Consider the following 173,628-nt stretch of genomic DNA (forward strand, 5'->3'; position numbering starts at 1 on the left):
GCCTTCTGCACTCCCGAGGAGGAGAGCGGGTCGATGGAGAAGCTGGCCTCGCCCACGAGGATGCAGTCCTCCGAGATGGGCACCTCGCTCCGGTAGCACGTCGCATCGCGCGCGCGCACGTCGCTGACGAGGCGGGGCGCCGTCCACGCCTCCAGCAGCCCCGAGTCCTCCAGCAGCTCGCGGTAGAGCGGCTCCAGCGTGCGCCGTCCGATGCTCCGCTCGCGCAGCAGTCCCGGGTCCACGAAGGCCATGGCGCTGAAGCTGCCATCCGGCAGGTGCGCGCCCCAGTACCAGGCGTCCGGCCCCGCCGCCACGCGCGTCTCCGGGCCCTGACGTTGCTCGCCCCGCCAGTACCCATGGAGCGCCAGGGTGGGCACGGAGACGGGCACCTTTCGGGCTCCGAGGCAGCCACTCCGCCCGCTCGCGTCCGCGAGGAACCGCGCCCGGAGGCGGGACTCACGCCCCATATAAAGGAGGGGGACCTCCCAGCCCTCCGCCGTCCGCTCGGGACGTCGGGCCGAGGCGGGCTGGAGCACCCGCACGCCAGCCGAGGCCGCCGCGGCGAGCAGCAGCGCATCGAAGCGTCCCCGGTCCACCAGCAGTCCGGCGGCTCCCGCGCGCTCGCGCAGGGGCCTCGCGGTGCCATCCTCCCAGCGCACCAGCGCCTCGTGCGCGGGCAGGAAGCCCGCACGCCGCACCTCGTCCGCCACGCCGAGCAGCTCCAACTGGGGCCACACGCCCGGCGTCAGGGCCTCGCCCACCTGGGGCCGGGGGAAGGCGTGGCGCTCCACGAGACACACCTCATGGCCCAGGCGCGCCAGCCGCAGCGCCAGCGCGGAGCCCGCGGGCCCTCCACCGATGACGCAGACCTCGGTGTGCTGCCACGCCTCCAACCCGCTCATCCGCTCACGGGTGGCAGGCCGAAGTAGTCGGGCCGGGCGTGGGAGAGGCGGCTGTACGCCTCCAGGCAGTAGTGCAGCCAGCCCCGGATGTAGTCGCAGGCCGGGCGTCCTCGCTGAATCACCTCGTGGTGGCAGCCGCCGCCGCACAGGTACCGGGCCCAGCAGGAGCGGCACGGCTCCTGGCGGTGCACATGGCGGCCCGTGAGCCAGCGCGACTGGCGCTCGCGGTCCACGCCGGTGGCGAGGTCTCCCATTGCGCCCTCCTCGTCACCGACGAAGCGGTGGCACGCGGACAGCTCGCCGCTGGCGGAGACGCCGAGGTAGCCCGCGCCCGCGCCGCATGGGTAGGGCCGGTGGGTGCCCTTGTGCAGCTCGCGCATGGCGTTGACCATGTTGGAGAACGGGTAGCGCCGCCCGGCGATGAGCCGCCGCTCGAACTCCTGGCCGCAGTCCACCATCTGCTCGAGCATCAGCTCCAGCTCCGGGTGTCCCAGCTCGTCACGGCCCGTGGGCGAGCTGAGCATCGGAGAGAAGCCGACGGAGTGGAACCCCTGCTCCACGAAGGCGTCCAGCGTCTGGCGCAGCTCCAGGTTGCGCGGCGTGACGGTGACGCGCGCGGAGACCTGCATCCGGCGCTGGCGGGCCAGCAGCGGCGCCACGTTCGTCATCACCCGCGCGAAGCTGCCCTGGCCTCCCTTGAAGGCGCGCAGCCGGTCATGGGTCTCCTGGAGGCCGTCCAGGCTCACCGTCACCGCGAAGCCGTGCTCCTCCAGGAAGGCGCCGTCGTCGTCGGTCAGCAGCGTGCCGTTGGTGGTGAGCGACAGCGTCAGCGAGACGCCCTTCTCCCGAGCCAGCTCCACGGCTCGCTCCGTCGCGGCGCGGATGACGGCCCGGTTGAAGAGGGGCTCGCCTCCGAGGAACGACAGGTTGACCCGCTCGTCGCGGGCGGCGTCGCGCAGCAGCAGGTCCACTGCCTCCAGCGCCGTCTGCAGCGGCATGTTGCGCGCCGGGCCGCCGAAGTCCCCCTGCTGCGCGTAGCAGTAGGTGCAGCCCAGGTTGCACTTCTGCGCCACGGCCAGGGACAGCGCCCGGACTGGAGGCGCGTGCACGGGCGCGTCATCGATGAACGGAGCCTCGGAGACGCCCAGCGTGTCCAGCAGCAGCCGCACCGCCGCGCCGTCGTGGGCCTGTCGCGCGCGGTCCAGTGCTTCGGAGGCCTCGGCATCCACGTCGAACAGGCGGCTGCCGTTCACCACCAGCAGGTGCTGGCCCGCCTGCGTCTGGTAGAGGTGCACGTCTGGCACGTGGGGCAGGGACACCGCGAAGAGTCGCCGGGCCTGCTCCGGAGCGTGCTCCCGTGCCTGCTCCGGGGTGGGCATTCCGTCGGGCGTCGCGACCGGGCCGCTCATGCCGGGGGCTCCCCTTCCTCCTCCGGCATGAACACCGAGTCACTGTCCTGGCCCTCAATCTGGAAGCGCAGCGACTCCTGCCAGTGGCGGAACAGGTCGTCGTAGGAGACCAGCCGCGAGTCCGTGCGGTTGTCGAGGATGTACTGCCGGGGCATCTCGGGCCCGCGCTCCTTCTGCATCCAGTTGAAGCCGACGCTGGTGCCCTGGGGGCCCTGCTCCACGCCGACGTAGTCCGGGCGGCTGGCGGCCCAGTAGTAGCAGGCGCACTCGCGGTAGTCGTTCTGCCAGGGTGAGCACAACCCCTGCGTCAGCTCGCCGGGCTGGGCCAGCTCCTCGGCGATGACGGCGAGCTGCCCCTGCTCGCCCCGGGCGAAGAAGTGCCGGACCTCCAGGTCCACCGCGATGAGCTTCTTCTTGTCCGTGGGAATGGCGGCCGGCAGCGGAGACTCCGCCGCGGTGAACTCGCAGCGCACCTTCTTGCCCGCCTTGCCGTGCAGCACCTCGGCCAGGACGTTGGACCACTCCATGAAGGCGACGCCCTCCGGGTTGGCCGAGTTGGTGAGCTGGATGGGGTCGGCGCCCGGACGCTGGGGGCCCATGACGGGCACGACGAGCGGCTTGCCGTCCACGCGCAGCAGCCGGTGGTGGAGCAGGCGCTCCAGGCCCTTGTCCGTCTTCATCACGTAGTTGTCCGCCTCGTGCATCTCGATGCCGACGAAGATGCGGCGCCACACGTTGCGGAAGTCGAACTCCAGTCCGGGGAAGCAGTTGGAGATGGCGGACGAGGGCAGGGTGCCCGGTGGGTTGCCCGCCGCCCGGTAGTGAAGCTGCGCGGACAGGTTCTTCGGGTCGAGCTTCTTCATTCCGTGTCCCCTCCGTCCCTCGCGGGCCGGGCCTGCTTGAACAGCGCCCGACGTGCGGCCTTGCTCACGATGTCCACCTGCCGGCGGGTGAGCGCCAGCGCGCGTCCGTCCGCGCCGCGCATCATCGCCGGCATCTTCCGGCGCCCCTTGTTGCTCAGGTCGCCAATCTCGTCATGGCGCCGCAGCACGTCCGAGAACCAGGGCGCCGCCCCGCCGCGCAGCGCGGTGAAGACGTTCTGGTGCAGGGCCTTGATGGTGAGGTTGTCCACCAGCGACGGGGCCATGATGGGCTCGAAGAGGCGGCCGGTGTCCGCGGTGTCCTGCCGCACCATGGTGCTGGCCACGTCCACCTGGCCATTCACGGTGTTGCCGTTCATCACCGCGGTGTTCATCAGCCGGATGGTCTCGAAGGCCCGGCGGACGATGTCCTCGGCTGCCTCCGGCGTGGCGTCGCGCTCGCGCGTCTGGGGCCCGTGGAGCGCCTGGTCCAGGTCATCCGCCACGGTGCGAATCGGCAGGCTGTCCGGAGCGAAGGCCGGCGGCCCGGCGCCGATGCGCGCGAAGGCCTTGAGCGGCTCGGCGGCGCCCTTGAGCTTGAGCTGGACGTGGACCAGCCCGTCGCACTCGTCGTCGAAGTACCCGCGGCTCTTCCAGTACGCGCCGTTCGGGTCGAACCCGCCCTTCTTGTCCGCCGAGTAGCCCGCGTAGATTTGCGCCGGCATCGTCAGCTCGGGGCCGGAGCTCTCCTGGTAGCCGTGCCAGTCACCCTTCTCCGGGTCATAGAGGATGCGCTCGGGCGCCAGGTTGTCATCGTGCGTGGGCTTGCCGTCGTCTCCTGTCGTCTCCTCGCTGGAGCCGTACACCTTCCCGTGCGCGGGGGTGAAGCGCAGGCGTATCTCCGGGAAGTCGTCGGTGGGGCGGATGTACCGCACCGAGCCCAGCGGCAGCACCTTGCCCTCTCGGAAGTTGCGGCACTGCCCGTCGAGCGCGTGGACGTCATGGTCCGAGAAGCGCCCCGTGCTGGCGATGATTTTGTCCCGGGCTTCTCCGGTGCGTCGGTACATCTTGATGTTGCCCACCCGCACCTCCCACTTCACGTCCGAGGGGCGCAGCCCATGCTGGGCGAGCAGCTCGACGGTGAGCGGCACCAGGCTGTCCTTGTCGGTGACGGCCCAGACCTCGAGGAAGGGCGCCACCGGGCGGATGTGGCCCTCGGCGGACTTGAAGGTGATTTCGGTGGGGAGGAAGGCCTCGGAGATGGCGCCTGTCTCCGGGTCCACGCGGAAGGTGGGGGCGGCGCGCAGGCGCCGGAAGCCGAGCGGGTCCTCGGGAGGAAGCTCCAGCTCGTAGTTGTCCAGCGGGTCCGGGGCCTCGCCGAGACGCGCGATGGCCAGCGGGGGAAGGATTCGCAGTTCCTTGATGGTCACGCCAGGTCCTCCGGTGTGAGGCGGCTCAGGGCTTCGGAATCATCTGGAGGGTGCTCTGCAGCGCCGCTCCATCCAGGTCCTCCAGGGCCCGGAGGTAGTCGGTGTGACGGCCCGGGTAGTCCCTGTGCAGCGAGTGGACGAGCTCCAGCGACGCCTCCAGGAGGTCGCGGTGCACGCGCCAGCGGTCCGCCTCCGAGTTCGGCAGGTCCAGCGTGTAGGGCATCTCGAAGGGGGGCGCGGCCACCGCGCCCGAGCCCGTCGTGTCCAGCGGCAGCTCCACCAGGATGTTGGAGATGGCGCGCACGTTGTACATCTCGCCGAAGGTGCGGTTGATGAGCAGTCCGCGCGGAGTGAGCGTGTCTCCCTGTCCCGTGGCGCCAGCGAGCTGGTACGCGTGCGTGAGGTACATCAGCAGCATCCGGTAGCGCACGTTGAACAGGTGGGCCCAGATGACGGACTCCGGATGGGTGATGACGGTGCTCACGGGAGCGGCGGGCGCGCCCCGGCCCTTCGCCGCGGACACCCGCACCCGGTTGGCGTTCAGGTCCATCACCGTCTTCGGGTTGATGGGCACCGGCCGCGTGGGCGTCCACTCGCCGTCGGGGTACTCGCGGTAGATGTCGAGGAAGCGGCGGAAGTGGGACTTCTCGTCCGCGTCCGAGTCGAAGAAGAGGGCCTCGCCCTGGATGCCGACGGCGGCGAGCGCGGCGACGGCCTCGTCCCGGTTGCTGACGGGCTGGACGATGACGTCCGGCGTGGCCTGGCGGGGCGCGCCGGTGGCCTGCCCGCGCGCGCCGCGCATGTAGCCGCGGCCCCACTCATCCCACGAGGCCTGGAACGTCGTGGTGGCCGCCTGGAAGTCCGCGTCCTTCACCCAGGTGGGGTTGGCGAGCACCTTCTGCAGCCTGTCGTACAGCACGCCCACGCGGTGCAGCGGCTGCTGCGAGGGGTTGCCCTGCTGCGCGCGCTTCTTGACCTCTTCGGCCTCCGGGCCTTCCCAGTCGCCCGGCATCTCCGCGTAGACGTAGCGGGCCAGCGAGTCCTTGGTGAGCGGCTCCAGGGTGAAGTCGAAGGAGTAGAACTGACTGCCCCAGGGGTAGTCCTCGCGGTCCAGGTTCAGCGGCGCGCCGATGAGCCGCAGCACGTTCTGCACGGTGATGAGGTGCCCCATCTCCTCCTTGGCGATGCCGAGGACGACTTCCTGCCAGTGCCGCACGCGCTCCCGGTGCTTCGCGGGGACCAGGGGCCCGCCCAGCGAATAGGCGGCGTACAGGTACTGCGCCATCAGCGCGTGCTCGATTTCCGCGGCGATGTGGAGCAGGAGGGCGGCGTAGTCGTGCCAGGTGAACTCGGGTGGCAGCGTCGGCTCTTCGCTGAGCAGGGCCTGCATCCGCTGGTGCAGCGTCCCTCGCGCCCCGGCCGCCGTCTTCAGTTGCACGCCTGGCAGCAGCGCCTCCAGGTGCCTGCTCATCCGTGAACGCATGTCCCCTCCCGACATCGTGGATGCAGCGGATAAACCAGAACACCCGGAAATTGGGATGTCAAACCCACGGGGTTGTCCAAGTCCTGACATGCAGACCGGCCCTGGAGGTGTGCAAGTCTTTGAGTCAAGAGCCCGGGGTGACGCCCCCGTCACGTGAAGAAGTGCGAATACCCTTCGCGGCCCACTCCTGTAGGCTGGGTGCCTCTTCCACTACCTCCTGGGGGAACTCGATGCTGCGGGTGGCGCGAATCATCGGACTGGGCGCGGTGCTGCTGGGCGCGCGGCCCGTCTTCGCACAGCAGGACGTCACCGGGGGCGACGTGCGCCGCGCGGACGTGGCCCTGCGGGGCGCGGTGGCGCAGGCGGTCCGCCCTCCATTCGACTCCGTCTATGAGGCGCTCCAGCGCACCGTGCGCTTCCGGCAGGTGGCCCTGTCCCCGAATGGCAAGCGCGTGGCCTGGGTGGAGTCGGGCTCGCCGCAGGCCGGAGCGAACCCGGGGGGCAGCCTCATCCAGGTGCTGGACCTCACCGAGTCGGAGGCGAAGCCCGTCCGCGTCACCGTGTGCATGGGACAGCACTCGTGCAACGAGTCGTCCCTCGCGTGGAGCCCGGATGGGCGGAAGCTCGCGTTCCTCTCCGAGGCCGGCCTGGGCGGACAGGTGCAGCTCTACGTCGCGGACCTGTCGGGCGGTCCGGTGCGCAAGCTGACGTCGTTCAAGGGGCCCCTCTCCTCGCCCCGGTGGGCACCGGACGGGGACTCGGTGGCGGTGCTCGTCATCGAGGGCGAGGGCGCCGAGCACGCCAAGGGCCCCACGGGCCCCGCGTCCCGCGAGACGGGCGTGGTGCAGGAGTCCCACCCCGTGCGCCGCGTGGCCGTCGTCTCCGTGGAGGACGGCAGCCACCGCCTCGTGTCGCCGGAGGGCCTCTTCGTCTACGAGCACGCGTGGAGCCCGGACAGCGAGCAGCTCGCCATCACCGCCGCGTCGCCGCCCGGGGACGCCAACTGGTGGGTGGCGAAGCTGCACGCGGTGGACGCGAAGTCGGGCCGCACGCGCCTGCTCTACACGCCGAGGTGGCAGCTCGCCGAGCCCACGTGGAGCCCCGACGGGAAGCACCTCGCCGTCATCGAAGGGCTGATGAGCGACCAGGGCTCCAACGGCGGGGACATCACCGTGGTGCCGGTGGCGGGCGGCAAGGCGCGCAACCTCACGCCCGGGCTGAAGGCCACGGCCACCAGCCTGGAGTGGGTGGCGCCGGGGCGGCTGGTGTTCGGCGCGCAGGTGCAGGGCGAGTCGGCGCTGGCGGCGGTGGACCCGGTGAAGGGAGCGGTGACGGTGCTGTGGAAGGGCCCCGAGCGCGTCAGCACGGGCGGCGTCGTGGGCGTGTCGCTGGCACAGGACGGGGTGACGAGCGCGGTGTTGCGCGACTCCTTCACCCGGGCGCCGGACGTGTGGGTGGGGCCGGTGGGGGAGTGGAAGCCGGTGACGCGGTACAACGCGGAGACGCAGGTGCCCGCGGGCCCCGTGCGCAGCGTGACGTGGAAGAGCGATGGGCGGGACGTGCAGGGCTGGCTGCTGGCGCCTCCCACGGCGCCGGTGGGCAGCGCGCGGGCGCCCATGGTGACGATGATTCACGGCGGCCCGGCGTCGGGGGTGATGCCCTCGTTCAACCCGCAGGCGCTGCTGCTGACGAGCCAGGGCTACTACGTCTTCTTCCCCAACGCGCGCGGCAGCTTCGGGCAGGGCGCGGACTTCGTGCAGGCCAACCGGCGGGACTTCGGCTACGGAGACTTGCGCGACGTCATGGCGGGCGTGGACACGGTGCTGGCGAGCGCGCCGGTGGACCCGGCGCGGCTGGGCGTCACCGGGTGGAGCTACGGCGGCTACATGACGATGTGGGCGGTGACGCAGACGCAGCGCTTCCGGGCGGCGGTGGCGGGGGCGGGCATCTCCAACTGGCAGAGCTACTACGGGACGAATCGCATCGACACGTGGATGCTGCCGTACTTCGGCGCGTCCGTTTACGACGACCCGGACCTGTACTCGCGCAGCTCGCCCATCAGCTTCGTGAAGCTGGCGCGCACGCCGACGCTGCTGCTGCACGGGGAGCGGGACGTGGAGGTGCCGGCGTCGCAGAGCTACGAGTTCTTCAAGGCGCTCAAGGCGCTGGGGCAGAAGACGCAGCTGGTCATCTACGCGGACGAGGGCCACGGGCTGCGCAAGCCGGACCACGCGAAGGACAGGGCGAAGCGCACGGTGGAGTGGTTCGACACGCACCTGCCGCCGCTGCACCTGAACGGGGCGAAGGTGGCGACGCCGCTGCGCTAGCGGGGACTCCGGGACGGAGGGGCGATGAGGGCGGTGAGGACGTGGTCCCTCCAGCGCCCGTCGATGAGGAGGAAGTCGCGGGCGTAGCCCTCCACGACGAAGCCGAGGCGCCGGAGCACGGCGGCGCTCTTGAGGTTCTCCGGCAGGTGGTTGGCCTGGAGGCGGTGCAGGCCGAGGGGGCCGAAGGCGTAGTCGCAGATGGCGCGCAGGGCCTCGGTCATGAGTCCGCGGCCCTCGTGGTGCTGGTCCAGGGCGTAGCCCAGGTCCGCGGCCTGGACCGGGCCTCTGCGGATGTTCGTGAGGGAGATGTTGCCGAGGATGGGCGCGGAGTTGATGGACTCGGTGTGGGGGAGGATGAACAGGCGCAGGGAGAGGTCGTGCCGGAAGTCCTCGCGGTCCTGCGCGAGTCGCGTGCGCCAGTACGTCACCGAGAAGAAGTTGGCGGGACGGGTGGGGGACACCGGGTCGAAGTGCTCGCGATTGGCCTCGTGGTAGGCGAGCACCCGCCACGCCGCGTCTGGCGGGAGCAGCGCCAGGTGCAGGCGCTCGGTGGTGAGCAGGGGCGAAGTCTCGGAGGACATGGCGCGATAGTCAGTGGTGGCCATTGCCCGCCATGACCGCGTTGCCATGGAGCTTCTTCAGCACGGCGTTCCGGTCCGTGGCGTTGACCAGTTCATCGAGGTCCGAGGGGCCGATGGGGACGACGAGCAGGTCGTCCTTGCGGAACGTGGCGGAGCGCGAGGAGAAACCCTCCGTGAAGCCACCGACGGCGACGAAGAAGCCGAGGTGGCAGCGGCCTCCGCGGTTCAGCATCTTGTCCCGGAAGACGACCAGCTCATTGGGCCCGGCGGGTTTCGACCAGTTCTTGCACTCGACGATGAGGTACTGGGACCTGTCATGGGCCCAGAACGGCTCGGGTGACTCGTTGCGGATGAAGAGGTCGAGCTCCTCCTCGGGCCCTTTGCGACGGGTCTCCACGTGGATGAAGCCCGGCACCGTCCTGAAGAGGAGGACCATGAGGTCCTCGAGGAGCTGGCCCTTGCGGTTGCGGTCGGCTTCGGTGCGGACGGCGGCCCAGAGGTTGCGGATCTCCTTCTCTCGCTCCGTCTCGGTCAGCGCGGCGCGGCGCCGCTCCCGCACGGTCTCCGAGGCGTTGCGGACCTTGATGCGCAACATCATCGGGAGGGTGGGCAGCTTCTCCAGGTAGTCGTAGGCGCCGTCCTTGAAGGCGCGCTCAATCATCCGCTCGTCGGCGTAGGCCGTGGCGACGATGACCTTGGCGCCGGTGGGAACGATTTCCGAGAGGAGGTCGATGCCCGCGTCGCCACCGAGTTCCCCGCGAAGGCGCTGGTCGAGAATCACCACGTCCCAGGTGGAGGCGCGGAGCTTCTCCAGGGCAGTGTGGCGGCTCGCAGCCTGAACGACGTAGTAGCCCTCGCGGTGCAGGAGGTCGCGGTACGTCTCGAAGAACGGTTGTTCGTCGTCGACGACCAGCACGTTGCCCAGGGAAATCATCGCAGGCTCCTCTCTGCCACCGGGAGTCGCATCTGGAAGCGGGCGCCGCCTCCGGGCTTGTCCACGCAGGCGAGCTTCCCACGAAGCTCGAACTCGATGACCTCCTTTACGGGGGCGAGTCCTTCACCCGCGCCACCTGTGCGGAGGGTGACACCTCGCTGGAAGATGCGCTCGCGGTGCTCGGTGGGGACACCCGGGCCGTCATCGTCCACGCGCAGGAGGAGGTTCTGGCCGTCGTCCTCGGGAGTCACCGTGATTTCGACGTTCTTCGCGCCGACCTGCTCGGCGTTGCGCAGGAGGTTGACCACGGCGAGGACGAAGCGCTCGCGGTAGCCGAGCACGGAGGGGAGGTCCAGGGAGCCAGTCACGCCGATGCCCAGGGAGGTGGTGATGCTGGTCTTGGCGTCGATGACGGCGCGCACGAGGTTGAAGGCCTCGGGAGGCCGGGTGGCCAGCTCGGAGGTCTTGAGCAGGTCGTTGACGAACTTGAGGACGCGCGTGATGCCGGGGTCGATGCGGCGCCGGAAGGCCGTGAGCTCTGTTTCCGCGCTGCTGCCGGACAGTGTTCCGTAGAGAGAACTCAGCGCGACCTGCGCGGGGATGAGGGCGTTGCGGATTTCATGCGCGACCAAGCGGGCCTGACGGGCGGTGGCCATGGCGGAGGTATTGAGGCTGGCCTCCGCGAGCGTCCGGCCGGATCTGTCCTCCAGCGCAGCGAGGGCTTCATCCTGGCTGAGTGTGGCGGCGAGAACAGATAAGGGCGTGCCGTTGGGGGCGAGCAGGGCTTCCAGTGCACGGACTCCCATGTCGAGGAGCTCGTAGCCGAACATGTTGGGCTGACCCTCTTCTACGGCCATCTCATGTAGGCGCTGCAACAACCCGAGTGCCCATAACCGGCGCAGGGTGGACCAGGACAACCCCGGGGCGAATACACGTCCGTATTCTGGTGGATCGTCGAATCGAGGGGTCTTTAGCAGCTCCGCTGCGGCTTCACGACTCAGCCGCCAGTCGTCTTCCACGCCAGTAGACTGCGCGACCTCGACGTTCAGGAGCCACTGCACCGCATCGCGCCCCGTGAGGGAGAGCAGAACATTTCCGATGGGAGTCACTTCGACGCGGCCATTCACAATGCGAGTCGCGCGAATCTCGCGGGCGTAGTCAGGAATGGACTGCCAGTCCTCCCATTCGTCTACTGGCGAAACAGCCTGGCGCCATGCCGAAGCGGAGAGGCGCTTCAACTCAAGGTCCCGTGTCATTGATGCCGCGCGTTCTTCAAGCCCGATGCGCTTGGCGATGGCCAGTCGAACGTGTTCTTCCAGTTCGGCCCGTGAAGCACCTCGCAAGAAACTTTCCTGGAGAAGAATGGAAAGGTGGTGGGCGAATGCTACAGCCCGCTCTCCGTTCATCCACTGTGAATGGGTGTTCTCGAAAGTCGCTCGGGAGTGCGGCTCTGGAGCTTCGCGTTCCAATCGCTCAAGGAGACGGATGGTTTCAGCGCGGATCCATTCGGGCTCCAGGATGATGGGTGGCGTGCTGTCCCGTATCGCTTCCGAGTCATGGACTCGCCGCAGATAACTCTTCACGTCTTCGATGAAGCTCATGGACCCACCCGCTGCCCGCCTGGAGAACGTGCGACTCCCAGGCGCTCCGTTGAGGTGGGCACTGGCTTATCCGTTCAGACGTAGGAACCCAAGCGCTCTGCAGTGCCACTGGGACTCTGCGAAACCTGGAAATGCTTCGGACCCTCACGGCCATCCATAGCCGCGAGGGTCCGAGGATTTTCACGTGCGCCTGTCCGTCAGCGCGGAGGCTGCGTGTCGCTCTGTCCCGGCTGTGCACCGGGCTGGGGCGGGGTGGCGCCTTCCTGGAGGTCATCGTCCAGCGAGCCACTTCCACTTGGCGTGGCGGACTCGCCGGTGCCCACGTCCTGCTGCCCGCTGCCACCCGTGCCGCCCTGCGGCTGTGCCTGCGAGCCGCCCTGCGGCTGTGCCTGCGAGCCGCCCTGTTCGGGAGCCTGCGAGCCCGTACCGCCCGTGCCCTGCTGCTCTCCGCTGCCGCCCGTGGCCTGCTGGTCGCGCTCGATGATGATTTCCACGCGCCGGTTGTTGGCCCGGCCCTCGGGGCTGCTGTTGCTCGCCACCGGCCGATACTCACCGAGGCCACGAACGTTGATGCGCTCGGCCGGTACCCCTCGCGAGGTGAGGAACTCACGCACGCGCTCGGCGCGGCGGTAGGACAGGTCCTCGTTGAAGGCGTCCGCTCCCTGCGAGTCCGTGTGGCCCTCGATGAGCAGCGGGTTCTTCGTCTCCTTCAGCACGTCCGCCACCTCGGACAGCCTGTCTCGCGCCGCCGGGAGCAGGTCCACCGCGCCCGAGGCGAAGAGCACGCTGCCGGAGAGCGTCAGCACCAGGCCCCGCTCCTCCTCCCGCACCTTCAGGTCCTTCGCCGTCTCATCCAGCCGCGTCAGCGCCTCGGTCGCCTTCCGCTCGGCTTCCACGCGCGCCTGCCGCTCCGCCTCCGCCTGCTGCTCGGCCTGCACCCGCGCCTGCCGCTCGGACTCCATCTGCGCCTGCCGCTCGGACTCCATCTGCGCCGCGCGCTGCTGGAGCTCCTGGTTCTGCTGCGTCAGTCTCAGCGCCTCGGCCTCGGCCTGCATGCGGCGCTGCTCCTCCGACTGGCGCCGCGACGTCTCCTGGGCCAGCTGCTGCGCCTCCGTCTGCCGTTGCTGGGCCTGGGCCTTCAGCCGCTCCGCCTCCTGCTGGCGCCGCTGAGCATCCGCCCGCAGTTGCGCGGCTTCCGCCTGCTGCGACTGCGCCATCTGCGACGCCCGCTGCTGCTGCGCGATGGCCTCCTGCCGCTCACGCTCGGCCTGGGCCAGCTGCTGCCTCGCGGCATTCAGCTCCGACTGGGCGCGCTGTTGCTGGATTGCCTGCGACTTCTGGAGCGACGCCTGGGCCTCCGCCTGTCGGCGTGCCCAGAGGTCCGCGGAGCCCAGGGCGTTCGCGGTCTCCGCCTTGCGCAACGCCACGTACGCCAGCGAGCGCGCCCGGGGCGAGTCCTTGCTGTTGTCATACTCCCGCTCGGCCTCCAGCAGCGCCTCATGGGCCTCGGCGACATCCTGCGGACGCTCGCGGGCCTGGGGACTGGTGGACAGGCCTTCATACGCGGCGCGCGCGTCAATCAGCTCTCGCGGCGGCGGTCCGCTCGCGCAGCCCACCGCGACCAACGCCGTGGCCCCGACGAGGGCCTTCCATCCATGCTTCCAACGCACCATGACGCTCTCCTCTCGGGGTGGGCGGCTCACTGGAGTCCGCGACGCAGGGACTCGGCCTGCTGGGTGGTCCGCCGCGCTTGCTGCTCCATGGGGACGGAGCGGGCCAGCGCGTGCGCCAGGTCGGCGTCGGCCTCGGCCTGTCGGAAGCGCAGCTCCGCGGCCTCCTGCTCGCCCTCGACGAGCAGCCGCTCGGCGGCGGCAAGCTGCTGCCGGGCGTACTCGAGGTGCCGGGCGGCCTCGGGGACGCGGGCCGCGCCCGCGCCTTCCGCGGCCTTCAACGAGGCCTCTGCCTCGACGCGGCGCTCAGTGGGAACGGGAATGACACGCTGTCCGGCGCACCCGACAAAGGTCAGGCACAGCAGGGCGGCAAGCAGCTTCGGGCGCACGGTTCACCTCCAGCCGTAAGGCAGCACCGGGCGCGGAGACGCCGCGCCCAATGCCAGAGGTGAGGCCGCCCCTCCAGGCCGGCAATCCGCCTGCGACAGAACCGCCCGTCGAGCAGCCGGGCAGGCGCGGCCCGCCTCGCCCCCGAGTGTGAAGTCCCTTGCCACGGACCGCCCGAAGACTGGCCGTGGTGGGCGCGGAGAGGTACACGGAGCACATGCGCCTGCACCTGGTGGACGGTACCTATGAGTTGTTCCGCGCCCACTTCTCGCCCCGGCCCGGCCATGCGGCCCCGGGAGGGCAGGACGTGAAGGCGACGGTGGGGTTGATGTCGTCGCTGCTCATGCTGCTGCACGAGCCGGCCGAGTCGGTGACGCACCTCGCGGTGGCGTTCGACAACCCCATCCGCTCGTTCCGCAACGCGCTGTTCGCCGGGTACAAGAGCGAGGAGGGCGTGCCGCCGGAATTGCTCGCGCAGTTCGACCTGGCGGAGGAGGCGGTGCGCGCGCTGGGCGTCACGGCGTGGTCCATGAAGGAGCACGAGGCGGACGACGCGCTGGCCACGGCCGCGGCGCGCTTCGCCGGCCAGGTGGAGCAGGTGCGGGTGATGACGCCGGACAAGGACCTGGGCCAGTGCGTGCGCGGGAAGAAGGTCGTGCAGGTGGACCGGCGGCAGGAGAAGGAGTTCGACGAGGAGGGCGTGCGCGCGAGGCTGGGCGTGCTGCCCGCGAGCGTGCCGGACCTGCTGGCGCTGATGGGCGACGACGCGGACGGCATCCCCGGGCTGCCGGGCTTCGGTGAGAAGGGCGCGTCGGCGCTGCTGGGCGCGTACGGCCACCTGGAGAAGATTCCGGACGACGCGTCGGCGTGGACGGTGCGGCCGCGAGGCGCGGAGAAGCTGGCCGCCACGCTGCGTGAGCACCGCGAGGCGGCGCTGCTGTACCGCAAGCTGGCCACGGTGGTGACGGATGCGCCCCTGCCGGGCACGGCGTCGCTCGCGGACCTGGAGTGGAAGGGCGTGCCGCGAGGGACGTTCGAGGCGCTCTGCGACCGCCTGGGCCTCACCACCATCAAGCGCCGCCCGAAGCGCTGGGTCGAATAGCGGCGCGTCTACCCCGCCGCCACGTCCCGAGGCACGAGCGCCGAGGGCGCATGGCGCGGCAGGCGCACCGTGAAGGTCGTGCCCTCTTCAGCCGAGGAGCGCACCTCCACCGTGCCGCCGTGCGCCTGGACGATGCTGCGGACGATGTAGAGCCCCAGGCCGATGCTGCGCCCGCCGCGGTCCTCCGGCCGCTCCGCGCCCCGCTCCAGCGGCTCGAAGATGCGCGGCTGCTGCTCCGGGGGAATCGGCGCCCCCTCGTTGTGGACCTCCAGCACCACCCCGTCCTCCAGGCCGCGCGACACCACCCGCACCGGCGAGTCCGGCGGGCTGTACTGCAGCGCATTGCCCAGCAGGTTGCTCAGCACCTGCGCCAGCCGGTCCGGGTCCCACGTCCCCGCGCCGTTCCCCGACTGCTCCGCCACGAGCTTCCGGCCCGGCGAGGCCGCGTGGACCTCGTCCACCACCGCGTGCGCCACCTCGTGCAGGTCCGCCGGCCGGGGGAACACCGGAATCCCTCCGCCCTGCCGCGCCCGCGTGAAGTCCAGCAAGTCACGAATCATCCCCGTCGCGCGCTCCGCCGAGCGCTGGATGCGCTGCACGTGCCGCTCCATCCGGTCGTCCAGCCCGCCGCGCTGGAGCACCACCGACACCGCCAGCGTTATCGCGCTCAGCGGGTTGCGCAAATCGTGGCTCACAATCCCGATGAGCTGCCGCTCGAAGTCCGCCCGCTCGCGCATCTCCGCCGTCAGCCGCTTCGGCTCGGTGATGTCCGCCAGCGCCCCGGTGAGGTGCGTGGGCTCGCCCCGCGCGTCCAGCAGCACCTGCCCCTGGTCCCGAATCCACCGCACCGCGCCGTCCGTCCGGAGGATGCGGTACTCGGCCTCGAGCACTCCCCGCTCGCGGATGGCGCGCCCGATGGCCTCCTCGATGCCCGGCCGGTCCTCCGGGTGGATGCGCGCGAAGAAGTCCTCCAGCGGCGACAGCGTCTCCTTCGGCTCCAGCCCGAGGATGCGGTTGAAGTTGGCGTCGCGCAGGTTCAGCCGCGTGCCCAGGTCCAGCCGCCACGTCCCCACGTTGGCCGCGGCCAGCGCCGAGCGCAGCCGCTGCTCGCTCTCGCGCAGCGCTCCGGCCAGCTCGGACTCCTTGCGCCGCGCCAGCACCGTGTCCGTCACCTCCACCGCGAAGAGGATGACGGCCTCCACCTGGCCCGCCGTGTCCAGCATCGGCTGGTACATGAAGTCGAAGTAGCCCTCGGACAGCTCGCCGTCGTTGCGCCGGTCGAGGCGCGCGGGCATCTCCCGGGCGCTGAAGGGCTCTCCGGTGGCGAACACCGTGTCCAGCAGCTCCAGGAACCCCTGGCCCTCCAGCTCGGAGAGGGCCTCGCGGATGGGACGCCCCACCAGCGGCCGGTTCCCATGGATCTGCCGCATCCGCGCGTTGGCCACCACGAAGCGCTGGTCCGGCGCCCTCAGCACGCCGAGCAGCGCGGGCACCTGCTCGAAGAGGGTGGCCAGCATGGCCCGCTGCCGGTCCGCCTCCTCGCGGGCGCGGCGCTCCAGCTCCAGCAGCCGGGTGCGCGCGGCCTCCGCCTCATGGCGCTCGGTGACGTCCTGCATCGCCCCCACCACCTGCACCGCCTTGTCCTTCGAGTCGCGGACGATGTGGCAGCGGTCCACCACGTGCGCCCAGGTACCGTTGGCGCGCCGGAAGCGGTACGTGTCCTGCCACTCGTGCTCGGTGCCGGCCAGCGTGGTCTCCAGGCTGCGCACCACGCGCGCGCGGTCCTCCGGGTGCAGGTGCTCCACCTTCCACTCGAAGACGTCCCGGACGGCCGCGGGGGGGTAGCCGAACACCTCGTGCACGCCGCTCGTCCAGTCCACGGCGCCCGTGCGCGGGTCCCACTCCCACACCGCGTCCCGCGAGGCGCGTGCGGCCAGGCGGAAGCGCAGCTCGCTGCGCCAGGCGCGCTCCTCGGCGGCCTGCACCTCCGAAAGCGTGCCCTCGGCCAGCAGGCGCCGCGCGCGCTCGTCCTCCAGCACCTGTCTCCGCGTGCGCTCCCAGCTCGCCAGCGCTCCCACCCGCGCGGACAGCTCCGCCGGGCGGAAGGGCTTGAAGACGTAGTCATTGGCGCCGGCCGACAGCCCCTCCACCACGTCCTCCGGGCGCGTGTTGGCGGTGAGCAGCAGCACCGGCAGGTGCGCGGTGGCGGGGTTGCTGCGCAGGAAGCGGCACACCTCCAGGCCCGTCATCCCCGGGAGGAACCAGTCCACCACCAGCACCTCGGGCGCGGCCCGCTGCCCCAGGGCCTCCAGCAGCACCGCTCCGTCCGCGAAGGTGAGGACCTGGCACGTCGGCACCAGGGCGCGGCGGATGGCGTCCGTCTCGGCGGGGCTGTCGTCGAGCACCCACACGGAGGGCAGGAGGGGTGCGCTGGACGATGGGACTCCGGAGGAGGGGCTCACTGAGATTCCTGGCCTTAGCAACCGCCTCTTTCAGAGGTCAATGAACCATCACGGGAGGTGTGCACCGCCCGGCACCTTGCTCCCCCTGCTGACATACATCCATCCCAGGTGCACGTCGCGCCCCATGCCGTCAGGATGGGTGTCCTTCTTCCCCGACGTTGAAGGAAGCCATGCCCGTTGAGCTGAAGCTGCCCCCCTCGGATGACTGGGTACCCACCCTTGACGACACGCCGTACCTGCGGCTCGGTGGCGAGGAGGCGGTGCGCGCGCTGGCCCACGCCTTCTACGACGCCATGGACGCCGACGAGCCCGCCCTGGCCCGGCTGCATGAATTGGACGAGCAGGGCCGGGTGAATGTGGGCACGCGCGAGCGCTTCGGCCTCTTCCTGGTCGGCTGGCTGGGGGGCCCGCAACATTATATGGAGCGCCACGGCCACCCCCGGCTGCGCATGCGCCACGGCCACCTGCCCGTGGACACCGGGATGCGCGACGCCTGGCTGCGCTCCATGCACAAGGCCCTGGATGCCCGGGGCGTCACGGGCGGCCTGCGCCGCTTCCTGGAGGAGCGCTTCGCCCAGGTGGCGGACTTCCTCCGCAACACCGAGGGTTGAGCCGCCTCCCCAGGCGCCCCCGTCGATGGGCTTGCAGAAAAAGCACGGTCGTTCTAGATATAGGGCATGCGCAAGGGCGAGCTCACGCACCAGACCATCCTCGAGACGGCCATCCGGCTGGCGAGCCGGGTGGGCCTGCAGGGGCTGAGCATCGGCGGGCTGGCGGAGGAATTGAGCCTCTCCAAGAGCGGCCTGTTCGCGCACTTCAAGTCCAAGGCGGAGCTCCAGGTCCAGGTGCTGCAGACGGCCACCGAGGTCTTCACGGAGCGCGTCGTCCGCCCGGCCCTGACGCGACCGCGTGGCGAGCCCCGTGTCCGGGCCCTCTTCGAGGGTTGGCTCACCTGGGACAGGGACAAGATTTTCGAGGGCGGCTGCATCTTCGTGGCGGCGGCGGCGGAATTGGACGACGCGCCGGGGCCCGCGAGGGACACGCTGGTGCAGAGCCAGCGAGACTGGCTGGACTGCCTGGCGCAGGCCGCCCGCATCGCCGTGGCCGAGGGCCACTTCCGCAAGGACGTGGACGTGGAGCAGTTCGCCCATGACGAGTACGCGGCGATGCTCGGCTTCCACCACTCGCAGCGGCTGATGAAGGACCCGCAGGCGGAGACGCGCGCCCGGCGTGCCTTCGAGGCGCTGCTCGTCGCCGCCCGCAACCCCAGCACCTGATTGGCTTTCTTCCTGTGTCCTTCCGAGGAGGACCTCATCATGGCAGAAAATAGCACGAACGTTCGGACGAAACTGACGCTGACGGGAATCCGGGCCACGGCGAGGGGCCTGGGGGTGGTGGCGCCGGGGGTGGCGGCGGCGTGGGCGGAGCGGTTGTTCCGTTCGCCCCGGCGGACGCGGCGCTCGCGCACGGCCGAGGAGGTGCTGGCGCAGGGGCAGCGGCGGGTGCTGAAGCTGGGGGGCGAGCGGGTGTCGGTGTGGAGCTGGGGCGAGGGCCCCCGGGTGCTGCTGGTGCACGGGTGGAGCGGCTACGGCGGGCAGCTCACGGCCTACGTGGCGCCGCTGGTGCAGGCGGGCTTCTCGGTGGTGACGTACGACGCGCCGGGGCACGGGGTTTCGTCCGGGCGTCTCAGCTCGCTGCCGGAAATGGCGGACATGGTGGCGCGGGTGGCGCGTGCCACGGGCGGGCCGTATGCGGTGGTGGCGCACTCGCTGGGCGCGGCGGCCACGGCGTTGGCCATGCGGGACGGGCTGAAGGTGGAGCGCGCGGTGTTCCTCTCTCCGCCGACGGACCCGCGCTGGGCCGTCCGCGCCTTCGGGAAGATGCTGGGCTTCTCCGAGGGAATCCAGAAGCGGCTGTCGGCGCGACTCGAGGCGCGCTTCGACATGCGGCTGCGGGACATGGTGCTCCCCCACTTCGTACCCCTGTTGCAGGTGCCACTGCGCATCTTCCACGACGTGGGGGACAGGGAGGTGCCGGTGGAGGCGGGTGAGGCGGTGGCCCGTGCGTGGCCGGGGGCGAAGCTGACGCGCACGGAGGGGCTGGGCCACCACCGCATCCTCTACGCGCCGGAGGTGGTGGCGCCCGCGGTGGCCTTCCTATCGGAGGGCCGCCCGCGCAATGCGTGGCCGACGCTGGAGCTGCTGGCCTCGGCGGAGCCTCCGCGCGGGCACCTGCGCATGGTGCCCGGGCGCTGACCCTTACGCGCCCATCTTCTCCATGCGGCGCTGCATCTCCTCGGGCGACACGTCCTCGACGTGCTGCGAGAGCATCCACCTGTAGCCCTCGGGGTCCTCGAACGAGCCGGAGCGGTCGCCGTAGAACTGGTTCTCCAGCGGCCGCACCTGCTTGCCGCCGGCCTTCACGAAGCGCTCGGCGAGCGCGTCCACGTTCTCCGTGTAGATCATGAGGCCCATCGGCGAGCCGCCGAAGGTCTTCGCGCTCTTGTTGTCCCACTCGGGCATCTCGTCCGCCACCATGAAGCGCGCGTCGCCAATCTGCAGCTCCGCGTGGGCAATCTTCCCGCCCGGCATGGGCATCCGGTACAGCTCGATGGCGCCGAGCGCGGCCTTGTAGAACTCGATGGCCTTCGCCGCGTCGCGCAGCGCGAAGTGCGGCGTGAGGGTGTGGTATCCGTCGGGAATCGCCTTGGGCATGAGTCTTCCTCCTGGGGTTGGGGCCCCGCGCCACGCGGGGAGCGGGAGACTGCGCGACGCGGCGGGTAGGCTGCAAGCATGTTCAGTAGAGGTGTGCGCTACTGAAATGGAAATGAGGTGGCCCCTCCAGGCGTACATGGGGCCATGCTCTCCCTGCGCAATCTGGTGAAGGTGTACCCGGGCCCCGTGGCCGCCCTGCGGGGTGTGGACCTGGACGTGCCGCGCGGCATGTTCGGGCTGCTGGGGCCCAACGGCGCCGGCAAGTCCACGCTGATGAAGATTCTGTCGGGCCTGCTGGAGCCCACCTCGGGAGAGGTGACGCTGGACGGGTTGGACATCGTCCGGAACCCGGAGGCGCTGCGGCCCCACCTGGGCTACCTGCCGCAGGAGTTCGGCTTCTACCCGTACCTCACGGGCGAGGCGATGCTGCTGTACCTCCTGAAGCTCAAGGGCGTCACCGCGCAGCAGGGGCTGAAGAAGCTGTGCGCGGAGCTGCTGGAGCGCGTCAACCTCACCTTCGCTGCGAAGCGGAAGGTGAAGGAGTACTCGGGCGGCATGCGGCAGCGGCTCGGGATTGCGCAGGCGCTGGCGGGCAACCCGAAGCTCATCATCGTCGACGAGCCCACCGCCGGCCTGGACCCGGAGGAACGGCTGCGCTTCTACCGGCTGCTGGCGGAGGTGGCCCACGAGCGCACGGTGCTGCTGTCCACGCACATCGTCGAGGACGTGGCCATGCTGTGCCCGCGCTTCGCCGTCATCCGCCAGGGCCGCGTGGTGGCGATTACGTCTCCCACCGAGGCGAAGGCCGCGATTGCCGGCACCATCTTCGAGGGCACCGCGTCCGCCGCGGAGCTGTCCGAGCTCCAGCGCACCCGCCGCGTCACGCAGGCCGTGCTCTTCGAGGGCCGCAACCGCGTGCGCATCCACGAGCCGGGCGGCGCCGTGCCCGCTGGCTTCGAGCGCGTGACGCCCACGCTGGAGGACGCCTACCTCCTCTTGATGAAGGACACGCGCGAGGCCGCCACGCCCGCTGAGTCCACGGCGCCCGTCGTCCATGAGGTGGCACGATGAAGGCCCAACGGCTGGGCACCGTGGTGCGCACGGAATTGGCGCACCAGGTGCGCCGCCCGCTGTTCGTCATCCTGCTGGTCATCACCTTCCTGGTGGTGTGGGGCCTGTCCTCCGGCAACGTGACGATTGAGTCCGGAGCCAGCCAGGTGGGTGGACAGAAGGCGTGGGTGACGAGCGAGTTCGCCGTCTCGCAGACGCTCATCTTCCTCACCTTCCTCCTCTACACGTTCTTCGTCTCGGTGGGCGCCGGCATGGGCGTCATCGCGGACGACGAGGCGCGGGTGGGCCCCATCCTCCACACCACGCCGCTGACGCCGCGCGAGTACGTGTGGGGCAAGTTCCTGGCGGTGCTGGCCGCGTATGGCCTGGCGCTGGTGGCGCTGGTGGCCTTCATGGTGTTCTTCCACCACGTGGTGCCCGCGGGAGAGAACGCGGAGTACCGGGGCCCGCTGTCGCTGCTCAACTACGTGCGGCCGGCGCTCTTCTTCAGCGTGCCGCTGCTCGTCTTCACCGCGGGCATGGCCTTCACGGTGGGCGAGCTGACGCGGCGGCCGGTGCTCGTCTACTTCCTGCCCGTGGTGATGATGTTCGTCTGCGCGTTCTTCCTCTGGGACTGGTCGCCCGGGTGGCTGGACCCGAAGGTGAACCGGCTCCTCATGGCACTGGAGCCCGCGGGCCTGCGCTGGCTGAGCGAGACGTGGGTGAAGGTCGACCGGGGCGTGGAGTTCTACAACACGCAGCGCGTGGGGCTGGACGCGCTCTTCGTCCTCAGCCGGCTGGGCTTCATCGCCGTAGGGCTGGCGGGCGTGGCGTGGAGCGCGCGTCACGTGGCGCATGGGCTGCGAGGCGCGCCGGTGCGGGCCGCGAAGGGGAAGACGCTGGCGGACGCGCCGCCCGCCACGCCGGTGGGGACCGTGCGCGAGGAGGCGTCGCTCGCCTCGCTGGGGATGGAGGTTCGCCCGCCGGGGCTGTTGTCGGGGCTGTGGACGGTGGCGCGCGCCGAGGTGCGCGGCCTGCTGTCGCAGCCGGGGCTCTACCTCTTCGTGCCCATCATCCTGTTGCAGATGGTGGTGCAGTCGCTCAACGCGGTGGGGCCGTTCGACACGCCGCTGCTGACGTCGCCGGGGCACTTCGCGGTGCGGAGCATGGGGCAGGCGTCGGTGCTCGTGTGCCTGCTGCTCATGTTCTACACGGTGGAGTCGCTGGAGCGGGAGCGCGCCGTCTTCTTCGCGCCCATCCATGACGCCACGCCGGTGCGCACGCTGTCGGTGCTGCTGGGCAAGGCGCTCGCGAACAGCCTCGTCGGAGTCTCGCTGATGGCGGCGGTGTGGCTGGCCGCGACGCTGGTGCAACTGGCGCAGGGGAAGGTGCCGGTGATGGTGGCGCCCTTCGTCATCGTCTGGGGGTTGCTGCTGCTCCCCACCTTCGTGCTGTGGACGTGCTTCGTGCTGGCGGCGCGCGCGGTGACGGGTGGGCGCTTCGGTGCGTACGGGCTGGCGCTGGCGGCGCTGTGCCTCACCGGCTTCGCGGCGGTGCGCGGCGAGCTGAACTGGGCGACGAACTGGCCGCTGTGGGGCTCGGTGAAGTGGTCCGATTTGGGGCCGTTCGAGGTGGACCGGACGGCGCTCGTGCTCAACCGGCTTGGCGCGCTGGGGCTGGCCGCGTTCTTCGCGGCGCTGGCGGTGCGGCTGGACGGACGGCGGGCGACGGACTCGGTGAGCACGCTGGAGCGGCTGAAGCCCGGCGGCCTGCTGCGCGGCGCGTGGCGGCTGGCCCCGTGGGCGGTGGTGCCGGCGGTGGCGCTCATCGGCGCGGCGGTGCAGGTGGGGCAGGGCTGGCAGGGGGACGCGGCGAAGAAGCGCGCGAAGGAGTACTGGCAGAAGAACCTGGCCACGTGGAAGGACGCGCCGCAGCCCGCGCTTCAGGACGTGGACCTGGACGTGGACCTGGAGCCGGAGGCCGGCACGTTCCGCATGCGCGGCACGTACACGCTGGTGAACCGGCACGCGACGCCGCTGGACGCCTTCGCCCTCACTGGCGGAGACCACTGGGAGGACGTGCGCTGGACGGTGGACGGGAAGGAGTCCACGCCGGAGGACCGCTCGCGGCTGTACGTCTTCCGGCCGGCCGCGCCGATGCAGCCGGGCGCGGTGCTGCGCGTGGGCTTCGAGTACCACGGCCACTTCCCCCGGGGCGCGACGAAGGACGGCGGGGACGTGGAGGAGTTCATCCTGCCGTCGGGGGTGGTGCTCACCAGCTTCAACCCGACGTTCGCCCCGGTGATTGGCTACCGGGAGGACATCGGCATCGACCCGAAGGAGAACAAGTACGAGCCGCGCGTGTACCCGGACCGGTACTACGAGGGGCCGACGGAGCCCGCGTGGGGCACGGGGACGCCGTTCACCACGCGCATCCGCGTGACGGGTCCGGCGGAGTACACGCTCAACTCGGTGGGCGTGCTGGAGAGCGACGAGGTGAAGGACGGCCGCCGCGCCAGCGTGTGGAAGAGCGACCACCCGATGAGCATGTTCAACATCGTCGCGGGGAAGTGGGTGGTGCTGCGCGGTGAGGGCACGGCCGTCTTCCACCACCCCGGGCACGGCTACAACGTGGAGCAGATGCGGCGCGGGCTGGATGCGGCGCGCCGGTACTACTCGGAGTGGTTCCACCCGTATCCGTGGAAGGAACTGAAGCTGTCCGAGTTCCCCGGCCTGGACACGTACGCGCAGGGCTTCGCCACCAACATCACCTTCTCGGAGAGCATCGGCTTCCTGACGAAGAGCACGCCGAAGGCGAACGCGGTGCTGCTGATTACCGCGCACGAGGCGGCGCACCAGTGGTGGGGCAACATGCTCATCCCCGGCAAGGGCCCGGGGGGCGAGGTGCTGTCGGAGGGCACGTCGCACTACTCGTCGCTGAAGCTGGTGGAGCAGCTGGAGGGGCCCGCCGTGCGGATGGAAATCGCGAAGCGGCTGGAGGAGCGCTACGCGAAGAACCGGCGCGTGGACGCGGAGCAGCCGCTGGTGAAGCTGGACAACACGCGCGAGGGCGACAACACCGTCCTCTACGACAAGGGCGGCTGGGTGTTCTGGATGATGGAAGGGCTGCTGGGCCGCGAGCAGATGCATGCGGGCATCCAGGCGTTCCTGAACCAGCGCATGAGCGACGCGGACCATCCGGTGCTGCAGGACTTCACCGCGGCGATGCGGCCCTTCGCACGGGACGCGGCGGCCTATGACGCCTTCGTCCAGCAGTGGTTCCACGAAGTGCACGTGCCGGAGTACCGGCTGTCCGCCGCCAACGTGAAGCAGGAGGGCGGACAGTGGGTGGCCACGGTGACGGTGGAGAACGCGGGCAGCGGGCGCATGCCGGTGGAGGTGGCCGCGGTGAAGGGCGAGCGCTTCCCGGAGCGGACGGAGGAAGAGGCCGCGAAGGGACCGGCACAGCCGTCACCGGACTACCGGGAGGCGCGGACGACGGTGGTGCTCGGGGCAGGGGAGAAGGCGGAGGTGACGGTGCGCGCCGACTTCGCTCCCGAGCAGTGGGTGGTGGACCCGGACGTGCGAGTGCTCCAGCTCCGGCGCGAGGTCGCGGCGCTGAAGCTGTGAGGGCGGTGCGGCCTGCCCCGTGAGCCAGGGCCGGCGCCCTGGCTCACTCCGGCGCGAGGTCGCGGCGCTCAAGCTGTGACGGCGGTGAGGCCCGCTCCGCCCGGCGTGAGGTTGCTGCGCCGAAGCTGTAAGGGCGGTGCGGCCCGCTCCGCAAGCCAGGGCCCACGCCCTGGCTCACGTCTCAAGCGGAGCGCGGGCGCGGCTACTCCGGCGTATATCCCGGCGTGGTGCTCGCGCCGAGCTGGGAAGAGGTGTAGCGGCCGCTCGCGTCGTAGTGAACGCTGACGTCACCGGGCTCCAGCTCGTAGCTGTGGTCCGCCACGGTGCGCGTCACCTTGGGGCGCGCCGCCTTCACCTCCGTGCGCGTCACCTGCTCGCGCAGCATCGCGTCGAGCCAGTCGCGGTGCGCCTCGCAGTCGGCATAACCCTCGCCCACGTAGGTCGAAGAGACGGCCGAATCCACCGTCGCGTACGCCCCGACGACCAGTGTCAGCGCCCACAAGCCCAGCACTCCGAAGAAAGCCACCTTCCATCGATTCATAGCGGGTCCAGTCTGCAACGGTCAGGCACTGGATGCCTGTTTTGAGTTGATATGGGCGGGCGGAGAGTGCCCGGTGAGGGGCCGCTCCACGGTGTGTCCGTGGAGCGGCTCGCTCGGAGCAACCGCGGTTGCCGCTACTGCTGGACGGAGCTGGCCAGCTGCTGCATCGCGGCCCGCAGCACGGCGGGAGTCCCACCCGTCTCGGAGGGACGGGCGCCCGTGAGCGCGTCCACCCGGGTGTCGGGCAGGGACTGGCCATTTCGCGGGCCACTCAGGTCCATGAAGAAGTCGGCCTTGGCCGTCCCCGCGCTGCACCGGCCCGTCAGCGTTCCCTGGAGCGACGTCTGAAGCGAGCCGCCGGCATTCATGAGGCCGGTGCCCTGGGTGAACTCCAACGTCCAGGTGCAGCCGTTATTCGGGGGCATCGGGCACGTCGTCGCCCTCACGGTGAAGGACCGCTCTCCGCTCATCGACGCGCGAGGGCCGCAGCCCATGGAGCCGATGTCGAGGTTGAGTGACGCCTTGGAAGCGGAGGCCGTGTCCTTCTCGATGTCGAGCGTGTCCTGCACGTTGCCGGTCTCCGACTCGCCGTTGACGACGAACCGCATCGTCCCCGTGAGGGTGTAGCTCCCCGTCACGTTCGCGCGATGGTCCTCCTGCTGCGCGGGCGGGTCATTCTTCGTGTCGCCCCCCTCCTCATTCTCGTCACCCCCACAAGCGGTCAGAGCGGACAGCGCAATCACGGCCACGAGCAAACGAGAACGCATCATGTCGACTACCTCCCCCTTCAAGCTGCAATCGCCCCACTAAAGAGACGGAGTCAGGAACGAAAATGCGGGGGTTCATTTCGCGTGCAGCGGACGTTTTTCACGGTGGCCATCCGTGCCGGCGGAGTCTCCGCCACGCGTGTCAGCGTGGCAGGTGTCGTGCGCGCCGTCGTGACACGGTGGCACGGCAAGGCGCCGTGAGCCGCCGCTCCTCCTCTGGCGAGACGTTGTGCACGCCGGTTGCAAAGCGTCCGGGCACATCCGGACCGTCGGGTCCATGCGCTCAAGAGGGGGCTTTCACCGATGAAGCACATTCACACGCTGTTGATGACCGCACTGCTGTCCACGTCCGCGCTCGCCGAGGACACCGTGGAGCCGGGCACGCCGGCACCCGAGGCGCAGCGGACGATTCTGGGCCTCTCCATCATGCCGCTCTTCGGAGACAGGGTGCTCGAAGTGGAGGGAGAGCGGGTCGTCGGCCCGCGCCTGTCCGTGGGCCTGGGCCTGCGGACGGGCCTCTCCCATGCGGAGACCCGGCTCGCGCTCCCCGATGGGAGTGGCTTCGGCCCGAAGTCCGGCCAGACCGGCTTCCTGCTGGGAGTCGAGCCGAGAGTCCGCGTCTTCCTGACGGGGACCGCGCCCGAGGGGCTGTGGGTATCGCCCCGGCTCGGGCTCTCCCATTTTCAGTCGAAGAGCGAAACCGACGTGGTGCCGGTGGGCAACACGTTCGATCGGCGGTCGTGGACTGTCAGCGGGGCCGCGCTCCTGGGCTACAGCGCCATCGTCGGACGGGGGCTCGCCGTCCAGTTCGGAGCGGGGCTCGAGGCCCGCTCCGCTCGCAGCGTCACGAAGTCGCGCATGCTGGAACTTGGCTCCGATGGGGGAATTATCGAAAGCGAGTCCCGCGACCGCTCCTGGTCCATGAGCGAGCGGCTGGACCTGTCGGTGGGCTGGGCCTTCTGAGCGCCAGGCGCGGCCTCACACGGGAAGACAGCGCGGTCCTCCCTGGCGCCGCATGGGGGGCCGGGGCTTGCGGCCCCCGTGACGCCGTGCGGGACGCTGGGGCTCGGGCCGCTTCCGAGCCCCCTCGCGCAGCGGCAGGTCCGCGAGCGCCTTCACGTCGTGCACGAGCCCGAGCGCGGCCAGCGCGCGCACCGCCCACCAGCCCGGGTCCGGCTGCCGCCAGCCGAGCCCCATCTGCGCCGAGCCCGGGTACGCGTGGTGGTTGTTGTGCCACGACTCGCCCATGCTCACGAGCGCCAGCCAGCCCGCGTTGCGTCCCTGCTCGGCGCAGCCGGGAAGCTCATAGGGCTGCTCGCCCTCGACGTGGCTCACGTAGTGGACGCACCAGAAGCCGTCCTGCGTGAGCGCCAGCCGCACCAGCACGCCCCAGGCCACCCACGACGCCCCGCCGAGGGCGAACAGCCCCAGCGCGAGCGGCACCTGGAGCCACAGCCCCGCGCGCTCCAGGAAGCGGAAGAACGGGTCCTGCTCCACGCGAGGCTCCACGGGCGGGTACACGGCCGCGTCCCGCGCGTGCCACGTGTGGAAGAGGGCATAGGCCATGACGCGTGCGAAGCCGTCGCGGTAGCCGAAGTACGGCGGGCAGTCGGCCTCCGGCTGGTTCTGGTGGAAGTCGCGCAGGTGGTGCATGCGGCTCATGCCGATGACGCCGCCGAGTCCCGCCAGCGCGCCCACGAGCGCGAGCGTCCGCTCCACCGCGAGTGGCGCGCGGAAGGCGCGGTGGATGAGGCCCCGGTGGATGCCCACCGACACGCCCAGGCACATCGTCACGGCCGTCAGCACGGCGAACACCGCCACCGCGCTCCACGAGAAGCACACCGCGCCGCCGACGAGTGCCCCCACGTGCAGCAGTCCCCAGCGGGCCACCCTGCCTCCGTCCAGCTTCGCCTCGCCCCACCGCGTGTCCATGGCCTTGCTCCTTTGAGGGGAGGCCATCGCAAGCGCCCTGCCAGCCAGGGCCGGGCCTGATTCCGCGCGGTTGCACGGGCACGCGGGCGGCACTGTCAACGCCGTTCACAGCGCGCCGTCCACGGCGTGGACGGGGCAAGGGAGCGCCAGGGCCTCAGCGGCGGAGAAGCTCCAGGAGCTCACGCGGGCCAAACGCCGTAGCGCGGCACCAGCGCCAGGCTGTCTACGCATGAGCGGGCAGTGTCGGGCAGTCGGCACGTCATCGCAGGCCTGCCGCGCCACGGTGCGGCATCCGAGGTCATCGACTGTCTCCGGTGCGCGAGCCGCTGCTAGCGTCCGCGCACCATGAACCTTGGAGCCCTTCCCCTCGTCGTGTCGCTGCTCGCCGCACAGGCGCCGTCACCCGCGAAGCCACCGCCGAGCACCGCGCGTGTGGAGCTGCCGTCGCAGGTGCCTGGCATCGCCGCACTGCCCGGCCAGCCGAACCTCTGGGTAAGCAACGTGCCGCCGGTGCCGCCCGAGCTGCGCCAGCGGGTGGACCAGTACCTGGAAGCCCGCGCCGCCGCGCTCGCGGACGTGAGTGGTGACGGAAAGCAGGTGCTCATCTCCACGCGCTTCGCGGACACCAACCAGCTCCACGTGGTGGAGACACCCATGGGCGCGCGCACGCAGCTCACCTTCACGGATGAGCCCATCAACCAGGCGCGCTTCCAGCCCGGCAACCCGCAGGTCATCTACTACCTGCAGGACAAGGGTGGCGGTGAGTTCTTCCAGGTGTTCCGCCTGGACCGTCGCACGGGCCGCTCGGAGCTGCTGACGGACGGCAAGAGCCGCCACGAGACGCTGCGCGTGTCGCGCGATGGCCGCTGGCTCACGTACAGCGGCACGGGCCGCAACGGAAAGGACACGGACGTCTACGTGGCCCCCACCAGCGACCCACGCAAGGCCCGCCGCCTTACCGAGGCCGAGGGCACGTGGCTCCCGGTGGAGTTCTCGTCGGACGGCTCGAAGCTGCTGGTGACGCAGTCGCGCGCCGTGGACGACGCCGACCTGCACGTGGTGGACGTGCAGTCCGGAGAGCGCCGCCAGCTCACACCGAAGGAGGGCAAGGGCAGCGTCGGCTCCGCCATCTTCGCGAGGGATGGCCAGTCCGTGTACCTGGTGACGGACCGCTACAGCGACTTCGCCGAGCTGTACCGCCTGGAGCTGTCCAAGGCGCCGTACCCCGAGGCGCCTCCGTCGCTGACGAAGTCGGTGCGGTGGAACGTGGTGGGCTTGTCGCTGTCGGCGGACGGCCGCCAGCTCGCGGTGGGCACCAACGAGGACGGCTATGGCCGGGTGTACCTGTTGGACACGCGCACGCAGGCCCTCTCGCCGCTCGAGGTGCCCAGGGGCGTCGTCACCGCGCTGCGCTTCCCCTCCCTGCGCTCGGACGTGCTGGCCTTCTCGCTGGGCGATGCGCGCTCGCCCCTGGACGTATGGACGGTGGACCTCAAGAGCCGCAAGCCGGTGCGGTGGACGCGCTCGGAGGTGGGCGGCATCGACACGGAAATCTTCGTGGAGCCGGAGCTGGTGCGCTACCCGTCCACGGACGGCGTGCGGGTGCCGGCCTTCCTCTACAAGCCGAAGGGCGCCACCGGGAAGGTGCCCGTCGTCGTCGTCTTCCACGGCGGGCCCGAGGCGCAGAGCCTGCCCACCTTCAACAACCTCCATCAGTTCCTGGTGACGGAGATGGGCCTGGCGGTGCTGGTGCCCAACGTGCGCGGCTCGAACGGGTACGGCAAGGCGTACCGGGCCATGGACGACGGCGTGAAGCGCGAGCAGAGCCTCGCGGACATCGGCGCGACGCTGGACTTCATCGGCTCGCGCAAAGATTTGGATGCGGCGCGCGTGGGCGTCTACGGCGGCTCGTACGGCGGCTACATGACGCTGGCGACGGCGGCCTTCTACCCGGACCGCATCAAGGCCGCGGTGGACGTGGTGGGCATCTCCTCGCTGGGCAGCTTCCTCCAGAACACGCAGGCGTACCGGCAGGATTTGCGGCGCGTCGAGTACGGCGACGAGCGAGACCCCGAAGTCCGCAAGGTGCAGGAGCGCATCTCCCCGCTGGGCTCCGTCGACAAGATTCGCGCGGCGCTCTACGTGCAGCAGGGGGCCAATGACCCGCGGGTGCCGCGCTCGGAGGCGGAGCAGATTGTCCAGGCGGTGCGCAAGCGCGGCGCGGACGTCTGGTACCTGCTGGCCACCGACGAGGGCCACGGCTTCCAGAAGAAGGACAACCGCGACTTCGCGCAGCTGACCGCGTTGATGTTCTTGGAGAAACACCTCGGCGCCCCGCGGACGCAGGGCGGCGGGGCCTCGGGCTCCAAGTAGCTGAAGCGAGCAGGCGAGGACCGCTCGGGCCAGCAAATCCAGGGGGTTGGCCCGGGTGGAATGTCGGGCCGGTATGCGGTGCCCACACTGACGTTATGACTCCCGGAGCTAGGACTCGGGACGAGGAGGACTTCGTATGAAGCGCTTTTTGATGCCGCTGCGCCGGGGTGTGTTGGTGGTGGGTGTGCTGCTGGGGGCGGGGGTCGCGGTGTCGGCGCCTCGACAGGACGCCATCAATCTGCGGATTGCCCGTGAGCAGTACAACCTGGTCGTCACGCCTGGCGAGGTGACGGGGCAGGACTTCCAGCTCACGCGCGCGCCCGGTGAGCTGCGGGGCCGCACCTACCTGGGCACCGTCGCCGTGCAGCTGAAGGACGGTGAGGCGCGGGGCGCGCTCGGCGGCGCCACGGTGAACCTTAAGGTCACCAAGGAGGGCGACGCGATTGTGGCCAAGGGCGGCTTCGGCGGGCGCCCGGTGAACCTGAAGCTGAGCCCCAGCGAGATGACGGTCTACGTCCGCGACTGCACCTACCGGCTGAAGGCCCAGGAGGACGGCCGCTTCTACGTCGGCAAGCGCAGCTGCGACATCGCCTCCACGCCGCCCTCCGAGGTGTGGCTGCCGGACGAGTTCCATGCCGCGACGCCCGAGGAGAAGGCCGTCATCCTGCTCCTCGCGCTGTAGGTCCATCGGGAGAGGGTGGGGGCCCGTGACAGAGGCCCTCACCCGCCCCGGGGCAGCTCCACCGTGAAGGTGGAGCCCACGCCCAGCTCGCTGCTCACGGCGATGTGGCCGCCCATGGCCTCCACAATCTGCCGGGCAATCCAGAGTCCCAGTCCGAAGCCGCCGTAGTTGCGCTCGGACACGGCGCGCTCGAAGCGGTGGAAGAGGCGCGACAGGTTCTCCGCGGCGATGCCGATGCCCGCGTCGCGCACGTCCAGGCGCACGCGCTCGGCGGTGGCCGCCAGCTCCATCCGCACCGGCTGGCCCCGTCCGTACTTCACCGCGTTGGAGACGAGGTTCGTCAGCACCTGGTCCAGCCGCAGCCTGTCCCACTGTCCCGTGGCCTCCGGCGCCAGCACCAGCTCCAGCGCGGTGCCGGTGCGCGTCAGCTCCGGCTCGAAGCGCTCGGCCACCTCGCGCACCAGCGCGCTCAAGTCGAGCGGCTCGGGGCTCAGCTCCAGGCGCCCGGCGCTGATGCGGGACACGTCCAGCAGCGCGTTGACGAGCTGGGTCTGCCGCTTCACCTGCCGGTCCACCATCTCCAGCCCCCGGCGCAGTCGCTCCGGCGAGATGTCCCCGGGTGAGCGCTGGAGGCTCTGCACCTGGAGCTGGAGCGCGCTGATGGGCGTCTTCAACTCGTGGCTGGCGATGGAGAGGAACTCCTCGCGCAGGCGGATGGCCTGCCGGGCCTCGCGGTACAGCCGCGCGTTGTCGAGGGCGAGCGCCGCGCGCCGCGCCAGCTCCAGTGCCAGCGCCAGGTCCTGCACGTCATATGTCCGCCGCGAGGTGACGAACGTCATCGCCCCGAAGGGTTGTCCCCGCACCTGCAGCGGCACGCACAGCCACGCGTGCCCGGAGTCCCGCGCGGAGGGGCACACGTCCCCGGGCGCGTCCGCCTCGAAACCCGTGCAGAGCTCCGGCGCGCCAAAGGCGACGACTCGCGCCACCACCTCCGGGTCCGGCACGCCCGCCAGCACGCCGCGGCCCTCCGGCCCCGAGGTGGCCGTGGCCGCGGACCGGGGCACGCCCGCCTCATCCGCGAGGAACACGCCGCACGCCTCCGCGTACGCGGGCACGGCCAGGTGCGCCACGCGCTCCAGCGTCTCCTCCAGCTCCAGGCTGGCGGCAATCACCCCGCCGGCCTCCGCGAGGAAGCGCTGCGTCTCCTCGCTGCGCTGGCGCTCGGTGATGTCCACGACGATTCCCAGGCACTGCGCCGGGCCCCCCGGAGGCCGCAGCAGCGCCGTCCACAGGGCCACCTGGATGGGCGTGCCGTCGCGCCGTTGCCACACCGTCTCCACGCCCGACAGCGCGCGGCCCTGCTCCACGCCCTCCAGGTTGCGGCGGAACTCCGCCTGGCGGGAGGGCTGCACCATGGGCGCCACCTGTCCGAGCGCCTCGTCGCCCGTCCACCCGAACATCCGCTCCGCGGCGGGGTTCCACAGCCGCACGGTGCCGTCCATGTCCAGCAGCATGATGGCGGCGGGCGACGCCTGGATGATGGCCGCCAGCGTCTGGTGTGCCTCGCGCAGGGCGGTGCGCGCGCGCTGCTCCTGCTCCAGCAGTCGGGCGCGCGCCAGCGCCTGGGCGGCGTGGTGGGCCAGCAGCTCCAGGAAGGCGCGCTCGTCCGCGTCGAAGGCGTGCGGCTCGGCGAAGCTGAACTGCAGCGCTCCCAGCGCGCGTCCGTCCACCGCCAGGGGCAGGCACGCCGCCGAGGGCGCCGACGTCCCCTGCGCCTGCTCACAGCGCTCGGCCAGCTCAGGGAAGCGGAAGGCCATCGCGTCCGGCGTCTCCAGCCACACCGGGCGCGCCTCGCGGATGGCCTCGGTCATGGGCGAGGGCTCCTCCAGCGGCACCTTCCCGAAGACGCCGGACAGCATGCGCGAGTCCTCGCCCATGCAGCGCAGCAGGAGGGCGTGGCCGTCGCCGGGCTCCACCAGCCACAGCGCGCCGCTGCGCGCGCCCACCGCGTCCACGCCCTGGTCCACCACGACTTCCGCCACGCGCGAGGCGGTGAGCACCTGGGACAGCTCCGCCGTCACCCGCTGCAGCCGCTTCAGCCGTCCCGCGGCCACCTCCGCCGCCTGCCGGGCCTGGCGCTCCGACGCGTAGGCGCGCGCCACGTCCAGCGCCAGCGCGGCCCGGTCCGCCAGCTCTTGTAGGAGCAGCCGCTCTCCCGCCTCGAAGGGCGCCGCCGAGGGCTCGCGCCACACGGTGAGCGTCCCCACCCCCCGGCCCCGCGCGCGCAGCGGCAGCACCAGCGACGCGGTGAAGGGGATGCGCTCCAGCAGCCCGTGGTGCTGGGGCGGCACCAGGCGGCGCAGCTCCTCCAGCTCCAGGCGCGGCACCCGCAGCGCCTCACCCGAGCGCAGCGCGTCGGCGGACGGGCCCTCGTCCGCGCGCAGCACCGGGGCGATGAGGGACTGGAAGAGGGGCCGGGCCTCCTGCGAGGCGGACGCGGACGCCACGGTGCGCAGCCACCGGCCATCCTCGGACAGCAGCCGCAGCGCGCACGCCGAGCCCAGCAGGGGCACCACCAACTCGCACAGCCGCTCCATGACGGCGGGGGGCTCCAGGCTGACGTCGGCCAGCACCCGCGAGGCCTCGGCCAGCAGCGCCAGCCGCTCCTCCACCTCTGGAGCCTGCGCCCCATACCGCCACGGCTCTTCCAGCTTGGATACCGACGACCTGGTCATCTCGCCCCCGTCGAGTCATGGGAGCACGGAGGGGTGGATCAGGGGATGGCTCCCGCGCGCCGCCGCCCGCGGCCTCACGGGTGGAGAACATCCGCCCGCCCGCGACTGTTGGCGCCGGACGCACCCACCGTCCTGGCGCCGCCTTCCCCGGGTTCATGCCCACCTGGACACACATGCGGGGCCGTGCGTTGGAAAACAGGGAGCGCCGTGTCACGTCCGTTGCTCACGGCCCGGGTTCGGCTAAAGCGGGGGGCGTGAAAGCCACCACGACCGGAGTCCCGGGGGGCGAAGCCGCCCGAGCGGCCCCGGACAGCATCAAGCGAACAGCGATACTCGCCCTCGGGGCCCTGGGCATCGTCTACGGGGACATTGGAACGAGTCCGCTGTACGCCCTTCGTGAGTGCTTCCACGGCGCGCACAGCGTGCCGCCCACGCCGGCCAACGTGCTGGGCGTGCTCTCGCTCATCTTCTGGTCGCTCATCATCGTCGTGTCGGTGAAGTACCTCATCTTCGTGATGCGGGCGGACAACCGGGGCGAGGGCGGCATCCTCGCGCTGATGGCGCTGGCCATGCAGCGGCCCCGGGGCCAGGCGCACAAGGCCCGGCCGGTGCTGATGACGCTCGGCATCTTCGGCGCGGCGCTGCTGTACGGAGACGGCGTCATCACTCCGGCCATCACCGTGCTGTCCGCGGTGGAGGGCCTGAACGTGGCCACCCCCGTCTTCGGCCCCTACGTCGTCCCGATTACGCTGGTCATCATCTTCATCATCTTCCTGGTGCAGCGGCACGGGACGGCGGGCATCGCCGCGGTGTTCGGCCCCGTCATGTGTCTGTGGTTCTTCACCCTGGGGGTGCTGGGGTTCAAGGAGCTGCTGCACAACCCGGCGGTGCTGTGGGCGCTGTCCCCGGTGCATGGGGCGCTGTTCTTCGTGCACAACGGCATGCACGGCTTCCTGGTGCTGGGCGCGGTGTTCCTGGTGGTGACGGGTGGCGAGGCGCTCTACGCGGACATGGGGCACTTCGGGTGGAAGCCCATCAAGCGGGCGTGGTTCTGCCTGGTGTTGCCGGGGCTGACGCTCAACTACCTGGGGCAGGGGGCGCTGCTGTTGCGGGACGCGAGCGCGGCGCGCAATCCGTTCTACCTGCTGGCGCCGGACTGGGCGCTCTACCCGCTGGTGGCGCTGGCCACGGCGGCGGGCATCATCGCCTCGCAGACGCTCATCTCCGGCGCGTTCTCGATTACGCGTCAGGCCATGCAGCTGGGCTACAGCCCGCGCATGGAGGTGGTGCACACGTCGGCGGAGGAGATGGGCCAGATTTATCTGCCCGGCCTCAACTGGGTGTTGCTGCTGGGCGTGGTGTCGCTGGTGCTGACCTTCCGCTCCTCGAGCGCGCTGGCGTCGGCGTATGGCATCGCCGCGGTGACGACGATGGCCATCACCACCGTCCTCGCCTACGTGGTGGCGCGTGAGCGGTGGGGGGTGAGCCGGGCGGTGGCGCTGCCCATCGCAGGGCTGTTCCTGGTGGTGGACCTGTCGTTCTTCGCGGCCAACACGGTGAAGATTGCCAACGGCGGGTGGCTGCCGCTGTTGCTGGCCCTGATGATTTTCACGCTGATGACGACGTGGAAGCGGGGGCGCGACATCCTGGCGGGCAAGCTGCGCGCGTCGAGCATTCCGTTGAAGGAGCTGCTGGGCAGCTTCGGGGACCACCCGCCGGTGCGGGTGCCGGGCACGGCCATCTTCATGACGGGCAACGCGGAGGGCACGCCGCCGGCGCTGCTGCACAACCTGAAGCACAACAAGGTGCTGCACGAGCAGGTGGTGCTGCTGACGATTGTGCCGGAAGAGGTGCCGCACGTGCCGGGCGACGAGCGGGTGGAGGTGGAGCCGCTGGAGCAGGGCTTCGTGCGGGTGGTGGCGCGCTACGGCTTCATGGAGAACCCGGGCATCCCGGACGTGCTGAAGCGCTGCCGGGAGAAGGGGCTCCAGTTCCAGTTGATGGGCACGAGCTTCTTCCTGGGTCGGGAGACGCTGATTCCGACGAAGCGCCCGGGCATGGCCATCTGGCGCGAGGCGCTGTTCTCCTGGATGAGCCGCAACGCGCGCAGCGCCACGGCGTACTTCCGCATTCCACCCAACCGCGTGGTGGAGCTGGGCAGCCAGGTGGAGCTGTGAGGTACGGTCCTCTCCCTGCGGAGAGGGATGAGGGACGAAGCGTCAACCGGAGTCGGACGGCATGTACCTGAGCAGGATCGAGATCACCAGCATCCGAGGCTTTCGCCCAGGGGAATTGAAAGTCGACCTTGACTTGAGTCGACCTGACGGCCGCTTTGCTGGTTGGACAGTGCTTGCCGGTCGAAACGGCGCTGGAAAGTCCTCGCTGCTCAAGGCAGTTGCGCTTGTTATTGCGGGTCCGGATGCTGTGCGCGCGCTTCAGCCCAGCCTTTCGGGTTGGATCCATGCTGAGAAACAAGAGGGCTTGATTGTTGCCAGGGTCGTTCCCGAACCCAAACACGATCGTTTCTTGAATGGTGACTCACCTTCAAAGTCGTTCAAAGCGCACCTGTCCTTGCTTCAGTTCGAAGCTGGTCCCGAGCCTGCTCTACACTTCGGAAGCAGTCACCCCATGCAGGTCAAGTTCGGGAGCCAGCAGCCCACCTTGATCAAGGACCCAACAGCATCAACCTCTGAGTTAGAGGATGGACCATGGGCTGTTAACCCGCGTGGTTGGTTCATTGCTGGGTATGGACCCTATCGGCGTCTCGCCAGCACAGCTGAATCCCAGCACCCAGTAAGTGGAACTCCTCAGGTATCCCGCCTAGCCAGTCTCTTTAGAGAGGATGCTTCACTCGTTGAGGCAGTCCAGTGGCTCAAGGAGCACCACTTCCGGGGGTTGGAGGAAAAGCCCGGCGCGAGAGAACTCATTGAGAGCGTGCTGATGCTCTTGAATGATGGTCTGCTCCCAGACTCGACGCAGGTTTCACGCATCGACTCCGAAGGACTCTGGGTGACACAAGGCGGGCGCACTTTCCCGCTGCGGGACATGAGTGACGGCTACCGCACTACAGCTGCGCTTGTGCTGGATCTCGCCCGCCAGCTCCAAACGACCTACCGGGAGTTCAGGCTCGAACCCGTCGAACCAGCTCAACCGGGGTTGAAATGGCGTGTGCCGTATCCCGGCGTCGTACTCATCGACGAAGTCGAGCTGCACCTGCACGTGTCCTGGCAGCGACGCATCGGTTTCTGGCTCAAGCAGCACTTCCCCAACATCCAGTTCATCGTCACCACGCACAGCCCCTTCGTCTGCCAGGCTGCGGACCCTAGGGGGCTCATCCGTCTCCCTGCTCCCGGGGAAGAGCGAACCGCCGAGCACGTGTCCGACGAGCTGTTCCGCACAGTCGTGAACGGCACCGTGGACGAAGCCGTGCTGACGGAGCTCTTTGGCCTGGAGCACGTTCACTCCGAGGAGTCAGAGAAGCTGCGCACGCGAGTTGCGGAGCTCGAAGTCCGACTCATGGACGGAAAAGCCTCCGAAGAAGAACGTGCGGAGTTCGAGCGCCTGTCGGCCCAGTTGCCGGATACAGGCAGTGCGCTCGTGGATCGTGCGGTCCGGAGCCTCGGACTCGATAAATGAAGAGGCTGAATCGTGAGCCGCTCAGTCCCGAGACGATGCAGTTCCTCGCCGAACGGACGCAGAAGGTACTTGCCACCGCTGACCGGATCGAAGAAGCGAGGCGCCTCTGGGAGCAGAAGGGAAGAGCGTTCAATGAGGTCCGAGAGACGCTCGCGCTAATGGCCTCGGGCCACGAGCGCTGCATGTACTGTGAGGACAGCGCGGGCACGGACATCGAGCACTTCTGGCCGAAGGCGGACTATCCGGAGAAGGCGTTCACCTGGACGAACTACCTGCTCGCGTGCAGCACCTGTAACAGCAACAACAAGCGGGAACAGTTCCCGGTGGATGCGGCAGGGGCGCCGCTTCTCATCGACCCGACGGTGGAAGAGCCTCGTGAGCACATGGGGCTGTCGGGGCGCACCGGCAAGCTCGTGCATCGGACGCTTAAGGGAGAGAAGAGCATCGAGGTCTTCGGGTTGGCTCGCTCCACCCTGGAGAAAGGTCGTCGGAATGCCTGGGTCGCGCTGCAAGCCTTCCTCGTGGCTTATGACCAGGCCTGCGCGCGCCAGGACTGGAAGCACGCATGCGACATTCAACGCACCGTTTGTGGCCATCCCTTCGCGAGTGTCTTCGGCTGGTTCCTGGATGCCGCAAGGAGCTCGGCCGCGACGGCGCTCATTGATGGGCACTGCCTCGCCGTGCTCGACAAGTACCCCGACATCCAGCATTGGCTCTGACCCATCACTTCCACGAGCCTTGGCTTGCGCCGCCCGTGAGTCGCGCGCCACGCTGTGCCTGCTCGGGTGGGAGCCGTAGCGCAGCGGTTGTCGCGCCAGGGCGCCAGATCCTGGAGGACGCCGGTTCGACTCCGGTCGGCTTCCACCCGGGCACTTCCCCGCGCTCCGCCTTGCCTTCCGTCACCGTGCCGCCGTAGTACTCCGGTGCTCGGGCGGAGGCTGTAGCGCAGCGGTTGTCGCGCCGCATTGCCTATGCGGAGGACGCCGGTTCGACTCCGGCTGGTCTCCGTCCGGGCGCCACTCACGGCTCAGGACGGGGCGCGGATGAAGAAGGACGAACCAGCGCGCTCTCAGCAGCCGGCGCCAACGCCCACGCCGGAAGACGTGGCCCGCTGCCTCGACGTGCTGCGCGCGGTGGCGGACCTCCCGGACGACCACCCCCTCCGCCAGACGGTGGAGCGCGCCGCCACCCAGGTCCAGCGGGGCATGAAGAAGCGCCTGCGCCGGGAGCGCAGCCGCGCCACCAGCGCCTCGGACCGCGCCACCCTCCAGTCCCTCAAGGCCGCCCGCCGCGAGGAGAACGGCGTCCGCGGCCCCTCCACCTCCATGGACTCTCAGTCCCCCGCCCACCTCGCCCGCTCGCGGCGCTGCTACGTCTGCAAGCAGGGCTTCACGCGGCTCCACCCCGTCTACCTCTCCCTCTGTCCCGAGTGCGCGGAGCTGAGCGAGTCCCGTCGCGCGCAGCACGTGTCCCTCGCGGGCCGCCGCGCCCTGGTGACGGGCGGCCGGATGAAGGTGGGCTTCCACGTGGCGCTGCGGCTGCTCCGAGACGGCGCGCACGTCCACGTCACCTCGCGCTTCCCGCACGACGCCGCGCTCCGCTTCTCCCGCGAGCCCGACTTCGCCGCGTGGCGTGAGCGGCTCGTCCTTCACGAGCTGGATTTGCGCTTCCCCCAGCGCGTCCTCGCCTTCGCCGAGCACCTGGGCGCCACCGAGCCGCACCTGGACATCCTCGTCAACAACGCCGCCCAGACGGTGCGCCTCACGCCCGAGCAGGGCCACGCGCTGCTCGCCGGGGAGCAGGAGCTGGCGCGCGCACTCGACGCCGCCACGCGCGCCCGAGTCCACGCGCTCCCGGGCCCTACCTCCCAGGACGCGCTGCCTGTCGCGGGCGCCCTGCCGGACTCCACCGGCGAGGCCCTCCTCGCCCGGAAGGACTCCCACGCCCTCGCCATCCCCGGCGGGCACGACAACGCCTGGGTGCAGCGGCTGGACGAGGTGCCCCCGGTGGAGGTGCTGGAGGCGCAGCTGGTCAACGCCATCGCCCCGTTCCTGCTCAACGGGCACCTGAAGCCGCTGCTGCTGCGCTCGCCCTTCCCGGACCGCTACATCGTCAACGTCTCGGCGGTGGAGGGCCAGTTCGAGCGCCGCGGGAAGACGGTGTTCCACCCGCACACCAACATGGCCAAGGCGGCGCTCAACATGATGACGCGCACCTCGGCCGACGATTACGCCCGGGACGGCATCTACATGAACAGCGTGGACCCGGGCTGGGTCTCCAACGAGAACCCCGCCGCCCGGCGCCTACGTATGGAGGAGGAGGGCTTCTCCCCACCCCTGGACGGGGCCGACGCCGCCGCCCGGGTGTGTGACCCCATCCTCCAGGGACTCCAGGGCCGTCCCCTCTACGGCCGCTTCCTCAAGGACTTCCGCGAAGCCCCCTGGTAGCCGGCAGACCTACCTGGGACGTCCTCCGGGACTTCGTGTCGTTAAAACCCGAAGAAGCCGCGAGACGCGTAAATACGCGGATTCACTCGCGGACACTTGGAAGCCCCTGGGGTGGACCTCGCCCCAGTCTCCCCTTGACTCCCCGCGTCGAGTGAGTAACTCCTCGCCCGCCGACCCGTAAAGTTCTGCCCAGAGCCGCCCATTATTGCGTCTCAGGCAGAAAATTACCGGCAGGAAGCAACAACTCGGGCTTTTGTACGAGAATATTTCCGGGTTACAGAAAAAGTTCTGTACCACCGGAAGCCTGCTCGGTTACAAGTCAGGCAGGTGTCCCCCGACACCCCGTGTCCGAATAGAGGTCAGTCTCCATGCTCGACGCCAACGCCTTCGCCTCTGCCCCCTCGCTCGTCCCCGCCCGCCCCGCTCGCGGTTCCTGGACGGAGACGCAGGAGCCCCTGCGCTCCCTCGAGGGCCTGGCGCCGCACACCGTCCTGAGCGCCTCGGAGCTGTACCCGCGCATCTGTGTGAGAGACCCCTACTTCGCGCTGAAGGACGTGACGGTGATGGGGAAGGGCGAAGTCGTCGCGCGGATTCCGGTGCAGCAGGACCCGGACGCGGAGGCGGGCCCCATCAGCATCGCGGAGTCCGGGCGTCACCTGGCCATCCTCGGCTCGTGCGCGTCCGCGCTGGTGTCTCCGAAGGACGGCCAGCACTTCTACCTGGCGTGCGGCGCGCGCGGCACGTGGCTGCGCCCGCAGGCGATGGCCCGCTCCACGGAGCTGCTCTGGGGCCTGGCCCGCGCCGAGTTCACCGGCAAGCGCACCGCCACCGCGCAGACGGTGCTGTCGCTGGAGGACGGCACGCCGCTGTTCCGCCTGGAGGTGGACTACAACGTCCTCTCCGCCGCCGCCTTCACGCGCCTGTTCGGCGAGGCGCGCGTGGAGATGCGCCGCGAGCCGCGCCGGGACGAAGGCGTGCAGCGCACCCCCGAGGAGTGGGCGAAGCTGCGGCAGAACCCGTACAGCAAGCCGCTGGCCCTGCGCGACTGGCGCCCGGACGGCGAGTCCCTCAACGCCACGCTGGGCCCGGTGACGCCGGAGCTGTGCAAGGGCCACTTCGCCCTGCACCCGGTGATGCCGGTGGCCATCGTCGCCAGCGGCATGACGCGCGTGGCCACCACGCTGCTGCGCCGCCTCGAGGGTGCGCCCTGGGCCCGCTGCGTCGCGAAGGACGTGCGCCTGTCCGCCAACAACCTCGCCTTCGCCGGGCAGACGGTGACGTTCGGCGCCGTGCGCCGCTCGCACGAGGGCGCCGACCACGCCTTCACCTGCCAGGCCTCGGTGGGCGAGCGCGTGGTGGCGGAGCTCGACGTCACCTTCACCCGCGTCGACTGAAGTCCGCTACTCCCACTGGATGTCGTAGTCCACGCGGTCCAGCCCGTGGGGCCGGGCCTTCGCGGTGCCCTTGAGCCCCAGCACCTTCAGCGCGCCGGTGAGGATGCCCTCGTGGTACGCGGGCGGCAGCATGTCGCGGCGCACGCGCAGCGTGCCGGACTTCGGGCTGGTGGTGCCGTAGTCGCGGCTGCCGTACGAGACGGCCGCGCTGTAGCCCATCTGCGCTCCCGAGAAGAGCTTGTGCGGGTCGCCCCGGGAGATGATGCCGAAGATGAGCATGCCCGGCCCGGTGGAGTAGCGCGTCACGCCCGTCTCGCCGCACGCGTGGAACACGGCGTCCTCCGGCCCCACCGTGTCCTCCAGCACGTCCGCCGCGCGGTAGAGCAGCGTCAGGAAGTCGCGCACCGGGTATGTGCGCAGCTCCGAGTAGTCCCCCGCCAGCGCGCCCACGCGCACCGCCTCCATCCCGGGCGGGCCGGCGTGTTTCTGGATGAGGTTGAAGACCGTCTTGAAGAACAGCCCCCGCACCGAGTCGCCCGGCTGCGTGACGGCGATGCGCTCGGCCAGCTCGGTCTTGTTGGACGGCATGACACCACTCCTGCTTCCCGCCCGCGGCCCCACCAGGCAGTGGGCGGGCAGCTTATTCGGAGACTGCCCGTTTTCTACACTTCATCAAGCAGCATCGGGGCAAAGCGTGCCGCGTCACAGGACGCCAGCACGTACTTCACGCCGGCGCGCTCTCCCGTGAAGCCCGCGGCGATTCCCTCCGCGTGCAGGTGCCCGTAGACGCACACCTTCGGCGCGAAGGCCTCAATCGGCTCGCTGAACGCGGTGGCCTTCTGGTTCGCGTACACCGGCGGGAAGTGCACCGCCACCACGCGCACCAGCGGGGTGGGGCTGGCCGCCTCCTTCTTCTTCGCGTCGTCGAAGGACGCCGCCAGTCGGCGCGTCTCGCGCTCCACGTAGCCCAGGTCCGCCGGCTCGTCGCCCATCTCCCCGCCGGGCATGGGCGGGGCCTCGGGCGCCGTCCACAGCCGGCTGCCCGCAATCACCCACGGGCCCATGACGACGGCGCTGTTGTGGAGGAAGCCCTCCAGCGTGCGGTACGGCTCCAGCAGCTTGCGCAGCTTGGAGGCGGAGTCGCCCCACCAGTAGTCATGGTTGCCGCGCACCAGCACCTTGCGCCCCGGCCGCGCGTCCAGCCACGCCAGGTCCTCCAGCACCTCGTGCGCCCGCGTGCCCCAGGAGATGTCTCCCGCGACGATGACCACGTCCTCCGGGCGCACCCGCTCGTCCCATGCCCGCTGCAGTGGCAGCGGATGGTCCGTCCACCCGAAGCGGTGCATGTCCTTCTGCCGCGTGGAGGGCAGGTGCGTGTCGCCAATGCCGAAGAGCCGCATGGCCCTCTCATAGCGGAAGCCCTCGCCCCTGTCGGCACTCCATCCTCGCGCCGGGTGCTCCCGCACGCACCCCGGAGGAGCAGGCCCCCGCCCTGCTTCCGGCTTCACTCCAAAAAATGAGAAATACGGGAAGAGCGTAAAGATAAGTTACGTTCCACCTGTCCCGAAATGCGTCAGTGCGACACGGAGGGGCCATACGGGTTTCTCCGCGAAGCTGACCCAGGGGGGCTGGCGCCCTGTTTCCAAGGGCTTGCGAGGCTTCTTCGCCCCCGGGCCCGGCGGATTTCTTGACAGGCATGTGGAGCATGGATGCTCCACATGGAGTCCGGAAATAGAGATTTCTCGGGGAGAGCGAGGCTGGCACGCATGCTGCTCAAGGCCCGCCCCTGCGCCGCTCCCGGAAGTGGGGGCGGACCGTGGAGCTGCTGACCCCCCTCGAAGGAGTTCCAACATGTTGCGCAAGACGTTCGCGGCGACCGCCGCGGCCCTGGCCCTCGCCGCCTGCGGCCCCCAGCCGGAAGCCCCCGCCCCCGAGGCCCCCGCCTCCGAGACGCCCCCCACCACCGAGACGCCGTCCACCGGAGCGCAGGACGCCATCCGCGCGGTGGCCGACGCCGCCCGCCGCACGCCGAACGCGCTGGACGCGCAGTTCGCCCAGGCCGCTCGCGAGTTCAACGTCCCGGTGAACCTGCTCAAGGCCATCTCCTATACGGAGACGCGCTGGGAGTTCGTCCGCGGTGAGTCGGAGTTCGAGGGCCGTGCGCCCGCGTTCGGTCTGCTGGCCCTGCGCGGTCAGCACGTCGTCGACGGCGCGGCCCTGGCCGGCGTCTCCGAGGAGGCCGTGCGCTCCGAGCCGCTGGCCAACCTGCGCGCCGGCGCCGCGCTGCTGTCGAAGTTCGCCGCCGAGGCGGGCATCGACCGCGCGGACCTGGGCGCGTGGGCCCCGGTCGCCGTCCAGCTGACGGACATCACCGACCCGGACATCCAGGCGCACTACATCCACAACGACGTCTACGCCGTGCTGCGCAGCGGCGAGGGTGCCTTCACGCCGGACGGCAAGGTCGCCGTCTCGCTGGAGCCCACCGCGGTGGAGGCGAAGTTCGTCCTCCCGAAGATGCAGGCGCTGGCGGCCGGCCCGGACTACGCCGCCTCCATCTGGCGGCCGTCGCCCAACTTCAACGCGCGTCCCTCCGGCACCAACGTGTCGATGATTGTCATCCACACCTGTGAGGGTGGCTACGCGGGCTGCTGGGGCTGGCTGGTCAACTCCGCCTCGGGCGTGAGCGCGCACTATGTGGTGAACGAGAGCGGCAACGAGATTTCGCAGCTCGTTCGCGAGTCCAGCCGCGGCTGGCACGTGGGCGCCAGCTACGCCTGCAGCCTCAACGGCAACGTGGACTGCGGCCTCAACGGCGCGTCGGTGAACAACTTCTCCGTCGGCATCGAGCACGGCGGCTTCGCCAGCCAGTCCTCGTTCCCCGCCGGCCAGATTGACGCCTCGGCCAAGCTGTCCTGCGACATCTCCAAGGGTCAGGGCATCACCCGCGACAGCTTCCACATCGTCGCGCACGGGCGGTTGCAGCCGGCCACCCGCACGGACCCGGGGCCGAACTGGCCGTGGAGCAACTACATCAGCAAGATCAAGAGCTACTGCGGTGACGGCGGCACGCCCACGGGCGCCATCGTCGTCGACAGCAACAACGCCAACAACAACGCCGCCAACGCCCGCTTCTCGCTGGTCGGCGCGTGGACGGATGGCTCCAGCACCGGCTACTACGGCAGCGGCTACTCCTTCGCCTCCACCGAGGCCATCTCCGCCCCGGCCGTCTTCGAGTTCTACCTGCCGGCGGCCGCCACGAAGACCATCGACGCCTGGTGGGTCGCGGGCACCAACCGCGCTCCGGCCGCGCCCTTCATCATCACCACGTCGTCGGGCAACGTGACGGTGACGGCGAACCAGCAGGCCAACGGCAGCAAGTGGAACACGCTGGGCACCTACGCCTTCCCGGCCGGCTGGAACAAGGTGCAGCTGAGCCGCTGGACGACCGCGGGCTACGTCGTCATGGCGGACGCCATCCAGGTTCGCTGAGATGACGATGCGGGGCCTCGAACGGATGGAGCGTTCCTGGCCGTGGCGGGCGCGGCTGTTCGCCGCGCTCGCCGTGCTCGGTGTCGGATGCTCCGGCCGGTGTGGCGGAGCGTCTGGCGCCGGGCCGCTGTCGAAGGAGGAGCTCCGCGCCATTCCCGGCGCGGTGGTCTTCCTGTCGGAGCGGGCGGGGCAGAAGGACGTGTGGTGGTGGGGTACGGACGGGAAGGAGAAGCAGCTCACGAGCGGCGAAGAGGACGAGTACCCAGGCCCGCCGTCGCCGGATGGGAAGTCGCTGCTGGTGATAGCGGCGCGCGAAGAGGGCGGGCTGCACTTCCAGCAGATGCGCCTGTTGCCCCTGGACGGGGGCGCCGCGGTGCCGCTGCATCCGCCCCGGGCCCGCACGCGCAACGCCAGCTGGGCGCCGGACGGCTCGTGGCTGGTGGCCGAGTCGGACGCGAAGGGCTTCAGCGACCTGGTGAAGCTGCAGCCGCGGGAAGGCGCGCCCGAGGTGCCGCTGACGCAGGTGAAGGAGGGCTGCTTCGAGCCGTCGGTGTCGCCGGACGGCGCGGAGGTGGCCTACGTGTGCAGCCGCGAGGGCGACCCGGAAATCTACGTGGCGCGCGCGGACGGCACGCAGGAGCGGCGCCTCACCTTCTTCCACAAGGAGGACCGCACGCCCGTCTGGAGTCCGGACGGCAAGTGGCTCGTCTTCGTCAGCGACCGAGAGGGCAAGGACCGGCTGTACCTGGTGCGCCCGGACGGCGCGGACCTGCGGGGGGTGTCCGGCCAGGCCTTCGCGGGCGACGAGCGCGAGGCGGTGTGGAGTCCGGACGGCCAGCACCTCGTGTACGTGAGCCGCCTGCCGGAGGGACTCAGCCGTCTCTGGAAGGTGCCCTTGGCCGGTGGCGCGCCGGTGGCGCTGACGGACGGGAAGCACCGGGACGACATGCCGGCGTGGAGCCCGGACGGGAAGTACCTCGCCTTCGTGTCCGAGCGTGACGGGGACACGGACGTGTACCTGATGCGCGCGGATGGCAGCGGGCAGACGCGGCTCACCACCTCGAAGGGCGCGGACTGGCTGCCGCGCTGGGTGGCCCGGCGCTGAGGGCTCACGCGTTGCTGCCCGGCTCCGGTGCGCCGGGCAGCGGCCCGGGGCCGGGCTCCTCGCGGGGCGGCTCCACGGGCAGGCTGAAGCAGAAGGTGGCGCCCCGGCCGGGCTCGCTCTCCACCCAGATGCGGCCGCCGTGCGCCTCGACGATGAGGCGGCTGATGTAGAGCCCCAGCCCCAGCCCCTTCGCGTCGACCGAGCGGCCCTGCCGCGTGCGGTAGTACTTGTCGAAGATGTGCGCCGCGTCCTCGGGGGACAGTCCCTGGCCCTGGTCGCTCACGGACACCACCACCCGCCCTTCCTGCGCCCGGGCGCGCACCACCACCGGCAGCGGCGGCGGGCTGTACTTCGCGGCGTTGCCCAGCAGGTTGGTGAGCACGCGCTCCAGCCGCGCCGGGTCCATCCACACGGCCGGCACCGGGCCGGCCACCTCCAGCCGGAAGCGCTCGCGCAGGTCCGGCGGCACGTCCCGCTCCAGCACCTCCTCCAGGAAGCGCACCAGGTCCCGCTGCTCGCGGCGCAGCTGGGCCCGCTTCGCCTCCAGGCGCGAGCCCTCCAGCAGGTCCTCAATCATGGAGCTCATCCAGCCCACGCTGCGGAGGATGGCCTCCGTGAGTCCCTCCTCGCGCGACAGCCGCCGCTCGTGCAGCCCGCGCTGGAGCAGGGCCGCGCGCAGGTTGATGACCTGGAGCGGGCTGCGCAGGTCATGCGAGATGAGGCCCACGTACTCCTCGCGCAGCCGGTCCAGCTCGTGGCGCAGGGTCAGGTCCTGCAGGCTGACCACCACGCCGCGCGGCGCGCCCGAGGGGCCGGGGACGGGGGCCGCCGTGCCCAGCACGGGCACCGTGTGCCCGTCCGCCTGGACGAGGAGGAACTCCTCCGGGCCCACCACCTTCCCCGTCTCCGCCGCGCGCGTGGAGGGCAGCTCCTCCATCGTCAGGGGGCTCCCGTCCGGGCGCCGGATGCGCTCCACGAAGCGGCCTCGCAGCAGCTCCGCCATCGGCGTGCCGAACAGCGTGTCCGCCACCCGGTTGGCCACCACCGTGTCGGTCAGCGGGTCCACGAAGACGACGCCCACGGGCGTGTGGTCCAGCACCACGTGCAGAAGGCTGCGCTGCATCTCCGCCTCCTCGCGGGCGCGGTGGACCCCGGCGAGGAACTGCGCGCGCTCGGTGACGTCGCGGAGGAGGGCGAGCATGCTCGTCCCGTCCCCGTCGGGTTCGGGCACGGGGCTCAGCCGGACCTCCAGCGACACCGTCGTGCCGTCCTTGCGCAGCCCTTCCAGGGCGCGCTCTCCGGGGGTGGCGGCGTCCAGCTGGCGTCCCCCGAAGAGGCCCTCCGGCACCAGCACCTCCACCTCGCGCCCCAGCAGCTCCTCGCGCCGGTAGCCGAACACCCGCTCCGCCTCCGCGTTGATGAAGCGCAGCAGCCCCTGGGAGTCGATGGCGAGCACCGGGGCCGGCGTCGTCTCCAGCAGCCCGCGGTAGCGCGCCTCGGAGGCCTCGAGCGCCGTGGTGACCTGCTGGCGCCGGACCTCCAGCACGTCCAGCGCCCGCGCCGACAGCAGCACGAGCACCGTGCCGCCCGCGCTCACCAGCGTGGCGAAGAGGGGGAACTTCGCCTCGTGGCCGATGACGCCCAGGCCGTGCAGCAGCACCAGCGTCGCGCCCAGCAGCTGGGGGCCCAGCAGCGCCACGGGCACCAGCCTGCGCGTGAGGAAGCCGCCCAGCGTGTTCCGGGTGAGGCGGGCCATCAACCCCTGCTCGGGCCGCGCGCAGAGCGTGCCCACGCCCAGCAGCATCATTCCGAACGCGGTGGGCAGGCCCATGCTGCGCTGACTGAGGAAGGGCAGGGTGCCCACGCCGACCAGCGGGCCCAGCAGCAGGCCGTTGAAGCCCAGCAGCGCGCCCAGCAGCGCCAACACCGTGAGCGCGTCCCTGCCGGGGCGCCGCCGCTCCGAGTCTCCCAGCTGTGCCAGCGCCCCTCCCAGCAGCACCAGGCAGCAGGCCGTGAGCGGCGAGGGGCGAGCCGCCGCCTTCCCTCCGCCTGTCAGCAGCGCCAGCGGCGAGAGGGGGGCCACGCCCGACCCCAGCAGGTCCTGGACGAGGCTCGCCGCGCCGATGGCCATCATCCCCAGCGCGCAGGCCACCGCCAGCGCCTCGCGAAGCGCGGAGGGCCGGCGCGTCAGTCGCAGGCCAAGCGACAGCCCTCCGAGCATCAGCGCGAGGCTGCTCGGCGCGGACGTCGCGGGGAAGCCCGCCAGCACCGACTTGAGGGCCGTGACGTCGCGCAACTGGCCCACCAGGGTCAGCATGCCCACGGCGAAGGCCCCCAGCGCCGCCAACCGGGCCACGGCGTGGACCACGGCCGCGTTACGACTCTGGGACCTCCCGGTCCAGCTCATCTCTGGCGTTCCCCCCGACGCGCGGATGCTCCATCGCCCCGGGCCAGGCAGGTGGCCCGGTCCAGGGAGGGGGTCCGCTCACGAACATGGACGCCCTGGGGAGGGATGCGTCGCGCGAGCGCGCAGCGCATCGGTCGATGGGGCAGGGCGTCGGCGGAGGCGCCGCCAGGCGCTACCCGGGCCGGATGCTCACGGACAGGCTCAGGCCCTCGCTCGCGCCCGTGCCCGGAAGGTGCGCGTCCACGTGAGCAGGCCCCGCAGCCACGCGGCGAGCAGCAGCCCGCCCACGGACAGCAGCACGGCCTCGACCGCGCCGACGCCCGGGTACAGGCCGAGGATGGGCAGGTGCAGCGGGCCCAGGATGAGTCCCAGCCCCATCGCGGAGAGTGCCGCGGCCGGCAGCGCCACGCGCAGGGCCCGCCCGGGCCCACCCAGCTCCGCGCTGCCCGTCCAGCCGGCGACGAAGCCGTTCACTCCCGGGGCCAGGAACAGCGCCACGGTGATGGCCACCATGCTCCACAGGGAGCCGAGGGCATTCGTGCGCTCGAAGCGGTCCTCTGGCAGCCAGCGTCCGCGCTTGCGAGTGGCCTCGCGCGAGCGCCCGCGCTTGCGCACGGGGAGGCTCGCGTAGCCCTTCATCACGTGTCGCTCCATGGCGCCACACCTCTGTCGGGAAGGTGAGCGCGCCCCCGGCGCCGGGCCGGAATGTCCAGGACGTCCGTCCAGGGAGCAGGCTGGCAGGCGGCCCGTGGCGTGCGAGCCGGCTACGGGGGCGGGAAGCTCCCCGGGTAGACGGTGAGCATCAATCCCCAGCCAGGGGCGGCGCCCACGTTGCGCGGCGTGTAGGCGTCCGCGCCCTCCACGCTCACGCGGAACGTCTCCGCGTCCGCGCCGGAGTGGACGTAGACGAACAGGCCATCCGGGCCGGTGCCGTCCTGGCCCACTCCGCTGAAGTCGGCGTTGGGGTAGTAGAAGCGGTCCGCCAGCTCGGTCCGGTCAGGCGTCACGCGCGCGCCCGCCACCGGGCGTCCGTCGGCGTCCACCACGCGGCCCAGTACGAAGCCCGCGTCGCGCAGCGTGGCGGCCTTGTCGTCGGTGTGGCGGAGCAGGCGGGGCTCGCCCACGGCGGCGGAGAGCGCGTCATGGAAGGACTCCGGCAGCGCCCAGGCGCGCGTGTCCACCAGGTCCGTGCGCGGCCGTGCGCTGGTGAAGGCCGTGTCGTAGATGACGGTGGCCGTGCGTACCAGCCCCGGCGCGGTGAGCCCCGCGGCCAGGCTCTGGTGCATCTCGCGCACGGGGACTCCGTCGACGCTGAAGGCGCCGTCGGCGGTCAGCGCGCCGGTGCCGAAGGTGGCATTCACGTCATTGACGGCCAGGCGCAGCGGCTCCTCGATGGAGACGGGCACTCCGTCCAGCGAGGGCACCGGCTGGCCCAGGGCCTCGAGCAGGCGTCGGGCCTCGGGCAGCACCTCGGCCCGGCCGCTGACGCGGATGAGGAGGTTGTCCAGGTCCACCGCCTCGGCATCCTCGGTGCGGACGCCGGGGTCCGGTGTCGAACCGTCGGAGCCACAGCCCGACGTGAGACCCAGCAGCACACAGATGGCAATCAAGAGAGGGCGCTTCATCGGCCGGGAACATCTTCACGGCCCCCCACCGCGGCAATCCACCCGGCCCGCCGTCCGTCCCCTGCCCGACGCCGCAGGAAGTGTCCGGCGCGCAATGCGCGACACCGGGCGGCCCGCCTGTCTGGTGGAGACAGGGGACACAGCCCGGTGTCGGAAATCCATCAGCCTTCGTGGGTGCCCGCCACGCTCAGGAGGGGTGGCCCCCTCCGGTGCGCCGCGGAGTCCGGCTCAGCGCCAGCCGCCGCCGTCCTTGCTGGAGTTGGAACTGGAGCTGGAGCTGGAGCTGGAGCGACCACGGCCACTCGGGGGCGAGCCGCTGCTGGAGCCGGAGCGCGAGGACGAGTTGCCACCGTTGCCCCAGCCGCTACCGCTGCTGCCGCTGCTGCTCCGGCCGCTGCTGTTGCTGCTGTTGTTGTCGCTGCTCCGGCTGCTGCCACCGCTGTTCCAGCCGCTGCCGCTGCCGCTGCTGCGGCCGCTGCTGGAGCTGCCGCGGTCATCGTTGTCGCTGCTGCTCCGGCCGCTGCTGTTGCCGCGCCCCGACGGCGGCGTGCTGTAGCCACCGCTGGAGGAGCCACTGGAGCCGCTGGAGCCGCTGCCCGAGCTGCCGGAGCTGCTGTTGCCGGAGTTGCCACGGCCCCAGGCGCCACCGGAGTTGCCACGGTCATCGTTGTCGTTGTCGTTGCTGTTGCTGTTGCCGCGCCCCGCGGGCGGACGGCCGTAGCCACCGGAGTTGCCGTTGCCGTTGCCGGAGTTGCCGTTCCCGTAGCCACCACCGGAGTTGCCGTTGCCGGAGTTGCCACCATTGCCCCAGCCCCCGTCACTGCGAGGAGGCGTGGTGCCGTGGCCGGTGCCGGACGGCGGCGGGCGGCGGCCATACGAGGAGTCGTTGTTGTTGTTGGAGGTGTAGCTGGACGGGCGGGACGCCGGCCGCGAGGCGCGACCCACGTAACCGTAGACGGGCGAGGCCGTGTGCGTGCGGTCCCACACGTAGCCGCGGTTGCGCTCGTAGCGGTAGCCCCGGTTCTGGCTCGGGTAGTAGTCGTGGGAGTGGCGCCCGCGCAGGTTGCAGTTACCGCCGTGCGCGTGCGGGTGGTAGTCCCAGTACCAGACCAGCGACGGGCCCCGGTAGTAGTACGCGTTGTCCGTGTAGGTGTAGTACGTCATCGACGGCTCGTACTCGTGCGCGTGCGTGTGGGTGTGCGAGCACCAGCCGCCGCCGTGGTCGTCGGGAATCGGGTGGTCACCCGAGTAGCTGTAGTCGACGACCGTGACCGTCCGGTTGGAGCGGTAGTGGCCATCATGGACGTGGGCAACACAGCCGGTACCCATCATCAGGGCGAGCGGGATGGCGAGTGCGAGCAAGCGGCGCATGTGAGCAATCTCCTGGACGGGGGTGGACCGGCAGAGCGTCCACTTTCGCGACCACACGGAAGGAGACGGGGCAGGGTGAAGGAAATTCACATCGGGGATCCGCTTCCCTGCCCGGCCGCCCCTCTCCGTAACACCTTCCCCTCCAGGATACCCTCTGCTGTCCTCTGGTGGACACTGCCCCGGCTGGTGTAGGGGGAAATGTACGCGCGCAGCCCGAGCCCGGGTGGACCGGCGGCCGGCCGCGCGAGGAGCGGGGAATCATGGCGGAGATGGACTTCGGACGGGGGGCAGGCGCGCTGTGTCCGCTTCACCCCGAGCGGATGGCGTCGGGCACCTGTACGCGCTGCGGCAACTTCATGTGCGAGACGTGCAGCGAGCGTGGCACGCAGGCCATGTGCCCCGGGTGCCGCGAGCGCGCCGGGCTGGGCGCCCAGGCCTTCACGCTGAACCGCGAGAACTGGAGCGTGGGCGCGCTGCTGGAGGTCTGCTGGGAGGCCTTCAAGCGCGAGTGGGTGATGATCACCGTCGGCGTGCTCATCGTCATGGCCGGCTCCATCGTCGGGTCCATCGTCTCGCAGATTCTCGGCGTCATCGGCGGGGTGGCGGACCACTGGGCCGTCACCGGCCTGTTCCTGGTCATCGGCTACATCGTGTCCACGGTGGTGCAGGGCCTGGTGTCCCTCGGCTTCCTGCGGATGCTCTTCGACGTGCTGGAGGGCCAGCGCGCGGACGTGGGGCGGATGTTCACCCAGTTCCATAAAGCCGTCCCGTACCTGCTCACCACGCTGCTCATCTTCGCGCTGTTCATCCCCCTCCTCCTCCTCGTCTTCGGCGGCGCGCTGGGCGCGGCGGCCATCACCGGAGGCCTCTCCTCCCTCCAGAACGTGGACTGGACGGCGATGGGTGGGGACAGTGCCTCGGAAGAGGTGGCGCGGAATATCGGCTCGCTGGGGCCCAGCCTCGTGGTGGCCGGGCTCGTGGGCTTCGGGCTCTACATCTTCCCGGGCATGTGGCTCATCCTGCCAATGCTGCTGGTGCAGCCGGCGCTGGCCCGGAGCGAGAACCCCACGCCCATGGAGACGCTGCGCCGCTGCTTCGCCTACGCGCGCGGGGAGCGCTGGTCCCTCGTCGGCGTCTCGCTGCTGGGCGGGGCCATCGGCATCGCGGGCTTCCTGGCCTGCTGCGTGGGAGTCCTCCCCGCCGTGGGCCTCTTCCAGCTCCTGGTTGCGGGAGTCTACCTGGCGCTCAGCAACGGCGCGGAAGAGGTCTGAGCGGGTGATGCCCGCGTGAAGCGGGCGCGCTGCTCGAAGCCGCCCGCGTGACGCGGGCTCGCTGCTCGAAGCCGCCCGCGTGATGACGCGGGCTCGGGGCTCGGAACCGCCCGCGCGAAGGTTGCGCGGGCCCGGGCCCCGGGGGCCTCAGTGCACCAGTCGCTCGGGGGAACCCGAGCGGGGCACGGACAGCTTGCCCAGGCACATGAGGATGTGCTCGCGGTACTCGGTCAGCTCGCGCAGACCGCACAGCATCCACCGGCCGCCGATGACCAGCGTGGGCACGCCGCGCACGCCGCGGTTGGCCGCGTCGCGGTGCTCGTCGAGGATGAGCCGGCGCGTCTCCTCCGAGCGGAAGGCCGCGGAGAACTCGTTCATCGCCAGGCCCACGCGCGACGCCAGCTCGAACACCACGTCCGGGCGGGACACGTTGATGCCCTGCTCCAGCGCGGCGCGCTGCATGGACTTCGCGAGGAACGCGCGCGCCTGCGGGCCCTGGAGCCGCGCCGCTTCCAGCGCCGCCAGCGCCGGCACGCTGGTGCGCGGTGGATCACCACCCAGCCACAGGTCCGTGGACAGGAGGCTCGCGGAGGGGTCGGGCTCGCGCTGTGCACGCTGCACCTCTTCCACCAGCCCGCGCTTCTCGCGCTCAGTGGGAAGTGCGTCCTGGAGGCGCAGCGGATACGGCCTGACGCTCCAGCGGAGGGCTTCGCCAAACTCCTGGCGCAGCACATCGAGTCGCTGGTCGGCGAGGTAGCACCAGGCACAAAGCACGTCCTGGTAGACGGTGATCTGCAGCGGCTTGTGCAGCGTTTTCATGGAGGGCCGCCAGATTAGAGGGGTCTCGCGGCCGATGCCAACTGCCGAAGACACCCGGGCCGCGAAGGCATTCCTGTGTTCCTGAGGAGCATGCAAGGCGCCTTGCCCTATGGGCCCGCTTGCTTCCAAGCGTGCGGGCAGCCTCGCGCGGAGGGTGCATCCCCACCCGCTCACCCGGCCGGAGCCGCCCGTGGCCCGCCCGCCCGCGCCTCGGCGTACGCCAGCGCATGGTCGATGATGGCTCCGGCGATGTCCTTGCCCGTGGCCCCCTCCAGCCCCTCGAAGCCCGGGCTGGAGTTGATCTCCATCAGCCGGGGCCCGTCGCGGCCCTCCAGCATGTCCACGCCCGCCACCTCCAGGCCCAGGACGTGCGCGGCCTTCACCGCCGTCTCCAGGTACGCCGCCGGAAGCTCGATTGCCTGCCCCTCGCCGCCGCGGTGGATGTTGGAGCGGAACTCGCCCTTCTTCGCCTTGCGCCGCATCGCCCCCACCACCTGGCTGCCCACCACCAGCGCCCGCACGTCCCGTCCCTCGCTCTCCGCGACGAACTCCTGGAGCACGATTTCCTGACCCAGGTCCCAGAACGTGTCGAGGATGGTCTGCACCTCCGGCAGCGTGTGGGCAATCATCACCCCCACGCCCTGCGTGCCCTTGATGAGCTTGATGATGACGGGCAGTCCGCCCACCTCCTCCACCAGCCGGCGCACGTTGCTGCGGTCATGCGCCATGACGGTGCGGGGGATGTCCAGCCCGGCGCGCGACAGGAACTGCAGCGCGCGCAGCTTGTCCCGGCTGCGCGCAATCGACGTGGGCGGGTTGAGGACGGGCACGCCCATCATCTCGAAGTGGTTCACCACCGCCAGCCCGTAGGCCGTAATCGACGCGCCGATGCGCGGCACCACCACGTCCACCCCCCGCACCTCCACACCGCGGTACGTCATCCGCGGCGCGCTCTTCGCCAGCAGCAGGCAGCAGCGCAGTGTGTCGAACACCAGCGGGCGGTGTCCCCGCTCCTTCACGGCCTCCACCAGCCGGCTCGTGGAATACAGGGACCTCTTGCGGGACAGGATGGCCACCGTCTTCTTCGCGCGCGGGCGGCGAGGCGCGCGCACGGGACGCTCGGGTGCCTGGGGCCCAGGCAGGACCGGGGCCTTCTTCGACTTCACTTTACGGGGGGACATGGGCGGGGCGCGGGAGCCTAGCACGTGCCACCCGACAGGGCGGGCCGAGTGGGTGCCGTTTGCTATCCTCATGGCAGATGAGTGCTCCCCCTCCGCACCCTGACGACATCCACACCAGCCCCGGCGACCTCGGGCAGGACCTGGCCCTCTCCCCGCAACTCGGGGAGACACTCGTGGTGGACCCCCGCACCACGGTGAAGCTCCACAAGTGCCGGCTGTCCGTGTCCTCCGGTCCCGACACCGGCCGCTCCGTGGTGAGCGACAAGGAGCGCCTGCGCTGCGGCGCGCACCCCGGCAATGATTTGGTGCTCGTGGAGGACCGCACCGCCAGCCGCCACCACTTCGAAATCCAGTTCACCGAGCGCGGCTACCTCCTGGTGGACCTGGGCTCCACCAACGGCACCTTCCTGGACGGCCGGCGGATTGAGCGCGCCTACCTGTCCCCCGGCTCGCAGATTCGCGCCGGCTCCTCGATGCTGACCTTCGCGCCGCTGGACGAGGAAGTCACCATCGAGCCCGACCGCGACAGCGAGCTGTGCGGCATGGTCGGTCAGAGCATGAAGATGCGGCAGATTTTCGGCCTCATCAAGAAGATCGCCCCCCTGGACGTGTCCGTCATCATCCAGGGCGAGACGGGCACCGGGAAGGAGCTGGTGGCGCGCGCCATCCACGAGCTGTCCGGCCGCACCCAGGGCCCCATGGAGGTGCTGGACTGCGGCGCCATTCCGCCCAACCTCATCGAGAGCGAGCTGTTCGGCCACGAGAAGGGCGCCTTCACCGGCGCGGTGGCCGGCCGCCCCGGCGCCTTCGAGCGCGCCCATGGGGGCACCATCTTCCTCGACGAGCTGGGCGAGCTGCGCCTGGACCTCCAGCCCAAGCTGTTGCGCGTGCTGGAGAACCACGAGGTGCGGCGCGTGGGCGGCAACGACGTCATCGAGGTGAACTGCCGCGTCATCGCCGCCACCAACCGCGACTTGATGAAGGAGATTCAGGCGGGCAACTTCCGCGAGGACCTCTACTTCCGCCTGTCGGTGATTACGGTGCAGCTGCCGCCGCTGCGCCAGCGCCGGGACGACATCCCCCTCATCCTCAAGCGCGCGCTCGCCGACCCGGAGCTCGTCGGCAAGCACGGCAAGAAGCGCTTCTCCGCGGAGGCCCTGGGCCTGCTGATGTCCTACGCGTGGCCGGGCAACGTGCGCGAGCTGATGAACGTGCTGTCGCACGTGCTGACCTTCAGCGAGGGCGAGGAGGTCCTCCCCTCCCACCTGCCGCCCCGCGTCCGCGGCCAGGCCCGCGAGGGGCCGCTGCCCTTCAACGAGCACCTCTCCTTCAAGGACGCCAAGGAGCAGCTGCTGGAGAACTTCGAGCGCGAGTACGTCACCAGCGTCCTGACGCGCTGCGAGGGCAACCTCTCCCGCGCCGCCCGCGAGAGCGGCCTGCACCGCAAGTCCATTGAGCGGCTGGTGAAGAAGTACCAGCTCGACACCAAGGGCATGAAGTCGCGGTAGCCCTCCTGCTGTCCGGCCGGACGGGCCCCCTCCGCCCCCGGGTGTCCGCCCGCCGACACGCATTCGTGACTGGGATGTGGTCTTCTGTGGGCCAGATCCGTGCGCTTCCCGTCAAGTTGACGTATGTGCGTCCGGAGCGGAATCCCCGGAACATGCGAGTGCCATGAATACACAGCGTCCGAGACGAGGGGGACAATCCGGACAGGCGATGGTGGAGGCCGCGTTGACGCTTCCTCTCGTCGTCTTCCTCGTGCTGGGCACGTTGCAGCTCTTCTTGATGCTGCAGGCACGTGTGCTGGCCCACTACGCCGTCTTCCGCGCCACGCGCGCGGGGGCGGTGGGCTACGGCGACTGCGAGCGGATGACCCACGCGGCCATCCTCGCGCTGCTGCCGTCGTTCCACTCCTTCCTCGGCAACTCCACGTCCGCGACGGTGGTGCAGCACGGCGGCGGCGCCAACGCGCCGGCGAAGCTGGCGGCGGCCTTCGCGGCCCGCCGGGGCAACCGCTACGCGGGCGGCGGCGCTCCGGGGCCCCGGATGGACGGCGTCCATGACGGCGCCATCGTGTGGATCAACCGCTTCATCCAGGGCGGCGGGGTGCCCAGCCCCCAGGACCGCAACTTCGACCAGCCCGACCACCTGCGGCAGCTCGAGGTGCGGATGGTGTACTGGTATCCGCTGCGGATTCCCTTCGCCAACTGGGTCATGTCGCGCATGTTCCTCGCGCAGCTGAACCTGGAGGAATACACCGCCTCCAACCCGCTCATCATGGCCGAGCGGAACGCCGACTGGAACCGCGGTGAGTTCACCGACCCGTTCGAGCTCACCGGTGACGTCGGCGCCGAGCTGCTGTCGCGCGTGCGCCGGCAGCAGTACGTCTTCCCCATCGAGACGACCTTCACGATGCGGATGCTGACGCCGCTGAAGTCCCGCTTCTTCCCCACCATGAACTGCCCCCGGTGAACCTGATGAGTGCGCGCCCTTCTTCCAGAGCTCGCGGTCCCGGTGGCCAACCCCGAGCCCGCGGGGCCATTGGCCCGCTCAGCGCCCGCATGCATGGCCTGCTCCGCGCCCGCTCGCGCGGCCAGTCGATGACGATTTTCGTCCTCGCCATGTTGCTGGTGGTGCTGATGGTGTCCCTCACGCTGTCCTTCTCCATGAAGGTGCGTGAGCGAATCGAGGTTCAGACGGTGGCGGACGCCGCCGCCTACACCAATGCGGTGGCCACCGCGCGCACCATGAACAACATCGCGGTGCTCAACCGCACGCAGATTGCCCACGCGGTGGCGCAGGCGGGCGCGCAGAGCATCATCTCCTGGACCACGCTCTACCGCGCCCACCTCAACGCCTCGCGCTCGTCCTTCGGTGGCGCGAAGTGGCCCTACCAGATTGCCCAGCTCGGGTGCCTCTGTCCCTGGAGCAGCACCTGCCGCCGCCTGTGCCGGTGCGGCAACAAGGGCGTGCGCGACTTGAACCTGCTGCAGCGCGCCTACCGGATGGAGGACCAGCGCGTGGAGGCCATCTTCCTGGGCGCCGACGCGCGGGCCGCCCTTCAGGTGTTTCTCCACCAGGTGGCCCAGCTCGCCATCTATGCCTCGCAGCAGGAGGTCTACCGCGACCTCTCCGACTCGCTCCATGACCAGGACTTCACCAGGGAAATCGCCAACGCGGCCGCGCCGGGCCCCACCCGCGGCGAGTGGCTCACCCCTGGGGGCGTGACGACGAACCGCAGTGAGCTCCGGGGCGGGGCCATGTGCACGGACACGGGCGCCATGTGCGAGCTGCCCCTGTCCGTCGCCCACGCCGTCACGGCCGCCTCCGGCAGCCGCGGCTACCGCTTCGTCACCCACCGCGCCCAGGAGCACTACCTGCCGCACATGGTGCGCATCCTCGCGCTGGCCTTCCTCAACGCCCGGAGCATCGCCATCGCCCAGGGCGAGGGGACGACTTACTTCAACCGGCCTGCCCGCAACTTCACGATGGCCGCCATCATGAACATGATTCCCCCCTACGCGCCGGCCATCTCCGGGGTGGACCTGGGCACGGTGGACACCATCTACATGCACATCCTCAACGGCGGCGGGCTGCCCTGCCCGCCGGTGTTCCCGGGCACGCCCCAGTGGGCCTGGTCGGAAGTCGCCGCGTCGGGGACCTCGTTCGTGCACCGGTGGACGGGCGGCAGCGACCGCATCCCCTTCGTCCACTTCCTCGTGCCGTGCACCGGCGGCCTCAGCAGCTGCCCCGGCATCTGGCCGGCCTTCATCGACTACAACGCCCGCGCCGTCGTCGATGAGGACGACAACTTCGGCCAGCCGAAGAACTTCGCGCTCGTCCAGCGCGACCTGGGCCAGCGCACGGTGCCGGACCCCTGGAACTTCTTCATGCGCTTCCGCTTCGAGCCGAGCAACGATGGCCGCTTCGACAACCGGGGCCTCGTGCTGGCGGACGGCACGCCCAACCGCATGCAGACGGCGCTGTCCACCGGCATCGCCTACTACCACCGCGGTGAGAGCCTGGGCTTCAACCACTGGAACGAGCCGCCCAACCTGCTCAACCCCTACTGGCGCGCCACGCTGGTGGCCGCCGACATCGACAGCGACGGCCTGAACGACGCGCGAGACACCCTCCGCAACAACGGCGCTCCGGTCGCCGCCGACACTTTCGAGGCCCTGCGCGGCGTGGGCTTCAGGGGGATTCAATGAACCCGCACGTCCCGATGCGCCGTCGCAAGTCCCGGGGCGCGGCCCTGGTGGAGACCGCCCTGGGCGCCACGCTCATGGTGACGGTCATCGCCTTCGGCATCCACTTCGCCGAGGTGGGCTACCTGTCGCTCAAGGTGCAGGAGGCCGCCATCTCCGCGCTGTGGCACGGCACCCACGGGACGATGCATCGGACGGCCACCGACTACTCGAAGGCGGACGACACGATGCGGGCCGCGGGCGCGGACGCGCAGCGCCGCTACGCGGACTTCAACGGCCTGTCCTCCGTCAACAACCCCCCGGGCATCACCCAGGTCTTCACCCGGGGCCGCGACATGCAGGTGAACTGCGACGTGGGCGGCGACCCCGACTGGGACGGCGCGCTCCTCACCCAGCTCATCTACCGCGACCGCGGCGCGGCCCACTGCGAGTCCCAGGCCACGCTGGACCTCTTCCGCTTCCCCACCTCCTTCCTCGACCAGGGCGGCGGCGCGCTCTACAAGCAGGAGCACGCGGACGACCGCTTCGGCAACCTGCGCGTGTGCGGCATGGGCCGGCCCGTGGCGGGGGCGTGCAACGGCCGCATCTCCATGCTGGTGGACGACTGGGGCCTGGCCAGCAGCGGCGCCATCAGCGAGACGCTCACCTGCCAGATGCCCTTCGGGCAGATGCCGTACGAGCTGGACCCGCCCATCTTCGTCCCCATCCCCTGCGCCAACCTGCCCTTCTACGCCGCGGTGCTCGGCACCTACGCGCCCACCGCGCTCATCATCCCCCCCATGTCGGACTTCATGCCCCTGGGGGTGCTGCAGTTCCCCGCGCCCATCAAGTCGCGGTACTTCTTCATGAGCGCGCCAGGCGAAGAGGTGGTCTTCCTGCAGGTGCCCACGCTGGACCAGCCGGGAGGCGCCTCGGGCATGTTCGCCACCACGCCCGGCTCCGTCCTCGCGCTCTCCACCCCCTGGTACGGCATCTCGTATGGCATGCGCGTGGCCAACCGGGGCTGCTTCCTCGGCAAGGACTGCGATTAACCCTCCGCCCTCAACAAGGACGACACTCATGACGACGATGCGAAGGCTGTTCAACCGACTGGGCCCCGCCGCCTTCCTGGGCGCGCTGCTCGCCGCCTCGCCCGTGCTCGCGGACCGCGCGCAGTGCGAGGCCGGCTGTGCCACCCAGGGCGGCGAGACGCTCCAGACCTGCATGGACCGCTGCCCCTCTCCGAGCTCCGCGCTGAAGGGCGGCAACTCCTCCGACTTCCAGGGCTGCGCCACGCGGTGCACCAAGAAGTTCGAGAAGAACTTCCAGGCCTGCTCCAGCCGCTGCCCCAAGGAGGGGCCCAGCGGCAAGGAGAAGGCGGCCTCCATGCCGGAACAGGAGTGAGGCGTGGTCCGGGGACGTGAGCCGCGAGGCACGGTATGAAATGGATGTTGCTGCTGGTGGTGCTGGGCGCGGGCAGTGAGCCGGCGTCCCCTGGCCCCGCTCCCACGGCCCCCGCGGCCCCCGCGGCTCAGAAACCCCACTCCGCCCCGGCGAAGCCGAAGGCGACTCCCAAGGCCCCCGCCAAGGGGAAGGCGGCCGCCGAGCCGCCCGTGCCCCCAGACCTGCCGCCGCCGAAGCCGACCACGCTGGGGGACTTCTACGACCTGGAGGAGGTCGAGGAGGAGCTGCCGTTCTCCTTCCAGAACCCGCCCCCCGGCCTCGAGCTGCCGCCCATCTACAAGCAGCCCTTCGTCTGGGACGTGCCCCGGGTGCTGGACATCATCGACGTGCCCGGGGTGATGCTGGCCAACGGCATCCCCGTGCGGCTCAAGGCGGTGCGCAGCGCGGACAAGCCCGAGGCGCTGCTCCAGCACATCGTCGACCGCTGGATTGAGTGGGGCCTGTTCATCCCCCCTCCGGAGGAGCAGAAGCAGACGCTCCAGGAGGTGCAGCTCACCGCCGTCGACCCCGAGCGGTTCATCACCTACACCGTCATCCTCCAGCCCAACGTGGACGGCACCACCACGCTGTACCTGGGCGAGGCCAACCTGTCGCAGCCTCCGAAGCCGACGACGTCCATCGCCCCCGTGTACCCCGGGGCCGAGGGCCTGATGACGAGCGACCTGGAGGTGGTCCGCTCGGTCAACTACTCGGTGCGCGCGAAGGAGGCCGAGGTGGCGGCCTTCTACAAGACGGAGCTGGGCAAGGCGGGCTTCCAGGAGGTCCAGCCGGGCCGCTTCCGCGCCGGGTCGGAGGAGGTGGAGCTGATACTCAAGCCCTTCCAGCCCGGGACGCTGTCCGTGGCGGTGATGCGGAGGACCGTCGCCCCGGAGGCGCCCAGGCCCACCGGCGATTGAAGGCTCCCGGGGAGCGTGTTACGGCCGCTCTCAATATGAGCGACACGCCCCCGAAGGAGAAGGACTTCAAGGACACCGTCAACCTGCCCCGCACGGAGTTCCCCATGAAGGGGAACCTGGCGCAGCTCGAGCCTCGGATGCTCGGCTGGTGGGGAGAGCGGGGCATCTGGGGCAAGATTCTGGAGAAGAACGCGAAGGTCGAGCCCTTCGTGCTGCCGGACGGCCCGCCGTATGCCAATGGCCACCTGCACGCCGGCCACGCGCTGAACCGCGTCCTCAAGGACATCGTCGTGAAGTACCGCAACATGTCCGGCCGCCTGTGCGACTTCATCCCCGGCTGGGACACGCACGGCCTGCCGATTGAGCAGGCCGTGGAGAAGCGCCTCAAGGACAAGAAGGTGGACAAGCGCACCCTGTCGCGCGACGCCTTCCTGGAGGCGTGCCGCGCCTACGCGCTGGAGTTCATCGAAATCCAGAAGGGCGAGGCCCAGCGCATGGGCACCTTCGCGTCGTGGGACAAGCCCTACAAGACGCTCGACTTCCCCTACGAGGCGCAGGAGATCCGCGAGCTCGCCAACTTCGCGCGCCGGGACATGCTCTACCGCCGCAAGAAGCCGGTGTACTGGTGCCTCACGGACCAGACGGCGCTGGCCGAGGCGGAAGTCGAGTACGAGAACCACAAGTCCCCGTCCGTGTACGTGGCCTTCAAGGCCGGCCCGGAAGTGGCGGACAAGGTGCCCGCGCTGAAGGGGAAGGACGTCGCCTTCGTCATCTGGACCACGACGCCCTGGACGCTGCCGGCCAACCTGGCCATCGCCGTCAACCCCGAGTTCGAGTACGTCTTCTACCAGCTCGGCGAGCGCGTCATCTGCGTGGCCAAGGACTTGCTGCCCAAGGTGCTGGCGGAGGTGAAGTCGGACGAGCTGGCGGTGAAGCACGTGCAGCTCCCCGGCGGCGAGGTGTCCGCCGCGGCGCTGGTGGACCCGTCGCGAATCCTCGCGTACGTGCGCGGCGAGGAGCTGGAGCACCTGACGTACCAGCACCCCTTCTATGAGCGGCGGGGCCGCGTCCTCCTCGGCGAGCACGTGACGCTGGAGGCCGGTACGGGCCTGGTGCACACGGCGCCGGGGCACGGCCAGGAGGACTACGAGGTCGGCCTGAAGTACGGGCTGGACATCTACAACCCGGTGCGCCCGGACGGCCGCTACGACGAGACGGCAGGCGAGGCGCTGGCGGGCAAGAAGGTCTTCGAGGCCAACCCGCTCGTCATCGCCACGCTGGTGGAGAAGGGCGCGCTGCTGAACGACGCGAAGGACACCGTCGAGCACAGCTACCCGCACTGCTGGCGCTGCCACAACCCCATCATCCTCAGCGCGACGTACCAGTGGTTCATCCCGCTGGACAAGCCGTTCCGCGGCGAGAAGACGTACCGCCAGGCGGTGCTGGACGAGGTGGACAAGGTGCAGTGGGTGCCCTCGTGGGGGCACAGCCGCATCCGGGGCATGCTGGAGACGCGGCCGGACTGGACCATCAGCCGCCAGCGCACGTGGGGCGTGCCCATCTGCATCGCCTACTGCGAGGGCTGTGAAGAGGCGGTGGTGTCGCCCGAGCTGATGGACCGGGTGGCGGACAAGGTGGAGACGGAAGGCGTGGGCGTCTGGTACCGCACGCCGGTGAAGGAGTTCCTGCCCGCGGACTTCAAGTGCCCGCGCTGCGGCAAGGGCGAGTTCCGGCGCGAGACGGACATCCTCGACGTGTGGTTCGACTCGGCGTGCATGTTCTCCGCGGTGCTGGAGAAGCGGCAGCGGATTCCGGCGGACCTCTTCCTGGAGGGCAGCGACCAGCACCGCGGGTGGTTCCACTCGTCCATGCTGGTGGCGGTGGGGACTCGCGACATGTCGCCCTACAAGGCCTGCCTCACCCACGGCTTCGTGGTGGACGGCCAGGGCGAGAAGATGTCGAAGAGCAAGGGCAACGTCGTCGCGCCGGAGAAAATCATCCAGCAGTACGGCGCGGAGGTGATGCGCCTGTGGGTGGCGGCGAGCGACTACCGCAACGACGTGCGCCTGTCGGACCAGATTCTGAAGGGCCTGTCGGAGGGCTACCGGAAGGTCCGCAACACGGTGCGCTACGCGCTGAGCAACCTGTATGACTTCGACCCGGCGCTGCACACGGTGCCGGCGGCGGAGCTGCTGCCGCTGGACCAGTGGGCGCGAGGCCGGCTGGCGCAGGTGGTGGAGCGGGTGCGCAAGGCGTACGAGGACTACGAGTTCCACCTCGTGTACGCGACGGTGCTGGACTTCGTCGCGGGCGACTTGTCGGCGGTGTACTTCGACATCCTGAAGGACCGGCTCTACACGTGGCGCACGGACGGCAAGGCGCGGCGCAGCGCGCAGACGGTGCTGCACGAGGTGTCGTCGGTGCTGCTGCGGCTGCTGGCGCCGGTGATGAGCTTCACGACGGAAGAGGCGTGGCAGTTCCTGCCGGGGAAGCAGGCGGAGAGCGTGTTCCTGGCGGGCTTCCCGGAGCCGGCGGCGAAGTTGGAGCCGGCGCTGGCGGAGCGGTACGCGAAGCTGTTCACGGTGCGCGGCGCGGTGCAGGGCGTGCTGGAGGCGGCGCGGCGGGACAAGCTCATCGGCGCGTCGCTGGAGGCGCGGGTGGTGCTGACGGCGGACGCGAAGGCGCGCGACTTCCTGAAGGCGCACCTGGACGAGCTGCCGGGGCTGTTCATCACCAGCCAGGTGGAGCTGTCGGACTCGGCGGGTGAGAAGGCGCAGCCGCTGGACGTGACGCAGGCGTTCGGCGAGGGCGTGCGGGTGATGGCCGAGGTGCTGGCGGCGAAGGGCGAGAAGTGCCCGCGCTGCTGGACGTACACGGAGGCCGTGGGGCACGGCGGCGACGTGTGCCTCAAGTGCCGGGACGCGCTGGCGGCCTGAGCCCCGCGTCCGCCGTGAGAGGCCCCGCGCCCTTTCCGCGCGCGGGGCCTCCTGCGTTGTCACCCACGCCGCTCACGAGCGCGTGGGTGGAGCGCGCGGGTCCTCAGGGCGTGTAGAGCAGGGCCGTGTTGGTGTAGGCGCCCGCGACGAAACCGCCGGCGACGAGCACCTTGCCCGACGGCAGCAGGACGGTGGCGGAGCCATAGCGGGACGCCGGCATGCTCACGGAGAAGGACGTGGTGCCCGTGGCCGGGTCGAAGAGCTCCGTGATGGAGCCGATGTCCTGGGTGCCACCGGTGACGAAGACCTTGCCCGACGGCAACATCACCTGGGAGGAGGTCGTGCGGCTGTGGACCAGTGAGCCCACGCTCGTCAGGGTGTTGAGCAGCGGGTCATACTGCGAGAGGGCAAGCCCGACGTTCAGCAGGACCTTGCCGGAGGGCAGCAGGTAGGCACGGTTCCAATTTGTGCCGGTCAGTCCGGTGGCGGGCGCCCAGGTGTCCGTGGCCGGGTCATAGAGCTCGGCGGCGGCTCCACCGCCGGCGACCAGGAGCTTCCCGGAGGGCAGGGTCACCGTCACGTGGGTGGAGCGTGACGTGGCCGTGGGACTCGTCACGGGGACCCAGGCATTGGTCGCGGGGTCATACAGCTCGGGGATGCGGCCGCCGCCTGTCTCGGCGGAGGTCCCTCCGATGACCAGCACCTTTCCCGAGGGCAGCAGGGTGGCCGTGTGGCCCCCGCGCGAGAAGGTCATGGGCGCGGCCTCCGTCCAGGTGTTGGTCGTGGGGTCGTAGATGTCGGCATTCCGGGTCTCGCCGCCGCTCGACGTGTTGGTGACGCCTCCCACCGCCAGGACCTTGCCGGACGGCAGGCGCGTCAGCGTATGGCCCCAGCGCGCTCGGGCCATGTTGCCCGCGGCACTCCAACTGCCCGTGGCCGGGTCATAGAGCTCGGCCGAGGTATGGATGGCCGGGTTGTAGCCTCCAGACACCAGCACCTTGCCGGAGGCAAGCATGATGGCGGAGGCATTGTAGCGGAGCGTGAGCATGCTGCCGGTGGTGTCCCACTTCGCCACGGTGCCGCTGCCGCAGTCCGTGCCGTTGAGGACGCTGACGCTGAAGGTATGCGACGCGGAGAAGCCCCGCGCATTGGTGACGGTGGCGGTGATGGTCGGCGCGGCGCCCGAGGGCACGCAGGCCGGGGCCGTCCAGCGGACCTCGCTGGAGGTGAAGCCGTTCGTCGGAGTGCCCACGGTGCCGGTGCTCGCGGCCCAGCCGAAGGTGAGGGCGCTTCCGTCGCCGTCCTCGGCAATCACGCGCAGGGTGGCGCTGCCGCCGCCGGCCACGGTGCTCGCGGACTGGTGCGTGAGGACGATGCGGGGCGGGATGCTCGCGCCCGTGCCCGGGCCCACGCAGACGCGCAGCGTGCCCTGGCTCCTGCCGCCATGCGTGTCCGACACGGCGACGGTGAGCGGGCAGTTGCCGCACGGGTCTCCGGCGGGCAGGGCGCTGGGCGTGAAGGACGCGCTGGGCGAAGTGGCCTGGGTCCAGGTGCCCGCGCAGGCGGCGGTCCACTGATAGGAGAGGGTGTCGCCATCCCCGTCGACGGCGTCCACGGTGACGGTGGTGCTCTGGCCCACCGGCACCGGCGAGCGGGAGACGGTGATGCCTCGCACGGTCGGCGACGTGTTGAAGGAGACGCCGACGCTGGCACTGCCCGCCGTCCCTCCGTCCGTGGAGATGACATTGATGGAGAGGTTGATGGTGGCCGACGCGCCGCGCGAGTCGGTGACGGTCAGCGTGAGGGAATAGGTGCCGGAGGTCTGGGGAGCCGTCCACTGTGTCGTCGCCGTCCCGGTGGCGTTGTAGCTGCCGCCCGTGGCCGTCCAGGCATACGTGAAGGTGTCATTCACGTCCGGGTCATGCGCCGTGGCCCGCAGGGTGATGCTCCCGCCCGGCAGCACCGTGCTGGACGACGCGACGAGCGAGTCGATGCAGGGGACGGTGTTGTCGAAGGCGGGCGTCGTGTCGATGGACTGGAGGGTGATGGCCACCACGGCGGTCTCACCCGTGACGATGGTGACGCCGGTGGCCTGTCCGCGGTAGCGCAGGGCGCCCTCGGTGTTGAACGCCTCGGCGGTGAAGGTGCGCTGGGTGCCGGCGGGCACCTGGTAGAGGGCGCCGCTCCATGAACCGTTCGCCAGGGTCAGCGTGGTGGTGGAGGCCGGCACGCCGCTGGCGGTGAGGGTGACGGTGACGCGGGTGACGTCATCTCCCGCGAGCGCCTGGGGAATGGAGCCCGCGAACTGGACGGAGCCCGAGGTGGGCACCTCCTCGGAGGGAAGCGGCTCGCCACAGCCCAGGGGGGAGGCGAGGGCCACGGCGATGAGGCAGAGCAGTGCCCACGGAGTCTTGCTGCGCTGATGCATGGGGAGTCCTGGCCTGAAGGGGGGCAGGGAATGGCCTGGGTCCCCGGCGTCGGGGACAACGGACAGTGATTGCAGGGGAGGGCAATTCCTTGCGCCGGCCCGCCATCAGGAACGGGAGGCCGGCGCGCGGAGTAAATCCTTGCAGCAAGCGTTTGCCAATCCCGGGTCAGGCGGGTGCTTTTCGACTCCGCATGCGAGGTATGACAACGTCCGCGGGAAAGCGGTGTTGCTCCTGTTACCCGGGAACAACGCGGTTTGGAGGCGCGGGGCCGCCCTGGTAGGTTGCACATTCTATGTGGAGCCCACTACCTGGCCGGTTCGTCCTGCTCGTCGTCCTGGTGGCGTCCACTGCTCTCGCGCGCGACTCCGAGCGGAGCGGTGTACGGACCCTCCTGCTCTCCGAGCACCCGGACGATGCGACCCATCGCGTCTACGTGGCGGGGCAGGTGGTCACCAGCCTCCGGTTCGAGCAGCCTGTGGACGCAGCCAGGACGCGGCTCCTCGGCTGGGGAGGCAGGTTCGAACCACTGGGCGTGGTCGGACAGAAGGTCATCCTGGAGCCGCTCCGTGACCTTGCCTCCGATGAAGGGCTCCCCCTGCTCGTGACGCTCAAGGATGGAACGGAGGTTCCGTTCCTGTTGCGGCCTGCCTCGGAGGACGACGGACGGAAGACCGACCAGCAGGTGAACGTGTTCAAGGACCCCGAGAGCTACGATGCGATGGCCTCGACCTTGAGGCGGGTGAAGAAGGAGGCCCGGGTTCTACGCGAGGAGAACGAGCGGCTCCGCCAGGAGGAGACCTCGGAGGACCATGCCCTCGCCGCGCTCCTGGTCAAGGGTTCCATTGAACAGACTCCGTTCCTCGTGGCGCGAACCCTCATGGCAGTGGATGAGGACGCGAAGATTCAAGCCGTCCTGTTTCGTGGGAAGGGGAAGGCGGCCGTCGTCTTCAAGGTCACCAACCTGCACGCGCACAATCCCTGGAGTGTGCAGCGGGTGCGGCTCACCACCCTCCCTGGTGGGAGCGAGCGAACGGCAGCGGTACGGGCCACCGCCCCGTCGTTCGCGCCGGGGGCCTCAGGTGTGGTCGCCATCGTCACGGACGGAAGCGCCTTCGCGGAAGAGGGGCGATTGACGGACCTGTTCCTGGAGGTCTACCGCCATGACGGGCTACGGACGGCCTTCGTCACCCTGGAACATCGGCTGACCGGGGAGTAAGAGCGCAGGCATGTCCGCCAGCAGGTTCACGCTCTTCTGTGGCGCCGCCCTTCTCGTGACGTCCTTCGGCTGCGCCACGACCCAGACGCCTGGCGACGTGCGCCTTCGCTCGGATGGGACTCCCGGGCCCGAGAAGTGCCCGGAAGAAGCCAGGAAGGCGATGAACTACCTGCGCATGTTCGTGGGCGAGGCCGCCTTCGCCGAGCTCGACGTGAACCAGTCGAGCGCCCGTGGGGACATCACGCTCTATGAAGGACCCATCGAGAGCATGCTCGAAGACAATCTCGGCCTGCTTGAAGCACCTTCGAGACTGTATGGACGCGTCTGGACCAGTGGGCCCAGGGTCGTCATCAGGTACTACGAGGCCCAGCCCGTGAGGGGTGGCGACAAGGTACCCATCTGCGCGGTGGCGCGGATGGGTTTGGGACAGCTCCAGAAGCGGCCCGAGTCCAAGCCCGGGACCGCCGTCATCGGTGCCCCCAGCGCCGGCGTCTTCATCGTCGACGAGTTTCGCTGAACCCTCCTGCACATCCCCGAATACCTCTGCCTTCGAGCGCGCGAGCAGCTCAGAAAACAGGTCTGGCTACACCTGCGTGAACTTCACGCCGGTAGCCTTCACGCGCTCCAAGGCTTTCTTGATGTCCTCGGAGACGATGAGTGCAAGATCCCAGCCCCATGTGCGGAACACTTTGGCGTCCCCTACCTTCGAGGCGTCGATGCGCAGCCCGCTCACGACCTTGTACTCACCGACCCGCTCTGGTTGCCCATGCTCCGGCTTCCAGTAACGCACCTCCTCGGACGCCTTGTCGTCGATGCAGCGGATGAGCTTCGTGGCCACCAGGATGAGATACTGGTCCAGGTAGCCTCGGATGTTCACGGGGATGAGCTGCACGTCATCGGGGGCCAGCTCCGCGAAGATGGACGCCACCTTGACGTGAACGACGGGCGCTGCGCCCGTGCCCGCTGTGGAAAAGTCCAACGGCTTGCCTGGTTCGTTGATGGGCACGGTCAGGCGGCTCTTGACGCGGATAGGCTGTCCCGCTCTGAGCAGATAGGGGGCGTCCACTTCCAGACCCTGCTCGTCCTGGGGATCTCCCAGGTACCAGTACCCGGATTGGACGTTCTCGCTAAGCCTGAAGTAGCGCAGCTGGGGCATGGTGGACTTCCTCTCTACCTCATTTGCCTCGGGTCACGAGCTTGTGGAGTCTCGTTCCCTTTGTGGTCACTTCTTCGGCCAGTTCCTTGAGTGCGGCGGTGAGCGAATCACGGCACGCATTCACGGTGCGGCACGTCTTTGTCGCATCGAGGAGCCTCTCGTAGACCTCCTCGTGGTACGCCTGCGGGTGAGGTCCCTTGTGGCCTGGAACCTCAACGATGTTCTCGGGGTCCTTCAGCTCCATTCCGGCCTTCCTGAAGATCTCTCTGAACCTCGGTGTCCAGGGCCCTCCACGCGCGGTGGAGACGCTGTTCTTGTCCGTGGCGAGGTGGTGGTCCTCGGAGCGGCCACCTCCTCTCCCGCGGGCCGCCATAGCGACCGCGTTGGGAGCCAGCGCGACGGTGAAGCCCTCGGCCGCCATCGCCACCGACTGCACGCTTCCAATAGCCACGTACTGGTAGCCCGCCTGCGTCTCCACAGCGAGCGCAGCCTGTGCCGAGCCCGGTAGCCTCGAAGCCTTCGCCGCCAGACCCGCTGTATTGCCAATGGCCGCAGTGGCCAGCATGACGAAGATGCGCGCCGCGTTCTCCCCAAGCACTTCGCCGTACACCTCGCCCGCCTCGCTGAGCTGCTCGAAGGTGGTGGCCCGGTCCACTTTGCGCACCAGCGATATCCACCCATCCAGCAGGCGCCACACCGTGTCCACGCCCAGGTAGGCGATGGCGGAGGCCGTCAGCAGGGCCGCCAGGCCCTTGGATACCGGCTCGGGCAGTGATCAGAGGAGCAGGTACATGCTGACAGAGGCGGTCACCGTCGCCAGCAGCGCCTGTGGGTCCGCCATGCCCTCCAGCGCCTCGGCCGTTTCCTCCCAGACCGAGTCCATGGCAATGGCCATGGCCAGCGAGTACTTGCCATCGCTGGCCAGCAGCGGGCCTTCCGCCAGCAGGCGCAGGCAGTCGCCGGGCTGCGCCTTGCGCTCGCACCAGCGGCCATAGGCACGCGTCAGCTCGTCATCCGCGTAGGACTCCAGGAGGCGCAGGCCTTCGGGAGAGTCCTCTTCCTGCTGGGGAATGAGCCGAGGACCACGGCCTTCATACAAATACACGGCGCTTCTGTCGGGGACTCCGAAGAGCTGGCGGGCCTCTCGCAACGGGTTGGCGAAGGGCCGCACGTCCCGGGCGAGCGCCACCACGGCCTCCTCGAACTCCTCGTCGTCCAGCTCCACGGGGCCGGCGCCGTCCTCATCGACCGGAGTGTGGATGATGGGAGGCCCGTTCCCCGTGTCCAGTCGCACGACCCGGGTGGTCGAACAGCCCGCGCTGGCAAGCGCCAGCAACAGCCAGATGACCCAATGCGCTCTCATCAGAGGACTCCGGTTCCGGGCGTGTTCCCACGAGCCTGCGCCAGGAGTACCAGAAGAGCCCGACAAGACATGGTCGCGCCTCCTCCGCTCCATGGTGCCGAGCCGCGAGTTCCTCCTGTACCGCTCATGCCGTGCTGACGAACCCGGGCACCGCGACTTCGCAGTCCCCCTGTCTCACGCCGTGCCGCCGGACTCGGGGCAATGTGACCTCGCACGATGGTGCGGGTGCCCACGGCCAGCGCCACGGGAAGCCACCACCGTTCGCGCTACCATGAGGCCATGTCCGAAGTTCCTCTACCCACGCTCGCCTCTCCCCGAAGCCTGTCCCGCCGCCGCCGTGTGCTCGCGGTGCTGCTGTCCCTCGTTCCCACGCCGGGAGCAGGGCACTGGGCGCTGGGGTTGTGGGGCCGTGGCCTGTTCATCTTCGCGGCGCTGCTGACGTGCTTCGCGATGGTGCCCTTCGTGGGGCTGCCAGCCCTGGTCGCCGTGCTGGTGCTCTACGTGGCCGCCGCAGTGGACGCAGGACGCGTGGCGCCCCCAGCCCAGGGTGTCCCGTCTCGCGGCATCGCCGTGCTCTGCGTCCTCTGCTTCGCGCTCCTGGGTGGGCAGGCGTCGATGACCATCCGCACGCTCGTGGCCGAGCCGTGGAACGTCCCCGGAGCGAGCATGGAGCCCACGCTGCTGCTTGGCGACCAGTTCTACTCGGACAAGACGGTGGCCGCGCCCCTGCGCCGCCGTCCGATGGAGCGTGGAGAGGTCATCGTCTTCACCAGCGTGGAGGACTCCGACCTGGACTACGTCAAGCGCATCGTCGCGGTGGGCGGGGACACGGTGGCCCTTCGCGAGGGACAGCTCATCCTCAATGGACAGGCCATCACGCGAGAGCGTCTCCCGGACTGCACGGGCCTCGAGCTGACGGACCCACAAGCTGGATGCGAGCTGTACGCGGAGACTCTGGGGACCCATCACTACCGCGTCCTCCAGCGCGCCGACGTCGCGCCCTCCCGGTTTCCGGAGGCGGTGCGCGGCTGTCCCCAGGGCACGGAAGCGCGGGAGGACGGCTGCCGGGTCGTCGACGGGCACCTCTTCGTGCTCGGGGACAACCGGGACAACAGCTACGACTCGCGCCACTGGGGCGCCGTGCCCTTCGCCAACCTCCAGGGCGTGGCCACCGAGCTGCATTTCTCCCTGTCCCCCACGCAGGGCGTGCGCTGGCCGCGCATCGGCCAGCGCATCCCGTAGCCGCGCGCTGCTACTCCGCGCGCTCCAGCTCGCGCAGCTTGTCCACCAGCGCCTGCATGCGCTGCTGGTGGGTGCCGGCCCAGTAGACGCGCTGGCACCCGGCGCACTGCTGGAACCGCGAGTGCCGCTCCGCCACGCGCTCGGGGATGCGGTCCTTCACCTCGTGCGGCTCCGCCGACGTCAGCGGGCCGTTGCAGGCCAGGCACCGTGAGAAGGGCCGCATGCGCGAGGTGAGGCCGAAGCGGCGCACCACCTCCACCAATTGGTGCGCCGGGTCCGTGGCGCGGGGGAAGTAGCCGCGCGCCACCTCGCCGCGCTTGAGCACCCCGATGTCCCGCGTGAGCAGGATGCGGTCCTCGTCATGCGACAGGCGCGCGAGCGTGTCGTCCGCATAGTCGTTGCGCCACAGCGAGTCGAAGCCGAGCATCCGCAGGAACCCCACCAGCCGCCCCAGCCCCACGTCCAGGATGAAGCGGGGCACCTCCTGCGGCGGCGGCCCCACGCGCTTCACCGGCGCCACGTCCAGCGCGTGGAAGGGCGGATAGGCCACCACGCGCGAGCCCGGCTCCACCCGGTGCGCGAAGTCCACCGCCTCGCCATCCACCAGCACCACGTCCACCTCCGGGTGCGGCGGCCCCAGCGACTCGATGAGGTCCTTCACCGACGGGGTCCCCTGCGTGACGTGGGTGAACTCCTGCCCGCGGCGCTCCGGCGGCAGGAAGTCATTCAGCGCTCCATAGAAGCGCACCGTCACCCCCGGCTTCGGCTGCTGCATGGGTCCTGCCTCCCGTCCCGCTCCATACCGTACGGGGCCAGGGGGGCGCTCCAGGTGACTGATTTCCGGGGTTGTCAGGAGTTTGCGGGCCCGTTACCTGGAATTCGCAGGTGTAATCGTATAGCCGAGCGGTAAGTCACAAGACTGTCACTTCGCCAGTCTCTATACTTCCAGCGTCGTTCGCGCGCCGGCGCGACGGTCCATCCCCCCACGGCAGCACTCTCCCTCGTACCGGACCCGATCGCATGAAGAAGACGCTCACCTCCCTCGCGTGTGCGGCGCTGTCGCTCACCCTCCTCATCCTGGCCTGCGGAGACGACTCCGACCCGCAGGTCCCCCTACCGCTGGAGGATGGTGGGGTGATGTGGGCGGACTGCGACCCCGCACGTGGCGCGGGCGCCTGCGCCTCGGGCGAGGTCTGCCGCTTCGTGGAGCACTACGACCGCTCCATCTGCGTCCCCACGTGTGATCCACAGGCGCTGTGCGGGCCGTCGGACGTGGCGTGCTGCACGGGAGCCGAGGACGGCGGCAGTGGCTACTGCATGCCGCGCGAGGTGTGCGAGGCGCTCGACGCGGGCGCCGATGACGCCGGTACCGTGGACGCGGGCGTCGACGCTGGCTTCTTCGAGGAGACGGACGCGGGTGACTCGAAGGACGCCGGCTCGGGCACCGACGCGGGTGACGGGACGGACTCCGGCACGGATGCAGGCACCGGGACGGACGCGGGCACTGGCACGGATGCAGGTACTGGCACCGACGCTGGCACCGGCACGGACGCGGGTACCGGGACGGACGCGGGCACCGGGACGGACGCGGGCACCGGGACGGACGCGGGCACCGGGACGGACGCGGGCACCGGCACTGACGCTGGCACCGGCACGGATGCTGGCACCGGCACGGATGCTGGCACCGGCACGGATGCGGGGACGGACGCGGGCACCGGGACGGACGCGGGCACCGACGCCGGCACCTCCACGGGCTACACGGACATCCGCATCATGGCGGCCAACATCACCAGCGGGAACGGGCAGGACTATGACCTGGGCCACGGCATCCGGCTGATGAAGGGGGTGAAGCCGGACGTCATCCTCATCCAGGAGTTCAGCTACCTGACCAGCTCGGCCGCGGACATGCGGACGATGGTCGACCAGATTGGCACGGGCTTCCATTACTACCGGGAGACCGGGGCGCAGATTCCGAACGGCATCATCAGCCGCTGGCCCATCATCGAGTCCGGTGAGTGGACCGACCCCGAGGTCAGCAACCGGGACTTCGCCTGGGCCCGCATCGACATCCCCGGTCCCCGCGACCTCTGGGCCGTGAGCGTGCACTTCCTCACGTCCAACGGGGGAGACCGCAACCGGGAGGCCGCGAGCCTCGTCGGCCGCATCAGGGCCGCCATCCCCGAGAGCGACTACCTGACCATCGGCGGCGACTTCAACACCGACACCCGCAGCGAGAGCTGCATCTCCACCCTCGGCCAGGTGGTGACGACCCAAGGCCCCCACCCGGTGGACAAGAACGGCAGGGACGGCACCAACGCCGGCCGGAGCAAGCCCTATGACCACGTGCTGGTGGACGCGGACCTGCGCCAGTACGCGCAGGCCACCGTCATCCGTGGGGCCACCAGCTCCAGCACCTTCGACAACGGGCTGGTGCTCGACAGCCGCGTCTACACGCCCATCTCCGAGATTGCCCCGGCGCTGTCCGGCGACAGCGGCGCTGCCAGCATGCAGCACATGGGCGTCATCAAGGACTTCCGCGTCCCCAACTTCTGAAGCGCGGGGACAGGCGCGGCGGCGGCCTTCACGGCGCCGCCGCGGACCTCAGAAGCTCCACTTGTGCTTGTTGCGCTCGATGAAGCGCGCGACCGGCGGAATCCGGGCGATGAGGGGCGTGAGCACGAACACGGCGGCCAGCCGCAGCGGCTTCACCACCTGCGAGGCCGCGTAGGCCGCCGCCCAGCTCCCGGCCTTCTCGCCGGTGCTCTCCGCCTGGAACCCGAGCTGGATGGCCGCGTAGAAGCCGACGATGACCAGTCCGAAGATGGCGTAGTTCACCGCTATCGCCAGCGGCCCGTACTCCAGCATCAGGTTCTTGAAGCGGGCCATCAGCGAGGGCTTCGCCGGCTTCGCGGCGGCCTCGGCGGGTGGGGTCGTGTCGGATACGGGAGGAGTCACGTCGGGCTCAACAGGCGACATGTCGCCACCATGCCCGAAACGGGCGCTGGCTGGGAGACAGAGCGGGCGGGCCGGCTGCCGGTGGGTGGGCTCTCCGGGTTGTCAGGAATCCACGGGGCGGGTTAGAGGAATGGGACGCGTCATGAAAGCCTCCCTCCGCCTCCTCATTCTCGTGGCGGTCACCGTGCTGGCAGCAGATCAGGTGACCAAGTATCTGGCCGTGTCCCGGCTCACCAACGCGCTGGATGGGCGCGAGGGACTGGCGCGGGTGACGGGCTTCGTGTCCGAGCAGAACCTGGACAACGACCCGCCCACGGAAGCCGGGCGCCGGGTGTCGCGGCCGCACCGCTTCATCGAGGACTACTGGCACTTCCGCTACGTGGAGAACCCGGGCGCGGCCTGGGGGCTGTTCTCCAACCTGCCGGATGGGGTGCGGCGCGCCTTCTTCCATGTGGTGAGCCTGGCGGCGCTGGCGTTCATCTTCCTCATGTACCGGCGCACCGCGGTGGAGCAGCGCCTGGTCCGGCTGGCGCTGGCGCTGATTACCGGCGGCGCGCTGGGCAACTTCGTGGACCGGCTGCTTCGCGGCTACGTCATCGACTTCATCGACTGGCACTGGCGCAACCAGCCGGGCATGCGGTGGCCGACGTTCAACGTGGCGGACGCGGCCATCTGCGTGGGCGTGGCCTTCATGCTGCTGGACTCGCTGCGGGTGCGCCGTCCGGAGCCTGTCACCGCGCCGCTGACCGAGAGCCCCAATCCGTGACGGCCGGGGGGCTGCTGGTGTAAGCCCTCGGACGTGCCGCGCAAATACGTCATCCTTCTCGCCGTCACCCTCGGCGTCATCGTCCTGGACCAGTGGACGAAGTACCTGGTCGTCCGCGACCTCACCACCCAGATGGATGGGAAGGAGAGCCTGGGCGAGCGCATGGGGGCGATGTACTCCGCCCCGCCGCCGCAGGGCTTCGACGGGCTGCACTACCGGCCCAAGCGCCACATCGAGGTGTCCGAGAACTTCTTCCGCCTGCGCTACGCGGAGAACCCGGGCGCGGCGTGGGGCCTGTTCCGCAGCCTGCCGCCGGAGACGCGCGGCCCCCTCTTCCACGTGGTGAGCCTGGGCGCGGTGCTCCTCATCACCTACTACTTCCGGAAGCTGTCCGGCACGGACCCCGAGGAGAAGTGGGCGCTGTGGGGCCTGCCGCTGGTGCTCGGCGGCGCGCTGGGCAACTACATCGACCGCATCGCCCGGGCCTTCGTCATCGACTTCCTCGAGGCCCACTGGTTCGACAAGGCCGCGTGGCCCTCCTTCAACATCGCGGACTCGGCCATCTGCATCGGCGTGGGCATGCTGCTGGTGGATGCCTTCGTCCGGAAGGAGAAGCCGGCCCCGGCCGCCGCCACCAAGGCGAAGGCGTAGAGCACCCAGCAGGCGGCCGGGCAGGCCCCGGCCCGCTCCCTCGCATTGTCCCGCCAGCGGAGGAGGGTAGCCTTCGCGCGGCACCGCCCCTCCCGCCTCCCCCGGCAGGTCCTCCATGCTTCCGCTGCTCTTCCGCTTCACCTTCACCGCCCTCTGGAGCCAGCTGCTGCTGTACGCCGTCGCCCTGGGCACGGTGGGCTACATCGCCTTCAACGGGTGGCGCGGCGCGCTGGGCCCGCTGGACGCGAAGAAGGGCACGCGCGAGCCGGCCTCCACCCTGGACCGGCTGCTGCGCGCGGCGGGCTTCGGCGGAGTGGGCGCGGTGCTGGCCTGGTACGGGCTGAAGTACGCGCTGCCGGCGGGCGCCTTCCCGGGCGCGGTGGGCGAGGGCATTCCCCTGCACACCTACGGCGTGCTGCTGGCCGGCGGCTTCATCGCCGCGGTGACGGTGGCGGGACGGCTCGCGCAGGACGAGTGGCGCAAGGTGGAGCTGTCCAACGGCGTCTGGGTGGACGTGGAGGGCCCGAAGCGGCGCGAGCAGGTCATGGACATGGCCTTCTGGGCGCTGGTGGGCGGCATCGGCGGCAGCCGGCTGCTCTTCGTGCTCGTCAACTGGAAGGACTACGCGCAGGACTGGACGAAGGCCTTCTCCCTGGGCGGCGGCCTGGTCTTCTACGGCGGCCTCATCGGCGCGGCGGTGGCGTGCTGGTTCTTCGCGCGCGCCAACGGCATCGACTTCATGCGGCTGGCGGACGTGTGCATCCCCACCGTGTCGCTGGGCCAGTGTCTGGGCCGGCTGGGCTGCTTCAGCGCGGGCTGCTGCTGGGGCGACGTGGCGCCCGCCAGCGCGTCCTCCGCGGTGCACTTCCCCGGCGGCGGCGTGGCGCAAGACTTGTTCGGTCAGGTGGGCGGCACGTCCAGCCTCGCGTACTCGTCGCAGGCGGAGGACCTGCGCTACGTGGTGGAGTCCACCGGCACCATCCTCCACCAGGCGGCGCCGGACGCGGTGCGCATCTCCGACTGGGTGGCGCAGCACGGCCACACCCTGGGCGTGTATCCCACCCAGCTCTTCGAGTCCGCGGGCCAGCTCGTCCTCTTCGTGGGGCTGATGTACGCGCGGCGCTTCCGCCGCTTCCACGGGCACATCCTGTCCCTGTGGCTGATGGCCTACGCGGTGCTGCGCACCTCCGTGGAGCTGTTCCGGGGCGACGAGGAGCGCGGCACGCTGCACGGGCTGCTCCAGTCGCTGGGGGCGCAGGGGCTGGCGGACGCGGTGCCGCTGGAGGCCTGGTACAACGTGTCCACCAGCCAGTTCATCTCGCTGTGCATGTTCACCTTCGGCGCGGTGCTGCTGGCCCAGAAGGGCTTTCGCCGGGAGGGTGAGGCGGCGGGCGGCCTGGGACCGACACCTTCCGCCGCGTGAGGTTGATCCGCGAACCTCTCTTGGGGACACTCTAAGGAAGCCATGCCGCCCCCCGACGCCCGACAGTCCGCCGCCAAGAACTCCGCCAGCAAGCAGTCGCAGGCGGACTCTGGCTCCAGCGAGAACGTGCTCCAGGAGTGCGAGGCCCTGGAGGCGGAGCTCGCCTCCCTGCGCAACCTCTATGAGCAGTACTTCATGGGGTTGGACCGCCACCCGCCCACCAACACGCACGCGGACCTGAAGAAGCGCTTCCTCCGCCTCAAGAGCGCTTTCGTCCGCAGCACCGCCGCGAAGTTCCGCGTGGCGAGCGTCCACAACAAGTACCTCACCTACGAGCGGCTGTGGATGCGCACGCTCCAGGAGATTGAGGCCGGCACGTACAAGCGGGACCTGTTCAAGGCCCGCCGCCGCGCCGAGAGCCGCAAGGTCACCCCCGGCAAGGACGCCCAGAAGGGCGTGGTGGAGCTGCCGGAGGACATCTCCGACATGGAGTTCGAGGAGGTGGAGGAAATCCTCCGCCCCCGTCCCGCCAACGAGCCGCCCGTGGCCGGCGCCGCGACTCCTCCGGGGGGCACGCCCTTCCGGGGCACGCCCGCCGTGGCTCCTGTCTCTGGCGCGCCCGGTATCGCCCCCCTCACGCCGCCCGTCGGGGGCATGCCCATCCGGGGGACTCCGGCGGTGGCGCCGCTGTCTCCGATTCCTCCCGTGGCGGCTTCGGGTGGCACGGCCGGCCGGGGTGTGCCCGCGGTGACGGCGGCCATCCCCTCGGTGGCGCCGGTGGCGGGCACGCCTCCGCGCGGCCTGCCCACGGTGACGGCGCCCCTGGGCGGCACTCCCGCCAGGGGCACGCCGGTGATGCCTCCGGGCATGGCGCCGAAGACGCCGACGGCTCCGTCGACTCCGGCAGCGCGGCCTCCGACTGCTGGCGCCGCGCCCCGGCCTCCCGCGGCGGGCGGTGGCGGCGGCGGCATGTCGGACGACAAGCTGCGGGCCGTCTACGACGCGTACGTCACCGCGAAGCGCCGCTGCCAGGAGGACACCTCCAAGCTGTCCTACGAGTCGGTGGCGGCCACGCTGCGCAAGCAGGTGCCGGAGCTGCTCAAGCAGCACGGCGCCAAGGCGGTGGAGTTCAAGGTCGTCATCAAGGACGGCAAGGCTTCCCTCAAGGCCGTTCCGAAGTAGGCGCCGCCATGAACCAGGACCTGGATTCGCTCAAGTCCCGGGTGAGCCGCCTGTCGGTGATGATTTTCGACATCGACGGCACGCTCACCGACGGCCGCATCTTCTGGGTGCCCAACTCCGGGTGGACGCAGATGTACAGCGTGCGCGACGGCATGGGCATCAAGCGGCTGCAGGAGGCGGGCCTCGAAGTCGCCGTCATCTCCGGCGGGGACAGCCTGTCCGCGCAGATGCGGATGCAGTCGTTGGGTCTGAAACACGTGCACTTCGGCAGTCAGGACAAGGTGGCGCACTTCGAGAAGCTGCTCGCGCTGCTGAACGTCTCCGCGGACCGGTGTGGCTACATGGGCGACGAGGTGGTGGACCTGCCGCTGCTGAAGGCCGTGGGCTTCTCCGCCGTCCCCCCCGAGGCCCCCGACGAGGTGCGCGCCCAGGTGCACTACGTGGCCCAGAAGCCCGCGGGCTTCGGCGCCGCCCGCGAGGTGTGCGAGTTCATCCTCCGCCACCGGCAGGCGTAGGCCCTTTCGCACAGGGGCTTCCAGAGGGGCGGGCCGCTGCACGACCGCAGCCCCTGCCGTCGGAAGGGCACGGGTTCAGCGCGCCCCGGGAGGCGGCCGGATTCGTGGTAGGGGTCAGACATCCAGTCCCCGCGAATATCTTTCCTGGTCCGGTCCTCCGCGATCTTCCTCCTGCTGCTCGGGTGCGGCGTGGCCGTCGCCGCGGCTCCTCCGTTCGCCGTTCGCGAGGTAGGCGTCTCCCGCTCCTTCCAGGCGGAGATGATTACCGAGGTGAAGCGCGACCGGGTGGGGTTGCTCTGGATTGGCACGCGTGAGGGGCTCTACCTCCACGATGGCCACCGCTTCCGGAAGTTTCAGCATGAGCCCGGCCAGCCCAGCTCGATGGCCAGCAACGGTGTCCGCTCGCTCCACGAGGACGCGCTCGGCCGGCTGTGGGTGGGCACGAACTCCGCGGGCCTGAGCCAGGTCGACCGGGCGCGCTGGACGTTCCGGCACTTCCGCCACGACTCCGCGGACCCGGGCAGCCTCAGCCACGACAGCGTGCTCGCGCTGGCGGATGCGGAGGACGGGCGCCTGTGGGTCGGCACGCAGTCCGGCCTGGACCTCTTCTCGCCGGACACCGGGCGGGCCACCCGGACACCGCTCGTGCCCGGCGGTGGCGCCGAGCACATCGAGTCCCTGCACCGGGACAGCGCCGGGACGCTCTGGGTGGGGACGCGCGGCCAGGGCCTGTTCCGCCGGCGCGCGGGGGAGCGTGGCTTCACGCACGTCCCGCTCGAGGCCGGCAGCCCCGGAGCGCGGCACGTCGTCAGCCTCGCGGAGGACGGGGCGGGCGGAACGTGGGTCGGCACGCGGGACGGGCTCCACCGGCTGCTTCCCGGTGCGCCGGCCGTGCGCCGCGCGGTCCTCTCTCCACCGGAGGTCGCCGCCGCCATCTCCGACGTCACCGCGCTCGAGCCGGATGGCCAGGGGCGCCTGTGGGTCGGCACGTTCGGCGCGGGGCTCTTCCGCGTGGACACGGCGACGGGGATGGTGCGCGCCGCGGACCTCGTCCCGGGGGCGCCCGGGCGCGCACGGCGCATCGACCAGGGCGCGCTGGAGCTCGACGGCAGGGGAGGTCTCTTCATCGGCACCTTCGGGGAGGGGCTGTTCCACACCTCGCTGCGGCCCTCGGCCTTCCAGGCCTTCCGTGCCGCGGAGCCGGGCAGGGGCTCCGGGCTGTCGAGCGAGGATGTCTGGGCGGTGCTCCCCGACGGAGAGGGCCAACTGCTGGTGGGCAGCTTCGGAGGGGGCGTGGACCGGCTCACCGTGGAGACCGGGCAAGTGGAGCCGCTGCGCCTGACAGTCCCCAGCGGCGCGAGCCTGACGGATGTCGTCTCCCTGCTGCGCACGCGCGACGGTGCGCTGTGGGTGGGCCTCATGCAGGGCGTCTACAGGCAGGAGTCCTCCACCGGACGCTCGCGCCTCTACCGCGAGCTGGGCGGCGGGCCGCGAGCGGCGCCCGACACCGTCAGCGCGCTGCTGGAGGACTCGCGCGGGCGCCTGTGGCTCGGCACCGGTGGGAATGGCCTGCACCTCTACCGTCCCGGGACGGATGACTTCCTCGCGTTCCAGCACGCCCCCGCCAATCCTCGCTCGCTGTCCGACGACTCCATCCTGGTCCTGATGGAGGACCACGGCGGACGGCTCTGGGTTGGCACGCGCTCGGGGGGCCTCAACGTCTGCGCCGCGCAGGGAGACACCCTCGACTGTGAGCGCCAGTTGTCCGGACCCGGCCCGGGCCTCGGCCGCTCCCCCATCACCTCCCTGCTCGAGGACTCCTCCGGCGCGGTATGGGTGGGCACCGCGGGGGATGGCCTCCATCGCCTCCGGCTCGACGCCGCGGGGAAGCCCGAGCACCTGTCGGTGTGGACGCGCGGCGAGGGGCTCATCGACGAGCACGTGATGGCGCTGGCGCGTGCGCCCGACGGGGCCATCTGGGTGGCCACGCGCGGAGGCCTCTCTCGCCACGACGTGGTGTCGGGCCACTTCGAGAACTACTCCGTGAACGATGGCCTGCCCACCGCGGCCTTCAACGTGAAGGCGGCCACCCAGCTCGGGGGGCGGCTCTACTGGGGCACCGCCAAGGGCGTGGTGGCCCTGGACCCGTCGGTGCGGCCCGAGCGGGGGCCGCCGCCGCCCCTCATCGTCACCGCCATCGAGGGCCTGGAGCCGGAGGCGCGGCCGACGCGTCCCGTCTGGGAGCTGTCCGAGCTCGAGGTGCCGTGGCACCAGCCCTTCTCGCTGGAGTTCGCCGTGCTCGACTACGAGCGCACCGACGCGGAGTATGCCTACCGGCTCTCGGCCGACGGGGCCTGGCGCCCGCTCGGCGGCCGCAGCCAGCTCACCTTCCACACGCTTCCGCCCGGCGAGCACCTGCTCCAGCTGCGCGGGCGCGGCCCGGGGCTGGAGTGGAGCGAGACGCGCTCGCTCACCCTGTTCGTGCTCCCTCCGCTCTGGCAGCGCAACGACGTCCGCTTCGGCGCGCTGGGGCTGGCCGTGCTCATCCTCGTCTCGGGCCTGGTGTGGAGGACGCGCTTCCTGGAGCGGCGCAACGAGGAGCTGCGCAGGCTTCAGGCCGAGCGCGAGCAGGCGCTGGAGGAGGCCCGGTCCAGCCGGGACCACATGCGCCGCCTCACCATGCGGCTGGAGGCGGCGAAGGAGGAGGAGCGCAAGCACCTCGCCCGGGAGCTGCACGACGAGTTCGGCCAGGCGCTCACCGCGGTGAAGCTCAACGTGGGGCTGGTGGCCGCCACCGCGCGCCTCACGGGCCCCCTCGCGGCGCGGCTCCCGGACGCCATCGCGCTCGTCGAGCGGCTCATCACCCAGGTGCGCGCCCTCTCCGTCGACCTGCGGCCGCCGCAGCTCGACGAGCTGGGGCTCGCCGAGGCCCTGGAGAGCTACCTGCGCGCCGCGGCGCGGCGAGGCGGCGTGGACATCGTGTTCACCGCGGCGGCGCCCCTGCCGTCGCTCGGCGTGGAGCGCGACATCGTCATCTTCCGCGTCATCCAGGAGGCGGTGACCAACGCCCTGCGCCACGCCGAGGCCCGGCGCATCGACGTGCGGCTCGAGTCCACGCGGACGGCCATCCGGCTCCAGGTGCGCGATGACGGCAAGGGCTTCTCCGCCGACAGCGTGCTCGCCAGCGGCACCTCCCGCAGCTTCGGCCTCTTCGGCATGGGGGAGCGGGTGCGCGACATGGGGGGCCGGCTCGAAGTGAAGTCCCAGCCCGGCGAGGGGACCTGCGTGCAGGCCGAGGTACCGCTCGCCGTGGAGGAACACCCGAAGGAGGAAACGCATGCGCGTGTTGCTGACGGATGACCACCAACTGGTGAGGGCGGGCCTGCGCGCCCTGCTCGAGTCCTTTGGGGACGTGGAGGTGCTCGCCGAGTGCGGCGACGGCCAGGAGGCCCTGGTGCTGGCGGACCGCCTGCAGCCGCAGGTGATGCTGCTGGACATCTCGCTGCCGGGGCTCAACGGCATCGAGGTGGCGCGCCGCGTCCGGAAGGTGAGCCCGTCCACCCGCGTGCTCATCCTCTCCATGCACACCGGGGCGGAGTACGTGACGCAGGCCCTCCGCGCGGGAGTGGCCGGCTACCTCATCAAGGACGCCGCGGTGGAGGAGCTCAAGGTGGCGCTGGAGTCGGTGCGCCAGGGCCGCACGTACCTGAGCCCCGCCATCTCCCAGACGGTGGTGGACGGCTTCCTGCGCATCACGGAGGAGACGCCCGAGCCGCGCGCCCTCGACCTCATCACCTCCCGCCAGAAGGAAATCCTCCAGCTCATCACGGAGGGGAACACCACGCGCACCATCGCCGAGCGACTGAAGGTGAGCGTGAAGACGGTGGAGGCGCACCGCTCCCAGCTGATGGAGCGCCTGGACATCCATGACGTGGCGTCGCTGGTCCGCTTCGCGCTGAGGCACGGTCTGGTAGCAGCCGAGCAGGCGTGAGAGGGGGTTCCTAGGGGAATCTCCTAGGGGTTCGTAGGGGCCACCCCGATGGTTGGCGCGGTGGGCGTCTCGTTACCTTCGCGCCCCATGAAACAACCCTGGCGTTCCGTTCTCCTCGGTGCTTCCACCGTCCTCCTCCTCGCCGCGTCGGCCTGTGGCGACAAGCCCGGCGCCAACGCCTGCAAGACTCCGGCGGACTGTGGCGCGGGGGACACCTGCGAGGCCGGCCGCTGCGTGCCGGAGACGTCTCCGGACGCCGGCCCCACCGCCCACGGCGTGGGCGGCGCCGTCACCGGCCTGCTCGCCGGCTCCCAGGTCGTGCTGGCGAGCGGCGGTGAGCTGCTCACCGTCACCGCGGCCGGCCCCTTCACCTTCAGCCAGCAGGTGGCCGGGGGCGCCAGCTACGCCGTCACCGTGCACACGCAGCCGGAGGGCCACGTGTGCGGCGTGGAGCGCGGCACCGGCACCATGGGCGGCGCGGCCGTCACCGACGTGGCGGTCCACTGCGCGGCGCAGACGTACGCCGTGAGCGGCACGGTGACGGGCCTGGAGGGCACCGACTCGGTGGTGCTCGAGAACAACGCCGGGGACGCCCTCACCATCACGGCCCCTGGGGGCGCCTTCACCTTCGCCACCCCGGTGCCGTTCGGCGCCCGGTACACCGTCACCGCCCGCGCCCAGGCTCCGCTCGTGTGCGACGTGACGGAGGGCACCGGCACCATGGCGGCGCACGCCGTCACCGGGGTCCAGGTCTCCTGCAGGACGGTCATCGACTGCGCACAGGCTCCGGCGAAGAGCCTGTGCGTGCCCAACGATGGGGAGGCGCTGCTCTACGGGGCCGTCCATCTGGGGAGCGAAACAACGCTGCAGCTCTTCCGCGCCAGCCCGGAGGGCTCGGTGGACGTGCAGCTCACGCCCGATGGTGACCGCATCCCCGTGGACGTGAACTCGTTCGGGGCGCGCTCGCCGGACCGGAGGACTGTCGCCTTCGTGAGCGGGCGGGACTGGCCCTCCGACAGCGAGGGTGGCGGCAGCCCGTCGCGGGGCGTCATCTACCTGGCGGACGCGGATGGAGGGAATGCGCGCCGCCTCACCCAGGCGCCCGCCGTGACGTGCCGGGAGAACATGCCCCGCTTCTCGCATGACGGGCAGTGGGTCTACTTCTGGCGCTCGTGTGACAGCGACCCGGTCGCCAGCAGCTTCGAGTTCCTCTTCCGCATCCGGCCGGACGGGAGCGACGAGCTGCGCATCGTCGACACCCGGGAGGCCGACTTCCGCTCCATCATCCTCTGGGGAACGCCCTCGCGGGACGGCCGGACCGTCTATGGGCTGAAGAGCAAGCTCGCCGGCGACGTCCTGGTCGCCTACGACCTGGAGACGGGCACGACGCGGGACATCTTCGACTCCACCACCGAGGGGGCCTCCATCTGGGGCCACCCGGTGGAGCTGGACAACGGCGACCTGCTCTTCATGTACCGGAAGGAAGGCTCCGAGACCCAGCCGTCCATCACCCGGCTCGAGCGCATGAGCCCGGAGGGCATCGACCGCCAGCCGGTGCGCGACCTCGACCTCGACCCCGAGGACGTCTCCATCGTGGACATCTACTTCCAGGTCTCTCCCGACGGGAAGCGGCTGGCCTACGTGCACCACATCCGTGACGAAGAGACCGGCGAGAAGCGCGCCAGCGTCTGGGTGTCCAACGTGGACGGCTCGGAGGCGCGGCAGGTGAGCGCGCTCCACCGCTTCGTCTTCTGGCTGACCTGGAACAAGTGAGCCCCCACATGACCGGCCCACTGGAAGCAGCGTCGACCCTGAAGCGTCTTGTGTCCCTCGTCTTCTCGCTGGCCGCCCTGGGCGTGCTCGGCGGGTGTTCCTCCGACGCCGGCTCGTGTGAGACGGCGGCGGACTGCGGCTCGGAAGCCACCTGCCAGGCGGGCGCGTGCGTGCCGCTGCGCCCTGTCGGTGGCACCGTCAGCGGCCTGCTGGCGGGCTCCAGCGTGGTGCTGGAGAACGCCGGGGAGGCCCTCACCGTCTCCGCGAACGGCCCCTTCACCTTCCTCCAGGGCGTGGCGGAGGCAGGCGCCTTCGCCGTCTCCGTCCGGGAGCAGCCGGTGGGACAGCACTGCACCGTGGAGGGTGGCAGCGGGATGGTTCCTGGCGAGGGCGGCGCCCGCGTCACCGTCGTCTGCGTGAAGCGCGCGTTCACCGTGCGCGGGACGGTGACGGGCCTGAAGGACGGCCAGCCGCTGGTGCTGAAGAACAACGGCGGTGATGCGCTCACCGTCACCTCGGACGGCCCCTTCTCCTTCCCCACGCAGGTGGCCTTCGGTGACGCCTTCGCCGTCACGGCGGAAGTCCCATTCCCCTACGTGTGTGACGTCACGCGGGGCTCCGGCACCCTGGGCGCCGGGGATGTGACGGACGTGGCTGTCACCTGCGCCACGAGGTACACGGTGGGCGGCACCGTGTCCGGTCTGGTGGCCGGCACCGGGGTCGAGCTGCGCAACGGCGCTGACGACGTGCTCACCGTCCAGGCGCCCGGCGGGTCCTTCACCTTCGCCGTGCCGGTGGCGGACCTCGGTGGCTACGCGGTGACGGTGACGGCCCAGCCGGAGGGGCAGACCTGCGCCGTGGAGGGAGGCAGCGGAACCGTCCAGGGCGGCGATGTCACCAGCGTCAACGTCGTCTGCGCCCCGAGGACGTTCGCCTTGCGCGGCCGGGTGCTGGGCCTGCTGGGCTCCACCCAGTCGGTGGTGCTGAAGAACAACGGGGGGGATGCGCTGACCATCACGGCCAGCCGCTCCTTCACCTTCCCCACTCCGGTGCGCTTCGGTGACACCTATGCCGTCACCGTGGACGCCACGTATCCGGTGAGCTGCGGTGTGGCGAACGGCAGCGGCACCATGGGCACCCAGGACGTCACCGAAGTGGCCATCACCTGCTCCACGGCGGTCTTCACGGTGGGCGGCGAAATCACTGGCATGCCAGCCAACAGGACGCTCCGGCTGCGGAACAACGACGGCGAGGAGCTCGCCTTCACCGGCAGCGGCCCCTTCACCTTCACCCTGCCGGTGCCGGACCTCGGCGGCTACCGCGTGACGGTGCTGTCGGTGCCCCGCGGCTTCGACTGCACCGTGGCGAACGGGACGGGCACCCTGAGCGGAGCGAATGTCACCAGCGTGGCCGTCACGTGCGCGAAGCTGAAGTACGTCCTGGGAGGGAATCTGACGGGCCTGGGAGACGGCCAGTCGGTGGTGGTGAAGAACAGCGGAGGGGACGCCCTCACCCTGTCCGCCAACGGCTCCTTCACCTTCCCCACCCAGGTGGCGTTCATGGACGCCTATGCCGTCACCGTGGAGGCCACGTACCCACTGGTGTGCAGCGTGCCCAACGGCGCGGGCGCCATGTCCTTCTCCGACTTCCTCGGAGTCGCCGTCACCTGCGGCACCGAGTCCTTCACCGTGGGGGGCGCGGTGACGGGCCTGGTGGCGGGCACCACGCTCGAGCTGTGGAACAACGGCGGTGATGCGCTCACCGTCACCGAGGACGACTCGTTCACCTTCACCCGGCCGGTGGCGGACCTCGGTGGCTACGCGGTGACGGTGAAGACGCAGCCGGCGGGCCAGACGTGCACCGTGCATGGAGGGACGGGCACCCTGAACGGCGCGAACGTCACCGGCGTGGCCGTCGCCTGCGAGAAGCAGACGTTCGTGGTGGGCGGAAGCGTCACCGGCCTGCCTGCCGGCCAGTCGCTGGTGCTGAAGAACAACGGGGGGGATGCGCTCACCCTCACCGAGGACGGCCCCTTCAGCTTCCCCACCCGGGTGGCCTTCGACAGCGGCTATGCCGTCACCGCGGAGGCCGGGTCCCCGCTGGTGTGCAGCGTGACGAGCGGCGCGGGCACCATGCCCGCCCGGGAGGTGAGTGACGTGGCCGTCCGCTGCGGCACCACGGCGTACGCCGTGGGTGGCGCCGTGTCCGGCCTGGCGCCGGGCACCCCGCTCGAATTGCGGAACAACGGCGACGAGGTGCTCGCCGTCACCGCCGACGGCCCCTTCACCTTCACCCGGCCGGTGGTGGACCTCGGTGGCTACGCGGTGACGGTGAAGACGCAGCCGGCGGGCCAGCGCTGCACCGTGACGGTCGGGACGGGCACGGTGAGCGGGAGTCCCATCTCGGACGTCGCCGTCACGTGCGGAGCTGTCCACCGTGTCCATGTCGGCGTCGCGGGGCTGACCGGCACCCTGGTGCTGCGCAATGGGCCGGAGGAGCTGACCGTCAGCACGGACGGGGACGCTTCCTTCTCGCGGGCACTGCTCCCCGGCGAGCCCTACACGGTGGCCGTGAAGCGCCACCCGCTGGGGCAGACCTGCGAGGTGGCGGGTGGCTCCGGCACCCTGGGCGACGCCGACGTCACCCTGGCTGTCTCCTGCGCCCCGAACGCCATGGTGCTCCGCGTGGGCGGCGGCGCGGCGGAGCTCAACGCGAGTGCCACCCTGGCCGTCCTCGAGGAGTACCGCCCCACGGGTGGCGTCCCGGTGCGCATCCTCCGGATTCCCACCACCGGCACCGGCGGGGCGGACCGGCTGACCCTGGCGGGCTCCCAGACCTCCGAGGGATACCTCTCGCGCTCGGGCGACGGACGCTTCATCACCTTCGCCGGCTACGACGCGGACGTGGGCACTCCGAACGTCATTTCCACTCTCCCGGAGCAGACGGCTCGCTGCGTGGGCCAGGTGGACGTCTTCGGCGACTTCACCGTCCCCACCCGGGTGAGCGACGCCTACACCACCGTCCGCGCGGCGGCCACTTTGGACGGCTCCAGCTACTGGCTCTCCGGCGCCGCCAACTCGAGTGGCGGCATCCGCCATGCGCCGCGGAGCACCAGCGCCACCCCCTCGGTGCTCCTCTCCGGCCCCATCTCCAACACCGGCGCGCTGGGCCTCTTCGATGGCCGGCTCTTCTTCGCGCTCGCCATCCCCCCCGTCCCCAACCCGAACGGCTACACCCAGGGCGTCCTGACCTTCCCCTCGGCGCGGCCCACCGAGGCGGGCGAGACGCCCGCCCAGCTGTTCTCGGTCGCCCTGACCAGCGCCGGGTTCGCCCTGCTGGACGTGGACCCCGCGGTGCCGGGCCTGGATACCGCCTACGTGTCCATCAACGTCGACAGCGGTGGAGTGCCGACGAACCTGCGGCTGGAGAAGTGGACCTCCAACGGGACGTCCTGGAGCAAGGTGGCTGGCTTCATCCCGGCGTTCGCCAGCCCGCAGGCCAACTCCGGCAGATGGGTCGCCAGCAACGCCGTGTCGGCGGTGAAGACGCCCACGGGGGTCCGGGTCTACGTCACCAGCAGCCTGGGTTCCTCGGGAGGAGCGGGCAACAAGCTGGCCACGTTCCTCGACGACGGGAGCACCCTCACCCCGGTCGCGACGGTGCTCGCGACCGCCCCGGCCAACACCGCCTTCCGCGGGGTGGCCGCCAGCCCCCGCCCATGAGCCACCGCTGCCGCACCTGAAACCTTCACCTCTTCTTGCATCCATCGTCCAAAGGTCGTCATCCGTGAACAGGCTGGTCAGAATCCTCGCCGGCGCCGCGCTGGTGCTCTCGGGCACCGCGTCCGGTGCCTCCACTCGTCAGAACCACGATGCGCTCCTCGAGAGCGCTCCCTCCGGTCCCGCGCGGGCCGCTCGGGGACAGGACGTCCCGGGCGCGCGAGTGGTGCACCGGGACGCGCGGCTCGGAGTCCCGACCTTCGTCTGGATGTCCCGGCCCGCGGGCGGGGCGGCGTCGGCGGCCCTGCGCACGGCGGCGCCGTACGCGCGGCTGACTCCCGCGGCGGCGGCGCAGGCCCAGCTCGACCTCCTGGCTCCCCTCTACGGGGCCAGGACGGGCGAGGAGCTCGGCGCCTCCGTCGCGAGCGTCAGCCGCAACCCGCAGGGCACCTCCGTGGTGACGCTGAAGCAGGAGCTCGGCGGCCTCGAGGTGTTCCGCGGCGGGGTCGGGCTGCTCCTGGACCGGCAGAACGCGCTCGTGGCCGTCTCCGGCCACTTCTCGCCGGACCTGGGCGTGGGCAACGGCAGCCCCGCGCGCGCCTTCCGCCTGGGCGCCGGGGAGGCCATCTCGCGCGCCTATGCGGACCTGACGGGCCAGCCGCTCGACGCCAGCCTGCTCGCGCTCACGGACGTCCGTGGGCGCTACTCGCACTATGACCTGGCCTCGTACGCGAGGCCGCTCGCGGTGGGCCTGCGCATCCCCGCGCGCGCCAGGCAGGTCCTCTTCCAGCTCCCCGACGGCCTGGTGCCCGCCTGGTACGTGGAGCTGAACACGCGGGTCCAGGGCTCCCAGGACTCGGCGTACTACGCCTACGTCGTCGCGGCGGAAGACGGGCGGGTGCTCTTCCGCAACGACCTCACGGCGGACGCCACCCACTCCTACCGCGTCTGGGCGGACGCCACGCCTCCGTACACCCCGTTCGCGGGCCCCGGGGGCAATGACTCCATTCCGCACCCCACGGGCAGCCCCAATGGCTACGTGCCCGAGTTCGCCGAGCGCAACCTGGTGACGCTCGACAGCGCGCCATACAGCCGGAACGACCCCTGGCTTCCTTCGGGCGCCACGGAGACGGTGGGCAACAACGTGGACGCGTACGCGGACCTGGCCGCCGGGGACGGCTTCGGTCCCGGAGACGTGCGCGCGCCCCTGTCCGGCCCGTGTGCCTTCGACTTCCCCTACAGCTTCGGCCTGCTGCCCTACGAGACGGCGGACCAGCTCCATGCCTCCATCACCCAGCTGTTCTACCTGAACAACTGGCTGCACGACTGGTACTACGACGCGGGCTTCGACGAGGCGGCCGGCAACGCGCAGGCCGACAACTTCGGGCGCGGCGGCGTTGGCGGTGACCCCGTGCTGGCGCAGGCCCAGGACTACAGCGGCTTCAACAACGCCAACATGGCCACTCCGGCCGATGGCGCCAGCCCGCGCATGCAGATGTACCTCTTCACCGGGACGGTGGACACGAGGCTGACGGTGTCCGCGCCCGAGGAGCTCGCTCGCGACTACGCGGCGTCCCATGCGGCCTTCGGTCCCCGCATCGTCTCCGCCACCGGCCAGGTGGTGCAGGCGCGCGACGAGAGCGTGGCCGGCTCGCCCCTGGCGACGGATGCGTGCTCGCCGCTCACCAACGCGGCGGAGGTGGCCGGCAAGCTGGCCCTGGTGGACCGGGGCACGTGCAGCTTCGACCTCAAGGTCCTCAACGCCCAGGCCGCGGGCGCCCTCGGCGTCATCGTGGTCAACACCTCTGGCGCGGCCCTGCTCCCCATGGGGGGAGGCGAGTCCACCACGCCCTCCATTGGCGCCATCATGATTGGCTATGTGGAGGGCAACCTCCTCAAGGCCCGGCTCGCCTCCGGGGTGCAGGCCACTATCCGCAGCCGCCCGGTGGCGGAGCTGGACGGCACCATCGACAACGGCATCGTCGCGCACGAGTGGGGCCACTACATCAGCAACCGCCTCGTCCATGACGGCTCGGGCCTCGGCAACAACCAGGGCCGGAGCATGGGAGAGGGCTGGGCGGACTTCCATGCGCTGCTGCTGATGGTGCGGCCCGAGGACGCGAGCGTCGCGTCCAACCCCGATTGGACTGGCACCTTCGCCCCGGCGGAGTACGCCACGCGCAACCTCGGGTCGGACAGCGCCTACTTCGGCATCCGGCGCCTGCCCTACTCGGTGGACTTCACGAAGAACCCGCTCACTTTCAAGCACATCACCAACGGCACCCCGCTGCCCTCGGGCGTGCCCTACGCCTTCGGGGAGAACGGCCTGAGCAACGCGGAAGTGCACAACGCCGGCGAGGTGTGGGCGACCATGCTGTGGGAGTGCTACGTGTCGCTGCTGCGCGCCCACCCCTTCGCCGAGGCCCAGCAGCGGATGAAGAGCTACCTGGTCGCGAGCTACCGGCTGACGCCGGCCTCGCCCACGTTCCTGGAGGCCCGCGACGCGCTGCTCGCGGTCGTCTACGCGGCGGACCCGGCGGACTTCCAGCGCTTCGCCGGGGCCTTCGCGCGGCGCGGGGCCGGCGTGGGAGCCGTGGCGCCGGAGCGTGGCTCCGCGACGCACGCGGGCGTGGTGGAGAGCTTCAAGAGCGGCCCGGATGTGGAGTGGGAGTCCGCGACGCTCGTCGACGACCACCCCACGCTCGGCTGCGACGGGGATGGCTACCTGGACAACCGCGAGCGTGGCACGCTGCGCCTCACCCTGCGCAACACGGGGACCGCGCCCCTGGAGGCGACGACGGCCACCGTCTCCGTGGACAGCGCGGCCCTCCGGCTGGACGGTGACGGCGAGGTGAGCTTCCCCACCATCGGCATCTTCGAGTCAGCGACCGTGGAGGTGCCCGTGGCGCTCGACGGCGCGGCGCCCGGCTCCACGGTCCGCTTCACCATCGCCTACCGCGACGCCCACGGCGTGGCCGCAGGTGACAGGCAGGCGGTGCTCGCCGTCACGGTGGAGCAGGACGAGCAGCCGCGGACGTCCGCCACCGAGTCGGTGCAGGCGCAGCAGCTCCCCTGGGAGCGGGCCGGCGCCCTCGGCGGTACCCGCTTCGGGGTGAGGGAGTACGCCGCGCCCGAGCGCGGGTTCCACGGCGTGGACCCGGATGCTGGCGCGGACTTCTCGCTCGTCTCGCCGCCGCTGCACGTGGGGACGGGGACGTTCTCCTTCACCTTCCAGCACCTGTATGCCTTTGAGCAGGCGGCCGCGTCCTTCTTCGACGGCGGCGTCCTCGAGCTGTCGGAGGATGACGGCCTGACGTGGACCGACCTCGGCAACCGCTTCACCCAGAACGGCTACCGCGGGGAGCTGACCACCTACGAGGGCAACGTGAATCCGCTCGTCGGCCGCCGGGCCTTCCGCGGGAGCAGCCCGGGCTATCCGCGGCTCCATGCCTCGACGGTGAGCCTCGGCACCGCCTACGCGGGGAAGACGGTGCGCATCCGCTTCCGCATCGGCGCGGACGAGGCGGGAGGCGGCTTTGGCTGGCTCATCGACGACATCGCCTTCACCGGCCTCACCGACACTCCCTTCACGTCCCTGGGCGCGAACGAGGGCGTGTGCTCCGGCGGCCGGCCCACGGCGGGCGCGGGCGAGGACGTCTCCATCGACGAGGGCGCGCCCGTGCGCCTCGGCGGGAGCGGAACGGGCGTGAGCGGCGGCACGCTCACCTGGCAGTGGGAGCAGGTGGCCGGGCCCGCGGTGACGCTCACCGGGGCGGACATGCCGGATGCGGGCTTCACCTCGCCTGACGTGAGCGTGGACACCACGCTGACCTTCCGGCTGACGGTGTGGGACGGTCCCCGGCGCGGCACGGACGAGGTGGACGTCCTGGTGCGCAAGGTCAACCGCGCGCCCGTGGCGGCAACGGGGCCGGCGCAGGCGGTGGACGAGCGCACGCCGGTGACGCTCCAGGGCGGTGGCGAGGACCCGGACGGGGATGTCCTCACCACCTTCCGCTGGACGCAGGTGTCCGGCCCTACCGTGACGCTGACCGGGGCGGACAGCGCGTCACCCACCTTCACGGCGCCCGATATCCAGACCGCCACGGCGGACCTCGTCTTCCAGCTCGTGGTCGGCGACGGCGGACTGGACAGCGCGGCGGCCACGGTGACGGTGACCGTGCGCGACGTGCCGGCCTCTCCCGAGCCGCAGCCGGAGCCGCGGCCCGGCGAGCAGGACAACCAGGGCTGCTCGGCCACCGGCACACCGGCGGCGCTCCCGCTGGCGCTGCTGCTCCTCGCGCTCCTCGCGTGGCGGAGACGTGTGGCGCGGTGACGGTCCAGGGCGCGGGTGCCCCCACACGTGCCAGCTTCTCGTGAGGGGGGGGCCGCTGGATAACACCGCGTCCGGCCTGGAGTTTCCCTCGCCTCGTCCGCGAGTTCATCCTCCAACACCGTCAGGCACCCTGAGAATCAGGTGTTGAGAAGCGTCGCCTGCTGAAAAAACGACTGCCCGGGGTGCTTGCCCGGGTTGTCGCTCCGGGGGGGCCTCCCTAGTTTGGGTCTCGCGCATCGGGCCGTGAAGGCGCGAGACACATGGGAGGCGACGTGGGGATTCGGCGGATGTGGCTCGGGCTGGGCGTGGCGGCGGTGGGACTCTCCCTGGGGACGGGCTGCATGTCTCCCTCGTCGGAGTCCGAGGAGCGTCTGGCCGCGCTGGAGGCCGAGGCCGAGGAGCTGGACGTCGCGCTCGACGACGTCGAGGAGCGGCTCCTGGGCAACCAGGCCATGCTCCAGACGTGGCAGGAGATGGGGCGCCGGCACCAGCAGGTGACGCAGCTGCACTGCCAGACGGCGGACACGCACCTCATGGCGCTGATGAAGCACTACGACAAGCAGGAGGAGAAGGCGCGCCAGATGAAGCGCCGCCGGGGCACGGTGGCCGCGGTGGACTCCTCGGTGCTCACCTCCGGCAAGGCGCCCAAGCGCGGCAACAACTGACGCCGGTTCTTGAGCGGGCTCTTGAACGGGCTCTCAAGCGGGCTCTCAAAGACTCATCCGCTCACGGAAGCGCTGGGACTGGCGGCGCGACAGCTCCACCTCGCGTCCGCCGCGCAGGCGCGCCACCAGCGTGCCGCCGGGGCCGGGCTCCAGCGCTTCGATGAAGTCCAGGTTGATGAGGTGCTGGCGACTGGCGCGGAAGAAGCGCGCCGAATCCAGTCGTTCCTCCAGGTAGCTCAGCGAGCGCAGCAGCAGGGGCTGGTGTCCTTCGAGCACCAGCCGTGAGTAGTTGCCCTCCGAGGTGATGAGCGGCACCTGCGCGAGCTGCACCAGCCAGCAGCGCTCGCCGTCCCTCACGAAGACGCGCTCCAGCGGTGTGCCCTGGGCCTGCGGTGTCGTGGGGACACGGGCCGCGCGGCCGCGCTGGCGCACGCGCTCCAAGGCCTCGGCGAGGCGTGCGGGCTCGATGGGCTTGAGGAGGTAGTCGAGCGCGTTCACCTGGAAGGCGCGCACGGCGTGCTCGTCGAACGCGGTGGTGAACACCACGTCCGGCGGTTCGTCCAGGCGCGCCAACACGTCGAAGCCGGTGCCGCCGGGCATCTGGATGTCGAGCAGCAGCAGGTCCGGGGACAGGGCCTCCACCTGTCGGCAGGTCTCCTCCACGTGGGAGGCCTCGCCCACCACCTCGACATCGGGGAAGGCCGCGAGCAGGCGGCGCAGCTCGGCGCGGGCCAGACGCTCGTCGTCGGCGATGAGGGCTCTCATGCGGGCAGGGGAATGCGGACGCGCGCCGTCGTGAGGGCCGCCTGCGTCCGGTCGAGGTGGAGCGAGGCGTCGGCGCCGCACAGCAGGCGCAGCCGCTCGCTCGCGTTGTGGAGGCCCACGCCACCGCTCTCGGGGCGCGGAGTGGTGGGAGGGAGCGTGGCGGTGTTGGCGACCTCCAGGTGGAGCGCGCCGTCGCGCACGCGAGCGGAGACCGTCACTTCACCGCCCTCCGGAGTCAGTCCCACGCCGTGCTTGATGGCGTTCTCCACCAGCGTCTGCACGAGCATGGCGGGCACGGAGACGCCGAGCGCGGCGGGCTCCACGTCCTCGCGCACGCGCAGGCGGGACTCCAGGCGCACGCCCTCCAGGCCCAGGTAGTCGCGCACGACTTGCAGCTCGCGCTCCAGGGGCACCGTCTCCGGTCCCCGGGCGGCGAGCGCGTAGCGCAGCAGCGCGGACAGGCGGGTGACGACTTCCTGCGCGCGGGCGGGGTCCTCGGAGATGAGGGCGCGCACGCTGTTGAGGCAGTTGAAGAGGAAGTGCGGCTGGAGCTGGGCCTTGAGGAAGCGCAGCTCGGCGGCCTGGGCGGCGGCCTCCAGCTTCCAGCGCTCCAGCTCCGCCCGCCGTGCGCGCTCCACGGCGTGGATGGCGAAGTAGAGGACCAGCCACATCAGCATCATCAGCGTCCAGATGATGCTGCTGCTGACGAAGCCGAACACGGAGGCCTGCTCCAGCGTGTACAGGCGGAGCACGAACACGCCCAGCACGAAGGCCACCAGGTCCTGCACCAGCCCGAGCCCCAGCGCGGTGGCGAGGACGCGCACGGCCAGGGCGGGCAGGGGCAGCGCGGCCCACGCGCGCAGGGGCAGCCGCGTGCGGGCCAGGTGGGTGAGCACGGCGCCAGAGAGGCAGAACAGCCACCACGCCAGCGGGGTGACGGGGCTGCTCCACGCCAGCAGGGTGTTGACGAGGCCATAGAGGCCCCAGCCGCCGAGCTGGCAGGCCACGTACACCCTGGCGCGCGAGGACATCATCGAAAGGCTCCGGAAAGGCGTGAGTCCACCACACTCACTGGCGCGGCTCTACCTGCGCGACGGACGCGTGGGTGCCGAGGAAGCCGTCAAGCTCACGGAAGAAGCCCTCCGGGTCGTCCCACATGATGAAGTGCCGGGCCGTGTCGCTCATGACGACGCGGCCGGTGGACAGCTTCGCGTACTGGCTCCGGTAGACGGCTTCGACGGCCTCGCGAGGGACGCGGCCCTTGAGGGCAATCCACGAGCCCAGCACCAGGGTGGGGACGGTGATGCGCGACAGCTCGGGGCGCAGGTCGGTGGTGGTCAGCTCGTAGATGGCCTGGTTCACGGTCTCCGGGTCCGAGTCCGCGCCCCAGCGGGCGGCGACGTCCACCTTCGACTCATCGGAGATGTAGCCGCGAAGCACCATGCGCGACTGCATGCTCCGCTGCTCCACCGTCTGCATGCGCATGAGGGTGCGCATCTCCTCCGCGCGAGGGCGCATGCTGTCGGCGGTGGCGCTCGGGTCCATGGCGGCGGGGAGGAAGGGGAGGCTGTCGACGATGACGACGCCGCCCACGAGCTCGGGCGCGTCCGCGGCCACCGCGAGCGCCAGCACACCGCCGAGGCTGTGGCCGACGAGGATGGGCTTCTCCAGCCCCTGCGAGCGGAGGTAGTCGGCCAGCGCGCGGCGCTCGGTGGCGAAGAAGGGCGCGGGGATGGCGGGCTGGCCCGCGAAGCCGGCCAGGGTGAGGACGTGGCAGTCGTAGCGGCCCTGGAGGTGCGCCACCGTCTCGCTCCACACCTCGCCGGACGAGGCGAGGCCGGGGATGAAGACCAGCGGGCGGCCCTTGCCGGAGCGCTCCACATGGAAGGGCTGGGGGGCGGAAGGGGTGGACGCGCCGGAGGTGGTGGCGCAGCCGGTGAGCAGGGCGAGGGTGACGAGCAGTGAGGCGAGGACGGGGACACGGGGCATGGCGGACTCCCGAAGTGGGTACGGGGAGGAAGGTACGCACCCGGGGCGTGGGCTCCGTGGATACTCCATGAGCGGTTCGGGGACGGGATGAGCGGCGGGGAGGCTCGGTGGCTGGCGGGGACTGAGTGGCTCGTGGGCGGGATGAGCGGTGGCGCGGTGTGTGGCTGGCGGGGACCTTCACGCTTCGGGCAGGCTCGCGGGAGTTGCCTCGCCTGAAGGGAAGTCCTCCGTGTCCACGCCTGACCCGTTCGAGCCTTCTCCCTCCCCGGACTCGCAGTCCGCGTCGGAGGCGCCCGCCTCGCAGGTGGCACTCGTGGAAGTGCCCGCCGCGCCGATGGCGGTCGTGGAGGAGTCCTTCGCGCGGTACCTCGCCCGGAGGCTGGTGGCGGAGGAGGGCTTCCGCGAGGAGCCAGTCCCCGAGGCAGCGGAGCTGGTCGCGGCCTCGGACGCGGTGCTGACGTACTCGGATGGAATGTCGATGGTCCTCGTCTGCCTCGTGGACCGGGAGCGCGAGACCTCGCGGCGCTTCGGCCTGGACGTGGCGGCGCTCGAGCGCATCGGCAAGGAGTGCCTCAAGTACACGGGCACGGTGAGCGGCACGAAGCTGCCGGTGGGGCTCCAGGTCATCGAGGTAGGGCGGACGCCCGCGACAGAGGAGGACCGGCAGCGGCTGGAGCGCTACCGCCTGGGGCTGTTCCACAAGGTGCACCTGCACGCGATGCACGTGGACACCACGGCCCCGGGAGCGGTGTGGGCGAGCACGTGGCGCCGCGCCAAGGTGTCCGCCCGCTACCTGCGCCGGCTGGTGTCGGAGCCGCGTCAGGTGGTGGCGGAGGAGACGCTGGCGGAGGTGCCGGAGCGCACGCCGGTGCTCTCCCCCGCGCTGCTGGTGGCGATGGTGCTCGGCTTCGCGGCGGAGCACCTCTTCGGCGTGGGGGAGAAGGGAGACGGCCTGCTCGCGCCCGGAGTGCAGACGCTGGTGGCGATGGGCGGGGTGAATTCAATGTTGGTGCTGGAGGCGGGACAGTGGTGGCGCCTGCTGATGGCGCCACTGCTTCACGGCGACATCTTCCACCTGCTGCTCAACGGCGTCTGTCTGTGGTTCGTGACGGCGACGGTGGAGGGACTGCTGGGCCGCGCGTGGACGGGGCTGCTGTTCCTCGCGGGGGCGCTGGGCGGTGGGGCGCTGTCGATGGCCATCAACGCCGACTCGGTGGTGTCGGTGGGCGCGTCGGGTGTGTTGATGGGCCTGTTGGCGGCACTGCTGGCCCTGAGCCGGCGCATTCCCCGGGGACCGGAGCGGGCGCAACTTCAAGTCTTGTCATTGCAGCTACTGATTCCCTCGTTGATTCCCATTGGCATGTCGCGGACGGGCGGAGAGATTGACTTCGCGGCGCACGTCGGTGGCGCGCTCGCCGGAGGCGCGGTGGGGCTGCTGCTGGCGCGAGCATGGGCGCGGAAGGAGCCGGTGCCGCCCGCGACGACGCCCATGGGAGCGGTGGGCGTGCTGGCGACGGTGGCGCTGATGGTGAGCATGGGGTTCGCATTCCAGTACCGGCAGGACTCCGCGCTGGAGCTGGAGCTGATTCCCGCGGAGGCGCTGCCCGAGACACATGCTGCGGGGATGGAGCAGGCGAAGGACCTGCTCGCGCGTTACCCGAGAGACCCGCGAGCGCACCTGTTCCAGGCGCTGGTGTTGATGGAGGCGAACGACCTGCCCGGAGCCGAGCGGGAGCTGCGCACCGCGCTCTCCGAGCCGCACATCCTGGAGCACTTCTTCGAGGGCTCGGTGCTGCCCCTCCTGCTGCACGAGGAGCTGGGGCGCGTGCTCGTGGAGCAGGGCCGCAAGGACGAGGCGCAAGCCCTGGTGAAGCCCTTCTGCGTGGCGGGCGAGGACGGACAGCTGCCGTCAGGGCTCGTCGAGCTGGGACTGTGCGGCACGACACCGTGAGCTGAGCCGCACCCGTGCGTGCCTACCAGCGCATGAGCTCGAACTGCACCGCGCCGAACAGCCCGAGCGCACAGGCCGCCGCCACCGCGAGCGCGAGCCCGCCAGTCCGGACTCGCTGGCCCACAGTCTGACGGCGCAGCAGCCACAGCCCGACGACAAGTCCCAGCAGCGCCCCCACCGGAGTGCCCAGGAGCAGCCCGAACAGGCCCGGGAAGCCGTGCGCATCTTGCCGCAGCGCCTTGTCGGTGAGCACGCCCACCGTCAGCCCGAGCGCGCCTCCACCCACGGTGAGCGCCGCGAGGGAGAACAGCCCGCTGCCAATGGCGCGAGCGGTGGAGACGGGCCCACGAGTCGGTGCCTCGCTGTCGCGGCTGGGAGCCGGAGCGGGGTGTGCGCTCAAGGCTTGCCCGACCGCAGGAGCCGCCTGCGCATGTAGCCGTCGAAAGCGACGACGGCACGGTGGAACAGGCCGGGAGACAGCCGCCGCAAGCGCCAGCCCCACCGCGCATCGGCCATGGGGAGCACGTAGAGCGCGCCACGGTCCACGGCCTTCAGAAGCTTCTGTGCGACGACGTCCGGGCCCACGCGGGCCGTGTCGACCATGCGGGTGCCGAGGGTGCGGAGCGTGTCGTCGGAGTAGTGGCCCGAGCTGGCGATGTTGGTGCGGAAGAAGGTGGGACAGGCAACGGTGACGCCGACGCCGGCGGTGCGCAGCTCCGCTGAGAGTGTCTCGGACAGCGCCACCACGGCGGCCTTGGAGGCGTTGTAGGGCGCGAGGTCGGGCGCGTACAGGAGCCCCGCCGCCGAGGCGATGTTGAGGATGTGCCCCGAGCCCTGTTTGCGCAGGCGCGGGACGAAGGCATGGCAGCCGTGGATGACGCCCCACAGGTTGACGTCCAGCACATGCTTCCAGTCCGCGAGCGGCAGCTCCCCCACGCGCCCCGCGCTCAGCACACCCGCGTTGTTGACGAGCAGGTCCACGCCACCGAAGGCGCTCTCGGCGGCCTGGGCCAGGGCCTCGACCTGTTCCGGGTTGGCGACGTTGCACACGTGGACGTGGGCCTCGCCACCGGCGGCGATGACGCGCTGGGCGGTCTCCTCGGCGGAGACCGCGTTGATGTCGGAGACGAGCACGCGGGCCTGTCTCCGGGCGAGTGCTTCGCAAAGCGCGCGGCCCAGGCCACTGCCGGCACCGGTGACGACTGCTCGGGGACGCGGGGGAAGGCTCATGCGTGCTATCTCCGGAGCTCCTCGCGGACCTCCATCAGGATGCGGCCCAGCATGTTCCTTCCGCTGCCGTCTCCGCCATCGCCCCAGTAGTCGTCCTGTTCGGTGTGCTCGACGAGCTTCGCGTCGCCGGTGTCGAGCAGGAGCCGGGTGAGGTCCGCGTGCTGGGTGAACTTCGCCCGGACGGCCTCGCGCATGACGGAGACCCTGGTGGACTCCCAGTCCCGCCGCAGCTTGCGCTTGCGGTCTCGACCCATGCGAGCGGCGAGCATCGGCGTCCGGGCCTGGCGGACCTCTTCCTGGTCGTCGGCGTCCTCGAACTTCTGGGCCTGGAAGAAGTGCTCGCTCGTGGGCCACGTCCGGCCACGGAGCTTGATGGGGTAGGGCGCGAAGTTCGAGCACCAGCCATGGTCGTCGGTGACGCTGTAGAAGTGGATGACCTCGGACTCGGACATGGATGGGCCCTCGCGGTGCAGCCTGGCGCGGATGCGCAAGTCAGTGCCGGGGTCGGCACAGCGTGAGACCGACGTCATCCTGCAAGCCACCTGACACCAACCTGGGAAGCGCCGCCAGCTCACGGGCAGAGGCAGCGAGGTCCGGGCCGGAGGCCACGGCGCGGATGCGAGGTGCGTCGGCGTACTTGAACAGACCATCCGTCCCTGCAAGCAGCGTTCCGCCATTCCACGGCACGTCGAAATAGACCGGCAGGGCCTCACCACTCCCGAGCAGGGGCTTGCGGCGCTGGTGCTGGGTAACGACGGTGTGCGAGTCACCGTGAATCAGCCACAGCTCGGAGTCTCCAACGCTGGCGCCGATGATGCGGCCCTCCGTGACGCAGGCGGCCACCGCGGTGGTCTCTCCGCCATGCCCAGTCGACGCCAGCAGGTGGTCGCACTGTTCCAGGAGGTTGCTCCACGCCTCGGGCCGCAAGAGGTCGGAGCGGTCGACCGTGGCGGCCCGCACCGCGCGGACCACGCCAGCGGCGGCATCAACTCCGCGCCTCGAGTTGCCCGCGCCATCCGCGACCACGAGCACCATGGCCTCACCCAGGGGCAGGACGGCCACGTGGTCCGCGCTCGTCTCCGCGTGGGGCTCCACCACCTGTGCTGTCTCGAAGCGCGGCATACCGGGCCTCCAGGAATGAATCAGAGGTTGCGCAGGACGCGATCCGCGCTTCGGCTCGCAGTGAGCGGGTGGCAGGGGCCGGGTGCCGGATTGTCTACCCCGAGCGCATCAGCAAGGTCCGAGAAGAGGGAGCGGGCCAACCGGGTATGCGCGTCGATGGAGAGCACTCCGGGCCAGTTCAGCTCGCGCAAAGCGCGCGCGCCGCCCTCTGACTCGCGGTAGGACTTCGCATCCGTGCCCTCTGGATCGATGAGGTACTGGAGGTACCGCTTCGGGTGCTTCTTCCGGTCCGCCGTAGCCCAGTGCTTTGTGCCGTCTGGCGTCGCGAGGAACGGCGCTTCTTCGGTCACGAAGTCTTCGACATCGTGGGTTGTTGCATCGACGGTGGAGGGGCGCTTTGCGCCAGCGCGAGTCAGTGCCGCGGGCTCACCGAAGAAGTACGCCTCCACCATGGGAGACAGCAGGTGGAATGAGCAGTGCTCGCGGATACGCTCGGCGGCCTGCTCCCGTCGGCGGGTGCTGGGCCACGCGTAGGTATCGAGGTGTCGCTTCACCGCGTTCCGGAGTGTCGAGGTCACCACCGCGAGCTGGTCCAGGTTCACCAGCTCCACATCATCGACAGCGATGACGAGGTCCGGCGGCACGCCATTCCGTCCCGGGTCTGTCGAGGCGACCATGGCTTGTGCGAGCCGGTCCACCACGGATAGCGGACCACCGGGGCGTGGCGGTGGGGCCGAGGTCAGTCGGATGCGCGTGCTGGTGAACGAGTCGCGAGGCTCGGGTGCGACGAACGTCGCATCCGGGAAGTAGCGCTTCAGCGAGTCACCCAGCGCGAGCTGCTCGCAGCGGCCGGTGGTGATGAGGACGACCTGTTTCATCAGCTCTGCTGAGGCTCCACAGGCGAGCCGAACTCCAGATGCGCGTAGAGGTCGCCCAGCGAGAAGTGCGAGAGGTACTCGGGGTCTCGGACCCTGGGCAGCGGCATCGGGTTGGTGGGCTGGCCCTTCTCCATGACGAACACCTGCTCGGGGCACTCGCGGAATTGGTCGAGCACCACGGGCGAGTGGGTGGCGAGCAGCACGGTGCTGTTCGTCTTCGCGGCCCAGGTCCGGAACGCCTCGATGAGGTGCTTGATGGCGAAGGGGTGGAGCGAGTTCTCCACCTCGTCGATGGCGACGATGCCGTCATTGGGAACCGAAGCCACGGCGCACAGGTGCAGGAGGGCAACGAGCAGGCCGTTGGGCGCGAAGGTGATGGGGTAGCTCGTGTCGGGCTTCGGCGTGACCACCCTCGCCGTCACCGTCGTCCCCGCGGTCTCGAAGTCCAGGTCCGCGAAGACATCCGGGAAGAGCTTGCGGAGGTTGTCCATCACGAAGTCGTACCGGGGTCGGTCGGTACGTGTGTCCCGCCAGTTGCGCAGGAGGGAGAAGACGTTGCGTCCGTGCAAGTCGAGCGTCTTGTCGGAGGTGATGGTAGAGCCGCTCTCACGCAGATGCGAGAGGTGGTACTCCGAAAAGCAGCGGTAGGACTGCACCAGCGATCGAAGGACGAAGAGGCCAGGAGTGAGCTGGAAGGTATCGGAGGCGACGCGCAGGAGGCTGCGCTCATCGGCAGGGAGTTGCTTCCCCGCCAACGTGATGTCTCGCGTCCCCGTGCGCAGGCCATCCAGTCCGTTCTCTCCGCGAACACCCTCCGTATAGAAGTCCGGGTTCTTCATCGCACCGTCTGGAACGGTGAGCGCCCAGTGCGCGTTGTTCGCGGTGACACTCAAGAACACACCCTGGTCAGGGGCTGCTTCGAAGTGTCTGAGCCCGTCGCGCCCTCCGCGCTCATTCAAGGCCCGAACGAAACCCTGCTCGAAGGTATGACGCAGCAGCTGGAGCACATCCAGGAGCGTGCTCTTGCCTGCTCCGTTCGGCCCGACGAGCGCGCATACACCTTCCGGGCTCCATTCCACATGCTGGAGCGCTCGGTAGTTGCGAACGACGAGTGTGAACGGCATCCGAAGGACCTCGGTTCCTGACCGCGCGTAGTCTCCACGGTGCCACAACCCGGACGCATTGCGGCATTTCCATCTGCACGAGCAACACCCCAGGAGTGCTCATTCCCGACGGACGGCGGCAGCCAGGGCCCATTCCCCGGCACCACCGGGTTCTTCCCGACACACCCCTTTTCCCCGTCTTCACAGCCCGCGCGCACACGGGACATGGTGGGCTCCAGAGCAGGCAGGCAACCACCGCGTTCCGTGACGTAGCGGTCGAATCCGGCTAGAACCGCCGCCGTGAGACGCGACGCTTATGGAACATTCGCCGCCGTCGTCGCGGTGACCTTTCTCGGATGCAATGACCTGGAGGTCTGTGGCTCCACGACCCAGGACATCACCCGTGACGACGGGGAGGTCTACCGCTGTGTCACCGCCGAGGACTGCCCTCGCACCTCTCGCGTCAACGTGTGCGTCACCGACGTGTCCCCCGTGGCCGAGTGTGTGAGCTGCGATGACACGAAGTGCGTCTCAGTGATTCCGGAGGCCTGCTAGTGCGGCCACTACGCCTCGCGCTCGTCGTCCTGGCCCTGGCTGGCGCGGGCTGCCGCGACAAGCCCGTGGACCACCTCCAGAAGGCCCGCGACGCCACCTTCGAGAAGCGTCCCGACGAGGCCCTCGTCGAGTACCGCAAGGCCTTCGACGGGCTGCGCCTCGACAGCACGCCCGAGGCGTCCGTCCTGCGCGCCCGCGCCCTCAAGGGCGCCGCCGACGTCTACTGGCTGGAGCAGCGCAAGGTGAAGGAAGCCGTCGGTGTCTACCGCGAGCTCATCCAGCAGTGCCCCGACTCCCCCGAGGCGCTCGACGCGCGCATCATCCTCGCGGAGCTGCTGCGCGTGCACTACCGCGACCTGCGCGGCTCCATCGACCAGCTCACCACCGCCCTCAAGCTCAACCCGCCCCAGGGCGCCGAGCTGCACTACCAGGTCGCCAAGCTCTACTTCGAGCTCGCGGACTACCAGCAGGTCGAGCTGGAGACGCGCCGCCTCATCGAGCGCTTTCCCACCAGCGCCTTCGTGGACGACTCCATCTTCCTCCAGGCCCAGGCCGTCGCGATGATGGAGGGCCGCCGTCAGGAGGCCTCCCGCACCTTCGCGGACCTGCGCACCCGCTTCCCGGACTCCGAGCTGGCCCCCTACGCCCTCTTCGAGATGGGCAAGCTGCGCGCCGACGCCGGGGACAACGAGAAGGCGATTGAGACCTGGGTGGAGACGCTGAAGACGCACCCGGACCCGACGCTGGTGCAGGACTACATCGCCCGCGCCCGCAAGCGCATCTCCAACACCACCGCGGAAGGCGTGGGCCAGCGCGAGGCGGCCTTCGACCGCGCCCGCCCGGCCCGCAGCTCGCTGGAGGCCGTGGGCGGCCGGCCCGAAGAAGCCGCGAACGAGCACAACTGAAGCTCGCGGCCTCGGGCCCGTCCTACGCCGGCACGTCCAGCACCGCCTCCATGAGGGGCGCCGCCACCGCCGGGTCATCCGCGTCCGCCACCAGCAGCAGGTGCACGCGTCCGCCCTCCACCCGCGCGTCCACGCCCTCCAGCTTCACCTTCGCGTCCACCGCGTCCAGGAACAGCGGCGAGCCGTCCGGTGCCAGCACTCCCACCGCCGAGCCCGTCACCCGCCCGTCCGCGTAGGCGTCGCGCGTGTCCTCGGCCGCCGCGGTGAAGACCAGCCGCCCGTCCGGCAGCGGTGACGCGTCCGTGAAGGACAGGCGCACCCCGCCGGCCCGGCCCAGCTCCCACCGTCGCGTGGTGCGCAGCACGTCCGGGCCCAGCGCGCCCACCTCCAGCCCGCGCCGCGCGCGCTCCAGGTCCAGGTCCACCAGCGCGTCCACGCCCACGTCCCCGTTGCCCCGGTTGAGCAGCCGCAGCCGCCCGCCCACCACCGCCGCGCCCTCGATGTTGAGCGGCCCCAACTCCCGCGCGAGCTGCGCGTACATCGCCGTGCAGTCCACCGTCGCCACGCCGCCCGCCAGCGTCCCGTCCGCGCCCAGCCGCACCACCGCCCCGCGCCGCCGCGTCTCCGCCGAGCCCGAGGGCAGTGCCAGCAGCGCCCCGTGCGGCGCGCCCGCAAGCGGCCCCAGCAGACACAGCACCTCCAGGTCCGGCTTGGCCGCCTTGCGCGCCTTCGCCTCGTCCGGCAGCTCGCCCGGGAAGAGGCGCACGCTGCGCCCCGGCGCGTCGCCTTGCGCGGGGAAGACGGCCAGGTGCAGGGCGTCATCCGCGACGATGTAGAGCCAGGGCCCCACGCGCACCAGTCCGCTGGCGGCGGACACGTGGGCGGGGCGGCCGGGCGCCTCCGGGGACTCCAGGGTGAGGGTGCGCCTGAGGGTGGTGCGAATCATGGCCGTGCCTCCCGCGAGCGGGCCGCGATGCCCTACCGCTTCAGAGCAGCGTACCGCGCAGAATCAGGCTGGCGACGGTGAAGTAGATGACCACGCCGCTGACGTCCACCAGCGTGGCCACGAAGGGCGCGGACGCGCTCGCGGGGTCGAACCCGAAGCGCCGCAGCACCAGCGGCAGCATGGAGCCCGCCAGCGTGCCGAACGTCACCACGCCCAGCACGGACAGCGCCACCGCGACTCCCAGCCGCAAGAAGTGCTCACCGTACGCATCCGAGACGGAGTGCCAGATGACGATGCGCAAGAGGCCCACCACTCCCAGCACCAGGCCCAGCACCAGGCCGGACAGCGCCTCGCGCTTGGCCACGCGCCACCAGTCCTTCAGCCGCATCTCCCCCAGCGCCAGCGCGCGGATGATGAGCGTGGACGTCTGGCTGCCGGAGTTGCCACCCGAGGAGATGATGAGCGGCACGAAGAGGCTCAGCACCACGGCGGTGGCGATTTCGTCCTCGAAGCTGCTCATGGCGGTGGCGGTGAGCATCTGCCCCAGGAAGAGCACCAGCAGCCAGCCAATGCGCTTCTTCAGCATGCCGAAGAAGCCCACCTCGAAGTAGGGCGCCTCGAGGGCCTCCATGCCGCCGACCTTCTGGATGTCCTCGGTGGCCTCCTCCTGCACGACGTCGACGATGTCGTCCACCGTGACGATGCCCTTCATCCGGTTCTGCTCGTCGAGCACCGGCAGGGCCATGAAGCCGTGCTCGCTGAACAGCCGGCCCACCGCCTCCTGGTCCGTGTTCTCCGCCACGGTGATGACGTCGCTCTGCATGACGTCCGCCACCTTCTTGTCGGGGGCGGCCTGGAAGAGCTGGCGCAGCGACAGCACGCCCAGCAGGTGCTGCCCGGCGTCGAGCGCGTAGGCGTAATAGACAGTCTCCACCTTCTCCCGCGCCTGCTTGCGCAGGTAGCCGATGGCCTCGTCGATGCTCATCTCCGGCCGCACGCGGGCGAAGCGCGGGTTCATCAGACCGCCGGCGTCGTCCTCCGCGTAGGCCAGCAGCACGTTGACCTCGCGGCGGCTGGCGTCGTCGAGCTGCGAGAGGATGGACTCCGCCTGCTCGGGCTCCACCGCCTGCACCAGGTCCGCCAGGTCGTCGGGCGGCAGCACCCGCACCCAGGTGCGGCGCTCGCCGGGCGGCAGGTGGAGGATGAGCTCCGCCTGGTCCCGTGCGGACAGGGCGATGAAGAAGTCGTCCGCCACGTCGGTGGGCAGCAGCCGGAAGCCCTCCAGGCGCTCGTCGATGGAGAGCACCGGCCACGCCTCGTGCAACTCCTCGAAGGAGAGCGCGGCGCTCTGAGGGCTTTCCATCATCGGCTCACCTCCCAGCGGGTGGAGCGCGCGGTGCACGCGGCGCGCGGGCCTCTCTACACCCGAGTGGTGGGCGCCGCGAGAGGCAGGCAGGCGACTTTCCACACTATTTCGTGCGTTCGTCACCTGGGCTCCGGGCCCGCACCGTCCGTGTGGGCTCCAACTGCCCGCCAGGGCCAGCGCGCGGCGGCCTACCCGGGAGCGGCCGCGTAGGCCACGCGCTCGGCGCGGGGGCCCGCGCGGGGCAGGGTGACGATGAAGGTGGAGCCCTCCTTCAGCCGGCTCTCCACCTGGATGCTGCCGCCCAGCGCCTCCACGAGGCTGCGGGTGATGAAGAGGCCCAGCCCCAGGCCGCCATAGTGCCGGCCGGACACGGCCCGCTCGAAGCGGCCGAAGATGCGCTCCTGGTCCTGCGGGGAGATGCCGATGCCCTCGTCCCGCACCGTCAGCCGCACCTGGTCCCCCAGGTCCTCGACGCGCGCGTGGATGTCGCCGCCGGCGCCATAGCGGACGGCATTGGAGAGCAGGTTGGTGACGACCTGCTCCAGCCTCAGCCTGTCCCAGTGCCCGCGCGTGTCCTCCGCGGACTCGATGCGCAGGAGCGAGCCGGCCTTCGCCGCCTCGGGGCCGAACCAGTCCGCCACCTCCTTCAGCACGTCGCCCAGGTCCGTCTCCGCCAGCTCCAGCGTCATCCGGCCATGGTTGAGGCGCCCGACGTCGAGCAGCGCGCCCACCAGCCCCGTCAGCTTGCGCACCTGCGCGCGCGCCAGGTCCAGGTGGTGTCGCGCCCGCGCGTCGTGGGAGGCGATGCCGTCCTGCCACAGCTCGCGCGCCAGGGTGGCGAGCGTCAGCTGCAGGGGTGTCAGGGGCGTGCGCAGCTCGTGCGAGGCCACGGTGATGAACTCGTCGCGCACGCGCACCGCGGACTGGGCCTCGTCATAGAGGCGCGCATTGTCCAGCGCGAGCGCGGCCCGGCGGGCCAGGTCCTCGGCCACGCGCTGGTCCTGGGCGTCATGGTGCCGGTCCTCGCGCCCGTGGAGGAACGTCAGCGCCCCGAGCACCTGGTCCCGGGAGCGCAGCGGCACCGACAGCAGGGAGGTGACGCCCAGCGCGCGCAGCAGCTCCAGCTGCGGGGCGTCCGCCGAGAGGCGGGAGAGTGTCTTGCCATTGATGAAGGGCTGGCACCAGGTCTCCCCGGTGCGGATGGCGGCGGCGGGCCCGAAGGGCGCGTCGAGCTGGAGGGGATAGCGACGGGACAGCTCCCGGGCCAGCGTCTCCCGGGCCGGGTCCAGGTGCGCCACCGCCAGCCGGAAGACGCCGCCCTCCGGCTCCACCAGGTCCAGGAAGCAGCCGTCGCCGAGGTGGGGGACACACTGCCGCACCACCCGGGACAGGGTGGCCTCCGCCTCGAGCGAGCTGGCCAGCGTCTCGCTCACCATGGCGAGGAAGGTCTGGTCCTCCTTGGCCCGCTTGAGCTCGGTGATGTCCACGAAGCCCGCCACCACCGCCCGCAGCCGCCCCTGGCGGTCGTGGATGGGGCCGGCCTTGATGCGGAAGGTGCGCACGGCGCCGTCGGGGCGGCTGTACAGCATGTCCTCCTCGCCCGAAGGCTCGTCGGTGAGCAGCACCCGGGCCATGGGATACTCCTCCCCCTTGTAGCGGCGCCCGTCCGGGTGGACGGCGCGGTAGCGCGCGAAGTCCGCGATGCACGTGGTCTCGAGCATCGGATGGCCGATGAGCCGCTCTGCCTCCTCGTTGGCGTGCAGCGTCCGTCCCGAGGGGGCCTCGGCGATGTGCACCGCGACGGGGAGCTGCTGGAGGATGGCCTCCAGCCTGTCTCGCTCCGACTGCTGCTGAACCAGCAGCTTCTCCCGCTCCTCCTGTGCGCGCCGGAAGTCGGTGATGTCGGTGATGAAGCCCTCCAGCAGCTGGACCTCGCCCCCGGGCCCGTAGATGCCCACGCCGCGCTCCCACACCCACCGCTCCTCTCCCGCGCGGGTGCGGATGCGGTAGGTGAGGGTGAAGGGGGAGCGGGTGGCGAGCGCCGCCTCTATCTCCTCCCAGACTCGCGCGTATTCCTCCGGGGTCATGAGGTGTCCCCACCGGAGGCCGTCCCGGGTGAACTCCTCGGGGCCATGGCCACAGAGGGCCCGGGTGCCTTCGCTGGCGTACACCAGGGGCCAGAAGGGCTCGTAGCGGCTGCGGTAGACCATGCCGGGCACGTTTCCCAGGAGGGTGCCCAGCACGCGCTCGCTCTCGCGCGCGGCGGCTTCCGCCTGTCCGGCACGCGCCTGCGCCGCGCGCCTGGAGCCCTTCTGGCGCCGCAGCTCCAGGCACATGCGCACCTTGGCGCGGACGGCCTCCGCATGGAGCGGCTCCAGCAGGAAGTCCACCTCTCCCAGCGCGTAGCCGCGCAGCAGGTCCGCCTCGTCACACGGCGGCCGCCCCACCAGCAGCAGCGGTGTGTGCTCCAGCGCGGGTGTCGCGCGCAGGTGGAAGGCCGTCTCGAGCCCGCCCGCCCAGCCGCTCCGGGCATCGATGAGGACACAGGGGGGCGGCTCGCCGGTGCGCCCCGCGCGCATCGCCTCCTCCGCGCTCAGGCGCTGGAGGGGGTGACCCAGGGGAGCGAGCATGGCGAGCAGGTCCGCGCCATCACCCGGTGGAGGCTCCACGAGGAGCAGGGGAGGGCGTTCTTCCTCCCGGGGGCCGGAAGAGCCCTCGAGCGGTTCATGCGCCGCCTGCCCACGAGGGGACGCTTCCGGCCGAGCTTCGCTCATTGGCCCCGTGCCTCCCTGCTGCCCACACCCTGACAAAGGTGGTGGCGGAGGCGCGCGTTGCCACCCACCCTGGCGGGCCGGCGGGAGGCACCTCCACGGAAGGCAGCCGGACGTCAGCCGGCGGGCCGCTCGTACACCTTGGTGCTGCCGTTGCTCTGCAGGGTGTCGCCCTCCCAGTAGAAGCGGGGGGAGAGGGCACGCAGCTCCCGGGGGGCTCTCGCGCTGGTGGGCAGCCGCTCCAGGCCCAGGGGGCTCTGCACGGAAGACCCCACTGGCAGCACGGAAGTCGCACCCGCGAGCATGCCCAGGCGGATGTCAGGGAGGACGAAGCCCGGACGGAGCGCCGCGTCGACCGCGTCCGCTGGCGAGTCCAACACCAGGGTGCCCTGCTCCGCCAGCGACCCGCCCGAGAGCACCCAGCGGTGCAGCGTCTGGCCGGTGGCCTGGAAGGGCTCGCCCACGCGCGTCCACACCACGCCCTCCTCGAGGCCCACCGGCGTGCCCGGCAGGGCCAGGCAGGGCGCACCCGTGGGGGCGAAGGCCCCGTCAGGTCCGAGCTGGTACGGACACGCCTGGCTGTTCGGCCGCTGCCGCATCCGCACCACCAGCACCCGGTCCAGGGACTCGCGCACCAGCAGGCCCACCACGCCGTCGGTGCCGAGAATCGCCTCGTCGCCCGCCGTCCACGAGGTGGCGCCAGCGGCGGCGAGGACGCCGGTGTCCGAGAAGGTGAAGCGGTGCAGGCGCTGGTCATCGAGCACCCACAGCTCGTGCTCCGAGGCGAGGCGACTCTGGACGACCCGCACCGGCGCCGCCGTGCCGAGCAGCAGCGAGCCGGTCAGCTCCAGCTCGGTGCCCGTGTCCACGAAGCGGCGCACCCGGCCCTCACCCACCACCCAGACGACGTTGCCCGAGACGGCCACGTCGGGGGGGATGGAGGAGGTGCCCAGCCGCACCACGCGTCCGCTCGGCTCGCGCAGCGCCGCCCCGTCACACAGCCAGGTGCCCCGCGTGGTGCGGTCCAGCTGCGTACAGCGGGGCAGCGGCAGGACGATGGCGGAGTTGTTCCCGCTCCAGTCCCCCGCCACATAGGCGCCGAGCTGCTGGACGCTGCCCACGGGGGCGAAGGCGACGAGGACGTGGTGGCGGCCGGTCGTCCGGGGCGTGAAGCGGACGGTGGCAATCGCTCCGCCATGGCGCAGCATCACCTCGGAGGGGAGGATGTGGTTGCCCGGGTCGTACACCGTCGCGGTGACGCTCTCCGGAAACTGGGACTCGGCAGTGTCGTCACAGGATTGGGTCTGGACGGCGGGGACCTCGAACGTCGCCTCGGCGCCCACCCGGAACGACTCCGGGCGGGGCGTGGTGCCGCTGAAGATGGGCATGGCGCTGCAGGGGGAGTCGGAGCCCGAACAGCCGGAGAGGGCCAGCAGGGCTGTCAACGCGAGCAGGGGGCGGGCGGTCTTCATTGGGGGGAGGGTCGCCCGAGGTCCCTTCGGCCTGGGGGTGTGGCGACCCTCCCTTCCTCTTACCCCCATTTCCCCCGCCGGTCAGCCCCGGGGGCCGGGGGTGTCCGGCGCCCGGCGGAGCTCCTGGCCGGGAGGGCAACCGGTGGAAGGGAAATCCCCCGTGTCAGGCGTGGCGTTTCCGGCGCGTCACTCTTCGCTGAAAGGAGCGGTGACCATGAACACGGCGAACCTGATGAGCCCGATGAACCCCGAGCTGAACAACCTTGTCATCGGCATCGACGCGCTCCAGCCCGCCCGTCTGGCCACCGCTCCTGCACCCGCGCCCGTGGGTCCCGCCGCTGGCGGTGAACCGCCCGGAACCTGACCCGCCACGCCCCGTCACCTGACGAGGCGCGGTGAGCAGGGGCCGGGCTCCCACAGGGGAACCCGGCCTCTTGTCGTTTCCGGGTCCACGCAGCCGCAGCACACGCAGTCGTGGCCGAGAGGTGAGGCACCTGAGCGCCACTCAGGAACACGCGGGTTCGACTCCCGCCGACTGCTTATCGGGATGTAGCTCAGCTTGGACAAGAGCGCGCGCTTGGGGTGCGCGAGGTCGCTGGTTCGAATCCAGTCATCCCGACTCGAAACACCCTGCTTCATCGGGGCCATGGCTCAAAGGGAGAGCACCCGGCTGGCTTCCGGGAGATCCGGGTTCGATTCCCGGTGGTTCCACTCGACTCAAGCGGACATCGGCGTGCAGAGCTCCACGAGCACTCCGTCGATGTCCCGCACGTAGGCCACCGTCTGCCCCCAGGGCTTCTGCTTGGGAGGCTGGGCGGGCCGGGCGCCGGCCTTCACCGCGCGCTCGAAGGCGGCCTGCACGTCCGGCGTGACGAGCGCCACCTCCACTCCGGCCGCGTCCTCCTTCACCCGGTTGGGACGCACGGTGAGGCCGTTGTCCTTCGCCATGCCCTCCGCCGCGAAGGCCAGCGCCGTCGCGCCCGTCTCCATCTCCGCGTACATGTTGCTCTCGTGGAGGAAGCGGCGTTGCAGGCCGAAGGCCTTCTCGTAGAAGTCGACGGTGGCGGGCACGTCCTGCACGTAGAGGATGACGTAGCCGAGCTTCATGGTGGAGCACTCCGGTGTAGGGGTGAAGCAGCGTGCGGGGTTGTTCTCACGGTGCGCACGGGCCTGTCTTGAAGGAATCGGACAGGGCTCATCCGGCGAGCGCGGTGGGGGTGACGCCCGCCAGGTCGCGGACCTCGCGCGACAGGTGGGCCTGGTCCGAGTACCCGCAGGCGAGCGCCACGGACGCCAGGTCCTCGCCTCCCCCCGAGCGCAGCAGCGTCACGGCCCGCTGGAAGCGGAGCACCCGGGCGAGCAGCTTCGGCGGCACGCCGGCCTCGTCCAGCACGTCCCGGTGCAGGGTGCGCTCGCTCACGCCCAGCGTCCGCGCCAGCTCGGACATGCGCACCTGTCCTCCCGCGGCCTGGAGCTGGCGCAGGGCCCGGGCGGCGCGGGGACGCGGCTCGCCCCGGAGCGCCGCCCGCCGGAAGGCGACGGCCTGCTGGAGGTGGGACAGGGCGTGCACCGGGGAGGGACAGTCCTCCAGCCGCCGCTGGAGCTCCGTGAAGTCCGGCGCGCAGTCCGCCACGGAGACGTTGAGCCCGCACAATTCGCGAGGGCTCACGCCGAGCAGGGGGAGCGCCCAGCCGGGCTTGAAGCGGACGCCGAAGCTCACCGCTCCGGGCGTGACGTCGACGAGGGCGAAGCGCTCCATGGGGCCGACGACGACCAGCCTCGGGTCGGCCAGCCACGTCGGGCCGCTCGCCGCGTGGAACTGGAAGATGAGGTCGGTGCAGCCGTCCGGGAGGATGCGCTGGGGACGCGTCCCGGTGCCCGCGGCGCGGGGCGGGCCGGTGAATCGCCAGAAGGCGTCCACCGCCTCCGCCAGGCAGGCGGGCGGTGCCCACTCCTCATAGCCCGTCATCACGTACCTCCGGCCGTCATCGCTCACCCGTCCACCGCATGTCAGGGATGGATTATCACGCGCGTCTATTTTCGCTGAAAGGAGCGGTGAACATGAACACGGCGAACCTGACGAGCCCGATGAATCCCGAACTGAACAACCTTGTCATCGGCATCGACGCGCTCGCGCTCGCTGGCCTGTTCACCGCTCTGGATGCCGCGATGCTGGGAGATATCGCTGGCGATAGTCCACCCGGACTCTGACCTTCCGCGCCCGTCTGACGACGAGGCACGAAGAGACCAGAGGCCGGGCTCCCAGAGGGGACCCGGCCTCTCGCTTTTCCGGGTCACCGCAGCACCCCTCGCCCCGTTCGTCTATTGGCGCAGGACACCGCACTCTCTATGCGGGAAGACGGGTTCGACTCCCGTACGGGGCACTCACGCAACACACGCAGTTCGCAGCACATGCGGCCGTGGCCGAGAGGTGAGGCCCCTGAGCGCCACTCAGGAGAACGCGGGTTCAACTCCCGCCGACCGCTCTAGCGCAGGACAGCAGCAATCACAGACATGGGGTCGTAGCTCAGCGGGAGAGCGCTCGGTTCGCATCCGAGAGGTCCCGGGTTCAATCCCCGGCGGCTCCATTCAGCAGTCGCAGTTGTAGTCGCAGTCGTCGCACAACGCCGCGGTAGCCCAATTGGTAGAGGCGCTGCCTTCAGAATGCAGAGGTTGCGGGTTCGAATCCCGCTCGCGGCATGGCAGTTCGTAGTCTGTTTCCTGCTCCGGGATGCGATTGGATCGCAGCACGGCCGTCTACCGTGTGAACAGGGTTCGATTCCCTGTCGGAGCGCTCTTCCTGGCGTCAGTCCTACTGCGAGAAGGTGCTGATGATGCGGCACGCCTCGCACGAGACGCCGTACAGCATGCCCACGTCGGAGAAGAGGGCCTCCTCGTCCCGGACCTGACCCACGGCATGCATGGGCTCGTTGCAGCGCGGGCACGGTGGCGCCTCCGGGTACTCGACCCAGGACGGTGCTCCGCCCAGCCTGTGGAGCCGCTCCCCGTCGCTCATCATGATGCTCCGCCAGGTGCGTCCGGGTGCGAAGGCAACCGGTTGCGGCTCGGGAGGTTCCACGGTCCGGGCGTGCTGGGAGGTGCGGTCCGCTCCCATGCTCCACACCGCGCCTTCCTGGGACAACTCGATGTGGACCGTCCCGCCCATGGTGAGGCAGGTGAGGCACGTGGGCAGGCGCCCGGGCCACGGCATGCCATACGCCGCGCTGTCACCGTCGAGCTGGAGCGCGTCCACCAGTCCGCTGCCGCACTTCATGCAGGCCGCGTCGGGAATGGGGCGCCAGAGCGTTCCATGCGCTACCGGCGCCTCCGGCAGCGCGTCGTCGTCGTCGTCGTCGTCAGGCTCCTCCGGCAGTACCTCCAGGCACGCGGGCGTGAAGTTGCGCGCGAGCGTCCCGGAGGTGCGGCGCACCACGTTCGCGAGGCGCAGCCCGGTCAGGGCTTCATGCTGGGCCACCGCATCGAGTGCCCCAACCCACGCCTCGAGCGCGCGCAGTGCCTCGTCGCGTCCGGAGCGCGCGAGCGCCAGCGCCGCCGCGGCCACCGGGTCCGCCAGCCCCATCTGCTCCCCTGGATGCCAGTCCGTGACCAGCCAGGCCATGAGGTGGGCAATGGCCCCTGAGGGCGCGTCCGTCCAGGCCAGCGACTCCAGCTCATGCTGATGGGACAGCTCACCGAGGTACGGGTGCAGGAGGGAAGGGGCCAGCTCGGTGAGGGCGGTGAATCCTTCCTCGAAGAGCCGCGACGTGCGCCGCAGCTCCATGACGCCCGCTGCCAGGCGCACGAGGTCCTCGGGGGAGAGCGTCGCGTAGTCCGACGGCTCGGTCTCCTCGCCCGGAAGGCCCAATTCCTCGAGCAGCGCCACCTCCCGCTCGTAGGCGGCATCCGACGCGTCGTGCTCTTCCTCTATCTGCGTGAGCCGGTCCTTCTCCACGCGGCCGGAGCGGTTCATCACCTTGGCGCGCTCACCCTTGCCAAGCGGGTCCGGCTTCGTCTCCACCAGCCACACGGTCATTCCTGGCTCGGGGACGAAGTCCGTGCAGGCCGACTTCCCGAAGCGGAGCTCGACCCCCTGCGCGGTCCGCAGCGTGCCGACGCCGTCCATCTTGTCGTACGTGAGGATGAGGGCGTCGGTGGGAAGCGTCAGCGAGCTCATGGGCGGAGATCGTAGGGCACGGCGGCCCCTGGACGAAACCGCCCGACTGTCAGGAATAGGTGCGCCGCTCCGTCATTTCCCTCTGAAAGGAGCGGTGACCATGACCCCGATGACGCTGACCCACCTGAGCAACTCCGACCGTCGCGATGACCTCGTCCGTGGCTTCACCGTTCTGGCCGCGGACCCCGAGCCGGAGCCCGAGCTCGACTGGCTGGACGGAATCGCTTCCTTCCGTGACAGCCCACCCGGATTCTGAGTCTCCGCGCCCCGTCTGCTGACAGGGCGCGATGAGGCCAGAGGCCGGGCTCCCACAGAGGGGACCCGGCCTCTCGCATTTCCGGGTCCCTTCCTTCGCAGCACCTCCATGCCCCGTTCGTCTATTCGGCGGAGGACACCGCACTCTCAACGCGGAAAGACGGGTTCGAATCCCGTACGGGGCACTCCATGCAGTTGCTGTGTCTGGTCCTGTAGCTCAGCGGATGAGAGCGCTCGGGTGCGAACCGAGAGGCCGCAGGTTCGATTCCTGCCAGGGCCACATGTCTTGAATTCAGGTCCTGTAGCTCAGTGGATGAGAGCACTCGGTTGCGAACCGAGAGGCCGCGGGTTCGACTCCTGCCAGGGCCACATGTCATGCACGCCGAGCCAGCTGGAGACGGCATCGGTCTGACGTACCGACTTCGCCGGGTTCGATCCCCGGGGCGTGCACTCCGCGTCTGCCCAATCCCTTGCAATGACTGTCGGTGGGCGTTGCACGTACAGTGCGGGTCACGCCCCAGTCACGGCAACCTCATACCCTGCTCCGGTTGTGTCTGATGCCCCGGGTGTGGCAAGGGAAGGGCACCTGACCATGGATGACGCGACCCTCGCCTCGCTGAAGGCTGCCCTCGCGGCAAGCCCCGACAACGGCCCGCTGCTGGCGCTGCTGCTGCGCTCCCACCTCACCCGGGGAGAGCTGCCCGCCGCGCGTGAGCTGCTCGGCCCCCGTCCGCCGGAGCACCTGCCCGAGCAGGACCGGCATGTCGGCGCCCAGGTGCTGCTCGGCACGGGCGATGCGCGCCGCGCGCTCCTCTTCTGCCAGGGCTCCACCGCCGAGCAGGCGCTGTGGGCCGCCCGCGCGCACCTGGCGCTGGAGGAACTGGAGCCCGCCCGCGCCGCCTACCAGCGCGCGGTGACGGCCAACGCCACCTTGGAGGACGTGGAGCTGCGCTCGCGCCTGTCCGTGCGCGTGGTGGAGGCCCAGACGCCCCAGGGTGGACCCCGCCTGCGGGTCATCTCCAACGACGACACCACCCAGGAGGACGTGGCGCACGCGATGGCCTCGCCGCTGCCGCCCCTCACCTTCGCGGACGTGGGCGGCCTGGAAGAGGTGAAGAAGCAGGTCAACCGCCGCATCATCCAGCCCTTCCAGAAGCCCAGCCTCTTCGAGCGCTTCCGCCGCAAGGCCGGTGGCGGCATCCTCCTGTACGGGCCTCCCGGCTGCGGCAAGACGCTGCTGGCGCGCGCCACGGCGGGCGAGTGCAAGGCGCTCTTCCTCAACGTCGTCATCTCCGACGTGCTGGACATGTACATCGGCGAGTCGGAGCGGAAGCTGCACGCCCTCTTCGAGAAGGCGCGGCAGAGCACGCCGGCCGTCCTCTTCTTCGACGAAATCGAGGCGCTCGCCGCCAAGCGCCAGTTCAGCCGCGAAGGCTCCAGCGCCAAGCTGGTCAGCCAGTTCCTCGCGGAGATGGACGGCTTCGCGCAGGCGAACTCCGGGGTGCTGGTGCTGGGCGCCACCAACACGCCGTGGGCCATCGACCCGGCCTTCCGCCGACCCGGCCGTTTCGACCGCGTCTTCTTCGTCCCCCCGCCGGACGCGCCCGCGCGCCTCGACATCCTCAAGCTGGCGCTCAAGGGGCGGCCGCAGGACGAGGGCCTGGACCTGGACTTCATCGTCCAGCGCACCCAGGGCTTCTCCGGCGCGGACCTGTCCCACGTGGTGGAGACGGCGAGCGACCTGGCGATTGAGCGCTCCCTGGACGCGGGCACGGAGTCGCCGCTGCGCGACGAGGACCTCAAGGCGGCGCTGCGCGAGGTGAAGCCCACGGTGCTGGAGTGGCTCACCACCGCGCGCAACTACGCGCGCTACGCCAACGAGGGTGGCCAGTACGACGAGGTCCTGGAGTTCCTCCAGGCCAACGGGAAGTCCTGAGCCCGGAGACGACGCGGATGCGTGCGAGTTCCTACGCCATCATCGACGAGCCCCGGCCGGGTGCCCTCCAGAAGTGGGTGGTCAACCCGCTCTGGCCCTTCTTCGCGATGATGTTCGCGGGGAGCTGGCTGGCCATGCCGTGGTTCGCCTTCAACGGCATGGCCATGGGCAGCGCCACGCGCCGCCGCGAGCTGACGGTGGTGCTGCTGTCCGCGCCCCTCAAGCTGGGCCTCTTCATCTTCCTGCTGCTGCTGTATCGCAAGTCGGGGCTGCCGGAGAGCTCGCTGCGCTACTTCTTCCTGGGGATGACGGTGCTGCGGCTGGGGCTGGGCTACTGGCTCCTCAACCTCCAGCAGCCCGCCTTCAGCCTGTACGAGTACTTCGACGGGCCTGTGCGCAACGGCGTGCCGCTGGTGATTGTCGGCGCGGTGCTGAATCAGTACGTGCTGGGGCTGTTCGGCAACGCGTTCTGGCGGGCGCTCGCATGGTGACGCGCGAGGGAGCGGACTCATGGAGCTGACGAGCGCGGACCGGCTGCTGCCCTTCGCGCGGGGGCAGCTGGAGCGAGGGGACCTGCACGGCGCGGTGCGGACCGTCCGGCAGGTGCTGTCCGAGGACCCCATGCTGGCGGAAGCCCACGCGCTGCTGGCCATTGTTCTGGTGAGGCAGAAGCGCCTGCACGCCGCGGAGTACGAGGCGCGCGAGTCGCTGAAGCTGGACCCGCACCTGCCCTCGGGCCACCACGCGCTGGCCGTCGTGGCGCTGCTGCGCCGCGAACTGAAGGAGGCGGAGGAGCACGTGGCGCTCCTGCTGGACCTGGAGCCCGAGGAGCCCGCGTGGTGGCGGCTCAAGGCCCAGCTCCGGAGCGTCCAGGGCCGGCGCGCGGAGACGCGCGAGGCGCTGCTGCACGCGCTCGGTCTCAACGCGGCGGACCCCGATACGCTGGTGGAGCTGGGTGACGAGGCGCTGGAGCGAGGGGACCTGAACGAAGCCGAGCGCCGGGCCCGCGAGGCGCTGGTGCTCACCCCCGAGCACCCGGGCGGCCTGGTGCTGATGGGCCACGTGCTGCTGCGGCGCGGACACCTGGACGCGGCCCATGAGCACGCGGTGTGGGCGCTGCGCCAGGAAGCGACGAGCTCTCAAGCCCTGCTGTTGATGGTGGCCCTCCAGGCCCGGCGCAGTTGGTGGTTGGGGCTGTGGTGGCGCTACAACACCTGGATGGAGACGCTGGGCAGCACGCGCGCCACGCTGGTGCTGCTGGTGGCCTACGTCCTGTCGCGCGTGGCGGCGCTGGGCGCCGAGGACCTGGGCTCGGAGGGCGGCGCCACGGTGGTGGAGACGGTGTGGCTGGGCGTGGTGGCGTATAGCTGGGTGGCCCCCAGCGTGTTCCAGCGCATGCTCCGGCAGGAGCTGGCTGGCGTGCGGCTCAAGGCGGAGTTCTGAGGAGAACGGCATGGACTGGCGCGAGGTGAGGACTCGAATGGCCTGGGGAGGCGCCTTCCTCGTGGTGGGCTGCGCGCTGCCGTACGTCGCCCAGCGCTGGCTGTGGTCGCCGGTGCAGGTGGTGGTGGTGAACGGCTCCACGGGTGAGGTGCTCCAGGACGTGGAGCTGGTGGTGGCGGGGCGGGTGCACACCGTCGGCATGCTGGGCCCCGCGGCCCGGCACCAGCTCCCGCTCCCCATCTCGGGCGCGGGCGCGGGTCTACCCATCCTGGTGCGGTATGGCGCGCGGGGACGGCGCTGGGAGACTCGCCCCGAGATGCCCGCGGGCATCTGCTGTGGAGATACGCTGCGGCTCGCGCTGGCACCGGACGTGGCCGAGCAGGTGTTCGTGCTGGACACGCCTTGAGTCCCGTCACCCTGCAAATCAACCTCGCGCCCACGGATTTTCCGCACGCGCGCCTCATCCTTCCGCACCAGCTCCGCCAACTGGGCCCCTCCGTGCAGGAGGTGCTGCTGGTGGTGGACCTGCACCGCAGCCAGGGCGCGCGCTTCGCGGAGGCGTGGTTGGAGCGGAAGCCGAAGATGGAGCGGTTGCTGTCGGAGCTGTCCGCCGCGGACTCGCGCATCCGCGTGGTGGAGGTGGACTACTCGCCAGCGACGACGCGGGCCCTGTCGGAGCAGTTCTTCGGCGGAAGCCGGCTGCCGATGAAGGACTCGCGCGGCGGGCCGTACCACTCGTATTTCTTCGGGCTGGCGTCGGCGGCGCACCGGCATGTGCTGCACCTGGACGCGGACATGCTCATCGGGGGCGGCTCGCGGACGTGGATGGCGGAGGCGGAGGCGCAGCTCGCCTCGCGCGAGGAGCTGGTGAGCTGCAGCCCGCTCGCGGGACCTCCGCGCGCGGACGGCACGGTGGCGGGAAGCTCGCGCTGGTTCGAGCCGGACGGGCGCGTCCCCGGAGCCTTCCGCTACCGGCGCTTCAGCAGCCGCGTCTTCTTCATGGACCGCGAGGCCTTCGTGCGCCGAGTGGGGCCGCTGCGTGCGCGGCTGGCGCCCCCCATCCACGTGCTGCGCGCGCTGCGCGCCGGCAATCCGCCTTACCGCGAGCCGGAGAACCTCATCACCCGGACCCTCGTCCAACGAGGGCTGTGGCGGCTGGACTTCCAGGGCGCTGCACCCGGTCTGTGGACGCTGCACCCGCAGTACCGCTCGCCCACCTTCTATGAGCGGCTGCCGGAGCTGATTGCCCGGGTGGAGTCCGGCGACATGCCCGACGCCCAGCGCGGCCAGGAGAACGTGCAGGACTGCCTGGTGGACTGGTCCGACGTGCGGGCGGCGCGGAAGCGGTGGTGGCGGCGCGGATAGGCGTGCGCCGGCCTCCGGGCGCCGGGCTCCAACTGTCTCAGCGCAGAGCCTTCTCCGACGTGACGATGCCGTCCGCGTCCGCGTAGAGGAAGTGGCCGGGCGTGAAGGTGACTCCGGCGAAGCGCACCTCCACATCGCGCTGGCCCTCGTTGCGCTTGCTGCTCTTGAGCGGATGCGTGCCCAGCGCCTTCACGCCGAGGGCGGTGCGGCCCACCACCTCCGCGTCACGGATGCAGCCGTTCACCACCACGCCTGACCAGCCGTTCTTCTGCGCGAGCGCGGCCAGGATGTCCCCCACCAGCGCGCAGCGGCGGCTGCCTCCGCCATCCACCACCAGCACCCGGCCCTGCCCGGGCTCCTCCAGCGCCTTGCGCACGAGGGAGTTGTCCTCGGGCGCACGCACCGTGCTGATGGGTCCGGAGAAGCTTCGGCGACCGCCGTAGTCGAGGAAGCCGGGCTCGGCGATTTGAAACTGCGCGGAGCCCGCGTGCTCGTCACAGAGGTCGGCCGTCTTGAGGTCCGTGGAGTCGCTCATGGCGCCGAGCCTGCTCAAGCCTCTCGTGACGACGCAACCTCCAACGCGCGGAGGTCCTCCTCCCCCAGTCGCAACCTGAACGCACCGAGCAAGTCCCTCACCTGCTCGGGCGAAGTCGCGCTCGCGATGGGAGCGACGACGGTGCGCTGGGCGCCCAGCCACGCGAGCGCCACCTGCGCGAGCGACGCGCCATGGCGCTTGGACACCTGGTCCATCGCCTCCAGCACGCCCCAGCCGCGCGCGTTGTCATGCTTCTTCAGCACTCCCGCCGCGCGAGGAGACGGTGGCGTCGGTTGTCCCTTGCGGTACTTGCCGGTGAGGAAGCCGGACGCGAGCCCGTAGTAGGGGACCACCGAGAGGCCCTCGCGCTCGCACAAGTCCCGCACCGTTCCCTCGAAGGCGGACCGCGAGACCAGGTTGTACTCCGGCTGCAACACCGTGTAGCGGGCGAGCCCGCCGCGCCGTGACGCCTCCAGGGACTCGGTGAGCCGTTGTGGCGTGTGGTTGCTCGCGGCCAGCGCGCGGACCTTGCCGGAGCGCACGAGCGAGTCGAAGGCTGCCATCGTCTCCTCGGGTGGCGTCTTCGGGTCCTCGTAGTGCGCGTAGTACAGGTCGATGGTGTCCACCTGGAGCCGGCGCAGTGAGTCCTCGACGCTGGCGAGGATGTGCTCGCGTCCCAGGCCGGTGCCGCGCTCGGTCTGCGCGCCCACCTTCGTCGCGATGACCACGCGGTCTCTCGCACGGCGGGACGTCAGCCACTTCCCCAGAATCGTCTCCGACTCGCCGCCCTTGTTGCCCGGCACCCAGCGCGAGTAGACGTCCGCCGTGTCGATGAAGTTGCCGCCGCCCTCGACATACGCGTCGAGCACCGCGAACGAGGCGGCCTCATCGCAGGTCCAGCCAAAGACATTCCCACCCAGGCACAGCGGAGAGACCTTCAGTCCGCTTGTCCCGAGAGCCTTGTGTGCTTCCACCGTCTTCTGCGTCATGCGCGTCTCTCCCTGCCCGGTGTGGTCCTTCCCGGATGCCCGGCCCCGACCGGGGTTGCGAGCGAAAAATAGAAGGAGCGGGTGCGCCGGTGCCTCGCTTTCCGGGCGGGCTACCAGCGGAAGGAACCGTCATTCCGCTGATGGACGTTCCGGACGGAGCAGCTGTCCAGGGGCGGACGGGAGGGGCCTACGGACGTGCCGACTGCGCCTGCGCATCCCTTGCACGCCGCGCCTTGTCCAGCAACTCCCAGGTCTGCGGCCGCTCCGCCAGCAGCGCGAGCCAGCCATCCACCTGCGCCTGCATCGCCGGGTCCACGCCTCGCAGCCGTTGCAGCACCGGCACCGCTTGTGACAGTCCCAGCCGTGAGATGGACTCCAGCAGCGCGCCACGCACACCCGCATCCGTCTCTCCCACGTAGCGCGCGGCGAGCGCGTCCAGGCTCTCCGACAGCTGCGACACTGGCGAGGTGCCCAGCGCCCGGGCAGCGGCGGCGCGCACCTCCGGGTGCTCCGAGGTCTGGAGCAGCTTGCGCACCTGCGCCACTGAAGCGCCCCCCGCCGCCTCGATGGACGTGGACGTGAGCAGCGCCGCCGCCGTAGCCGGGTCCTCCGCCACCGTTGCCAGGGACACGGCCTTCTCGGCAACGCCCCGGAAGCGGCCGAAGTTGCGCGCGGCCTCCTCACGGAAGTTCTCCACCACTGCCTCGCGCACCGCGGGCGCCGGGTCCTTCACCCAGTCACCGTACACGTCGCGGCCCTTCAGCACGCGGACGCCCAGCAGCTCCGTGGAGGGCTCGCCCGTGTGCGCCAGCGCTCGCACCAGCGTGGCCCGCAGCGCCGGGTCTCGCTCCTCGCCCACGTGGTTCACCAGCCGCTCCAGCACCGCGGGCCTGCCGTCCAGCGAGTAGCGCAGCACCCACGCTTCGGCCACCACCGCCAGCAGCTCCGAGTCACGCTCCGACAGCAGACGGGACCAGAGCGTCTCCTCGGGCAGCGACTCCACCAGGCCTCGCAGTTGCTCGCGCACGTAGCGCCGGTAGGCCGGGGACGACCGGCCCTTGCGGTACTCGTCCAGCAGGCTCGACAGCTCGCACGGCACCGCCTTCAGCGGCTCCGCATCCGGGGGCACCGTGCGCGCCACGGTGGCCGCGTCCTGTCCTGTTTCGCTGGAGGCGCTCGCCCCGCCCGCGTCGGGCTCAGCGCGAGACACAGTCTTCGTGGGCGCCTCCGTGTCCCGGCCCCACCGCAGCCAGCCCGCCGCGGCCACCCCGAGCACTACCACTGCTGCGAGCGCCCACCCCAGCTTCCTTCGCGTGTCCGCCATGGCGCTCAATTCCCCGCCTCTTCCGGGCACCGGTGACGCATCCGCTTGTTCAGCCACAGCCGGTCGAAGTCCGTGTGGCCCGCGTCATAGAGCGCCTTGAAGTCCGCGTAGTCCTGCTCGAGGCGCCGGTCCTGCCGCGCGTACTCCTTCACCTGGGGCAGCGCCGCCGCGCCGCCGGCCCTCAGGGTGTAGCGGAGGATGGCCCACCGCACGCACAGGGACGTCTCCGCGCGGAACGCCTCGGCGAAGTGCTGGAGCACCACGTCCGTGTCTCGCCCGGTGGAGAGCACCAGCGCCGCCAGCTCCCGGACGTCCGCGTCCGGGTCATCGCGCAGCAGCTTCGCCAGCTCCCGCACGGGCGCGTCATCCAGGCGCGCCGCCGGGTACGTGGCCATCTCCACCGCGAGGGTGCGTACGTCGTCCTCGCCGGAGCCGCGCGCGATGTCCAGCAGCCGCGCCAGGTACGGCGTCACCGCGCCCGCATTCTTGAAGTCGCTGTCCATCACCCGGCCCAGCGTGCGCGTCGCGTGCATGGCCACGCTCGTCACCCGCGAGTCCTTCTTCGCCAGCGTCGCCAGCCGGTCCATCGCCGCCCCGTCCAGACGCGGCTGCGTCTCCAGCGCCACCAGCGCCTGCGTCTGGTGGCCCGGGTCCGAGTGTCCCTCCGCCATGCCGAAGAGGCGCTCCACCACGCGCGCGTCCCTCACCGCCTCCGCGCCACGCACGCCTTGCAGCAGCACGGACAGCTCCGGCTCGGTGGCGGTGTCCGCCCACGTGACGACCTGGAGCGCGGCGCTCGCGTCCTGGCCGATGACCTCGGCGAGGCGCTCGGTGAGGAAGGTGAGCGCGGCAGCGTCGTTCTGCTCCAGCGCCTGACGGATGGCGGCGCGCACGCCTTCCAGGCCGTACACGGACTCGAAGTCCAGATAGCCCGCCCGGCAGGTGAGGCGCGGCATGCGCTGCTCCGCCCCGGGGCCCGTGCGCGCGGACTGCGCGACGGCGGGCAGGGTGACGAGGCAGAGGACAGCGAGCGCGAGCGGACCACGCGCCACCACCTTCCGTGTGCCCGCCGCACCGGCCACCAGGCGGGCCACCGTGCCCACCGCCCGCATCATCCCCACGCGTCCTCCTCTGGCTGTCGCACCACGCCCGCGAGCCCGCCGACGCTTCGGAGCGCGCCCACTGGAAGAGTCCAATCTAGTACGAATTGCGGAGAAGACTGTTTCTTCCGTCCCGGCGGAGAGTGTCCATAATCGTGCGCCAACGGTACGGAGAAGCGGTGGGCATGGGGGCGGGCATGAGGGTGCGGGGGAGGGAGCGTGCCGCGTGTTATGGAACGCGTCATGAACCACGCTCACAGTCAGGCCCTCTTCGCCCGCGCGCAGGCGCGCATCCCGGGTGGAGTGAACTCTCCGGTGCGCGCCTTCCGCGGGGTGGGTGGAGACCCCGTCTTCTTCCGTGAGGGCGCCGGCGCGTGGCTCACGGACGTGGATGGCAACCGCTACGTCGACCTCGTGGGAAGCTGGGGTCCGCTCATCCTCGGCCACGCGTACCCGCCCATCGTCGACGCCGTCATCGACGCGGCGAAGCGCGGCACCTCCTACGGCGCGCCCACCCCGGGCGAGGTGGAGTTCGCGGAGCTCATCTGCGCCACCATGCCCGCGGTGGAGATGGTGCGCCTGGTCTCCAGCGGCACCGAGGCCACCGTCGCCGCCGTCCGCGTCGCGCGCGGCTTCACCGGCCGGGAGCACATCCTCAAGTTCGAGGGCTGCTTCCACGGCGCGGGAGACCCGTTCCTGGTGAAGGCGGGCAGCGGCGTGGAGACGCTGGGCCTGCCGGACTCGCCGGGCGTGCCGCAGGCGCTGGCGAAGCTCACCCTCACCGCGCCCTTCAATGACCTGCCCGCGGTGGAGCGCCTCTTCGCGGAGAAGGGCAAGGACATCGCCTGCGCCATCATCGAGCCCGTGGTGGGCAACATGGGCGTGCTGGTGCCGAAGCCGGGCTACCTCGAGGGCTTGCAGGCGCTCTGCCAGAAGCACGGCGTGCTGTTCGTGCTGGACGAGGTGATGACGGGCTTCCGGCTCGCACGCGGCGGCGCGCAGGAGGTGTACGGGCTGAAGCCGGACCTGACGACCATGGCCAAGGTGATTGGCGGTGGCATGCCGCTGGGCGCGTACGGCGGCCGGGCCGACATCATGTCGAAGGTGGCGCCCGCGGGGCCGGTGTACCAGTCCGGCACGCTGTCCGGGAACCCGGTGGCGGTGGCCGCGGGCATGGCGTGCCTCAAGGCGCTGGCGGCCCCTGGCACCTACAAGCGGCTGGAGGAGGTGAGCCGCATGCTGGCCGAGGGCTTCGCCGCCGAGGCGAAGGCCGCGGAGGTGCCCGTCACCGTCAACCGCGTGGGCAGCATGCTCACCGTGTTCTTCACCAGCGAGCCCGTCTACGACTACCCCACCGCGAAGAAGGCGGACACGGCGCGCTTCGGGCGCTTCTTCCACGCCATGCTGAACGAGGGCGTCTACCTGCCGCCGAGCCAGTTCGAGGCGGCGTTCGTATCGCTGGCCATTGGCGAGCCGGAAGTCGCGCACGTGCTCGCGGCGGCGAGAAAGGCCTTCCGCTCGCTTGGCAAGACCGGTTGAGCCGGAGCCCCTCGCGGGGCCCCTCCGCTTCGGTCCCTATACCCTCGTGCGCCGCATTGGCGCCGGGGGCATGGGCGAGGTGTTCCTCGCGCGTGAGGAGTCGCAGCGCCGCGCGTGCGTGGTGAAGAAGGTGCTCCCGCAGCTGATGGCGGACCCGAAGTTCGTCGGCCGCTTCCGCGACGAGGCCCGCGTCATGGTGCGGCTGTCCCACTCCAACATCGCCCGCGTGTACGCCATGGGCGAGGTGGACGGGCAGCTCTACCTGTCCATGGAGTACGTGCAGGGCAAGACGCTCAGCCGGCTGGCGTACCGGCTGCGGCAGCTCGGCAGGACGATACCGCTGGGCGTCCTCCTGCACCTGGGCCAGCGGCTGTGCGAGGGCCTCACCTACGCGCACGACGCGAAGGACGAGGAGGGCCACCCGCTGCACCTGGTGCACCGGGACCTGTCCCCCGCCAACGTGTGTCTCAGCTACGCGGGTGAAGTGAAAATCATCGACTTCGGCGCGGCGCAGTCCACGCTGAAGGAGCAGCAGACAGCGCCGCGCGTGGTGATTGGCAACCTGACGTACATGTCGCCGGAGCAGGCGCGAAAGCGCTTCGTGGACCGTCGCGCGGACGTGTACGCGGCGGGCGCGCTGCTGTGGGAGCTCGTCGCGTGGCGGCCCCTGGCGCAGCGGGGAGACCCGGTGGAGCGCTGGCGGCGCGCGGCGTACCCGACGTGGGAGCCGGCGGGCAACTTCCGCCAGGGCGTGCCCACCAGCGTGGATGCGCTGCTGATGCGCGCGCTCGCGTCCGAGCCGGAGCGCCGCTTCCCGGACGCGGCGGCCATGGGCTCGGAGCTGGCCCGGCTCAAGCTGAAGCTGACGCCGGGCGTGGGGGACGCGGACATCGCGCGACTCCTGGAGAGCGCCTTCCCGCGAGAGAAGGTGGCGGAGGAGAAGGCGCTCCAGGAGCTGCTGCGCGAGGACGCGTCGCGCACGCGCACCGAGCAGGAGCTGGCCGCCGTGCTCACCCCGCCCAACGCGCTGGCCTTCGAGCACAGCGGCATCGAAACGCCCGCGGACTTCGTGCCCTCGGAGCAGGGCGCCGCTGGCAAGACGACCCTGTATGGCGTGAAAACGCCCGGGGCGGACGCGGAGGTCACCGAGGCCCTGGAGGCGTCGAAGGTGCCAGGGGTGGGGAAGGGCGGGGCGGACGCCGTGGCCACCGAGGCCCTGGAGGTCTCGAAGGTGCTGGGGGCCATCGCGCGCGCCGAGGCCGCCCGGGCCACCGCGTCGAAGGCCCTTCCCCCACGTCCCGTGACGCGCGAGACGCAGGTGGGCTTCGGCGTGGACCTCTCCCAGCCGGTGGACGCGGCCTCCGTGGAGGCGCGGCGGATGGAGCTGGTCCGCGCCATCACCGGCGAAGACGAGGCCGCGGTGCAGGAGCCACGCGCGGGCTCGCGGAGCCGGCGGGCGCTGCTCGCCGCGGGCATCTTCGCCGGAGCGTGTGCCGTGGGGCTCGGCGTGGCCTGGGCGCTGGGACAGCCGTAGCGTCAGGTGCCTTCGAGCAGCGCGGCCTGCGCCGCCGCCGCGTCCAGCGGCAGGTAGAGCCGGAAGGTGGTGCCCAGCCCCGGCTGCGACTCCAGCGACACCCGGCCCTGGTGCGATTCGATGATGCGCTTCACCACCGCGAGGCCCAGGCCGGTGCCCTTGGCCTTGGTGGTGAAGAAGGGCTCGAAGATGCGCGCGCGCACCTCCGGGGAGATGCCCGGCCCGCTGTCGGCGAACCGCACCTCCACCTCGGGCTCGCCCGGCTGGTGCCGCACGCTGGCGCGCAGCATGCCGCCCTGGGGCATGGCCTGCACCGCGTTGATGGCCAGGTTGAGGAAGGCCTGGCGCATCATTCGCTCGTCCACCGTCACCGCCGGCACGTCGTCCGACAAGTCCAGCTCCACGCGCACCTTGCCGGCCGCCTCGGCCAGCGCGCCGCGCACCGCGTCCTCCACCAGCGGCGACAGCGGCACCGCGTAGGGGTGCGGCGCGGGCGGCCGCGCGAAGGTGAGCAGGTCCGCGACGATGCGGTTGAGCCGGTCCGCCTCCTCGCCCACGATGTCCACCAGCGGCAACGCCGGGCTGTCCGGGCCGATGATGCGGCGGATGGACGCCACCGAGTTGAAGATGGCGCCCAGCGGGTTGCGCACCTCGTGGGCCACCACCGCGGACAGCTCGCCCAGCGCCGCCAGCCGCTCGCGGCGCACCAGCTGGGCCTGCGTGCGCGCCAGCTCCACGTAGCTCGCCTTCAGGTCCTCCACCAGCCGCGCGCCCTCCCGCGCCAGCGCGAGCTGGTTGGCGATGGCGCTCGCCCGCTCCACCTCCGAGGGCGTGAAGCGCCGCGCCCACCGGGTCTCCACCGCGATGAGCACGCCCACCGGGCGCTCGTGCACCACCAGCGGCAGCACCAGGTAGGCCCGCGCGCCCGCCGCGCGCCGCAGCTCCGGGTTGACGCGCAGGTCGGCCTCGGCGTCCTCCACCAGCACCGCCTCGCGCGAGTGGAAGGCCATCGCCGCCAGGGAGGTGTAGGCCGGCAGCAGGGGCATGGACGTGCCGAGCAGCTCCGGGTGGCCGCCCGTCGCGGAGCGCACATGCAGCCACTCGCCGCTGGCGTCCGGCAGCAGCGCGTACGCGTCCGGCGTGTCGACGATGCGCGACAGGCTGGTGACACCGGTGGCCAGCAGCTTGTCCAGCTCCAGCGTGGCCGCCAGCGCCTTGGCCACCTCGTGCAGCAGCGCCAGGTCCTCGGCGCGCCCGCGCAGCTCGTGCAGCAGCCGGTGGGACTCGATGGCCGCCGCGAAGTGACTGCCCATGGCCTGCAGCGTCTCGCGCTCCAGCGGGGTGAGCGGCCGCCGCTCGCGGAACAGCACGGTGAGCGTGCCCACGCCCCGCGAGCGCACCCGCAGCGGCACCACCACCACGGTGTGGAAGCCCTGCCGCTCCAGCTCCTCGCGCAGCAGGGGATGGCAGGACCTCGCGTCGCGCTCCAGCGGGGTGCCCTCGCGCTGCGCCTGGGCGCACAGGCCGCCCGCCTGCCACAGGTGGGCGAAGTGCTCCTCCGAGCCGTCCTCCAGCCCGCGCGCGTACGCCATCTCCAGCTCGTGCGCGCTCTCCACCGGCAGCAGCAGGGCCACCGCGTCACAGCCCAGCAGGTCGACGATTTCCGCGGTGCCCGGGCCGAAGAAGGCGCGCGGGTGCGGCGCCGACGCGGCCTCCGACGCCAGCCGGTTGAGCGCCGCCAGCGCCGTGTTCTGCGCCGACAGGCGGGAGATGGTGAGCGCCGCGTCCAGCGCCGCGGACACCTGGGCGCCGAAGAGCCGCACCGACGGCAGCTCCTCCTCGCGCAGCCAGTCCGCCCCCAGCGCGAGCATTGCCCGGGGCTGGCCCTCCACGTCGATGCGCACCGCGATGACGTGCGGCTGCCCCGCCCGCTGCAGGCCCACGCGCACCTCGTCCGCCAGGGCCCCGTCGAGGAAGTGGGAGGCCTCCTGCGGCAGCTCGGCCGAGTAGGCCCCTCCCTCGCGCCACACCCGCTGCAGCAGCGGGGTCCACTGGCCCACCACGTCCCGCACCCACCGCCCGCTCAGGGCGCGCGCTTCCGGGAGCACCATGCCGGGCGGCACGAAGGTCTGTCCCAGCCGCACACCCGCGCCCTCGACGGAGAGCCACGCGAAGCCCAGCCCCACCTCCTCCAGCCCGGAGAACACCCGACGCAGCACCTCGCCCTCGGTGCGCAGCGAGGGCAGCCCCGCGCCCAGCTCCGCCAGCCGGTGGAGCACCCCGCGGCGCAGGCTTCTCGAGGTCGCATCCCGCACCATCACCACCCAGTCCTGGCCGCTGGGGATGACAGTCATCTCCGTCCGCCGGTCTCCCGCCGCGGTGCGTACCGTCGCTTCATAGGTGGTGGGGACGTGCTCACCCCGCATCCGCCGCGCGTGCCGCCCGGCCAGCTCCGCCGCGCTGTCCTCCTCCAGCGCCGAGACGAAAGGCTGCCCCACGAGCGCCTCGCGCGAGCGTCCCAGGAACGTCACCAGGCTGTCGTTCAGGTACACGAAGCGGAGGTCCCGGATGACACAGACACCCACGGGCATCGCATCAAAGGCGCTGTAGGGGACGTGCTGGAGGTGGGTGGGGGCGGCAGTCACGGCATCCCGACTCTTCCACCGCCTGCCCGCCGGACGGTAGGGGGGACGACCTGCTTCGCCCACCAGCCCACAACAGGGGGAGGAGCGCCTCGGGGGTTTCCACTAGCTTCCCGGGGCAATCCGTACTGGGAGTGGGAGTCCGCCTCCCGCCACCGTGCATGTCGGCCTGGCCGGCCCCGCTCCGCGAGCGCGGGGCGGGGGGCCTTCCAGGCGTCACTTCCGCTCGTGGCTCAGCGGGGCGCTCCGCCCGCGCTCCACTCCGCGCCCCGGTGGTGGAGCTTCTGGTACAGGCCGATGAGCTCCGCCTCACCGAGGATGTGGCCGTCCATGGCCTCCAGCAGGTCCACGCGCGTGGGCCGGCCCAGGTCGGGCAGCAGGGTGTCCAGCGCGTACAGCCGGAAGTAGTAGCGGTGGCGGCCGACGGGCGGCATGGGGCCGCCGTAGTCCTGGCGGTTGAAGTCGTTCATCCCCTGGAGCACCCCCGGGGGGAAGACATCCGGGTTGGCGCCCTCGGGCAGGGCCTGCGTCCCGGGGGGGATGTTGTAGACGACCCAGTGGCTCCAGGTCATCTGGGGGTTGCGCGGGTCCGGTGCGTCCGGGTCCTCCACGATGAGCGCCAGGCTCTTCGTCCCGGCCGGCGGGTTCGCCCACTGCAGGGGAGGGGAGAGGTCATCGCCCTCGCCGGTGTAGGCAATGGGGATGAGGTCTCCGTCCTTGAAGCGGGGGGACGTGAGCACGAGGGGCTTCGGCATGGAGTCCTCCGAGAAGCGTGTGGGGTTCCAGGAGCAAGCTGGCGACGCGCGCCCCCGGGCGACGAGGAGCGACGGGGCAACCGCCAGCGCGGCGGGTACCGGGGGGACGGAGCGGCCTGCCGGGCGCCGTTCCTCCTCTGGTGGCATTGCCGGGGCTTCTGGGGGGCACACACGCCCGGAGGGCGGCCGGAGGAGCGGCGCTCCGCCCGGCTCCTACCCGGGCCGACAGAGGGGGCGCGGCGGTTTCCACCCCCTTCCCGGCAGATCGCGATAGCTGAGCTTGCGGATGCCGCAATCGCCGCTGTGGGCAGGTGTCCAGGTCCGGATGGTAGCGGTTGCGTGTGCCGCGTATTCGGTGCTAAGCGGCGCCCGCGCGTGCTGGGGCAGGGGTTGGTCAGGTGCAGGAAACCCGAGGTTTTCCCGGGGTTTGGGGAGGCGTCCGAATGGCGGAGAAGGAGCCGCGGAGCTCGGGTGGTTCGGACGGCAGCGAGCTGGGGACGACGGCTCGCGAGATGAGGGCGGCGGAGCCCTACATCTCCGCGGTGTGGAAGCTGGTGGGTGGGGCGGTGGTGGGCGTGCTGGGCGGCTACTGGCTGGACAAGTGGTTGGGGACGACGCCCTGGTTGCTGGTGGCGTTGAGCCTGGTGGGTATCAGCGTGGGCTTCTACGGGTTCCTCCGAGCGATGACCCGACTGGGGAAGCGGAAGTGAAGGCGCGGGACGGTGGTGGCGCGGCGGACCCCTTCCGGCCGCACGCGGCGCTGGCGGCGGGGGTGATGGTGGTGGGGGCGGCGGTGGCGGCCCTGCTGCCGAAGGTGGTGGAGGACCGGGTGTCGGCGTGCTGGGGCGTGGGGCTGGCGGCGGTGACGGGCGTGGTGGCGCTGGGGCTCAAGCGCAGGGCGGTGAAGCGCGACCTCAAGTCCGCGCTGACGGTGGTGGGAATCGTGTTTGGCCTTCGGGCCCTGGGCGTGGTGGTCGGGCTGCTGGGAGTGGTGTCGCGGGGCCTGTCGGCGGTGCCGTTCGTCGCTGGCTTCTTCGGCGTCTACTTCGCGCTGCAGTGGATTGAAGTGAGCTACGTGATGGCCGCGTCCAAGGGCGCGGCGGGCGGAGACGAGTGATGCGCAAGGCAATGGTGCTGTTCGCCAGTCTGTTCGCGGCGGTGGCGTGGGCCTCTTCGGGGCCGGCGGCCGAGGGCGAGAAGGAGGACGTGGCCGCCTACATCCTCCACCACGTCTCCGACTCGCATGAGCTGGAGATTGAAGTCCCGCTCAGCCACGACCACATCACCCTCCACCTGCCGCAGATTCTCGTCCCCTTCAAGGACGGGGCCTGCACGCCGGTGATGACGGACCACGGCGAGGTGACTCCGGGCCTGGGCGCCGGCTGCCTGGACCTCTCCATCACCAAGCACACGGTGATGATGTGGCTGGCGGCGGTGCTGCTCATCGGCTCCATCCTCATCTGGAGCAACCGCGACAAGACGAAGCTGGTGCCGCGCGGCACCGGGGCCAACCTCTTCGAGATGCTCGTCCTCTTCGTCCGTGACGAGCTGGCCATCAAGAACATCGGCAAGGAGGAGGGCCCGCGCTACGTGCCCTACCTGCTCACCGCGTTCTTCTTCATCCTCTTCATGAACCTGCTGGGCCTGTTCCCCTGGATGGCGAGCGCCACCGGCAACCTGGCCGTCACCTGCGGCCTGGCGGTGTGCACCTTCGTCGTCACCCAGCTTGCCGGCATCCGCGCGGCGGGCTTCGGCGGCTACCTGGCGCACCTGACGGGCGGCGTGCACCCCCTGCTGTGGCCCATCATGATTCCGGTGGAGTTCCTGGGCCTGTTCACCAAGCCCTTCGCCCTCACCGTCCGTCTCTTCGCCAACATGCTGGCGGGCCACATCGTCATCTTCTTCCTGCTGGGCCTCATCTTCATCCTCCAGCACCCGGCGGTGGCCATCATCAGCGTGCCGTTCGCCTTCGGCATCTACCTGCTGGAGCTGTTCGTCGCCTTCGTGCAGGCCTACGTGTTCACCATGCTGTCGGCGCTGTTCATCGGCATGGGCGTGGCCATGGGCCACCACGGTGACGACCACGGGCACGCCCACGACCACAAAGAGGGCGGCCACGCCGAGGGCAAGGCCCACGCGATGGGCCACTGAGGCCGTCGCACCCACGAGTTGACGGGGCGCGCGAAGCACGGCGCCCCGGTTGAAGACCCGGCGATTCGAAAGGTCGCCGGAGGTAGCCCCAAAGGGATGAAACCGACCCCCCCACAAGCGGGTCATCGCCTACGAAAGAAGAAGTGCTCCCATGACCAACGTCGCTCTCGCCTTCCTCGCCGCCGGTATCGGCGCCGGCCTCTCCATCATCGGTGCCGCGCTCGGCATCGGTAAGCTCGCCGCCGCCGCCATGGACGCCACGGGCCGTCAGCCGGCCGCCGGTGGTGACATCCGCACCACCATGATCATCGCCGCGGCCCTCATCGAAGGCGCCACGCTGTTCGCGCTGGTCGTTTGCGTTCTGCTCGCCGTCAAGACGTAGTCGAGCAGGTAGGGCGTTGGCGCTCGCGGGAGTTCTTCCGCGGGCGCCGGCCCCGCATCACCCCGTAGCACCCGTCGCACCCGCTGCTTCAAGCCCTCACACCTTCACGTACGGGACACGCCATGTTCCTGCCCTCCGTCCTCGCCGCCAGCTCCTTCGTGGAGGTCCGTCCGGGCCTCATCTTCTGGACCATCGTCACCTTCCTGCTCGTCATGGTCGTCCTGCGCTGGAAGGCGTGGGGGCCCATCCTGTCGCTGGTGCAGGAGCGCGAGAAGCAGATCTCCGACGCCGTGGAGAGCGCCAAGCGCGAGCGTCACCAGGCCGAGGAGATGCTGGCCGAGGCCAAGCGCGCCGCCGTCACCGCCCGCCAGGAGGCCGCGGACGCGGTGCGCCGCAACCAGCAGGAGATGGAGAAGTTCCGCGAGGAGCTCATGGCCAAGAGCCGCAAGGAGGCCGAGGAGCTCAAGCTGTCCGCGCGCCGCGAGATTGAGGAGCAGAAGACCAAGGCCATCGCCGAGGTCCGCTCCATGGCGGTGGACCTGTCGATTGAAGTGGCCAGCAAGCTCATCAACGAGCGCATGGACGACAGCAAGCACCGCGCGCTGGCTGACCAGTTCGTGCAGGGCCTGCCGGTGGCGGGCACCGGCGCCGTGCGTCGCACCGCCTAGTTCGGGGAAGCGCGCCCCGGGCGCGCGCGTTCCAGGGAATCACCATGGCTCTATCCATCGGCATCGTCGGGCTTCCCAACGTGGGCAAGTCCACCCTGTTCAACGCGCTGTCGGCCGCTGGCGCGCAGGCGGCCAACTACCCCTTCTGCACCATTGAGCCCAACGTGGGCGTGGTGCCCGTGCCGGACCCGCGGCTGGACAAGCTGTCCGAGCTCATCAAGCCGCTGAAGAAGGTGCCCACCTCGCTCGAGTTCGTGGACATCGCCGGCCTGGTGCGTGGCGCGTCCAAGGGCGAGGGCCTGGGCAACCAGTTCCTCGGCAACATCCGCCAGGTGGACGCGGTGCTGCATGTGCTGCGCTGCTTCGAGGACGACAACGTCACCCACGTGGAGGGCGGGGTGGACCCTGTGAGGGACAGGGACGTCGTCGACACGGAGCTGTGCCTCAAGGACCTGGAGACCGTCGACAAGCGCCGCGAGCGCACCCAGAAGAACACCAAGCTGGGGGGCAAGGCGGCGGAAGAGGCCAAGGCGGAGCTGGCGCTGCTGGACCGCATCAAGGCCAACCTGGACTCCGGCATCACCGTGCGCGCGCAGAAGCTGAACGAAGAGGAGCGCGCCGTCATCCGCGACCTCTTCCTGCTCACCGACAAGCCCGTGCTGTACGTGGCCAACATCGGCGAGTCGGAGATTGGGAAGGAAGAGGCCAACCGCCACGTGAAGGCGGTGCGGGAGATGGCCGTGAAGGAGGGCGCCGAGGTGGTGGTGCTCGCCGCGGCCATGGAGTCCGAAATCCAGCAGCTGCCCGAGGAGGAGCGCGCGGGCTTCCTGGAGAGCGCGGGCCTCAAGGAGCCGGGCCTGCACAAGGTGGCGCGCGAGGGCTACAAGCTGCTGGGCCTGTGGACGTACTTCACCGTGGGCGAGCAGGAGTGCCGCGCGTGGACCATCCACAAGGGCTACAAGGCCCCGCAGGCGGCCGGCGTCATCCACTCGGACTTCGAGCGCGGCTTCATCAAGGCCGAGGTCATGCGCTGGGAGGACCTGGTGAAGCTGGGCAGTGAGTCCGCCGTGAAGGAGAAGGGCCTGCTGCGCGTGGAAGGCAAGGAGTACGCCGTCCAGGACGGCGACTGCATGCACTTCCGTTTCAACGTGTAGCCCCGAGCCTCCGCTTCACGCAGGACACCACCGCGGGTGCTTCCCTGAAGTCAGGGGGGCGCCCGCGAGGCGTTTCAGGGGCCCGCTGTCACAGGCCGCCGGGCCCGCGCAGCAGCGTGAAGACCCAGAGCCCCACGGCCACCACGGCGAGCGCGGTGGTGAAGACGGCGGTGCGCCGCGCGAGGGCCGGGTCTCCCGGGTGGCGCGAGACGTAGAACCACGCGCCGCCCACGCGCAGGACGAGGAAGGCCACGAGCAGCACCGGGCCCGCCACCTGCCAGCCCGAGGGGCGCGTCAGCAGCACCGCCCACGAGGCAACGAGGGAGAGGTTTCCCAGCAGGGAGACGAGGGCGAGTCGAGGGTACGCGCGTCGGGAGTCCACGGCGCGGCAGTCTCCATGGCCCGGGCCCGGCCTCCAACGGCGGAGTGCACGCGGTGCCCGGCAGGAGACAGCGGCTCCCTCGGGGGAAGGCGCGGGGGCGCGCCCGGCAGGGACTGTCAAGGCGGGCCGAAGCGGGACGCGCGAGCCTGTCAAACGGCTTATTCACCGGGCGCACCGAGTATCCACGATTTGACTCTGAGGGTGCTCCTACAGCTACCGTTCGTATTCCTGCCCCCCCGGCAACTTCCCGTAACCCGGTTTCTGGAGAATCCCGCTTGCACATGCGAAGACGAGTTGTCGTCTCCATGGCTGTTGGTGCTGGTGTCCTTGCGTTGGCGGCTCCCTCGTCCGTTCGTGCGTACCGCACGTGGGCCGAGGAGCAGCGCCGTCTGCGCTTCGAGGACTTCATGCAGCAGCCCGGTGAAGATGCCCCCCCGCAGCTGAAGGCCGAAGTGGCAGAGGAGTTGTTCGAGAATTCCTACCAGGAGCACGACATCGACGACGCGTTCGGTCGATGGATGGCCCACAAGGCCTACTGGGGCATTCCCACGGCGCAGAGCACCGCCACCCTGCTGGCCGAGGCCCGCGCCGAGGCCGAGCGCTGGCCGAACCTGATGCCCCGGGCCCGGGGTGAGAAGGGACTGGGACAGAGCGCCAACGCCTGGGTGAACCTGGGGCCCCACGACGCGCGCTTCCAGTTCAACGGCACGCGCTACACGCAGGTGGACTCCGGCCGCATCACCGCCATCTCGGTGGACCCGAGAGACCAGAACATCGCCATCATCGCCACCTCGGGCGGCGGTGTGTGGAAGACGTTCGACATGCAGTCGCCGGACCCGCTCTGGCACCCGCTGACGGAGACGCTGGGCAACCTGGCCGTGGGTGACATGGCCATGGACCCGCAGAACCCGGACACGCTGTACGTGGGCCTGGGTGACTTCGTGGACCTGGCCGGCGGCCAGGTGTTGAAGTCCACCAACGGCGGCTCGAGCTGGGGGACGCCGGTGTCCCTGACGGGCACGTACCCGGCCGGCTCGGGCGGGCTGACGGTGAGCGCGCTGCGCGTGCGCGCCCTCCGCGTGGACCCGAGCAACTCCAACCTCCTCCTCGTGGGCACGGAGGCGGGCCTGTACCGCTCCACCAACGCGGGTGCGTCCTTCCAACTGGTGGACCTGCCCAACTTCGGCACGCAGACCCCGGACACGGTGTGGAACATCGCCTACACGGGCCAGGTCGGCGGCGTGAGCCGCTGGGCCATCAGCGGGACGGCCTACCAGACGCCCACCTCGGCGGCGCCCACGGCTTCCACGGCGGTGCAGGGTGACATCTGGGTGAGCACGGACGCGGGCCAGACCTGGTCCTCGCGCCTGGCGGCCAACGCGCTGCCGGACTACGACAACAACCCCGCCACCGTCCCGAACATCTCGCGCGTGGCCATCGCCGCGGGCTCGCCGCCCGAGGACCCGACGCGCACGGTGCTGTACGCCCTGGCGGGCCAGCGCACCGCCGTGGGCAACGGCGCCGGCATCTGGCGCTCCACCGACGCGGGCAACACCTGGCAGGACGTGTCCGGCAACGGCCAGGGCGACGGCCAGCCGCGCAACATGACGTACCTGGACACCACCCAGTGCGAAACCATCAACGTGCACAAGGGGCAGGCCTGGTACAACGCCACCCTCGCGGTGGACCCGGGTGACGACAACCGCGTCATCCTCGGTGGCACCTACTGCGGCCTGCGCACCATCAACGGCCTGGCCGGCCAGCCCACCTGGGAGAACGTGTCCCACTGGCTGCCCACGTACACGGACGGCTCCACCACGGACGACGGCCTGCTGCCGTACGTGCACGCGGACTGGCACGAGACGCTCGTGGTCCGCACGCCCACCGGCTACATGGTGTTCTCCGGCAACGACGGTGGCCTCTTCGTGTCCACCAACGTCTTCAACCCCGGGAAGATCAACCAGGAGACGGTGCAGTGGCGCTTCCCCAACCGGGGCCTGGCGACGCACCTGATGTACAACGTCGCCTCGGGTGACCCGGCGAACGGCGACCAGTTCATCGCCTTCGCGGGCCTGCAGGATAACGGCACGCGCTTCCGCGACACGCAGGGCTCGCCCACCACCTTCAACCAGGTCATCGGCGGTGACGGCATCGGCGTGGCCGTGTCCCGCGTGGGGGAGGACACCCTCTACTGGGGCACCGTGCAGAACAGCTCCACCCGCTGGTGCGACCCTGACGACGCGGCCTCCAACCAGTGCAACCAGGGTGTGGGCGGCACGTGGCGCACGCTGGCGCCGCCCACCACCGCGGCCACGGGCGGCTGCGCGGGCGACGTCGGGGTGTTCCTCTCCAAGGTGCGTCCCGTCAACACCGGCAACCGGGTGGCGGCCATCGCCAGCACCACCTTCAGCGTCTTCCGGCTGGTGGGCACGCCGAGCGGCACGGACCGCCGCCAGTGGCAGCTGCTGGGCCCGTGCAACACGGGCAACCAGGTCCGCGCGCTGGGCGTGTCGTCCACGGTGGACGGCCTGTACGGCGTCGCCGCGTCGGGCGGGCGCTACCGCATCACCTCCAACTGCACGCTGGACACCCCGGCCGCCTCCTGCACGTGGACCCAGACCAACCTCATGGGCGTGGACCTGAACGGCAACGGCCAGGTCGAAGGGACCGAGGCCCCCACCTTCACCAGCAGCGTGGACTTCCCGCCGAACCACACCGGCATCACCCCGGGCAGCGTGTTCGTGGCCTCCAGCGCCGCGCCGGGCGGCACCCTCGCCGCGGGCGTGGGCCGCGTGTTCCGCACGTTCGACCGGGGCCAGACGTGGCAGAACATCAGCGGCAACCTGCCCGACGTGGGCGTGCAGGTGGTTCGCTACGACCTGTCGGACACCACCAACCAGACGATTTTCGCTGGCACGGACCTGGGCGTCTACCGGACCACCAACGGGGGCGTCACGTGGGAGCGCTACGGCGTGGGCCTGCCGCTGGTGCGGGTGACGGACATGTTCGTGGGCCGCACGGGCGGCCTGCTGCGCGTGTCCACCTTCGGCCGCGGCCTGTGGGAAATCTACCCGTCCGCCACCGCCGAGCGCGGCGTGGCCGGCAACGGTGACTATGACCGCAACGGGCAGTTGGACTTCGTGGACCTGCTGGCCACGGCGAACCGCCTGGGCACCACCCCGGCCACCGAGTCCCAGCCCTACTACGACTGGAACCAGGACGTGGTGGGCACCGCCAACGCGGTGGACGACCAGGACCTGACCCAGCTCCTCAACCGCTACGGAGGGCGGCCGTGAACATGCGCGCGTCCTCTTCCCCCCATTCGTTCCTGATGGAGCGCAACATCGTGACCCAGCGCATCGCCGTCGGTCTCACGCTGCTCGCGGCATTGTTCGCCAGCGCGTGCGGTGACGACCCGAAGCCCCAGCCCGCGGAGGCCACCCTGGCCTTCCGCTCCCAGCCCGGCTCGGTCCGGGCCGGAGAAGCGCTGGGCACCGTCGAAGTAGCCCTCGTCGACTCCAGCGGCAACGTGCTCACCGACCGCGGTGGGACGGTGCAGCTGACGTTGGCGGATGCTCCCGCCGGCGCGCAGCTCGGCGGAACCACTCGCGGCACGCTCAACTACGGCGTGGCCCGCTTCACCAACCTCACCGTGGCGAAGGCCGCCGCCAACCTGAAGCTGGCGGCCCAGCTGGGCTCGCAGAACGCCAGCAGCCAGGCCTTCACCGTTCGCCCGGCGGCTCCCGCGGCGATGGCAGTCACCACCGGCCCCACGGACGTGGATGCCAACGGGGTGCTCGCTCCGGTGAGCGTCACGCTGCGTGATGCCTACGGCAACGTCCCCGAGGAAGTCGTCTCCGTGACGGTGGCGCTGGAGGGTGGCACCACGGGCGCCACGCTGTCCGGCAACACCACCGCCACGACGGTGGATGGCGTCGCCACCTTCACCGAGCTGTCCATCGACGAGGACGGCGAGGGCTACGTGCTGGCCTTCTCCGCTCCCTCGCTGACGGCGGCGAAGACCGCGGCCTTCAAGGTGCGCCCGGCCCAGCCGGCCAGCCTGAGCTTCACCACGCAGCCGGCGACGTCCACGGTGGCGGGCGCCAACCTGGAGTCGGTGAAGGTCTCCCTGCTGGACTCGCGGGGCAAGGTGGCGAAGAAGGCCGAGGGCTCCGTCACGGTGGAGCTGGTGGCCAGCAACGGCGCCACGCTGGCGGGCACGCTCTCCGCGACGGTGGCCGCGGGTGTGGCCTCCTTCGACACGCTGAGCATCCGCAAGGCGGGCACTGGCTACCTGCTGCGCGCCAGCTTCGGCTCGCTGACGGCGGCGGACTCCTCCGCCTTCGCCATCATCCCGGCCGCAGCGGCGCGGCTGGCCTACGTGGCGGCGCCCGCCGCGGCCACGGCGGGCTCGGCTTTCGAGCCGGCCGTGCAGGTGGAGCTGTTGGACGCGTATGACAACCGCACCCCTTCCACCGCGACGGTGGAGGTGGGGCTCGGCGCCAACCCCGGCAACGCGACGCTGAATGGCACGCGCTCGGTGTCCGCGGTGGACGGCCTGGCGACGTTCTCCAACCTGTCCATCAACGTGGCGGCCCAGGGCTACACCCTGACGGCCACGTCGGCGGGGCTGGACGCCGCGACGAGCGGCGCGTTCAACGTGGCGCACGCGACGGTGGCCTCGGTGGCCTTCACCACCCAGCCGCCCGCCGAGGTTCCGGCGGCCGAGGCGCTGTCCCCGGCCATCAGCGTCACCGCGAGCGATGCATTCGGCAACGTGGTGACGGCCTCCACGGGCACCGTGAGCATCGCGCTGGGCACCAACCCCAGCGGCGCCACGCTGTCTGGCACCACGCAGGTGGCGCTCGCCAACGGCGTGGCGTCCTTCACCACCCTGGCCGTCGACCTGGCGGGCACGGGCTACACGCTGTCCGCGACGCTGGACAGCGTTCCCCCGGCGACGAGCACGGCGTTCAACGTGACTCCGGCCGTGGCGAGCCTGGCGCTCGTGGCGGCTCCGGGGAACATCACGGCGGGCAACGCCTTCAACCCCGTCATCGAGGCGGAGTTCCGCGACGCGGGCGGCAACCGGGTGCCCTCGCGCGCCACGGTGACGGTGCGGCTGGCCGGCAACCCCGCCGCGGGCGCGCTGGTGGGCACCACGTCGGTGGCGGCCGTCAACGGCCGGGCCCAGTTCCCCGGCCTGACGCTGCACAAGGCCGGCACGGGCTACACGCTGGAGGTCACCTCGGGCAGCTTCACCTCGGCGGCCAGTGGCGCGTTCGGCGTGGCGCCCGCGGCAGCGGACCAGCTGGTGGTGACGCAACAGCCGCCGGAGACGGTGGTGGCCGGTGCCGACATGGGCACCCTCACCGTGGAGGTGCAGGATGTCTACGGCAACCGCATCCCGACGTTCGGCAACCTGGGCGAGACGATGTCGGCCGGCGTGGACTACGACCGCAACCCGAACGGTGCCTCGGTGTACGGCACGCGTGAGGTGGCGGTCTCCAACGGCGTGGCCACGTTCACCGGGCTGAGCCTGGACAAGACGGGGGACACGGAGATGGTCTTCGTGGCCTACAACGCGGCCTTCACCGAAATCTACCTGGGCTACTCGCGGCCGGTCGCCGTCACTCCGGCGGAGGCGGCGGGGATTGCGTTCAACGCGGTGGCGGAGACGACGCCTGCGGGCTCGGCGATTGGCCCGGCGGTGCAGGTGCGGGTGACGGACCGGTTCGGCAACGCGACGAGCGGCAGCGGTGACGTGACGCTGGTGCTGGGCGCCAACCCCGGTCGTGACACGCTGCGCGGCACGCTCACGGCGGCCGTGACGGACGGCGTGGCGAGCTTCGCGGACCTGGTGCTGCAGAAGGCCGGGCAGGGCTACACGCTGAAGGCGAGCCTGGGCGCGCTGACGCCCGCGACGAGCGGTCCGTTCGCCATTGTCGGCGCCGCTCCCACCCGGGTGGAGTTCGTCGCGCAGCCGCGCTCGACTCCCAACGGGCTGCCGCTGAATGAGGTGGCGGTGCGCCTGGTGGACGCGTTCGACAACACGTCCACGTTGGAGGCTCCCATCTCGCTGGCGCTGGGCAACGCGAATGGCGCGGTGCTCGGCGGCTCGGTGGCGGTGCCCGCGCAGGCGGGCGTGGCGCGCTTCACCGACCTGACGGTGGACCGTGGCGGCCAGGGCTACGTGCTGGCGGCGACGGCGGGCACGCTGGTGGGTGCCGACTCCAACGCGTTCAACGTGTACAGCGCGTCGCTGGCGTACACGGACCCGGCGTCGGGCCGCATCCGGCTGATGCGCAACACGTCCTCCACGGACACGCGGCTGGTGCTGGACGTGGTGGCCGCCGAGGAGCTGAGCGGCTACGGCGTGGGCTTCAACCTGCCGGTGGACACGACGAAGGTGCGGCTGGCGGCGCAGGACTCCATCACCGCGGGTGCCATCCTGTCGGTGGGGGCCTCGGTGCCGGCGGTGGCGGTGGGCCTGCCGACGAGCGGCCCGCTGTCCGGCGTGCTGACCAGCGGCATCAGCCAGAAGGCCTCGGGTTCGGGCGCGGTGGCGACGGACACGACCATTCCCGCGGGCAGCGTCCTGTACCAGCTCTCGCTCGAGCTGGCTCCGGGCGCCGAGGCAGGGGTGGTGTTCGACGGTGCCAACCTGGGCAGCCGCTTCAAGGGCCTGCTGCGCAACAAGCTGGGGGATGACGTCGTCGGCAGCGCTGGCTTCGGCATCGGCCGGCTGGAGATTGCCGCCGACGCCGGCTTCCAGAAGACGGCGCACCGGTAGCTGAAGGCTGCATTCGCCTCACCTCCGGGTGAGGCGTTCTCGGGCCCTGCTCGGGTGGCAAATGCCATCCGGGCGGGGCCCGGGTGTTTTTGCAAGCCATTGAGAGTCCAGGCACGTCAGGAAGCAGCGGCCCCATCGGTCCGGTGGCTGTATTTGGTGCTGGACGCCGATGTGAAAAGGCCTCATAGACAATGCACTTTTATCGCTGCGGGTGGGCAGCCAGCCATGAGGGGAGTCTCATGATGGAGCGTGTTGCCCGCACGCGGGAAGAGTCATGCCTTTCGCGTCAGAGGCTCCGTTGGGTCCTCCTGGCGGTGGGGCTGTTTGTCGCCGGTTGTGACCGGGGCGCGAGTCCGCCACCCGAGGCGCCGCCGGCTCCCGACTCCGTCGGAGCCGTCGTGCGCGAGTGGAGTCCGAGTCCCGTGGGCGACGCGGGCGTGGAGCCACGCGCCGTGGGCGAATCCTGCGTGACGCACGGCGCGGCGGAGTGCGCGAGCGGGTTGTGCGTGCGCACGGCGACGGGCGCGCGACTGTGCAGCCGTGAGTGCGCGGTGGCGTCCGACTGTCCAAACGGCTGGGGTTGCGTGGCGACGGTGCCCGGCGGCACCGAGCGCCTCTGTCTGCCCAAGCCCGCGCGCCGGTAGCGCGTCCGCAATCCACATCCTGTCCTTCTCTTTCTTCATCCGGGCCCCCGCCCGGCGATACGGCTCTATGAATCCAGACACGCAGAACGGTAGAGGGCGCCTCTCCAGGTGGGCAGTCGCGGCGCTGGTGCTCACCGCGGTGGGAGTGGCGGTGGCGCAGACCGCGGGCTCCACGGAGTCGGACGCGGAGGTGCAGGCGGACGTCGAGAAGGCCACGGCCACGCCGCTTCCGCCGCTGGGCGGCCCCCGGACGGCGGGCGTCGACGGCGAGGTGTCGCTGGGCAGCCTGCGGGCCAACTACAGCCACACGGACGTCACGGTGCGGGGCACCCTGGGGACGGTGGCCTTCGAGCGCCGCTACGCCATGGACACCCTGAGCGACATGGCGCGCCTCAACCAGCGCCCTGACTGGCCGCCCTTCGGCAGCATGAAGGCCGACGCGCTGGGCCACTACCGCCATGCGGCGGCCCTCCAGTGCGGCATCGCCATCAACCCGGAGGAGAAGAACGACTGCAAGGGCGGTCTGCGCTGGCGGCACAACTGGGACAGCTGGGTGATGCATGAAGCGAAGGAGCTTCCCTGCCAGGTGGGAAGCGGGGACCTGTGCGAGACGGACCCCCAATATGACTTGAAGTGGAAGGTGAGAGACCCGGATGGGAATGTCCTGGTCTTCAAGCCCTGCTACCTCGGCCGCTCCGGCGGCCTGCCGCCGCTGACCTCCTGCTTCGCCCGCAACCACGCGGACTCCGACGTGAAGCTGGAGTACTTCGAGCATGCCTACGTGCTGCATACGCCGAAGGGGCGCTATGTGTACGCCGAGCCCCTGTACAGCTTCGGGACCCAGCCCGAGTTCCCGCCGGAGCCGGGCTGGGTGAGCTACCGCCTCAGCTACGTCCTGACGCCCGAGCTCGAGGCGCCCGGCTGCTCGATTTTCGGCCCCGCCACGGCCTGCCAGCGCCGGGTGGCCACGCTCCACTACGACAAGGTGTGTGTCTCGGACAAGGCCCAGGTGCTCAACCCCGGTGACAATACGTACGTCACCTCCATCGAGGTGGCCGGCGGCGGCACGCTGTGGCTGGACTACGGAGCCGTCCACATCCGGAACCGGAACCAGCTCATCAACTACATCGCCGACGGAGGGACGGATGGGAAGTTCGTGCCTTCGAAGGAGTGCGTGCTCAAGAAAATCTGGCTGTCGCCGCCGGGAGCGACGGTGCCGCCGACGGCGGACGAGCCGGTGGTGTCCTATCTCTACACGGAGGGCACCTATGAGAACGACACCGGCAACACCACCGAGCGCGTGAGCGGGTTGCTGGAAGAGGCGGTGCTGCTCGCGGGAGGCCCGGTTGCGGGCGCCGCGGGCACCGAGACGCGGCTGCGCTACGAATACGTGGAGCCGGTGCTCCATGCGGACGGCGGCGCCTCTTCGCAGCCCCTGCGCACCTTCCGCGTCCTGCGCAACGGTCTCTTCGAGCGCGAGCTGGTGATGGACTCGGCGGACGGGGCCTACGTGAAGCAGGTCCGCGTGGGGGACACGCAGGTCAACCTGTGGGCCGACAACAACTACAACCCCTACCGGGTGCCCAACGGCGGCTCGCCTCCGTACTGCCACCCGGGCCGCTTCGGCACGCCTCCCGAGGCCTCGGACTGTCTGGGGAGCCAGACGCAGCACCAGCAGACGCAGTGGACCACGGTGGGAGATGGCAGCGGGGTGCTGCTGCCGGGCCTGCGGCAGGACTCGTTCATGTCCGTGAAAATCAAAAGCCCGCATGGCCCGCTGCTCGCCGACGCAGGCGTGGCGTGCACGGGGGCGGCCTGCAACGCGCTCGCGCCCGGGCAGCGCAATCGCACCTGGGGGGTGAAGTCGATGGACCCCTGCCGGCCGGGGCAGAGCTGCCATCCGCTCCTCTATGACTACAACGTCTTCGCGACGTCCAGTGTGCGCGACATGCGCGGCAATCGCGTCGTCTATGACAACGAGCTCGCGCCCATCGGCGTGGGCGTGCCGGATGGGGGGATTGGCGGTGCCGTCTCCCTGCCTCCCGTGGAGCTGAACCGGGTGCGGGCGGGCGCCTCGCAGGTGGACGGCAGCGACGCGCTGCTGACGCGCCACTTCACGTACTCCTATGGGCCCACGTACCGGCAGCAGGTGAAGGACGAGTGGGGGGACTCCTCGCTGGTGCCCTACGGCGCCTACCAGGTGCGCCGCCACTACGACGCGGCCACGGGCCGCCTCACGGGCGTGGTGAAGAGCGGCTACACCCTGCAGTTCGACACGACCACCCACACCTGGGCCCCGGTGCAGCGCCACCTCGCCACCTTCTACCGCTCGACGTACTCGTGCAGCGTGGACAGCGGCGCCGCGCGCACGGGCCATGGGGACGCGAAGGGACGGGTGGTGGAGGTGGCGGGGCCCTGCCCCGTCTCCGGGCCGGACGACCCGCAATGCGCGTCGGGACAGTTCACGGTGCCCGTGACGCAGTACGAGTACTGGCCGGAGTCGGCGGCGCCCCAGCTGGCCGGGCGGCTGGCGGTGAAGCGCGTCTTCAGCCGCACCTATGGAGATGGCACCTGCAACATCCCCGGTCTGCCCGTCGCCCCGACGTCCTACGTCGAGACGCGCTATGAGAACTACGACGCGCGGGGCCAGCTGACGCAGCTGCGTGACGCCAACGACGTGGTGACGAAGTACCTCTACGCGGGCAACAAGCTGGTGGAGACCCGGGTGGCGGACGGCATGCCCCTGGTGGCGGTGACGACGTACGGCTACGACACCGGGCAGGGGACGGGCGACTGGGTGCGCCACCCGGACGGCCGCTACGAGGTGCAGTGCTTCCGCACGGGCACGACGCCGGGCCTGGGCTGCACCGGCGGGGTGCTCACCGACAAGCTGCAGTGGAAGGCCACGTCGCGCGCCCCGAATGGCTTCATCTACAGCGAGCGCGCCGACTACCTCTACACGGTCAACGGGCAGTTGATGGGGGAGACGGTGAGTGACAGCACGGGCGCGGTGCGGCGCCAGCGGTACTTCGATGGGGACCCCCTGGGCCGCACCACCTACGAGGCCATGGGCAGCGCGGTGTCGGCGGCGGCCAGCGACTCGCGCTACCACCAGGTGTCCCTCTTCGACATGGAGGGCAACCGCGTGGGCCTGGGCACGGCCTACCAGCCGACGTCCTCTCCGCTGGAGCCGCTGTGTGGCGGCTTCGGCCCCCAGTCCACCCAGGCGGATGCCCTGCCGGCCTCGCCCCTGTGCAAGGCCTTCCAGTATGACCGGCTCAACCGCCTGTCGCGGCTGATAGAGCCGATGGACACCCAGGGCAGTGAGGTGGCGGTCACCTGCCTCGCGTACGACGTCCGCGGCAACCTCGCGAGCGTGAACCGCGCGGGGGCGAGCCGCCCCTGCGACCCGGCGGCGCAGCACATCGTGCACTACACGCATGACGACTTCGGGAACCTGGTGCGCGTCACGGCGCCCTGGGCCCGGAGCGCGAGCGGCCTCGCGGGCGAGTACCGCTATGGCTACGACACGGCCGGCAACCTCGCCGTCAAGCAGACGCCCTCCATGGCGCAGGCAACCCCCGCCACCTGGGTGGAATACAAGTACGACGCCATGGGGCGGCCGCTGTGGGCGCAGGCGGGAACGGCCAGCACGTACAACTCCTACCAGACGCTGTTTTCGTATGGCTACGACGGCCAGGAGTTCGCGCCGACCTTCTGCCCTGGAAGCAGCACCTACCAGGATGGGCTGCCTCGGCAGAAGGGCCGGGCGCAGGTGCTGACGGACTCGTTTGGTGACACCTGGTTCGCCTACGACGTGCACGGGCGGCCCACGGCGCACTGGCGCGTGCGCGCGAAGGCGGGGCATGCGCCGCGCACGCAGGGCTGCGGCCGCGCCAACACCCCCGACTATCCCAATCGCTGGTTCTACTACGACCCGGCGGGCCGGCTCGTCAACGAGGTGCTGCCGGGCGGACGCGGGCTCTACTACGTCTTCCACTCCAGTGACTTGTCCATGCCGCACCGGGTGGAAGAGGTGCGCGCCACGACGTGGAGTGGCTCGAGCTGGAACAACTCCATGACGGTGGTGAAGGACGTGCAGTGGGAGCCGTACGGCGGCATCCGCTCGTATGCGGTGCAGACGCACCAGTCGACGGGGACGGGCAGCACGCCGTGGCGCTACGTGGACTACCTGCGCACGGCGCCGGCCACGGTGCCGCTGGCGAAGTGCAATGAGACGGCCATCGTCACTGGCAGCGACTACACGGGTCGGCTGAAGGCCGTCACCGTCTCCACCGAGGCGGAGCGCGCCGCCAACCGGCACGGCGACATCTACAAGCGCGTCTACACGTGGAAGGCGGACCAGGTGGTGCGCGAGGACACGTGTGTCCTGGAGGCGGGCGACGTGGCGCCCGAGACGCTGAAGTACGCGGGCGTCCAGGGCGAGGCGGGCTTCGACACCCGGGGCCAGCTGCGGCATGTCTCCGGACGGCCGTATGATTTGCGCACCTACGTCCATGACAGCCTGGGCAACCGCTTCAGCGAGCGCCGTGGCAACTTCGTCTTCCAGCTGGGCTACGTGCCGGGGACGGGCGGCCTGCGCGAGGACCAGCTGCGCACCCGCACCACCCGCGAGTGCACCGATGCGAGCTGCGCCCAGAGCACCGCGCTCAGCAGCCCCACCGAGAGCTACGACTACGACGACGACGGGCGCCTTGCCGTGAAGGGCTGGGACGGGCTGGCTCCGGACCCGAGGCGCCTGGGGCAGCTCACGTTCGGCACGGCGCTGGATGGGCCTCACGCGGCCCTGGGGGCCGTCTACCGGAGCGTGTCCGACGACTCGGGCCGCACGTGGGAGTACTTCTACGACGCGGTGGGCCGCCGCCGGCTCAAGCAGCACCTGGGCGGCGCTTCGGAGGAGTACTTCCATGACAAGACGTTCCTGATGGAGGACTGGGGCGTCACGAGCCTCAACGCCGCCGAGGCGGACTCGGTGCGTGACGAGTACATCTGGCTGGATGGCCGCCCCGTGGTCGTCTTCAAGGCACGCGTCAACCACACCGGTGGGCGCGTGGCCGACTTCACCGGCACGTGCGAGCGCCACACCGATGACGTGGCGCCCGCCTGCGGTGTCTACTTCCCCATCACCGACGTGCTGGGCAAGCCGGTGCTGATGCTGGACGGGGCGGGGCTCGTGACGGGCGTGGCCGACCATGACGCCTTCGGCCACGTCAATCGCGTCAGCCACCCGGCCGAGAGCCCTCATCCTTCAACCTTCGGGGGCCAGCAGCTGCTGCTCGACACCACCACGGCGCTGCCCGCGCCCAGGGCTGGCATCAGCGTGCACGTGAGGGGCCGCTTCAGCGTCCTCCAGGGGTGGGACGGCGGCGAGGCCTTCCTCACCAACGGCTCGGACGTCCGCCTGAGTCCGGTGACTTCGGGAGGGCTCACCGGCGTCATCAGCACCGCGGGCCGCTCCGCGGCGACGCCCTGGGCCAATGCCTCCAGTGTCTCGCAGGTGCGGGTGTACTTCAGCGAGCCCGCCAACCCCGCGTACGACGATACGCAGCCGTCACCCTGGGGCGCGAGCCTCGAAGGGCTCGAGTACCGGCGCTTCCAGACGGGGGCCACGCCGGTGTGGCTGCCCCTGCGGCTGCCCGGCCAGTACCACGACGTGGAGACGGACCTCTTCGAGAACTGGAACCGGTACTACGACGCGAACCTCGGGCGGTACCTGGCGCCGGAGCCGAAGCTGATGAATGCGGCAGCGGTGGTGAAGCAGCTCGGCGATGGCTCGGGGACTCCGGTCTATGCCTATGCCCGGGGCAATCCGGTGCGGATGACTGACCCGGATGGGCTGGATGCCATCAACAGGAGCTCGGATGACGCGTGGGTCAAGCCCGAGGGCGAGAACTCGCCCTACTGCGTCATCGCAGTGAATGGAAAGGCGACCTGTGGCGTCTCGCGTGACGGCACCACGCCCGTCAAGCTCGCGCCCGGGGAGAAGTACGTCTCACCCACGGGCAGGCAGGATGGCGTGTCCACGTCGGCTCGCCCTGGCGAGGTGTTCAAGACCAAGGACGGGATAGACGCGACGATTCTGCCCGGTGGCAAGGTGGAGGTCAGCCCCACCAGCATTGTCGCCACGGCCGATTCCGTCCTCGTTACCTCTATCGACGTGGGTTCCATGGAGCATGCCATGGCCACTCCACTCGGGGACTTCCTGATGAAGAAGCAGCAGCCCAATCCCGAGGACCCCCATAGTGGAGGATGGAAGAACAGCGACTGGGTCGAGCAACATGGAGGCGCCGGGTGGAAGCCCCTCCTGGAGAAGTCGCGGTCCGACCCCAAGCAGGGGACGAAGTAGGAGAGCGATGCGCACCCGAGAGCACTGCTTGCTGGCGGTCCTGCTGATGGCCCTGGGGGGCAGCAGTTGCTCGGAGTGTCACTTCCTCGGGTACCCGGAGGCGACGACCTTCGCCGCCGGGTACTCCGAAGAGGCCTTCGCGAAGGTGGAGGCGGGCATGAGCCGGGAGGAAGTCACGAAGCTCTTGGGGCAGCCCCTCGGCATCGTCACCTGGGACAATGGCCGGGAGACCTGGGAGTACTCCAAGGCCACCCACGGAGGCGGGTACCAGCAGCGGAACATCGTCTTCTCGGAGCAGGGCGAGGTCCGGTCGAAGGCGGCCAGCCTCGCGGACGACTGACGGGGCTTCTCAGCCCGCTCCCCTTTCCACCGAGGAGGGTGGGGTGGGCTCCACGTAGCGTGCCCGGGGGCGCAGCAGGTGGCCCTGTTCGCGCTGTTCCAGGATGTGCGCCACCCAGCCGGCGGCGCGGCCCATCGCGAAGAGCGTGGCCGCGCTGCCGGGTGGCAGGCCCAGTGCGTACGCCAGCATGACGAGCGCGAGGTCCACCGACGGTGGTGGGTGCCCCGCGTCCCGCATCACCTCCAGCACCGCCCGCGCCACCCTGACCCCGGTCGCCTCGGGCCGCACCGACTGCACGGCCTCCAGCAGCGGTGGCGTCCGCGGGTCTCCATCCGGGTACAGCCGGTGGCCGAAGCCGGGCACGGACTCTCCGCGCCGCAGGCGCTCGTACACCACCTCCGCCGCGCGCTCCGGGCGCCCCACCTCCGTCAGCAGCGCCTCCACCCGGTCGCATGCTCCGCCGTGCTTCGGCCCGGACAGCGCCGCCAGCGCCGCGCTCAGGCACGCGTAGAGGTCCGCTCCCGAGGACGCCGTCACCCGCGCGGTGAAGGTGGACACGTTCAGCTCATGGTCCGCGCACAGCACCAGCGCGCGGTTGAGCAATCCCGGCGCGCGCTTCTCGCGCACGTTCCACGCGGTGGCGAGCGACTCCGCCACCGTCTCCTCCTTCAGGGCCCTGGCCACCCGGCCCGGCGCCGAGGCCACGCACACCCACGCCGCCAGGTGGCGCAGCAGGCGCCGCGCCCGTGCCTTCTCTCCCTCGGGCGGCGCCGCGAAGCGCACCGGGTCCCTGGCTCCCAGCAAGGGCACCAGCGCGGACAGCGCCGCTACCGGCGGGGTGCCCCGGGGGAGCAGCCTCGCCAGCTCCGAGGGTGGGAAGGACGGTTCCGGCGCCGGCCACCGGGTGGGCTGGGCTGGCAGCGTCCCCGTCCACAGCAATTCCGCCACGTCCTCGTAGCCGCGTCCCGCCACAGCCAGCGCCACCGCCGAGTGCCCCCGGTACACCAGGTCCTCGCCGCCCACCCGTGACACCCCGGAGTCGATGACCGGCTCGCCCCACCGCAGCGCCACCGAGGCCACCGCCGCGTGACCCGCCCGGGCGTCGTGCCTTGCCTTCAGGCGCTCCAGGTCCGCGCGCACGTAGCGGTTCTCCTTCGTCCCCGGCTCGGGCACGCACCGCACGAGCCCCCGGCTGACGTACGTGTAGAGCGTCGCCCGCTTCACCCCCAGCAGCGCCGCCGCCTCCGCCGCGGGCACCAGCTCCTCTTCACGTTGATGGTCGAATCGAGATTGAGAGCGACCGCCCTTGCGCCTACTCATGTCTCACACGCCTCCACGGCGCCCATTGTCGACTCGACTGGACTCGCTGTCGACACGTGCACCGGGAGGCCCGGGCCCACGGCCCGGTGAGCGGAGAGGAGCCCTGTCATGCAGGTCGACTTCGGACGCACGTCTTCCGACTACGCGAAACACCGCGCCGGCTTCCCCGACGCCTTCTTCACCCGGCTGGCCCGCGAAGGCGTCCTCAGGCCCGGCCTGCGCGCGGTGGACGTGGGCACGGGCACTGGCACCGTTGCCCGGGGACTCGCGCGACACGGGTGCGCCGTCACCGCGCTCGACGTGTCCGCCCCCATGCTGGAGTCCGCGCGAGGGCTCGCCACCGAGGCGGGGCTGCGCATCGACTTCCATCAGGCCCCCGCCGAGCGCACCAGCCTGCCCTCCAACGCCTTCGACCTCTTCGTCGCCGGCCAGTGCTGGCACTGGTTCGACCGGCCCGCCGCCGCTCGCGAGGCCGCCCGGCTGCTCGTCCCCGGCGGGCGGCTCGTCATCGCCCACTTCGATTGGCTCGTCCCCGCCGGCAGCGTCGTCGAGGCCACCGAGGCCCTCATCGACACCTTCAACCCGGGCCCGCCAGCCGCATACCTGGCGTTCGGCCAGGGCCTCGGCGTCTACCCGCAGTGGTTCCGCGACATCGCCGACGCGGGCTTCACCGGCCTGGAGTCCTTCACCTTCGACGTCGTCGTGCCCTACACCCACGAGTCCTGGCGCGGCCGCATCCGCGCCAATGCCCGGGTGGGCGCGTCGCTTCCTCCCGCCGAGATTGTCCGCTTCGACGCCGAGCTCGCGGCACTCCTCTCCGAGCGTTTTCCGCAAGCCCCGCTCGCCGTTCCCCACCGCGTCTTCGCCTTGATGGCGACGCGGCCCTGAGGCCCCGCTTCCCATTTCCCGCGTCCCGCCATGAGCGCGATGCGGCCCCGCAGGAGCACCCGCCATGTCCTCCCACCCCCACGTCGTCCATGAGCCGGAAGTCCCCTGGAACGAAGTCACGCAGGGGCCGAAGGTGGCCTACCGCCGCAAGCAGCTCGGCGCCGCCGCGAAGGGGCGCAAGCTGGGGTGCAGCCTGATGGAGCTGCCTCCCGGCAAGCACGCGTGGCCACGTCACTTCCACACCGCCAACGAGGAGGCGTACTACATCCTCTCCGGCACGGGCCGGCTGCGCCTCGGCGAGGACACCGTCGCCGTGAAGGCCGGTGACTACGTGGCGCTCCCCGTGGGCCCCGAGGGCGCGCACCAGCTCCTCAACGACGGCACCGAGACGCTGCGCTACCTGGCCTTCTCCACCATGGTGGAGCCCGACATCACGGTGTACCCGGACTCGAAGAAGGTCGTCCTCTTCGCGGGCGCGGCTCCCGGGGGCGACAAGGCCGCGCGCACGCTGTCCGCCACCCTGCCTCTCTCCTCCGAGGTGGACTACTGGAGCGGCGAGGAGCGATAGGCTGTAGGCCGCATGGCCTCCCTCATCGACGTGCTCGCCCAGGAGCGACTCCTCAAGGACCGTGACGCCGCCGCCGAAGTCGGCCGGCGCGGCGAGCCTCCCCATGTCTCGCTGCTGCGCCTGTGCGACGCGGGCCTCCTCGAAGGCGGCCTCGCCGTCGCCTACGGCGTGCGCCCCGACGAGCTGGTGGGCCCCCTCACCACCGCCATGGGCGGCGCCGCCCGCCGCTTCAAGGTGGTGGACGTGCGCGAGCGCCCCGTGCTGGAGCTGCATGTGCTCGCCGGGGACGTCTCCGAGCGCTGGGAGGTGGAGGACCTGTCCGCGCTCGTCCACAACCTCAACAGCCTCTACCGTGACGCGTCCGACGTGCGCGCCGTCGCCGAGCTGGGCGAGTGGGAGGACGCACTCCAGCTCTGGTGTGTCGACAAGCGCACGCTGCCGCGCCTGCTGCGCCAGTCTTTTTTCGTCCCACGGAATGCCCGCGCCCTGACGCAAGCCAGCGAACAGAGGTGATGTTCAACGGTGCACCTCTCGGCCATGACAATCACCCTAGAGGGTGGGGACGTGCTACCCGTCATCTCGGACATTGCAGGCGCGGTGGAACGCGTCGGGTGCGTAGGAGGGGGCCGGGCATGCAAGGTGTCGTCTTCCACGAGCTTCGAAGCCTCGCGCAGGCTCGGCTCGGGCCGCAGGGCTGGGAATCCCTTCTGGAACAGGCGGGCCTGCCCCGGCGCGTCTACCTCGCGTTCAAGGACTACCCGGACACGGAGGTCGTCGCCCTCGTCGACACGGCCGCGCGCATGACGAGTCAGCCCAGGCTCCGCGTGCTGGAGGAGCTGGGCGAGCGCCTCGGCCCGAGCCTGCTGCGCACCTACGGAGTGCTCGTCCAGCCGAACTGGACGGTGCTGGACATGGTGGAGCACGTGGAGCGCCTCCACGAGCAGGTGCGCAGGGATGCGAGGCTCCACCTGCCGGGGGTCGTCTGCCAGCGCGTGCGGCGAGACGTGGTGGAGGTGTCCTACTCCTCGCCCCGGAAGCTGTGCAGCCTGGGCATCGGCGCCATCCGCGGGCTGGCCCGGTACCTGGGACAGACGGTGGTGGTCAAGGAGCGCCGGTGCATGCACCAGGGCGCCCCCACCTGCGAGCTGGAAGTGCGCCAGCTGGCCTGAGCCGCCGGGCCGGACGGTGTGAAGAGGGCCCCTGCCCTCGCCGTGCACCGGGGTTCTGGGGCAGCATGGAGGCCCCATGCGCTCCGTCCCCCTCCTCGTGCTCGTACTCCTCATGGCGGCCCCCGCACGGGCCGAGCTGGATTCCTTCGGATTGGGGACGGGCCGCAGCGGGCCGCGCTCCGTCACGGTGGCCAACACGGTCATCAACCCCTCCGTGCGGCTGGTCGCCAATGCATCCGCCGGGAGCCGCGTGCTGCGCCCCGAGAGCCTCGGCGGCCTGGGCCGTGACGCGCTGGTGCTCATCCACCAGACGGTGGGGTTTCCCGCCTCCACGCCCTCTGGCGGCTCGGGCTCCGCCAACCCGGGGGCGGTGGGACGGTGGGAGCTGGCGCGCGTGGAGACCACGGGCACCGCGCCCGCCGAGTTGCGGCTCACCGCGCCCCTGGTGAACAGCTACACCGTGCCGGGCGCGCAGGTCGTCTTCGTTCCCGAGTACACCAACGTCACCATCGGCGCCGCCGCGTCGCTCGTGGCGTCACCGTGGGATGGGCTCAGCGGCGGCATCGTCGCGTTCCTCGCCACGGGCACGGTGACGAACCAGGGCCTCGTCAGCGCGGATGGCGCGGGCCTCCGGGGGGCCGTCTACGTCAACCACCCCGACACCCTGGGTTGCAGCGGGCAGGACGTGCCCCCGGAGCTGGGTGGCGCCTTCAAGGGCGAGGGCCTGGCGGTGAACCGCTTTGGCGTTGCCAGCGGGCGCGGCTACCTGGTCAGCGGCGGCGGTGGCGGCAACTGCCACAACGCGGGAGGTGGCGGCGGCGGGCATGGCGGGGGCGGCGGCACTGGCGGGCGCACCGCCTCGGATCTCGACAGCAGCCGGGCCGAGGGCGGGTTCGGCGGCGCGAAGTTGACGTATCTGCTGGTGGAGCAGGCCCTGTTCGGCGGCGGTGGCGGCGCGGGGCAGGGCAACAACGACCTGGGCTCCGGTGGCGGCGCGGGCGGGGGCCTGGTGCTGGTGCGGGCGAACACGGTGGCGGGCGCTGGCCGCTTCACCGCGAACGGCGCCTCGCCGGGCCTCACCCTGGGGGATGACGGGGCGGGCGGCGGAGGCGCGGGCGGTGCCGTCATCGTGCGCGCCGCCGGGGCGGTGAACTGCGGTGGCGTGCAGGCAGCCGGCGGCGCGGGCGGCACGGTGAATGATTCCATTCGCTACCTGGGGCCGGGCGGGGGCGGCAGCGGCGGGTATGTGCTCTTGCAGGGGCCGGCGGGGACCTGCCCGATGGCCGTGCCGGGTGGAGCTTCCGGGATGACGAAGGTGGACAACACCGCGCACGGCGCGAGCGCGGGCGGCTCGGGGGTCAGCCAGGAGTACCGCGTGCCCTACCAGGTGCCGACGACTCCGGCGGTCGTCGCCCCCGCGAATGGCGCGGTGGGGGTATCGACGCGTCCCGTCTTCCAGGGGACGACGGACCCGGGCGTGCGGGTCATCATCTCCGTCGATGACGTGGAGGTCGCCCAGCTCACCGCGGGCGCGGACGGCGTGTTCTCCGGAAGCTATCCCGGGCTGAGAGACCCCCTGCCCGCAGGCGAGCACCGGGTGTCGGTGGTGGCGGAGTCGTTGGGCACGTACAGCGTGCGCTCGTCCGAGGTGACCTTCAACGTCGCCGTCGCGCAGGCGGATGGCGGCGTGCTGGAGGCGCCCATCCTGGTGGTGCCCGCGGATGGCGACTTCGTGGACACCACGCCGCTGTTCGCGGGCGTGGCTCCCTACAGCACGACGGTGGGCCTGGTGGTGGACGACGGGAACGAAATCACCGTCACCGTGGATACGTTCGGCCGCTTCCGCTACCAGGTGCCCGACGAGAGTCCGCTGACTCCGGGCCCGCACTTCATCGTCCTCCACGCGCACAACGAGGCGGGAGACACCGGGCCCTTCTCGCCGGCCACGCGCTTCGAGTCGGTGGCCGCGGTCGCGGACGCGGGCTCCGAGGTGCCGGATGCGGGTAGCGACGCGGGCTCCGAGGTGCCGGACGCGGGAAGCGACGCGGGCGCTGGAGACGCGGGCGTGGGCCAGCGCGAGGTGCCGGTGATGGTGGTGCCCGCCGAGGACGAGGTGGTGGACTCGACGCCGCTGTTCGCCGGAGTCGCCGCGCCCGGGGTGTCCGTGTCCATCGAGGTGGATGGCGCCGAGGTGGCCCGCGTGGTCGCCGACGCCACGGGCGCCTTCCGTCACCCGGTGTCCACGGAGCATGCCCTGTCCGTGGGGGAGCACAGCGTCACGGCCCATGCCGTCGTGAGCGCCACGGGTGTGAATGGGCCCCGGTCCGAGGCCACGGACTTCGAGGTGCGAGGCCCCGCTGCGCTCGACGTGGGCTGCGGGTGTGGCGCGTCTCCCGCCAGCTCGGCGGGCCTCTGGGCGCTGCTGGTGGGAATGGTCGCGATGCGGCGGCGGAGGCGGTAGCTCCGACACGGGCCGGCGCCTTCCGGTGGGAAGAGGCCGGCCCTCGTGAAGCGGGAGGGCTACTCGTCGTTGCCCAGCAGCGAGCCCAGGCCGACGCCGCCCAGGACGCTGCCCTCGTCGCGCGCGCCGCCGGGACGCGCCGCCGAGAGGATGCGGCCCGCGAGCCGGCTGAACGGCAGCGACTGGAGCCACACCTTGCCCGGGCCTCGCAGCGTGGCGAAGAAGAGGCCCTCGCCGCCGAAGAAGGCCGTCTTGATGCCGCTCACCATCTGGATGTCGTAGTCCACGGTGGGCTGGAACGCGACGATGCAGCCGGTGTCCACGCGCAGCATCTCCCCGGGGCCCAGGGTGCGCTCGTGCAGCGTGCCGCCCGCGTGGATGAAGGCGAGGCCGTCACCCTGGAGCCGCTGCATGATGAAGCCCTCGCCGCCGAAGAGGCCGGTGCCCAGCTTCTTCTGGAAGGCGATGCCCAGCGACACGCCCTTGGCCGCCGCGAGGAAGCTGTCCTTCTGCGCAATCAGCTCGCCGCCGAGCTTGGACAGATTCACGGGGATGATTTTGCCGGGGTAGGGCGCGGCGAAGGCCACCTTGCGCTTGCCGCCCCCGCGGTTGAGGAACACGGTGGTGAAGAGGGACTCGCCCGTCAGCAGCCGCTTGCCCGCGCCGAGCAGCGAGCCGAGGAAGCCGCTCTTCTTCTCCGAGCCGTCACCGAAGATGGTCTCCATCTCGATGCCATCTTCCATGTACATGAGGGTGCCGGCCTCGGCCACCGCCGCTTCTCCAGGGTCCAGCTCCACCTCGACGAACTGCAGGTCTTCGCCGTAGATGTGGAAGTCCACCTCGTGCATCTGCGCCATGGACACACTCCGTCGTTAAGGGACGGCGCACCATAGCCGCCCCGTCGCGAGGCTCAACCCGCGAGAGCGCGCGGACATGTCGCGAGGGCGTGACGCCCGGGCTTCCTCCGCTCCGGGCGGGGCTTCCGCGTCACGTGGACAGGCAGGCAGGCGGGTTGCCCGGCAAGCGACGGAGGCACCCGTTATGTTCCGCCTCCTGGAGTGGAGTGCGTCCACCCCTGCCGGAGGTCCCTGTCCGTGGCGGAGCTGTCCCAAGGCGCGGAGCGCGAGGAGAGGACACGGCTTCCCGTGGGCCTGCTGCTGCGGTGGTTGATGTCCCTGGGGGGCATCCTCACGGTGTTCGGAGGGCTGCACGCGTACATCGCCGTGCGGCTGTTCGTGAGCCCGGAGTGGCCCGGGGCCTGGAGCGTGCTGGGGCCCGTCGGGGTGGCGCTGCTCTTCGTGTCGCTGCCCCTGGGGATGATGATGTCGCGGCGCGAGCCCACGGCGTGGACCCGGGCGCTCCAGTGGCTGGCCTACGTGTGGCTGGGGGCCTTCGGCATCCTCCTCAGCGCGGTGGTGGCCGCGGACCTGGTGGGCCTGGTGCTGCGGTGGACGGGCGTGGTGGCGGACCCGCTGGCCCTGGCGCGGGGCAGGGCGCTGGCGGTGGTGGGCGTGACGCTGCCGGCGGTGGTGTACGCGTTCGTCACCGCGCGGGGCCGCGCGCGGGTGGAGCGGCTGACGGTGCCCGTGGCCGGGCTGGGGCCGGGGCTGCACGGGCTGAAGGTGGTGCAGATTTCAGACATCCACATCGGCCCCACGCTGGACGGGCGCTGGCTGCGGCGCGTGGTGGAGCAGGTGAACGCGCTGAAGCCAGACATCGTCGCGGTGACGGGCGACCTGGTGGACGGCCACGTGGAGGCGCTGCGCGACGAGGTGAAGCCGCTGGCGGAGCTGCGCGCCTCGCTGGGCGTCTTCTACGTGACGGGCAACCACGAGTACTACCACGGGGGCCCCGCCTGGGCGGCCGAGGTGGCCCGGCTGGGGCTCACCGTCCTGCAGAACGAGCACCGCGTGGTGGAGCGCGACAACGCGAGGCTCACCGTGGCGGGCGTGACGGACCATGACGCGGGCCACATCCACCCCGCGCATGCGAGCCGTCCCGACGTGGCGCTCGACGGGGCACCCCACGGCGTGCCTCGCCTGCTGCTGGCGCACCAGCCGCGCTCGGCGCTGCACGTGGCGAGGGCCGGCGTGTCGGTGGACCTCCAATTGTCCGGGCACACCCACGGTGGGCAGGTGTTCCCCTTCATGTTCTTCGTGAAGCTGCAGCAGCCCGTGGTCAGCGGCCTGGCCACCATCGCCGGGGTGCGCGTCTACACGCACCGGGGCACCGGCTACTGGGGTCCCCCGCTGCGCCTGGGCCCCGCGCCGGAAATCGCCGAGCTCACCCTCGTCACCGCTCCGTAAGGCCGGGCCGGGCGAAAGGCCTGTCGGGGGCCCGCCTGGATGGCTGTCCATGGTCGGGGTGTGGGCCTACCCCGCCTGTCTGGGTTGACCCGCCGGCTTCTGCAAGGGGGTTGCAGGAGTTGCTCAGGGGCCCTGGTCCTTCGCGCGCATTGCCATAGAATCCCCGACCTTCGTAGCGGGTGAGGGGTCGACTCGGTGGATCAGACAACGTTGAACAAGCTGCTCTCGGTGGGCGTGCAGAATGGCGCCTCGGACATCCACTTCCGGCCGGGAGACCCGCCCATCTACCGAGTCAACGGGGTGCTGCGGCCCCTGAAGATGGAGAAGCTCGTCCCGGACCACACGAAGCAGGTGGCCCTGCACGTCATCAACGACCAGCTGGTGAAGGCGCAGATTGACTCGCTGCAGGAGCACGACTCGTCCTACAGCGTGCCGGGCGTGGCGCGCTTCCGAGTGAATATCTACCGGCAGCGGGGCTCGCTGGCGTGCATCCTCCGCATCATCCCCGACGAGATTCCCAACATCGACGCGCTGGGGCTGCCGCAGGTCCTCAAGAAGATTGCCAGCAATGACCGCGGGCTGGTGCTGGTGACGGGGGCCACGGGCTCGGGCAAGAGCTCCACGCTCGCGGCGATGATTGACCACATCAACCGCAACGAGAGCCTGCACGTCCTCACCATCGAGGACCCCATCGAGTTCATCTACAAGAACATCAAGTGCTCCATCTCCCAGCGGGAGATTGGCCCGGACACGGAGAGCTTCGCCCGCGCGCTGCGCTCGGCGCTGCGGCAGGACCCGGACGTGATTCTGGTGGGCGAGATGCGCGACACGGAGACCATCGACATCGCGCTCAAGGCGGCGGAGACGGGCCACCTGGTGCTGTCCACCGTGCACACCACGGACGCGTCGCGCACCATCGGCCGGCTGGTGTCGGTGTTCCCCGCCGAGGAGCAGGTCATGGTCCGCATGCGGTTGGCGGACTGCCTCAAGGCCACCATCTCCCAGCGGCTGCTGCCCCGCGCGACGGGCAAGGGCCGCACGGTGGCGCTGGAAATCATGACGCAGACGAAGTCCGTGGAGCAGTACATCCGCGAGGACCGCGCCAACGAATTGAAGGACGTCATCGAGAAGGGCCGCGACATGTTCGGCATGCAGTCCTTCGACCAGCACCTCACCCAGCTCTACCGCGAGGGCATCATCACCCTGGAGGTCGCGCAGGGCGCGGCCTCGAACCCGGCCGACTTCCAGCGCGCGCTCGAGTTCGAGTGAGCTTGAGCCTCACGCGGCTCGCTGGGGGAGTGGACATGACGACCTTCGAGGTGGATGACGTCAAGCAGGCCTGGACGCCCGTGCTCACCGAGGCCCTGGGCGCGCTGGTGAAGGACGCGCTCTGGATGGCCCCGGCGCCCCAGACGCAGGTGGTGAACCCGCAGGGCGTGCACCCGCTGCTCGCGGCCGTCCACCAGGCGTTCGCCGAGCACCGGCCGCTGGTGCTGGCTCCGGACGTCGGCCCGTTCACCGAGCAGCTGGAGCCCTGGGAGAACGATCCGCTGTAGCCGGCCTCCACGGGCGCGGTTCCCAGTGCCTTGAAGGGCGAGAGTCAGCTGGGTCCTGAACACTCCAGTCCAGGCGATCAGGAGTCCTTTTAGACATACTGAACAAGGGTTCATGGCCCGGAGGTCCAGGGCCGTGGCCGATGTCCGTGCGCAGGGGTCCGGGTCGCCTGTTTGTGCACGGATTGAAGCAAAGCTTGATATTTCCGCTATTGCTGGGTACTCTTTGTGTGTGTCCCACGCCCCCGCGCCCATTTCCTGCCTCAAGTCGTTCCTCTCCGCCCGCGATTTGAGGGGGGCTGGCGCATTGCGTCAGGCGCCCCGGCCTGTCCGGATGTCCCGGGGGCCTCGCGTCATGCTGGTGTCGGAGGCTCCCTTGCTGCGGCTGGCGATTGGCCGGGAGCTGGCGCCGGGCTTCGAGCTGATCCACGCGCTGGGCACCACGTCGGCGGACCGGCGGTTGGATGCGGGCGCGGCGCCGGATGCGCTCGTCGTGGACCTGGACACCGCGGAGCGCACCGCCGTGCCGGCCTTCCTCGTCGGCCTGGTGGAGCGGGGCTTCACCGGACCGCGCATCCTCGTGTCGGCGCACTTCCAGCCGGAGCCGGCGGCGGCGTACAGCGCCTCGTGCCTCACCCACTTCGCCCTGGCGCGCCCGTGGCGTCCCGGCTCGCTGCGGGCCCTGGTGGAGTCGACGCTGGGCCTGGCCATGCCGCGCGCCGCGGTGGGCGGACGCTGAGGACTCCTCGGTGAGTCACGCGCCCTCATTCCCTGAGCGGCTGGCGGATGCGGGGCACGGCCTGCTGACGGGAGTGAGGAGCGCCTCGCTGGGTGTGGCGCGTGGTGTGGGCGTGGTGCTGGTGTCGCTGGTGGGAGGCGCGGCGCAGTGCGCGCGCGGGCGTCCCCGCCAGGGGCTGCCCCGGCTGGGACGCGGGCTGACGCGCGTGGTGCAGCTCCCGGTGGACGTGTTCCTGATGCTGGCCGGGCGCATGCTCAGCGCGGTGCAGGTGCTGGCGGGAGTGGAGACGACGGGCCGGCGACTCACGGAGGACGAGGTGGCGCGGCTGCGCCCCATCTTCGGAGACAGCCTGGAGTACGAGCGGGTGCGGGTGAAGGAGGGACGGCTGGGCCTGCTGAGCATGTCCGGCCGGGCCTTCGTGCACGGAGACACCGTCTATGTCCCCGGGCGTGGGCCGCCGGACTTCGGGTTGCTGGTGCACGAGCTGACGCACGTGTGGCAGCACCAGCACGGTGGCACCGCGTACATGAGCGCCGCGCTCGCCGCACAGTGGGTGGGGGACGGCTACAACTGGCGCAAGGCCGTGGCCCGTGAGCTGCGCTGGGCCCAGCTCAACCCCGAGCAGCAGGCACAGCTCATCGAGGACGCCGCGCTGGCGGGCCTCATTCCTCCGGCAGTGCCCCTTCCCGCGCGCGCGAAGCTGAAGGGGTGGACGGAGGCCGCGCTGCCCCTGCTGGACGAGGCGCTGGTCTGCCTGCACACCGGTCGCGGCGCGCCCTGAGCCTCAGGGGAGCGGCGTGGTGGCTTCGGCGATGCAGAGGACCGCCTCGGCGGCGTCGCAGCCGTTGAGCCCCGCGCCCCAGGCCGCATTTGCCTCCAGCAACGCCCAGCCCCGGCCCTCCACGAAGGCGGCGTCCAGCACGCACGTGCGCGGCAGCGTCGCCTCGCGCGCCACGGTGGCGAGGAAGTCCCGGGCCTCCGTGACGGAGCCCTCCCCCTCGTACACCGCGCACGTGCACACCTGCCCGTCCAGCACCCAGCCCCGGGCCTCCGCGCGCAGCGAGACAATCTCCGACGACAGCACCGGCGTGTCCGGCGCCAGCCCCCGGCACTCCTCCGCGAGCGCTTCCGGCCCCGGCCACACGGCGGCGCGGAACACCTTGGGCACCAGCGGCTTGATGAAGCGGGGAAACGCTTCCGAGGCCACCTGTTCCAGTGTGGCGCCGCGCACCTCGCGCTTCACCCACGCGGGGTCCACCTTCAGCAGCAGGTCATCCGGCGGAGAGACGAGCGTGAGGCCCAGCTTCTGCGCCAGGACGAGGCAGAAGGTGTCATTGCCATAGAGGCGCACCCGCGTGCGGTCCACGTCGGGTGGACTCCAGAACTTCCCCAGCCGCAGCACCGTGCCGCCTCGCGCTTCCCACTCGCGGGCGACGGCGTCGCGCTCCGGGTCGGCCTTGTCGGGGATGAGCAGGGTGAGCCCATGGAACATGGCGGTGAAGCTACCGCTTCGGCCCCGGCCTTACATCTTCGGCGGGGCAATCGTGTCGTGCTCGGAGAGGAGCCGGGCCACGCGGGCCTCGTCGATGCGCGTGCCGAGCTGCTCCATCTCGTGCTGGTCCCTCACCGTCTTCGACAGGCTGAAGGTGGAGCCCACCGTGAAGAGCAGCCCCATGCCCAGGAAGGACTTCACCCAGATGTCCACGGGCAGGTTCCAGATGCCCACGGCGGTGACTCCGACGGACAGGGCGAAGGACAGCCAGGTCTGGATGACCCAGGCGGCGCTATGGGGGACGACGACCTTCGGCGTGGCGCGGGACATGTGTTCCTCCTCGGGGCGAGTCGTGCTCGCTCACGGGAAGAACGATGCACCTTCTCGTCGTAAAGCGCATGGAACTAGTCCATGCGCCATTGATAACCTGGAGTGCATGATTCAGCTCCAGCGGCTCGAGGGCTTCTACCGGGTGGCGCGCGCGGAAGGGTACGCGCGGGCGGCGCGCTCATTCCCGTATCCGATAACGCAGCCCGGGGTGCACCAGCAGGTAAAACGTCTGGAGGACGAAGTCGGAGTGCCCCTCTTCGAGCGCGTGGGCAAGGACCGCGTGGTGCTCACGCCGGAGGGCCGCGCGCTGTATGCGCACGTGGCCCCGTTCCTGGAGGCGCTGGACACCGTGGTGCAGTCCCTCCAGAAGGGCGAGGTGGGCGGCACGCTGCGAGTCCACGCCTCCGGCCACGTGCTGCGGCACCTGCTGCCCGGGTGGCTGCGGCGGCTCCAGGCGAAGCGGCCGGACATCGAGGTGGCCCTCTTCGAGTCCAAGACACCCGCGCTGGACGTGCTGCGCTCGGGCGACACGGACCTGGTCGTGGACCACCTGCCGGAAATCCCAGACGACGTGGAGGCGCGGGAGGTGGGGCGCACGTACCCGTTCCTCGTGCTGCCCTCGCACCACCCGCAGGCGAAGAGCCCGAAGGTGCGGCTGGAGCAGCTGCGCGACGACGCGTTCATCGCCTACAGCACGGACCGGCACCTGCGGGAGCTCCAGCTCGCGGAGCTGGCGCGGGCGGGGGTGAAGCCGAAGCGGCTGCACGCGGCGGACTCGTCGGAGACCATCCTCGGCTTCGTGGCGGCGGGGCTGGGGTACTCGCTGCTGGCGTCGCTGCTGCCCGGCGGGCCTCGCGAGGCGGGGGTGGTGGCCCGGCCGCTGCCCGGCTCGGGCACGGGCTCCATCCACGCCGCGTGGCGGAAGTCGGCTGCCCGCAGCCCGCTGCTCCAGGCCGCGCTGGCCCTGGCCCCGAAGCCGTAGCCCCTTCAAACGCCGACGGGGCCCCGTGCCCGTCCTGGTGGACGGAACCCGGAGCCCCGAGGGGACTTCCATCAGACCGCGGTGACGACTAGCGGTGCTGGTGGATGGACATGATGGGGTAGTTCATCGAGCTGATGGTGATGCGCTGCGAGCCGTCCGAGTTGACGTTGTTGGAGCCGATGAACTGGGCCTTGCCGTCCTTCCAGCCCGCGAACATCACCACGTGCTGGCCGCCCGGCGTCTTCATGGACACCACGTCACCGGGCTTCGCGTCCTGCAGGGACACGCGCTTGAAGTCCGGGTCCGCGTCCAGCTTGCGCTGCAGGCCCATCACGGAGTTGTCGTGCTGGCCGTTGGTGATGAGGCCCGCCTGCTCGAGGCACGCGGAGACGAAGTTGGCGCAGTTGACGTTGTTGGGGACCCAGTCCTCCATGTCGCTGCCCACGCCGCCCTTCTCCATCTTCAGCGAGCCCGCGTTCTTGCCCAGGTGCGACTTGGCGATGTCGAACGCGCTGCCCGTGGGGGCGTTGCCACCGTTGACGCCCGTGGTCTGCTGCGCGCCCGAGCTGCCCGTGGTTCCGCCCGTGGAGCCGCCCGGCTTGCCGCCGCCCGTCTTCCCCGGCTCGAAGCTGTCCTTGGAGCCCGGGATGTTCAGGGACTTGCCGGTATAGATGAGGTCCGCGTTCTTGATCTGCGGATTGGCCTTCATCAGCGCGCCGACGCTGGTGCCGTACTTGCGGGCGATGCCAGAGAGGGTGTCACCCGACTGAATGCGGTAGCTCATGAGAGGGTCTCCGAAGGAACACGGTGACGCGGGGGCGTCACGGGTGGGACGTGCACTGATTCTCGGGGAACGAGACAGGAAGTTGCGCACCCCCTGCGTTTTTTACCTACAGCCCTGGGGACACCCCCTCCCAGTGAGGGCTCCCCCCGAGTGGAGGGGGGCCCCTCCCGGGCGGGCTCGGACGTCCCTACCGTGGGGGCATGAGCGAGCCATTCCGGAAGCTGAACCTGGACTGGGTGCTGCCCTCGCTGGCGGTGGGGGGGCGCTTCCCCATCGAGGCCGCGGAGCACCTCGCGAAGAAGCTCGGCATCCGCCACGTGGTGGACGTGCGGGTGGAGGCGCGTGACGACGAGCAGGTCCTGCGCGAGCACGGCATCACCCTGCTGCACCTGCCCACGGAGGACATGCGGGCCATCCGCGGCGACATGCTCGACGACGGCGTCGCGTGGGTGACGGAAGTCCTGGGGCAGGGGCACAAGGTCTACATCCACTGCGAGCACGGGGTGGGGCGCAGCGCGCTGCTGGCGCTGTGCTGCATGGTGGCGCTGGGGCACCCGCCCCTGGAGGCGCTCTCACTGGCGAAGCAGCGGCGCTGGCAGGTGGCGCCCAGCCCCGCGCAGCTCCGCACCTTCCTGGCGTGGGTGGAAGGCTGGCGCCAGCGCCACGGGCTGACGTGGACGGTGCCCACGCTCCAGGCGCTGGCCGACATCGCCTACAGCCACCTGAAGAACCCGCCGCCCGCCGACGACTGAGCTGGGGCCCGCCCGCGGCTGTGCGGAGCCCCTCCGCGAGCGGTGGAGGCGCGCGGGGAGGCCGAGCGCGGACCCGCATATATAAGGATACGGGGCCCGGCCTCACCGGGCCTGCGAGGAAGGCCGGCGCGGCAGCGTCACCGTGAAGGTGGTGCCCTGGGACGGCAGGGACGTCACGGTGATGCCGCCGCCGTGCGCGCGGACAATCTGGTCGACGATGTAGAGCCCCAGGCCCACGCTGCGGCTCGACGTGCCGCTGGTGACGCCGCGCTGCATCGGCTGGAAGAGCCGGGGCAGCACCTCGTCGGGGATGGCGTCGCCGGTGTTGTGCACCTCCAGCACCACGTCCTGGGCATCGCCGCGCGTGGCCACCCGCACCGGGCTGTCCGGGGGGCTGTAGCTGAGCGCGTTGCCCAGCAGGTTGCCCACCAGCTGCGCCAGCCGGTCCGCGTCCCACGAGCCCTGACCGTCTCCTTGCTGCTCCACCTGGAGCTCGCGCTCGGAGTGGGACACCTGGATTTCGTCCAGCACCTGTCGGGTGAAGGCGTGGAAGTCCATGGGCCGGGGCCGCATGGGCAGGCCGCCGCCGAGGCGCGCCTGGGTGAAGTCGAGCAGGTCGCGAATCAGCCGGTTCGCCCGCTCGGCGGAGGCGAGGATGCGGTTCAGCGGCTGGCGCTGCCGCTCGTCCAGGTCCGAGCGCCGCAGCAGCGTCCCGGCGGACAGGGTGATGGCGCTGATGGGGTTGCGCAAATCATGCGAGACGATGCCGAGGAGCTGCTGCTCGAACCCGGTGCGCCTGCGCGTCTCCTGCTCCAGCGCCCGGCGCTGCCGGATGTCCCGGGCGATGCAGCCGAGGAAGAGCGGCTCGCGCGTCTTCGGGTCCAGGATGCCGAGCGTGTTCACATCCATGTCGATGCGCTCGCCCGTCTGGAAGTGGACGAGCTGTCCTTCGAACTGGAGGGACTCGCCCCGCAGCATCCCCGGGAGGATGCGGACGATGGTCTCCATCGCCTCAGGGGACCAGCAGTCCTGGATGGAGGTGCGGGGCACGTCCGCTTCGCTCACCCCCAGGAGCGTCCGTCCGGCGGGATTCACATAGGCGAGGCGCTGGTCGGGAGAGGCGATGGCGATGAAGTCGCTGCTGCTCTCCACGAGCGCGAAGAAGTTCTGCCGCTCTGCCTCCAGGCGCTTGCGCTCGGTGATGTCTCGGAAGAAGACGATGGCCGCGATGATGTTCCCCCGGGCATCGCGCGCCGGCCCGTAGTGCACCTCCACCATGCCGCGGCTGCCATCGCCGAAGACGTAGTGGAGCTCCTCGCCGTGGGCCTCCAGGCCCTTCAGGGCGCGCAGGAGGGGGTAGTCCTCGGTGGGGATGGGCGTGCCGTCCGGCCGGACGATGGGCCACTGGTGGTAGTCCTCCGGCTGGGTGGTGGGGTGGGGCGGGTGCTGCAGCTCGGTCGCGATGCGCTTGTTGGCCAGGACGACGCGGCCGGCGGCGTCGGCGATGGCCACCGCCATGGGGGCATTCTCCAGCACGGCGTGGAGGCGGGCCTGCTCCTCCTCCACCGTGCGCCGCGCCCGCACCTGGTCCGTCACGTCCACCGCCTGGATGCAGATGCCGTCCACCGTCCGGTCCGGCGCGAGCGTGGGCTGGAAGACGAAGTTGAGGAAGCGGTCCTCCAGGTGGCCGGTGCCCTCGCGGTTCAAGCGGACGACCACCTCGTTGGCGATGAAGGGCTCGCCCGTGGCGTAGACGCGGTCCAGCACCTCGAAGAAGCCCTGCTCCTGGATTTCGGGCAGGGCCTCCCGGATGGTCTTCCCTACCACGTCACGGCCGACCAGCCGGACGTAGCCCGCGTTGGCGTAGTCGTAGACGTGGCCTGGGCCGCGCAGCACGGCGATGGCCGCGGGGGCGTGCTCCATCAGCGCGTGCAGGTCCGTGCGCGCACGCGCGGACCGCTGGAGCGCATGCAGCTCGCCGCGGTCCTGTTCGCCACGCCGGGTGAGGCGCACCACCTCCGTCACGTCCTCCACCTGGTGCAGCAGGTAGCGCACCTGGCCGTCCTCGGAGAGCACGGGGGTGTTGGTGGGGCTCCAGTGGCGCTCCTCGAAGCCGCCCCCGGCGCTGTCGGGCCGGGGGATGTCGTACTTCTGCAGGGCCATGACGTCGGGCGCCCGGGTGGCCAGCACCCGCTCCAGCGAGGCGCGCAGGTTGTGGACGCCCATGGCCAGCGGGTCCGCCGGGTTGTCCGGGAACACGTCGAAGAGGCCCCGGCCGATGACGTCCTCGCGGCGCGTCATCGTCGCCCGGAGGTACGCATCCGTGACGGCGAGGATGGTGAAGGCCGGCTCCGGTGCGAGGGCGACATGGAGGCCCGGGCTCTTCTCGAAGAGAAGCTGGAAGTCGGGGAGTGACACGGGTCTCCGGCGGGACGGCCGTGGTGAGGGGAGAGGACAGTCTACGCCAAGAGGCTTGAACAGGATGGGTGGGTCCGCGCATGGTGCCGGGGTGAGCACCATTCCCCATCCCGACTTCTCGGCCGCGCGGTTCTCCCAGTGCCCGGACGCGCGCTTCCAGCCCGCTCCCTCGGACGGTGTCCTGCCAGAGGGCTTCTTCTCCACCACCAACCTGCCCACCTACGTGCGCGTGGGCGGCGCCTGGCGCATGCCCCGCGAGCCGCGCATGGACAGCGCGCTGGTGCTGGACGCGCAGGGCGAATTGTGGGCGCGCGAGGGCCGCCGCGTGCGCGCGGGCGAGCGCGTGGTGGTGGGCCACGCGGAGGACGGCAGCCAGGGCGTGTACGTGAACATGGCCTACCTCACCGAGGGCGGTGAGGGAGAGTTCAAGTTCATGACGAGCGAGGTGTCGCGCGAGAAGCCCATCGACTACTCGCACATGGCGCGGCTGCTGGTGGAGGAGCGCGAGCGCGGCGGCTACCCGGTATGGGTGACGGGGCCGGCGCTGGTGCACTCGCGGGCGCGCGCGGACATGACGTGGTTCATCGCCAACGGCTTCGTGGGCGCGCTGCTGGCGGGCAACGCGGTGGCGGTGCACGACATCGAGGCGTCCATCTTCGGCACCACGCTGGGGATGAGCGGCTCCGGCGAGGCCACGTCCGGCGGCCACGGCCTGCACATGCGCGCCATCAACAAGGTGCGCGCGGCGGGCTCGATTGCGAAGGCGGTGGAGGCCGGGGTGATTACCAACGGCATCATGCACGCGTGCGTGGTGCACCAGGTGCCCTTCGTGCTGACGGGCTCCATCCGCGACGACGGGCCGCTGCCGGATGTCATCACGGACAATCTGGTCGCGCAGGACGCCATGCGCCGTCACGCGGTGAAGACCACCATGGCGGTGATGATTGCCACCGCGCTGCACGCCATCGCCACCGGGAACATGCTGCCGGCGTTCGTCGTGGAGAAGGACGGTGGGCTGCGCGAGCTGCCCACCATCTGCGTGGACTCGTCCGAGTTCGTGGTGAGCAAGCTGAAGGACCGCGGCACGCACCAGGCCTTTGGCGTGGTGACGAACGCGCAGGACTTCATGCACATCCTGCGAATCTACGTGGAGCGCGAGCTGGCGGCGCGCGGCACGGCTCCCAAGGGGGCCTGAGGGCCGCCACGGACAGGGCGGAGTGCGCCCTGTCCGTGAAGCACGTACGACGCGGGCTCAGCCGCAGGACGGGGCGCCCACGGGCCGGCAGGTGCCGTCCACGCAGACGCCGGAGGTGTAGCAGGCGTCGGGGTCCGCGCACGGCTCACCCAGGCGCACGGTGGCCACGCACGTCTTGGTGGTGTTCGAGCACGTGAGGAACGCCCCACACAGCCGCTCCGTGCAGGACTCGCCCTCGCGGGCCGCGGGCTGGCACGTGCCCCACACGCCATCCATGGGCTGCGCGCCGATGCAGTTCATGGTGTCTTCGCACTCGAAGGCGTTGCGGCAGGCCGCGCCCGCCTCGCGCCTGGGGCGGCAGGTGCCGGGCTGGCCGTTTTCGCCATCGCAGAACAGCTCATCGCGGCACTCCAGGGTGCCGAAGCGGCCGGTGCCGGGGGCCGTGCAGGCCGCGCCCTCGCCCTGGGCCTTCTGGCAGCGGCCGTCCCGGCAGTACAGGGACCAGCCACACCGGGGGCCGTGGTAGTCATCACACGTCTCGCCCTCGGTGCTCACGCGCCTGCACGTGCCGTGGGGGGCGGTGGTCGTTTCGCACCAGGTGCCCTGGTCACAGATGCCCAGCAGTACGCCGCCCCGGACGCCACAGCTGGTCCCCTCGCCTCCGGCCTTCAGACACCTCCCGCCGGTCAGGGTGGTGCCCGGAATCAGGGCGGTGCCCGGCGGGCAGGCGTCGAACGCGGTGTCGGGATGAGTGACGGTGCCCCGCTTGCACACGCCGCCGCAGCTCGAGGTCGTCACGTCGCAGTACGCGCCGTCACTGCACTCGGTGCTCCACTGGCAGGCCTCGCCATCCGCGACCTGCCCCTGGAGGAAGCGGCACTGCAGGTCGTACTCGATGCCCCGGTTCAGCATGGGCAGGCTCAGGGGGGAGTCCTCACAGCTCCCTTCCCGGAGGGCCAGCACGCACTGTCCGGCCACGTCCGCGTCGTAGCGGATGCGTCCCGAGGCGAGCGCGGCGTCGTACCGCGTCCCCAGCCCGACCTGCTGGACGAAGCCCCGGGACAGCTGCTGCTCCTGACAGCGCTCCCGGTCCTCGATGAGGCCACAGCGCGCATACCGCTCACAGAGGGCCTCGGCGGCCTTCGCATTGAAGTCCGCCCGCTCCACGGGGACGAGCGGCTCCACGACTTCGCCGCCGTCGTCGGTTCCGCCACATGCCGCCAGTCCCGCCCACATCACCGCCAGTACTGTCCGCCATTTATGCATTGCCTGCTCGCTCATGGTGCCCGGGAGACGGACCGGCCCCGTCCTCCTGACGGAATACGGACCCAGGCCTCGTGTCTGGCTGGCGTGTCGCACAATCAGGGCCTGGAGCCGAGCGACGGCGGGTGAAGCGGAGGGACTCCGTCAGGAGCGCCCGGCTCCCGTGGGCCCTCAATGCGAGGGAGCCGGCGGAGACACCACGTCGCCAGCAGCGCTGACGGTCCGCCTCGCCTCGCCGCGCAGCTTCTGCATCAGCACATACAGGCCGGGGATGAAGACGAAGTTCACCACCGTGGACACGAGCATGCCGCCGAACACGGCCGTGCCCAGCGAGTTGCGCGAAGCAGCACCCGCGCCCTGGGCCGTCATCAGCGGCACCACGCCGAGGAGGAAGGCAATCGACGTCATGAGGATGGGGCGCAGGCGGACCTCGGCCGCCTCCACCACCGCGTCGACGGCGCTCCTGCCGCCCTCGCGAAGCTGCTCCGCGAACTCGACGATGAGGATGGCGTTCTTGCTGGCCAGGCCCACCAGCATGACGAGTCCCAATTGGCAGAACACGTCGTTGGAGAACCCGCGCAACAGCTGGAGGCCGAGCGCTCCCATGATGGCCAGTGGCACGGAGAGGATGATGACCAGCGGCAGGCTGAAGCTCTCGTACTGCGCCGCGAGCACCAGGAACACGAACAGCAGGCCCAGGCCGAACATGACCATCGTCTCCCCGCCGCTCTGCCGCTGCTCCAGGCTGATGCCTGTCCACTCCGCGTTCATGCCCTGCGGCAGGACCTGCTCGGCAAGGGACTCCATCGTGTCCATCGCCTGACCCGAGGACACGCCCGGCGCGGGCTGACCACTGAGCTCCACCGCGCGGAAGAGGTTGTAGTGACGGATGACTTGCGCGGACACCGTGGGCTCCACCTTCACCAGTGACTCCAGCGGAATCATGTCCCCGCTGTCGCTGCGCACGTAGAAGGCGCCGATGTCCCGCGGGCTGTCGCGGAACTGCTGCTCAGCCTGGACGTAGACGCGGTAGGTGCGGTTCGCGTAGTTGAAGTCGTTGACGTACTGGCTGCCCATGTAGACCTGCATCGTGCTGAAGATCTGCTCGATGGGGACTCCCAGCGCCTTGGCCTTCTGCCGGTCCACCTCCACGTCCAGCAGTGGAGTGTCTGCGTTGAAGCCGGTGAAGACGCCGCGCAGCTGACTGTCCTCGTTGCTCCTGGTCATCAGCGCATGAACGGCGGTGGCAAGCTGGTCCAGTGAGTGGGTGCCGGCGATGTCCTCGACGATGAACTGGAAGCCGCCGACACTGCCCACGCCGCGGATGGCCGGAGGCTGCAAGGGCATTACCCGCGCGCCGTCGATGCGGCCGAGCGGCCCGCGCAGTCGCTCCACCAGCGCGGCCACCGACTGGTCCTTCCCCGGCCGCTCCTCCCACGGCTTCAGCGGCACGAAGATGCTGGCCATGTTGGGGCCCGTGCCCTGGGGGGAGAACCCTCCGTTGGCGAAGATGGCGCGCACCTCCGGCTGCGCCTTCAGCACCGCCTCCACCTGCTCCATCACCTTCTCCGTCTGGGCCAGCGCCGTCCCCTCAGGCCCCTGCACGGAAACCATGAGGTAGCCCTGGTCCTCGTCGGGAATGAAGCCCTTGGGCGTTGCCCAGACGAGCGCCACCGTGGCGCCGATGCACAGCAGGAACGCCGCCAGGATGATGACCGGGTGCTTCAGCAGCCTGCGCAGGTTCCGGCCGTATACGGCCCGCATCCCGTCGAGCGCCTTGTCCACCCAACGGAAGAGCACCCACTTCTCACCCTGGTGGTGCTGGAGCATCCGCGCGCTCAGCGCGGGCGTGAGGGTGAAGGCACAGAAGGTGGACAGGGCCACCGACGCGGCGATGGTGAGCGCGAACTGGCGGTAGATGGCGCCGGTGGTGCCGGGAAAGAGCGCCACGGGGACGAACACCGCCACCAGCACGATGGAGATGGCGATGACGGCGCCGGCCACCTCCTTCATGCCCTCGCGAGCGGCCTGCGCGGCCGACAGCTTCCGCTCCACCATGAGCCGCTCGATGTTCTCGATGACGACGATGGCGTCGTCCACCACCAGTCCCGTGGCCAGGGTGAGGCCGAAGAGGGTGAGGGTGTTGATGGAGAAGCCCATCAACTGGACGAAGGCGAAGGTGCCCACCAGCGAGACGGGAAGGGTGAGCGCGGTGATGAGCACGCTGCGCCAGCCGTGCAGGAACAGGAAGATGACGAGGATGACGAGGACAATCGCCTCCACCAGCGTCCGGAGCACCTCGTGGACGGTGGCGCGCACCGCGAGCGTGGTGTCCGTGCCCGTCTGGAACACCATTCCGGGCGGGAACTGCGCGGACAGCCGCTCCAGCTCCGCGTAGACGGCATCACGCACGTCCAGCGCGTTGGCGGTGGGGAGCTGGAAGACGGCGATACCCACGGCCTGCTTCCCGCCGAAGCGCAGCAGCGTGCTGTAGTTCTCCGCGCCCATCTCCACGCGGCCCACGTCCTTCACACGGACGCTCTTGCCGTCGTTCTGGCGCATGAGGACGATGTCGCCGAACTCGTCCGGCTCCACCAGCCGGCCCCGGGCGCGCACCGCGAGCTGGTAGGGCTGGTCCTCCGCGGACGGCGGCTGGCCCACCTGGCCCGCGGCCACCTGGAGGTTCTGCTCCTGGAGCGCGCGCGTCACGTCCTGCGGGGTGAGCTTGCGCCGCGCCAGCTCCGTGGGGTCCAGCCACAGACGCATGGAGAACTTGCGCTCGCCGAAGATGCGCACCTCGCCCACGCCGCGCACGCGCTTGATGGCGTCCTTGAGATTCACGTCGGCGTAGTTGCTGAGGAACTTCGCGTCATAGCGGTCGTCCGGGCTGAAGAGGGCCACGGACAACAGAATCTGGCTGGAGGCCTTGTTGACGACGATGCCTGTCTGGTTCACCTGCCCGGGCAGGCGCGCGGCGGCTCGGCTGACGCGGTTCTGCACGTCGACGGCGGCCACCTCGATGTCGCGCGTGGACTCGAAGGTGATGGTGATTTGGCTGGTGCCGTCATTGCTGCTGGTGGAGGTGATGTAGCGCATGCCCTCCACGCCGTTGAGCTCCTGCTCCAGGGGAATGGTGACGGCGCTCTCCACCACCTCGGCGCTGGCGCCCACGTAGTTGGCGGTGACCGTCACCTGCGGCGGAGCCAGGTCCGGGTACTGGGCGATGGGCAGCGTGGGGATGGCGATGGCCCCCACCAGCGTCAGCAGGATGGAGCAGACGATGGCGAAGACGGGCCTGCGGATGAAGAAGTCGATGAACATGGTGGGCTCGGTCCTTCGGCTTAGCGGCGGCTCCCGACAGAGGCGCCGCTTCCCGCGGGTGCGTTCGTCAGGGCTTCGGCGCGCGGTGTGGGCGGGGTGGCCTTCACCTTCACGGCCATGCCATCGCGCAGCGCCTGCATGGACGAGACGGCCACGAGGTCTCCCTCCTTGAGGCCCTTCTCCACCACGTAGGCCATGTCCCCCAGCGCGCCGAGGGTGATGGGACGGCGCTCCACCACCGTCTTCCCTTCCTTCTCCTGCACCACCAGCGCGAAGGGCTGCCCGCTCTGGCGCACCACCGCGAGCGCCGGAATCTGCAGCGCGTCCCGGACGGAGTAGACGATGCGTGCGCGCACCAGCTCGCTGGGCCGCAGGCCCACGGTGTTGCGGAAGGCGGCCTTCACCTCCACCAGCTGGGTGCGCGGGTCGGCCTGGGGCGCGACGAAGAAGACGCTGCTGGTGAGCAGCACCTTGCCCTGCGCGTCGAGGATTTCCAGCGCCGTGTCGGGCTTCATCGAGCGCGCGCGCGGCGAAGGCACCGAGACGCTCACTTCGAGCACGTCCGCCTGCGCCACGCTGGTCAGCTGCGTGGAGGCGCTGACGAAGTCGCCCACACGCACCAGCACGTCACCCACGGTGCCGGCGAAGGGCGCGCGCACCACGTTGAACTGCAGCTGCACCTGGCGCTGCGTCACCTGCGCGGCGGAGGAGCGCGAGGCGGCCTGGGCGGCCTCCACCTGCGCGCGGGCGCCCTCCAGCTCCTGTGCGCTCGCGAGGCCCTCCTTGTGCAGCGCCTCCGTGCGGGCCAGCGTGCGGCGCGACAGCTCCAGGTTCACCTGCGACGAGCTGAGCTGGGCCTGCGCGCTGTCGAGCGCGGCTGTCTCCTCCCGCGCGTCCACCTCCACCAGCGGCGCGCCTTCCGCCACCTGCTGGCCGGGGCGCGCGTGGATGCGGCGCACGTAGCCGGCCACCTGCGGCAGCACCGTGACGCTCTGCCGCGACAGCAGCGAGCCCAGGTACTCGCCCGTGTCCCTCACTTCGCGAGGGGACAATGACACCACTTCGACTTCACGAGGTGGAGGCGCGGCCGGTGCGGTCTTCTTCTCCGCGCAGCCGGCCATCACCACCACACTCCATGCCAGCACCACCAGAGGTCGCATCCAGCTCGCCAGTTGCATCGGGGCTCCGTCAGGGATGGGTCCAGGTGTGCCTGGACGCTCCGTCTTCATCAGCGCCGCCAGGGGGCGCACCCGCTTCACCAGTCGCACCGGGCCTCCGTCAGGAATGCGTCCAGGCGTGCCTGGACGAGCTCGAATTCACGCAGCACCAGGTTCAGCTCCGCCTGGCGAAGGGCCGCTCCGCTCTGCACCAGCTCGAGGCTGCT

At 70.7% G+C, this 173,628-nt stretch carries 137 protein-coding genes, 13 tRNA genes and 2 pseudogenes (1 of these 152 only partly in view); 90 read left to right on the forward strand and 62 right to left on the reverse strand.

From position 1 onward, the window contains the following. The 5 genes in view from qhpG to G4D85_RS12600 are tightly spaced (at most 25 nt apart) and all read right to left on the reverse strand, a layout consistent with a single transcriptional unit that may run on beyond the window. On the reverse strand, positions 1 to 902 hold the 5' portion of the coding sequence (qhpG, locus tag G4D85_RS12580; RefSeq protein ID WP_164011492.1) for a flavin-dependent monooxygenase QhpG. The gene continues 529 nt to the left of window position 1, outside the view; the window shows 902 of its 1,431 coding nt (coding positions 1-902); it begins with the start codon at positions 900 to 902; its stop codon lies beyond the left edge, outside the window. Further along, the gene (locus G4D85_RS12585; protein ID WP_205525524.1) at positions 899 to 2,311 is read right to left on the reverse strand and encodes a radical SAM/SPASM domain-containing protein; all 1,413 of its coding nucleotides are present in this window, start codon (positions 2,309 to 2,311) and stop codon (positions 899 to 901) included. Before G4D85_RS12585 ends, qhpG begins: the two co-directional genes overlap by 4 nt. Next, positions 2,308 to 3,174: a hypothetical protein gene (locus G4D85_RS12590; protein ID WP_164011494.1), complete on the reverse strand. Its 867-nt coding sequence runs from the start codon at positions 3,172 to 3,174 to the stop codon at positions 2,308 to 2,310. Before G4D85_RS12590 ends, G4D85_RS12585 begins: the two co-directional genes overlap by 4 nt. Beyond that, complete coding sequence (locus G4D85_RS12595) at positions 3,171 to 4,601, reverse strand: hypothetical protein (protein ID WP_164011496.1); 1,431 nt, start codon at positions 4,599 to 4,601, stop codon at positions 3,171 to 3,173. The genes G4D85_RS12590 and G4D85_RS12595 overlap by 4 nt, the downstream gene beginning before the upstream one ends. Before the next feature lie 25 nt (positions 4,602 to 4,626). Beyond that, a complete protein-coding gene (locus G4D85_RS12600; RefSeq protein WP_164011498.1) occupies positions 4,627 to 6,084 on the reverse strand; it encodes a ferritin-like domain-containing protein in 1,458 nt (485 codons plus the stop codon). 239 nt (positions 6,085 to 6,323) lie between these two features. Between G4D85_RS12600 and G4D85_RS12605 the strand changes: the two genes are divergently transcribed. Next, a complete protein-coding gene (locus G4D85_RS12605; protein WP_240359227.1) occupies positions 6,324 to 8,411 on the forward strand; it encodes an alpha/beta hydrolase family protein in 2,088 nt (695 codons plus the stop codon). On the opposite strand, the gene G4D85_RS12610 is transcribed toward G4D85_RS12605, so the two are convergent. From G4D85_RS12610 to G4D85_RS12630, 5 genes are all read right to left on the reverse strand, one after another. Next, complete coding sequence (locus tag G4D85_RS12610; RefSeq protein WP_205525525.1) at positions 8,408 to 8,992, reverse strand: GNAT family N-acetyltransferase; 585 nt, start codon at positions 8,990 to 8,992, stop codon at positions 8,408 to 8,410. The two genes, G4D85_RS12605 and G4D85_RS12610, sit on opposite strands and share 4 nt — an antisense overlap. Before the next feature lie 10 nt (positions 8,993 to 9,002). Further along, positions 9,003 to 9,926, reverse strand: a complete 924-nt coding sequence (locus G4D85_RS12615) for a response regulator (protein WP_164011504.1) — start codon at positions 9,924 to 9,926, stop codon at positions 9,003 to 9,005. Further along, positions 9,923 to 11,527: a sensor histidine kinase gene (locus G4D85_RS12620; RefSeq protein ID WP_164011506.1), complete on the reverse strand. Its 1,605-nt coding sequence runs from the start codon at positions 11,525 to 11,527 to the stop codon at positions 9,923 to 9,925. Before G4D85_RS12620 ends, G4D85_RS12615 begins: the two co-directional genes overlap by 4 nt. A gap of 197 nt (positions 11,528 to 11,724) precedes the next feature. Further along, positions 11,725 to 13,200 (reverse strand): OmpA family protein, encoded by a 1,476-nt coding sequence (locus G4D85_RS12625; protein ID WP_164011508.1) that lies wholly within the window; start codon positions 13,198 to 13,200, stop codon positions 11,725 to 11,727. A 26-nt stretch (positions 13,201 to 13,226) separates the two neighbouring features. Next, positions 13,227 to 13,586, reverse strand: coding sequence for a DUF4398 domain-containing protein (locus tag G4D85_RS12630; RefSeq protein ID WP_164011510.1), 360 nt, complete (start codon positions 13,584 to 13,586; stop codon positions 13,227 to 13,229). 215 nt (positions 13,587 to 13,801) lie between these two features. On the opposite strand from G4D85_RS12630, the gene G4D85_RS12635 reads away from it, so the two are divergent. Beyond that, on the forward strand, positions 13,802 to 14,686 hold the full coding sequence (locus tag G4D85_RS12635; RefSeq protein ID WP_164011807.1) for a 5'-3' exonuclease: 885 nt from the start codon (positions 13,802 to 13,804) through the stop codon (positions 14,684 to 14,686). An 8-nt stretch (positions 14,687 to 14,694) separates the two neighbouring features. On the opposite strand, the gene G4D85_RS12640 is transcribed toward G4D85_RS12635, so the two are convergent. After that, entirely contained in the window at positions 14,695 to 17,148 is a 2,454-nt protein-coding gene (locus tag G4D85_RS12640; protein ID WP_205525526.1) for a PAS domain-containing protein, read from the reverse strand. Between the two features lie 170 nt (positions 17,149 to 17,318). On the opposite strand from G4D85_RS12640, the gene G4D85_RS12645 reads away from it, so the two are divergent. The 3 genes from G4D85_RS12645 to G4D85_RS50265 all read left to right on the forward strand — a co-directional run bounded on the left by G4D85_RS12645 (position 17,319) and on the right by G4D85_RS50265 (position 19,403). Beyond that, positions 17,319 to 17,759, forward strand: coding sequence for a group II truncated hemoglobin (locus tag G4D85_RS12645; RefSeq protein ID WP_164011514.1), 441 nt, complete (start codon positions 17,319 to 17,321; stop codon positions 17,757 to 17,759). A gap of 66 nt (positions 17,760 to 17,825) precedes the next feature. Continuing rightward, positions 17,826 to 18,425, forward strand: a complete 600-nt coding sequence (locus G4D85_RS12650; protein ID WP_164011517.1) for a TetR/AcrR family transcriptional regulator — start codon at positions 17,826 to 17,828, stop codon at positions 18,423 to 18,425. Positions 18,426 to 18,464: 39 nt separating this feature from the next. Next, on the forward strand, positions 18,465 to 19,403 hold the full coding sequence (locus tag G4D85_RS50265; RefSeq protein ID WP_164011519.1) for an alpha/beta hydrolase: 939 nt from the start codon (positions 18,465 to 18,467) through the stop codon (positions 19,401 to 19,403). A 3-nt stretch (positions 19,404 to 19,406) separates the two neighbouring features. Here the strand turns inward: G4D85_RS50265 and G4D85_RS12660 are convergent, their stop codons facing one another. Beyond that, entirely contained in the window at positions 19,407 to 19,862 is a 456-nt protein-coding gene (locus G4D85_RS12660; protein WP_164011521.1) for a VOC family protein, read from the reverse strand. Between the two features lie 144 nt (positions 19,863 to 20,006). Between G4D85_RS12660 and G4D85_RS12665 the strand changes: the two genes are divergently transcribed. Next, positions 20,007 to 20,933 carry an ABC transporter ATP-binding protein gene (locus G4D85_RS12665; RefSeq protein ID WP_164011523.1) on the forward strand — a complete coding sequence of 309 codons (927 nt, stop codon included), beginning with the start codon at positions 20,007 to 20,009 and terminating at the stop codon, positions 20,931 to 20,933. Then, complete coding sequence (locus G4D85_RS50270) at positions 20,930 to 24,541, forward strand: ABC transporter permease/M1 family aminopeptidase (protein WP_164011525.1); 3,612 nt, start codon at positions 20,930 to 20,932, stop codon at positions 24,539 to 24,541. Before G4D85_RS12665 ends, G4D85_RS50270 begins: the two co-directional genes overlap by 4 nt. A gap of 202 nt (positions 24,542 to 24,743) precedes the next feature. Here the strand turns inward: G4D85_RS50270 and G4D85_RS12675 are convergent, their stop codons facing one another. Beyond that, positions 24,744 to 25,082 carry a hypothetical protein gene (locus tag G4D85_RS12675; protein ID WP_164011527.1) on the reverse strand — a complete coding sequence of 113 codons (339 nt, stop codon included), beginning with the start codon at positions 25,080 to 25,082 and terminating at the stop codon, positions 24,744 to 24,746. Positions 25,083 to 25,216: 134 nt separating this feature from the next. After that, a complete protein-coding gene (locus G4D85_RS12680; protein WP_164011529.1) occupies positions 25,217 to 25,852 on the reverse strand; it encodes a hypothetical protein in 636 nt (211 codons plus the stop codon). Positions 25,853 to 26,152: 300 nt separating this feature from the next. Between G4D85_RS12680 and G4D85_RS12685 the strand changes: the two genes are divergently transcribed. Then, entirely contained in the window at positions 26,153 to 26,812 is a 660-nt protein-coding gene (locus G4D85_RS12685; protein ID WP_164011531.1) for a hypothetical protein, read from the forward strand. A 15-nt stretch (positions 26,813 to 26,827) separates the two neighbouring features. On the opposite strand, the gene G4D85_RS12690 is transcribed toward G4D85_RS12685, so the two are convergent. Beyond that, the gene (locus G4D85_RS12690) at positions 26,828 to 27,781 is read right to left on the reverse strand and encodes an acyl-CoA desaturase (RefSeq protein WP_240359228.1); all 954 of its coding nucleotides are present in this window, start codon (positions 27,779 to 27,781) and stop codon (positions 26,828 to 26,830) included. A 345-nt stretch (positions 27,782 to 28,126) separates the two neighbouring features. Between G4D85_RS12690 and G4D85_RS12695 the strand changes: the two genes are divergently transcribed. Both G4D85_RS12695 and G4D85_RS12700 read left to right on the forward strand, forming a co-directional pair. Continuing rightward, a complete protein-coding gene (locus G4D85_RS12695; protein WP_164011535.1) occupies positions 28,127 to 30,154 on the forward strand; it encodes a S9 family peptidase in 2,028 nt (675 codons plus the stop codon). Positions 30,155 to 30,290: 136 nt separating this feature from the next. Continuing rightward, the gene (locus G4D85_RS12700) at positions 30,291 to 30,836 is read left to right on the forward strand and encodes a hypothetical protein (RefSeq protein ID WP_164011537.1); all 546 of its coding nucleotides are present in this window, start codon (positions 30,291 to 30,293) and stop codon (positions 30,834 to 30,836) included. A 38-nt stretch (positions 30,837 to 30,874) separates the two neighbouring features. Here G4D85_RS12700 and G4D85_RS12705 read toward each other — a convergent pair whose 3' ends face one another. Next, entirely contained in the window at positions 30,875 to 33,571 is a 2,697-nt protein-coding gene (locus G4D85_RS12705; RefSeq protein ID WP_164011539.1) for a sensor histidine kinase, read from the reverse strand. 173 nt (positions 33,572 to 33,744) lie between these two features. Between G4D85_RS12705 and G4D85_RS12710 the strand changes: the two genes are divergently transcribed. From G4D85_RS12710 to G4D85_RS12740, 7 genes are all read left to right on the forward strand, one after another. Next, positions 33,745 to 35,748 carry a potassium transporter Kup gene (locus tag G4D85_RS12710; protein WP_164011809.1) on the forward strand — a complete coding sequence of 668 codons (2,004 nt, stop codon included), beginning with the start codon at positions 33,745 to 33,747 and terminating at the stop codon, positions 35,746 to 35,748. 61 nt (positions 35,749 to 35,809) lie between these two features. Continuing rightward, positions 35,810 to 37,207, forward strand: coding sequence for an AAA family ATPase (locus tag G4D85_RS12715; RefSeq protein WP_164011541.1), 1,398 nt, complete (start codon positions 35,810 to 35,812; stop codon positions 37,205 to 37,207). Continuing rightward, positions 37,204 to 37,926: an HNH endonuclease gene (locus G4D85_RS12720; RefSeq protein ID WP_164011543.1), complete on the forward strand. Its 723-nt coding sequence runs from the start codon at positions 37,204 to 37,206 to the stop codon at positions 37,924 to 37,926. Before G4D85_RS12715 ends, G4D85_RS12720 begins: the two co-directional genes overlap by 4 nt. A gap of 69 nt (positions 37,927 to 37,995) precedes the next feature. Then, positions 37,996 to 38,070, forward strand: a tRNA-Trp gene (locus G4D85_RS12725). Between the two features lie 70 nt (positions 38,071 to 38,140). Further along, positions 38,141 to 38,215, forward strand: a tRNA-Gly gene (locus tag G4D85_RS12730). 35 nt (positions 38,216 to 38,250) lie between these two features. Further along, positions 38,251 to 39,654 carry an SDR family NAD(P)-dependent oxidoreductase gene (locus G4D85_RS12735; RefSeq protein ID WP_164011545.1) on the forward strand — a complete coding sequence of 468 codons (1,404 nt, stop codon included), beginning with the start codon at positions 38,251 to 38,253 and terminating at the stop codon, positions 39,652 to 39,654. 368 nt (positions 39,655 to 40,022) lie between these two features. Then, entirely contained in the window at positions 40,023 to 41,048 is a 1,026-nt protein-coding gene (locus G4D85_RS12740; protein ID WP_240359230.1) for a hypothetical protein, read from the forward strand. Between the two features lie 6 nt (positions 41,049 to 41,054). Here the strand turns inward: G4D85_RS12740 and G4D85_RS12745 are convergent, their stop codons facing one another. Continuing rightward, on the reverse strand, positions 41,055 to 41,636 hold the full coding sequence (locus tag G4D85_RS12745; protein WP_164011547.1) for a TIGR02265 family protein: 582 nt from the start codon (positions 41,634 to 41,636) through the stop codon (positions 41,055 to 41,057). A gap of 74 nt (positions 41,637 to 41,710) precedes the next feature. Continuing rightward, on the reverse strand, positions 41,711 to 42,448 hold the full coding sequence (locus G4D85_RS12750; RefSeq protein WP_164011548.1) for a metallophosphoesterase: 738 nt from the start codon (positions 42,446 to 42,448) through the stop codon (positions 41,711 to 41,713). Between the two features lie 451 nt (positions 42,449 to 42,899). Between G4D85_RS12750 and G4D85_RS12755 the strand changes: the two genes are divergently transcribed. Continuing rightward, positions 42,900 to 44,537 (forward strand): golvesin C-terminal-like domain-containing protein, encoded by a 1,638-nt coding sequence (locus G4D85_RS12755; RefSeq protein WP_205525527.1) that lies wholly within the window; start codon positions 42,900 to 42,902, stop codon positions 44,535 to 44,537. 7 nt (positions 44,538 to 44,544) lie between these two features. Further along, entirely contained in the window at positions 44,545 to 45,642 is a 1,098-nt protein-coding gene (locus G4D85_RS12760) for a TolB family protein (RefSeq protein ID WP_164011550.1), read from the forward strand. 4 nt (positions 45,643 to 45,646) lie between these two features. Here G4D85_RS12760 and G4D85_RS12765 read toward each other — a convergent pair whose 3' ends face one another. From G4D85_RS12765 to G4D85_RS12780, 4 genes are all read right to left on the reverse strand, one after another. Further along, positions 45,647 to 48,049, reverse strand: coding sequence for an ATP-binding protein (locus tag G4D85_RS12765; RefSeq protein WP_164011552.1), 2,403 nt, complete (start codon positions 48,047 to 48,049; stop codon positions 45,647 to 45,649). 201 nt (positions 48,050 to 48,250) lie between these two features. Beyond that, complete coding sequence (locus G4D85_RS12770) at positions 48,251 to 48,703, reverse strand: hypothetical protein (RefSeq protein ID WP_164011554.1); 453 nt, start codon at positions 48,701 to 48,703, stop codon at positions 48,251 to 48,253. A 110-nt stretch (positions 48,704 to 48,813) separates the two neighbouring features. After that, complete coding sequence (locus G4D85_RS12775; protein WP_164011556.1) at positions 48,814 to 49,674, reverse strand: carboxypeptidase regulatory-like domain-containing protein; 861 nt, start codon at positions 49,672 to 49,674, stop codon at positions 48,814 to 48,816. A 228-nt stretch (positions 49,675 to 49,902) separates the two neighbouring features. Further along, positions 49,903 to 51,045, reverse strand: coding sequence for a hypothetical protein (locus tag G4D85_RS12780; protein ID WP_164011557.1), 1,143 nt, complete (start codon positions 51,043 to 51,045; stop codon positions 49,903 to 49,905). 260 nt (positions 51,046 to 51,305) lie between these two features. On the opposite strand from G4D85_RS12780, the gene G4D85_RS12785 reads away from it, so the two are divergent. After that, on the forward strand, positions 51,306 to 52,316 hold the full coding sequence (locus G4D85_RS12785; protein ID WP_164011559.1) for an RING finger protein: 1,011 nt from the start codon (positions 51,306 to 51,308) through the stop codon (positions 52,314 to 52,316). A gap of 147 nt (positions 52,317 to 52,463) precedes the next feature. Here G4D85_RS12785 and G4D85_RS12790 read toward each other — a convergent pair whose 3' ends face one another. Next, the gene (locus tag G4D85_RS12790; protein WP_164011561.1) at positions 52,464 to 53,135 is read right to left on the reverse strand and encodes a DsbA family oxidoreductase; all 672 of its coding nucleotides are present in this window, start codon (positions 53,133 to 53,135) and stop codon (positions 52,464 to 52,466) included. A gap of 170 nt (positions 53,136 to 53,305) precedes the next feature. Then, on the reverse strand, positions 53,306 to 54,316 hold the full coding sequence (locus G4D85_RS12795; protein ID WP_164011563.1) for an ATP-grasp domain-containing protein: 1,011 nt from the start codon (positions 54,314 to 54,316) through the stop codon (positions 53,306 to 53,308). Between the two features lie 77 nt (positions 54,317 to 54,393). Here G4D85_RS12795 and G4D85_RS12800 point away from each other — a divergent pair, with 77 nt between their 5' ends. From G4D85_RS12800 to ileS, 7 genes are all read left to right on the forward strand, one after another. Further along, a complete protein-coding gene (locus G4D85_RS12800; RefSeq protein WP_205525528.1) occupies positions 54,394 to 55,824 on the forward strand; it encodes a sigma 54-interacting transcriptional regulator in 1,431 nt (476 codons plus the stop codon). Positions 55,825 to 56,032: 208 nt separating this feature from the next. After that, positions 56,033 to 56,788 (forward strand): TadE/TadG family type IV pilus assembly protein, encoded by a 756-nt coding sequence (locus G4D85_RS12805; RefSeq protein ID WP_164011565.1) that lies wholly within the window; start codon positions 56,033 to 56,035, stop codon positions 56,786 to 56,788. Positions 56,789 to 56,877: 89 nt separating this feature from the next. Next, positions 56,878 to 58,527, forward strand: coding sequence for a Tad domain-containing protein (locus G4D85_RS12810; protein ID WP_164011567.1), 1,650 nt, complete (start codon positions 56,878 to 56,880; stop codon positions 58,525 to 58,527). Beyond that, entirely contained in the window at positions 58,524 to 59,555 is a 1,032-nt protein-coding gene (locus G4D85_RS12815; RefSeq protein ID WP_164011568.1) for a TadE/TadG family type IV pilus assembly protein, read from the forward strand. The genes G4D85_RS12810 and G4D85_RS12815 overlap by 4 nt, the downstream gene beginning before the upstream one ends. 28 nt (positions 59,556 to 59,583) lie before the next feature. Beyond that, entirely contained in the window at positions 59,584 to 59,907 is a 324-nt protein-coding gene (locus tag G4D85_RS12820; protein ID WP_164011570.1) for a hypothetical protein, read from the forward strand. A gap of 35 nt (positions 59,908 to 59,942) precedes the next feature. Continuing rightward, positions 59,943 to 60,863 carry a hypothetical protein gene (locus tag G4D85_RS12825; protein WP_164011572.1) on the forward strand — a complete coding sequence of 307 codons (921 nt, stop codon included), beginning with the start codon at positions 59,943 to 59,945 and terminating at the stop codon, positions 60,861 to 60,863. Between the two features lie 35 nt (positions 60,864 to 60,898). Continuing rightward, on the forward strand, positions 60,899 to 63,799 hold the full coding sequence (gene ileS / locus G4D85_RS12830) for an isoleucine--tRNA ligase (RefSeq protein WP_164011574.1): 2,901 nt from the start codon (positions 60,899 to 60,901) through the stop codon (positions 63,797 to 63,799). A 103-nt stretch (positions 63,800 to 63,902) separates the two neighbouring features. Here the strand turns inward: ileS and G4D85_RS12835 are convergent, their stop codons facing one another. After that, positions 63,903 to 66,227: a Kelch repeat-containing protein gene (locus G4D85_RS12835; protein WP_164011576.1), complete on the reverse strand. Its 2,325-nt coding sequence runs from the start codon at positions 66,225 to 66,227 to the stop codon at positions 63,903 to 63,905. 293 nt (positions 66,228 to 66,520) lie between these two features. Here G4D85_RS12835 and G4D85_RS12840 point away from each other — a divergent pair, with 293 nt between their 5' ends. Next, on the forward strand, positions 66,521 to 67,444 hold the full coding sequence (locus G4D85_RS12840) for a DUF2381 family protein (protein WP_164011578.1): 924 nt from the start codon (positions 66,521 to 66,523) through the stop codon (positions 67,442 to 67,444). 10 nt (positions 67,445 to 67,454) lie between these two features. Next, positions 67,455 to 67,961, forward strand: a complete 507-nt coding sequence (locus G4D85_RS12845; protein WP_164011580.1) for a hypothetical protein — start codon at positions 67,455 to 67,457, stop codon at positions 67,959 to 67,961. Positions 67,962 to 68,027: 66 nt separating this feature from the next. Here G4D85_RS12845 and G4D85_RS12850 read toward each other — a convergent pair whose 3' ends face one another. Both G4D85_RS12850 and G4D85_RS12855 read right to left on the reverse strand, forming a co-directional pair. Beyond that, on the reverse strand, positions 68,028 to 68,600 hold the full coding sequence (locus G4D85_RS12850; protein WP_164011582.1) for an imm11 family protein: 573 nt from the start codon (positions 68,598 to 68,600) through the stop codon (positions 68,028 to 68,030). A gap of 19 nt (positions 68,601 to 68,619) precedes the next feature. Beyond that, a pseudogene (locus G4D85_RS12855) lies at positions 68,620 to 69,963 on the reverse strand (AHH domain-containing protein). Positions 69,964 to 70,242: 279 nt separating this feature from the next. On the opposite strand from G4D85_RS12855, the gene lepB reads away from it, so the two are divergent. Beyond that, entirely contained in the window at positions 70,243 to 71,205 is a 963-nt protein-coding gene (lepB, locus tag G4D85_RS12860) for a signal peptidase I (RefSeq protein WP_164011584.1), read from the forward strand. Between the two features lie 10 nt (positions 71,206 to 71,215). Here the strand turns inward: lepB and G4D85_RS12865 are convergent, their stop codons facing one another. Beyond that, positions 71,216 to 71,980, reverse strand: a complete 765-nt coding sequence (locus G4D85_RS12865; RefSeq protein ID WP_164011586.1) for a Mut7-C RNAse domain-containing protein — start codon at positions 71,978 to 71,980, stop codon at positions 71,216 to 71,218. A gap of 245 nt (positions 71,981 to 72,225) precedes the next feature. Here G4D85_RS12865 and G4D85_RS12870 point away from each other — a divergent pair, with 245 nt between their 5' ends. Then, positions 72,226 to 73,758, forward strand: a complete 1,533-nt coding sequence (locus G4D85_RS12870; protein WP_164011587.1) for an endonuclease/exonuclease/phosphatase family protein — start codon at positions 72,226 to 72,228, stop codon at positions 73,756 to 73,758. A 48-nt stretch (positions 73,759 to 73,806) separates the two neighbouring features. On the opposite strand, the gene G4D85_RS12875 is transcribed toward G4D85_RS12870, so the two are convergent. Beyond that, positions 73,807 to 74,181 carry a hypothetical protein gene (locus tag G4D85_RS12875; RefSeq protein ID WP_240359232.1) on the reverse strand — a complete coding sequence of 125 codons (375 nt, stop codon included), beginning with the start codon at positions 74,179 to 74,181 and terminating at the stop codon, positions 73,807 to 73,809. 121 nt (positions 74,182 to 74,302) lie between these two features. Between G4D85_RS12875 and lspA (G4D85_RS12880) the strand changes: the two genes are divergently transcribed. The 11 genes from lspA (G4D85_RS12880) to G4D85_RS12930 all read left to right on the forward strand — a co-directional run bounded on the left by lspA (G4D85_RS12880) (position 74,303) and on the right by G4D85_RS12930 (position 93,178). Then, entirely contained in the window at positions 74,303 to 74,926 is a 624-nt protein-coding gene (lspA, locus tag G4D85_RS12880; RefSeq protein ID WP_164011589.1) for a signal peptidase II, read from the forward strand. A 33-nt stretch (positions 74,927 to 74,959) separates the two neighbouring features. Beyond that, a complete protein-coding gene (gene lspA / locus G4D85_RS12885) occupies positions 74,960 to 75,577 on the forward strand; it encodes a signal peptidase II (RefSeq protein ID WP_164011591.1) in 618 nt (205 codons plus the stop codon). A gap of 115 nt (positions 75,578 to 75,692) precedes the next feature. Next, positions 75,693 to 77,000, forward strand: a complete 1,308-nt coding sequence (locus G4D85_RS12890) for a prolipoprotein diacylglyceryl transferase (RefSeq protein ID WP_164011593.1) — start codon at positions 75,693 to 75,695, stop codon at positions 76,998 to 77,000. A 42-nt stretch (positions 77,001 to 77,042) separates the two neighbouring features. Then, complete coding sequence (locus G4D85_RS12895) at positions 77,043 to 78,182, forward strand: MXAN_5187 C-terminal domain-containing protein (protein ID WP_164011595.1); 1,140 nt, start codon at positions 77,043 to 77,045, stop codon at positions 78,180 to 78,182. Positions 78,183 to 78,190: 8 nt separating this feature from the next. Next, positions 78,191 to 78,697: a KdsC family phosphatase gene (locus tag G4D85_RS12900; RefSeq protein ID WP_164011597.1), complete on the forward strand. Its 507-nt coding sequence runs from the start codon at positions 78,191 to 78,193 to the stop codon at positions 78,695 to 78,697. Positions 78,698 to 78,886: 189 nt separating this feature from the next. Next, positions 78,887 to 82,057, forward strand: a complete 3,171-nt coding sequence (locus G4D85_RS12905) for a ligand-binding sensor domain-containing protein (RefSeq protein WP_240359233.1) — start codon at positions 78,887 to 78,889, stop codon at positions 82,055 to 82,057. Then, on the forward strand, positions 82,035 to 82,688 hold the full coding sequence (locus G4D85_RS12910) for a response regulator (RefSeq protein WP_164011599.1): 654 nt from the start codon (positions 82,035 to 82,037) through the stop codon (positions 82,686 to 82,688). Before G4D85_RS12905 ends, G4D85_RS12910 begins: the two co-directional genes overlap by 23 nt. Positions 82,689 to 82,775: 87 nt before the next feature. After that, entirely contained in the window at positions 82,776 to 84,461 is a 1,686-nt protein-coding gene (locus G4D85_RS12915) for a TolB-like translocation protein (RefSeq protein WP_164011600.1), read from the forward strand. Between the two features lie 50 nt (positions 84,462 to 84,511). Further along, positions 84,512 to 88,183 (forward strand): hypothetical protein, encoded by a 3,672-nt coding sequence (locus G4D85_RS12920; RefSeq protein WP_164011601.1) that lies wholly within the window; start codon positions 84,512 to 84,514, stop codon positions 88,181 to 88,183. Positions 88,184 to 88,247: 64 nt separating this feature from the next. Then, complete coding sequence (locus G4D85_RS12925) at positions 88,248 to 92,513, forward strand: myxosortase-dependent M36 family metallopeptidase (RefSeq protein WP_164011602.1); 4,266 nt, start codon at positions 88,248 to 88,250, stop codon at positions 92,511 to 92,513. 272 nt (positions 92,514 to 92,785) lie between these two features. Continuing rightward, a complete protein-coding gene (locus G4D85_RS12930; protein WP_164011817.1) occupies positions 92,786 to 93,178 on the forward strand; it encodes a hypothetical protein in 393 nt (130 codons plus the stop codon). A gap of 45 nt (positions 93,179 to 93,223) precedes the next feature. Here the strand turns inward: G4D85_RS12930 and G4D85_RS12935 are convergent, their stop codons facing one another. From G4D85_RS12935 to G4D85_RS12945, 3 genes are read right to left on the reverse strand one after another with little or no spacing between them, the layout of a single operon-like run. Continuing rightward, entirely contained in the window at positions 93,224 to 93,943 is a 720-nt protein-coding gene (locus tag G4D85_RS12935; RefSeq protein ID WP_164011603.1) for a LytR/AlgR family response regulator transcription factor, read from the reverse strand. Further along, positions 93,940 to 94,977 (reverse strand): sensor histidine kinase, encoded by a 1,038-nt coding sequence (locus G4D85_RS12940; protein WP_164011604.1) that lies wholly within the window; start codon positions 94,975 to 94,977, stop codon positions 93,940 to 93,942. The genes G4D85_RS12935 and G4D85_RS12940 overlap by 4 nt, the downstream gene beginning before the upstream one ends. A gap of 34 nt (positions 94,978 to 95,011) precedes the next feature. Next, the gene (locus G4D85_RS12945) at positions 95,012 to 95,932 is read right to left on the reverse strand and encodes an alpha/beta fold hydrolase (RefSeq protein WP_164011605.1); all 921 of its coding nucleotides are present in this window, start codon (positions 95,930 to 95,932) and stop codon (positions 95,012 to 95,014) included. Between the two features lie 229 nt (positions 95,933 to 96,161). Here G4D85_RS12945 and G4D85_RS12950 point away from each other — a divergent pair, with 229 nt between their 5' ends. After that, positions 96,162 to 97,883, forward strand: a complete 1,722-nt coding sequence (locus G4D85_RS12950) for a rhomboid family intramembrane serine protease (RefSeq protein WP_164011606.1) — start codon at positions 96,162 to 96,164, stop codon at positions 97,881 to 97,883. A 22-nt stretch (positions 97,884 to 97,905) separates the two neighbouring features. Here the strand turns inward: G4D85_RS12950 and G4D85_RS12955 are convergent, their stop codons facing one another. The 7 genes and pseudogenes from G4D85_RS12955 to G4D85_RS50720 form a co-directional block, all read right to left on the reverse strand. Next, entirely contained in the window at positions 97,906 to 98,283 is a 378-nt protein-coding gene (locus tag G4D85_RS12955) for a hypothetical protein (RefSeq protein WP_164011608.1), read from the reverse strand. After that, the gene (locus G4D85_RS12960) at positions 98,280 to 99,113 is read right to left on the reverse strand and encodes an SDR family NAD(P)-dependent oxidoreductase (protein ID WP_164011610.1); all 834 of its coding nucleotides are present in this window, start codon (positions 99,111 to 99,113) and stop codon (positions 98,280 to 98,282) included. Before G4D85_RS12960 ends, G4D85_RS12955 begins: the two co-directional genes overlap by 4 nt. Positions 99,114 to 99,118: 5 nt before the next feature. After that, a complete protein-coding gene (locus G4D85_RS12965; RefSeq protein WP_275900285.1) occupies positions 99,119 to 99,643 on the reverse strand; it encodes an NADAR family protein in 525 nt (174 codons plus the stop codon). Continuing rightward, on the reverse strand, positions 99,606 to 100,235 hold the full coding sequence (locus G4D85_RS12970) for a SpoIIE family protein phosphatase (RefSeq protein WP_164011614.1): 630 nt from the start codon (positions 100,233 to 100,235) through the stop codon (positions 99,606 to 99,608). Before G4D85_RS12970 ends, G4D85_RS12965 begins: the two co-directional genes overlap by 38 nt. Positions 100,236 to 100,255: 20 nt before the next feature. Beyond that, positions 100,256 to 101,113, reverse strand: a complete 858-nt coding sequence (locus G4D85_RS12975; protein ID WP_164011616.1) for a hypothetical protein — start codon at positions 101,111 to 101,113, stop codon at positions 100,256 to 100,258. After that, positions 101,113 to 102,006, reverse strand: coding sequence for an AAA family ATPase (locus G4D85_RS12980; RefSeq protein WP_240359234.1), 894 nt, complete (start codon positions 102,004 to 102,006; stop codon positions 101,113 to 101,115). The genes G4D85_RS12975 and G4D85_RS12980 overlap by 1 nt, the downstream gene beginning before the upstream one ends. Before the next feature lie 72 nt (positions 102,007 to 102,078). Beyond that, positions 102,079 to 102,237: pseudogene (locus tag G4D85_RS50720) on the reverse strand (ATP-binding protein); the annotation flags it as partial. A gap of 279 nt (positions 102,238 to 102,516) precedes the next feature. On the opposite strand from G4D85_RS50720, the gene G4D85_RS12985 reads away from it, so the two are divergent. Continuing rightward, positions 102,517 to 102,771 carry a hypothetical protein gene (locus tag G4D85_RS12985; protein WP_164011620.1) on the forward strand — a complete coding sequence of 85 codons (255 nt, stop codon included), beginning with the start codon at positions 102,517 to 102,519 and terminating at the stop codon, positions 102,769 to 102,771. Continuing rightward, on the forward strand, positions 102,771 to 103,676 hold the full coding sequence (locus G4D85_RS12990) for a tetratricopeptide repeat protein (RefSeq protein ID WP_164011622.1): 906 nt from the start codon (positions 102,771 to 102,773) through the stop codon (positions 103,674 to 103,676). Before G4D85_RS12985 ends, G4D85_RS12990 begins: the two co-directional genes overlap by 1 nt. 22 nt (positions 103,677 to 103,698) lie before the next feature. On the opposite strand, the gene G4D85_RS12995 is transcribed toward G4D85_RS12990, so the two are convergent. From G4D85_RS12995 to G4D85_RS13010, 4 genes are all read right to left on the reverse strand, one after another. Then, positions 103,699 to 104,622 carry a DUF6929 family protein gene (locus tag G4D85_RS12995; RefSeq protein ID WP_164011624.1) on the reverse strand — a complete coding sequence of 308 codons (924 nt, stop codon included), beginning with the start codon at positions 104,620 to 104,622 and terminating at the stop codon, positions 103,699 to 103,701. A gap of 40 nt (positions 104,623 to 104,662) precedes the next feature. Beyond that, positions 104,663 to 105,988: a magnesium transporter gene (gene mgtE, locus G4D85_RS13000; protein WP_164011626.1), complete on the reverse strand. Its 1,326-nt coding sequence runs from the start codon at positions 105,986 to 105,988 to the stop codon at positions 104,663 to 104,665. A gap of 188 nt (positions 105,989 to 106,176) precedes the next feature. After that, complete coding sequence (locus G4D85_RS13005) at positions 106,177 to 108,618, reverse strand: ATP-binding protein (protein ID WP_205525529.1); 2,442 nt, start codon at positions 108,616 to 108,618, stop codon at positions 106,177 to 106,179. Between the two features lie 257 nt (positions 108,619 to 108,875). Then, a complete protein-coding gene (locus G4D85_RS13010; protein WP_164011630.1) occupies positions 108,876 to 110,231 on the reverse strand; it encodes a hypothetical protein in 1,356 nt (451 codons plus the stop codon). A gap of 214 nt (positions 110,232 to 110,445) precedes the next feature. Here G4D85_RS13010 and G4D85_RS13015 point away from each other — a divergent pair, with 214 nt between their 5' ends. The 4 genes from G4D85_RS13015 to G4D85_RS13030 all read left to right on the forward strand — a co-directional run bounded on the left by G4D85_RS13015 (position 110,446) and on the right by G4D85_RS13030 (position 110,942). Further along, on the forward strand, positions 110,446 to 110,595 hold the full coding sequence (locus G4D85_RS13015; RefSeq protein ID WP_164011632.1) for a hypothetical protein: 150 nt from the start codon (positions 110,446 to 110,448) through the stop codon (positions 110,593 to 110,595). A 104-nt stretch (positions 110,596 to 110,699) separates the two neighbouring features. After that, positions 110,700 to 110,771: transfer RNA gene (locus G4D85_RS13020), tRNA-Gly, on the forward strand. A gap of 3 nt (positions 110,772 to 110,774) precedes the next feature. Continuing rightward, positions 110,775 to 110,850, forward strand: a tRNA-Pro gene (locus G4D85_RS13025). Positions 110,851 to 110,871: 21 nt separating this feature from the next. After that, positions 110,872 to 110,942: transfer RNA gene (locus G4D85_RS13030), tRNA-Ala, on the forward strand. A 6-nt stretch (positions 110,943 to 110,948) separates the two neighbouring features. Here the strand turns inward: G4D85_RS13030 and G4D85_RS13035 are convergent. After that, on the reverse strand, positions 110,949 to 111,338 hold the full coding sequence (locus G4D85_RS13035; protein ID WP_164011634.1) for a VOC family protein: 390 nt from the start codon (positions 111,336 to 111,338) through the stop codon (positions 110,949 to 110,951). An 88-nt stretch (positions 111,339 to 111,426) separates the two neighbouring features. Further along, positions 111,427 to 112,200 (reverse strand): helix-turn-helix domain-containing protein, encoded by a 774-nt coding sequence (locus tag G4D85_RS13040; protein WP_164011636.1) that lies wholly within the window; start codon positions 112,198 to 112,200, stop codon positions 111,427 to 111,429. Between the two features lie 92 nt (positions 112,201 to 112,292). On the opposite strand from G4D85_RS13040, the gene G4D85_RS13045 reads away from it, so the two are divergent. The 5 genes from G4D85_RS13045 to G4D85_RS13065 all read left to right on the forward strand — a co-directional run bounded on the left by G4D85_RS13045 (position 112,293) and on the right by G4D85_RS13065 (position 112,931). Next, positions 112,293 to 112,442, forward strand: coding sequence for a hypothetical protein (locus G4D85_RS13045; protein ID WP_164010604.1), 150 nt, complete (start codon positions 112,293 to 112,295; stop codon positions 112,440 to 112,442). 100 nt (positions 112,443 to 112,542) lie between these two features. Beyond that, positions 112,543 to 112,615: transfer RNA gene (locus G4D85_RS13050), tRNA-Glu, on the forward strand. 30 nt (positions 112,616 to 112,645) lie between these two features. Next, positions 112,646 to 112,717, forward strand: a tRNA-Gly gene (locus tag G4D85_RS13055). A gap of 30 nt (positions 112,718 to 112,747) precedes the next feature. After that, positions 112,748 to 112,819 (forward strand) — tRNA-Ala (locus tag G4D85_RS13060). Between the two features lie 38 nt (positions 112,820 to 112,857). Further along, positions 112,858 to 112,931: transfer RNA gene (locus tag G4D85_RS13065), tRNA-Leu, on the forward strand. Positions 112,932 to 113,043: 112 nt separating this feature from the next. Here the strand turns inward: G4D85_RS13065 and G4D85_RS13070 are convergent. Further along, positions 113,044 to 114,405, reverse strand: coding sequence for a hypothetical protein (locus G4D85_RS13070; RefSeq protein ID WP_164011638.1), 1,362 nt, complete (start codon positions 114,403 to 114,405; stop codon positions 113,044 to 113,046). A 100-nt stretch (positions 114,406 to 114,505) separates the two neighbouring features. Here G4D85_RS13070 and G4D85_RS13075 point away from each other — a divergent pair, with 100 nt between their 5' ends. From G4D85_RS13075 to G4D85_RS13120, 10 genes are all read left to right on the forward strand, one after another. Beyond that, the gene (locus G4D85_RS13075; protein ID WP_164011640.1) at positions 114,506 to 114,661 is read left to right on the forward strand and encodes a hypothetical protein; all 156 of its coding nucleotides are present in this window, start codon (positions 114,506 to 114,508) and stop codon (positions 114,659 to 114,661) included. A 110-nt stretch (positions 114,662 to 114,771) separates the two neighbouring features. After that, positions 114,772 to 114,845: transfer RNA gene (locus tag G4D85_RS13080), tRNA-Glu, on the forward strand. A 21-nt stretch (positions 114,846 to 114,866) separates the two neighbouring features. After that, positions 114,867 to 114,940: transfer RNA gene (locus G4D85_RS13085), tRNA-Arg, on the forward strand. 15 nt (positions 114,941 to 114,955) lie between these two features. Further along, positions 114,956 to 115,029, forward strand: a tRNA-Arg gene (locus G4D85_RS13090). An 8-nt stretch (positions 115,030 to 115,037) separates the two neighbouring features. Next, a tRNA-Val gene (locus tag G4D85_RS13095) sits at positions 115,038 to 115,110 on the forward strand. 142 nt (positions 115,111 to 115,252) lie between these two features. Continuing rightward, complete coding sequence (locus tag G4D85_RS13100; RefSeq protein ID WP_164011642.1) at positions 115,253 to 116,596, forward strand: ATP-binding protein; 1,344 nt, start codon at positions 115,253 to 115,255, stop codon at positions 116,594 to 116,596. 17 nt (positions 116,597 to 116,613) lie between these two features. After that, the gene (locus G4D85_RS13105) at positions 116,614 to 117,087 is read left to right on the forward strand and encodes a hypothetical protein (RefSeq protein WP_164011644.1); all 474 of its coding nucleotides are present in this window, start codon (positions 116,614 to 116,616) and stop codon (positions 117,085 to 117,087) included. Between the two features lie 19 nt (positions 117,088 to 117,106). Further along, positions 117,107 to 118,039 carry a tetratricopeptide repeat protein gene (locus tag G4D85_RS13110; protein ID WP_164011646.1) on the forward strand — a complete coding sequence of 311 codons (933 nt, stop codon included), beginning with the start codon at positions 117,107 to 117,109 and terminating at the stop codon, positions 118,037 to 118,039. Positions 118,040 to 118,049: 10 nt separating this feature from the next. Next, positions 118,050 to 118,445, forward strand: coding sequence for a hypothetical protein (locus G4D85_RS13115; RefSeq protein WP_164011648.1), 396 nt, complete (start codon positions 118,050 to 118,052; stop codon positions 118,443 to 118,445). After that, positions 118,442 to 119,404, forward strand: a complete 963-nt coding sequence (locus tag G4D85_RS13120; protein WP_164011649.1) for a hypothetical protein — start codon at positions 118,442 to 118,444, stop codon at positions 119,402 to 119,404. Before G4D85_RS13115 ends, G4D85_RS13120 begins: the two co-directional genes overlap by 4 nt. Positions 119,405 to 119,441: 37 nt before the next feature. On the opposite strand, the gene rraA is transcribed toward G4D85_RS13120, so the two are convergent. From rraA to G4D85_RS13140, 4 genes are all read right to left on the reverse strand, one after another. Then, entirely contained in the window at positions 119,442 to 119,939 is a 498-nt protein-coding gene (gene rraA, locus G4D85_RS13125) for a ribonuclease E activity regulator RraA (RefSeq protein ID WP_164011651.1), read from the reverse strand. A 14-nt stretch (positions 119,940 to 119,953) separates the two neighbouring features. Then, entirely contained in the window at positions 119,954 to 120,928 is a 975-nt protein-coding gene (locus G4D85_RS13130; RefSeq protein ID WP_164011653.1) for an aldo/keto reductase, read from the reverse strand. Positions 120,929 to 121,115: 187 nt separating this feature from the next. After that, complete coding sequence (locus tag G4D85_RS13135) at positions 121,116 to 122,252, reverse strand: HEAT repeat domain-containing protein (RefSeq protein WP_240359235.1); 1,137 nt, start codon at positions 122,250 to 122,252, stop codon at positions 121,116 to 121,118. A 5-nt stretch (positions 122,253 to 122,257) separates the two neighbouring features. Further along, positions 122,258 to 123,367 (reverse strand): hypothetical protein, encoded by a 1,110-nt coding sequence (locus G4D85_RS13140; protein ID WP_240359236.1) that lies wholly within the window; start codon positions 123,365 to 123,367, stop codon positions 122,258 to 122,260. Between the two features lie 228 nt (positions 123,368 to 123,595). Here G4D85_RS13140 and hemL point away from each other — a divergent pair, with 228 nt between their 5' ends. Continuing rightward, positions 123,596 to 124,891: a glutamate-1-semialdehyde 2,1-aminomutase gene (gene hemL / locus G4D85_RS13145; protein WP_164011655.1), complete on the forward strand. Its 1,296-nt coding sequence runs from the start codon at positions 123,596 to 123,598 to the stop codon at positions 124,889 to 124,891. Further along, on the forward strand, positions 124,875 to 126,425 hold the full coding sequence (locus tag G4D85_RS13150) for a serine/threonine protein kinase (RefSeq protein WP_164011657.1): 1,551 nt from the start codon (positions 124,875 to 124,877) through the stop codon (positions 126,423 to 126,425). Before hemL ends, G4D85_RS13150 begins: the two co-directional genes overlap by 17 nt. Before the next feature lie 2 nt (positions 126,426 to 126,427). Here G4D85_RS13150 and G4D85_RS13155 read toward each other — a convergent pair whose 3' ends face one another. Together G4D85_RS13155 and G4D85_RS13160 are read right to left on the reverse strand one after the other, a co-directional pair. After that, positions 126,428 to 129,070 (reverse strand): ATP-binding protein, encoded by a 2,643-nt coding sequence (locus G4D85_RS13155; RefSeq protein WP_275900286.1) that lies wholly within the window; start codon positions 129,068 to 129,070, stop codon positions 126,428 to 126,430. A gap of 230 nt (positions 129,071 to 129,300) precedes the next feature. Further along, positions 129,301 to 129,822: a YbhB/YbcL family Raf kinase inhibitor-like protein gene (locus tag G4D85_RS13160; protein ID WP_164011659.1), complete on the reverse strand. Its 522-nt coding sequence runs from the start codon at positions 129,820 to 129,822 to the stop codon at positions 129,301 to 129,303. A 443-nt stretch (positions 129,823 to 130,265) separates the two neighbouring features. Between G4D85_RS13160 and G4D85_RS13165 the strand changes: the two genes are divergently transcribed. The 6 genes from G4D85_RS13165 (at position 130,266) to ychF (ending at position 134,177) form a co-directional block, all read left to right on the forward strand. Next, a complete protein-coding gene (locus tag G4D85_RS13165) occupies positions 130,266 to 130,532 on the forward strand; it encodes an AtpZ/AtpI family protein (RefSeq protein WP_164011661.1) in 267 nt (88 codons plus the stop codon). After that, entirely contained in the window at positions 130,529 to 130,939 is a 411-nt protein-coding gene (locus G4D85_RS13170) for a hypothetical protein (RefSeq protein ID WP_164011662.1), read from the forward strand. The genes G4D85_RS13165 and G4D85_RS13170 overlap by 4 nt, the downstream gene beginning before the upstream one ends. Next, on the forward strand, positions 130,939 to 131,973 hold the full coding sequence (gene atpB, locus G4D85_RS13175; RefSeq protein ID WP_164011664.1) for a F0F1 ATP synthase subunit A: 1,035 nt from the start codon (positions 130,939 to 130,941) through the stop codon (positions 131,971 to 131,973). The genes G4D85_RS13170 and atpB overlap by 1 nt, the downstream gene beginning before the upstream one ends. Before the next feature lie 151 nt (positions 131,974 to 132,124). Continuing rightward, positions 132,125 to 132,355 carry an ATP synthase F0 subunit C gene (locus G4D85_RS13180; protein ID WP_164011666.1) on the forward strand — a complete coding sequence of 77 codons (231 nt, stop codon included), beginning with the start codon at positions 132,125 to 132,127 and terminating at the stop codon, positions 132,353 to 132,355. Between the two features lie 122 nt (positions 132,356 to 132,477). Further along, positions 132,478 to 133,023 carry a F0F1 ATP synthase subunit B gene (gene atpF, locus G4D85_RS13185; RefSeq protein ID WP_164011668.1) on the forward strand — a complete coding sequence of 182 codons (546 nt, stop codon included), beginning with the start codon at positions 132,478 to 132,480 and terminating at the stop codon, positions 133,021 to 133,023. 44 nt (positions 133,024 to 133,067) lie between these two features. Further along, positions 133,068 to 134,177, forward strand: coding sequence for a redox-regulated ATPase YchF (gene ychF, locus G4D85_RS13190; protein WP_164011670.1), 1,110 nt, complete (start codon positions 133,068 to 133,070; stop codon positions 134,175 to 134,177). An 88-nt stretch (positions 134,178 to 134,265) separates the two neighbouring features. Here ychF and G4D85_RS13195 read toward each other — a convergent pair whose 3' ends face one another. Beyond that, a complete protein-coding gene (locus tag G4D85_RS13195; RefSeq protein WP_164011672.1) occupies positions 134,266 to 134,559 on the reverse strand; it encodes a hypothetical protein in 294 nt (97 codons plus the stop codon). Positions 134,560 to 134,840: 281 nt separating this feature from the next. Between G4D85_RS13195 and G4D85_RS13200 the strand changes: the two genes are divergently transcribed. The 5 genes from G4D85_RS13200 (at position 134,841) to bamE (ending at position 148,703) form a co-directional block, all read left to right on the forward strand. Next, positions 134,841 to 137,855, forward strand: coding sequence for a beta propeller repeat protein (locus tag G4D85_RS13200; RefSeq protein WP_164011674.1), 3,015 nt, complete (start codon positions 134,841 to 134,843; stop codon positions 137,853 to 137,855). Between the two features lie 2 nt (positions 137,856 to 137,857). Continuing rightward, positions 137,858 to 141,352, forward strand: coding sequence for a beta strand repeat-containing protein (locus G4D85_RS13205; protein ID WP_164011676.1), 3,495 nt, complete (start codon positions 137,858 to 137,860; stop codon positions 141,350 to 141,352). 398 nt (positions 141,353 to 141,750) lie between these two features. After that, positions 141,751 to 141,996, forward strand: coding sequence for a hypothetical protein (locus G4D85_RS13210; protein ID WP_164011677.1), 246 nt, complete (start codon positions 141,751 to 141,753; stop codon positions 141,994 to 141,996). 67 nt (positions 141,997 to 142,063) lie between these two features. Beyond that, a complete protein-coding gene (locus G4D85_RS13215; RefSeq protein ID WP_164011679.1) occupies positions 142,064 to 148,363 on the forward strand; it encodes an RHS repeat-associated core domain-containing protein in 6,300 nt (2,099 codons plus the stop codon). 7 nt (positions 148,364 to 148,370) lie between these two features. Continuing rightward, entirely contained in the window at positions 148,371 to 148,703 is a 333-nt protein-coding gene (gene bamE / locus G4D85_RS13220; protein WP_164011681.1) for an outer membrane protein assembly factor BamE domain-containing protein, read from the forward strand. 9 nt (positions 148,704 to 148,712) lie between these two features. Here the strand turns inward: bamE and G4D85_RS13225 are convergent, their stop codons facing one another. Then, the gene (locus G4D85_RS13225; protein ID WP_164011683.1) at positions 148,713 to 150,023 is read right to left on the reverse strand and encodes a citrate/2-methylcitrate synthase; all 1,311 of its coding nucleotides are present in this window, start codon (positions 150,021 to 150,023) and stop codon (positions 148,713 to 148,715) included. A 108-nt stretch (positions 150,024 to 150,131) separates the two neighbouring features. On the opposite strand from G4D85_RS13225, the gene G4D85_RS13230 reads away from it, so the two are divergent. The 5 genes from G4D85_RS13230 (at position 150,132) to agmC (ending at position 155,109) form a co-directional block, all read left to right on the forward strand. Next, entirely contained in the window at positions 150,132 to 150,911 is a 780-nt protein-coding gene (locus G4D85_RS13230) for a class I SAM-dependent methyltransferase (RefSeq protein ID WP_164011685.1), read from the forward strand. A 64-nt stretch (positions 150,912 to 150,975) separates the two neighbouring features. Next, positions 150,976 to 151,479, forward strand: coding sequence for a cupin domain-containing protein (locus G4D85_RS13235; RefSeq protein ID WP_164011687.1), 504 nt, complete (start codon positions 150,976 to 150,978; stop codon positions 151,477 to 151,479). A gap of 12 nt (positions 151,480 to 151,491) precedes the next feature. Then, a complete protein-coding gene (locus tag G4D85_RS13240) occupies positions 151,492 to 151,992 on the forward strand; it encodes a hypothetical protein (protein ID WP_164011689.1) in 501 nt (166 codons plus the stop codon). 119 nt (positions 151,993 to 152,111) lie between these two features. Then, positions 152,112 to 152,648 carry a heme NO-binding domain-containing protein gene (locus G4D85_RS13245; protein ID WP_164011691.1) on the forward strand — a complete coding sequence of 179 codons (537 nt, stop codon included), beginning with the start codon at positions 152,112 to 152,114 and terminating at the stop codon, positions 152,646 to 152,648. A gap of 76 nt (positions 152,649 to 152,724) precedes the next feature. Then, on the forward strand, positions 152,725 to 155,109 hold the full coding sequence (agmC, locus tag G4D85_RS13250; RefSeq protein WP_164011693.1) for an adventurous gliding motility protein AgmC: 2,385 nt from the start codon (positions 152,725 to 152,727) through the stop codon (positions 155,107 to 155,109). 59 nt (positions 155,110 to 155,168) lie between these two features. Here agmC and G4D85_RS13255 read toward each other — a convergent pair whose 3' ends face one another. Then, positions 155,169 to 155,966 (reverse strand): TIGR00266 family protein, encoded by a 798-nt coding sequence (locus G4D85_RS13255; RefSeq protein ID WP_164011695.1) that lies wholly within the window; start codon positions 155,964 to 155,966, stop codon positions 155,169 to 155,171. Positions 155,967 to 156,203: 237 nt separating this feature from the next. On the opposite strand from G4D85_RS13255, the gene G4D85_RS13260 reads away from it, so the two are divergent. The 5 genes from G4D85_RS13260 (at position 156,204) to G4D85_RS13280 (ending at position 160,488) form a co-directional block, all read left to right on the forward strand. Beyond that, positions 156,204 to 157,415, forward strand: coding sequence for a metallophosphoesterase (locus G4D85_RS13260; RefSeq protein ID WP_164011697.1), 1,212 nt, complete (start codon positions 156,204 to 156,206; stop codon positions 157,413 to 157,415). 210 nt (positions 157,416 to 157,625) lie between these two features. Then, positions 157,626 to 158,684, forward strand: coding sequence for a type IV pilus twitching motility protein PilT (locus G4D85_RS13265; protein ID WP_240359237.1), 1,059 nt, complete (start codon positions 157,626 to 157,628; stop codon positions 158,682 to 158,684). A gap of 35 nt (positions 158,685 to 158,719) precedes the next feature. Continuing rightward, positions 158,720 to 158,971: a hypothetical protein gene (locus G4D85_RS13270; RefSeq protein ID WP_205525530.1), complete on the forward strand. Its 252-nt coding sequence runs from the start codon at positions 158,720 to 158,722 to the stop codon at positions 158,969 to 158,971. 352 nt (positions 158,972 to 159,323) lie between these two features. Then, the gene (locus G4D85_RS13275) at positions 159,324 to 159,707 is read left to right on the forward strand and encodes a hypothetical protein (RefSeq protein ID WP_164011700.1); all 384 of its coding nucleotides are present in this window, start codon (positions 159,324 to 159,326) and stop codon (positions 159,705 to 159,707) included. Between the two features lie 10 nt (positions 159,708 to 159,717). Beyond that, complete coding sequence (locus G4D85_RS13280) at positions 159,718 to 160,488, forward strand: eCIS core domain-containing protein (protein ID WP_164011702.1); 771 nt, start codon at positions 159,718 to 159,720, stop codon at positions 160,486 to 160,488. A gap of 3 nt (positions 160,489 to 160,491) precedes the next feature. Here G4D85_RS13280 and G4D85_RS13285 read toward each other — a convergent pair whose 3' ends face one another. After that, positions 160,492 to 161,199: an ATP-grasp domain-containing protein gene (locus G4D85_RS13285; protein WP_164011709.1), complete on the reverse strand. Its 708-nt coding sequence runs from the start codon at positions 161,197 to 161,199 to the stop codon at positions 160,492 to 160,494. Positions 161,200 to 161,229: 30 nt separating this feature from the next. After that, the gene (locus tag G4D85_RS13290; RefSeq protein ID WP_164011710.1) at positions 161,230 to 161,529 is read right to left on the reverse strand and encodes a YiaA/YiaB family inner membrane protein; all 300 of its coding nucleotides are present in this window, start codon (positions 161,527 to 161,529) and stop codon (positions 161,230 to 161,232) included. A 106-nt stretch (positions 161,530 to 161,635) separates the two neighbouring features. On the opposite strand from G4D85_RS13290, the gene G4D85_RS13295 reads away from it, so the two are divergent. After that, positions 161,636 to 162,511 (forward strand): LysR family transcriptional regulator, encoded by an 876-nt coding sequence (locus G4D85_RS13295; protein ID WP_164011712.1) that lies wholly within the window; start codon positions 161,636 to 161,638, stop codon positions 162,509 to 162,511. 88 nt (positions 162,512 to 162,599) lie between these two features. On the opposite strand, the gene G4D85_RS13300 is transcribed toward G4D85_RS13295, so the two are convergent. Beyond that, positions 162,600 to 163,295, reverse strand: coding sequence for a LysM peptidoglycan-binding domain-containing protein (locus G4D85_RS13300; RefSeq protein WP_164011714.1), 696 nt, complete (start codon positions 163,293 to 163,295; stop codon positions 162,600 to 162,602). Between the two features lie 200 nt (positions 163,296 to 163,495). Here G4D85_RS13300 and G4D85_RS13305 point away from each other — a divergent pair, with 200 nt between their 5' ends. Next, positions 163,496 to 164,047: a protein-tyrosine phosphatase family protein gene (locus G4D85_RS13305; RefSeq protein ID WP_164011716.1), complete on the forward strand. Its 552-nt coding sequence runs from the start codon at positions 163,496 to 163,498 to the stop codon at positions 164,045 to 164,047. Between the two features lie 102 nt (positions 164,048 to 164,149). Here G4D85_RS13305 and G4D85_RS13310 read toward each other — a convergent pair whose 3' ends face one another. After that, entirely contained in the window at positions 164,150 to 166,465 is a 2,316-nt protein-coding gene (locus G4D85_RS13310; protein WP_164011723.1) for a sensor histidine kinase, read from the reverse strand. A 91-nt stretch (positions 166,466 to 166,556) separates the two neighbouring features. Between G4D85_RS13310 and G4D85_RS13315 the strand changes: the two genes are divergently transcribed. Further along, positions 166,557 to 167,660 (forward strand): putative NPN-dependent ornithine cyclodeaminase, encoded by a 1,104-nt coding sequence (locus tag G4D85_RS13315; protein ID WP_164011725.1) that lies wholly within the window; start codon positions 166,557 to 166,559, stop codon positions 167,658 to 167,660. A 57-nt stretch (positions 167,661 to 167,717) separates the two neighbouring features. Here the strand turns inward: G4D85_RS13315 and G4D85_RS13320 are convergent, their stop codons facing one another. From G4D85_RS13320 to G4D85_RS13330, 3 genes are all read right to left on the reverse strand, one after another. Next, the gene (locus G4D85_RS13320) at positions 167,718 to 168,926 is read right to left on the reverse strand and encodes a hypothetical protein (protein ID WP_205525531.1); all 1,209 of its coding nucleotides are present in this window, start codon (positions 168,924 to 168,926) and stop codon (positions 167,718 to 167,720) included. A 168-nt stretch (positions 168,927 to 169,094) separates the two neighbouring features. Next, positions 169,095 to 172,244, reverse strand: coding sequence for an efflux RND transporter permease subunit (locus tag G4D85_RS13325; RefSeq protein WP_164011730.1), 3,150 nt, complete (start codon positions 172,242 to 172,244; stop codon positions 169,095 to 169,097). 20 nt (positions 172,245 to 172,264) lie between these two features. Next, complete coding sequence (locus G4D85_RS13330; RefSeq protein WP_420821704.1) at positions 172,265 to 173,404, reverse strand: efflux RND transporter periplasmic adaptor subunit; 1,140 nt, start codon at positions 173,402 to 173,404, stop codon at positions 172,265 to 172,267. Positions 173,405 to 173,628: the final 224 nt, after the last annotated feature.

Origin of the sequence: Pyxidicoccus trucidator (assembly GCF_010894435.1) — a bacterium.
Lineage (GTDB): Bacteria > Myxococcota > Myxococcia > Myxococcales > Myxococcaceae > Myxococcus > Myxococcus trucidator.

Bases quoted from the DNA above. Each gene is read 5' to 3' on its own strand.
- G4D85_RS12765 (WP_164011552.1), bottom strand. From the start codon at position 48,049: ATGAGCTGGACCGGGAGGTCCCAGAGTCGTAACGCGGCCGTGGTCCAC.
- G4D85_RS13245 (WP_164011691.1), top strand. From the start codon at position 152,112: ATGCAAGGTGTCGTCTTCCACGAGCTTCGAAGCCTCGCGCAGGCTCGG.
- G4D85_RS13165 (WP_164011661.1), top strand. From the start codon at position 130,266: ATGGCGGAGAAGGAGCCGCGGAGCTCGGGTGGTTCGGACGGCAGCGAG.
- G4D85_RS12745 (WP_164011547.1), bottom strand. From the start codon at position 41,636: ATGCCGTCCAACAAGACCGAGCTGGCCGAGCGCATCGCCGTCACGCAG.
- G4D85_RS13255 (WP_164011695.1), bottom strand. From the start codon at position 155,966: ATGGCGCAGATGCACGAGGTGGACTTCCACATCTACGGCGAAGACCTG.
- G4D85_RS13320 (WP_205525531.1), bottom strand. From the start codon at position 168,926: ATGCATAAATGGCGGACAGTACTGGCGGTGATGTGGGCGGGACTGGCG.
- G4D85_RS13215 (WP_164011679.1), top strand. From the start codon at position 142,064: ATGAATCCAGACACGCAGAACGGTAGAGGGCGCCTCTCCAGGTGGGCA.
- G4D85_RS12690 (WP_240359228.1), bottom strand. From the start codon at position 27,781: ATGGACACGCGGTGGGGCGAGGCGAAGCTGGACGGAGGCAGGGTGGCC.
- G4D85_RS12890 (WP_164011593.1), top strand. From the start codon at position 75,693: ATGCTTCCGCTGCTCTTCCGCTTCACCTTCACCGCCCTCTGGAGCCAG.
- G4D85_RS12820 (WP_164011570.1), top strand. From the start codon at position 59,584: ATGACGACGATGCGAAGGCTGTTCAACCGACTGGGCCCCGCCGCCTTC.
- G4D85_RS12735 (WP_164011545.1), top strand. From the start codon at position 38,251: ATGAAGAAGGACGAACCAGCGCGCTCTCAGCAGCCGGCGCCAACGCCC.
- G4D85_RS12600 (WP_164011498.1), bottom strand. From the start codon at position 6,084: ATGCGTTCACGGATGAGCAGGCACCTGGAGGCGCTGCTGCCAGGCGTG.
- ychF (WP_164011670.1), top strand. From the start codon at position 133,068: ATGGCTCTATCCATCGGCATCGTCGGGCTTCCCAACGTGGGCAAGTCC.
- G4D85_RS13140 (WP_240359236.1), bottom strand. From the start codon at position 123,367: ATGATGCGGGCGGTGGGCACGGTGGCCCGCCTGGTGGCCGGTGCGGCG.
- atpB (WP_164011664.1), top strand. From the start codon at position 130,939: ATGCGCAAGGCAATGGTGCTGTTCGCCAGTCTGTTCGCGGCGGTGGCG.
- rraA (WP_164011651.1), bottom strand. From the start codon at position 119,939: ATGAGCGACTCCACGGACCTCAAGACGGCCGACCTCTGTGACGAGCAC.
- G4D85_RS13110 (WP_164011646.1), top strand. From the start codon at position 117,107: ATGGAGCTGACGAGCGCGGACCGGCTGCTGCCCTTCGCGCGGGGGCAG.
- G4D85_RS12650 (WP_164011517.1), top strand. From the start codon at position 17,826: ATGCGCAAGGGCGAGCTCACGCACCAGACCATCCTCGAGACGGCCATC.
- G4D85_RS13240 (WP_164011689.1), top strand. From the start codon at position 151,492: ATGGCCTCCCTCATCGACGTGCTCGCCCAGGAGCGACTCCTCAAGGAC.
- G4D85_RS12585 (WP_205525524.1), bottom strand. From the start codon at position 2,311: ATGAGCGGCCCGGTCGCGACGCCCGACGGAATGCCCACCCCGGAGCAG.
- G4D85_RS12835 (WP_164011576.1), bottom strand. From the start codon at position 66,227: ATGCATCAGCGCAGCAAGACTCCGTGGGCACTGCTCTGCCTCATCGCC.
- G4D85_RS13135 (WP_240359235.1), bottom strand. From the start codon at position 122,252: ATGGCGGACACGCGAAGGAAGCTGGGGTGGGCGCTCGCAGCAGTGGTA.
- lepB (WP_164011584.1), top strand. From the start codon at position 70,243: ATGTCCGAAGTTCCTCTACCCACGCTCGCCTCTCCCCGAAGCCTGTCC.
- G4D85_RS13330 (WP_420821704.1), bottom strand. From the start codon at position 173,404: ATGCGACCTCTGGTGGTGCTGGCATGGAGTGTGGTGGTGATGGCCGGC.
- G4D85_RS13180 (WP_164011666.1), top strand. From the start codon at position 132,125: ATGACCAACGTCGCTCTCGCCTTCCTCGCCGCCGGTATCGGCGCCGGC.
- G4D85_RS13015 (WP_164011632.1), top strand. From the start codon at position 110,446: ATGAACACGGCGAACCTGATGAGCCCGATGAACCCCGAGCTGAACAAC.
- G4D85_RS13205 (WP_164011676.1), top strand. From the start codon at position 137,858: ATGCGCGCGTCCTCTTCCCCCCATTCGTTCCTGATGGAGCGCAACATC.
- G4D85_RS12755 (WP_205525527.1), top strand. From the start codon at position 42,900: ATGTTGCGCAAGACGTTCGCGGCGACCGCCGCGGCCCTGGCCCTCGCC.
- G4D85_RS12865 (WP_164011586.1), bottom strand. From the start codon at position 71,980: ATGCAGCAGCCGAAGCCGGGGGTGACGGTGCGCTTCTATGGAGCGCTG.
- G4D85_RS12620 (WP_164011506.1), bottom strand. From the start codon at position 11,527: ATGAGCTTCATCGAAGACGTGAAGAGTTATCTGCGGCGAGTCCATGAC.
- G4D85_RS12710 (WP_164011809.1), top strand. From the start codon at position 33,745: ATGCGGGGCCGTGCGTTGGAAAACAGGGAGCGCCGTGTCACGTCCGTT.
- G4D85_RS12695 (WP_164011535.1), top strand. From the start codon at position 28,127: ATGAACCTTGGAGCCCTTCCCCTCGTCGTGTCGCTGCTCGCCGCACAG.
- G4D85_RS13300 (WP_164011714.1), bottom strand. From the start codon at position 163,295: ATGAGCTACCGCATTCAGTCGGGTGACACCCTCTCTGGCATCGCCCGC.
- G4D85_RS13040 (WP_164011636.1), bottom strand. From the start codon at position 112,200: ATGACGGGCTATGAGGAGTGGGCACCGCCCGCCTGCCTGGCGGAGGCG.
- G4D85_RS13290 (WP_164011710.1), bottom strand. From the start codon at position 161,529: ATGTCCCGCGCCACGCCGAAGGTCGTCGTCCCCCATAGCGCCGCCTGG.
- G4D85_RS13070 (WP_164011638.1), bottom strand. From the start codon at position 114,405: ATGAGCTCGCTGACGCTTCCCACCGACGCCCTCATCCTCACGTACGAC.
- mgtE (WP_164011626.1), bottom strand. From the start codon at position 105,988: ATGATGGAAAGCCCTCAGAGCGCCGCGCTCTCCTTCGAGGAGTTGCAC.
- G4D85_RS12770 (WP_164011554.1), bottom strand. From the start codon at position 48,703: ATGGAGCGACACGTGATGAAGGGCTACGCGAGCCTCCCCGTGCGCAAG.
- G4D85_RS12975 (WP_164011616.1), bottom strand. From the start codon at position 101,113: ATGAAACAGGTCGTCCTCATCACCACCGGCCGCTGCGAGCAGCTCGCG.
- G4D85_RS12590 (WP_164011494.1), bottom strand. From the start codon at position 3,174: ATGAAGAAGCTCGACCCGAAGAACCTGTCCGCGCAGCTTCACTACCGG.
- G4D85_RS13010 (WP_164011630.1), bottom strand. From the start codon at position 110,231: ATGAAGACCGCCCGCCCCCTGCTCGCGTTGACAGCCCTGCTGGCCCTC.
- G4D85_RS12750 (WP_164011548.1), bottom strand. From the start codon at position 42,448: ATGCGGCTCTTCGGCATTGGCGACACGCACCTGCCCTCCACGCGGCAG.
- G4D85_RS12775 (WP_164011556.1), bottom strand. From the start codon at position 49,674: ATGAAGCGCCCTCTCTTGATTGCCATCTGTGTGCTGCTGGGTCTCACG.
- G4D85_RS12900 (WP_164011597.1), top strand. From the start codon at position 78,191: ATGAACCAGGACCTGGATTCGCTCAAGTCCCGGGTGAGCCGCCTGTCG.
- G4D85_RS12610 (WP_205525525.1), bottom strand. From the start codon at position 8,992: ATGTCCTCCGAGACTTCGCCCCTGCTCACCACCGAGCGCCTGCACCTG.
- G4D85_RS12945 (WP_164011605.1), bottom strand. From the start codon at position 95,932: ATGCCCCGTGTCCCCGTCCTCGCCTCACTGCTCGTCACCCTCGCCCTG.
- G4D85_RS13270 (WP_205525530.1), top strand. From the start codon at position 158,720: ATGACGACCTTCGAGGTGGATGACGTCAAGCAGGCCTGGACGCCCGTG.
- G4D85_RS12720 (WP_164011543.1), top strand. From the start codon at position 37,204: ATGAAGAGGCTGAATCGTGAGCCGCTCAGTCCCGAGACGATGCAGTTC.
- atpF (WP_164011668.1), top strand. From the start codon at position 132,478: ATGTTCCTGCCCTCCGTCCTCGCCGCCAGCTCCTTCGTGGAGGTCCGT.
- G4D85_RS13200 (WP_164011674.1), top strand. From the start codon at position 134,841: ATGCGAAGACGAGTTGTCGTCTCCATGGCTGTTGGTGCTGGTGTCCTT.
- G4D85_RS12705 (WP_164011539.1), bottom strand. From the start codon at position 33,571: ATGACCAGGTCGTCGGTATCCAAGCTGGAAGAGCCGTGGCGGTATGGG.
- G4D85_RS13305 (WP_164011716.1), top strand. From the start codon at position 163,496: ATGAGCGAGCCATTCCGGAAGCTGAACCTGGACTGGGTGCTGCCCTCG.
- G4D85_RS12665 (WP_164011523.1), top strand. From the start codon at position 20,007: ATGCTCTCCCTGCGCAATCTGGTGAAGGTGTACCCGGGCCCCGTGGCC.
- bamE (WP_164011681.1), top strand. From the start codon at position 148,371: ATGCGCACCCGAGAGCACTGCTTGCTGGCGGTCCTGCTGATGGCCCTG.
- G4D85_RS13160 (WP_164011659.1), bottom strand. From the start codon at position 129,822: ATGCCGAAGCCCCTCGTGCTCACGTCCCCCCGCTTCAAGGACGGAGAC.
- G4D85_RS12870 (WP_164011587.1), top strand. From the start codon at position 72,226: ATGAAGAAGACGCTCACCTCCCTCGCGTGTGCGGCGCTGTCGCTCACC.
- G4D85_RS12790 (WP_164011561.1), bottom strand. From the start codon at position 53,135: ATGAAAACGCTGCACAAGCCGCTGCAGATCACCGTCTACCAGGACGTG.
- G4D85_RS12940 (WP_164011604.1), bottom strand. From the start codon at position 94,977: ATGATGTCCTCGCGCGCCAGGGTGTACGTGGCCTGCCAGCTCGGCGGC.
- G4D85_RS12845 (WP_164011580.1), top strand. From the start codon at position 67,455: ATGTCCGCCAGCAGGTTCACGCTCTTCTGTGGCGCCGCCCTTCTCGTG.
- G4D85_RS50270 (WP_164011525.1), top strand. From the start codon at position 20,930: ATGAAGGCCCAACGGCTGGGCACCGTGGTGCGCACGGAATTGGCGCAC.
- hemL (WP_164011655.1), top strand. From the start codon at position 123,596: ATGAACCACGCTCACAGTCAGGCCCTCTTCGCCCGCGCGCAGGCGCGC.
- G4D85_RS12895 (WP_164011595.1), top strand. From the start codon at position 77,043: ATGCCGCCCCCCGACGCCCGACAGTCCGCCGCCAAGAACTCCGCCAGC.
- G4D85_RS12645 (WP_164011514.1), top strand. From the start codon at position 17,319: ATGCCCGTTGAGCTGAAGCTGCCCCCCTCGGATGACTGGGTACCCACC.
- G4D85_RS12850 (WP_164011582.1), bottom strand. From the start codon at position 68,600: ATGCCCCAGCTGCGCTACTTCAGGCTTAGCGAGAACGTCCAATCCGGG.
- G4D85_RS12910 (WP_164011599.1), top strand. From the start codon at position 82,035: ATGCGCGTGTTGCTGACGGATGACCACCAACTGGTGAGGGCGGGCCTG.
- G4D85_RS12815 (WP_164011568.1), top strand. From the start codon at position 58,524: ATGAACCCGCACGTCCCGATGCGCCGTCGCAAGTCCCGGGGCGCGGCC.
- G4D85_RS12915 (WP_164011600.1), top strand. From the start codon at position 82,776: ATGAAACAACCCTGGCGTTCCGTTCTCCTCGGTGCTTCCACCGTCCTC.
- G4D85_RS12825 (WP_164011572.1), top strand. From the start codon at position 59,943: ATGAAATGGATGTTGCTGCTGGTGGTGCTGGGCGCGGGCAGTGAGCCG.
- lspA (WP_164011589.1), top strand. From the start codon at position 74,303: ATGAAAGCCTCCCTCCGCCTCCTCATTCTCGTGGCGGTCACCGTGCTG.
- G4D85_RS13285 (WP_164011709.1), bottom strand. From the start codon at position 161,199: ATGTTCCATGGGCTCACCCTGCTCATCCCCGACAAGGCCGACCCGGAG.
- G4D85_RS13325 (WP_164011730.1), bottom strand. From the start codon at position 172,244: ATGTTCATCGACTTCTTCATCCGCAGGCCCGTCTTCGCCATCGTCTGC.
- G4D85_RS12715 (WP_164011541.1), top strand. From the start codon at position 35,810: ATGTACCTGAGCAGGATCGAGATCACCAGCATCCGAGGCTTTCGCCCA.
- G4D85_RS13130 (WP_164011653.1), bottom strand. From the start codon at position 120,928: ATGACGCAGAAGACGGTGGAAGCACACAAGGCTCTCGGGACAAGCGGA.
- G4D85_RS50265 (WP_164011519.1), top strand. From the start codon at position 18,465: ATGGCAGAAAATAGCACGAACGTTCGGACGAAACTGACGCTGACGGGA.
- G4D85_RS12760 (WP_164011550.1), top strand. From the start codon at position 44,545: ATGCGGGGCCTCGAACGGATGGAGCGTTCCTGGCCGTGGCGGGCGCGG.
- G4D85_RS13295 (WP_164011712.1), top strand. From the start codon at position 161,636: ATGATTCAGCTCCAGCGGCTCGAGGGCTTCTACCGGGTGGCGCGCGCG.
- G4D85_RS12740 (WP_240359230.1), top strand. From the start codon at position 40,023: ATGCTCGACGCCAACGCCTTCGCCTCTGCCCCCTCGCTCGTCCCCGCC.
- G4D85_RS12780 (WP_164011557.1), bottom strand. From the start codon at position 51,045: ATGCGCCGCTTGCTCGCACTCGCCATCCCGCTCGCCCTGATGATGGGT.
- G4D85_RS12635 (WP_164011807.1), top strand. From the start codon at position 13,802: ATGCGCCTGCACCTGGTGGACGGTACCTATGAGTTGTTCCGCGCCCAC.
- G4D85_RS13275 (WP_164011700.1), top strand. From the start codon at position 159,324: ATGCTGGTGTCGGAGGCTCCCTTGCTGCGGCTGGCGATTGGCCGGGAG.
- G4D85_RS13045 (WP_164010604.1), top strand. From the start codon at position 112,293: ATGAACACGGCGAACCTGACGAGCCCGATGAATCCCGAACTGAACAAC.
- G4D85_RS12965 (WP_275900285.1), bottom strand. From the start codon at position 99,643: ATGACGTCGGTCTCACGCTGTGCCGACCCCGGCACTGACTTGCGCATC.
- G4D85_RS13100 (WP_164011642.1), top strand. From the start codon at position 115,253: ATGGATGACGCGACCCTCGCCTCGCTGAAGGCTGCCCTCGCGGCAAGC.
- G4D85_RS12960 (WP_164011610.1), bottom strand. From the start codon at position 99,113: ATGAGCCTTCCCCCGCGTCCCCGAGCAGTCGTCACCGGTGCCGGCAGT.
- G4D85_RS12660 (WP_164011521.1), bottom strand. From the start codon at position 19,862: ATGCCCAAGGCGATTCCCGACGGATACCACACCCTCACGCCGCACTTC.
- G4D85_RS12675 (WP_164011527.1), bottom strand. From the start codon at position 25,082: ATGAATCGATGGAAGGTGGCTTTCTTCGGAGTGCTGGGCTTGTGGGCG.
- G4D85_RS12795 (WP_164011563.1), bottom strand. From the start codon at position 54,316: ATGTCCCCCCGTAAAGTGAAGTCGAAGAAGGCCCCGGTCCTGCCTGGG.
- G4D85_RS12935 (WP_164011603.1), bottom strand. From the start codon at position 93,943: ATGAGAGCCCTCATCGCCGACGACGAGCGTCTGGCCCGCGCCGAGCTG.
- G4D85_RS12685 (WP_164011531.1), top strand. From the start codon at position 26,153: ATGAAGCACATTCACACGCTGTTGATGACCGCACTGCTGTCCACGTCC.
- G4D85_RS12625 (WP_164011508.1), bottom strand. From the start codon at position 13,200: ATGGTGCGTTGGAAGCATGGATGGAAGGCCCTCGTCGGGGCCACGGCG.
- G4D85_RS13115 (WP_164011648.1), top strand. From the start codon at position 118,050: ATGGACTGGCGCGAGGTGAGGACTCGAATGGCCTGGGGAGGCGCCTTC.
- G4D85_RS12970 (WP_164011614.1), bottom strand. From the start codon at position 100,235: ATGCCGCGCTTCGAGACAGCACAGGTGGTGGAGCCCCACGCGGAGACG.
- G4D85_RS12680 (WP_164011529.1), bottom strand. From the start codon at position 25,852: ATGATGCGTTCTCGTTTGCTCGTGGCCGTGATTGCGCTGTCCGCTCTG.
- G4D85_RS13225 (WP_164011683.1), bottom strand. From the start codon at position 150,023: ATGAGTAGGCGCAAGGGCGGTCGCTCTCAATCTCGATTCGACCATCAA.
- G4D85_RS12875 (WP_240359232.1), bottom strand. From the start codon at position 74,181: ATGTCGCCTGTTGAGCCCGACGTGACTCCTCCCGTATCCGACACGACC.
- G4D85_RS13105 (WP_164011644.1), top strand. From the start codon at position 116,614: ATGCGTGCGAGTTCCTACGCCATCATCGACGAGCCCCGGCCGGGTGCC.
- G4D85_RS12805 (WP_164011565.1), top strand. From the start codon at position 56,033: ATGGTGGAGGCCGCGTTGACGCTTCCTCTCGTCGTCTTCCTCGTGCTG.
- G4D85_RS13035 (WP_164011634.1), bottom strand. From the start codon at position 111,338: ATGAAGCTCGGCTACGTCATCCTCTACGTGCAGGACGTGCCCGCCACC.
- ileS (WP_164011574.1), top strand. From the start codon at position 60,899: ATGAGCGACACGCCCCCGAAGGAGAAGGACTTCAAGGACACCGTCAAC.
- G4D85_RS13075 (WP_164011640.1), top strand. From the start codon at position 114,506: ATGACCCCGATGACGCTGACCCACCTGAGCAACTCCGACCGTCGCGAT.
- G4D85_RS12995 (WP_164011624.1), bottom strand. From the start codon at position 104,622: ATGATTCGCACCACCCTCAGGCGCACCCTCACCCTGGAGTCCCCGGAG.
- G4D85_RS12840 (WP_164011578.1), top strand. From the start codon at position 66,521: ATGTGGAGCCCACTACCTGGCCGGTTCGTCCTGCTCGTCGTCCTGGTG.
- G4D85_RS13230 (WP_164011685.1), top strand. From the start codon at position 150,132: ATGCAGGTCGACTTCGGACGCACGTCTTCCGACTACGCGAAACACCGC.
- agmC (WP_164011693.1), top strand. From the start codon at position 152,725: ATGCGCTCCGTCCCCCTCCTCGTGCTCGTACTCCTCATGGCGGCCCCC.
- G4D85_RS12800 (WP_205525528.1), top strand. From the start codon at position 54,394: ATGAGTGCTCCCCCTCCGCACCCTGACGACATCCACACCAGCCCCGGC.
- G4D85_RS12785 (WP_164011559.1), top strand. From the start codon at position 51,306: ATGGCGGAGATGGACTTCGGACGGGGGGCAGGCGCGCTGTGTCCGCTT.
- G4D85_RS13235 (WP_164011687.1), top strand. From the start codon at position 150,976: ATGTCCTCCCACCCCCACGTCGTCCATGAGCCGGAAGTCCCCTGGAAC.
- G4D85_RS12700 (WP_164011537.1), top strand. From the start codon at position 30,291: ATGAAGCGCTTTTTGATGCCGCTGCGCCGGGGTGTGTTGGTGGTGGGT.
- G4D85_RS12615 (WP_164011504.1), bottom strand. From the start codon at position 9,926: ATGATTTCCCTGGGCAACGTGCTGGTCGTCGACGACGAACAACCGTTC.
- G4D85_RS13005 (WP_205525529.1), bottom strand. From the start codon at position 108,618: ATGCTCGCTCCCCTGGGTCACCCCCTCCAGCGCCTGAGCGCGGAGGAG.
- G4D85_RS12810 (WP_164011567.1), top strand. From the start codon at position 56,878: ATGCATGGCCTGCTCCGCGCCCGCTCGCGCGGCCAGTCGATGACGATT.